This is a genomic window from Vagococcus salmoninarum, from assembly GCF_003987495.1.
Classification (GTDB): domain Bacteria; phylum Bacillota; class Bacilli; order Lactobacillales; family Vagococcaceae; genus Vagococcus_D; species Vagococcus_D salmoninarum.
Window position 1 is genome coordinate 57672 of sequence record NZ_NGJU01000001.1, and the last position, 230686, is coordinate 288357.

The window sequence follows — 230686 nt, forward strand, 5'->3', positions numbered from 1 at the left end:
TGTTTTTCCTAAACAGGAATATAAAAAAGAACCAACAAAAAATTTGAGTCTTAAAGATAATAAGATTTTTCTTCGACTAGTAGTTGGTGCAATTATACTTATATTTGCAGTTATAGCCAACATGCAAGACGGTATAAATGATTGGTTGAAGTTAGCGTTATTCTTAATCAGTTATGCAATTCTTGGTGGAGATGTATTGTTAAAAGCAATTCGTAATATTTTTAAGGGCCAAGTATTTGATGAAAACTTCTTAATGAGTATTGCAACGATTGGAGCCTTTATCATTGGAGAAACCGCAGAAGCAGTTGCTGTTATGCTTTTTTATCAAATTGGTGAATTGTTTCAAGATATTGCCGTTAAGCGTTCTAAAAAATCAATTACAGATTTAATGGATATTCGACCAGATTATGCTAACTTGAAAGTTGGAAACGACATCAAGAAAGTAAAACCTGAAACAATAAAGATTGGTGATATCATTATTGTTAAGGCTGGCGAAAAAGTATCTCTTGATGGAATTGTCGTTGCTGGCGAATCCCTGTTAGATACAAAAGCATTAACAGGTGAATCGGTCCCACGAAAAACAAAAACTGGAGATAACGTATTGTCTGGTTGTATCAATCAGAGTGGTGTCTTAACGATTGAAGTTACAAAAACATTTGGTGAATCAACGGTGGCAAAGATTATTGATCTTGTTGAAAATGCTAGTAGTAAAAAAGCCCCCACTGAAAACTTTATCACAAAATTTTCAAGATACTATACTCCAGTAGTGGTAATTGTTGCAACCCTATTAGCAGTCATTCCTCCCCTATTCTTTGGTGGTGAGTGGTCTGATTGGGTAAATAGAGGGCTAATCTTTCTTGTAATCTCTTGTCCATGTGCATTGGTTGTTTCAATCCCGCTAGGTTTCTTTGGTGGAATTGGTGGTGCTTCTAAACATGGTATTCTAGTAAAAGGCAGTAATTTTCTTGAAGCCTTAAACAATGTTGATACAATTGTATTTGATAAAACAGGAACACTAACAGAGGGAGTATTTGAAGTCACTTCTATTAATACAAGCAATGGTTTTACAGAAGAGCAATTAATAGAGTATGGAGCAAAAGCAGAAACACTGTCTAATCACCCAATTGCTATGTCAATTAAGAAAGCTTATGGTAAAGAGATTGAACACAGTGAACTTGATTCTTATCAAGAAATTGCAGGACATGGAATTAGTGTATTGATTAAAGAAAAACCTGTTCTTGCAGGAAATGAAAAATTAATGAAACAGCATAATATTGAGTATATGTCGAACAGCGAAACAGGAACGGTTGTTTATATTGCTATTGATAATGTATTTGCTGGTTCAATTGTGATTTCAGATAAAATTAAAAAAGATAGTTTTGAAGCCATTCAATCACTTAAGAGTAAAGGTGTTCAAAAGACAGTCATGCTAACAGGTGATAATAAAGTGATTGCTCAAAATATTGCTAAAGAATTGTCATTAGATGAAGTTTATTCAGAATTACTTCCAACAGACAAAGTGGATATTTTAGAAAGACTTGAAAATGAGGAAGTTGACAAAGGAAAACTAGCCTTTGTCGGTGATGGAATCAATGATGCTCCCGTATTAGCAAGAGCAGATATCGGAATTGCTATGGGCGGTTTAGGGTCAGATGCTGCTATTGAGGCAGCAGATATTGTCTTAATGACCGATGAACCTTCTAAAATAGCAAAAGCCATTGATATTTCAAGTTTTACAAAGAAAATAGTATGGCAAAATATTATTTTTGCATTAGGTGTTAAAGCCATCTTTTTAACTCTTGGTGCATTCGGAATTGCAACAATGTGGGAAGCTGTATTTGCTGATGTTGGTGTATCTGTATTGGCGATTTTAAATGCTACACGTGTCATAAGATATAAATAATCAGAAGCAGATATTGTAAAAAGTACAATACCTGCTTCTTTATCTGAATAGTGTAAAGAATAATTTTTTAGTTGATTTTACAAAATTAAGCTGCGACAAATATAGTTGTGCGAACTAAAAACTCTTTCTCAAGTATTTTTAGTTTTAAAATTTATGGTGTTCCATACCCTATAATATAAGGGCTATTTTTTTCATAACTTAGTTTAGCAATCTTGTCTCCTGAATTACCTTCAATTGTATAAACAACTTCATTTTCTACTTTCTCCACGATTCCTACATGGTCGCTGACAGAATCACCATCCCAATCAAAAAAAATGATATTGCCACTTTTAGGCAAATTACCTTTCCCTAGCCATTGGTTTTTAGCTTTAAAATTTTCAATACCTGTTGGGCAATAAGCAAACCGTTCCATTTTAACACCAGCTTTTTCAGCATTATAAGAAACAAAAATGGCGCACCATTCAACACGTCCGTTGAAGCCATACCATTGCCAATACTTCATCCCTCCATCATGTGTTCCTTCATCCAATTCTTTAAGTGCTGAGTTTACAATAGCCGAATTTCCTTGACTATTATTGCCGGAAGTAGAAGTGGTGTACTGTTTAACAATTTGAGCGTAAAACATATTGCCATACGCATAACGATAATCATAGCCTAAGTTAACAGCTATAGGATTAGTGTAAGTAACTGTTTTTCCACCTGCTTGATTTTTTGAGAATTGAATCGCATTATCCAGAGAGTAGCTCTTACCTGAATGACTTAGAAAGCCACCTCCAAAATTATATGATTGTACAATATTTAAAACATCGTATTCTCGGTGTCCTTTCCACATATCTGCAAAATATTTTACGCCAACTTCAATGGATTCATTTGGATCTTGAATTGAATTAGGTGGCTTTCCTTGGCTTTCGGAACATTGCATTACATCGGGATATTTTTCTGAATTTCCCCCTGATTCTGCCATAATGATTCCTAATAAATAAGGAACCGCTTCGGAAATCTCATTTTTAGCAGCTTCTTTTGTGACTTTATCTTTCCAACGAAGCACTGCTTCTGGAAGGTTTTGTCCTTCTTCCGAGCCAGAGTTGGTAGTTGAAGAGTCACTTCCAGCAATGAGCATGAAAAATATAAAAAAGAAACCTGCCAGTAATAAAAGAGATAACTTACGTGGTTTCATAGGGCTGTTCCTCTTCTAATTCTGGAGTGCTATAGGCTTCCTGTCTTAAATGACTAATTTCTTTTTCAAGTTGCTTTGCTTCATGTTGTGTTACTGGAGATGGAGAAGGTGATGAAGGGGTTTCTTCTAGAGAAACATGTTCTATAGTTTCTGTTATCTCTTTATTCTCAACAACTTGTTCCACAGAAGTTTCAATTTCTTCCGCTAAAGGACTTGGTGCAATTAATGTATCATCAACTTCTTCCATTGGTAATACAGTTTCCGTTATAAAAGGTTCTGTACTTGTTTCAAAGTCTGATACGTTTTTAACAGGATAGTTTGGCAATTCTGCTGAATCTTTTACACCAACAGTATTTATAGGGAGCGTTTCTTCTTTGGATGTCATTGGATGTTCATCAAAAGCTGTTGCCGTTTTATCAAGAGAAGTTTCTTCTTCACCAGCTTGCACTAATAAATTATCCTGTAGTTCGTTTTGACGATAAGCGTGATCCAATTCTACTCCAGAACGAAGGTAATCATTTTCTGCGGCTTGTGTTTTATAGGCTTGTTCAGCATAGCGATTTTGCTGATCTTCTTTTTGTGCTCGTTGCTGCTGCCTTTCTTGAAGAGCTTGTTTTGGATTGAAAGAAAAGTCTTTTAACTCTGCTTTTCCTTTGATAAGTGAGCGAACGATTTGTCCTTTATTCTTCCAAATGAATAGACCTAATAAAACTTTTACGAACAGTCCAACAATCATTGTGACAATGTTTGTTACAACAAAAAAGGAATCTAGCAAATTTAGAATAGAGAACAAGAGACCAAAACCGAATCCAATCCCTATTTTTGAAGCAAACAGTGTTCCTAGTAACATGAATCCATTTTTTAACAGATGGTGCATGTTTGGAATCAAAGCTAAAAATAGTAGTGAGGGGAAGAGAAACAGAATTCCGTAAATTAATAGCTGGATTAAAATATTTGCAACCCCAATGATTAGTACCGCTGTTCCAATCACAATCAGCATAATAAATGTATTTAGTAAAACAGCTACTTTTTCGGTCATACGATCAGAGGTGAGATAAGAATTTTTTTCGGAGTCTTTTTTTATTTTATCTGCAATTTCGTCTGTCTTTTTTTGATTAAATGTTTCGCCACTTTTAACAAGATAGGATTCAAATTGCTCTTTTGATAAGTCAGTTTTCCCAAAATTGAGTAAAGCATAAGGTTTAATAACAAATTCATCAAAAATAAGATTTCGGATATTGCTTGTTCCATCTAATTGTTGGTTTGATCCGAGTAAGTTCTCTGAAATATTGCCATTGCCTTTTGTCAAACTACCACTTGTTAAATCAACTAATTGTCCTTGAACATTTTGAGATAGTATATTCACTTCTTGGATTTTGTTAGCACCATCCGAAAAGAAGGTCATACTTCCAACATAGATTAAAGTAAAAACACCAAATCGAATTAATGCTTTGCTGATTCCTTTTTCAAAAAAATCTTTCACTGAAATAACAATCACGAACGTAAAAAGGAGAATTCCTACAACACTGAATAACTTATTGTAAATAGCACCAGTAGTAGAGAATAAATCCGGTAATACTCCTTCTAATAAATTTAAACTAAAGAGTTTGTCTATCACATAATCTAATGCCAGAACAAGGTATTTGATTAAGCCAAAGGCAATATTGAGCAACGCATTTAGCACACTTTGTAAATTTTCATTGATGCTAAACCAGCCGCCTTTTTCAAAAAAGGATTGGAAACTGTCAATATCAAATAAATCTTTTAGTAACATAGCAGCTCCTTTCTAAGTGCTAAAGGTCGTTTCCACATCTGCACTTGTATTTTTTTTGACCGTTTGCAGCATTTGATGGATTTCTTCATAAGGACAGTAGACAAGCATTTTGCCAACACGTCCTCGTAAATCTAAATAAAGGCAATGATATTTTGGTAGATTTTTTAACCACTCAATATTCTCATTAGTGATTTCTAATCCTAAATGACGAAGAATATCTTCTCGTTCATCTTTGTCATCGTATGCAAAAATTCGTCCAAAGTTTCCTGTATCATCTTCTTCGGCTGTATCTTTAACAGATTGAGTGACAATAATCAGGGTATTGTTAAAACTTCGACCAACTCTGCGCATGGATTTGATAATCGCACGACCGTTTTTAGAAGAATTAAAAATCCAACTTTCATCAAATAGAACAACAGTGCTTTCCTCTCGGTCACGTAAGCCGAAAAGTTCACAGAATTTTCCAATAGACATCATCAACATGACCGATTTTCTTTGGGTAGCACTGTAATCATTGCTAAGTGTTTCTGCACGAGGCATTTCTAACCCCAAAACTTCTAAGATAGTCACCTTATTCGTAAGATTTAGTCCTTCATTTTCGCCATAACTAAAAGCTAATTCTAAAATAGAACCTTGTACTGATTTCTTGATTAAGCTGGCTGTATCTCGTACCTCCTCATGTGGACTTTCCAGCATGAAGTCAACTACATGAAGTAAGCCTATTCGTTCACCTTGATCTCTTCTTTTTAATACAGTTTCGATTCCTTCTAGCATTGCCAATCTTGATTTTTTCTCTCTAGCACTAGTAAAATCATAAAGCTCTTCAAATAAGTCTTGCGCCATGTCTTTTGCAGCTACTCGATTAGGAATAAAACAGAAGGGATCAAGAACGCCTTTGTTACTGGTTTTATTTGGATCAAGTCTCACTTGGTGGAAGTGCTGTTGAATGAAAGCACAAGTGTCGGGATACTTTTCTTGATAAAGTGGATGATTGATAACCTCCATAATCCAATCGAAGAACTCAGATTTAGGATCAACGTACAATCCTTTTCCATTCATTAAAACTGAAAGGAAGAAAATAAACTTTGCCAAGTAGGATTTTCCGTTTCCAGTGGGTCCAGTGATGGCAATGTGCGGGCTATTGGCTTTTTTATCAGCGATATCATTTTGGTTCCCAATAGATGGATTAAAGAAAATGGGTTTTCGACTCGTTTTTGCCACTTCTTTTGGTGTTAAGTTTCGAGTGTTTTTCAATTCCGAGACCATACCAATAGGAATTCCTACGTTATCACCAATCCGATTTTCAACACTCAATAACATTTCACTAATTCCTTCAACTGTGGTGTAGTGAAGCCAATTTTTTTCAGAACCTAGTTTGTTACCAGCTAAAAATTGATGGAAGAGAAATACTTGATCGGCTAAGCCTTTGACTATTTCAACATTTCGAGATTGGCATAAAGAAATGACGGTACGAATCCGACTACGACATTCCTCTGGTGTTTGTCCAAAGACACCAAAAAGTCCCAGCCATTTAATGACAGGGACTCTTAAGTCTATTTTATTGTTTAAGTCGGTCAAAGCATAACGATTAAAGCGACTGGATTTCATTTCGGAATCGCCCATAGAAACCGTTTCTTTTGCACTATTTTTTAATCGCTTGGCAGCACGAGAAGACTTTCCTTTTAATCCTCTACCACCTTTTAAGGGTTCAAAATGCCCTTTGAGTCGGAATTCTACTGGAAAGGGGAGACTTTGCACCACTTCTGCTATATGATTGAATGCCAAGTTGGGGGCGAATTTATGAATAGGAAGCAGAGCAATGTAGCTAGTTCCTTCTGAGCTTCTTAACTTTAATAAGCCTTGTTCTTCTGTAGGATCAAGAATAGTATCTGTTAATGAATAGCTGCTATTTTCAACAAAATCAAGATCAAAGGAAGTCTTCATTCCACGTACATAGGGATAACGGCAGGCTTGTAGCACTTCTTGTTCAGTAAGTCTACGCCCATTAACCGTTCCAACAAGTTGAAAAATTTCTGATTCTATTGAACGGTATCGTTTTAAAAAATCTTCATCAACAGTTAGGTGATAGTGGTTCAAGGATAATAACTTTCCTGCGTAATAGTCAACGACTTCCATCGCTTTTCCTTTTACAGTTGTTGCAGAAGATAAACTAGAAAGTTTAACCCCAATATAAAATTTTTCCGTTGTGAGAACTCGAAGTTGATTTTCTAATTCGGAAAGTGTTCGATCAACTAAACTATCGCCCATTGATTTTGCTTGTTCATCAAAATTTTCGGAGAAAGCTGCTAGCCGCTCACTAAGATTGTAAGAATGCGGATTTAGAAATAGTTCAAAGTCCTCAAAACGGCGTAAGCTTTGTAAAAATTGATTCCATTTTTGTTTATGCTTTTCTTGAATTTCTTTATTTTGACCAATAACATAGTCGCTAGGACAAGTAAAATATGCCCAAACTTCATTTTCTGTAGTAAGCAATAAATTATGATAAACCTTATGAAATGGCTGTTTAAACTTCATTTTTTTCCACCTTTCTATAATAATCTAGTGATTCGTTTACGAATGGATTGCTTGATTAATGAATGATATTGTTCCTTTAATTTAGGAATTTCTGACATCGGGATAACTCCGTCTGCAAATTGCCGAAAGAGTATTTTCTTCATTAGCAATACTTCATCATCTGTTTCAAACAATTCATAGAAACCTTCTTCTCTTGCCTTTAAGGATTCAAATTCATGGATTAGTTCTGGAACAACACTATCTTTTATTTCTTGTTTCAATTGGTCAACATCTAATGTATTCATTTTTGCTTCTCCTTCTTTTTTTATGGAAAGCTGTTCAACGGTACAGCGATCATAAATTACTTTTTCTTGTTTAAATGAGTGAAGTTGCTCATGATACAGTGATTTATGCCCAAATACAAAGGTCAGAAGATAGAGAAAATAATCTTTCAAAAAAATATCCGCTCTCTTTCCATCCGGCTCAACTCGGTTAAATAGTTGTACTAATCCATAAGGAATAGCTAGAGAAACTATGACGACTAATTGATTCATTCCAAAAAGTATCAAGAGAGCACTAAACACAATCGCAAAACTGACTGTTGCAACAGTGAAATCCTGTGCATAAACAACAAAAGGTAAGTGGACATTTTTGGCAATTTCTCTGATCATATAGGGTGCATTGAAGGGCTCTCTATAGTCTAATATCTGTTTTTCTATATTCATGACTATAACCCAAAGTAGCTTTTTAGATTAGAAAGTGAATTAAGAACGCCTGTAGGGTCTTTGATAACAGCGTAAATGATACCGCCAAAAAAGAGGATTGCAAAACCTTGAATCCATTTTGAATTTAGAAATTCTTTGATGACTAAATAAACAACAACTACACCAAAAATTGGTGCAATCCAGTCATTCAAGATATAGTTACTGGCTTCCTTAGCGTTTGCATCAGCATAAGCGACAGGAGATAGAGCGAAAAAGAATAAAAGGCTACTGAATAGTGTTGTGAGTTTGACAGTTAGTAGTTGTCTTTGCTGAGGAGAGCATACTATTTTCTTTTGTTTCATTTAAATTCCTCCTAAATAATGATGAATGGTTTCAATAAAATAAGTGTTTTCTCGTTGCTTCAACAATAAAGTCATGGTTTCCTTGTGACCTATTTTTGTTTCACCATCAATAACATCAAATGTAACAAAAGCAAAGAGTTGTTTGTCTTTGAAGAAGGGTTTAATTTGGCTATTACTTATCTGATAATTACCTGTTAGAATTTCTGGTTCTTTCATCATAAATGCCATATCTTCCAATGAAGCAGATACATATTTATCAAGGAATGACTGGATGAAACTGACAACCATTTTTTCTTCTTTGGTATCCACTTGTTGGTACTGAGAAATATCAGGCATTTTTAGTTGCCCATTTTTTGAAGTTAGTGAAGGCTCAAGAGTAAAATAAGGATAGGCAGTCACTTTAAACGATTGATTTTTTAATTGTATAAAAGGGATATTTAACAACACACGATTTTCAATTTTTTCGTAGTCAATATATTTTTCTTTGGTGACTACTTCTTTATTACCTTCTTTTTTCTTTACATCACGTTCTTTTGTAACTGGAGCATTGATTTCATAAGCAATACGGTATTGAGCCACCAATTGTCCATTTTCACTGATTAGATTATAAAAATCAGAAGAGAGTAGTTTTCGTTCAGTCCCCGTATTCTTTTCTTCATCTAGGGTAATCATGAAATAGGTCTCTTGGAGTGAATTAAAACGTTTTTCAAATGCTTGCTGCTCGGTAGGAATATTAATGTAAGCTGTAATGAAAGGCTGTAGAAACTGTTTATACAATTCTGATGTAACAGCTGTATTTGTCTTTTTTGCTAATTCTTTGTGAATCGTTTCAGTTAATGTGGTTTGTTCTTTGCGAATAAGACTTTGCATTTGGGTAGATTTAACAAAGGCAAAGGGACCACTGCTGATTAACAAAAGCGTTAGGATTAGAAAGAAGGTACGAGTCGTTCGGATACTAGCGGCTTTTTCTTCTTTTGGTAAAGCTGGGGGATGATTCTTTTTCTCTTTGATAAATTTCATTGAATTACTCCTTTGTGATTATTAAAAAAGGGAACCCCTTTACCAAATAAAGGAGTTCCTTTGCAGAAAGTTGCGTACCATAAATTTTTAAACGACTAGACTGAGAATTGAATAGATAGGTAGCTTTGTAAAAATCATACGAATAACCAAGATAAACACCGGAATCGCTATAACGTTCTAGTCCTTCAATATAAAGACTGGTGTGTTTAGAAAGAATTCGTTCAAAACAGACTTCTTTTTTAGGAATAAAAACCAGATTTTCTCGTTGAGTTAGTTTTTTTACAGTGAGAAATTGCCGAGCTTGTCTTTCGGGAATTTGTCCTTCTAAATAGAAAAAGCCATATTTTTTGAGTTCTTCTTTGAGATATTTCTGATTCATGACAATACCTCAATAATAGTATTGTCGTTTGCTTGATAGAGGCGTCCATCTTGGCGTAAATCTTCACCAATTCCCCCATAGTCAACATTCCACTTGATTAAATCAGGAACACCAGATAAATAGCCAAGATCATCCACTAATTGTTCTGCATAGTCTTTATAAGAATAACAGTCAGAGTAGACTTGAATTTCATCAATTTGTTCAAATGCATCTAAAATATCGCTGAAAAATCCGTACTCTACAAGTTCACCTAAATAGTGAATGGCTGGGTGTCCACTATGCTCATCCAGTTGTTCTGCTACTTCATTCATTTCACTAAAATTTTCATAGTGAGAAAGGGTAAATGGTGCCATGTAGTCTGTTATTAAATGTTCCTGCCCATCGTCCAATTCGATTTTTTCTTTGACCTCTTCCCAATCAATAGGTAGTTCAAACCATCGCCCTTTATGGGTATGAAGATTTTCGATATATAATTCAATCATTTTTTTCACCTCTCAATTAAATAAAAATTGTGCTAATAGCTGTTCGACTTCATCTTGTGTAACAGTTACAGAAGAGGGAGTAGCTGCTTGAGTTTCTTCTTGTAGCAATAATTCTTTTATTGTTGTTGTAAGTTTTGACAGCTCTTCTTGATCTTTTTCTTTTAGCTCTGCTTGCTGAATTCTAGACATTAACTCATTTTTGCCAAACGTTTGATCCATAATCCAAATTTTCTTTAGCGTAGGAGCAAGATAGTTTGAGAGCCAGCGTAACGCTTTATCATAATTTGGTTTTTCACCCTTCATGGTCAACCGTAATTCTTGCATGCTTTCAATGACCATGCGCCAATTTTGACTGTAATGAGTGCGCAGTCCATTTGAGTCGCAATCATATACTTTGATGGCAGTATCAATTAATTCTTTGACGATCCATTCAATTGTTTCTCCTGTAGAAAGTAAATATTCAACAAAGAGATAAGCTTTTTCGTCAGCCAAACGGATTTCATAACGATTTTTAATGCCATATTTCTGACGAGCCATTTCAACAGATATTTCTTCTTTTTTTGCCAATTCGTAATCTTTTTGGTAAAAGTTTAAATAAAACGGCGATTGTCTGGAACCAAAATAAAGAGAGAGTCCTTTGTTGAGCTGTTGTCCATTCTTCACAACAATTCCTCCTGTAAAATCAAAATTGCGAAAAGTGGTATCGACTAATCCTTGTTCAACTTTTTCTTTCAATTCAAATAAATCATAATTGGGATAAAGAAGAGAGAGATGTTCATCCAGAGCCAAATCAATTCGTGTAATTTTGGTGTCAATTATTAGACCTTCACCAAAAATATTCGATTGATAAAGCCGCCAAAAGAATGTCGTCCAAGTTTCTTCTTGTTCTTCTAGTACCAATTCATATTCTCGACAGCCTTGTCCACGCAGTTCAATCATCACTCCCATATCTAGGTTTTCTGGATTTGAGAAAACAAAGATGTCACTAAAACAATAGCTTTCTGTATAATGATTAAAGCCATAGTTTTTGTAAATGAATACATCTGGATTCATTTGTAATATTTTCTCAATTACTTGAGAAGGGGAGTGGATTTTGAATCGAACACGAAGAAAATCAATTTTTGCTTCCATGGGTAGAAAGCCACCGTCCAAATGGAATGTTTTGCGTATTTTTTCTATGGATTTTTTTGTGATCGTTCGTTTACCAGTTTCAATCATGGAAAGGTATGATTTACTCCAATCAAGCTTTTCAGCAAATTGCTGTTGTGTTAATTGAAGTCGCTTTCGTAAAATTTTTATTTCTTGATTATTCATGGGTCACCTGCCTTATGTTCACAAAATAAATGAAAATTGTTTACAGCTTTATTCTTAAAGAAAAGCTTTATTAATAAGGGATTTTGATAACTATTTTGTCTTTCTTGTAAAAAGTTACCCCCATGTTATTAAGCGGGGGGTAACAGGTTAGAGCGAGCGTTGCTCGCCCTAACCACGCACAGTCATAGTCAGGAAACCTGCCTATTCCTTTTCGTTCTACCGCCACACACCAAAGTGTGCGGCTTTCACAAGGAAACCTTGTTCATAAAACGAAGCGGTTAGTATCAGCTTCTTCCATCCGCTGAGGCAACGAAAAAAGGGCAACGAAAGATAAAACTTTTCCTTTCCCTTTTTTCATTGATATAGTGGGGGGATCTCACTCTAGCTTTTTCCGTGAAAGTCCAAATGCTGAATGTGCTTCATTAATTTCCTCAGTAGTCATTTCTTGTAAAAGCTCTTTTATATTTAACGTTTGCATAGAACCAATTTGTTGAAGAGCTGCTAGAAAGTCATATTTTCTAGGAACAAGAGGGGCATAGAATTCACGAGGAACTCCTGAGCCACTATCGCAGTAGCCTCTGCCTTTAATTCGTTTATTGATGAACGCTTTTCCTTTTTGATCCGATCCAAAAGTCATGTAATAGCCCTGTTCTGATAGCTTTCCCAAGCTAACTCGAAATAAAAGATTATCACGTACACCGCCACCAAAGTTATCTGCATCAGGACGTTGGGTTGCTAAAATGAGAAAAACACCTGCTTGTCGTGCTTTTAGAACAAGTTCCTTTACATATCGCAGAATTTCGTCCTGTTCTTTATAGGTTAAGGTGCCAAAAAAGGCTGCCCACTCATCAACAATAATAAAGTAGGGAGGAATACCATAGTATGCAAAGTTTTTCCCTGTTGTATAGTTAGGGAGAGCCTTCATATAAACATAACGTCGATTCATTTCTTCTACAGCATTCTTTAAACATTTCGTAATCCATTTTGTTCCGTAAAATACGTGATTTTTGAATAAATGTAGACTTTCTAAATCTTTTAAATCTGCTTCTTTTGGATCACATACATCAACCGTTCCAATCTGAATGAGCGCATGAATTAAGGTGAGCAGAAAGTAGGACTTGCCACCCCCTGTGCCTCCAGTTACTAACATGTGAGGCACTTCGGCATAGTCCCATATAACGCCATCCATGAGTTTGACTTGTCCATTTGTTACGATACAATCTTCAATTCTAATCCGCTTACTGATCACATCAATCATTAATAAATAGGTGGTGAAGCCCATTTCCTTTTGTTCCTCAATGAAGTCAGCAATGTACATTTCTTCAAAAGTTTTTGCAATTTTTTGAAAGCGATCATGCCATTTCATGCCATCTGTGGGAACCGTTAAATAAAGAATTTCCTTGGTATTACGGTAATAAACTTTTGGAAAAACCATTTTTTCAGTAGCCTGTTCTTTTGATTTCCGTTCCTTCTTCTCATACAATCCATTGCTTTTCAAGAGACGAGCTAACATTTGTCGTTGGTAAACTCGATAGAAGAAACCACCCTTTAAAAAAGAAACTCTGCGAATCATGACCAAAACTAACAACGGCAAGAAGAGTATTAAAAAAAGCCCTCCAATGGGAACTAAGAGGGCAATCCAATCAATTATTTGTCTTTGTTGCATCATCTGTATTAGCGGATAGATAAAAAGGTAGCTGTAGTAACCAGCAAATAATAGAAAAGGAAACCAAGCTAGTAGAAGGTAGGTACGATAAACAGATAGATGTAGAGGACGAATTCTACGTCCACGATAATGAAAGAATGTGTTCATAGTTGCCTCCATTCAATTAGTTTTTCAGATTTTGGTCCCCTTTAGCTTGCTTTACATTAACTGATTCTACTTTTTTTAGGGATTCTGCTCGGATTTTGAAGGCTTGCTCTGACTGAATCGAATCGTTATAACCAGTATAAGAAGAAAGCCAAGCAAGTGCAGTGACTTCTCCTGTAAGCTCTACTTCATCATCATAAGAGAACGCTGTAGTATCAACAGTTTCTGGAACAGTAATATCAATTTGGTCATTTTTAGCTTCGGAATAGACAGTAATGCGTTGTTCACGAACAAAATCTGTTCGGTTACCTTCTGTATCTGTTTCATAAATTTTTTGGCTATTCAAATAGAATAATTTTCCAAATGTTCTACGTGTATCAAAATCTTTCACAATGTTATCTTCAAATTTTAAACTCATCATTTTTCTCCTTTTCTAGTTCAATGTCAGCAGTTGTTTAGCGAAAATTTGTAATTCAAGTGATCGACTAACTGTTCCAATATTATTTCGTTTGGCACTAGGAACAAGTGTAACTTCACGCAGCTCGACTTCTTTACGACCTTCAAAACGTAGGGAGTTTCGTAAATTTGGAACGATGATTTCAAAGTCAGGATGAAGAGCAGAGGAGGCTGTAAAAATGCGACAAGGGATTCTTTTTCCCTCTACATAAATTTCTCGTTCTTCTTTAACGGTTGCTTTGATTTTATTTCCTAATTGATTGTCCTTTAAGACAATGCTTGTGACACGATTGGACATCTTTTTTCCTTCTTTCTTTTTTATAATAAAAAAGAGACATAGAACTGCCTCCGTTTTTTCTAATTATCGTTGTGATGCTTTTTCTTTTTGTTGTAAAGGTAATAGCCAGCAACTCCAGCTAACAATAAGCTCCCTAAAATAATTCCTGCAAAAGAAACAACTTCACCAGTTTGTGGTAAGCTTCCTGTTACAGAAGTTTCTTTTTTACTTGGAATCATTTCATTTGTCATGTTACATTTGACAACCTCACCATCTTCTTGAATTTCAAACTTAATCGGCGTTTCGTCTATTTGATAGCCAGTAGGGGCTTTATATTCTTGGAAATAGTAAACTCCTCGTGGTAAGTTTTCAAAACTAAAACGACCTTGATGATCCGTCTTTCCTTCAATGATGATTTTTTTATCTTTATCAAGAATACGAACGCCTGTATCTGGTAGCTCTTTTCCATTGGAAACATCCGTTTTGGTTAGTTCAGCAATCCCTTTGACTAAATGATTTTTAATCTCCAGCAGTAGAAGTGGCTCTTGATTGGTTTGTGGTTCCTCAACTGGGGTAGTTTCATTCGTTAATGGCTTGTTTGGATTTTCTTCTTTCTTCTCTTCATTAAGGATTTCACTAAGTAAAGTTCCTTTACTGTCATAGACTTGAATTCCTTTTAGAGTAGAGACGATTTGATAGGTCTCAGGAGATAGAACATACTGTTCAGAAGCTGATTGTTTTTCTTTCAAATAGAATGTTCCCACAGGGATATTGGTAAAGGTAGCAAGAGATTGTTCATCTACAGTGACTGTTTGAATCACTTCTTTTTCCTCATTTTCTAAAGTGAAAATAGTGCCTTTTCCATTCCCTGTAAAAGCAAAATCATAGCCATTTTTTTCTTTTAAAGTGGCTTCTTCATTTACTTTTTTTAGTGAGAATTGGTTGAAGTGAAGCTTATTTAGAAGTGGTACAGATTCATCCTCCAAGTTTTCTTTAGCAGCATAAATATCGATTACTTTTTCGGATTCGTGGTCAGCTGCTGTAAACTCAAATTCATGACGGCTAGTATCAATATCATGAATTTCACCAGCATCTAATTCTTGAAAGTAATATTTTCCTTCCATTAATTGTTGCCTAGGGAACGTAAGTCCACCATCTTTTACTGTGCCAAAACCTAGTAGAGAATCAGCAGGCAGCACTGTTTTATCTGTCATTGTAAATGCTTGATTAGTAAACAGACCGAATATTTTGTCGTTGGCTTTGATCTCTTCTATAATTGGTTTATTTTCTTTCCACTCCTGAATCTGCTCTTCGTTTTTATGGAGAGTGATCTTTAGTTGTTGAAAATCGTTTTTTGCTTCAATAGATTGAGATACAAGTTCAACGTTTTGTCCTTCATAGGTGAATTCAAAAGGAAGCGGAGTGGTATTCATCAAATAGCCAGCAGGCGCAGCTGTTTCAATGGCTTCATATTTTCCGAGATAAAGTTTTGGCATATTCATTAGTTCACCATTGTTATCTGTTTGAACAGTGGCAACTACACTTCCTTTTTTTGCATGAACATAGTTGCCTACTTTAATATCTTCACGAGCTTTGATGGTGAAAGTTACATCCGCCAGAGGAACATAATCGAAAGTGATTTCATGTAGCTTTCCATATTTTGAATCTTTGGTTGTAACACTAGAAGCTTTTTGCCCTGTTTTCTTTAGGTGAAGCAATCCTTGTTGGGCTTTATTTGCAAACACCACTTCAATTGTTTTATTGGGTTCAATCGTAATTTCTTTAGATTCGCCTTTATTTACAAAGCCATTGTTGGCAGTTACTTCGGTGATTTTTATTTTGGTACCAGCTTTTAAGTCATTTATTTGAGCTAAACCATTCGTATCAGTGACAATTTCTTTGGATTGTCCGTTAAACTCAAATTTCATTTTTGTATTGGGGACAGGCTGTCCGGTATCCTCATCTACTTTTTTCAATTTGACATTACCGTTTAAATTGACTTTGATATTTAGCTGAAAGGAGCCGGCATTAGATAATTTGAAAGTAGCTACTTTTTGTTCATTGGGTTTGTTGAAAACAAAACTTGTACCAACATCATTCGCATTTGCGATATTGTACTGTAATTTTCCTGTTTCTTTCGATGAACTGGTTGCGGTTAACTTCAATTGGTTTCCGGATTTATTTAGTTGTAGATTAGCGGAATTGCTAGCTAGATTGCCATACTTACTTAAAACACCGTTTGTATCATTAAGTGTGATTGTATCGCCAACATTTAACGTGATCGTCTGATTATTGAATGAAGGTTTTGTATTGTGCGCATTCACTTTTGCTAGAATTTCATTTTTCCGATTTTGATAGTTGGGAAGGGTGGTAGACAGTAGCTGATCGCCAAATGACTCCCAAATCATGTTTTGAGTGATTCCATAGTTTTCACTTGTAGGATTCGTTTTATAGCCATAATAGGCAATCAGAGACAAACGGTCTTTTTCAGCAATAGTGAGTTCAGATGGATCAAAACCAGAACCGCCATTTAAAATGGTACCATGTTCGATACAAAAGGCAGGCTCACCCTCTGCTTTAATCATGTGAACACCATCATCTGTCCAATGAAGACCAGCAGGGTTCGCTAAATACCAAGTAGAAACGTAATCAGCAATTCTTGTGTAGTTGACGGTAGCAGCAAGGACAGTGATAGGAGTAACAAAAAAACTAGCCATGATTACTATCAATGCGAGATAGCTGGCTAGTTTGTGCTTTTTATATTTAGTTGTCATTGTTTCTTTTCCTCCTTGAGTTATTTTTGTTTTTTTTAGAGTTACGAGAGGGACTTCTGATTTTTTTGGACAAGTGTTTTGATTCAGCTCCTTTAGATACTTATAATGGTATTTGATATCTTAGATATTTTGAAAAGTAATTGAATTATATATTTTCTGATAGTTATTAATTACTCTAACTGAAACTCTATTTAATTACGGCTAAAATGAAAGCCTTTTTTTGGAGCGAGAGAGTCGGTTTGGTTTCAGACTATTTTTGTACAAATTAAATTTTTATTTGTTTTTGTCGCTTCGTGAATTTGTTGACTTTTTATATTTAATAGTTCAATATTAAACTGAATAGTCTGGATATAGTTGAAACTGAATATATGTCTTCAATAAACAGATGCATATCATTAAGGAGAGAACATTATGCAAGAAAATATACGGAGTGAATTGTTTTTTTTAAAGCAGTTTGGATTTAATGATATTTTATTACAACATATATTTCTTTCTGGACTAGATCCTATACAGGTGATTTTTAAGAAAGATATCGATTTAGAAATCAATTTAGAAGATCTTTTTTCTGAAAAGGAAAAAAAGATATCAAATGATTTCATAGCCTATGAAGATTTTAAAAAAAATTTGTTTTCTAATGAGTCTTTTTTGGTGAAAAATAGTAAAAATAAAATTTTTTTTAAATATGATAGGAATGAAATAACTGAAATAGTCCCAGAAAAAATAATGCCTCTTTTTATTTATTGTAAAGGTGATACATCGTTGTTAACAAAGGACAAAAAACGCATGGCAATAATTGGAACACGCCATCCGTCAAAAAAAACAATTGAGATAACACAGAAATTGACTCAAAAATTTGTTGAAGCCGGTTTTGTTATTGTGAGCGGTTTAGCAGAAGGAACTGACACAATTGCTCATGAGACAGCATTAAAAAATAATGGTAAAACAATTGCTATATTACCAACAAATTTCAATAAAATTTATCCTAAAAGTAATAAGAAACTTTCGGATAAGATAGTAGAAGATGGGTTACTATTAACTGCTATTGGTCCTAAAGAGAATACTTATAAATCGAGTTTTTTGGAAAGAAACCAATACGTGGCAAATGTGAGTGATGTAGTTTTAGTTACGGAAACTAATTTAAAAAGTGGAACAATGAATACAATTAGAAATGCAAGTGAGGCAGCTAAAAAAATATTATTTGTAGACCAAAATGATGAAAAAATTAATAATAAAATTTATGAATTTGGAGGAGAGATGTTAAATGCCGATTATGAATAAAGTTGTAATTATGTCGAAATTATTTTTGTTTAATTCAGATAATCAACTGATCCAAGATAATTTATGGATTGTAGATTTTTTTGCAGACCAGGAGATAGAAATTGCTATTCTGGCAAGAAGTGCTTCAGTTAGAACAATGAAAAATCAGATACCTGAAAATTTTGAAAATAAAATAGCATTTGTGGACAGAAACCCACAAACTAAAAAAGCAATTATTGAGTTGAAAAATAAAGGAATAGTAGTTGCGGTAATAGGACTTGTAGATGAGGATGCCATTTTTGCATTCAACTGCAAATTGCCATTATTTAATCCAGAAAAAATGATTAATCAGAGATCAAATATTTCTGAAAAAGTTAAAAAATACGGACTACCTGTTATTGATTTTCAAAATGTTGTAGATTGTTTTAAAGCTTTTGACGTCCATCAAGGAAATTATTTTGAGATGCATATAAATGACCAGTACAGTGTTATGAGTTTGAATAATGCAAATACATTCTATCGACCAGAAGAAGAAGCTAGAATAAAAGAAATTTTTGAAGCTAATCTAAAGGGAAATGAATTTTCAAGAGATCAAAGAATTCTACTTATACTGCTATTTCATTTAATAAATGAAGTAACTACAAATAGTTACTATCAAGATGTAGATTACTGGGGAACGTTCCCTTCATCTAATCCTAGTAATACAGAAACGTCTATTTCTTTTTTGAAAGAGGCAGTCAGAGTTATTGTAAGTGGTGGCCCAAGAACTGGACCAGAGATACTAATCAGGCATACTGCTATGAAGTCAAAACATAGTAGTGGTTTATCGAGATTGCAGCAAAAATGCAATAGAGATTTTGAAACATTGAAGATTAATGATTCTTTAGTAGATAGGATTAAAGGAAAAGTTATTTGTATTATTGATGATTATATAACCAACGGCTATTCTGCTGAGGCAGCTAAACACTTGTTACTAAGTGCGGGTGCTAAAAAAGTTATTTTTCTTTCTATTGGTAAATTTGGGAGCAAATATTTTTTAACAAATTATGATTTGAATGAAGCAAGTTACGAATTTATTGGCGAAGAATTATTTCAAGGAAATTCAAGAGGTAATTTTTATGACAAATATAATGATAATGAAATCTTAAACTTTACAGATTTAGTTTGAAATTTTTAGGGACTTTAATAAAATCATTAGTATTCGTTCCAGCTCGCAATTTTCTTACTAAAAACTATCCAAAACATCCATATTTTTCTAATTAAAAAAGTTTGAAACTAAATCAAAACTAACTACAATTGACAAAAATTACTAGAATTTCGCAGCATTCACAGAAGAACCAGAATGCCGGTATACCAACGTTTAGAGCTTGTCAGTAGTTCTGAGAAAAGCAAGCCTTTTGCTGGAAGGGTCAGTTGGGTAATTCATTTACAACCGTTAGAAACGCTGATATATAGCGTTTTTAACGGTTGTTTTCTTTTGTCTTGAAAAATATTGATCCAAATATTGCTCCATCAGCTGAAAATTGCTCCAATTTTACGATGGGAGAGCGTTTTTTTTGTTCTGAGAGGTGGGTATAAATATCCATTGTTGTTTTTAAATTTTTGTGGCGTAGTCGGTACTGGGCATCTTTTGGATCGACTCCTAATTCATAGAGTAAGGTGGCTTGGGAATGTCTAAAACCATGTGGTGAAATTCGGTGGAGCCCTCTTTTTTGTAGTTCCTCTTGATTTCGATCAAAGAAGCGTAGAAGCCAATCGTTAGGCGTGCCACGGCCATAGTGTTTGCCAGTTTTAGGACTAGGAAATAAATAAGTGTTGGGTTGAAAGTAAGTGAGGTTGCCGTAGTTGTCAAAAGAGTTGCGATCTTTAATTAACTTTTGAACGTAATTAAAGGTATCATCATCGAGGTAAACGAGGTTTTTTGACTCTTCAGTTTTAGGAAAATAGGAAAGGTAAGTGTGGCCTTTTTCATCTTCCGCTAAAGTTTTAGTCACATCAAGGGCTTTTTCGGCTTTCAAGACGTCACTTTCAAATAAGGCTAAAGCTTCACCACGTCGTAAACCAGTGAAAGCTAATAAGCGAAAGTATACAAAGCGGTGGTACTCTTCGATCTCTTTGTAAGCCTCTAAAAAAGTCATGAGCTGCTCTGGAGTGTAAAAGTTTTCATCAGAGGCAAGACGCTTTTTTTTGTACTGAAAGGTTGTCTTACTCATTAAAATATAGTCCATGGGATTGGTATCGATTTATCGTTTAGTAATAGCAAAGTCTAACACCGCTTTGATTTGATTCTTTATCTTCCGATGATCCTTCCGTCTTTTTCTTAAAAGGTCAAAAGTTTTTTGACAATCATCAATGTCAATCTGATCAACATAAATGGCACCTAAAATTGGACGGGCATGTTTATTAATTTCATCGGTAAACTTTTTATACGTTCCTGGTTTTACGCCGCTGTCTTTGTAATAAGAGAAGTATTCTGTGGCAAGTTGGTTGAAGGTGACTTGTTTCTTTGGTTTAAGCTTTTTTGATTGGCGGAGCTGCTGGACTTGTCGTTCGTAATCAAGTTTTGCTGCTGCTTTTGATTGAAATCCTTTTTTTCGTGGTTTGACGTAAGCACCTGTTTTAGGATTGACTCCTAAGTAACCGTGATAGCTCCAGCGCTCTTTGCCAGTGGCAGTGAGGTATTTTTTATAGGTAACCATGTCTTGTCCTTTCTTTTTATCTGCAAACATCTTCGCATTGAAACACAAATGTGTTCATGTTATAGTGACTATAAGAAAAACTAAAAGGAGGTTTTGAAGATGGCGACTATTACTGTGCGAGTGACTGATGAAGAAAAAGCCTTTCTAGATCAAATGGCAGCGTTTGAAGGAAAAAGTCTATCTGAATTGTTAAAAACAAAGACGCTGGCTTCTTTGGAAGATGCCTACGATGCTCATGTTGGCGATATGGCCTATGAAGAGTACCTTAAAAATCCTAAAACTCGTCCGTTATCAGATTTAATGACGGAGTACGGAGTTGAGACATAATGACGTACCGAGTCCGAACAACGGAGCAATTTGATAAACAATTGTCAAAACTAGATAAGTTTGCGAGTCGAACTATTTTGAAATGGTTAGCAAAGAATCTTGAAGGAGTTGCTAATCCTAGGTCCATAGGTAAGAGGCTAGTAGGTAATTATTCTGGCAAATGGCGTTATCGGGTGGGGGACTATCGAGTCATCTGTAAGATAGAGGATGAAGAATTAATTGTATTGGCATTGGAAGTGGGACATCGAAAAAAAGTCTATAAGTAATCGATGCAAAAGCTCTTTAATAAACAAAAGAGCTTTTTTGTGCATCGTCGAGGAATTGTAATAGAGGGTTCGAAGAACTAAGTATAGTAAAAAAAATTAAAGGTGGCGACTAACAGGTAAGCAAGAACAGTCTTGGAAAAACCAATTCCACCTAAGGCATATCAAACGGCTAATCATGTTTATATCAAAAAATTGGAAGGGGTTATTGATGCTAATCTCGGAGACTTGGTCATTACTGGTATTACAAATAAACCACGTTCTTTAAATTGAATGAATTTATTTATTTGAAGTAATGGTACTCGGTCAATCTAATCTTACATGTTTCTAGTTCGTCCTCAGAAAACAGTGAACTAAATTTTTCGCAATTATCCCAAACAACGGCTTCGACAGTCAAATCAAGTCGCTTATGCTCATAGAGTTTCATAAACCCATCTGATAATTGATTTCTGTTCAAGGGCCTGATCAGTTTCTTTACAGCAGCTAATGCCCCAATAGTGGCTACTTCTTGTATGAAATAAGTAGGTCGATAGATTTTTAAAGTCTCTTGTAAACTTTGGCGGATGACTTCTTCAAAGTCACTTTCTAAATTATTTTCTGTAGTCATGTTATTTTCTCCTGTCTTATTAAGTTAATCGTTATAGTTTGCGCTTTCATTCCTTAGTATATCATATAAAACAATCTATAATAAGCCTTAATGAGTGCAGAAAAACTTATCAGAGCATGTTATAATTGGTAGTGTATACGTAATTTAGAAAGTATTTAATTATCAAAAGTTAAAAATATAACTAATAAAAATCAGTAATTAAGGAAAGGCTGGCCCACTGAATGAGTAACTTTGAAATATTGGCCAAGGATTGGTCATTTTTTGCAACATTAGGCAAACAAGCAGAAGATAATATTTATCGAGATCCAAATGTAACACTTATTAAAGTACGTCAATTTGCGGAAAAAATGACGGAAGCTTTATTTGAATTAGAAACAATGACCTCTTTAAAAATTGGTACTCAGTTTGATAATTTACGCCACTTAGAAAGAGTCGGAGTTCTGGAAGGTGAGATAATATCCGTTTTTCATTCTATTAGAAAGAGTGGAAACGAAGCTGCTCATGGCGATAACTACGGAGATACTAAGAAAGCAATGATCACAGTTCGCTATGCTCATTATTTAGCTAATTGGTTTTTGGAAGTATATGGACCGTTAGAATTTGAACCAACAGAGTTTATTGAGCCCAAAGATATTGATAAGTCGAACGCAGACAAAATTGCTCACTTGAAAGTACAGTTAGAACTTGCTGAAAGTGAAAAAGAAGAATTTCAGGCACAACTTGAAAGAGCCGCTACTGATATGGAAGACGATCCTAAAGAACTTCGCCAAAAACGAAGAGAGCGATCAAAGGCTTATTTACGAAATGTTGAATTAAATGAAAAACAAACTCGTGTGATGTTTATTGACCCGCAGTTAAGGAATGCTGGTTGGGAAGTAAATACAGAGACATTGGATTGGCGTAAGGGAACACGTCCAGAAAAAAATAAAAATATGGCGATTTCTGAAATGCCAACCAAAAATGGTCGAGCGGATTATGGGCTTTTTATTGGGTTGGATTTAGTCGGTGTAGTCGAAGCTAAGAAGTATGGAAAATCAGTTTCTGGAGATATGGTTCAAGCTAAAGATTATTCACGTCAGGTTAGTGATTCCAGTGAGTTCAATATTTTAAGCGAGATTGATGAATACAAAGCACCTTTTATTTATGCGTCAAATGGAAGACCGTATTTAAAACAGCTTCAAGAGCGGTCTGGTGTTTGGTATTGGGATGCCCGAACTCCAAACAAACCAGCAGTTGCCTTGGAAGGGTGGCATAGTCCAGAAGATTTAAAACAAAAATTGATTGTAGACCAAACACAAGCTGAAGAAGAATTAAAAGAAGAACCGTATCAAAATTTTGCTGATCGCTATTATCAAATTGATGCGATTAAAGCAGTTGAACAGGGATTAATAGATAATAAACGTAAAATGTTACTGGCGCTGGCAACAGGTACTGGAAAAACGAGATTAGCGTTGTCCTTGATATACCGGCTAATTAAAACCAAGCGTGTTCGTCGTGTTCTTTTTTTAGTTGATAGACGCAGTTTAGGTACTCAAACAGCGGATGCATTAAAAGATATCAAGATTGATAATTTATCATATTCAGATATATATGATGTTAAAGAAATTGGAGATAATTTTCCAGAACAAGATACAAAGATTCAAATTACGACAGTGCAAGGAATGGTTCGGCGCTTGTTCTTTAAAGACGATAGTGAGGATAAGCTTTCAATTGGTACCTATGATTTTATTATCGTAGATGAAGCTCATCGCGGCTATACTGAGGATAAAGAGATGAGCGATGAAGAGTTAAATTTTCAAAATGAAAAGGACTATGTCAGTCAATATCGTCGAGTGATTGATTATTTTGATGCGACGGTGCTTGGAATGACAGCCACACCCGCTCTTCATACAACGCAAATATTTGGAGCTCCGATTTATACGTATTCTTATACTGATGCCGTTGTCGATGGTTACCTAATCGATCATGAGCCTCCTTATAAATTTGAAACGGAGTTATCTAAAAATGGGATTAAATTTGAGGCAGAAACTGAAGTTGACGTTTGGAATGATGAAACAAAAACGATTGATAAAGCTTATCTTAGTGATGAACTCAGTTTTGATGTTGATAAGTTTAATAAACAAGTCATTACTGAGAACTTTAACCGTGTAATCTTAGAAGCTCTAACTAATTATATTGATCCAAGTGAGCCAGGAAAAACGCTTATTTTTGCTGCCAATGACGAACATGCAGATATGATTGTTCGATTGTTGAAAAAAGCTTATCAAGATGAAGATATTGATGTCGATGATGCAATTATGAAAATCACAGGGTACCTTAGAAATCCTGATACGGCAATTAAACGTTTTAAGAATGAAAAAAATCCTAGTATTGTTGTAACGGTAGACTTGCTTACAACAGGGATTGATGTTCCCGAAATTGAAAACTTAGTCTTTCTTCGTAGAGTTAGATCGCGTATTCTTTATGATCAAATGCTAGGCCGTGCCACTCGTTTGTGTCCAGAAATTGGTAAAGAGGCTTTTAGGATATTTGATGCGGTGCAATTGTATGATTACTTACAAGATATTACTGATATGAAACCCGTAGTATCTGACCCAAAACAATCAATTCAAGAAATATTAGATAAAACAATTGAGGCAGATGATCCAGAGGAATTTGGTTACTTTAAAGCAGAATTAATTGCTAAACTCCAACGTAAAAAGCAACGTATAAGTGAAAAAGGCGCAAAGGAAATTAACGAGCTTAATAACATTGAAAGTTTGGACGCATGGCTTCAAAGCATTAAAACCATGACCCGTGAAGAACTCGAAGCACAAACTGAAAAAATTCAACGTGTTGCAGATTATCGGACCTTTAGGGAGCCTGTTGTTATCGCAACTCAGCAAGATGAATTAACAGCAGTTAATCGCGGTTATGGCGAAGAAAATGTTAAGCCAGGGGATTATTTAAATGAGTTTAATCAATTTATCCGAGATAATATCAACTTAATTCCTGCATTAGAACTCGTTGTTAGAAGCCCTAAAGACTTAACTTATCAAGATTTACGTGACGTTCAATTACGATTGAGAGAAAAGAGATTTGATGAAAAAGCCCTACAAGAAGCTTGGCGTCAAGAAAAAAGAGAATTTATCGCAGCTGATATTATCAGTTTTATTCGACAAGCTGCTTTAGGAACAGAGCTAATTGACCATGACACGCGAATAAAAAATGCGATGCAAAAAGTTTATGGCATGGACTCATGGACAAGGAAACAGTTGAAATGGCTTGAGAGGATTGAAAAACAATTACTTGAAGTCCCAGTCCTTGCCCCGACAGCGAAAGAGTACTTTGATGAAACGGATATCTGGCGAGACTACGGTGGCTACAAACTTGCTCTACGTAACATTGGAGAACAAGTTGATAATGTGATACAGTTATTGAATGAGCAGTTGTATGTATCTTAACGACACTGACTAGTTATGAAGGAAACAACGATTATAAAACCAAGATTATGAATGAAATTCATAACTGAATAGGGGTAGAAACACGTGACGAATAATGAGATTGTACAAAAACTATGGAAAATGGCTGATGTTCTTAGAGATGATGGGATTAGTTATCAAAACTACGTGACAGAATTAACTTATATCCTTTTTTTAAAAATGATGAAAGAACAAGGCGCAGAAGAGAATATTCCAGAAGAGTATCGTTGGGATGCGTTAGCGTCTAAAGAAGGCCTTGAACTAAAGAACTTTTATAAGAAGTTGCTACTTGATTTAGGCAATTCTAAGATTGCTAAAGATAGTCGCTTGAACAGTATTTATAATGATGCCTCAACGCATATAGATGAACCTAAAAACCTTGAAAAAATCATCAAAAATATTGATGAACTTGATTGGTATTCGGCTAAAGAAGAAGGCCTTGGTGATCTTTATGAAGGCTTGCTTGAAAAAAATGCGAATGAAACAAAATCAGGTGCAGGGCAATACTTCACACCACGTGTTCTGATTGATTTGATGGTTGAATTAATGGATCCTAAAAAAGGTGAAAAACTAAATGATCCTGCGGCAGGAACCTTTGGCTTTATGATTGCAGCTGACCACTACTTAAAAGAAAAATATGATGGTTACTTTGATTTGTCACCAGAAGAAGTGAGCTTTCAAAAAGAAGAAGCTTTAAGTGGAATGGAGTTAGTCTCTAATACACATAAATTAGCGATGATGAATGCCTTGCTTCATGATATTGAAGGCCGTCTAGATCATGGCGACTCGTTGTCTGCTAGTGGTAAGTGGATGAAAGGTTTTGATGTTGTCTTAACTAATCCGCCATTTGGGACGAAAAAAGGTGGCGAACGTGCCACCCGTGATGACTTGACGTATGAAACCAGTAATAAGCAATTGAACTTCATTCAAACGATTTATAACTCACTTAAACCAAATGGTAAATCGCGGGCAGCTGTGATTGTGCCTGACAATGTCTTATTTGAAGGTGGGGTAGGTGAATCAATTCGTCGTGATTTGATGAATAAATGTAATTTACATACAATTTTACGCTTGCCGACAGGGATTTTTTATGCAAAAGGCGTCCAAACAAATGTGCTATTCTTTGAACGTGGCAAGACAGACAAAAATAATACTAAAGACGTGTGGATCTTTGACATGAGTAATAACATGCGGACATTCGGTAAGCGGACACCTTTAATTAAAAAGGATTTTGACGAGTTTGTTGAGTGCTATAAGCGTGACGATATGGCGAACCGTGAAGAAACCTGGAGTGTAGAAAATACTAATGGCCGGTGGCGTAAATATAGCATGGAGCAAATTAATGCTCGCGATAATGCTAGCTTGGATATATCTTGGTTGGAAGCAGAGAATGACACCCTAGACTACTCAGTGACAGAGATGCTAGAATTGATGCAAGAGAAGTCAGATAATATCGCCACAGCAGTAACTCGCCTTCAAGAGTTGCTAGGTGAGGTGGAAGAATGATTGATACAAAAGCTTTACGTGATAAAATCCTTGATATGGCGATGAGTGGAAAATTAGTTCCGCAAGATGATAATGATGAGCCTGCAACTAAACTTTTAAATCGAGTTCTAACTGAAAATAAAAAGATGAACAAATGTGATAAAGAGCAAACAAAAATTTTTAGTAATGATGATGGTTTAAAATATGAGGAGACTCAAAATGGAACTATTAGAAGTGTTGTTTTACCTTTTGAATTTCCAGAGTGGTGGGAAGTACAAAGGTTTAGTACATTAATTTCATTGGTTAGAGGAAGCTCACCAAGACCAATTAAACAATATGTTACGGATTCCAAGAATGGTGTAAATTGGATTAAAATTGGTGATACCGTAAAAGACGAAAAATATATTGAGTCTACTAATGAAAAGATTACTGTTGAAGGTTCTAAAAAATCTAGAAGTGTAAATTCAGGAGACTTTATACTTTCTAATAGTATGAGTTTTGGAAGACCATACATCTTAAAAATTGATGGATTTATTCACGATGGTTGGTTTGCCTTAAGGAATTTTGAACAGTCATATGACTCGGATTTCTTATATTGGCTAATTTCATCTAAAATTGTAATGCAACAGTTTTCAACAAATGCAACAGGCTCAACTGTTAAAAATATAAACAGTGACATTGTAAATACAACATTTATGCCTTTACCCCCTTTAAATGAACAAAAGCGCATTGTTACTAAAATTGAAGAACTATTTAATTTAATCGATATTATAGAGAATGAATCGATTGCTTATGAGGTGATAGCCAAACAATTAGAGAGTAAAGTGCTTGATTTAGCTATGCAAGGTAAATTAGTGGGTCAGAATCCAGAAGATCAACCAGCAAGCAAATTGTTAGATAAAATTAGCACCAAAAAGAAAAAATTAATCGCTGATGGACTTATCAAAAAAGAGAAAAAACTAGCACCAATTACTGATGAAGAGAAGCCGTTTGGCATTCCTAAGAGTTGGGAATGGGCGAGGCTATCAAATATAGGTATTGTCACATCAGGTGGAACTCCTAAAACTAAAATTATAGAGTATTGGGATGAAGGGATTATCCCATGGATTACGCCTGCAGATATGGGAAAGCAAAAAGAAAAGAATATAAAATGGACCTCCAAAAAAATCACTGAAAAAGGCCTATCTAAGTCTTCTGCGCAACTGATTAGAAAAAAATCAATTGTTTTTTCGAGCAGAGCTCCGATAGGACATATTAATATTGTTAACTTTGATTATACGACTAATCAAGGGTGTAAATCTTTTACTCCGGTTTTAACTGATCTAGAATTTAGTTATTATGTTTTGAAAAGAATGACTAATTATATTGCTTCTAAAGGAACTGGAACTACGTTTAAGGAAGTATCGGGGAAAGTTTTTGGAGAAAGTCAAATACCTATTCCACCTCTAAACGAACAAAAACGAATCGTTAAAAAAATAGAAGAAGTATTTAAATTAATTAATTCATAACATAAAAAGAAGCGTTGAATTCGAAATATTATATCTCAGCCAAAATCAACCGATTTTCCAGCAATAACTTATGCATTAAATTCTTCCCTTTATCCGCATTATCCATGCTTTTTCCATAACGGGCAATCAGATTCACAACGTTACTGTGAGTTTCTTTTTTTATTTCTTTAGATCTATCCGAATCAAAAATAGAATATTTGAAAATTAGTTTAATTTTACTGCCGTAAATATCATACAAATCAAACAATGCTTGAAAATAGGAATAATCATAAATACCTAGTGAGTGACCGAAAAAGATGATTCGATCACAAGGTTCGGGTAAGAGAAAACTGTTATTACCATGACCATTCATTTTTGATTCTAACAGTCGCGATGTCTTAGAAAAAAGATAAGCAGGGCTGTTAGGCTCTAACTCAGTGTGATCAAAGCCGAAAATAGTATTTCTATTATCACACTGACCATGAATATTATTTAGAGACATAATATTAGCATGGTTTAACCCAGAGCTGGATGGACTAGTGTAGTTGAAATTTAAAAGCGTTACTCTCAATGTAGATTTTAATCCAGGATTAATATTAATCTCATCTGACAAAATATTATTTAATAAACGCAGGCTTCTGTCAGAGTAATCACTTTCAGCTGATTCACTTTGTTTTTCTATATAGTCAGCGAAGTAAAATTCGTAAGAGACAAGCTCTGCCATTAACCAGTCATGAATGTCTAGTTTTTCTTTGCCCATTGAAGTTACTTTAGAAACATATGTGATAAAAAGTATGAACGTAACTAAATCATGCTGCCAGTTGGTAAGTGTGCTATCTAGATCAAATTTATTATTTAATATTTTATTAATTCTGCCAGTAATATTTTCTGCTTTTGAAATGAAAAATTCAATAGCTTCTTCCACATTACGCCATAAAACTAAGTCTCCATTGTTAAAAGAATAAAAGGTTAAAAGGATTTCCCAAGTATTTAATGAGCTGTGATAAACATGAAATTCCTGATGATAGAAATCATAATATACGGAAGAACCATGTGGATAGATAATACTATGAGTGGGGAAGAGATACTGTTTACAATCTTTTTCTAATTTCGCCACATTATTATTTTCACGACACTTATAATCATAATAATTCGAATAAGAACTCTTCAAACCACAAGACAAATCAAAGCCGTTCCCTAAAATCAATAACACATTATCGGACAAACAAACACTCCTAACGAATTCAGTAGTTATGATTAATAAAATCGAAAAAAGCATAGTATTAATCACGGTATATCTAATCATAGACCAATGACCATTCAACATCAATGTTAATAGTTGAACGTAAGGCGTAAAAAACAAACAAGTGTGGCACAACTCACAAGTTAATTGGGAGTTGCGTTATTGTTTTTTTGGAAAGTTTTATTTCCCTATTGACTTAATTTACGTAACGTAGAATATTCTTCATTTGTTCATCGGTTATATTATCGTCAATATGAGCTGCAGTTGTATATTGCTTATGAGTTAATTTTTTTTTCCTCTGCTGTAATGTAACCTGCTAACTCCATTAATTCATTAATATTTGTATTATCAGCAAATGAGTATGCTTATTTTAAAAAAATATCTATCTGATAGTTGTATTTCTTATCCAGTTCTTCGACCAATCCCTTTAACTAAATTACTTAAATAATTATGATTGATATTAGTAAGTTCTAATATTTCTCTGTGTGAAAGTAATATTTTTAGATTATATATTCTTCACCTATATTTTTGTTTTTTAGAAAATAGGTGTGAATAATGTGGATCTACACTAAAATTATTCATCCTAAACAAATATTACAATATTGTAATCATTCTTTTTTGAAGTTTTTGTGTATAATGTGCTTATTATGAACGAAGTGGAGGAATTTATTATGAAAAAAAATTTTTTTAGTTGGGGAATTATAGTACTTATAAGCATATTTATGGTTGGGAATACATCTGCATTTGCTATAAACAGTATCGAAAATGAAGATTTCTTAACAGAAAAAGCATTAAACGATTTAGACTTGCTTTCTGAAGAGTCGTTTACTGATGAATTTATCCTTCCGGAGTTAGATGAAGATGACGTTTTTGAAGTTGAAATGGGCGGAGACGTAATCACACCCCTAGTACGTGCAAGAACTCGAGACGTTATTAAAATTGATGCTAAAATAAGTTCTAAAACTGTAACTATTTCACTCTCTAATATAGGTAATACTATTGTGAACTCTTATAGTGCAACACTCAATATAGAAAGTTCTTCGCGTTGGAGCCCAAATAAAGCCTTGCCTGTCAAATCTACAAAAAAAATATTTCTCTCAAGACTTTCTCCTTGTTTCAAAAAAACTTATAGTTTTCCATATGAACAAAGATATTCTAAAAATCGATTTACTTTGAATGGTAGTTCAAAACATAGTAGTGGCCGAGCATATTTAAAAACGGATAACTTTTATAAAAATTTAACGGATGCCAACCTTCCTGCTTGGAACAGAGGGACGTTCATGAACAAAGCAACATCTTTGGATTACCACCATTATAAACATCGTTATGAGGTTGGCTCAAAAAATATTTGGGAATACTATTCTATGGCTGTTTTTGAGCGACAACGTCCCCTGTATAATAAAACTCTTTATTATTACAATAAAACCTACCAAGGAGGTAACAAATACACTCGTAAACAGTCACCTAGGCGGTACATAATATTAACAAATTTATTTAGAGAAGGTCCAAGCATTTTAAGCTTTGGCGGTAGATAAATATATTTTTAAAGAAAGGAGTATCGATATGTCCAATGTATTTTTTGGTTTTACTCTTGAAAAGCAAGATGAAACTATCCAATTAGACGTGGATTTATTAAATTATATGCTTGATTCTCTATATTGGATAAACACTACTTGGGTAGATTCTAAAACTCATCAAGGATTTGATATGTTTGGTGTTTCAACAATATCAGAAGATATCCCTAAGTTTAAGCACATTATTTCATCTTGGATAAATGTTTTTGAATTAGGGACTGATAAAATTACACTGACAGTAGATTTTGATATACATAAACTAGATTTTCAAAGGGTTACATTTAATAAAAAAGATGTTTTGAAAACCTTAATGCAAATTGTCTCTTTATGTGATAAAGCTATTTCGACACAGGATAGTATAATGGTTTTGGGAATATAAAAATCACAGATTTAATTGAAAATGTAAACTATATGATTGATAAAGTTATTTAAAGTCAACAACTAGACATATGTTTGCTGATAAAATAGTAGTATATATTTAGTGGCGAAATCCAACTACATAAATTGAATACATCTTACTTCAATAGTGTCTTTTTTCTTGTTACAAGGTATCATTGTCATAAGGAGTGATGTTTAATGAATTGGAAAAAAGGATTTATAGGGTTCTCAGTTCTTTTGCTATTATTAGGATCTTTTGGTATTTATAAATTAAATGATATGCAAGAAATAAAGAAGGAAAATAAACAAATATCAAATAAGTTAAAAGCCCTTGATTCCGCTCATGAAAAATCAAAGAAGGAATTGCAGAATAAAGAATCAGATATTGAGAAAATCAATAAAGAGTTAGAAAAATCTAAAAAAGAGCTAGCAGTCTCTCAAGAAATTACAGTTAATAATGATCAAGCAGAATATAACCACTTAGAGCAAGAAGTTAACGCTAAATATCATGAGGGGGCAGATATGGGGATGACTCATGCAGAAGCCTATGGAATACCGTATGTTGACGAACAGTTGCCAGGTGATCATATAGCTAATATTACTGATGAAGAGGCTAATGAAAATGTAAGAAAAAGAGATGAATTTGCTGCAAGCTTTGAAGCGGAGCATGGCAGACAACCGACATCGGGAGAAATACAATCTCAGTGGGCAAAAGAGCAAGGTTATGAATAAAATATTTCCTTTAGAAAATGACTTAAATGATATATATAAATTAAAAACAGTTTATTTTAATGATTTAGAAATTTTTATGAAAGCTAATAGATTTAAAACGTGTAAAATGATAGAGTAATGCCATTTACCTAACAATGACAAGCTCAGTCGCATAAGTCATGAAATCCCTGGATAAATATTGATAGACAGGTATTATAAAGGGAAAGTTTAGCTGACTTGTTAAAAAAAAATCTTGGATTCCTAGGATGATGCTCAATGTAGGTAACCTAGTTTATGGAGAGTACTTTAAAAAATCTTAGATCATAACCTCTATCAGATTTAATGAAAAAGCACAGAGTAGATGTTTAATGACGTATCACGTAGGAAAGACTGAAAAGTTTGATAAGTAATGATTAAAACTAGATAAGTTCGTAAGTTGAATCATTTTGAAGTAGTTAGCGAAAATATCGAAGGGATAACTAATACTAGAATAGTGATTGGAGTAATTATCGGTTTTAACTTATCACCGCAGCCGTTGCTCACTAAAAAAATTAATAAAACTACAAACATCGTAACAAATCCTAAAGAGCCCAAAACATTATTTTATCAATGTTTCGGGCTCTTTTTTCACAAAATAACATTCTGACAAAAAAACCTAGCTCACCCTTGACCTTTGGGCTACTCTAAGGTTTATACTGTATATGAGGTGAGGAAATGACGGAAGGATTAGTAACAATCTCAGAATTAGCAAAATTATTTGAAATCAATCAACATACTATAAGACATTACGAAGCTAAAGGCTTATTATTACCGCTGGAAATCAGTGGGAATGGTTATCGAAAGTATGGTTTGTCAGAAGCCTATAAACTATCATTTATTTTGTTTTTAAAAGAACTTGGTTTAAGTCTAAAGGAAATTAAAAGCATAATTGAGAGTGGATCTAAAACTGATTACACAGAAATGCTGATCGCTAGAAAAACTAAAATAATTGCAGAGCAAAAACGTTTAGACATATTAAGTCGGCAAGTTGATGAGCAGATTGAACTAAGCCAGAAAGTAACACCGAAACATTACCTTCTCAAAGAGACAGTCAAACTGACATGTCTGCTAACAAAATCAATTGAAGAGAGTGTTAATCTTTCCGATCTCCTTGAGGTCGGGCTTGAAAAAGAGCTGTTAATGGGTAAGGTATATTACTTAATCCGTGAGAATAGCTATGATGTATGTATTGAAGCAGTTAGTGGTAAGGCTTTCGAGCTTGCTGCTGGTATATATGACCTTGAACTCCTTGAAGTCACTAACGAAGTTGAATTAACTCTTGAGTTGGAGCGATTAGCTCAAAAAAGTGGTCTGCCGTTAATAGCTATAGAAGATAGTGAGCGCTTTTTAGCTTCAGGAGACCATTTATCGCTGAAAGTTTTAGGTGAGAAAAATGCTTAAAATTGAAAAAATAGCTGAATTAAGCCAAGTTGAATTAGAGCTTTTGTACATAGGATTTCAGCAAAAATGGGAAAAACTGCTTAAGAAAAAGACGTTTCAAGAGTTTTGTCGTTTGTATCAAAGCACAGATTCTCGGGAAAGATATTATCGGATTATGGAAGCTGGCGAATTAGCAGGAGTCTTTGGGATTAGCGGTTTTTTTTCAAGAAAGAAGCAAGTTAAAGGTCACAAAAAACAAGTGTCTGATTGGCGCTGGTATTTTGGCAAAGAGCTCTTAAATGATTCAGTAGCCAGAAATGAATGTTACTTATCATTTTTAGTCATTGGTAATGCCTTTCAAGGTCAGGGCATTGGCAAGGCATGTTTACAATTTATTGAGGAGCAGTCCCGAGAGAAAGCAGAAATTAAATGTGTGACTCTCTTTGTTTCGACAAGCAATCAACGAGCAATTGCGCTTTATAAAAGGGCTGGGTTTGAGGTTGACCGAAAAGTAAGTTCCCTGTTAACGAAGTATTTCGTTGATGAAAAAAGTTGGTATAAAATGAAAAAAAGACTCCGTTAAGAGTCATGACTAAATGATAAGGTGTGAGACAGATGAAGAAGTATTTCCTATTGATTGGGGTAGTCGTGATGATCCTTATCGGGGTTATTAGTTATAATAATAAGTTCGCTATGACAATTAAACAAGGGATTGTCAGAAGCGGTGACAGTCGAATAGCAGTTGAATACGCTCTGCCTAAAGAGGGTGAAGAAAAACCAGGTTTGGTTTTATTTATTCACGGCGATGGACCAGCTACTAAAAATAGTGACCAAGGGTATTACCCTGCCTGGGAAGTTCTGGCCCAAGAGAACGTGATATCTATTAGTTGGGATAAAGCCGGTGTCGGGGGGTCAACTGGAAATTGGTTATCCCAAGACATGGTCGATCGTAAAGTCGAAGCAGAAAAAGTATTGGAGTGGGCGCTAGCTAATTTTGACGTTGATCCAAATAGAGTTGGGGTCTGGGGGGCTAGTCAAGGTGGCTGGGTGATTACTAAATTATTAAATGAAAATAATAAAGTTAAATTTGCAATAGGTGTCGCCCCAGCAGTCAACTGGCTACGACAAGGCAAATTTAACACAAGTAGTGAAATGGCATACGAAGGTTATTCAACGGAAGAAATTGCTGAAAGATTAACAAGTGGGACTAAAATTAATGAGTATTTAAAAGCCGATGATTACCAAGGCTATCTTGCTAGTAAATTAGATCAAGAAGTCTTAGAAAAAGAGCGTTGGGATTTTATTCGTAAAAATATGAATTTAGACAATAGCGAAGAGCTTAAGAAGATAACTAAACCTTATTATTTATTAGTAGGAGACCATGATCTTAATGTTGATACGAAAGAAACAGTGACAGTCTATCAAAGTTTGATTCCTAAAGAATTTCTGACGGTCAAACACATCGAGAATGGGACTCACAGAATGTTAAAAGTAAGACATCAGAAAGACAATGTGATGACAGTGATTGAATCAATTCTCAATCCTCGAGCAATATTTGCTCCACAATATTTGCAAGCTTTAACAGAGATTAGTCAGGAAAGGTAATGAGGCAGTCACTAGCTTACTGTCTAGCAACTTTTAAATTGTATAAACAAAAAGGGACCGCGACAATAGTCGGTGGTCCCTTTATTTTGACGAAGATTATTTGATCAACAGGTTCCAAAAGCCCTGCCCCTTATGACTTTAGTCATTAGAGATAAGGGACACTGCACTTCGTTTCGTTCTCATCAACTTCTAAGTGCTAAAGCACTAAGACTTGAAGGACTAAGTTTAACGTAGTACTGGTATTTAAACGACTTTTGTCACACTTCCTTTTTTGTGACTTACAAATTGACAATCGTGTCAGCAGTTCCAGTTGTTAAGATTGAGTGGCAAGCACTTAGGCCGCCTTCCACTAGGTTTTCAACCGAAGTTTTTGTATAAAAAGCAATGTGAGGAGTGTACAAAACATCCTCACGTTCTAGTAAGGCTTCAAAAATAGGGTCTTCTAGTGGTTTATCGGACCAATCTCGGGTGACATAAGGCATTTCGTTTTCATAAGTATCAAGGGCACAACAAGCAAGTTGCTGACTATCTAGAGCCGCAAGTAAATCATCAGTCTTGACAATGGCTCCTCTCGCAGCATTAATTAAAATCGCACCAGGCTTCATTTTGGCGAAGGTTTCTTGATTAAATTGATGATGATTATCTTTAGTTAAAGGCATATGAATAGTAACAATGTCAGATTGTCCTAAAAAAGCATCAAAGTCATCTTCATAAGTGAGGACTTTTTCCGCAGCAGGATTTTTATATAAGTCATGGCCGATGATGTTTGCGCCAAAACCTTTAAAAATTTCAGCGGTAATTTGACCAATTCTACCAGTTCCTAAGACGCCAATCGTCAGAGAGCGCACTTCCGTCGAAAGAATACTCTGATCCCAAGTAAAGTTGTGATTGTTAACTCTTTTTTGAATTGCTTGAGTATGTCTCAGGCAATTTAAAGCGCTATTGACCGTAAATTCCGCAACGGAATTAGGAGAATAGGCAGGGACGTTAGTAATTAAAATTCCTTGTTTTTTAGCCTCAGCTAAATCGTACATGTCGATGCCAGCTGATCTTTGGGCAATTTGATTGAAGCCGTCATTTTTTAAGCGACTGTACATTTCCGTGGGAATCCCCATAGTTTGTTGTAAGCTTAAACCATCATAACCTTTTAATAGATGATAAGTACTATCATTTAAAACCTCATTTGAGACTGTTACTTCAACATTATTTGCTTGGGCCCATTCTTCAGCGAAAGCCTTTTCATCTTTTCTAGCACCCATCATTAGAATCTTCAACATATTATCTTCTCCTTTGAAATCATTTTTTAATCTAAATTAAGTATAGGAGATAGAGATATATTTCACTAATTAGTTATTTCTATAGGGCTATAGATTCTATCAATCTTGAATGATTTCTTGACTAGTTAGAAATTCCAAACAGAGAGCGGCTGCCGGCGATAAAGGTTTGTCCTTTTTATGGACAACCACAATATCAAAAGGTTTAATTTTATCACTTAAAGGCACCCATGCCAGAGGGCTGTTTTCATAAAGTTCTTTCAGTTGAATTGGGATAATCGCAACTAAATGGTTTTTAATGACGTGATTAATTAAGACTTCATGACTATTACTCATAAAATCAATGTCGGGAGCAAAACCAAACTCACGGGCTTTATTTTTTAAGACGTGCCATAAGACATAGTCTTTACTCATTGAACCAAAGGACTCTTTTTTTAAGTCTTTGATACTTAAAGATTTTTCTTGGGCTAAGGGGTGGTCATCTCGCATTAAGACGTAAGCGTGGTATTTAAAGGTGTGCAAAGTGTTTCGTTCCACCTCAAGGCTTTCTTCAATAATTGGAAAGGAGACAATGCCAATTTCTAACTCCTCATTGGCTACTTTTTTTTGTGTCTTAACAGAACCATGTTCTTCAATCGTAATTGAAAAGTTAGGATAAACGGACATAAACTGCTGAATTAGGGGCATGTAAACAGGTGAAATCACTGAGTTTGAACCAATCGTTAGTTCTTTCTTTTTATAAATATGATCAGCCTCGATTTCTTCCGTCAAGTCATCAAGTTCTGCTAAAATTTTCTTGCCTTTTTCAAATAGAATATCCCCTGCCGTTGTCGGCATCACTTTGTTACCGACTTGATAGAGCAGTTTTGAGCCGAGTTCTTCTTGAAGTTTGTTCATATTCCAAGAAAGTGTCGGCTGAGTCACAAATAGATTTTTTGCAGCATTAGAATAATTTTGCGCCTTAATTATTTCAATAAAATATCGTAATTGTCTAAATTCCATTAGATAATCCTCATTTCTATAAAAAATTTATCCAGCTATAGATTCTATCAATTTCAAATTTGTGAAATTTCGTCCTATAATCTGGGTGTAGCGGAAAATAAAGCGTTTTCTTAAAGCGACAATAAGTAGTAATTTAATTCGACGATTTAATTATAACTTAGAGAGAACACTTTATAAAGAGCAAAAGAAAGGGTGTGTCGGAATGGTTGTCGGCGATTTTGAATCTAGTTTAGGAACAGTAGTGATTGGTTCTGGACCAGGGGGATACGTGGCAGCGATTAGAGCAGCTCAATTAGGACAAAAAGTTTCACTAATTGAGAAAGAAAATATCGGAGGGACCTGTTTAAATGTTGGGTGTATTCCTTCAAAAGCTTTAATTGAAGCAAGTCATCATTATAGTAGTGCTAAGAATTCTCCATTCGCGGGAATTAAATCAGAAAATACCACATTAGACTTTTCAGAAGTCCAAAACTGGAAAGACAATCACGTAGTCAAAAAATTAACAGATGGTGTTAAGTTTTTACTAAAGAAAAATAAAGTTCAAGTTCTTGAAGGAACAGGTTACTTTATGGATGAAAATAGAATCCGTGTCATGGGTGAGTTTGGAGGAGACACGTACCTCTTTGAGAATGTCATCATTGCCACAGGTAGTACGCCAATTGAAATTCCAGGGTTTAAATTTGGCAAACGCGTCTTAGACTCAACTGGTTTACTTAACTTAAAAGAGTTACCTAAAAAATTAGTCGTCATTGGTGGTGGTTATATCGGTAGTGAACTAGCCGGTGTCTTTGCTAATTTAGGAACAGAAGTAACGATTCTTGAAGGGCAATCTTCAATTTTGCCAAACTTTGATAAAAAACTTGTTTCGTTTGTTGAGAAATCATTTAAAAAAGTGAATGTTTCAATCGAAACGAATGCCTTAGCTAAGAAAGCTGTGAACTCAGCTGACAATGTTACTGTAACTTATGAAGTAGCTGGCAAAGAAAAAGAAATTATTTGTGATTATGTTTTAGTCTCAGTTGGTCGTAAACCAAATACAAGTGAATTAGGTTTAGAAAGAATTGGTGTGGAAGTTGACGAACGCGGCTTAATCAAAGTTGATGAGCAATGTCGAACAACATTAGACCACGTCTATGCCATTGGCGATATTATTCCCGGTCTTGCCTTAGCCCACAAAGCAAGTTACGAAGGCAAGGTAGCCGCTGAAGCAATTAGTGGCCAAGATGTAGCAGTCGATTATAAAGCAATGCCTGCAGTCTGTTTCACTGACCCAGAATTAGCTTCAACAGGCTTTACTAAAGCTGAAGCCCAAGCAAATGGCTTTGACCCGCAAGTCTCAGAGTTCCCCTTCCAAGGTAACGGTCGAGCACTGTCAATGGGGAAAGAAGAAGGCTTAGTCCAAATCGTCAGTGATAAAAACACTGGTGAAATTCTAGGTGGTCAAATTGCTGGAGCGAATGCCAGTGACTTAATTTCTGAAGTCACCTTAGCAATTGAAACAAGTGCAACTTTAGAAGATTTATCATTAACAGTTCACCCACATCCAACGATTAGTGAAACAATTATGGAAGCAGCAGAAGTCGGTTTAGGTTTACCAATTCATATTTAAAAAAAATCAATATTAGGAGATTGATCTTATGTCAATTAAAAGTCTGAAACCAAAAGATTTTACGATGAATATTTTAAACGGAGTAGCTTTAGGTGTGGTTGTTTCATTAATTCCTGGGGCCTTACTCGGTGAATTATCCAAAGCTTTAGGATGGTCATTTGCCTTAACAGCAACGGGCATTGCTGCCACGATGATGCCAATTGTCGTTGGTGTTGCAGTCGCAATCAACTTTAAGTTTACCCCGATTCAAATTGGTTCCCTAGGCATGGCCTGTGTAGTTGGTTCAGGTGTTGCTCGTGTCAATCCAGAAGGTGGTTTTATTTTTCAAGGATCTGGTGATGTGATCAATACAGGATTGACAGCTGCCATTGCTGCCCTAATCATTATTTTACTAGGGGAGAAGTTGAAAGCCTTTACTATTTTAGTTATTCCGACGATTGTCACAGTTGTTGGCGGTGGCTTAGGCTTCCTGATTTTACCTTTCGTTAAAAGCCTGACAGCGATGTTTGGTCAATTTATTGCAACGTTAACAGAATTACAACCAGTGCCAATGACAATTGCCATTGCCGTGATGTTTGCCATGATGATTGTTTCACCAATTGCAACTGTTGGGATTGCTACGGCGATTTCCTTAACAGGGATTGCCTCTGGTGCGGCGAACTTAGGGATTTGTGCAGCTGGCTTTGGTTTATGTATCGCAGGTTGGAAAGCCAATGCGGTGCCAACTTCTTTAGCTCACTTTATCGGCTCACCGAAAATGCAAATGGCTAATGTAGTGAAAAAACCAAAAATTATGTTACCAGTTATTTGTAGCGCCGCAATTACCGGTTCTTTAGCAGCCTTCTTCGACTTACAAGGCACGCCATTTAGTGCTGGCTTTGGCTTCAGTGGTTTAATCGGACCAATCAATGCCTTAGCTTTAAAAGATGGTGGTTGGAGCGTTGGCAACATCATTACAACATTTATCGCTTTCTTAGTCGTTCCAGTTTTACTAGGTCTTGCCTTTAACTATCTATTCAATGAAAAATTAGGTATCGCAAGCTCAGAGGATTATAAATTAGATTTTAACTAAAGAGAGGAAGAGTAACGTTATGAGTAAACAAGAGTTTAAATTATTTGATGAAATGGTTAAAAAAAGTGAAGCAGCAATTCCCTTAGTCCAAATTTTGGATGAAAAAGGAAAAATTGTTAATAAAGGCATGAAGAGTTCTTTAACAGATGAAGAGCTAGTTGATTTAATGAAAGTCTTAGTTTGGGGAAGAACGACTAACGAACGCCTGATTTTAGCTGGACGTCAAGGTCGTATTGGTAACTTACCGCCATCTGAAGGTCAAGAAGCGTCACAATTAGCTACCTTGTTTGCAATGAAGAAAACCGACTTTGTCTTACCGACTTATCGTGACATGATTCCTTTAGTCCACCACGGCATGCCAATGAAAAATGCTGTTCTATGGTATCGAGGGCACATGGCAGCGAATATTTTCCCAGAAGGTGTAATGGGCTTACCAGCTCAAACAATTATTGGTTCGCAAATTGTCCAAGCAGCAGGTCTTGGCTATGCTTACCGTCGAGACGAAAAAGATCAAGTGTCATTCACTTACATCGGTGACGGTGGCTCATCACAAGGAGATTTCTACGAAGGGATTAACTTCGCAGGAGTGTTTAACTCACAATCAGTCTTTATTATTCAAAATAACCAATACGGCATCTCAGTTCCCCGTGAGTTGCAAAGTAAAGCAGGCACCTTAGCTCAAAAAGCAGCTGCAGCTGGAATTCCTGGAATTCAAGTTGACGGGATGGACCCACTGGCTTTATACGAAGCAACTAAGTTAGCTCGTGAGTATACAATGGCTGGCAATGGTCCAGTAGTGATTGAAACATTAACTTATCGTTTTGGTGCCCATACGTTATCTGATGACCCAACAAGATACCGTTCACAAGACGAAGTTGATGCTTGGTTAGCGAAAGATTTCTTAATTCGTATGCGTTCTTACTTAGGTGAAAAAGGCCTTTGGAATGAAGAGATGGAAGAAGAAATCATTGAAGCAACGACGAAAGAAGTTAATGAAGCTTTAGATTTGGCTGACAAAGAACCTAAAATGAAAGTCTCACAATTACTGAAAAACGTATACGAAGTACCAACACCTCGTATCCAAAAAGAAATTGAAATGTATGAAGCGAAGGAGGAAAACTAAAGATGGCAGTTAAAAATATGGTACAGGCGATTAACGAAGCCTTAACACAAGAAATGCAACGTGATGAAAGAATCTTAGTTTTTGGAGAAGACGTAGGAACTAACGGAGGGGTTTTCCGGGTAACTGATGGCATGCGTGCTGAATTAGGCGAAGACCGCGTTTTTGATACACCTTTAGCAGAATCAGGCATTATGGGCATGGCAATGGGTATGGCTTTAGGCGGCTTCCGACCAGTGCCAGAAATTCAATTCTCAGGCTTTACTATGGAAGCAATTGACGGTTTACTCGGTCAATTAGCCCGTCACCGTTACCGGATGGCTGGTCGTGAAGGCGTTCCTGTAACGATTCGTTCAACTTTTGGCGGAGGCGTAGGAACACCAGAGCTTCACTCAGATAACTTAGAAGGCTTATTTGCCCAATCACCTGGCTTACGAATCGTGATCCCAAGTGGTCCTTACGATGCCAAAGGGCTTTTAACTTCAGCGATTAGAAATAACGACCCTGTTTACTTCTTAGAGCACTTAAAATTATACCGCTCAATTACTGAAGAAGTTCCAGAAGAGTCATATGAGCTACCTTTAGATAAAGCTCACGTGATCCAAGAAGGGTCAGACATCACTATTGTGACTTACGGAGCAATGGTTCATGAGTCTAAAAAAGCAATTGAAAAATTACAAAAAGACGGTGTCTCAGTTGAGTTAATCGATCTGAGAACAGTTGCACCATTTGATATTGATACAATTCTAAATTCAGTTAAGAAAACTGGTCGTGTGGTAGTTGTCCAAGAGGCCCAACGTTTAACTGGGATTGGTAACCATATTATGGCTGAGATTGCTGAAGGGGCGATGTACGACCTAGAAGCAGCTGTTGGTCGGGTTGCAGCGCCAGATAGTCACTTCCCATTCGGTCAAGCAGAATCAATCTGGTTACCGAACGCTTCAATTATTGAAGAACAAGTAAGAAAAACTTTAGCTGAATAAAAACAAGGAGGAGTACTCATGGCTTATATTTTTAAATTACCAGATGTAGGTGAAGGTCTAGTCGAAGCAGAAATTATCCAATGGTTAGTCAAAGAAGGCGATGTTGTGAAAGCAGATGATGCCTTAGTTGAAATCCAAAATGATAAATCATCAATGGAAATTCCGTCACCAGTAGCTGGTGTCGTTACTAAAATTTTAGTTGCAGAAGGCATTGCAAAGGTCGATGAAGGAATTATCGAAATCGAAACTGGCAAAATTGTCCCAGCGGCAACTTCTGAAGTTGCAGAAGCTGTGGTAGAAACAGCCCCAAGTACAGGTAACTATATCTTTGAATTACCTGACGTTGGTGAAGGGTTAGTTGAAGCAGAAATCATTCAATGGCTAGTCAAAGCTGGCGATGTGATTAAAGCAGATGATCCTTTAGTTGAAATCCAAAACGATAAATCATCAATGGAAATTCCGTCACCAGTAGCTGGAACAGTCGTTAAACTACTAGTACCAGAAGGAATTGCCAAAGTTGATGAAGGCATTATTGAAATCAAGACCGCTGAAGGTGGACCAAGTAATCAAGGAACGCCTACGACAGTAGCAGCACCAGTCTCAGCTTCACAAGCAGTCACTTCAACTGTGGCAACGGGCAAGCCTTCAACGAAAGTTCGGGCATTACCATCTGTGAGACGCTACGCAAGACAACAACAAGTTGATCTGTCACAAGTGACGCCAACTGGTCCGAATGGCAAAATTTTAAAAGGCGATGTGGATACGTTCTTAAATGGTGGTGGCTCAGTTATTACTGAAACAGCGACACCAACAGCTGGGAATAAGGCTGCTACGGCAGTTACACCAGAGGCAAAAGTAGCAAGCAAACCAGCACCAGTCTTAGCAACAAACGAAGATTGGGTAGAAAAAATGACACCAACTCGTCGTGCCATTGCCAAAGCCATGGTGACAAGTCGGACAGAAATTCCTCATGTGACAGTTTTTGATAAACTACGAGCTGAAAAATTAGTTGAACACCGTAATGCTTATAAAGAAGTTGCCAAAGCTGACAACGTTCGCTTAACATTCTTGCCATATGTAGTTAAAGCCATGGTGGCGATGCTGAAAGCATACCCATCATTGAATGCGTCAGTTAATATGGAAAAATCAGAGATTATTCACCGAGGTAATATTAACATCGGAATTGCAACTAATACAGAGCACGGGTTATTCGTGCCAGTCATCAAAAATGCTGACCGTAAAAGTGTCTTTGAAATTGCTGAAGACATTGATCGTTTAGCGAAAAAAGCCTTAGCTAATGAATTAACTCGTGCCGATATGAGTGGCTCTTCTGCCACAATCACAAATATTGGTGGGATGCCAGAAGCTGGCGGCGTCTGGTCAACACCGATTATTAACTACCCTGAATCAATGATTATGGGAATTTCTCGAATTGCTGATGAAGTCGTTGTTAATGCTGATCGTGAGATGGAAGTCGCTGAAATTATGCGCTTGTCATTCGCCTTTGACCACCGTTTAGTTGATGGGGTAGAAGCTCAAAGTGCTTTAGCAGAATTCAAAAAAGCTTTAGCAGATCCAAACTTAATGTTACTTAAAAATTAATTAATGGAGGTGTACTTATGGTATTAGCATCATTTGATGCATTAAAAAAACAACTCTCAAGTACGGCTAGTACTCCTAAACGAGTTGTTGTAGCAAATGCAACTGACGACCATACCCTTTCAGCTGTGATGGCTTTGTATCGGGAAGCATTGCTGATTCCGATTTTGATTGGCGAGGAAAAGGTTATTGTCGACCTCCTTGGGAAAATGGAAATTGCACCTGAAATTATTAAAACACTGGAAATAATCGATGTCACTGGTGACCCAGAAATTGCTGAAAAAGCAGTTTCTGTCATCCGTGATGGCTTAGGTGATGTTTTAATGAAAGGTCACATTCAAACAAGAGACTTACTAAAAGCGGTCGTTAATAAGGAAAAAGGGATTCGTGAATCAGCAGCCTTGTCACATGTAGCGATTAATGAAATTCCTTACTATCATAAATTATTATTTTTAACAGATGGCGGGATGATGTTAACTCCTGACGTGAATACGAAAGAAGATATTTTATTAAATGCCTTACTATTAACTAAAAAATTAGGTTATGTGCATACGAATGTGGCAGTCTTAGATGCTAGTGAAAACGTGAACCCTAAGTTACAAGCATCAACAGATGCGGTAATTTTAAAAGAGCGATTTGAAAGAAATGACTTTGGTGATGTAACTGTTGAAGGACCAATCTCTTTAGATCTATCATTAAGCAAAGAAATTGCTAAAGAGAAAGACTATCAAAGTCCAGTTGCTGGCGAAGCTGATATTTTATTAGTGCCAGATATTGTTGCTGGAAATCTTTTAGGCAAGAGTATGGTGACTTTTGGTAAAGGTAAGATGGCGGGCCTCGTTCTAGGAGCTAAAGTGCCGATTATTATTACGTCAAGAGGTTCAACAACAGAAGAAAAAATCAATTCATTAATGATTGCTTGTGCAATGTAAGGAGGATTTTTGTGAAGAAAGTATTAGTCATTAATCCAGGTTCTACTTCAACGAAAGTAGCCTACTATGAAGATAAAAAAGAAATTTTAAACAAAAACGTCTTTCATGAAACAAGTGAGTTATCAAAATTCCCAAGGATTGCGGATCAATACGATTATCGCATGGCCTTAATTCAGTCTTTCTTAGAAAAGGAAGGGATTGATTACACGGAAATTGATGCTGCTGTCGGCCGCGGCGGTGCCTTGCCACCGGTCGATGCGGGGGCGTATATGGTTAATGAAGAGATGATTGAGTGGTTAATTAATGGGACAAAAACCCATCATGCCTCAAACTTAGGGGCAATTTTAGCTAACGGCTTTAAAGAAAAAAGTTCAAAAGACTGTATCGCCATGATTTATGATCCGATTACTGTCGATCAATACCATGAACTATCCCGAGTATCAGGTCTGAAAGGTGTTCCAAGAACGAGTATCGGTCACGCGTTAAACATGCGAGCGATTGCTTTAAAAACCGCTGAAGATTTAAATAAACCTTATGAAGAAGCTAACTTAATTGTTGCTCATTTAGGTAGTGGCTCAACGATTAGTGCCCATCAAAATGGTCGCATGGTTGATTACTCTCTAGATGATGAAGGTCCTTTCTCAGTCGAAAGAACTGGTAGTTTATCGCTAAAAGAATTCATTCCGTTCTGTTACGAAAAAACACAAGAGGAAATAACTGCTTGGACTCGTAAAGAAGGTGGTATGATTTCTTACCTTGGCACAAATAGCGGCATCGAAGTCGAAGAACGAATTGTCAATGGCGACGATGAAGCTAGGTTAATTCTCGAAGCAATGGCTTATCAAGTAGCTAAAGGAATTGGCGAACTTGCCACGGTCCTAAAAGGCAACGTTGACCAAATTGTGATTACTGGTGGCTTAGCTTATTCAGATAGATTAGTTGACTGGGTCAAAGAAAGAGTCGAATTTCTAGCGCCAGTTTCTAGTATTCCTGGTGAATTTGAGATGGAAGCTCTAAGAAATGGTGCTCTCCGAGTCCTTTCAGGTGAAGAAACAGCCAAAGAATTTTAGTCATTAAAGCTTTTTAAAGGAAAGGAGTTTCCGCAGATGCAAAATATTCTTGAATTTAATGATTACGTTGTTGAAGTTTACGGTCATTTTGCTCAAGTTGAACTTAAGGTTGTAGTTCCTGATAAAAAGATTGACAGGAAAGTCCCGATATCTTTTTTAAGTGATTACAGTGGCATGTCTTTAAGTATGTCATGGTTAACTGCCGGAGTGGCTGACTATCAAGCCTTAGGTTTACTCGATTTATACTACACTACTTGGGATAATATGAAATTTGACCAAGTAAATAAAAGCTTGGCAATTACAGATCCAAATGGTCTTTTAGTTATGGTTTATGCTTAAATAGCCCCCTTCAGTTGAAACTGAAGGGGCTGTTTTTATTTTTGAATGAACTCTTTCTCAACCAGAGTAAGCCTTTTTTTCATAGTTTTGTTAGAGGAAGGCTTACCCATATTAAAGCTGAGCTATTTGACTTGTTTGATATTACAATTGTAATTCGCCGTTTCAAACCACTGTTTGATTTCAGCAATTTCGTTATCAGTGATGCCGTGTTCGCCATCTAAAAGGATAAGTTTAACCTTAGCAAAAGACTGTTCTAATTGGTGACTTAAAGCCAAGATATCCCCAGGTATCACAAGTGGGTCATTAGCCCCTGTGGTTAATAAAAGTGAATTAGGACTCTTTTTAGTCAGTGCTGGGAACGTAAGATTGAATTGTTGTGGGTGTAATAAGAGTGTTTGCTGACAAATGTCAGGTCGCTTACTCAAGATTCCTTGAATGAAATTAGCACCATTAGAATAACCAATAAAAGTAATTTGAGAATAGTTAATAGCTTGTTGATCCCAGTCAACTAAAAAAGCATCGACGGCCTTAAAGAAATTAGCCTCATCGAGAACACCGTTAATTAATGGCTTAAAATAACGCCTTTCAACACCAAGGCCATGATCACCAAGAAAGCTGATAATACTTGCTTGAGGGTCTAATTCCCCAGTTAAGAATAATAGACTAAATTCGTTTCCTCCTGTACCATGGAATAAGACGAATAAGTTTTCTGAGTTGTTTTCAGATACAAATGTTTGCATAAGATACCTCCTAGATAAATAATAAAATAGTAAAGGAAATGATTGAATGAAAAGTTTAGGAATTCACCATATTTCAGCATTAGTCTCTGATATTCATCGTTCATTTGATTTTTATCATGACATATTAGGACTGAATTTATTAATGAAAACTGTTAATCAAGATGATACGACAATGTACCATTTATTTTTTTCAGATATGCAAGGGCGACCAGGGACGGAGTTTACAGTCTTTCAAATTAATACGTTCCGAGAAAATACCTTTGGCACGAATGCTATTGAAAGAGCCGTTTTTTCAGTTCAGTCAGAGGAGTCACTAGCATACTGGATAGAGCATTTAGATAAGTATAACATAGAGCATTGTGGAATCGAGAATTATGGAGAGTCAAAAATTATCCGCTTTGAAGATCCTGACGGCATGAATTTAGGTATTTCTTATTTAGAGAATAGCCGGGGGCTGTTTTATCCGAAACTAACAGGAAGTATTCCCTCAAAACATGGGATCATCGGCCTTCACTCCGTCCATTTACGACTAAGATATCCAAAAGCGACAGAAAAAATCTTAACAGAATGGTTTGATTTTACAAAAATTAATGAGGTTATGCAAGGGATTTACCCAGTGACGATGTTAAATAATAATAATAGTGAGTTTAAACATGAGATTCATTTAATAGAAGATACGGAAAGTCCTTTGGAAATTCAAGGAATTGGTGGTATTCATCATTTAGCCTTATATGTGTCTGATTATACTGACTTATTAGCAATTAATGAAAAAATTATTAATCGTAATTTTAGCCATTCAGGTATCCAGCCGCGGGAATTTTTTGATGCAACTTATTTTAGAGAGCCGAATAATTTATTGTTTGAAGTAGCCTCTAAAATAAAAAAAGTTCCGACAATTAATGAAGTTGAGACAATTGATGAGAGCCCTTTGTATTTGCCAGATTTTTTAGAAGAAAAACGGGAGTCGATTACTTCGGAATTAGCTAAACTAGAAAGGTATAAAGAGTCTAAATAAACATAAAAAAAGTCATAACTAACTCTCAAAAAGAGGCAGTTATGACTTTTTCCTATTGCTTTATTTTAGCTGCTAAGGACAGCCCCTTGTAATCGGTACATCTCAGCGTAATACTGATCTAAGGCAAGGAGGCTTTCATGAGTCCCTTGCTCTTTAATTTCACCATGATCTAAAACGAGAATTTGATTAGCGTTTTGAATCGTTGATAAACGGTGGGCGACAATAAAAGTCGTCCGGCCAGCTTTAACAACTTCCATAGCATGTTGGATGATTTCTTCCGTTTCCGTATCAATATGGGAAGTAGCTTCATCTAAAATTAAAATCTTAGGATCACTTGCCAATGTTCGGGCAAAGGCAATTAACTGCCGTTCTCCAGAAGAGAAGGCTTGACCTTTTTCCACAACAGGTTCGTGAATGCCTAAAGGTAGTTTCGCAATCAAGGCTTTCCCACCAACTTTTTCAATGGCTTCTAAAACCATCTGATTAGTAATCTTAGGGTCATTCATACTAATATTACTAGCAACAGTGCCACTGAAAAGATAAGGTTCTTGGAGAACAATCCCCATCTGATCGCGAATACTTTCTCGGTTATGTTGGGCTAATTCTTGGTTATCGATCAAGACTTGGCCTTTTTGCGGATCGTAAAAGCGGAAAAGTAAGTTAATGATTGAACTTTTACCAGAACCAGTGTGGCCGACTAAGCCAATGGTTTCTCCTTTATCAGCTGTAAAATGAATGTCTTTTAAAATCGGTTTAGCGGGATCATAGCCAAAACTAACATGGTCAAAAACGACTCGCCCTTGATCGAAGGCAATCATGTCAGAACTGTCGGTCTCAACGGGTTCGTCTAGTAAATCAAAGACCCGTTTGCCACCAGCCAAGGCTTGTTGCAAAGTTGACATTAAGCGGACTAATTCTAAAATAGGATCAAATAAGCGATTGATGTAATTAATAATGACGTAAATTGTCCCAATCGAAAAGCCCATAATGCCATCGACAAATTGAGTGCCTAAGTACATTAAGACAGCAAACATCACTAAGTTTTTAATGAAAGTCGAAAAGTCCCAAGATAAACTTGCATCTAAGCGAATACTTTTTAAGCGGGAATCCAGCCAAGTTTGATTCGTCTCTTCAAACTCCTCAAGCATTTGCTCCTGTTGATGATAAAGTTGAACAATCGAAACCCCTTGGACAATTTCTGCCGTATGACTATTTAAGTCACTGACAGATTCGCGCCACCGTTTATTAATCGGAGCAGCTAATTTAACATAAACTAATTGCCAAATAGCAAAGAAAGGCAAGAGTACTAATAAGCCAATCCCAATCGGCGGGCTAACTAAGTACAGAGCGACGTAAATTGCAATGACCGTAAGCAGGTCAATAATAACTGTATTACTAAAGTTTAAATAAAAGTTAGTTCGCAATAATTCCACATCGTTGACGATACGAGCAGAAATTTTACCAGCTGGTTTATCGTCAAAATAAGAAACCGGTAATTTTTGCATATGTTCATAGGCTTGATCACGTAATTTTTTACTAACTCCATTAGACGCATAAGCAAGCAGTAAGTAACTGGCATAGCCACAAAGACTACTAATCAACGTAATTAACATGAATAAGCCGAATTTTTGTAACAAGTAGCCAAAATCAACAGAGGATTGAGTTGCTACTTGGTTTGAAACGTAGTCAATCATTTGTTTACCAACCATTGGGACGTAAATCGATGTGCCTGCTGTTAGTAAAGAAAGAAAAATACCGATACTATAGCGGATAGGTTCATATTTAAAATAACTGACTAAGCGTTTAAATGTTGTCATTGTTCGTCACCTCCATTTGTTGGGTCATGAATTGCTCGTAGTACCAGCCTTTTGAGGCCATTAATGCTTGTGGCGTTCCTTGCTCGATAATTACGCCGTCTTCAATAATTAAAATTTTATCGGCTTCAGCTACCGCTGAGAGGCGATGACTGACGATGATATTCGTCTTATCTTGGCGAATGGTGCGGATATTATCAATAATTGCCCGCTCGGTTTTAGCATCGACGGCCGATAATGAGTCGTCTAAAATTAACAAATCAGGTTTACGAATTAAGGCTCGGGCAATTGAGACCCGTTGTTTTTGACCACCAGAAATCGAGACCCCTTTTTCCCCAATCAAAGTTGCTAAGCCTTCAGTCATATGCTCAAGGTCAGTAGTGAAATTGGCTGATTCGATGGCAGCAGACATCTCATGTTCATCGGCATGACGATTACCAAAACGAATGTTATGACCAACGGTTTTTGAAAATAAAATATGCTCTTGGGGAACATAACCGATTAAGCCTTCCAGTTCCGTCATGTCGTAGTCTTGGATTGAGCGACCATTAATTTTCAAAGCCCCGGTTGTACTAACGGGGTATTGGCGTAATAATTGTCTGACTAAGGTTGTTTTACCACTGCCGGTTTTCCCAACAATCCCTAAAGTCTGTCCCCGTTGTAATTCAAAGGCAATCGTATTTAAGGTTGTGCTGTCGTTTGTCGGATACTGGAACTGATAGTCACTGAACTCAATGTGATCAATGGCTGAAATTGTTTCATCACCAGCTTTTTCCAATTGATCATCAGCAGCAAGCAACTCTTGAATTTTCCGAAAAGAGACGTTTCCTTGTTGATAGACGAGAACAATATCTGATAAGCCCCAGATAGCGCCACTTAACATACCTAAGTAAATTTGGAAGGCAATTAATTGACCAATTGTCATCTGGCCTTGGCTAATGAGATAGCCGCTATAAGTTAAGCCAATCGCTGTACTTAAACCAGTTAGTAATTTAGCAACTTGGCCAATCGCACCATTGTAAACGACTAAATTATTCGCTTTTTTAAGGACCGCAGTTGTTCGTGTCTCAAAACGTTGTTGTTCTAAGTCTTTTTTTCCATAAGCCCGCATCACGCGAATGCCGTCGACCATTTCCAAAACTTCATTACTTAATTTAGCCACAGAGTCACGGTTGTCTTCGTAGAGGACATCGATTTTTTTCCATAAGCGGAAGACGATGTAGCCGAATAAAATTAAAGGCAAGACACTAATGGTCGTGGCTTTCCAAGAAGTCGTGATAATCATAATTGTTAAAATACTAATTGCCCAAGTAATATTCGAGACAATTAACATAAATCCGTAGCCGATAGTGTCACCTAAGTAATCAATGTCACTGGTCATACGAGTCATTAGATCCCCAGAACGAAACCGTTCGTAGAAGGGAGTTCTTAAATGTAATAATTTTTGATACGTCTCCCGCCTTAATTCAGCTTGATAGCGAAAAGATTGACCAAAAAGAATCATCACCCAAAAAACGTCAACGACATAAATGATGACAACACTAATAAAGAAGACACTTAAAACGAAAGTTAGACCTTTAGCAGTCAATGTCTGATCGACAAAGCCATCAACAAATTGTTGAATAATTAAATTAGGAATTAAAGTTAAGCCTGATGATAAAATAGCAAAAAAGGTGGCGATTCCGTAAATGATTGGATGCTTTTTAATATAGCTCCAAAATGTTTTTAACATAGTTATTCACTCCATACTGTTTAATCATTTAGTTTGTAGTTAAATGATTTTTTCTGTTTAATTTGAGCAATATAATTGCGGTGTCGGTAAAAAAGCGCACAAAAAAACCCATAAGATGTTGAATCCACATGATCCACACTTTACCGGTTGGTTAATTTTATGATAAGCACATAGCTTGGCCGCGTTGTAAAAGCAGTTTACAACAGTGGAGCTATTCTAAAATAGATACCGTAGAAGGAGATAGTTGATTCAGATTAGTTATATTTAATTTGTTAGAGTTAATTAAAAGTATAATTTTCATGAGTCATACTCCTTTCCGTTTTTATTTTGGCTTTTTTACTTAACTACTTAAATTTACTATAGTTAAATGAGAATGTAAAGAGTTTTTTTAACGGAATGTTAATAAATGTGTTTGAATTGTTCCGTTTAAAGAAGAGACAAATAGAAAATGCACTGATAATCTTGATTCTTAGTCAAACTATTGTCCTCCACCTACCAATTAAGTATAATGCATAAAAGAAAGCTAGCTAATAACTAACTAAAAGGAGTTCCTATGAAATTACTAATTGTTGAAGACGACCAAGATTTACGTGGCGCCCTGGCAGAAGGCTTAGAGCTATCTGGTTACGCCATTGATCAGGCTGAAGATGGGGAAGAGGCGCTATTTAAGTATCAAACAGAAGATTATGACTTAATGATTTTAGATTTGAATTTACCAGAACGAGATGGCTTTCAAGTCTTAGAAAAAATTCGGGAAAAGGATTTAGAATTCAAAGTCTTAATTTTAAGTGCCCGTGACCAAGCAGAAGACAAGGTCAGAGGCTTAGATGTTGGCGCCAATGACTATTTGACGAAACCTTTTGAGTTCATCGAATTAGAAGCTCGTATTAGAAATTTATTAAGAAGACAATTTATTCAAGAAAATAATGACCTAAGCTTTGACCAAGTCCTTCTGAGTGTTGCGACAAATGAGGTCCAAGTAGCAGGGGAAGCTTTAAAACTAACTAAAAAAGAATTTTCGATTTTACGTTATTTACTCTTAGCGGGCGAGAAAGTCGTTAGCCAAGAAGAATTGATTTCTCATGTCTGGGATAGCAATGTTAATCCCTTTAGTAGCTCAATTCGTGTCCATATGGCATCGTTACGGAAGAAGCTGAAAGAACGCTTAGGCTATGACATAATTGGCACGAAAGTTGGTGTCGGCTATTATTTAAGGGGAGAAGCAGGTGAGAAAAATGCTCAATAAAATGCCGATTAGGCTGAAATTTACTGTCTTAACGATGTTAATATTAAGCTGTTGTTGCATTGGTTTAACGATTTTCACTAGTCTCTCTGGTAAAAGAATGTCTTCCCAAATCGCTTCAACTTTACTGCCAGCTCAAGCAATTAGTACTAGGGACTCAAGAGGGCGTTTAGTAATGCCCGCAATTGCAATGACCCCAAGTATAGACCCGGCAGTAGCGGAAAAACAACGAGAGCAAGAGCAAATTTTAAAAAACTATTATATAACGAGTGCGAGTTTTATGGTGTTGATTATTATTAGTGGGGGCTTAGGGGCGTATTATATTTCCGGTAAAGGCTTAGTTAGTTTGATTGAGTTAAACACAAAAATTAAAAACAGTTCGTTAGATACTTTATCTGATGAATTAGCGCTACCTTTAGCTAAAGATGAGATTTCTGACTTAACTAATTCCTTTAATCAAATGAAGCGCCAGCTTAACGAATCCTTTGTATTTCAAAAACAATTTTCTGGCAATGTGGCTCATGAATTACGAACACCTTTAACCGTTCTAAAAACAAAGTTAGCTGTTTTTCAACGGAAAGAGCTAGAGCTGTCAAAGGAGACGGCAGTCTTAGTGGCGGATTTAAGTAAGCAAGTGCAACGCTTAATTGAAATGGTTGAAAAGCTTTTGCAGTTGACGAATGATTATCAACTAGGTGAGGAGAGCCAAATATTAGTTAGTGATTTATTCGAAAATATCTTAGCTGATCTAGGGCCGATGATTGAAGAGAAAGAGCTAATAGTTACCTCGCAGGTGACGGATCAGATGATTACTGGGGACTTAGATTTACTGTATCAAGGTTTTTATAACTTATTGGAAAATAGTGTCAAATTCAACCAACAAGGGGGCGGTATTGAGCTAAGTGTTAATGAAACACTAACAGCCTCGCAGATTTCCATAACTGATACAGGGATTGGGATTCCAGAAGAATATCGAGAAGCCGTCTTTCAGTCACTGTTTCGTGTAGACGAAGGCCGGGATCGGAAAGTTGGCGGTTCTGGTTTAGGGTTAGCCATTGTCCAAAAAATTATCAGTAAACATCAAGGCAAGATTGAGATTGTCAGTAATCCCCAGGCTACTCAAGGGACTAGGGTAATTGTCAGTTTACCAAAGAAAAAGAAGCTTAACTAAGCTTCTTTTTTTTGAAAGACCTTTGTCGCGCCTTCTTTACAAAGATTTAACATCGACTTTGTTATAGTTCTTTTGAAAGACAGGAGGAACTTAGATGATTCAATTAAATAAAATTAAAAAAGTAGTAGCAGACAAGGTAATTCTTGATGATATCAGTACTACAATCGGAGAAGGCTTAAGCTTTATTACCGGGCCCTCAGGTAGCGGTAAGTCTTCATTGTTGCGGATTTTAGCAGGAATTGACCAAGACTACCAGGGTGAGGTGTTATTAGATGGTTAGTTATTAAGTGCGTTAAGTAACCAAGAACGGAGTGCCTTATTAAATAATAAAGTCGGCTTTATTTGGCAAGACTATAAGTTACTTAATGAGCTAACAGTCTTAGAAAATCTTAATTTGCCGACTTATTTAAAGAAAGGTCAGGGACCAAAGGCTGAAAAGATTATGCTTGAGTTAAAAATCAGCCAATTAGCTGAGCAAAAAGTTAAAGATTTATCTGGTGGACAGCGCCAACGAGTGGCGATTGCCCGAGAATTAATGAAAGATCCTGATTATTTATTAGCTGATGAACCGACTAGTGCATTGGATCAAGGAACAGCCAGAGAAGTTATGGGGATTTTTCGAGAATTAGCTAAAAGTCGCAATGTAATTGTTGTGACCCATGAGCTTACGAATATTTCCCAGACTGACCAAGTGATTGAACTAGATAAAGGGGTGCTCCTAAGAGGCGACCAAAAGGCTGACTCTCAACTAGTCACCAAAAAGAGCCTTAACAAAAATAAAGGCCTTAGTATGCAAGGAATTTTAAAGATTTTAAAAATAACTATCAGCCGTCATCAAGGCCGTTTTTTGACAACCGTTCTGACATTACTAGTCGGTAGCTCCTTATTATTAGGGGCAAGTGGCGAAAAAATTCAGGAAAGTAATCAAAATGCCTTTGCTGATATGATTGAGGTTTATGGAGAAAACATCTTAGATATTAGTCTAGTTCCTCATTTTATGAGTGCCGCTGGAACCGGCAATGATTCAGAAACGGGACCTTCAGCGAATGTTAATCAAGACGTTAGTGCTTTATACCAACAGTATCAATCGGATGAACGGATTCAATTTGTCACCTATAGTTTAGCTTTTAATGATATTGAGATTAAATTGGCAGATCAAGACTATCAGATTACTAGTTCCGGTAATGCTCCAGTTATCAATAAAATATTAGCTGGCGAGATGCCCAAGGGACCTAAAAAGCAAGTCGTTGTGCCGGAGAGTTTTATCAAAAAAAGTGGTTTAACAATGGCAGAAGCCCTAGGTCAAGAGCTTGAATTTTCAGCAACAATTACGACTTGGCAAGGTGAAACACCAATCTTTGTGCCAACAAAAGTGACAGCGGAAATTGTCGGGGTAATTAATACGACAGTTACAACAGGAACAGGTCAGGAGACCTTTACTTATGAAATTGAAGATTCTTTCTTCTTTAGTGAGTCGGCCTTAACGGAATTATTATCAGTTTCAGAGAAAAAATTGAAAGATAGCAACTTTATTATGCGAACTAACTCACCAGAAAGTTTAATTGCGATTAAAGACGAATTAAATAGCCAAGGAATCGTGCCTTTAGGCAACTTTGAAATCGTTGAAGATGTGGTTCGCTTAGGCCAACAATCAACAGAACAAACAAGTTCCGTGAATCAACTAATGATAGTTCTTGTTTTAGCTACGGTGGGGGCAATTTACTTAATTAGTACTCTTTTTAGAAGTAAAGAATACGCAATATTTAAAGTGAATGGTTTTGATAATTTCAATTTAGTGAAACTAAATAGTGGCGAAGTCTTTCTAGCAGTCTTCGTAGCTCTGACAATTTTATTAGCTTTGTCACCTTTCTTAAATCAATTATCGGAAAAATTCTTTGGAAATGAGATGTTAAGTCTAGCAGAACTAGGGAAGCCAGTCCTAGTAACACTGTTACTGGGCGCTTTAGGACTATTAATTTCAAGTTTAATTATATGGAAAATCGACATTATGAAAGTCTTTAAAGTAGGTAAAAAATAATGTATCAATTAAAAAATCTAACGAAAAGCTATCAAAAAAAGCGAGTGCTCTCCCAAGTTAATTTTGATTTCCCGGAAAAAGGCCTAGTCTGTTTAATGGGAGAATCAGGCACTGGTAAGAGCACCTTACTCCAGATTTTAGCAAGTTTGGATTCTGATTATCAAGGAGCTGTTTTATTTGGTGGGAAAAATCTAGCTGAGTTAACTCAAGAGGAAAGTCGTAACTACCGGAAAGATTATCTAGGGCTCATCTTCCAAGACTATCATTTGTTGGAAGGTTATACAGCTTTGGAAAATGTTCTATATCCTAGCTATTTACAAGTTGAAAAGGACAATGATAGCTTAGTTAGTCAAGGGAAGTCTTTATTAAAAAAAGTCGGCTTAGTAGCACAAGAGCAGCAAAAAAGTGAGACTTTATCTGGTGGTCAAAAGCAACGGGTAGCGATTGCTAGAGCGTTGTTAAATAATCCTCAAGTGATTTTAGCTGATGAGCCAACGGGTGCCTTAGACCGAGGAACAGCCACTGAAATCATGGCGTTACTGAAAGAGATTGGAAAAGAGCGCTTAGTCATTTTAATTACTCATGATCCAATAATTTGCGAGGATGCCGACCAAGTGTTAATAATCGATGAGCAAAAGCTGTTACTAAAAACAGGAAGTAACTGTGCAAATGATAATAATCCACTCGCCTTTAAACTTAAAGCATATGGCAACGGTATAACGAGACCTTTAGCTTGGAAAAATTTCCAAGTCAATCTCAGAAATTATTGCTTAATTGCCATAGTTTTTGCTATCAGTGCCACTTGTTTACTCTTTACTATCTCAGCAAATCAAGCAGTAAAAAGTTCAATCACTGATTTTCAAAAGAAAAATAGTGGGTTAAGTAATGGGTTTATTAAAGTCGGCCCAGAAGTCACTGAAGAGGATTATCAAAAAATCAGTCATGATCCTAGGTTAGAAAATGTCTACAAGCAGTATCTCTTAACGAATATTACCTTAAAAAGTAGTGGCAAAACCCTCACTCTGGCAGAGAAATACCCCCTCCCTCGGGCTAAAGAGGTGATTTCCTATGGTAAAATGCCTCAAAAAGGACAAAAAGAAGTAGCCTTAAGTGGCACCTTAGCTAAACAATTTAGAGGGGAAATCAATCAATTAATTGGTGAAAAGATAACTGTGATAGTCAATCAAAAGAGCTATAACTTAAAGATTAGTGGGATTTATAATGCTGCCTACGATGATTTGTATTTAAGTTCAGATCTCGAAGCAGCCCTATATCAAGGGAGAGTTAATCAGCCATGGCTAGGAATCACCTTCGATGTTAAGCAGTTTGAGGAGATTGTATCCGTCTATCAGTCACTTGCTAAAGCCGGTTTAGCCCCGGAAATGGCCTTAACAGAAGTTGAGACGATGTTAACATCATTTACTAAAATTAAGAGCGTCTTTATGATCATCACCTTGTTAGTTTTAGCAGTTTGTTTATTTCTGATTGTCGTCCTGATGCAGAAACTGCAAGGGACACGTCAAAAACTAGTCGGTCTGCTAGGCGCCTTTGGGTTTAAGCAGAAAAGTATCAGTCATTTACTAGGATGGGAAAATTTCTTTTTAGCCAGTTTAACAACTGTCGCAACGGGATTATTATCAGTCAGTTTGAGTTATTTAGGTCAGTTAGCTAGTTGGCCAGTAAGTTTAACTGTAGGTCAACTTGGGTTAGTCTTAGGTGGAACGTTTAGCAGTCTTGTTTTAATTAGCTACACTTTGAAGCAACGAGCTTTAGGAAGGTCGATTATTGAGTCGTTGAAATAAATGCCTTAGCTCATAAAGTAGAGCAAGGCACCGGCCCCACCAGCTAAAGCTAAAACTAATAAAGTATTTAGTTTGTATTTAAAGCGACCAATCTCAGCGATACTTATTCCAACTAAGGAAATCAGTGGCAACGAACTAGGAATCAACGCGTCGAAAAGTAAATTTAAAGCAACAGCAATGATCATGCCTAAGGCGGCGATTTTAGTTAAGTTTAAAAATTTAGCTAAGACTGGCTTGGCGAAAAAAGTTGCTTCGTATTTGAGTAAGAGACTGGAAAAGACAAAAGATGAGGTACAAACAGCTAAAGTTGCTGCGACTGCCCCAGTAAAACCATAAGTAATGTAGCCAACGTAAGTCGCTGAATTGACAGCGATAGGACCAGGGGCTAAAAAGTCTAAAGCATTTAAGTCAGCAAACTGCTGAGTGGTGATTCCTAGTTTCTTAGCATCGGCAAAAATTAAAGACAGCATGGCGTAGCCACCGCCAAAGCCTAAGAAACCAATTTTTAGAAAGATTAAAATAAGTATTTTCATGTAATTTCCTTTCTTGAAAAGATAGCTAAGAGGAAACAACTACTGATGATATAACCAATTGGGACGTGAAAAATTGTAATAGCTAAAATTGTTAAGCAGACCAAAAGCCAAGCTTTTGGTCTTTTTTTGATAATGTAAGGAAACATGCCAATTCCTGCTTCTAAAATAAAAACACCAGCCGTTCCCCGAATAGCAGTTAAAACATAAAGCATGACGCCGCCTTGAGGTAAGGATTGATAGATCATCGTCAATAAGGTCATAATAACTAAAACAGGCGTAATGGCTCCTAGGCTCGCAAAAAAACGACCAGCCTTCCCGTTGACTTGTTCGCCTAATAAACAGGCTGTAGTGATGACAGTGACCCCTGGGACTGTTTGGGCTAAGGAAACATAGTGATAAAAGGTCTCACTTTTTAGATAGTTTTGATCAGTAACTAGCTCTTGATGTAACATCGGGACCATAGCTAACCCACCAGAAAAAGTGAAGGTGCTAGCAAGAAAAAAAGTTTGAATAAGTTCAGATTTTTATACATAATAACCTCCTTAATTCATCAAATCAGAGTAATAAATAATAAAAACTAATACTTTGTTATATAATGTATAAGAGGTGATGATAGATGGTGGAGAAAATTAGAATGTTTTTAGCAATTTGTCTAGAAGGTAGTACGTTAAAGGCGGCAGAAGCACTCCATGTCAGCCAACCAGCCATTAGCCAAGGAATCAAAGAGTTAGAAAGACAGCTAGAGGTGAAACTTTTTGAACGACAAGGTCGGAAACTAATCTTATCCCCACAGGGCGAAAGCTTTATCCCCTATGCTCAAGGGTATCTTAAGTCCCATGATGAGGCGATGTTAGCCTTTAAAAAAACTAAACTGAGTTTGAAAATTGGTAGCTCGATGACGATTGGCAGTACATTATTACCAGAATTGATTCAGAGATTTGAAAAGGAGTCAGGAATTGAATGTCGCTTACACGTTAATAATGCCCGGAAAATTAAGGAAATGTTAGAGAATAATCAACTTGATTTAGCGTTACTTGAAGGGGCAATCACCTCTGAGGACTATCTCTATTATCCTTTAGGAGAATTTTCTTTGAGATTTGTAGCTAGTCCAGATTATTTAGCTGAAAGAGACACCACGAAGGGATGGCGGGAGTATGATTTTTTAGTTAGAGAATCCGGTAGTTCTTATCGCCAACAATTTGATGATTTCTGTCTAAAAAATCAGATACTTAAGGAACCGAAGTGGGAATGCTCAACGAATGAAATTATTAAACAAGCTGCTTTAAATCATCAGGGCGTGGCTTTGTTGCCAAAAGAACTAATTGACTTAGAATTATTGAAAGGTCAGTTAGTGGAACTACCTATCAAACAAATTGAAATTAGTGAAATTTATGGGATTGTCCTTAATAAATTAAGAATGGAAGAGTCAGGGATTCAAGGGTTTATTGAATTTATTTTGGGGAAGGAAGGGGATCCTCAGTGAACGGCTGATTTGTGACTAAAGTTAGAACATGCTTAACAAGTAAAGTCTTAGTAGACAACTGAAAAGTTGAACTAAGGCTTTTAAGTTGTTTTAAAATTGACAACGTTTCCAACAGTCGCTAAAATATCCTTGGCATTGTTAGTTTTTTTATTTTACTTGAAAAAAACAAGATGGTTAAGTCAATTAAGGAAAGTGTTGGTCAGTATTTATGTGTCCCTTTGACCTTATTAAAGGAGCTTAAAGCTGTGACAAAAAAGAGTAGTTTCAGAAAATGGTTAACCTTGTTTATTTTATGTTTAGCAGGTGGGGTAATTTATCAATTGCCTTATTTGCGAGAGTCTTATTATGTCGTGATGGTTGACGTTTTTGAGGTTTCAAATACCCAGTTAGGTGTGCTGATGTCAGCTTTCGGAATTGTTAATTTGTTGTTGTATATACCTGGTGGAATCTTAGCTGATCGGATCTCTTATAAGAAACTAATCCCGCTATCTTTAATTTTAACTAGTTTTGTTGGTTTTTATTATGCCACTTTTCCTTCTTTTATGATGTTGATTGTTATTCACATGGTTTTTGCAGTCACTACAGTCTTTACTTTTTGGGCAACGTTAATCAAGGCGGTCAAACTTTTAGGTGACAGCCGAGAGCAAGGGAAGTTGTTTGGCTTTTTAGAAGGTGGCCGGGGCTTAACGGCGACAATTGTGGCCTTGTTATCAGTCTTAGTTTTTAAACGAATCGGTGAAGGTGCCTTGGGACTGAGAGGAATTATTATTTTCTATTCGCTGATCTTATTTGTCTTAGGGGTTCTCGCTTATTTTGTCTTAGATGAGAAAAGTGAAGCCATTGCTAAAAGAGAGCCACTCTTTCAAGGGTTAAGTTACGCCTTGAAGATTCCAGCTGTTTGGTACGCTTCAGGTATCATTTTCTCAGCCTATTCTATCAATGGCGGGTTGACTTACTTAACACCCTATTTAACAGATGTATTTAGAATGTCTGTTTCTTTAGGGGCGACAGTGGGAATTATTAGAACTTACGGCTTAAGAATTGGTGGTGGGCCTTTAGGTGGGATGATTGCTGATCGGATTGGTTCAGCGTCTAAGTTTTTACTCTTTGGCTTTACTGGCATAATTATTACGACAACAGGTCTGATTATTATCCCGGCGCAAGAGTCTTTATTAACAGTGACCTTAGTTGTCGTTTTATTAGCTTCATTTACGATTGCTATGGTTCGAGGTGTGTATTTTGCGCCGATTGATGAGATGAAAATCCCTAATATTTACGTCGGAGTAGCGGCGGGAATCATTAGTTTGATTGGTTATATTCCGGATATCTTTATTTACACCTTATACGGAACGGTCTTAGATAACTACCCAGGTAAAGGGGGTTACAACATTTTATTCGGTATCATTGTCGGTTTGGCTGTCATGGGCTTAGTCTGCTCAGTCCTCTTAAGCCAAACAATTGCTAAACAAGCCAAGCTCACAAAGGAGAACTAAACATGATTGAATTAAGTATTAATAGTGATTTTAGAGATGATGTCCCTAGCTTTGACAGTATGGAAGAACAACTAGAGCTAATTGCCAAAGCTGGTTTTAGTCATGTTCACTGGTGCTATGATTGGGAAGATAGCTACATATACGCAGAGTCAGAGATGGACATGTTTAAAACGTGGTTAGTAAAATATGACTTAAAAGTTAAAGGCCTTCATGGAACAGAAGGGGATCGAAAAAGTCGCTTTGAAAATGGTGAAAAAGTCATTATTCAAAAACGAAAAAATACGAGTACCCAGCGGAAAGATTACACGTCATTAAATGAATTTAGCCGTTTAGCAGGTGTGGATTTAATTAAGAATCGGATTGACTTAGCTAACAAAATTGGTGCCCAAGAAGTCGTCTTACATATGCAAATGCCCTATGAAGACATGGCTGAAAATCAAACTTTTAAAGCGAAATACTGGCAACAAGTCTTTAAATCTTTTGATGAACTCAAAAGCTACGCCTTAACGAAGCAAGTTAAGATTGCTGTGGAAAACTTAATATGGACTCCAATTGATTTGCAAATCGAACAGTTTGAACGGTTGTTTCAACGTTACCCAGCTGAGTTTTTAGGCTTGTGCTACGACTCTGGCCACGAGTTGTTAATGGCAGAAAAGAATCAGTTTAAATTATTAGAAAAATTTAAACACCGAGTGATTGCTCTACACGTCAACGATAATTTTGGTTATGAGCAAATTGGCAAGCAGCAAGATGACTTTAAAATAGTTGCTAATGATCGACACTTACCGCCTTTTTCAGGAGCCATTGACTGGCAGACCTTTGCCCAGTTACTTAGTCAAAGCCCTTACGAGTTACCACTTACGATGGAATTAGTTGTGCCAAGGGATTACCAAGGCAGTTCTTTCGATTTTTTACTGGAAGCTAAGGCAAAAGGGGAGCGGTTGACGGAGTTGGTGTTGGAGAAGGGGATAAAGAAAGGTTAGTTAGGATAAAGAGCTCTGTTAAATTATTATTCATATTTTACATATGGAAACAAGGTTATGGATATATTGATCGTTTTATGAAAAAGAAAGTGGAAGTTAATCAACTGACTATAAATAAATAATTTTCGACCTTTTTATTAGTCATTTTTTTAAAAAATGAGCTTTAACTTTACAATATCTTAAACTCGTACTAAAATAAACTTGCAACCTTCATTAATATTATAGCTCAAAAAAAATATATATAGTTTCAGAATGGTTTATTACCTATGTTTTTTTTGAATAAAGCTTGTTTTATGAAGGAGGAAATTTTATGAGATCAGTTTTGGATGCACCATCTCAACGGCAGATAAAAATCATTGAGTTTTTAACTAGCTCAGACGGTTGGGTAACAATCGGTAATTTAGCTAAAAGTTTAGGAGTAGCGACTAAAACAATTAATGAAGACATTAGTATTATTCGTGAATCTTGGGGAGAAGAACTAAACATTGAAAGTTCATTTGTTTATGGTATTCGAATTAATCAAGCATCAAGTTCAATTCTTTTGATGATATTTTCAGATATATTTAATGAATCCTTAAGTGTTAAGTGGATTGAGTTAGTTTTTTATACGCCTTATAAAGATCTCAAGTATTACGCAGAAAAATTACACGTTAGTCAGTCAACATTGTATCGTTTAAGAACTAAAATTAATAAGTTTTTTGAAAATTATGGTATATATCTTAATAGTCATCAATCTGTTTATTATTTTACGGCGGATAATGAAATAGTCTATCGGAAAATTATGATAACTATTCTAACTGAAGTTTCAGGTGTATTTTTACTTGAAATGATTGGCGAGAATATTTTAACAAATTTACAAAAAAGAACTAATCAAGATGTTTTAAAGAAGTACGTTGATAAACATAATCTTAATATTTACTATTTCACTGTTTTTTATTATGTTTCATTAGTTAGGGAAAATCAGGGATTTAATGTAGAGAAGCGTCCTACGAGTGAATTTAAGGGAAAACCACCAAGCAGTAACTATTTACTCTTCTTGATAAGTCACTTTCCACGATTAAAAGAAGAACAAATTAATAATATTGAATCGGATATTATTTTTCATCTTGAAGGATGGGAAAATACAGAACAAAAAGAATCAGTAAATAAGATGATTAATCAATTTGTTAATGAGTTATTTGAATTTTTAGGTTTACTTTATACTATCGAGCAGTTTAAAATATTTGAAGGTGTTTTGAATACTTTATACTTAGAACAAACAAATTTTGGGGTTCCCTTTTCAAAATTATTTAATCGATTTGCATATTTTTCAGTAAAGCTTCAAAAAGAAAAGCCAAGTTTGTATAAGTATTTAGTTAGTCAGTTTACAAAGTTATCAACAGAATTAGGGATAGATTTTATAACATATATAGACATTATCATCTATTGCTTAGTAACGACGATACCGGAAGTTGTCTTGTATAATAAAGCTCAAAAGATACTAGTTGTCAGTGATTTTTCTGAGAAACATGCTAAATTCATTGTGGAGAGACTTTCTTATAGGGTTTCGACTAAACAATATTCAAGTATCTTGTTTGATCATACGACAAAGGACAAACTAAGTCAGATTAATCTGAGAGACTATCAATTCATTGTCTCTAATTGCCTAGTTAATGGCGATTGTGTAGATATCATATTAATAGATGACTATCCGACATATAAAGACATTTCACGAGTGAATTACCAAATAAATCTATTTTGTCAATAATTTTCTGTAACCGTAAAACTTTAATAAGTTTTACGGTTTTTTTATTATCCCTTATTTTAAATTGTACGTGCTACCTAAATAAAGAGAAAATGAACAAGAGCATATTTGAGTTATACTATATTTGTCTTAAGAATGATTATAATCTACTCAAAAATCTTAAGCTTCAAATTGATAGTCTTAACGGACAATACTTGTGAAAAGGAGGGAGTTACATGAAAAAAACAGTTAATATACTGATAGTTATTACACTGCTTTTTTATTATTTAATTGTGCCAGTGACCGCACTTGCTGAAAGTGAAATGAACAAACAGTTTGATTTAACGAACAGTATAAATGAAACAATGGAAAGTAGCCTGTCGGATAAAGAAATAACTGAAGATTTAACGGATAAAATAGTTACGACGAAACTCTTGCCAGAGTTACTTGTTTTTAAAGATAAGGAGAGCAAAGAGGCGGAAGTACTAGAATTTTATAACACTGAAAAAATTATCTTTAAAATAACACAAAAAGATTTATCTCACACGGAATTTATTTTACCTCAAGGATTTCAATTAGTGACTCATTCAAATCAAAAAAAATCAGAACAAATAACTTATGACGAAGAGAGTCGTAAAGTTTTGATTATTTGGGATGATGAACAAGAAGAAATTGAACTGGAAGCAAAAGAAGTCAATTATCAAGAAAAACTTGTAATTAATGGTTTTATTGATGATGAAAAAGTGGTGGAAAAAAAGGTAACTCTTCAAGGGATTAGCGACGAAAAAGAGAAGAACCAAGAAAATAGCACTATGAAAGAACCAAAGGCTGAACAAGAAACAGAGCTAGAATCTGAAAGTATTGAAGAAAGTAAAGCAGACTTAAAAGCTCAAGCAGCTGCTACGTTGGCCCCTTTTGCTCACAGTCTTAATATTGATGTTAGTTACACATCAAAGATGCCGTTAATTGATGCCGGCGTAAATAGTATTTTCCTTTTAGAGTTTAAAGTGACCGGTTCAGTTATTAAATATGAACAAGTTGATTTAGCGGTTAAGTTACCCACTGTTGGACACTTTAATCAAAATTTAGAAGAGTTAACTATTGCAGGAGTTACCCCTCGATATAATCAAGAAACGAATGAATTATTATATCATTTTGAGACACTAAAAACTGGTCAAACATACAAAACAGTTATTAAAATTCAAACCGATAATGGAACAACATTAAATGGAACAGTTCTTAAGAGTGATGTTGTTTTAAGTATTCCTGGTTTACCAGTCATAACTGAAACAGCCCAAACAGTCATTCAAGCAAGTACTCCTTTCGCCATGAGCAAAGTATACTTACAAACCTATGCTAATAGTGGGGGGAATAACCCCAAAACCACGCCACCTCTTCAAGGAGACTATAGTATTTGGAAAATTAAGGCAAATGTTGGGAAAAATACGACCGCCGCATTATTTTTACAAGAAGGAAGTAAAATTGTAATTAAAGATACTTTACCAGTTAATTTAAACTACATAAGTGCTAGTGACGGTGGCCAGTATAACAATGCAACAAGAACCATTACTTGGGAATTTACTGCACCGACGATTGCTGAGCAAAAAGGCTTAGAAAATAGTCTCTTTTCAAAAGAACTAACAGTAGAAACAAGATTTGCAACAAGTAATACAAAATATTACACATTGGAAAATAAAGTTTCCGGAACGGTTACTGACCTGGCAGATCGAGTCACCACTCAAAATGCCGCAGCCACGATTAACTTACTCCAAGGTGATGGTGAGGTTCCGCCAGTAACAGGGACTATTTATTTATCGCAGCACATCGGTCCTCTTGATGGCAAAGGAAATTTAGCGCCAGTGGACGGTAATATTAATCCTGTGCCAACAGTTTACGATACCGATACTTTGAAATTTGGTACAAATTTTTATTATGCTCCACATAATAGTGACGTTTATCAGTATTCACAAGGCCGATGGGTTGGGCCAATTACTAATTATAATCCTAGTCAAATGGCTGATCAAGGGGTGAAAAAAGCTGATATCGTTTATAAAATTGATGATAAAATTCGCTTAGAAAATTTTTCAACAGCCGTACCAAGAGATAATGCCTATACGACGATGAGCAAAGATTTAGTACGTTTACCAGAAGCAACGTACTCATTAAAAATTAGAGGTCAAAGTAACTTTTTACCGGCAGTACCCATTGACTTTAATCTAGCAAAAAATAGAAAAGTCAGCTACACTCGTGAGGAATTAAAGTTAAGTCCTGACCAAGATGTAAGTGAAATAAAAATAACTTATCTTAATGCTGCTCCACGAACAACCTCACATAATATTATTGAAGCAAATTTTTCAATTAAAAAAGGTGCTCGTGGTCAAGTTTCTAACAGCGTTAGTCACGAAATTACGTCAAAAGGTGGCACCATGTATCGTATAATTCCACCTAATAATACAGCTTCACTAGGGGATCGCCAAGCAATGATAGCCAATCCACCTGTTGGCACATTACCGATTGGTGTAACATCAGTTTCGCTAGTCAATCAAGAAAATGGCATTGTAACGCCTGGACAAAACCGTTTAAAAGTTGTGATGAAGAATGATAACTCTTCCCAAAAGCGCTTAACAGGACCACTAACTTCTTATGTACTGTTACCGGAAGGGATGACTTTAGCTAATAATCCTGAAGCCGATTATCAAGATAGTCAAGGAATTAGTCGTCAGTTTGGTTCTTATGAGAAAATTTCTGATAGTTATCTAGGAACAGGTCAACAATTAATTAAAGTTCACTGGACAGTTGCTGATTTAGTAGCAGATCAAGGAGTCTTAGCTTTCTTAAATGTTGATATCGCCGAGTCGGCACCTTTACCATTGACAATGGGAGTGTATAGCTATAGTCAAGACACTAAATTAAGTGTCCCAAGCAACGCCAATCCCGGTTTAAGAGATACGATCTTAGATAGTAATAGGGACCTAATGGGATCAGGCTATGGAGCTGAACACGATCGCGTCCGGTCAGGGAATCGCTATACAATGATAAACCAAGCGAATATCCAAACTGAGAAGTTAGTTAAAGGTCAATTAGATGATGATTTTAGTTTGTTTGGCAAGACATTACCAGGCGGACGAATCGATTATCAATTGAAATTAACTAATACGAGCAATATAAAAATTACCACATTAACATTGATAGATGTCTTACCCTCAGTAGGTGATTTAGGAATTACCGATAATGTTATGCGAGAAAGTAAATTTACCCCGCTTTTAATAGGACCAATCACATTACCAAATCAATGGGCAGATCAAGTGGAAGTGTTTTATAGTACAGCCACAAATCCTAAAAGGGATGATTTAACTGCTAACGTTGTTTATCCAGAAGGTACTGAACGATTAACTAACCCTGTTGGGGCGCAAGAACCAAATTGGCAAAAAGCTGATAGTGTTACCAATTGGGAGAAAATTCATAGTTATAAAGTTCAGTTGAAAAAAGATGCCACCTGGGTTTCAGGTGAAGATATCACGTTGAACTTCACTATGCGAGCACCATTGGAATCAGAATTAACGGATCTTACTATCCTTAATCAAGAACTACCAAAGGAAAGTCGGGCTGCATGGAACTCATTTGCTATAGCAGTTAATGATTTACAAGCTGTTGAGCCTGCAAGAGTAGGGGTAGCGATAGAATTAGAGAAGCCTAGTATTCATAAGAATGTTGAAGAGTTACAACACTTAGACCTGAAGAATCGTAATCAATCATTTACGTGGAATATTGAAACAGCTTTTGGTAATAGTGCCTTACTATGGGAAACAGCTGAGATTAGTGATCAAATTAATGACTTGTTAGAGATTGAATCGATTGAAATTGTTGATGAAAAAGGACAGGATGTTTCTGGAAATGGTACGCTGACTAGTGCGGAGAATTTAGTTAACATAAAATTTACTAAAAAAGAAGGATCTTACAGTTACTTAGTTGGTGAAAAATATACTTTACGAATAAAAACTAAGATTAGACAAGAGGTGACAGCAGCTGAATTAGAACCATTTATTAAATCAGGTGGTATTCCGAACCAGGCTGACTTAATCTTTGGTCATTCTCCAGAAAAAATAGTCTCAGAAATACCAACTGTTACCCCACCGGAATTAGTACCTTTGCCAGAAACTGGTGGCATTGGAAGAGGGTTATATCTAGTAATAGGTTGTCTATTTGTAGCTGTTTCACTACTGTATTTCGGACCACGTTACCGAAAGGAGGTAGTTTAAGATGAAAAAAAGCATAAAGTATTTTGTGTTAAGTCTCTTGCTTTTTTTAGGCTTGACTGTCGGACAAATAAGCGAAGCCAGTGAAATCAATAGAGATGCGACGGTCCAAATAGAATTATATAAATTATTATTCGCTGAGGATGAACTTCCAGAAGAACTTGAAAATAATGGTCAAGGAAATCCTTTCGAAGCACCAAATAGCGGACTTTTGAAAAAATACCGAGGTTTAAATGGCGTGACTTACAATGCTTACGATGTCACTACTGATTTTTATGAATTATTAAAGAGTGGCAAGAGTACCGTTGAAGCTCAACAAGTTTTGTCAAAAAAAGACATGGAAAGTATGACTGCTGTTCAAACATCGGTTACTGAAACTGTAAGGGAACAGGACGGTGTGGCGGTTTTTCAATTGCCAACCTTTGATAGCAACAATCGCTATCAAGCTTATCTCTTTAAGGAAGTGAGCGGTAGTCCTTATTATCAAGCGCCATCAGCCCAGCTAGTCGTAATTTTACCGGTGTTTGGTAAAGATGGTAAGCAGCTTGAAATTATTAAATTGTTTCCGAAACAGTTAGGTCGTAAGTACACACCACCAACCTTAACGAAGGAGATTTCTCAACATCAAGCAAGTTATGGGGAAACGATTAATTATGAACTTGTTTCTAAAGTGCCTGGGGATGTTTGGACTTACGATACTTATGTGATTAAAGATCAGGCAGATGAACGTTTGAACTTACACCGAAACTCACTTAAAGTTTTATTTAATGGCAAAGAGTTACTCAGTGAGAGCAGAAAAATCAAATTTGATAGTAAAGGTTTTGAGATTCATTTTGATCCAATGTTACTTCAAAAATACGCTGGCGAAGAATTAACAATTAAGTATGACATGAACATTAAAGAGGGTGCTGAAGCAGATACAGCTTTCATAAATACAGCCTCACTAAAAACTGACAAAGACTTTATCGAGAGAGAACAGTGGGTTAAAACAGGTGGCTTTAGATTTATCAAGCAAGACCGTAAGGAGCCACTGAAGTTGCTTGAAGGTGCGACCTTTGTTATTAAAAATCAAAAAAATAACTACTTAAAACAAAACAATGGAAAATGGCAGTGGGAGACAGTTTCTGACAATATTGCCAAGAATTATTTAAAATATGATTTATTCACAGTCACTTCAGATAAAACAGGCGTTTTTCAGCTAACCGGCCTAGCCTATGGTAAGTATGAATTAGTTGAAGTGAAAGCTCCTGAAGGTTACATCTTAAGCGAGACGACTATTCCTTTTGAAATTGAGGAAGGAACTTGGAAAATTGAGGAAAAATTAGTTGGCCCTCTAGTAGTTGTGAATGAGCGAATTCCGAATAAAACGGAAGTTCCTCCTACTCCAACACCATTGTTGCCACCTAAAAAACCAGTACTTCCACAAACAGGAGAAGCAGCCAACCCTAGTTACTTAGTTGGGCTGATTATTATTTTTAGTGTTATTAGTTGGAGTGTTTTTGTTAAATATCAAAGCTTTAAAGAAAGAGGAGAATGATTATGAAGAAGACAATTTTTAGAAAAACAGTAGCGATCCTTACGACATTAATTTTAACTTTACCTGTTTTGTTAGGTTTAACCGGAATGATGGAAGTTAGTGCAGCGGAAACAACGCAAAAAGTGACGTTACATAAGCGTGCCTTACTAGAAACAGAAAAACCTGAAGGTGGAATTGTTAACGACGGAACAATCAAACCTGAGTTTCCAGGAAAACCATTACCTGGTGTTATATTTACTGCTTATGATGTGACTAGTTTGTACAACCAATATCGTTTAGCAAATGATAGTGTGGAAGCTGCTTTTAATAAATTAAAAACTGCTGACACTACTGGTCTAACTACTTACACTTATGATGCCACTAATGAAGCTGGTACAAGTTCATTTGATTTACCAGTTTCTTCCACTGTAAATGGTAAAATCATGAATGCCGTCTATGTTATTAAAGAAACAACAGCTCCAACGAGTGTTGTCAAGGCTGATAACATTGTGATTGCCTTACCTTTTTATCAAGAAGGAACAACAACAGCAATGACTGAAGTTAATTTATATCCGAAAAACTATCAAATTCAACAGACACTTGAATTTACAAAGTACGGAGCGGATAGCAATGGGGAAAATGAAGTTGTTTTAGAAGGTGCCAAATTTGTATTAAAAGATGGTAACAACAAATACTTAAAAGTCACACCTTTAGCTTCCGGTTTACCTGATTTTTCTGGTGTCACGGTAAAAGACGTTGATGTCCGTGAATTCACATCAACTGTTGACGGTAGCGTTGTTGCTGCTGATTTAGCTTTAGAAAATGGTACGTACACTTTTGAAGAAATTTCATCAGCAGATCCATATCACATGACTAATTTAGCTGGTAGTATCGTTACAGCAACTATTTTAGACGGAAAAATAACTTACAAATATTATGATGCTCAAGGAAAAGAATTAACTGCTGAAGAAGGGGCAACAGCTTATAACTATGATGTTCCCACACCAGTCAAAACTGTTGATGATGAAGATGCTGATCTTGATCAAGTCTTAAACTATACAGCCACACTTAAAATTCCAACAGATGCAGCCTCGTATACAACATTTGATTTAGTTGATATCCCAGATGAACGTTTAGCTTTATTATCAGAGTTAGGTACATTGAAAGCTACGATTGCTGGAACTGATATTGAATTAACAACTGTCCCAACTGCCGAAGGTGAAAATGGCTTCCGCTTTGCTTTTTATGGAAATCCGACAGACAAAGCGACTATTATTGCAAATATTGGGAAAACAATTACGATTGAATTTCAAATGACAATTAAAGAAGGGGCAGTCATCGATAGCCCAATTAGTAACGAATTAATTTTTGAAAACAATTTTAAAGATTCCAAAGATACAGCCAAAGTTCAAACACATGGTAAGAAGTTTGTTAAAGTCGACGCTTACAAAGATACTCCTCTAGCAGGGGCAGAGTTCTTAGTCCTTCGTCAAGGAACTGATACAACAGAATACCGGACATACGATAAAGACACAAAAGTCTATGGTTGGACAACTAATCGTGAAGCAGCCAATCGTCTTATCTTAGTATCTGGAGCAGAAGGACAATTTGAAGTCAGTGGTTTAGCAACAGGTGACTACCAGTTAGAAGAAATTAAAGCACCAAATGGCTATCAATTACCAGTGCAACCATTGTTTGATTTTACTGTAACTGAAACAAGTTATACTGATTCTGCTCAAATTTTATCAGTTCCAAATAGTGAAAATGGTATCTTACCATCAACTGGTGGTAAAGGAATTATTGCCTTTGTCGCTGTTGGTTTAAGTGCCTTACTAGTTGGTGGAATCTACTTTTATAAACGTCAACAATTTGCTTAACTAGTTTAAAAGTATCAATAGCTTTGACTAATAGTGGCTGGGAATTATTCCAGCCACTATTAGTGATTTAGTCAGTAAGGAGGTACTATGGCAACTAAAAGAACACGAAATAGTAAAAATAAAAAGATAAGTAGCAAGAAAGTTAAAAGTAGTAAAGGAAGAAAAATAGTTGATCTACTAATGGTCTTAGTATTAGTGTTAGGCTTTGCCACAGTCAGCTATCCATTTGTCAGCGATTCATTTAATCGCTATTTTGATCAAAGATTGATTGCTCACTATCAAAAAAAAGCGAATGCTGATAATCAAAAAGCCTTTCTGGCGAATAAAGAAAAAATGGCTAAAGAAAATGCTAAGTTAGCGAAAAGTGGTGGGAGTCCTGGGGGCGATCCATTTGCTGATGAAAAAACTCAGAAACCTATTAAGCAACAAAAAGACTATTACGAATCTCATACTATAGGGATAATTCATATCCCTAAAATCAATCAAAGCTTACCTATCTTCGATGGATCCAAAGCTATTTTTTTAGAAAAAGGTGCTGGTTTGTTAGAAGGAACCTCTTATCCAACGGGGGGCGAGAGTACTCATGCCACATTGACGGCCCATCGTGGACTGCCAGAAGCAAAGTTATTTACAGATTTGCCTAAACTAAAAAATGGCGATGAATTTTACATTGAAATCAATGGTGAAATGTTAGCTTATGAAGTTTTTACTCAAGAAGTAGTAGAGCCAACAGAAACGGACTCATTGCTAATTGAAGAAGGCAAAGATTTAGTAACCTTATTAACGTGTACACCATATATGGTAAATAGTCATCGATTATTAGTAACAGGAAAACGTATCCCTTACGTCCCAGCCAAAGCAACGAAACAGATTGCCAAAGTAAATTTTTGGAACAAGTATAGCTTATATTTATGGATTACCTTAGGTGTTGTTATTGTAGTAATCCTAGGCAAGTTAGTAAGCAAAAATATTTTGAAAAAGAAATAAGGAATTCTCATGGAAGAGATAAATGCTAAAAGGTGAGACATGGTAGGTGACTATCATGTCTTTTTCTTCCCTAATTTACCAAACCAAACCTTTAGAGTTTACAAATGTAATCACTCGTGATACACTATGTTTAGAAGTTAAGGAAGGAGGGAGCAGATGAAAACTCAGCAATTAACAATTTACACACGACCAACTTGTTTAGACTGCCAAGACTTAAAACTGTTTCTTAATGAAAACAACGTCGCCTATCTATTGAAGGAAGTTGCAACTGGAAGTCAAGAAGAGGAAGAGCTAATTGCCTTGACTGGTAATCGAATTGTTCCAACCTTACACTTTCAACCTAAAGGACTATTTAAGAAAGCACAACTATTTACTGGCTTTGCTGCAAATCGCCAAGCAATTATTAAGTTATTGACATTAGCTTAATTTTTTTTATTACATGAGACTACATTTGTAATCAAAGAAACTAGCTTTAAAAAGCCAGAAAAGATTAATAATGTTATGATTAATCAGGGAATTAAACTCAAGAAGAAATAAGTCTAAGACTTAGAGAATGACTATTAAAAATGTGAAAGAAATCAAGGAGCTGAAAAAGATGTTAAAAGAAACCTATAAAATTGAAGGTATGACTTGTGCCTCATGTGTTCAAGCCGTGGAAAGAACAGTTAGTAAGTTAAAAGGTGTCGAAACAGTTGCGGTAAATTTAGCTACAGAAAAAATGGCTGTCACTTATGAAGAAGGGGAAGTCACAGATTCTGAAATTCAAAATGCTGTTGCCGATGCTGGCTATCAAGCCATTAAAAACATGGCAACGCAAACCTTTGCCGTTGAAGGCATGACTTGTGCATCATGTGTTCAGTCAATCGAAAAAAGTGTCAGTAAATTACCTGGGGTCGATAAAGTTGTTGTTAACTTAGCTACGGAAAAAATGACTGTCAGTTATGATGAAGACAGTCAAAGCGTAGCTGGTATTAGCCAAGCTGTAGCGGATACTGGTTATCAAGCAACGGTTGAAATCGACGGTAGTAATAGTGGCAGTAAAGATGCTGATAAACGTGAAGCTCAAATTAAAAATCTTTGGACCCGTTTCTTATGGTCAGCTATTTTCACCTTACCCTTACTCTATATAGCGATGGGCCCAATGTTACCTTTCGGGGGCTTACCAATTCCAAGCTTTTTAGATCCAGTTGCTCACACAGCCCGTTTTGCTGTGACTCAATTAATCTTGACTCTACCTGTCGTTTATCTTGGTCGCTCATTTTACCAAATCGGTTTTAAAGCTTTATTTAAAGGCCACCCTAACATGGATTCTTTAATTGCTATTGGGACCTCAGCGGCGATTTTACAAGGAATTGTCATGACTGTTCTGTTAGTCATCGGTAAAGTCCAAATTCATCATGGTCACCCTGATTTGTATTTTGAATCAGCGGCAGTTATCTTAGCCTTAATTACTTTAGGGAAATACTTAGAAGCTGTCTCAAAAGGTAAAACGTCGGAAGCTATTAAAAAATTAATGGGCTTAGCCCCTAAAACCGCTCGAATTATTCGTGATGGTCAAGAAGTTGAAATAGCGATTGAAGAAGTTGTGACTGGTGACATTATTGTCGTTAAACCTGGGGATAAAATTCCAGTTGATGGGGTGATCGTCGAAGGAAGCTCCGCAGTTGATGAAGCGATGATTACTGGTGAAAGTATGCCAGTTGAGAAAAAAGTTGGCGACAATGTCGTCGGAGCGAGTATTAATAAAAATGGTTCCTTCCGTTTTAAAGCAACAAAGGTTGGTAAAGATACGACCCTTGCCCAAATCATTAAACTCGTAGAAGATGCTCAAGGCTCAAAGGCACCGATAGCTAAATTAGCCGATACTGTTTCTGGGGTTTTCGTGCCAATCGTCATGGCCTTAGCTGCTGTCTCTGGTTTAATGTGGTATTTCTTAGGCCAAGAATCATGGGTCTTTGCCTTATCCATTACGATTTCGGTCTTAGTTATTGCGTGTCCTTGTGCCTTAGGTTTAGCAACGCCGACAGCGATTATGGTTGGAACAGGTAAAGGGGCGGAGAACGGCGTCTTAATTAAAAGTGGTGATGCTTTAGAAGCGGCTCAAAAGATTCAAACAATCGTCTTTGATAAAACCGGAACTATTACTGAAGGGAAACCTGTTGTCACAGATATCGTTAATTACAATGGCTTTTCTGAAGAAGAGGTTTTAATTTTAGCCGCCTCTGCCGAAACGGGTTCAGAACATCCTTTAGGGGAAGCGATTATTGAAGGAGCAACGAATCGTAAGTTAGCTCTCAAACCAGCGACTGACTTCCAAGCGATTCCCGGTCACGGCATTCAAGTAGTCGTAGCTGAACAAAGAATTCTTTTAGGTAATCTTAAATTAATGAAAGAAAACAATATAACTCTTTTTGATAGTCAAGCCGTCTCGAATACGTTAGCATCAGATGGGAAAACCCCAATGTTTATTGCTGCCGATGACCGTTTAATTGGGATTATCGCTGTGGCAGATACAATTAAAGCTAACAGTATTGCGGCGATTAAAAAGCTTCATCAAATGGGGCTAGAAGTGGCCATGATTACTGGTGATAATAGTCGAACAGCCGCAGCAATTGCTAAACAAGTCGGCATCGACCGAGTCTTTAGTGAAGTCTTACCAGAAGACAAAGCTAATGAAGTTAAGAAATTGCAAAATGAAGGTTTATCAGTGGCAATGGTCGGCGATGGTATTAATGACGCCCCAGCATTAGCCCAAGCTAATGTGGGAATAGCCATTGGTTCCGGAACAGATGTGGCGATTGAGTCAGCGGATATTGTCTTAATGCGTAGCGACTTGATGGACGTGCCAACAGCGATTGAGTTAAGTCGAGCAACGATTAAGAACATTAAACAAAACTTGTTCTGGGCCTTTGCTTACAACGTGGTCGGGATTCCGATTGCCATGGGTCTCTTACATCTATTTGGTGGCCCACTCTTAAATCCAATGTTTGCTGGGGCAGCCATGAGTTTAAGTTCAGTCTCAGTTTTATTAAATGCCTTGCGCTTAAAAGGTTTTAAACCAGCCCAAGTTAAATAGCAAAAACATCCCCACAGTCTAAGAGCTGTGGGGATGTTTTTTTACTTTGATTATTTTTTTAGTTGTTCAATTACAGCAGGTAAGTCTTGGCCTTGAGTAATAGCTGAAATCACAGCTAAGCCAGGCACTTTTTGGCGATCGATTCCCTGACTATTACTTAAAGTTAAGCCGCCAATACCGACAACTGGTTTTCGTGCAAAGTCAGCTAAATCATGAAGTTGCTGAATGCCTAAAGGAGACTGGGCATCACTTTTAGAGCTAGTGGCAAAGACTGGGCCAATGCCGTAGTAGCTTAGCTCAGGTAGGCGATTAGCAGCGATGACTTCCCGTAAAGAATGACAAGAAAGGCCAATCAACATTTCCTTTGGTACTGTGGCGATCACTTCAGCAATGTTTAAGTCTCCTTGACCAACATGAATCCCATCAGCTTGAAGTGTCAGAGCTAAGTCCACATCATCATTAATGATGAAAGGCACAGCATGAGCGTGACAAATCCTTTGAAGTCGACGAGCCATGGCCTCAATCTCTTGAGGTTCTTGTAAACTCTTGGCGCCTTTTTCCCGGTACTGAAAGATCGTGATGCCAGCCTTGATTCCTTGAGTTAACAATGTTGGTAAATCTTGGTCATGGCCTAAATCTTGAGTGCCGGCAATAAAATAGACGTCTAAAGCTTTAGCTAATGGCTTAGTCATGAGCTTCGACCTTGCCGTATGCCCAATGGTTGACTGGTCCGTGACCATGACCGACAGTAATCGAGTGACTAATTGCTACTTGAATAAAAGCTTTAGCTGTTTTAATCGCTGCTAAAACGCTCTGGCCTTTGGCTAATTCAGCCGTGATAACTGCCGAAAACGTACAACCGGTTCCGTGAGTCCGTAGGGTGTCAATTCGGGGACCACTTAACCAGTGACTAGTCCCATCAGCCAGTAAAACAAAGTCGCTAGCCTCTGGTGTCTCTATGCGGTGCCCGCCTTTAATAACGATATTTTTCGCCCCTAAGGCTTGGAGCTGGTGAGCGGCGACTTCAATTTCAGTTGGTGTCTTTAAGACGGTACCTAAAATCAGCTCTGCTTCAGGTAAGTTTGGTGTAATCACTGTGGCAATTGGTATTAAATGACTAATTAGCGAGTCGACAGCAGCTTGGGCTAATAAAGTTGACCCGCCTTTGGCAACCATGACGGGATCAACAACTAAAGGACCGAAGTCGTGACTCTTTAAAAAGTTAGCAATTAATTGAATGACATCACCATTAGCTAACATACCTGTTTTGACCGCTTTCAAGGCGAAGTCTGTAGCTAAAGCTTCTAGTTGGGCAGTTATCATATCTAAAGGGACATTGTGAATATCTGTCACTCCTAAGGTATTTTGAGCAGTAATCGCCGTTAAAACCGAAGTCCCAAAGACTTGGCGTTCTTGAAAGCTTTTTAAATCTGCTTGAATACCAGCCCCGCCACCACTATCTGAGCCAGCAATCGTTAAAGCTTGAGGGTAATTAAGCATCAGCGTTCCTCCATTCACCACTAGCGAAGTTCTGGACAATGTCTTGATCAATCACCGTAAGTTGATCTAAAAGATTACGGCGGAAAGAACCTACTGCGCCTTGGCTAAAGGTTTTGACCCCAAGTTGACCTGCTAGACTATAAGTTGTGGCTGCAACAATTAAGGCTGCTAAAGCCTCATCGCTATCATGATGATTAACCACACCTAAGTAAGCGCCACAGACACATGAGAGTAAACAACCACTACCGGTCATACTCGTGAAGTAGCTTGTACCGTTATGGTTTAAGTAAGTTTTGTGACCGTTAGTAATAATATCTGTTTCCCCACTAATTAACACGAGACAGTTGTATTGGCGAGCCACAGTTTCAGCAATTAAACTAAGATCTGCTGAGCCAACGCCAGCGTCGACCCCTTTGGCTTCCCAAGGAATATTAGCAATACTAGCAAGCTCCCCAGCATTTCCCCGAATTAAGGTTGGTTGAATGTCAGCAAGTAATTGTTGACAAACTTTTTTACGATAAGCCGTGGCACCAGCCCCAACTGGATCAATTACAACAGGTTTACCGTTACTGTTAGCGGCTTTCCCAGCTAATAGCATGGCAGACAGTTGTTCGTCGTTGATTGTTCCCATATTTAAAACTAAGGCCGCATTAAAGGTTTGAATTTCTTCAACTTCAGCGACAGTATTCGACATAAAAGGGGAAGCCCCTAAGGCTAATAAACCGTTGGCACTGTCATTAGCGACAACTAAATTAGTAATATTGTGGACTAAAGGATTTACTTTTCGGACTTTTTCGATTAAGGCTAAATTCATCTTAGATTCCCCACTTCTCTTGTTGATAAGCCATTTCCCAAAACTGTAATTCTAAGCGACTACTGATGATAAAGGCTTCTTTCATTTCCGCTTTTTCAGCATCACTCGCTGTTGCTGCGAAATGATTTAACCAGTTAATTTGAATTTGGGTCAATTCTTTAAACTCAGGACTATTGTAAGTATCAATCCAACTTTGATAAATCGGGTGAGGGGAACCAACGTCAGCAAAACTTGCGCCTATTTCATCGTACAACCAGTAACAAGGTAACAGAGCAGCTAAGATTGTCCCTTGGCTACTCGTTTGCAAGTGGCGGTAAATATGACTCGTGTAGTGATAAGCAGTTGGCGCCACAGGCATGGCTTGGTATTCCTCAGTAGTAATTCCCATATCTTGGAAAAACTGGTTGCGAACACTCACTTCTGACTCTTCTAAACCAGTGGCATTAGCAATTTGAATGGCTTTAAATTCCGGGTCCGTAGCTTTCTCTGCTAATAAGACATGAGCGTTGCCAAACTGAATTAAGTAGTAACAATCTTGTAGCAAGTAGTACCTAAAAATTTCCTCTGGTAAGGTTCCGGCAACTAACTCTTGAATAAAAGGATGGTCCTTACTAGCCTGCCAAATTTCAACAGTTGCAGCGTGTAATTCTTCTGAAAACATCTGATCTTCCTCCATTATATTAGATTGTTACTAGCTGTGATTTAAACAAAAAAAGCCATCTCCTCTTAATTAGGACATGGCGTTAAAAGTTTAGTTTGAAAAAAGTTAGAGTCCCCCAGAATAACGAGAGTTTGCCCCTAAAATTTTGTCAACTTCCCTACGCAAGCACTAACTTACAGGTTCAAAGGGTCTGCGGTTTCGCATCTCAGTCTCTTTTGCAAGACACCCCTAGTAACAAAGTTATTGTAACATACTCTGGCTAAGATGAAAGGAAAAAGCTTTATTAGTTTAATAATTCTAATCAGCCAGGGCTATTTATCTGCAATTTTCTGTCTAAAGAAAATAAGAGGCTAAAAGATAAAAAAGGAGCAAGGCGGTGATTATTAGAGGAAGATGAGAATACGTACTAGTATTTCCGGAAAAAGTTTGTGAATAAAAACGTCTGTAACCTATGGTAATTCAAGAGTTTCTGTGGAAAAAAATAATTCAATGATAAATAATGTAAGCGCAATCAATATTGTTCTTGACAGTTTGCCGAAAGTTTCGTACATTAGATGTGTCAGGTGAACCGTGATTCACATGAATTACCATTCACGATAAAATAAATCACAAAGAAAAGGAAGTGCAAAAATGAAACGTTTAGCAGGCAAGGTAGCAGTAATTACAGGTGGTGCTCGAGGATTAGGACAAGCAATGGCAGAATTATTTGCAGAGGAAGGGGCACAAGTTATTGCCTTAGATTTAGAACCATTAACATACAGTAAAGAAAACGTTGTTTATAAAGAATTAAATGTAAGCGATGCCAAAAAGTGTCAGGCAGTCTATCAAGAGATTATATCAGAATATCAAAAGATTGATATTTTAGTAAACAATGCAGGGATAACTAGAGATTCCTTAACACGAAAAATGACAGATGAACAATGGAACTTAGTAATGGACGTTAACTTGAAAGGCGTATTCAATATTACTCGTCATATCGGACCGCAAATGGCAGAAAAAGGCAGTGGCTCGATCGTTAACATATCTTCAGTTGTAGGGACTTTCGGAAACATTGGTCAAGCCAACTATGCGGCTACAAAAGGCGCTGTTGTCGCTTTAGGCAAGACTTGGGCCAAAGAATTTGCCATGAAAGGTGCCGATGTACGAGTCAATACGATTGCTCCAGGTTACACAATGACCGACATACTGAAAACAGTTCCTGAAGAATTACTCAATAAATTTGCAAGTTTAACAATGCTAAATCGCTTAGGGGAGCCTGAAGAAATAGCTAAAGCGGCTTTATTTTTAGCAAGTGACGAGGCATCTTATATTACGGGACAATGTATTGGCGTTGATGGAGGGATGAGACTTTAATGAAAAATTATCTAGTTGAAAGTGTGACCCTTGAGAATGGTGAAATCATTGCTTACCGACAAACTGGAAAAAAATCAAAGACTCTTATTTTAATCCATGGAAATATGAGCTCATCAGTCCATTTTCAAACATTAATGACGGAATTAGAGGCAGAATTTCATGTAGTGGCAGTTGATTTGTCAGGTTTTGGCGATAGCGCTTATCGACACCCTAAAAAGCGTCTAGCCCTTTATGCTAGTGAAGTAGCAGAAGTAATTAGTAAATTGCAATTAAATAAAGTTGCTGTCTTAGGTTGGTCTACAGGTGGCGGGGTGGCACTAGAATTAGCCGTTCAACTGCCAGAAAAAATCAGCCAAGTGTACTTATTAGATTCAGTCGGTGTCAAAGGGTTTGAAATGTATCAAAAAGACGAGGGACTGCAACCAATCTTCACTCAACGCTTAAAGACAGAAGAAGAGATTGCTGCCGATCCAGTTCAAGTTTTACCTATTTTGAAAGCCTATGAAAAGAAAGACACAGAGTTTATTAAGTTAGTTTGGAATAGCAGTATTTATTTAGACAAGCAGCCGCCGCTAGCAGAGTATGAGCTTTATTTAGAAGCCATTTTAAAACAGCGTAATTTAGTTGATATCGACTTAGCCCTCGTCCATTTTAATATAACAAATGAAAGTAATGGCGTGGCTCCTGGTAGTAATCATTTAGCTAAAATAAAATGCCCAGTAACAATTTTTCATGGCGAAAAAAATTTAATTGTTCCTTTGGCAGAAGCGGAAGCAACTAAAAAATTACTAGGGGAGCAAGCAGAACTAATTGTATTTCCTCAAGGTGGACATAGTTTAGTAACCGATGATTTGCAAGGCCTAGGGCAAAAAATACGGGAAACATATGGTAAAGGAGCAGTGTGAGATGACAAATGTTGGAATTGCAGGAATAGGAATTTACTTACCAGAAGGAACCATGAGTGCTAAAGAAATTTCTGAACGAACAAAAGGTCAGTGGTCAGAAGAGGCAATTATTGAAAAGTTAGGTATCAATGAAAAATACATTCCAGGAAAAAATGACGGTACGCAAGAGATGGGTGCCAAAGCAGCCAAAAATTTGTTAGAGACAGAGCAAATTGACCCACTAAGTATCGATGTGATTTTATGTTTTGGCGAAGAGTATAAAGAGTATCCACTAACAACATCAGCTCTGTACATTCAAGATTACATTGGTGCGACTAACGCATGGGGAATAGACATTCAAAATAGATGTTGCACTACCGTGACAGCCATGAAAATGGCCAAAGATATGTTAGTTGCCGATGACAAAATTACGTCAATCTTAATTTGTGGTGGCTATCGGAACGGTGATTTAATTGATTATACCGATTCAAATTCTTCAATGATGTTTGATCTTTCCGCTGGTGGTGGGGCTATCTTATTAAAGAAAAACCATCATGAAAATTTATTACTTGGCTCTCACATCATTAGTGATGGGTCATTGGCTCGGACGGCTGGTGTTGAAATTGGGGGAATCGCAAACCCGATCACAGCAAGTAACATTGAAGCGGCTAAACATTCATTAAAACTGATGGAACCGCAAAAAATGAAACAAAGACTTAACGAAGTATCAATGACTAACTGGTATAACTGTATTGATCAGGCATTAGCAGACAGTGAGCTTGAACGGTCAAATATTGACTATTTAAATATTTTACACATGAAACGTTCAGGCCATTTAAGCATGTTAGCTGAATTCAATTTGACAGAAGCGCAATCAGTATATTTAGAAGACTATGGTCATTTAGGACAAATTGATCAGATTTTATCGTTAAAACTCGGCTTAGAGCAAGGTAAAATCTCAGAGGGGACGGTTATTTGTTCAGTAGCCGCAGGCATTGGTTATGTCTGGGCAGCAAATATTATAAGGTGGGGGAAGTAGATGAGTGAACTAATAGGGATTATTTTAAGAAGTATTGAATATGGTAGTTTCTACGCATTATCAGCGCTCAGTATTATTTTAGTTTATAAAACCTCTTATACAACGAACTTTGCTCAAGCTACTTTAGGGATGTTTAATACATATTTAGTAGCAACTATTATTCATAAGTTTGGCTGGAGTTTATACGCCGCTTTACCAATCGGGATTCTAAGTTCAATTGTCATCGGTATCTTGATAGACGTCTTAATTATAAGACGAGCCAAAGATGCTAGTCCTGTTTCCAAACAAATTATTACGCTAGGATTAATTTCAGTCTTTCTAGGTATTGCCCCATTGATTTTCGGTGTTTATAACTTAAATATGCCGCAATTTATTAGTAAAGGTAAGTTATCAGTCTTAGGTGCCACGATCTCTTATAACGCTCTTTTTAATATTATTTTAGGGATGACTGTTATGATTGGGATGTTTACGATTATTCAACGGACGAAACTGGGGCTAGCGATTCGAACGACAGCTTCCAATCCAGTAACAGCGAGATTGATGGGTGTTCCTACGAAAACAATAACAATGTTAGCTTGGTCAGTAGCAGGAGTCTTATCACTATTAAGTGGTGTGATGACTGCCCCTTATTCATCAGTTTCTTTAACTTTTATGAATGATGTCCAAATAACCGCCTTTTTGGCAGCCGTTGTAGGAGGTTTTTCAAGCTTTCATGGGCCAGTTATCTGCGCTTACTTTATATCGATTGCCATGAATTTATTACAAGTGTATTTACCAGCCGGAACAGTTTGGGGTAAACCAATTTTGTATATTATTTTATTATTAGTAATGTACTTTAAGCCCTACGGTGTTTTTGGAACTAAGATTGTGAAGAAGGTGTAGGAATGAAAACAAACTTATTTAAAAACGCATATCTTCAATATCTATTTTTAGGATTAGTACTGGCGACAATGCCCTTTCTTTCAAATTTAGGAGTAATTAAAGCAAGTGCAGTCACAGTTGTTGGGACGACGATTATTTATGCAATTGCTTCCTTAGGTTTAAACGTCTTGTTAGGTTATTCTGGGTTGGTTTCCTTAGGAACTGCCGGCTTTATGGGCTTAGCAGCGTACATCTCGGCTTATGTGACGAAAGACATGGGCTTACCTTTTGAAGTTGCTGTCTTGTTGGCAATTGTCTTGCCAACCGCCTTAGGTTTGATTGTCGGTGTCTTATCATTAAAATTTGAAGGAATCTACTTAGGGATTGCGACACTAGTCGTGGCAGAAGTTTTACGAGAAATCTTTATAAATTTTGATAAATTTACGAAAGGTGCTTCAGGAGCCTCGGCTTCGCGACCGGTCTTGCTAGGAGCCTTTGCGCTAACTCGTGATCAAACCTATTTACTGATTGTTGCAGTGATGGTCGTAATCTTCATCTTGATTCACAACTTAATGAAAGGTCATTTAGGCCGAGCGTTAAATGCTATGAGAGGGTCAGAATCCGCAGCACAAGCTATGGGCATTAATATATTTACGTATCGCTTAATTGCTTTTGGCATTGCCACCGCCTTAGCTTCAGTCGCTGGCGTCTTATATGTTCACTATATTGGCTTAGCTTATCCAAGTACTTGGACGTTGAACTTGTCCTTAGACTTCATGGCGATTATTGTCATTGGCGGCTTTCGCTCAATCTACGGCACGTTAATTGGTTCTTTTGTTATTTACGGTATGACTGAAATTTTATTGAAACCAATACCAATCTTAGCTGAGATTAGTCCGATTTTTAAAGGGATTTTAATTATTCTCTTTATTTTATACTACCCGAATGGCTTGGCGCATATTAAATATGACATTCAAAATTTCTTAGCTAGACGAAAAGAAAAGAAGGAGGTTGTCGCTGATGTCAGAAAATAATGTCTTAGAAATAAAAGAGTTATCAATTGCCTTTGGAGGCTTAAAAGCAGTAGACAACCTTTCTTTTACGATTAAAGAAGGCGAAACCTTTGGCTTAATTGGACCAAATGGTGCAGGGAAAACGACAGTTTTTAATTGTATTACTCAATTTTATAAAGCAGATAGTGGTCAAGTCATCTATCATGGTCGGGATAAAAAAGTAATCAATTTAATGGACTTGCCAGTTTCAGAAATTATTGGAAAAGGGGTCGTTCGAACATTTCAAAACGTTGAACTCATTAAAGAATTAACGGTCCTTGATAATGTCTTAATCGGTGCTCATCATAACTTTGAAAGTAGCTTACTTTCCCAAACGTTTAACTTGAAAAAAGAACGCAGGGAAGAGCAGAAGTATCGTCTGAAAGCGGAAAAAGCGTTGGCTTTTATGGGTGTTTTAGAGTATAAAGACTCCCTCGCCGGTGCCCAGCCTTATGGCGTCCAGAAAAAAGTTGAGATCGCGCGAACTCTAATGTGTGACCCACACTTAATTATTTTAGATGAGCCAGCTGCTGGCTTAAATGACAGCGAAACAATCGAACTGGCACAACAAATCAAAAAAATTAAAGAAGTTTACCACTGCAGTGTATTACTAATCGAACATGATATGGGCTTAGTTATGGAAGTCTGTGACTCAATTTGTGCGATTTCATTCGGTAAAAAACTAGCAATCGGTAAGCCAAAAGAAATTCAACAAAATCCAGAAGTTCAAAAAGCTTATTTAGGGGAGGAAGGTCAACTTGATTAATAACGAAATCTTACGCTTAGAAAAGTTAGAAGTTGCCTATGGTCCAATCAAAGCTTTGAAAGGGATTGATATTACTGTTAGAGAAGGTCAGGTCATCGCTTTATTAGGCGCCAATGGGGCTGGAAAATCGACCACACTTCGCTCGATTTCAAATGTTGTACCGACGACTAGTGGCAAAATAGTCTATCAAGGGAAAAACATCACGACGATGGCATCTGAAAAAATTACTAAGGTAGGCATTAGTCAATCGCCAGAAGGCCGCCAAATTTTTAGAGACTTAACGGTTGAAGAAAACTTAAAAATTGGCGCTTATATTTTATCGGATAAAAAAGAAATTGCTCGTAACTTTGAACGGGTTTATGATTATTTTCCAGTCTTAGCTGAGCGATCGACTCAAAACGCCCAAACTCTTTCAGGTGGTGAACAGCAGATGTTAGCAATTGGGAGAGCTTTAATGAATTCTCCTAAATTACTTTTATTAGATGAACCCTCATTAGGTTTAGCACCGTTGTATGTGACGGAGATTCTTAAAATAGTTAAACGAATTTCAGAAGATGGTGTGACAGTAGTAATTGTAGAACAAAATGCAGCTCAGACTTTAAAAATAGCTGACTACGGTTATGTTTTAGAATTAGGTCGGGTTAGTATAGAAGGGAAGGCAGAAGAGCTGTTAAATAACAAGGCACTATCGGAAGCGTATTTAGGAAAATAAAAATTGGAGGGATTAAGATGTTTAAGAAAAAAGTCAAAAGTTTAGCGTTAGTATTAGTAGCAGGATTAACTTTAGCAGCATGTGGAGCAGAGGAAAAGAAAAGTGAATCAGCTCAAGGAGTAACGGAAGATTCAGTCACAGTTGGTAATACAGCAGCTATTTCTGGCGCTTATGCTCCAGTTGGTGCACCGTATAACGCTGGGATTAAAGCCTATTTTGATAAAGTTAACGAAACAGGTGGGATTAATAATCGTAAAATTAAGTTTGTTCACCAAGACGATGAATTTGATCCAGCTAAAGGGAAAGCGGCCTTACAAAGCTTAGTCGAAGATGAAAAAGTTTTTGCGTTAGTCGGCCACTTTGGAACTCCTGTAGTAGCAGCCACTTTAGATGATATTCAAGAATATGGCATTCCGGCAGTCTATTTTGCCACTGGTATCGGTCAGTTGTATAATGAAAAAGCCGAGGAAAAAGAAAAAGTTCTGTTCCCTGTCCAACCAATTTATATTACTGAAGGTGAAATGATGGTTTCACGAGGTGTTGGGAACTTTGATGCTAAAAAAATTGGAATCATTTATACTAATGATGATGCCGGTAAAGACATGTTAACTGGGGCTGAGAAAAAAGCGAAAGAATTAGGTGTTGAGTTAGTCTCAGAACAAGTTTCTGCAGGCGCAACAGATGTCTCAGCGGCAGTCACTTCAATTCTCAAAGCAAAACCAGATTTTCTGATTGGCGCCTCGATTCAAGCAACCTTCCCGACAATTGCTAAAGCACTAGCTGCCCAAGGGAATGAAGCTGATGTTATTACGAGTTATGTCAACGTTGATGCTTCAGTTGCCGATCAAGTTTGGAAAGATATTGAAGGCAAGTTTGAAGTTTTAGGAAATGGTTGGGTTGATATCGCCTCGCCTGAATCAGTTAAAAACTTAACGGAAATGAATGAATGGTTAGAAGCGGATTATCAAAACAACGTCTATGCTATGACCGGTTGGATTGCTGCTAGTTTCTTCGTCGAAGGGCTTGACCGAGTAGGAGATAAGGCCTTAACATGGGAAAACTATATTGAAGCGATGGAATCAGCACCAATTAACAACCCATTCGGTGGTGAAATTGACTACGCAAATGGTCAACGAATTGGTACTCAAGAAATGAATCTCTCAAAAATTATTAGTGCCAGTGAATGGACAGAAGTTGAACCACTTACAGGAATTGCTGAAATTTTAGGCAAATAAACAAAAGATAAAGGAGCGGCGGTTATGCAAACTACCCCTAATTTCATAAGTGTTGAAGAAGCGATAAAACTTGTTAAAGACAATGATAATATTGTGACTGGTTTAGGCTGTTCTGAAGGTCGAGCATTTTTAGAAAACTTACATTTAATCGATCAAGGGATAACTAATGTCAGTGTTTCGAATTGTTTGCCGATGACTGATTTTAAATTTATGACGGAAGACTATGCAGACCAATTTTTAATTAATGGGTGGTTCTATACCCCACCAATTCGCAAGTTGCACAAAAATGGTAACGCTTCATATATTCCGAACAATTTACATTTTGCTGGTACGAAACGGCTCCAACATGTTAAACCGAATATTTATGTTGGGGTTTGTACAGAAATTGATCGACATGGCTTTGTTTCACTATCGATGGGCAACACTTACGAAAAAAGGATGATGGCAGCAGCGGATATCGTCATCCTTGAAACCAATCCAAATTTTCCAAGAACTTTTGGTGATGTGGAAGTCCATCTTAGTGACGTTGACTATTTTATTAAAGGGACTTACCCAGTACCGGAGTTGCCAGATGTTGAACCATCAGAAAAAGATTATATTATCGGTCAGTACATTGCTGATCAAATTAATGATGGCGACACGTTACAGTTTGGCATAGGTGGTATCCCTAATGCAGTAGCTTCTTGTTTGTATGATAAAAAAAATCTAGGTATTCATACTGAAATGTTAACAGCTGAAATTGCTAAACTGGCTGAAGCAGGAGTCATTAATGGACGTGAGAAGTCACTACATCCAGGAAAAATCGTGACAACCTTTATTATGGGGAATCAAAAACTCTATGATTTTGTTGATGATAATCCATCGGTCCTCGTCTTAGATGGGCACTATGTTAATCATCCGAAGATTATTGCTAAAAATGACAACCAAGTGTCGATTAATACGACTTTAGAAATTGATTTAACGGGACAATGCGCATCAGAATCCATTGGGCCAATCCAGTACAGCGGAACAGGTGGCCAAACAGATACTGCCCGTGGCGCTCAAGATGCTAAAAATGGTCGCTCATTTATTGCGTTATACTCAACCTTCAGCAAAAAGAATAAAGAGACAGGGGAAATTACTGAGTTTAGTAAAATTGTTCCCCAACTAACACCTGGGGCAATTGTATCTTTATCCCGCAATGATGTTGATTATGTCGTTACTGAATATGGTGTAGCGGAACTAAGAGGGACTAACGTACAAGAAAGAGTTGAACGCCTAATTAAAATCGCTCATCCTGATTTTAGAGAAGAGTTATACGAGCAAGCAATTTACCTTGGAGTGATTGGAGTTAGACGTTCATGATATTTAATTTTGACGAATCACACGTTATTCACTATGAAATTTTTGGCGAAGGTCAGCCATTATTAATGCTTAATGGGATTATGATGTCGACTGAAAGCTGGTCCGCCTTTACTAAGCAGTTAGCTAATAATCATCAATTAATTTTAGTAGATTTTCTTGATCAGGGGAAATCCTCTAACTACGAAACCCCTTATGAACAAGCGCTTCAAGTGAAGGTCGTAATTGCGTTATTGGATCATTTGAAATTAACTAAAGTAAATGTTTTTGGGATTTCTTATGGTGGAGAGATTGCTCTACAAGTAGCAGCCAACTATCCTAGTCGTGTTAATCGCTTATTATTAGTTAATACGTGTATCGAAACGACTTATTGGTTAGAAGAAATTGGTAACGCTTGGAATCAGGCAATAGGGGATCCTTTAGCCTATTATTTAACAAGTATTCCCTATATTTATTCATTGGAATTTTTTAGTAAAAATCGTCAGTGGGTGGAAGCAAGGAAGCAACAACTGTTACCGGTTTTTGCGAGTGAACAATTTGGTAACCGCATGCGGCGCTTAACTAACAGTGCCGTTGGTTATTCTTTAGTTAACGAAGTTGAGAAAATAACCCAGCCGACTTTAATTATCGGATGTGAAGATGACTTTATTACACCTTTAAAGCAACAACAGGAGCTGAATAAGTTACTGATTAATTCTGAACTCGTCATCATTCCTAACAGCGGTCATGCTATAATGTATGAAAAACCAAACGTGTTTGCGATGTTAATTTTAGGTTTTCTTCACCTTCAAGAAGACATCGTAATCTAAAATTTATTTTCGAGGAGCGATGCAAGGTGTTAGAACCCAAAACAGAAAAAGGTCGTGAATCTTTGGAACGCATTTGTTTAGAAGCGGAACGATTATTTGCTGAAAAAGGCTATCATGCTACGAGTATTAAAGAAATTATGGCAAATGCAAATTTAGGAACCGGAACATTTTATATTTATTTTACTGATAAATTAACGTTGTATAAAAAATTATTAACAACATACAGCCACACAATCCGTCGCAACATCGCCTTAAAAGTTGAAACTGCAACGACAAGGAAAGAAGCAGAAAAATTAGGAATTTTGGCTTACTTAGAAACAGTTGCCGAAAACCCGTCAATATATAATATTATTTGGGAGTCGTTGTATATTGAAAGAAGTTTATTTGATAACTATTACAAAGATTTTGCTAATAGTTATATTAAACAGCTTGAAAAGGCTCAATTTGCTGATGAGATTGAACAAGATATTGACGTGGAATTAGTTGCGTATATGCTGATTGGGATTTCAAACTTCGTCGGTTTACGCTACGCAGTGTTTGAAGATAATTCTCAACGCTTTCCAGAAATCGCCGAAGAAATTGTCAATATTTTAGATGCTGGCTTATTCAAAAAATAAGGAGGATCAGTCATGAGTGTCTATATTGTCGGTGCTAAAAGAACGGCTATCGGGTCATTTTTAGGTAGTTTGAAAGATGTCACAGCACCAGAGTTAGGAAGTTTAGTAATTAAAGCGGCATTGGCAGAAGCCAAGGTTGCAGAAGCAGCTGTCGATGAAGTGATTTTAGGAAATGTGTTAAGTAGCGGTCAGAAACAAGGGGTTGCTCGTCAAGCCGCCATTAAAGCAGGCCTACCAGTTGAAGTCCCAGCGTATGCTATTAATATGGTTTGTGGCAGTGGGATGAAAGCTGTAATGAATGGATTTACCCAAATTGCTTCTGGCATGACAAATGTTGTTGTGGCTGGTGGGGTAGAATCAATGAGTCAGGCGCCCTTTCTAGTCTCAAGTAAAATCCGCCAAGGTCAAAAAATGGGAGATTTAACGATGACGGATACGATTTTACACGATGCGTTGTTAGATAGTTTTGATGGCAAGCACATGGGAATTACGGCAGAGAATATTGCAGAAAAATATAAAATTAGCCGAGAAGACCAGGATCAGTTTGCATATCACTCTCAAGAAAAAGCGATTGCCGCAGTTGATAATGGTAGTTTTAAAGCAGAAATTGTTCCTGTGGAAGTGAAAACCCGCCAAGGAATCCATACAGTTGAAACAGATGAATACCCGAATCGGCGGACTGATGAAACGAAGTTAGCCAAATTACGTCCTGCATTTAAGCCTGATGGCACAGTCAGTGCGGGTAATTCTTCAGGCTTAAATGATGGTGCAAGTGCAACAGTCTTAGTTAGTGAGTCTTATCTAAAAGAAAACCAACTGACACCTTTAGTCGAAGTCATCGCTATTGGTCAAGGGGGTGTAGCCCCAGAACTTATGGGACTAGGACCGACACCAGCGATTAAGAGTGCCTTGAAGCAAGGGGGATTAACCTTAGCAGATATGGATGTCATTGAATTAAATGAAGCCTTTGCTGCCCAAAGTCTAGGGGTCTTACGTGAACTATCGGAAGCGTATAATGTGACAGAAGAATCCCTTAAGGAGAAAACTAACCTTAACGGTGGGGCGATTGCTTTAGGCCATCCATTAGGGGCATCAGGGAATCGCATAATTGTTAGCTTAATTCATTTAATGAAAAAAAATAAATTAAAGTATGGACTGGCTTCCTTATGTATCGGTGGTGGTATGGGAGTCGCGGTAATTTTAAAAAATATCCCTTAGAATGTTAAATGTATCAAGGTCATAGCTGAGGATCTGAAGAGCAATCTTTAGGCTCAGTCTCTGACTGGCTATCTCAAGGCAACGTCATCATTTCTGATGACGTTGCCTTTTTGTCTGAGTCAAACTAATTAAAATGATGCTAGCAATCGTCAATCGATAGGGAAAAGTAACTAAAAATTAATTTCTAATCATTTTATAATATAAAAATAAATGATTTTTTTAAGAGCAAAAATTAAATTTAAGCATAGAAAGATGAAAGTGTAGGGGATTATCGCCGAGAAAAAAAGGGAAAATAAAATTACACCTCTAAAGAAAATGATTATCTTAATAAAACTCTTGCAAAAACCATTTTCATCAGCTATACTTTTATTTGTAAGCGTTAACAGATTAAAAGGTAATTATAACCTGATAAATAAAAGGGTTTTAATCCATTAACCTTAAGAGGCGTCAATCATGAGTAAAGGAGGAAAGAAGTAAGTGAAAGAGAAAATATTTAAAGCGATTAAAGGTGGTCTAGTTGTTTCTTGCCAAGCCTTAGAAAACGAACCCCTACATAGCTCTTTTATTATGTCACGAATGGCCCGAGCGGCGGAAGAATCAGGAGCTGTTGGTATCCGGGCGAACTCAGTAGTAGATGTTCAAGCGATTAAAGACACTGTCTCTTTACCTGTCATTGGTATTATAAAAAAAGTTTATTCCGATTCAACAGTGTTTATTACCCCCACTTTAAAAGAAGTGCGCCAAATCTGCGCCACAGGCTGTGAGATTGTCGCCATTGATGCAACTTGTCGGCAGCGACCGAATGACGAATCCTTAGTAGACATCATTAAAATTATTAGAGATGAGTACCCAAAAACCCTTTTAATGGCAGACACTGGTTCATTAAAAGATGTTGAATACGCCATTGAGTTAGGCTTTGACATTATCGGAACAACGTTATACGGCTATACGGAAGAAACGAATCAGCGGGATATTTCAGATGATGACTTCGCTCATTTGAAGGCGGTTTTAAAAGTAACAGACTTGCCAGTGATTGCTGAAGGGAAAGTCGATACCCCAGAGAAAGCCAAACGAGTCATTGAATTAGGGTGTTTAGCAGTAGTCAGTGGTGGTGCGATTACTCGTCCACAAGAAATTACCCAAAAATTTATATCAGCGATTGCTTCTATTAATAAGTAGTTAGGAGAGCTAAATGATTATTGATGACATTACTAATTATCAACGCTATCAAGAGCTGGACGACTTAGCTCGAGCTTTAGAAATAATGTATGACATTTATCAGAGCAAAAACTTTCCAACTGATAATCAGGAGCTCTCAGCTAGGAGTAAAATTAACTCAGTCAGTTTTATGTCACGGTTACCAGGGGAAGATGAGCAATTTGAAAATCATCGACAATGGTTAGACATCCATTTTATTTTTAACGGGTCAGAAGAAATCTTAGTTGGCTCAGCAAGTCAGATGGAAGTTCAACAAGCTTACGATCAAAGCCAGGACATTGAATTTTTAAGAGGGACTGAGACAGTCAAAGTCACTTTAGAAGCAGGTCAATTTTTAATTTGTTATCCCGGTGAGGCACACTGTGTTGGTGTTTCAGGCAACCCGGAGCAGGCTGTACCGATTAGTAAATTAGTTGGAAAAATAAAAATGACAGATTAGGCTTAAGAGAAATGAGGAAGCGAATTGCAAAAAATTCTTTGTTTAGACGTAGGTGGCACTAGTATTAAATCAGCGATTTACCAAACTGATGGCAAGTTACTGGAAACTTTTGAGTCAGTTGCAACGAATGCCAGCGAAATCAAGTTAGGTGAGACTATCTTAAAAGTTGTGAAAGAGCGGTTAGCTTTAAACTCAGGTGTCTCAGGAATTGCCATCGCTAGTGCAGGAGTCATCGATAGCGAGGCTGGTAAAGTAATCTATTCTGGCTACACGATCCCTAACTACACTGAGACGGAAATAAAAAAAAACGTGGAAAGTCTGACAGGATTACCTTGCGAAGTTGAAAATGACGCTAACTGTGCTGGCTTGGCGGAAATGTGGCAAGGAGCAGGTCAAGACTATCAATCAGGTGTCTGTTTGACAGTTGGCACTGGAGTCGGTGGGGCAGTTATTATTAATGGTCAGTTAGTCAAAGGCCGGGGTTTTACTGCCGGTGAAGTTGGCTACATGCCAGTTAATGGTCAAAACTTCCAAGATGTCGCGTCAACAACTAGTCTCATCGCTAGAGTCAATCAGCTAAGTCTTGAAAAAGCTTACCAAAGTGGCGAAGAGATTTTCAAGGCTGCTAAAGAAGGCAATCAAGAGTGTGTGCAAGGGATTGATGAATTAATTACTAACTTAGCCGCAGGGATTAGTATCATCATGTACTTACTTAATCCAGACGTCATCGTTTTAGGTGGTGGAATTATGGCCCAAAAAGACTATTTACATGATAAACTGATGAAGAGAGTGTCGGAAACAATCATTGACCGCCAATTTGCCACATCGGCAATTGTCTTTGCAGAACATCAAAATAATGCTGGCATGGTTGGCGCACTCTATCAGTTTAATCATAAGAATAGTAGGTGACCGTAGTGAGTATATTACAAGAAATTCAAGATCGATTTTTAGAGTTTTCCGAAAAAGAAAAACAAATTGCCACGTATTTATTACAAAATAGCAACAGCATCAAAAACATTAATATTTCTAAACTAGCTGAATTAACGGAATCTTCGCCAGCAACAATTACACGCTTTGCTAAGAAAATTAACAGTGACAGCTTTGTCGATTTGAAAATTCGCTTAAACGCAGCAGGCAAGCAAGAATCAGCCCATAGCCAGTTAGAAAAAGCTGATCAGATTTATGAATTTTACACGAAAGTGATTGAGAACACCCGTAAAACGGCGAAAAAAGAAAAGATTGAAGAAGTAGTAGCCTTAATTGAAGCCAGCTCGCGCATCTTAATTTTCGGCGTAGGGAGTTCTGGCTTAACCGCTAGTGAATTAACGAATCGGCTAGTCAGAATGGGCTTGAATGCCACGGCAATTACTGACCCACATCTGATGTTAATTAGTAGTTCCATTGCGACTCAAGCGGATTTAGTCATTGGTATTTCAACTTCAGGGGAAACTTTAGAAGTCGCTAATTCATTAAAACTAGCGAAAAAAACTGGGGCTAAAATCATCAGTTTAACAAGCTTTGCCACAAGTCAGATTGCGTTAATAAGTGATGTCAGTTTAATTTCCTATAGTAGTAGTTTCGTTGACAATCAACGCTTCATTAACTCACAGTTTGCGACAATGTATATGATTGATATTATTTCAACATTATTATTAGAAAATGATGCTTACAGCAGTAAGATGGCACGAACAATAGATATTATTACTAAATCATTAAACGAATAGGGAGAGACTTATGAGAAATTTAGAAAAGTACCAAGGGATTATCCCAGCTTTTTATGCATGTTACGATGAAGCCGGCAATGTTAGTCCAGAACGTGTGCAAAAATTAGCAACGTATTACTTAGAAAAAGGCGTTAAAGGCCTCTACGTCGGTGGCAGCTCAGGGGAGTGTATCTATCAAACCGTGGCTGAACGTAAATTAGTTTTAGAAAATGTCATGGCAGCCGTTGGCGGGAAGATGACGATTATCGCTCATATTGCTGCACCCTCAACTCGGGACAGTGTCGAGTTAGCAAAACATGCAGAATCATTAAAGGTTGATGCCTTAGCGGCGATTCCACCGATTTACTTCGTCTTACCTGAAGCAGCGATTGAAAATTATTGGGGCAGTATGGTGGAAGCAACGGATTTAGATTTTATTATTTACAATATTCCTCAAACGACTGGCTATGCTTTATCAACAACCTTACTAAATAAAATGTTAGAGCGTGACCAAGTGATTGGCGTTAAAAACTCTTCAATGCCAGTAATGGACATTAATAACTTTAAATTAAGTAGTAACCGAGACATTATTGTTTTCAACGGCCCAGATGAACAGTTTGTAGGTGGTCGGACAATGGGAGCTGACGGCGGGATCGGTGGAACTTACGGCGTGATGCCAGAAGTTTACTTGAAAATGGATGAACTAATCAAAGCTAATCAATTAAGTGAAGCCTTAGACATTCAATACGCAGTCAATGCCATCATCTTTAAAATGGTTTCTTGTGAAGGCAATCTCTACGATGTGATGAAAAAAATCTTAGCTTTAAACGGTATGGAAATCGGCTCTGCCCGTGAACCCTTGCCACAAATAAGTGAAAGCGATTTACCGATAATTTTAGAGTCAAAAGCGATGATTGATGCTTTAATTACAAAAATCAAATAACTCAAAAAACTAGGAGGTAGTTAAAAATGAAAAAGATTTTGTCAGGTTTATTATTAGGTGCAATGGTTTTAACCTTAGGTGCTTGTGGTGATAAAAAAGAGGAAACGAAAGAATCAGCTAGTGGCGATCAAACAGAAATCACTTGGTGGGCTTTCCCAACCTTTACACAAGAAAGTGGAGATGACGCTGTTGGAACATGGGAACAAAAAGTCATTGAAGCCTTTGAAGCTAAAAATCCAGAAATTAAAGTTAAACTAGAAACCATCGACTTTACAGCGGGACCAGAAAAAATTACGACGGCGATTGAAGCAGGCACGATGGCTGATGTGTTATTCGATGCCCCTGGCCGAATCATTACTTACGGTAAAGCTGGTAAATTAGAGAAATTAAACGACATGTTCACTGAAGAGTTCGTAAAAGATGTTGATAATGAAGCCATTTTGAAAGCGAGTAAAACTGGTGAGGATGCTTACATGTATCCAATTAGTTCAGCACCATTCTATATGGCTTTTAACCGAGAAATGGTGAAAGATGCTGGTGTTGAAGACTTAGTGAAAGAAGGTTGGACAACAGCTGACTTTGTTAAAGTTCTTGATGCACTGAAAGAAAAAGGCTATAACCCTGGTTCAGTATTTGCCAATGGTCAAGGTGGCGATCAAGGCCCTCGAGCTTTCTTCGCTAACTTAAATAGCAGCCGGATTACTAATGAAGAAATGACTGAATACACAACGAATGATGAAAAGTCAGTTAAATCAATGGAGTTAATTCAAACATTAATCAAAGATAAAAAGTTAATGAATGGTTCTCAATATGATGGCTCAGCAGATATCCAAAACTTTGCTAATGGCCAAACAGCCTTTACAATTTTATGGTCACCTGCTCAACCAGCGACGCAAGCCCAATTGTTAGAATCGAGTAAAGTTGATTACTTAGAAGTACCTTTCCCATCTGAAGATGGCGTAGCAGAACTTGAATATTTAGTGAATGGTTTCGCCGTATTTAATAACGGTAGTGATGAAAAGGTTGCAGCTTCTAAGAAATTAATTGAATTCGTCGCTGATGACGCTGAATGGGGTCCGAAAAACGTTGTTAGAACTGGCGCTTTCCCAGTGAGACAATCTTTTGGTGATCTTTATAATGATGAACGCATGACTGAATTAGCGTCATGGACACAATATTACTCACCTTACTACAACACAATTGACGGTTTTGCTGAAATGAGAACGTTATGGTTCCCAATGATCCAAGCGATTTCAAATGATGAAGTAAAACCTAAAGAAGCGTTAGATAGCTTCACTGAAAAAGCCAATGCCACAATTGAAAAAGCGGCTAAAGCTGCTAAATAATAACTAGTCGATACTCCTCGTGACTTGCGAAACTTGCGAGGAGTGTTATTTTAGGAGATGCTTACTATGATAAAGAATTGGAGGGAATCTTCCGATGCACGTCAATAAATTAAAAATGCGCGAGACGATGGTCTCATATTTATTCTTAGCCCCAGTTTTAATCTTCTTCTTAGTCTTTGTTTTGACACCGATGGTTATGGGCTTCGTAACGAGTTTCTTTAACTACACGATGAACGATTTTACTTTTATTGGTTTTGATAACTATGTTCGGATGTTTAAAGATGATGTCTTTATGAAATCATTAGTAAATACTTTAGTCATCGTCGTTGGATCAGTACCGATTGTCGTGATATTCTCACTATTTGTTGCCTCACAAACTTATGAAAGACACGTCTTTACTAGAACTTTTTTCCGAAGTGTCTTCTTCTTACCAGTTGTCACAGGTAGTGTAGCAGTTACAGTTGTTTGGAAATGGATTTATGATCCAATGTCAGGTATTTTGAACTACGTCTTAAAAGAAACTGGTGTCATTGAACAAAACATTAGCTGGTTAGGCGACAAACAGTGGGCCTTATTAGCTATCATTGTGATATTACTAACAACCTCTGTTGGTCAGCCAATCATTTTATACATTGCGGCAATGGGAAATATTGATACTTCACTAGTTGAAGCAGCCCGGATTGATGGCGCCACTGAAAATCAAGTCTTTTGGAAAATTAAATGGCCAAGCTTATTGCCAACAACGTTGTATATTGCAATTATCACGACGATTAACTCATTTCAGTGTTTTGCTTTAATTCAGCTCTTAACTTCTGGTGGGCCAAACTATTCAACAAGTACCTTAATGTACTACTTGTATGAAAAAGCCTTTAAACTATCAGAATATGGCTATGCCAACACGATGGGTGTCTTCTTAGCAGTCTTAATTGCCTTAATTAGTTTCGCCCAAATGAAAATTCTCGGAAATGACGTTGAGTATTAACATGGAGTCTCGTCAAACAAAGGTAAGTAGTCACACCAAAACTTACCTTGCAAGTAAGGAGGAAATGTAATGAAAAAGAAAAAAGTGACTCCCTTTGACGTTTTCTCAACAGTCATTTTGAGCATTTTAACAATCATCTTTGTTTTTCCCTTTTATTGGGTCATGACGGGTGCGTTTAAAGCCCAACCCGATACGATTGCTATTCCACCACAATGGTGGCCAACCGCCCCGACTTTAGAAAACTTCCAACGCTTATTAGTTCAAAACCCAGCTGGAAAATGGCTTTGGAACAGTGTGGCGATTGCTGGAGCAACAATGATTTTAGTTTGTTTAACTTCAGCCTTAGCAGGTTACGTTTTAGCAAAAAAACGCTTCTACGGTCAAAAAATATTATTCTCAATCTTTATCGGTGCCATGGCGCTACCGAAACAAGTTGTCTTAGTTCCTTTAGTTCGGATCATTAACTTTATGGGAATTCATGACACATTAGCAGCCGTTATTTTACCGCTAGTCGGTTGGCCTTTTGGGGTGTTCCTAATGAAACAATTTAGCGAAAACATTCCTACAGAGCTTTTAGAGTCTGCTAAAATTGACGGGTGTGGCGAAATTAGAACCTTTGTCAGTGTCGCCTTTCCAATCGTCAAACCAGGCTTTGCTGCCTTAGCGATCTTCACATTTATCAATACGTGGAACGATTACTTCATGCAGTTAGTAATGTTGAATTCACGGGATAAACTGACGGTCTCGCTCGGTGTAGCAACGATGCAGGCAGAGATGGCGACTAACTATGGCTTGATCATGGCTGGTGCGGTGTTAGCAGCCGTTCCCATTGTGGCAGTCTTCCTGGCTTTCCAAAAATCATTTACCCAAGGGATTACCATGGGAGCAGTTAAAGGTTAATCACGCAATTAGCAACAGCTAAGGAACAACATATAGGAGGAATAGCAATGTTTAGAAGTGGACAAAACATCACCAATAAGCTTTTTAGTCTTGATAATCAAGTCATGAGAGTCTTTTCTTTGATCTTTGATTTAGTTGTTCTCAATCTCTTGTTTATCATTGGCAGTCTCCCACTAGTGACAGTGGGAGTCTCCTTAACAGCGATGTACTCTGTGACTTTAAAAATGGCGAAAAGAGAGCATACTTCAGTAGTCAAAGAATATCTTGCCGCTTATAAAAGTAACTTAAAACAAGGCCTCTTGTTTGGGTTAATCGCCTGTGGGCTAGTCCTCTTCTTATCTATTGACTATTATTATTTACAATTACTTTTTCCAACAAGTATTAATACAGTCAAAATTGCTTTAATTGCTTTAAGCTTAATCGGTTATTTTATTTATCTCTATATTTTCCCCTTAATTGCTCGTTACGTCTATACGACGAAAGAAGTCTATCAAACTGCAGTTAAGCTGAGTTTAAGTAATCTACCATGGAACTTAGTCCTGATTAGTTTGAATGTGCCAATTATTGGCCTCGTTCTATATTCTGGGATGACGATGATTATTACGTGTTTGCTAATGATCGTGATTGGTTTTGCAGGCCTCGGTTATTTACAATCAGTAATTTTTAGAAAAATATTTGCAAAGTATGAATAATTAATTCTTAGAAATCTGCTAAAAACTTAAAAGGGCAACTACGGTGGCGCAATAAGTTTTTAGTTGATTTTTGTGTCGTCTTTTACGGCTATTTTTTTTAGCAAGAACTGAAAATGGTTTTCTTTTGTCGGAAATAAAGGAAATAGAAACCTTAAAAATGAAAAAAGAAAGGAGTTTGTTCAGTTAGATGATCCAAAAAATTGAAGATTAAGAAGGAGGGCTTTTATGAAGAAGCAAGTGTATCAGTCGTTAAAAGTTTGTGGAGGATTTTTAGCTGTTAGTATTTTTTTTCTAGGATTGACTGGAAGTTTAGCAGAAGCAAGTAGCACCTTAGAGGAGCTTCAAGACAAAGCAGAAGTTAGCTATCATTTTGAGGAGGCCGAAGGTTATTTTGATGGCACAAAGACACTGGATAAATCAGCAGATTTAGCAAAAATAAAAGACTTAACTGAAGGTACGATTATTTTAAGAGCTAAATTTACTGGCACGCCAGATCCAACGAGTATGTATGCTTTACTTGGATTAGGCAATGAGGCTCAAGATGCGAATAAGCAAATTGTTTTAGGCAGCGCCTTAGACCCCTTTGCTGCGCGTTTTGAATTTGGGGATAAACTAAGTAGCAGTGCCATGCGGAGTAAACCTTTCTCAGATAACAAATGGCATACGTTAGCTTACACAGCTGGTGAAGATTATGTCAGCGTCTCAGTTGATGGCGAATCAGGAAAAACTGGGGCAGATGGTTTTTATCAAGATGAGAAATGGAAGGGCTTTCTTTCGAGAGGGCAAGAGTTAACGACCTTTAGTATTGGTGGTTTTACTTCCCTTAACAATAATAAATACCCTTATGCTAACTGGGTCGGTGAAATTGATTTTGTGACCATTACCTCAGAAGTAGTTCCACCAGGGGAAGCCGATCAATTAACTGGTTCATTAGTTAATGACTTTGAAATAATCTTAGGGAATACTTCCGTGGCAACACCTGAAATTATTGGCAGTGAAGTAGGAGAAATTACCTTTAAAGGCGAGCCGACAGAAGCTGTCACAGCCCAATTAGCACCAGGAATAAAAGACAATGACTTATTTACAATTGAAAATAATGTCTTAAAAACACGGACAGTATTAAAGCCATTTACTTCTTATACGGTGTTAGTGTCAACGGATGCTGCTAGTAGTGAAGACACCTACTTTACAATAAAAACGTTAGGTGACACAAGTGGCACCTTGTTAGAAATTACTGAAAAAACATCAATCACTAAACCGATATCTTATCCGGCCTTAGTAGCACCAACTAGCACGTTAACGGATATTACGATTAAAGCTCAGTTTGTCCAAAAGGTCAGTGGCATTGGTTCTTTAATTAGTTTTTCTAATCAAAGTGCTGGGAACGAACACTTCCATTTATATGCTAATGGCAGTTCAATTGGTTACGAGCTAAGAGGCTTAAAAGGCAGTGGCGATTTAACTGCAAGTAGTCCGACGATTCGTAGCAATGGTTTGAACACTGTTGCTTTTAAAGCTGATAGCAGTGATCAGACGTTTAAATTATTTGCTAACGGAAAACTAGTAAACACGAAAAAATTAACAGTAGAAACGTATCGTATGCTCAAAGATCTAAGTAATGGGGTTAACGCCGTCACAATCGGTGGGACGCCTCGAAGTGGTAACGTCTATCCTTTTAACGGAACACTCTTAAAGTTAGAAGCTCAAGGCAGCCCAGTGTCAGATCAAGAGTTACTCGATTATACAAATGACACCCCAGCAGAAGAAAATGAAGAGTTGGTTTTCCCCCATATTTTTGAAGCTACCGGCGCTAATTTTTTTAGAATTCCAGCACTTTATACATTAAATGATGGAACGGTAATGGCCGCGATTGATGCTCGATTTGGGGGAGCAGCGGATTCTCCTAACAACTTAGACACTGCTATTAACTTTTTAGATCCTAAGACGAATACTTGGGGGGAAGCAACGATGCCACTACATTTTGATGATTACACAGATGATCCAGGTTACGTTAGCAATAGTGCCTCATTTATTGATCCTGTCATCATCCAAGATGATCAAGATAAAATTTATATGGCAGTAGATGCCTTTCCAGCTGGTTTTGGTTACCCAAATGCAGTTGCTGGTTCAGGGATGAAAACAGTTGACGGTGAAAAAGTTTTAGGGTTAACGAAAAAAGGCAATGATGTTAAAAAGTGGGCGAACTTTGACCACTATGTTAAAGATGGTGTAGTCTATACAGCTGAAAATACAAAGACTGACTATACAGTCGATGCTGAATTTAATTTGTCAAAAGCTGGTGAGGCATTATATGTCGACCAAAAGAAACCTAATGGTACTTTAAGTGGAAAAAAAGTAAAAATGAATGTGTTTTACGCAGATGCTGATTTTAAAGTTTACGGAACCTCTTACTTTGTGATGGTCACAAGTGAAGATGGTGGAAAAACTTGGAGTAAGCCTATTAACATGAACTATTTAAAACGGGAAGAAGACCGCTTCTGGGGAACTGGACCAGGACGAGGCCATCGCGTTAAAGTTGGGGAATATGCTAACCGGATAATTATGCCGACTTATGATAGTCAAGACGGCGAACGGGTAAGTACGATTTATTCAGACGATCATGGAAAAACTTGGAAACGTGGTCAACGCACAACGATGGCAAGTACAAATAGTCCTGGCAAAGCCAGTGAATCACAACTAATTGAATTACCTGATGGCACATTGCGTTTATTTGCCCGAGGTAACACTGGCTTAATTGGCTATGGTGATAGTTTTGACGGTGGTGAAAGTTTTGAACCAATGAGACAAGACTCTGGCCTAGCCTATAGCGGAAATGTGATGATTTCTGCGATTAATTACGAAGGCTTAATTGATGGGAAAAAAGCATTAATCCTTTCGGCGCCAGAAGGAAGTGGCCGGAACAACGGAATCATCAGAATTGGCTTAATCAACGAACCAACAGAAAGCCATGGCGAATATACGATTGATTGGAAATATAAGTATGCTGTTAATAAAGGCGGTTTCGTTTATAGCAGTTTAACCCAACTGCCAAATGGCAAGATTGCCTTGCTGTGGGAAAATGATCCAAATACTAAACCAGCTATATACACTGAATATACGTTAGAGGAACTGAAGAGTGGTAAGAGTAGTGTCACATCATTCACAGTAGAAAATCCAACTGAACTTGTTTCAGGTGGCCTCATCAAAGGGAAACTGCAACTGAAAAGTCAAATTGTACCAGAATTATCTGATTTAACTAACAGTCAATTAACTATTAGTTATCCAGAATCAACTCATGAAGCAGCGGCTTTGCAGTATGAATCCTTTGATAAAGCCACTAATACGTTAATTTTTACTGGTCAATTACCAGTCACAACGAAAAATCTTAAGTATGAAATAAGTCTAGCGAAGACCAATCAAATTTTCACCTATGGCGGACCTTTTACTGGGATTGCTAGTGATTTAATTAGTGGTGAAGTCACTGTCGAAGCAGAACCAAGTGACATTCCAGTGTCAGAGCTAGGCTTAGATGTTGGCGTCTTAACAACCCTTAAAAAAGGAAAAAACTTACCTTTAGGGGTAACTGTTAGCCCAGAAAATGCCACAGATCAACAAATTACTTGGGTGATTGAGAAACCAGAGATCGTGGAAGTTTCGGCTGATGGCGTCTTAAAAGGCTTGAAAGCAGGAATGTCACGAGTAACAGCGGTCAGTCATAATGGGAAAGAAGCAAGTGTTGTCATTAGAGTCACTAAATAAAAAGAGGTGAAACATGAGGAAAAAGGTGAAGATGATGCTAGTTTTTGGATTAGTAAGCGGTGGGTTACTTTTTCCTCGGTTATCACTGGGGCGCGGCTACTTCTCTCAAAATCTTGAAATTAATTTTGGCACAACTAGAATAGGCGTTGATGAGAGTAGAGCTGAACCAATCGAAACAGTTGAGACAACTGATGAAACAACGGAAATAACGGAAACAACTAAAACAACTGAAATAAGTTGGCAAGAGTCTGAACTAAAGGAATCAGAAATTAAGGAAATTGAGGGATCAACAAATGAGTCAGATGTCATGGCGGAAACAATTGAAACCGAAACAGTCTCAAGTGATTAGTTGGCTCTATCCGGCCTTAATTATCATCGTTATTTGTTTGTCACTAGGGATTAAAACAACGCAAATTAATAGCTACTTTGGCTATCATTTACGTGTGATATTAAGTGATAGCATGTCGCCTAAAATGAAAAGTGGTAGTTTGCTGATTTCCAAAGACGTAAGTATGGCGGATGTTCAGTTAGGCGATGTGATTGTCGCTGAAATCGATCAAGTCTACGTTACTCATCGTGTTGTTGAGTTAATAACTAGTAATCGAGGCAAACGAATCACGACTAAAGGTGACAATAACCAGTTCGTTGATGGCTTCAAAGTCAGTTCAGACACACTGAAAGAGAAGGCCATGTTTAATATCCCTTATCTTGGTCAAGGCTTACTAAAGTTACAAACACCGAGGGGCAAAGTAGCTGGACTAGCCTTAGTCATTTTCGTTTATTTGCTAGATTACTTATTCAAACTACTAAGAGATGAAAGGAAGGGACAAATTGAAGAATAAGAAGAGAAATTTAATTTTAACATTAATGGCATTAGTTGTTGTTGCCGTTGGAGGGACGTACGCTTGGTGGACTGCCACCGTTGCGGCTAATCAAAAAATTACCATGGGAAAACTGACTTTAACAGCTGATTTTCCCGAACTTCAAGATGAAATCGATTTTGAACCAGGTTTGAGTTCAGAAATTACGGGAACAATTACTAATACAGGCAGTTTAGAAGCCATCGCTAGAGTTGAAAATAGTAGCCAAATTAAATACGCTTATAGCGATGATAATTTCACACCAGCTACTGAACTAGCCTTTGTTAAAGATACTGAAAATGCCATTGCTTTGAGTTTTGGCCCAGGGAATGACAGTGAGGTGTATTGGTTTAAAGATCTGGCGGGTAATGCCTATGTACTATTTGAAGTCGGTGGCAAAATTGACACAACTTTTGTAGCTGATTTTTCAGGGGAAGTGATGGGGAATAAATATCAAGAAGCTGAAATAAAAATTGGTGCAAAACTTAAAGCAACCCAAGTCTTAGATGAAGCGATGGCTGCTGAATTTGGAATCACTATGAATGATTTAGTTGATTATAGCCGGTCGACAAGTAGACAGGCTCGGAGTGCAACAACTAATAATCTAGGAAATCCAACTAAAGGCGAACAACGCTTACAAGAACTAATTGCAAGAAATAAGTAAAATTGATTTTTAAAAAGAGGAAGGAGGTTACTGAATGACGTCAGTTAAGTTATGTTACAGCTTATTGCTAATCAGTGCCTACCTATTCTTGTTTGCCGAACCAGTAGCAGCTGCAACGAAAGTCAATATTTCGGAGAATAATCAAAAAATAACGTTGAAGGTTAACCCTGACTTTTCAGAAATCACTAATGGGTATCCCGGGATGAAACTAGCTACCCAATCCATCCAGATTAAGAATGAGTTAAACAAACCAATCGTTGTTAAATTAGCAATTGAAAAAACAGATCCTAGCTGGGAGCAAATGACTGAACTAAGTTTTCGAGCGGAGAAGCATAGTACAGAAGAACAAGGTGAAACACTTCAAGTGACTTTGGAAGCCGAGACAGAAAAAGAAGTTTACTTTGATTTATCCCTATCAGGGAAAGAATTAGAAAATGATAGTCAAGGGAAGGTCACTAGTATTAGTTTGCTCATTAGTAGCTGGGAAAAAAAGCTAACGATAAATGAAGATGAGAAGACCTTGCCTCAAACAAATAACAGTTCCACTCTATTGGGAGAATGGACCTTGCTATTAATCTTTGTTAGTATGCTGCTCTTTAGATTGAACAAGCAAACTGACTAGCCTTTGCAATAGAATCAAGTTTCGTTTAACTAAATCACAAAAATCGCCATCTAGGAGAGTTTCTCCAAGGATGGCGATTTTTTTTAATAATATTTATCTAACAAGACTTTAAACACCGGGCCTAAAATTAAATAAAAGCCACCATTACCAAGAGCGTGTAAGAAATCAAAAGACAGGCCTTGAATGTAATATGGTAGAAAAGCGGTCATCCCAAACATGTAAAAACTGATGACGCTAATTACGAAGCCATAAATAAAGCCAGCTAAGATGCTGAAAGCTATTTGGAACAACAAGTTTCTTTTAAAGAACGACCACTTACTTAGTAAGGCTGCGAAAGTGATAATCACAGCGTAACTTGCTAGTTGTGAAATCGTCCAAGGGCCCATGCCTAAGTAGAGATTAGTAATCATAATCGACAACAAACTAACAACGAGACCTGGACGAAGTCCCCGGTAAATTGTCACCATCAGCAAAATTGCCGTCATCGGTTGGACATTAGGAATAAATTGAAAGGCTAAGCGCCCCACAACACAAGCAGCTGTCATCAAAGCTAAGGTAGTGATCTCTTTGACAGTAAAAAAATTTGTTTTCGGTGTGCTGTTATTAGAATTTAGCATAAGTCATGACGATCTCATCGTCTGCTTCTAAGATCGTGTCATTAGCGCCAGTATTAACCATTTCGCCATTAATTGTATAAGTCCAGTAAAAACCTTCGTCAGCATCTTGCTCGAGGCCGTCAATTGCTGTAATCATGCCATTATCTTCTATAATTTCAAAATTGTCTTGGAGAGCAGTCATTAGATTTGTTTCTGCCTCAACAGTCAAGGTTTTTTGTGTGACTTCTTCTTCTTCATTAAAGACTGTCACACTAACCTCAAAGGCTTGAGCCGTCTCTACTGCTGAAGTTGTATCTGTTGTAGTATCAGTTCCCGTGTTGTTAGTGCTACAACCAGCTAATACTACTAAACTCATCGCTAAAACTAAAAGACCTTTAAATTTTTTCATCATTATATCCTCCTCAGAATATGTAAATTTTTCACCAAATGTCATTATAACCGATTTGACGCGTAAGTGGCTAGCAGTTGGCAAGTTAAACTCATAAATTTAACTATGAACAAAAAGTGGTGGATTGATAGAACAAAGCCAGCAATAAGATAACCATTCAAATATAATAAAAAACACTGATTACCAGTAAGAGTATACATTGGTCGAGGCGAAAATGCGAGTGGAAAACAAGAACAGTTCAAATGATTAGTTTGCTAGATTCTTTGATAATGTCGTTAAAACATGACGAATCCCGATACGACAAGGAAAGTGAAACTTGATATTATAGATTTAAGGAAATAAAGAAATAACACATAACAGGAAATAACATAACAGTTAGTTGGCTGTTAGCCAAAGAGAACTAGTTGCTAAAAAAAGAGGAGAGTGTCTTAAATGAAAAAAAATGGAATCGAGCAATGAGTTTACTAATCATCTTTACAGTACTTCCTCTTGAAACAGCATCGGCTTTGACTAACGAGACGATCTCATTGCAGGAGCCAGTTGATGAGTTAGTTTTTCAAGAGGAGGATGAAAAAAATGAGCTAATTGAATTACCAGCGGAAGAAACCGAGTCTAGTGACAATGAAATAGTAGACTCAAGTCAAGAAGTCAGGGAATCAGCAGATCTAGCAGAAATAGAGGAAATAAAAGAAATAGAAGAAATCCAAGAGACAGCCGAAACAGCCGAAGAAGACACGGAAACAGAAGTCACTGAAGAAGAAGTTGAAACTAAAGTCAGTAAAAAGGCAACTATGAAACAAGCCGAAGATGGTTTTTGGCTAGTTGACTCGGCAGCAACATTGACAACGTTATTAAAAGATACGAAGAAATTAAAGTTTCGCCTGACGAAAGATATTAACTTAGGCAGTGCAGGTTATCAATTGCGAAATGGTGTCATTATTGATGGGGCTGGCCATGTCATCACTTATAACAAAGGTGGTAGCGCTGCTCAAGGTTTTTACATTATCGAAACCGATGCCACTGTGGAAATTCGTAACACGCAATTTGGTAATTTAGATGGCTCAGGAGCAATTGGTTATTATGGTTTTTTAACAGGTTACGATGCAGGTGTTAATATGACGTTTATTTTTGACAACGTTGATTATTATTCAAACAATGGTCAAATGATTTTTAATCGCAATGGCAATATTATCTTACGAGGAAATAATAAAATCATTCAAAAAGGCACAGGGGCTTATTCTCAAGAATGGGCAGAAACTAACCATGTAGAAGTGGAAAGTGGCACGACAACAATTGAGCATTGGTCAAATTCAACACTAGGATTTATGTGGTCAGTAGGTGTCCATGGGGGTAACCCTTACGCAAATACCTCACAAATAGTTGTACGAGAAAATGCAAGTTTATCTATCGAGACTAATGGCAGTATCTCTTATGGTCAGCTAGCCCCTTCTTATATCGTTGAAGAGAATGCTAGTTTAACAATCGATAAAGTCTCAAATGCAACAGGCGGATCAAGAAACTCATTTTTCTACGTGGCTCAAACACAGCCAGTTACCTTTGATTTTCAGTCGAACAGTCACGTTAACTTTTTATTACCGGCACCAATTAATGTCGGCGGAGCTGCTGGCGGCATGAGAATCGGGGAAGGGGCTGACGTTAAAATTGACGTTGCTTCAGGATTTGTTTTTGATGCAACAACGACTAGTAAATTTGACTTGATGCTAGTTGAACCAGAATACGCTGAATTTTCTGCAACCGAAGCTGGCACCTTAGGTTTAAATGGTGCAACGACGAATCGAAACTCAAACTTTCTTATCGAATCCCAAAATGGTTTAACTGTGAAGACGTATGCAGAAAAAAGCCAAATGGAACCGACGAATGCCTTTCTTCGTAGCCTAACTGATTTACGAGTGAGGAAGCAGACATATGCTAATGGTTCAAAATCAAAAACACCTCTAACGTCCCAAGAACTGACAGCTTTAAGCAATGCTAAAAAGATATCGGTTAGTCCTAAAATGGCGATCCCTAACCAAGTCGAGGTGTCTGTTAGTGAGGTGACAGCCCGAACGGCTAATTTAAAGGCAACCTCACTTAACAATGGGAATGCTGCCACAGAAGTCGAATGGCTATTATTTACTTCAGAAAAAGACCTTAATAACCGGGAAAAGGCTGTGGAAGTAATTAAACAAGACACTTTTTCTGAAGGAAATACCCAGACAACTGGGAACTATCAGCAAGTAATAACAAGTTTAAATCCTAATACAACTTATTGGCTTCAAGGGACAGTGACTAATCAATTAGGTCAAAGTGACTATTCTGAAAGTACACACTTTTCCACCTTACCAGAGTTGAAAACTTTAACTGTCGATCAGATTACCGGGGAGTCAGCGACTGTTAGTGGCGAGTTAGCTGGAGCAACAGCAGCTTACGGGGGGAGTTACCAACAAGTCATCGTGGAATATAGCACAACAACTAATTTCACAGAGGAGACAACAGCTACTACTAAAGGTCAGCTATCAGGTGAAAAACAACAGCTTTTTACAGCTGAGTTAGTTGAATTAACTGAAGAAACGACATACTATATCAGATTAAAAGTCATCGGAGTCAGTGGTGAAAGAGTGACCTTAGCAATGACGCCACTTACAGAGTTTACGACAGTGATAGAAATAATTAATGTTGAAATTCCAATTGAAATGGCATTCGGCACACGTAATACTGATTTAGGAACAGCTCAGGCTGGAAAGTTGTATTCAGAAACTTACGAAGTAGCTAATCAAGGAAAATCACCAGTCAAAGTCTCTTTAGCAGGCTTAGAAAAACAAAATAAAGCGGCTGAAAAGATCAAGCTACGGCAAGATTTGAAAGGAACCCTAGGTAAAGATGAAATGGCCCTACAAGTTATAACTGAGAGCAATCCGACTGATCCCTTATATCTAACGGAAAACTTAGCCTTAGAACCTGTCGTAGTTGGTGTCTTGGCACCTCAAGGTAGTAGCCAACAACAAATTAATTTAACTGGAAAATATTTTAATCCAGAAAGTCTCGCAGTATACCCGAAGTATGACTTGGTTTTTAAAGTTGAAAAAACAAAATAGAGGAGGAAAAGTTGATGGACAAAGAATTATTAGAAGAAGTAGAAGTGGTAGAAGTGGTAGAAGAAGTAGTAGAGGAAGTAGTAGAAGAAGAAAAAAAGAAGAAGAAGCGCTGGTTGCTACTCTTACTATTTTTATTAGCTTTGGTGCTTGGTGGCGGGTACTATCTATGGTCACATAGTAGCTCACAACCATTAATTGCTGGTGATTATTTACCAAATATCAAAGATGCTAAAAAAATGAGTGATCAAGAGATCAAAGCGATAGAACAGCAAGCGGTAGATGCTAGTAAATTTAATATGGTGATTAAGCCGCAAGCTATTTTTGAAAATAGTCAGGCTGAAGGTAGCTTGTATATCCAAAATCCAGCCACTAATGCTTATCCAATTGATGTGGTCATTCACTTAGATGAAACCCAAGAACAAGTGTATGCTTCCGGAGGCATGGCTCCGGGATTTGAAATAAATGGTGCAAAATTAGAAAAAGAATTAGCACCAGGAAGCTATCCAGCAACAGCTACATTTAATATTTATGATGAAAGTAGCCAAGAAAAACGGGGTCAGGTTCAAGCGGGTCTGACTTTGGAAGTAAATAGTTAATTAATAATTTAGCAGTTTAACTGTTGAAAATAAAAAAATATAGAGGAGCAACATATTATGAAAAAAACAACACTATTAGTCGCAGGAACAATGATCGGAATCAGTATTTTAAGTCTATCTCAACCAGTTTTAGCAACAGTCATTGATGGAGAAAATAGCGCAAATGTCGAAATAAATGGCACTATTGGTAAATTAGATAACATCGATCCAGAAGAAAAAATCCCTGAAGGCTCAGATGAGTGGATCAATGTAACTGTTGATACAGCAACTGCTTTCCACACAACGACAGCAAGTAAGCATCGAGTCATTGATTCAGCCAATTACAGCATCGCTAATAATTCAGGTAGAGCAGTTAATGTCTCAGTAGCTAATCTTACAGGCACACCTAAGTTAGTCGAAAGCTTATCATTGAATACTGACATCCAAGGAAATCCTTTAGTTACCCCAGAACAACTGACTTTAATCGAAAACAATCAATTGGCAGAGCTCAACGGTAGCACCCAATGGTTGAAGTTAGCTAATGCCAATGGTAAATTTAATCTTGAGACAGACCAAGCCAACCAATTTGCTAATTCTGCTACATTCTCTTATAGCGGGACAACCACAGCAGATGCTTCATTATTAGAAACGACGGCTAAGGAAGATTATACAATGACTTTAAAATTTGAAGCTATTCAAGCTGATGGAGTGACAGTCGGTCGATAGTCAGAAGCCATTCGAATGACTAGCAAGAGATTGCTAGGAGTGATTAGCGTTAGTTTGTAAATTAAATAGACAAGAAAACACAGGACAACGTTAAGTTTGTCTGTGTTTTTTTGTCTTGAAATTTAAAGTGAAGATAATTGATAGTCAGTTTTAAAAAATTATGGACAATAATTGGTTAAAGTGACATCCTTGGAGTTGAATAAAGATTAAAAAAATAACAACTGGGAAAGCATCAGCAAGCAGCCTAGAATTAGCAAATGCTCTTAAAGGTCGATGGAATCGGCCCAAATGAGAGTGAGTACAATTTCAAAGATAGCGCTTTCGGTTTTTTGGATTCTATTCCAATTGAGTTGAAAGCGATTTCTCGGTATGCTGAAAGCAGGAGGTAAGAAAAGTGTTAGAAAAAGAATTTATTAGTTTATTTACTGAAAAGACTGTCACTGAGTTGCTAAATGAAAAAGACCTTAATCAACTAACTGGGTTAGGAAAAAAAAGACTTTCTAATAATATTGAATTGTTAAATACAAAGTACTTACTTAAACCGGACAGTCAATTAAGTCTTGAACGATTCGATTTAGCGAATATCGATATTGAAAGAGTATTACTTGATTATAGCCATAGTTTTGTATTACCAGATGATTTTCGAAAAATGTTGCTTTATGTGATTATTTATATTCAAGCTGACGCTTACTCAATTTTGGAGCTCCAAGAAAAATTAGATGTTAGTCGCAACACGATTATTGCTGATTTAAAAAAACTTAATCAAGATTTAGAACGAGTAGCTGTTCAATATGATCGAAAAAAAGGTTACGTCTTAAAAGGGAATGAAGAAGAAATTCGCAAGTACGCACTTTATTACATTTTTACTTTATATAAAGAATTAGAAATAAAAGGTATTTTAATTAAAAGTTGTGGAATCAAGAAGCAGGAATTTGATTATTGGTTGGAGCGGACTTATCGAGGAATTAAAGACTATCACTTAACGGTCATGACAGGCCAAGTTGCGGAAATCGTTATTTTTATTTTGAGTACAGTCTTACGAAAACAAAATGTGGTAGGGGGCAGTCAAATAATAAACCCTGAAAATTATTTACCATCTGCCAAATATCAACGATTTAGTCACTCTTATGCTGAATTAGTAAGCTCAGAAACAGAACTGAATTATATTAGTGTCCTTTTTGCGGCTATTTCCCAAGAAGAGTTAACTGGGGATGAACATGTCTTTTCAAAAGCATTTATGAAATTTTTGACGATGTTTAATGTAATTTCAGGCATTGCTGTGTTGAATGATAGTGAGCTAGTTAGGCGCTTAAAACTACATTCAATCGCCATGATGTATCGGGAAAAGTATTTTATATTTTTGGAAAATGATTTAATTAAAACGATTGCTAATACGAACAAATCTTTAAATGGTGTTATTTTAGAAGCAGTAGGGCCACTTGAGGAGGAGTTAGGTAAGCCAATTAGCAAAACGGAAATCGGTTATTTAGTAGCAATTATTGAATCACACTTACAAAGTCGAAATGAACATTTTCCTTTATTAAGAGCAATTATCCTATGTCCTAATGGGACAACTTCTTCAGTTTTATTGAAAAATGAATTAGAAGAGTTATTTCCAGCATTACAATTTTCAAAGGCTAGTTCCTTGAGTAATTTTAAAGAAATTAATCCAAGTGACTACGATATTATTTTTTCGACTATCAGTGTAAAAACCCAAAAAGACTTGTATATTATTTCAAATTTTTTATCAAGTTTTGAAAAGCAGAAATTACAAACAGAAATTACAAAACGCTTTAATTTGCCAACGTTAAAAATCCCTTCCTATAAAGAAGTTGAGACTTTGTTGTTTAACTATCATGAACAAAAGCAGTCAGTTGATGACGTATATGAAGAATTAGTTGGCATTATAACGAGAGATACTAAACGTCAAAAGGAGTGGAGTCCGGTGTTAAAAGAGTTACTAACCAAAGATACGATAAAAATTAATGTGGCTGCAACGGATTGGGAAGATGCAGTGCGCAAAAGTGGCGAAATCTTAGTCGAAACGGGGGCAATTCAAGAAAGTTACGTTGAAGCAATGGTGGCATCAGTTAAAACTTACGGTTCTTATATCGTCATCACCCCCCATATTGCCCTAGCCCATGCGAGTTCTAATGATGGCGTCAATGAGATTGGCTTTAGCTTAATTACATTAAAAGATGAGATTAAGTTTAACCACGAAGAAAATGACCCAGTTAAAGTGGTGATTACTTTAGCAGCCACGGATCAATCAACGCATCTAAAAGCATTATCAGAATTAATGGAATTACTAGGGGACTCTAATTTCTTACCAGTCGCTTATGATTCCCAAACGACAAAAGAAGATATTATAAATTTAATTCATCAATTGAAGGAGTGTTAATAATGGAAAAAGGTATCGAAAAAAGAATCGCGTTGTTACAAAGTATTAATGGAGAGACTTACAGTCAAATTCAAACAATCGCTGATGTGATTGCGGCAGCCATTCGCAAGGGCGGTAAAGTCTTATCAGCAGGTAATGGTGGCAGTGCAGCAAACGCCCAACACATTACTGGGGATATCGTTGGTCGTTACAAAATTGAACGAAAAGCTTACGCGGCAATTTCGTTAACTGTAGACCCTTGTGTGATGACCGCCACTGGCAACGACTACGGTTATGATGAAGTGTTTGCTCGACAAGTTGAAGGCCTTGGCAATAAAGGGGACGTCCTAATCGTTCTAAGTTCAAGCGCCCATTCTCCTAACTTAGTGAAAGCTGTAGCTAGTGGGAAAGAACTCGGCTTAACAATTATTGGTTTCTTAGGCAACAATGGTGGCAGTTTAAAAGCAAGTTGTGATTACAGCATTTGCATTGAACCGAAAGATTCGGACTTGTCAGAAGAATACGCCATGGCTATGTGTCATACGATTTTAGAAGAAGTTGAAAAACAGTTAGTTAAGGCTTAAAAAATAAAAAAAAGAAAAGAGGAAGAATGATGAAAATACTTACAGTGTGCGGCATGGGTTCAGGTTCAAGTTTAATTTTAAAAATGAACGTAGATAAAATTTTAGGGGATATGGGTGTTGATGCTGATGTTGAAGTGTGTGACTTAGGCTCAGCTAAAGGAACACAAGCCGATTTAATTATTTCAACAACTGGTTTAAAGAGTCAATTAGACGATATTACCGTGGATAAAATTTTTATTACTAACGTGATTAATAAAGAAGAGTTAACTGTGGCTTTAAAAGAACATTTTGACAAATAAGGGCGACCTTTAAAGATGTTCAGTGAAACTAACAAACAGAAAAAGGAGTGTTTTAACAATGAATTTTATTTATAGTTTTTTCAATCAACCAGCTATCATTATTGGCTTAATTGCTTTAATCGGTTTAGTCGCTCTAAAAAAACCATTTTCAAAAGTCTTAACAGGCACACTTAAAACAGTCATCGGCTTCTTGATTCTCTCAGAAGGTGGCGGCATTATCGCTTCGGCTCTCGATACATTAGGACCAGCCTTTGAAAATGCCTTTAATATTCAAGGGGTAATTCCTGCTAACGAAGCCGTTATCGGTGTGGCTGAAAACATGCTTGGTAGTGAAATGGCTTTAATTATGGCCTTTGGTTTTGTGTTTAACATCATCATTGCCCGCTTTACTAAGCTAAAATATATTTTCTTATCAGGTCACCATGTCTTATTTATGTCAGCCTTATTAGCAGCTGTTCTTGGAACAATTGGCTTCAGCGGTTTTGAACTAGTCGCTGTAGGATCAATCTTCTTAGGAGCGGTGATGGCAATTTCACCAGCAATCGTTCAACCATTTTATCGGAAAGTAACTGGTAATGACGATATTGCTATGGGTCACTTTAACGCCCTGACTTACAGCTTATCTGCTTTAATTAGTGGGGCAGTTGGGGACAAAAAGAAATCAACAGAAGATATTAAAGTCCCTGAACAATTAAGTTTTTTCCGTGACAACACAATCTCAACGGCTATCGTGATGGCGTTAATCTACGTTGTAACGTTCTTATTCGCTGACGCTAGTGTCATTAGTGAAATGTCAGGTGGCGACAACGTCGTGATCTATGCGTTAATGCAATCACTTAAATTTACCGCTGGATTTGTTATCGTCTTACAAGGTGTACGAATGATGTTAGCAGAAATCGTTCCAGCCTTTAAAGGAATTTCTGACAAATTAGTACCAAATGCAACACCAGCTTTAGATGTCCCAGTTATTTTCCCATTTGCACCAAATGCGGTCCTAATTGGTTTCTTAGCTTCAGTAGCAGGTGGTGTGATTGCCTTCTTGATCTTACCATTCACAAGTTTACCAGTAATTATTCCTGGTTTAATTCCCTTATTCTTCGTAGGGGCTGGGGCTGGAGTCTTATCTAATGCTGCCGGTGGCTTACGAGGCACAATTATCGGTGGACTATTTAACGGCGCAATGTTGATTTTATTACCAGCCTTCTTATTACCATTGATGGGTGACTTAGGTTTTGCTAACTCGACCTTTGGTGACGCGGACTTTGCTGGTGTAGGAATCATCATTGGTTACTTAGGAAAACTTTTTGGTAAAACTGGAATTTATGTTTTACTAGCAGCTTTAGTTGCTTACTTGTCTGGCTCAGCTTTCCGCCAAGCCACAGGAAGCAAAAGCGTTAAATCATAAGGGTGAAATGAAAGGGGAATAAAATGTTTAAAGACTTTGTTACAGCTTATCAAGCAGAATACGTCTCAACTTTAGAAAACCTCGATCAAGAATCATTAACACAATTACTAAACTTAGTTGAAGAGGCGATTAAAAACAGTCGTAATGTTTTTGTCCTAGGAAACGGTGGAAGCTCAGCTTCCGCCTCACACTGGGTCTGTGATTTCAACAAAGGAGTCAGCTATGAAAAACGGGAATTAAAAGCGCGCTTCTTCTCACTGACTGATAATGTGCCAGTTCTAACAGCTTATGGCAACGATGTGGCCTATGAAGAAATCTTTGCGGAACAACTTAAAAATTTACTCAGAAAAGAAGATTTGGTGATTTCGCTATCAGTTTCTGGAAATTCGAAAAACTTAGTCTTAGGTCAAAAATATGCTAAAGAACAAGGGGTTACAACCGTTTCAATTACGAATAATCAAAACAATTTACTGAAGCAAACAGCTGATTTGGCGATTGCAGTGCCTTCAGAAAATTATGGCATTGTGGAAGATGTCCATATGTATGTGTGTCACGTATTATCACAATATATCGCTCAAAAATAGAATGAGGTGTTAATCTTGAACTTAGAAAAATTTGCAGATGAAATTAGATTGTACACGATGAAAGAATTAAACAATATGGGCTTCGGTCATTATGGCGGTAGCTTGTCGATTGTTGAAACCTTGGCAGTCCTTTACGGCAAAGAAATGAACATTGACGTGAATGATCCTTACAAAGAAGACCGAGACTATTTTATTTTATCAAAAGGTCATGCTGGTCCTGGACTGTATGCAACATTATTCTTAAAAGGTTATATCACAGAAGAAACATTAATGTCTTTAAATAATAACGGCACAAGTTTGCCTTCCCACCCAGATAAAAATTTAACAAATGGTGTGGATATGACGACTGGCTCTTTAGCTCAAGGCTTATCAGCTGCGACGGGGATTGCTTACGGCAATAAATTAAAAGGCTTAAACAACTATACTTATTGTATCGTTGGAGATGGCGAATTAAATGAAGGTCAGTGTTGGGAAGCGATTCAATTTGCAAACCACCGCAAATTAAGTAACTTTATTTTATTCGTTGATGACAACAAGAAACAATTAGATGGTTATACGAAAGATATTAATGAATCAATGGACTTTGTAGAAAAAATGCAAGCCTTTGGACTTAACTCTTTCCGCATCAATGGTAACAACGTGGCTGAAGTTGAAGAAGCCATTGCCCGGGCCAAAGCTCATAAAGATGGGGCGACAGTGATTGTTTTAGACACAGTCAAAGGCTACGGTGTTGATGCTGTAGCAAACTTTATGGATAATCACCACTTACGACCAGATGCAGCACTCCTAGCCCAGCTAGAAGAGGCCGTAGTTGAATTAGAAGCGAAAGTGAAAGGATAGGTGCTAGATAAATGAGTGAATTACGTCAAGTATATGCTGAAACAGTTAAAGAATTAGCAGAAAAAGATCAAAGAGTTGTTTTATTAGAAGCAGATTTATCAAGTTCAATGTCCACGGCAGGATTAAAAGAAGTCATGGGAGAGCGTTACATTAACGTTGGGATCATGGAAGCTCAAGAAGTCGGTGCCGCTGCTGGGTTATCAGTGACTGGGCACATTCCTTTTGTTCATACTTTTGTCCCTTTCATCACCCGGAGATCCTTTGACCAAGTCTTTGTCTCATTGGGCTATGCTCAAAATCATGCCATCTTAGTTGGTTCAGATGTAGGTGTTACTGCTGAGATGAATGGTGGGACTCATATGTCTTTCGAAGATTTGGCTTTAATGCGAGTCATTCCTAATATTACGATTTACGAAGTGTCGGAACCAGAACAATTCCGGAAGATTTTACATCACTGTTACGAAAACAAAGGCTTATACTACATTCGCACAATGCGTAAAAGTGCCCCTAAATTAACGGATCAGCCAAGTGACTTAAACTTAGGCTACCGAGAACTTAAAAAAGGTCAAAAAGGAACGATCATTAGTAGTGGTTTCTTATTACCAGAATGTATGGCTGCTGCCGAAGAATTAACGGCTAAAGGTTTTGATGTAAGTGTGATTGAACTCTTTAATATTAAACCGATTAATAAACAAATGGTAATTGAAGCAGCTAAGTTAGGCCCAATTGTGACCGTTGATAACCATAGTATTATTGGTGGCATTGGCTCAGCCGTGGCAGAAGTCGTAGCTGAGGAACAACCTACTAAGATGAAACGTCTTGGGGTAACAGAAAAATTCGGACAAGTCGGTAAAGCCGATTACTTGAAAGAACAATATGGCATGACAGCTTCAGACATTGTGACAGCAATGGAAAAATTATTAACTGTTTAATAATTGATTGACTATAAAGTAGTATAATGAGGAGAAATCACATGAATTTAAATCGTTTAATTGATCATACTGTTTTAAAACCGGAAACAACTCAAGGGGAAATCGAAACACTGTGCCAAGAAGCCATTGAACACAACTTTATGTCAGTGTGTGTGCAACCTACATGGGTTAACTTAGCTGCTGACTTATTAAAAGGCAGCCAATCGGTTGTTTGTACAGTTATTGGCTTTCCTTTAGGAGCGAATACGACGAAAGTTAAAGCTTTTGAAGCCGCAGATGCGGAAGCTAACGGGGCAAAAGAAGTTGATATGGTTATTAATATTGGCTGGGTAAAAGATGAGCAATGGGAGAAAGTCTTAACAGACATTAAAGCCGTTGTCGAAGCTGTGAAAGAAGAAACGCTAGTTAAAGTGATTGTTGAAACAGCGTTATTAACCACCGCCGAGCTGGAAAGAGTAACAGAAATTGTTGCTGTTTCAGGAGCTGAATTCATTAAAACATCAACGGGATTCTCAACTGCTGGTGCCCAAATCACTGATGTGGAATTAATGAGTCGCGTTAGTAATGGTCGAATCAAAGTTAAAGCCAGCGGCGGTGTCCGCACAAAAGTTGATGCTGACAAAATGGTCGCAGCTGGGGCGAATCGAATTGGCACTTCAAATGGAATTGAGATTGTCGCAGGTTAATCTGAGTTGAATATGAAAACACTTCGTCATGATCGGCGAAGTGTTTTTTTCTATCTAAAACTATTAAAGCTTTAAGGCGGCACAAAAAGAAGCAGCTAATTTTGGGGGAGTAAAATCAGCTACTTCTTTTTTTCTATCCAATTTTTTATACTTTAAGAATTTTAGGTTCAATCCAATGACCATTTAGTAACATTTTTCTTTTTTGTGGTAGTCTGGCAATTAATTCAGCTGTGGAACTAACTTCCGTAAAAATGATATTTGCGCTCTCGCCAAGGTTTAACCAAGGTCTTTGAGTGTCTTGATAAACTTTTTGGCCACCTGTGACTAAATCAATTGTGTCACTAAGTTGTGTTTCAGTGATTTTTCCAGTAACTTGGCAAAAATTGTTAACTTTTTCTAAAAGATCACTGGAAACATAAGAGCTCCAAGAATCAAAGAAACCATCACAGCCTAAGAAAACATCGCCACCGGCTTGTCTAATTTTATCAATCGGTGGTAGTGCCTTTTGTTGTCCGTAAGGAATCGTGGACATGATTGCCATCTGATTAGCGACAATCCGGGTGATTAATTCTGTTTGTTCGCCTTCACTAATATCGCCTAAAGCAAAACCATGACTAATAGCTGTCCGATTTTGGTAATGATTTTCTTCGACTAAATCTAACCAAGTTGAATAAGTATATGCACCGAGATGACCTCGATCATGAAGATGAATATCCACATCGGCATTAAATTCTGTGGCTAAGTTCATAACTTCATATAAGGAGTTTTCAACAGCATTATCAATGCCACCAGGGTCTAAACCACCGACTATGGTAGCCCCATTTCTCAGGGCCTCTTTCATCAGAGCCGACATTCCATCGACTAATAAGCCGTGTTGTGGAAAAGCCACAACGTCAAAAGTTATGAGGTGCTTGTAGTCTTCAATGGCACTTAGAACACCTTCTAAATTTTTCAAGCCAATATAAGGATCAATATTGACGTGAGTTCTAATGTGATTGACGCCACGGCCCAGCATTGCCTGGATCATCTGACTGGCGCGTTCTTTAGTTGAAGCTGCTAGTAGAGGTAACTCATTAGCTTCAGCTGCTAAGCGTTCTTTCAAATTTCCAACAGGTAAGCTAGCTCGCCAACCAAGGCTCATGTATGTTTTATCTAAATGATTGTGCATATCTTTTAAAGGTGGTGTCGCTAAGAGTCCATTCATATCATAAAGCTCACCTTTAAAATCTTTTGAAAGGACTTCGGTCATCGGTGTTAGAGAGTCTACTTTATTATCAATAATTACAATTGAAAAGAGTGTCTTAACAGGCTGTAGCAAACCGTAACTATCCATCTTATGAGTTAACTCAAAACTAACATTGTCTAATCGCATGTTTGTCATTACTCGCCCACCTCAATTCTTTCAGTCATTTCATAAATTAATTTACCTTTCAGAATCGTTTTTGTGACGTCTCTTTTTCGGGCAATCCCATGAGCAGAAGACTCAGCATCAATTAAAATTAGATTAGCATCATCGCCGACCTTTGGCCAAACTTGTTCGCCCTCATCGTTAAGTGGGGTAAGATTGTTCGTGGCGTACCGCCAGATGCGACTTAAGTAATAGTCATCGCTTAAACGGAAGCGCTCAGCTAATGTATTCATTTTTTCAACCGTGTTACCAGAACCAAAAGGCGACCAGTGATCAATTAAACTATCATGACCAAGGGAAACATCGATGCCACCCTTAGTTAACTCTAGAACTGGCATTGTTTTTCGGTTGAGATTGATTGGAATGGTAGTTGCAACATCAATTTGCGCTAAATTAAAACGAGCAATCATTTCCAGCAATGGCTCGCCTTCTAAGTCCCCTAAAGCCATTGCATGACTTAAAGTGACGTGACCAACCTTTTGGGATTGGAGCGTATAGTCAACAATCTTGTTAAATTCATATTCACCTAAGGTATTGCGGCCATGTAAATGAATGTCGATTCCTTTATGATGTTTAGCAGCTAAATCAAAGAGCTGACTGAGAGAGTTGTCCACATGTTTATCAACAGTAGCAGGATCTACGCCACCAACATGGGTTGCTCCTAACAACATTGCTTGATCCATTAAAGGTAAAACCTTAGAACGCAATAAGCCATGTTGAGGAAAAGCGACAATGTCATAAGAAATCTGATCAGCGTAAGAAGCTAAAACTTTTTTTGTTAGCTCAACATGCTTAGTACCAATGTAGGGATCCACATTACAATGACTTCTAATATGACGGTGACCATTTTTAATATAGTGTTTTACTACTGCATGAGCACGAGCTTCAGCGGTGTCTAGCTGTCTCGGGAGTAAGGTGCTTTCTTCTTCAAAACGAGTGAAGATACCATTTGTTATGGGTCGTGGTGCTTGCCAGTGATCGCCAAAATAAGTTTTGTCAATATGAATATGCATTTCTCGCATGGCGGGCATCAGCAGTTGGTTCTTTCCATCAACGATCGTCATATCTGGTGTTTCAGTAATTTTTTTGGAGAGTTGTGTCAGTTTACCATCAGCCATTAGCACATCGAACTGTTCGGTTGAGATACTAACGACTTGTTGATTGACGATGTTGAAACCTGTTTCTAATCTAATATTTTTTAATAATAACAATGTGTGGAACGCTCCTTTCTATTCTACATAAGCCCATTTTAGTGAATACGTCGAACCAAAGGGATGCCAATACATATCTTTGATTCCTTGATTTGCTAGAATTGCTAGTGACCGATTGTAAATAGGGGCAATGACACTATCACCATTAATCAATTCATTTTCAGCTTGGATAAAGTTTGCAAAACGTTTCTCAATATCACCAGCGTCTTTAGTTCGGGAGTCATTGATTAACTGATCGTATTTATCACTACTATAAGTGATGCCGCCACTAGAATTATTAGAAACGAAAATTCTCATAACTGTTAATGGGTCGCGATAATCAGTTCCCCAACCAGAAAGTTCAATATCGTAATCTTTTTTCTGATCCCGTTCGACTCGAACCGTAAATGGTACTTGGACAATCGATATTCTGACTCCAGGTAAATTGCTTTCAATCTGATTAGCAAAAAATTCTGCGGACATTTTAGCAATTTCAGTATCATCTGTTAAGAACTCTAAATTAATAGCATCCCCTAGCTCTTTTTTAGCTAATGTCAGAGAGGCTTTGGCAGACTCGGGATCATATGTTAAATACTCATGCTCTTGACTAGCAACTTTAGTGAAATCATCCCCGCTAACAGGATCTTTTGTTTGCCCTTTAGGAATCAGATGATTTGTGGCTGTTGAGCCGTCGCCTAAAATGTTAGTGACAAAGGCTTCTTTATCAAAGCTCTGAGCAATTGCTTTTCGTAGATCTTGGTTAGCCAGAGGTGTTTCTTTACCATTTCGTTCACTGTTAAGTTTTAAGAAAAAAGTCACATATTGCTCAACAGGTAAAAAGGATTCATTATCTTTGTAATTTTTGGCGAATTCTGAGGAAAGCTTGTTGACGACATCAACTTCGCCACTTTCAAATAGGTTAACCGCTGTGGAAGGTGTTTTAATCACTTGGACATTAGCTGTTTCAAGTTTCACAACATCTTTATCCCAGTATTCTTGATTCGGTGTGTATGTCCATTTGTCGGCAGAGACATCCCAATTTGACAAAACAAAGGGTCCATTGTATAAAATGTTTTCTGAAGTAGTGGCATAATCATCACCTTGTTCCGTGATAAAGGCTTCCTTTTTAGGATGGAAAATTGCAAAGGTCAGCAAGCTCTTCAAATAAGGAACAGGTCGTTCTAGTTGAACTTTGAGGGTGTGTTCGTCAATCGCTGTCACACCTAAAGTTTTTGGGTCAGCCCCATTTTCATAAATTTCTTTAGCGTTTTTAATAACGCCAACCATGACATCAGCATTCGGTGAGCCAACTGCTGGGGTGACGATTTGTTGCCAGCCATAGACAAAGTCTTGAGCTGTGACAGCAGAACCATCGGACCATTTACTGTCTTCTCTTAATTTAAACGTATAAGTTGTTTGATCCTCTGAAATCTCCGGTTCTTCCTTAGCGATACCTAAGACAAATTCATCATCTTTACCTAAAATATATAACCCTTCGTAGACTTGATTCATGGCTAGGGTAGATGTTGTATCGGCAGCCAATGCCGGATCCATTGTTGAAATTTGAGCTTCAGAAGTGATATTAATCACTTGAGAAATCCCTTGAGACTTCTTATCTTCCTTTTCCTCTGTTTGACTACAAGCACTTAAAATAGTGAGAGATGTCAAAGTAATTATCGTCAAGCGACCGATATTTTTTTTCATATCTTATCCTCCTAAAGTTGGAACATGCCTTTTTAATTATTTTTTGTTATAATAATTAACAAAGGATTAGAATTCTCATTTTTTTCTAATTTAAACTAATCTATCATACTTTAGAGTGATGACCTAACACTAATAGATGATGATAAGTATTAATTATTCTTATGATAAGGAGGAAACGTGATGGATATTAAACAATTGACTTATTTTATCGCAATAGCCGAATCAAAAACAATCACTGAAGCAGCCAAAAAACTCTATTTAGCCCAATCGGCCTTGAGTCAATCACTAAAGTCTTTAGAAGAAATTGTTGGTGCACCATTAATTAATCGAAGTCGACGTCAACATACTTTAACGTCAGCTGGTGAAATTCTTTATAATGAAGCTAAAAAAATTATTGAAACGATTGAAGCAACTAAAAAGAAAATCAGTTTATCAAGTAATAAGGTGTTCGAAAAAATTAATGTTGGCGTAGATCCGATTTCCTCACATTTGCTCTTACCCGCCCTTAGAGAAATGAAAAATGAATACCCAAATATGACTATTAATATCCAACAAAATGATTCCAGACTATTAACTCAAATGGTAACGAAAAAGGAGCTTGATTTTGCCTTAGTCGGCTTGCCGATAAATCCTTCCTACTTAGAAGTCATTGTCTTAGAAAAAAAACCACTATACTTTATTTGTTCTAAATCAGATAAAAAAAGAACGTCAATTGGAAGTTTGCCAAGAAGAATGATTAAGCCATTAATATTACCGAATACTCAAGAAGTTGGCACTTATCAAAGGATTATGGAACATGTCAAAATGAATTCTGAATCGATAGCAAGTGTGTCAGGTTGCTCCGATATTGATTTACTTTTAACAATGGTTGAAGAAGATCTTGGTTGTAGTATTGTGCCGGAATCGTTCTTAACTAAAACTAATTATGAAATTGATGTTTTATCAATTTCCGAGCCGGACTTAACAGTCACTTCCGGGCTGATTTATTCTAAAGAATTAAAATTAACTGAGCATTTGTCTCGTTTCATCGAGTCATTAGCGGAAAGTTAAAAATTTTATCAGGGGCCGTTTTTTTCATAGAAATTAAATCACCACTCTAAAATTAATCATAAGAAACAAAAGTCACTGCTATTCAAGTGACTTTTTTTGTTTGTAAAATTGTTAATAAAAAGAGCTTAAAAAAACCGACAAGTCAGAAACTAGAAGTTATTTTAGACATACTTCAAACAACTGGTTAACACTCTTCCAGAAGCTTTTTATTAAATCAAAAACAGCATAAGAAAACTGTTGTTTTTTAAAAATCAGGTATTTATAATGAACTTAATTATCTAGAGATTAGGAGGAAAGGGATGTTAAAAATTGCCATTTGCGACACTAATCGTCAAACCCATCTAGAGCTACAAAGGCTTTTAAAAAATGTCGAGCTATGTTGGGATTATCAGCTAAGCTTTTTTGCTAATCCTAGTGACTTATTTATTGAGTCTTTAAAACTAAACAGTTGTTACCAAGTCTTAATAATTAATGACAAATTAGAAGAGGAACGAGGGAGTGAGGTTGTTAAACAATTAAAGGTCATGGAAAGGAGCCCGGAATATGTGATAGTTATGATTGACTCTCTAGAAGAAGTCTTTTCAATCTTTGAAGTAGGGGCAACGGATTGTTTGGCCCGCCCACTTTCTGCTGAAAAGTTAAGGGACTCCCTCAACCGAATTTGGCAACTCATTACTGAAAAAAACAGTCCGTACATTTTAGTCAAAGATCGTTACACAAAAGAAATGGTTTACTTACGCCAAAGGGAGATAGTTTATTTTGAAATGGAAGATTCCTCTCAACGCTTACTTAAAATTGTGACGAGTCAGAAAGAAATCTATATATATTCGAGGTTAGGGGATTTTATAGGGAAACTAAAAGGAGATTGGTTCATAAAAATTTATCGGTCAATTTATGTCAATCGGCAACACATTCAAAAATTTTCTAAAAAAGAACTGCTAACAACAACAGACAGCTGGTTACCGATTGGCAGCCGCTATTATGAAGAGCTATTAAGAAAGCTAGTCAAGCATTCGGAAAAAGAATAGGTTATAAACAAAGAAGTTACCCCTAACTATATGAGGTAACTTCCTTGCCATCATTAAAAATCAAAAGGATCGATATCCTCGTCATCAACTACATGATCATAAGTATCACAATCGTCAACAATAAAACCATATGTGATTAAGAGCTGACGGCTGATCTCATTATCAGCTTGATAACCCTTGCTCAGTAACTCCTTAATATAAAGCTTATTGTAAATAAACATAAAAACTAAGGCTGAAAAATTACCAGTAATAATCGTGCAGCCGAACATGATGGCTGCCCATTTCCAATCGCCGCGAAATAAAGGCGGAAAGAAATTGAAACATAAGACTGTCCAAGAGAAACCGATTTTAGCCAGTTTGACTTGGCGTGTCTCAGGGTGTACTAAAGCTATTTTCATAAATATAAACCTCTCTTTAAAAAGTAATGCTAATAAGGACGAAAGTAATTGACAACAACAAACTGAAAAAACGAGTAGTTATGTGTAAATGACTGTCAAAACAACGTCACATGAGTCATCATTCATCAAAAGAAAGGGGCTAAAGTGAAGGGAGAAATCAGTGTCAACGAAAATTAAGCGGTAAATTGTTTCTTCGAGTATACAATTTTAGGGCGAAAATTGCGAGGATAAATCAAGGAAAGGACTCTTTTTTGTGTCACCTTTCAGACTTATTAACAAGCTAGCTAAGAAAGTAGTTAAAATTGGTGTCAGCTATTAGCTAATTGGCGACGGTTAACGGTTATAACTTTTTATTTCAACTAAAATAAAAGTATCAAAAGGAAGGAGTAATAGCCAAATGTCATAATCAAGGTCAGTCAATTGTCAGCTGTTGTTTATTAAAGGTAAGAAAAAAGAAAGGGATGAAAGTTATGAAGAAATTAGTGAAAGTCTTGAGTGTCTTATTTGTATTAGGATTTAGTCAATCAATTGTTGCAGGAGCCGAGACCGCTGTCTGGACGGACAAGACTAGTTACAGTGACATTACTAGTCAGTACGCTGAACTAGCAGAGAATGTACCAGTCTTTAGTGAAGAATTACGTGTTTCTTCAGATGTCTTGAAAAGCCCTTATCAATTACCGGCAGCAACAATTGCTAATTTAACAACGACTGAATTAGCAGAAGTAGTTTTAGCTTATCCTTATTTAAGTGATATTTATGCTTACAACTCACTCCAAGAAGGCTTAGAAGCAATTCGTAAAACTTATTTACCACTTGATCTTTTATTAAAAAGAACGGATGCCCCAGTTGGCTTACTAGAAGTCTATCAGTCAGCTAGTCAAGAGTTAGGGACTAAGAAAGCCCGTCGCTTTAATATGAAATTAGAATTACTAGAAGTTATCTTAGCTCAGAAAGAGTTATCCGGAGAGAGAGATGAGATTACGGCAGTTTATAGTCAAGTTTTAGATAATAAAGATCCTGGAATCTATGGTGAAAGTCTGACAAGTTACTTAGATGCCTTAGCAGAACAAAAAATCACCCCTTATGCTTCAGACACAACGACCACGGTAAAAACACCAAAAGGGAGCAACGTTTCAGTAATTAAATATGGTAGTGATCTAACTGATGCTAAGAAAACGGAAATTAATAATAGCATGGCCAAAAATTATCCGAAAGCGTCTCGTTTAACAAGTGCTACGAAACTATTTAACTGTCACTCCTACGCTTGGTATAGTTCTAATACCTCAACAAATAAATACTGGATGAATGACCCTGCTAAGTATATGTCAGATGGTAGCTATAAAAAACAAACAGGTTTTAAAAGTGGTCAAAAATTGTTATGGGCGGATAAGTCTCACTCAGGAATTATTAGCATGGTTTATCAAGGGCCACCTGCCCCAGGGAATAATGCTATGAGTATGGTCAAAGTTAAATCAAAATGGGGCCAAGCAGGCGTCTATGAACATGCAGGTAATTACTCACCTTATACAAACAATCTTGGCACAGCTTGGCAATAAATGACAAATAAAAGGGACTGGTAAATCGCTGAGATTTGCCAGTTTTTTGCACTTAACTATGTCACCAAAAACTAACATCAAGGATGAAATAAAATGAGCTTAGGGTTATGTTTGATGATGAAAAACGAGGAAGCGTATTTGTCAGAATTTTTTGAGACGTCAAAGAAGTATGTAGATACTGGATCGACGGATCAATCCTTAGCAATTGCCAAAAAGTATACAACTAATATTTGGCATAAAAGCTTCACTAATGATTTTTCGGAAATGCGGAATGACTTACTTGCTAAGACGGAAACGGAGTGGCTGATTTTTTTAGATGCGGATGAATTGCTAGCAGCAGAGATGTGGGAGCAGTTACGAAGTTTAATTAGTAACAGTCACCGACTAGTTGGCATCGGTGGTTTTAAGCTCATTCGTTATAATTTTTTTGCGACAGGTGGTTGGTATACGGATATGGTTCTAAAGTTATTTTTAAATGACAAAAACTTTAAGTATAGTAAAAAAGTAACGGAAAGAATCGAACCAGCGATTCTTGCTCAAGGCTATCAAGTGTTAGACTCACAGATTATGATGAATCATCTCGGTCATCTGCGACCTTTTGCTGAACGCCAAGGAAAGAGTCTGACATACATTCGTCTATTAAAGGAGGAGCTAGCAGAAAACCCTCATCACACGTTAAATTATTCGAGATTGGTTTTGATTGAACGGAATACTGGCAGTTTAGCAGAGGGCTTAGTACATTCTAAGCTAGGAGTAACGAGTCAGCCTGATAACGTCATTGCTAATACGTTTCATGGTCACTTATTAAGAGCCACTGGTGATGCTGAAGGGGCTCTGCGCTATTATCAGCGAGCTAGAGAACAGTCAAAGACACCAGGGTTAAGTGAGAACATGATAGGTCTCGTCTATTTGAGTGAGGGCAACTATTCTCAGGCTCTGACTTATTTTGAAAAAGCTTATCAAGAAAACCAACATTTCCCTCATATTTTAGTCAATCTTGGTTTAGTTCACTTTTTCCAAGAAGACTACGCCTTAGCCCTAAACTGTTTTGAGACAGTAGCAAAAGCCAATCCATATTTTTTACAAAGGGAAGCCCTAGGAATTTTAGAGTTTGATCCATATAAGAGTTTGCATTATGAAACAATTGCTAATTATTGGGGATTGGAAAGTTATATTAGGGTTTGTGAGGGGGAGTTAAGAAAGGGATAGATTGTTAGTAATCGCGGTCATTTAATTATGATCGACTTACTTAATCGACTTATTTAAAAAAGGCTAATTAATATACTAGTGATTCCCTATCTATAGTATACTAACTATTAAAGGGGTGTTTAAAATAGCGAAAGAAAATAAATGGTTTAACCAAACTTACATTAATGAAATTAAAACAAAACTAGGACATTCAGCCGATAGTTTAAACTTAACGGTTAGTAATAACCCAAATACCTGGGGTCGTCAGTTACTTTTCGGGGCATTTTCTAGTCTATCTTTAAGAATGTATAATCTTAGTCTTGAAAATAAAGGTCTCCTTTTTATCCAACGGAGCATGAAAAATAACCAATTGTTATTAGATAACAGTCATTTTATTAATCACCATGAGATTGCTGAAATCACTTTTAAAAAGGGCTTAATCCAAAATAAACTCATTATTATCAATAATGAGGGCAAAAAGCGAGTCTATCTTTGTAATAAAAAAATTATTGGTGTTCCGTGGCACAAGGAGAGTTACGAAAAAGTGCAGGCATGTTACGGCAATTGATCTTTGCGCTCTTTAATAATCTCGATAATTTCGGTAATCATCACAACTACTGCAATCCCAAGACTAGTGGCGAAAAAATAAATAATCATGATAAAGTTAAAAAAGACCGCATAAAGCATGTAAAATAGTAAAAGGGAAAAAGCGATTTTAAAAAGCTTTTCTCTTTTTCTTTTTTTAAACCATTCCTCATTATTCATAGTTATCCATCCCTAGATAATGAATTTACCACTTAGATTTATGAGTTCTATCATGGAATGAGTGACTTATGTAGTCAATAAAGAAGTACTTTCAGCAATTAATTTTTCAGCATTAAGGATGCCATAATCTTTTTTTGAAATTACGATCACAGGAGTCTGTGGAAATTTAAGTTCGATGTCGGTTTGGCTATATCCACAGATAGGTGTTAAATAGATTAGTTTAGCATCGGCAGCTTTTTTTTCTAATAAATTAACACTGTATGACTTAACAATGATGTTCTGATTTGCTTTTTTTAGTAAATTATTCATTTTATTGGCTAGAAACATTGTTTGCATCAAGCCTTCATCACTTATAAAATTGACTGGCGAATCGAATATCATAATAATATCTTTTGGCTCTGGTTCTAAATCTTCTCTTTTGTTTGATTGTAAGTTCATATTATTTTGTCCTTTCATTTTCAGATGGAATTTAAATGGATACCTTTAATAAAATCTTCTTGATGTGAGGATCAATATTTAGTAGAGAGTCGGGAAAGTGACATCTGGCAACTAGCTAACATAGTGTTACTTGTTGAATCCATTATACAATAATTAAATTAAGGGGCTAGTAATATGCTAGGATTATTATCCTTTTCTTTAATTATATTATGACTAATCACATCATTTAACTTAGAGCCAAAGACCATACAAGCGGTTATGCTCTAGGTCTTCTTGTTTTATTATGTTTTTTAATTCCTTCTAATTGACAGGGAAGGCCTCATAAATTACAATGTAAGCGTCAAGGTAACTACTACATCTAAATAGCTTTGTTGGCACTACTTCGACGCGGCAAGCCCGCGTCAAAAAGTAGCCCTGACTAGTAGATCACCAGTCTGTCTAATCAAGTTGCCAATAGACTAGCGCAAGCGCTAGCATCTTCATTGTACTCAATATTTGAGATATTTTCTAGCTTTTTTGCAAGAAAATTTTCGTTTAACGAGTCTTATTTAAGCATCCTCAGGCAGTGAAGGTTTCGGCGATTCTAGTTTATTCAACATGGTATCAGATTATCTGTCTGGTGCTGTGTTTTTTGTTATTTAATTTTAGTGGTGGTTAGCTTGGCAGGACGTTGCAAGGACCTCATCTTATCAATCTCTTAGTTACGTGGCTCATGATTAGTTGCTCTGTTATTGAAAGAAATGAGGGAGTTTAGATGTCAATGATGCAAGCTCTGACAATCGCTGTCTGGGTAGCTTTGATTCAAGCCCGCTTTTTTGGTTACGCCGGTTTAAATTTACGTTTCAGCCCCTTAATGACTAGCCTCTTTGTCGGAATAATGTTAGGAGACGTGGCCCAAGGTGTCACAGTTGGGGCCGCCATTCAATTAATCTCCATGGGACAGATTGCTCCAGGTGGGCAAATGCCTACTGAACCAGCTGTTTCTGGAGCGGTTGCCACTTCAGTTGCCATATTAGGTAATTTAGACCCTTCCGCCGCTGTTGCAATTGCCGTGCCAGTTGGAATTCTCGGCAGTTACTTATACACACTCAAAATTATCCTCAATTCCTTTGTTACGAAATACACCGATCAAGTCGTCGAACAATTAGCTGCTCACAAATTCACTTTCGTCTTAGGGATTGTCCCTGTCCTTTTAACTTCTCTCACTCATGTTCCAGTCATGTTTATTGCGCTTTATTACGGGGCAGATCAAATTGCCCAAGTCGTTACCCAGTTACAAGGAACAGTCATCTTTCATATTCTTGATGTAGTTGCAGGCTCCCTAGCTGCTGTCGGAATCGCTGTCTTGATTAGAATTATTGGTGAAAAGAGTGACTTGCTCTTCTTTTTACTGGCCTTTTTCTTAACGATTACTTTACGAGAGCTAGGAATCACCATGGTTACTTGGGCTGTTATCGGCATGATTATTGCAGGACTCTATACGTTAGTCACTTATCAAAGAGAGGAGCAAAAGAGTCATGGCAACTAAAAAAAAACAGACTGCTGGTTTAACAACGAAAGAATTAACTCAAATTTGGACCCGTTGGTGGTGGATGAACGAGTTGCCACGGACTTATGAACGACAAATTGCCCCTTCTTTGATGTATGCCTTAGCGCCGTTACTGAAAAAAATGTATCAAGACCCTGCAGAATTAAAAGCTGCTTACCAACGTCATTTAACGTTCTATAATACTGATGCCGTTTGGGGCGGTGGCACGATTACTGGGATTGTTGCCTCTTTGGAAGAACAACGCGGGCAACAAGTCCAAGAAACGGGGAGTGAACAAACAGTCACAGCTGACTTAATTGAAGCAACTAAAATTGGCTTAATGGGACCAATGGCGGGAATTGGTGATTCAATTAACAACGGCACCTTACAATATCTTTTAATCGCGATTGCCTTGCCTTGGGCTGCCGATGGCTATTGGATTGGCGCTGTCTTGCCTTGGTTGTCATTTACGATCATTACTTATCTTTACGGTCGGGCCTTTGTGATTTTTAGTTACCGAGTCGGTCGCCAAGCAGCCAAAGAACTTTTGGCTGGTGCCAAAGCCAAGCGGATTATTAAAGGCTTAACGATTTTAGGGATGTTTATGATGGGAGTCACTGCGGCTAACTTTGTTAGAATTCAGTCTTCCCTTGAGTTTACAATCTCTGAGCGGGTGTTTTCACTCCAAGGAATTTTAGACTCAATTTTACCAGGGATCTTACCCTTAAGCTTAATTGGTTTTTTGTATGTGTATTTTGAGAAAAAAGGCCTTAACGTCTTACGGGGCATGTTAATTGTTAGTGTGATTTTAGGTGTCTTAGCTGCCATTGGACTTTTATAAGGAGGAGACATCATGGGAGAAATTGCCTTTGCGAGAGTCGATAGTCGCTTAATTCATGGTCAAGTCGTTACTAAGTGGGCGAAATCATCAGGTGCCAATGTGATCTATATTGTTGATGATAAGATCAGCCAAGATGCCTTTACTAAGGAGATTTATCAAGCCGCCGGTAGTAGCTACGGGTTTAAAGTTAAGGCCTTTAGTGCTGAAGAAGTCTTAGCCAAATGGCAGGTGGATCATTTCGGTGCTGACAAAGTTTTTTTGTTGTTTAGTGATGTCCCGACAGCTCTGACTTGTCTCAATCAAGACTTACCAATTCCAGTGTTGAATCTTGGCGGTATGCCATTGAGTCAGGGGAAGAGTTTCTTTATTAAAAATATCGCCCTTAGTCAAAGTGAGATGGAGGATTTACGTCAGTTAGCCCAGGCAAAACAAATGGTGATTTATGCCCAAACGGTCCCAGATGCCCAACGGAAAAACCTTTAAAAGAAAGGAAAAACAATGAGCGACTATCAAATTGGAATTGTTAATTCCCAAAGTTTTGGCAAGTATTTCCCGGAACATCTAGAGGAGTTAAGAACCTTAGGCGCAGTCACGGCGCTCCAACTATCAGCAACTGCGACTGTCGCAGAAATCGGCCGAAAATTAGCCCCTTACGACTGTCTGATTACTAGTGTCACCCCAGAGTTCACAGCGGATTTTTTTACGAAGACGCCGAAATTAAAATTAATTGCCCGTCACGGATTAGGAGTCAATAACATTGATTTAGCTGCGGCGAGCAAACACCAAGTTTATGTGACAAAAGTAACCCCAGAAGTCGAGACAGAAGCGGTTGCCGAACATGCTATTGCTTTGATGTTAGCCTTAGGTCGACTAATTCCCCAAGCGGATTATGCCTTGCGGAATACCCCTTGGGAAAAGCGAGTTAATTTTGTAGGCATTGAGTTGAAAGAATTAACTGTCGGAATTATCGGTTACGGTCATATTGGTCAACGAGTAGGAGACATTTTGCGACTAGGCTTTGGCAGCCAGATCTTAGTATATGATCCTTATCAATCAGCAAGGAAGATTCAAAAAAGTGGTGGACAGAAAGTCACTTTAGAAGAACTGTTAAGCCAGTCTGACGTGATCAGCCTTCACGCCAACGTCACAGAAGCTAATCAAGGGCTATTAGGGGCCCGAGAATTTTCTCAGCTAAAACCAACTGTCCGGGTGATTAATACAGCTCGGGGTGCCTTAGTTGACGAAGGAGCTTTAGTCAAGGCTTTAAAAGCAAAAAAAATTGCTGGTTATGCTGCTGATGTTTTTGAGTCAGAACCGTTGTTGCAAACAAGTCCTTTACTAGCCTTTGAGAATGTCGTCTTAACTCCCCACATTGGTGCCTATACGGCAGAAAGTCTCGCAGGGATGGGAGCTAAAGTTGTTAAGGATGTTCGAACAGTCTTAAAGGGCGAGGTTCCGTTAGAAGTTGTTAATAAGGAGGTCAGCCAATGATTGGGATTCAAGTAGTGACACATGGTAAGTTAGGTCATGGCTTAGCCGATGGGTTACAGATGATTGTCGGTGACGTTCCTCAGTTTGCGTACTGTCAATTAAAGTCAGAACAATCAATTGCTGATTACCGTCAAGCAGTCTTAATTCAAACCCAAAGCTTAGAACAAGGTCAAGGAGTGCTAGTCTTTGCGGATTTACTTGGAGGCACTCCTTACAACACAGCTTGTTTTAATTCCCGACATTTTTCAACAACTAAGTATCAAATCATCACTGGCGTGAATTTATCATTGTTAATCAGTGCCGTTCTCAAACGTGAAGAGGCGAACTTAACCGAGCTAGTCCAGCAACTTATGCAGCCAACGGAATGTGGCATCGAACTGTCAGCTTTTAGCCAATTAACTACGCCATAAGTCAATTGATGGTCACTATTACTAAGTTGCGTTAAGTTGGCAAAGACTGACTTAGCGCAACTGTGCTAGGAGGAGAAAGGAGTTACAAATGAAACTTGCTTTAGGGAATGATCATGCCGGTTACAAATTAAGAAAGGTTGCGATTGAGGTAGCTACTGACTTAGGTTATGAGATTGTTGATTTTGGTACGACTGATGAATTAGCTGTTTACACGACACCGATTGCCGAAAAAGTTGCCAATTATGTTGTCGAAAATCAAGGAAAAGGCCTGTTGATTTGTGGCAGTGGTGTTGGCATGTCGATTGCTGCCAATAAAGATCCTGGAGTTCGCTGTGTCTGTTGTTCCGACTTATTCACTTGTGAGTCCTCGCGGTTACACAACAATACGAATATTCTCGCCTTAGGTTCAAGAGTTGTTAATTTAGCCACAGCGGAAAATTTAATTCGGAGATGGCTTCAAGCAGAATACGAAGGTGGCAGACGGGAAATTGCTTATGAGTTGATTACAGAGTTAGAGGAGAGATATTTACAAGTTAAGGCAAGGGAGTAAGTGATAAGTCACTAACAAAAAATAACCGACGACATTGACGTCATCGGCGGCTATCTTGTTTTATTATGTTTTTTAATTGCTTCTCGTTGACAGTATTTTACTTATGCCATTACAATGGAGGCGTTAAGATAACCACGACAGTTAAATTCTAAGTTGGCACTACTTCAACGCGGCAGGAACCGCGTCCGAAGTAGCTCCTGACTAGCAGATCCTCAGTCTGACTAATCAAGCTGCCAATAGACTAGCGTCTAGCTAGCATCTTTATTGTACTCAATTATGGTTAGGTTTTCTAGCTTTAAAAGCAGAAAATTTCAATTAAAGCAGTTTATTTAATTGATTGGATTGAACAAGAGAAGGAACTAGCAAAGCTAAAAACTAGTTTATTTAAGGCGCTATCAGATTAGTACTGATAGCGTTTATTTTGCCGTGGTTGTCTTAGCTTTTAACTAGTTTAATTACTTACTCACACGTGCAGGTTAAGAAGTAGGAGGATCGTTGGTTGAGTCAGTTTAAGGAGGATTAAACATGGGAGAAGTGTTATTTGCGGAGATTGATGCTAGGGAGATTGAGGAACAGACCTTAGTTGAGTATGCCCAGTCAGTTGGTAGTCAGATGATTTACATTGTAGATAAAGAGCTTAGAGAGAATCACTTGTTTCAAAAAGAACTACGAGAAGGACTTAAGGACTATGATATCCAGTTAAAAGTCTTTACTGAAGTCGAGATAATGGAACAGTGGGAGTTAGATGAATTTGGTGAGGATGAGGTGTTTCTCCTTTTAACAAGCATTGCAGCGACGATTTATTGCGTTGAGGAAGATTTACCAATCCCTTTTTTAAGTTTAGGACCTATGCCTCTGGAAGATGACAAAGCTTCCTTATTAGCGACTTTGCGTTTTGCTGACTATAAGCCTGAATAAAGTAGCAACAGCAGTCCCCTTAGTCAAAATAGGAGGTGTTAGAAGATGATTGGCATTTTATTAGTTACCCATGGAGAACTTGGTGCGGGGTTAATAGACGGGGTGCGAATAATAGTTGGCGAAGTTTCGAATATTGACCAAGTCCCCTTATTGGAAGAATTATCTCTCAAAGAGTATCGTCAAAGAGTTTTTGCTAAGACCCGACAACTGGATCGGGGAAAAGGGGTGTTAGTCTTTGCTGATATTTATGGCGAGCCGCCTTATAATGCTGCGCGACTTAACGGAAAGAACTTTCACCAAGGCCAATATCAACTAATTGCTGGCGTTAACTTACCTTTATTAGTCAATGCTGTCTTAAAGCGGGAAACCCTTAACTTATTGACATTAGTTAAACAACTGGAAGATCCACAAGAACAAGGAATTGTAATGCCTGAGTATAGCCATCGACAGATGGGGGAAAGCTCAGATTAAAACTGTTTAAATATATAATTGTTAATACAGGTTTTAAACAGATTTAACTAATAGTTAGAGATGGATTAACTTCTTACTAAAACAGCTTGACGAAGCAAACTAAGTAAGAGGTTTTTTTGCGTGCCAATTTTAAAGGGGCTTGGAAAACTTTTCAGACATATATTAAGTAAAAGTGCTAAAATTAAGCCTAGTAATTTTAACTTAAAAGTATTGTTCTTTTAAAAGGTAGCTTTTTTAATAGATAGTTAGTTTAAGCGCTTCCACATTAATGTGGAAGAAAGGTATCTGTTATTTATCAGGCTTTAAAGTATACTAAAAATGTAAGGTATGAAGGAGGCGTTAGTGTGGAATTGACAGAGAACGAAAAAAAGTTACTATTGTTGCTGTCAAAAGAGGAGGGCTATAAACCAGCAAAATATTTTTCAGAAGAAATGGGATATTCTTCGAAAACGATTTACCAACTGTGCACGTCGATTTCTGAAAAACTAACATCTGAGTTAACTGCAGAAGTAATTAGTCGCCTACCTCGGAATGGTATTAAACTAGTTTATTCATTTTCAGAAATTCAAGAATTGTTTTATTCAACCACTGCGACCCCATCTTTAAGTCACGAAACCAAGTATTCAAAAGGCTTCCGTAAAATATTTTTACTCTTGGATTTGTTAATTACTGGTGAAATTGCCCATTTTGAATATTATGGGGAACTGTTCTACGTTAGTGAAATGACTATTCAAAAAGATTACACAAGACTGTTGCAACTTTTAGAATCAAATGGCATTAATTTAACTAAAAAAGGCCGGCAAAAGACCGCTAATCTGAAGGAACTAAATGCAAGTCTGGCAATGATTATTAAAAAAGTCGTGATGGAAAGTGCTGAAAAGAATGTTGTCAGTTTTGACAGTTACATCAAACTCTATTCAGAAGTTAAAGAAGTCAGCTATTATTATCAATTATTTAAAAGTGTGAGCGAATTCTGTCAGCAAAGCTATTGAGAACATTCACCTGAATTACAAAATCATCACTTACAGTCGTTAACCTTATCGATTTATTTTTATCTGATTAGTCGCAGTAGCGAAGAAGTTAGTCATGGAAATAGTCTGGCTGATTTTTCAGCAGCACAACTCGATCAATTAGAATGGTACGTCTATGTCTTAGCCTTTACTAAAAGTTTAAATGAAGACTTTGCCATCGCCTTATCTCAAAAAGACATTCAGCAAATTTGTCACTTCTTAGTCATGCATGGCTTTGACTTTACGGCAGTAGCTGGGGATGCTACTGACCCGAGAATTGCCCAGTCAGTGACAGAGTTAATTATTAAGTTATCAAATTATCTCGCCTTAGATTTAACCCACAACGAGAAACTCCAGCAGTCCTTACTGAAACATATTGCCCCAATGATTGAACGCTTGCAACATAATATTTATATTAAAAATCCGATTGTTAATTTAATTAAGAAACAGTATTCTTCAGTCTTTCAATTAATCAGTATTGCTGTCGGTGAACTGGAAAAACGCTTTGGTATTTTATTAAACGAAGATGAAAACGCCTTCTTGACGATTCACTTTCAAGTGGCAATAGAAGCCGAAGTTGATGTTAAACATGTTTTTGTTGTTTGTAAACAAGGCTTATTAACCTCAGAGTTGATTTATAACCGTTTAAGTCAAGTTTTACCAAAGAACACGATGATTGAGTTAATTACGACAGACCAGTTAGCGCAGCTAACTAGTGAGAAAGTCGATTTAGTCGTTTCTTCAGTTAAAATTGCGACGGAAAAATTTAAGACTTGTTATGTCTCAGTCTTACCTTCCGATGAAGAATTAAAAAAAGTTGTGGAAGCTTTATTCGAAGTTGATACGCGAAAAAACAAACGAGCCTTGAAGGCAGTTCGACAAGGTAGTATTTTTTCCCAGTTTATTTTAGCCGAAAATGTTTTCTTGAAAGCCGATTACAAAAATAAAGAAGCCCTCTTTCGTTTCTTAGCAGAAGAATTTAGTCGGCGAAAAATTAGTAAGATCAATATCGAGAGTGAGTTAAATAAACGAGAACAGCTAGGTTATACCAGTTTAAACACAGGAATTGCCATTCCTCATGTGGCACCTCATTTAATTGAACGTAGTACGGTCATTTTTGTGACCTTAGAAAAACCGATTCAATGGGGCTATAACAAAGTCTCATTAGTATTATTGTTAGCTTTGAAAGAGGCTGATGTGTTATTCGCAAAAGACATTATCGAAGAAATTCAAGAAGTTATTGAATCTTCAGAGCGGATTGAAGCAATTAGCCAGAGTCAGAATTATCGTGAGTTTAAAGAAAAATTATTAGTAGGAGAAGGAGCGAGCCGCCGTGTTCAATGACCGATTAATTTATTTACAAGAAGATTTTTCTAATCAAGCCGAAGTGTTCAACTTTTTAACAAGTAAGCTATTAGAAAAGGGCTTAGTCAAAGCCGAATTTTTAACTAAAATTAGCGAAAGAGAGGCAGTTTTTCCGACAGGCCTAACAATTGGTGGTTACGGTGTAGCGATTCCTCACACGGATTCTGACTATGTTAATCAGTCACAAATTGCTTATGTTTCATTAGTTGAACCAGTTGTCTTTAAAGAAATGGGGAACGATTCAGTCGAAGTAGCAGTCACCCAAGTCTTTATGTTGGCTTTAAAAGAAGCTCATGAACAATTAGAAACGTTACAAAAGTTAATCGAAATGTTTCAAAATGAAGAGCATATGGCTGCCTTAGTTGCAGCAACAACCGAAGCAGAAATCGAATCAGTCTTGATTGATTCAGAATTAATAAAATAGGAGGTAGTAAAAATGTTAGATGGATTACAGTGGTTTGTTGATTTAGGGTCAATTGTGGTGTTACCGATTTTAATCTTTATTTTTGGAATGGTCTTAGGGGCTAAACCAGCCAAAGCTTTCCAATCAGCCTTAACAGTAGGTGTCGGTTTTGTTGGACTAAACTTAGTCATTGATTTATTAAGTACCAGTTTAGGCTCGGCTGCCCAAGCCATGGTTGAGCGTTTTGGTTTAAGCTTAACGACGATTGACGTGGGTTGGCCAGCAGCAGCAGCAATTTCTTACGGGACTATTTTAGGAACCTTAACAATTCCAATTGGTGTCATTTTAAATATTGTCTTAATTGTTTTTGGCTTAACTAAAACTTTAAACATTGATGTCTGGAATTTTTGGCACGGCGCCTTTGTTGCCTCACTGATTTATGCCTTAACTGGAAACTTCTGGATGGGCTTATTAGCAGCGGTTATCTACTTAATGATGATGCTCTTATTTGCTGATATTTTAGGACCAGTCATTAAGAAGTTCTACGGCTTCCCAAATATTACATTTCCACATGGGACAGCTGTACCTGGCTTTATCTTTGCTTTACCTTTTAATTGGTTATTCGATCGAATTCCGGGAATTAAAGACTGGAAAGCTGATCCTGAAACGATTCAAAAGAAATTCGGAATTTTCGGGGATTCAACAGTTATGGGCTTCATTATCGGTTTAGTAATTGGGGTCTTAGCTGGTTACGATGTCGCCGGTGTTGGTCAGTTAGCCGTTAAAACAGGGGCTGTCATGGTCTTAATGCCGAAAATGGTTGCACTCTTAATGGAAGGGTTAACGCCAATTTCAGAAGCAGCCAACGAATTTGTTCAAAAGAAATTCCCAGGTCGCGAATTATTTATCGGGATGGATGCCGCTTTATCTGTTGGTCATCCAGCAGTCCTATCATCATCATTATTACTCGTGCCAATTACGATTTTATTAGCAGTCATTTTACCAGGAAATACAACATTGCCTTTTGGTGACTTAGCGACAATTCCTTTCGTAGTTTGTTTAATGGCAGCGGTCTTTAAAGGAAACATAGTTAGAACAGTGTTAACTGGAACAGTCTACATGACAACGATTTTATACATTACCTCATGGGTTGCGCCATTAGTAACAATGGCAGCTCAAGCAGCTAACTTTGATTTAGCTGGTAACACAAGTATCACAGCTTTAGCCGAAGGTGGTTTATGGACAACTTTAGTCTACGTTGGCTTAACTAAATTATTTAGCTGGGGTGGGTTAATCTTCATCGGTTTAGTCGTACTTGGTTGTATGGTTTACGTTAATAAAATTTTACCAAAAAAAGCCTTAAAAGCTTCTAATTAAAAGACAGGAGGAAATTTATTATGAAAAAAATGTTAATTATGTGTGGCACAGGTGTAGCAACTTCAACGATTGTGACTGGGAAGGTCAAAAAATGGTTGAAAGAAAATGATTTAGAAAATTCAGTTCAACTGTTCCAATCAAAAGTTGCTGATGAAATGAATAAAATTGATAATTACGATGTTGTCATTAGTACAACGATTGTCCCAGACAAGATTAAAGACAAAGTTATTATGGGAATTCCCTTACTAACTAATATGGGCGTCGAAGCAATGTGGCAAGAAGTCGCTGAAAAAATTAAAGAATAGAGGAGAACTTAGATGGTATTAGTCGATTCAAAAGCATTATTTGAAAAAGCTCGGGCAGAAGGTTACGCCATTCCAGCTTGTAATTTCTTTGACTTAGATTCAGCTAGAAGTTATGTGGCAGTCGCAGAGCGTGAAAATCGTCCATTGATTTTAGCATTAGCGGAAGCTCATCTAGACATGATTAGTTTGGCAGAAGGTGCCTTAATCGGTAAGTATTTAGGGGAAAGAGCTAGTGTCCCAGTCGTCTTACACCTTGATCACGGACAAACCTTGTCTGTGATTAAAGAAGCGATTGACCTAGGCTTTACCTCAGTCATGATTGATAAGTCCGAAAGTAGCTTTGCTGAGAACGTAGCAATCACGAAAGAAGTCGTTGCTATGGCCCACGCTAAAAATGTCGTCGTCGAAGCTGAAATCGGTCATGTCGGTTCAGGAGAAAACTATGAGAATCACGAAGTCAAAGATTCGATATATACAGAAGTTGCCGAAGCCGTGGCTTTTGTCGAACAGACCCAAGTCGATTCTTTAGCAGTTTCAATCGGAACAGCTCACGGCAGCTATGTTGGCACACCAGAAATTAGTTTTGAACGTCTGAAAGAAATTTCCGAAGTGGTTAACATTCCTTTAGTTCTCCATGGTGGCTCCTCATCAGGGGATGAAAACTTGAATAAATGTGCCACTAGCGGGATTGAAAAAATCAACATTTTTTCAGATTTTATTACCGGGGCTTTAAAAGAAATTGAAACATCCAAGCCTGCTGACTTCTTCACCTTGAAAAAAATTGCCAATCAATCGATTGAAGCAACTTTGTCTCATTATTACCAAGTATTTGAAACGAAAGAAGGCTAATTATGTTAAACAAATTGAGAACGCCGTTTTTTGTAGTCAATCCTAAAGCTTATTTATACGGCAAAGAAGCGTTAGCATTAGCGAAAGTCGCTAATGACTTAGCAGAGAAACACGACTTAGATGTCTTATTCACCGGACAACATGTTGACTTAAGTAACTTAGCTAGTCAAAATCCCAATTTATTAATAACAGCCCAGCATATGGATGGATTTCCTGCTGGACGAGGCATGGGCCATATTTTACCAGCCGGCCTGGCTGAAGCTGGGGTAAAAGCTGTTTTTCTAAACCATGCGGAACACCCACAAACGTTAGGCGAACTAGTTAAGAGTTTAGAGTATGCCCGTGAGTATGATATTTTATCAATTGTTTGCGCAAACTCATACGAGGAAGTTCGAGCCATTGCCGTTTTAAAACCTGATGTGATGGTTTGTGAACCGAATGAATTAATCGGCACTGGTCAAACTAGTGACAGTACATATATGTTAGAAACTCAAGGAATCATCAAAGAGTTATCACCAAGGACCCAAGTCTTACAAGCAGCAGGTATCAGTACGGTAGCAGACGTCGCCCGAGCTTTTGAACTAGGAGCAGAAGGTACTGGTGGAACAAGTGGGATTGTCTGTGCTGATAATCCAGTAGCAGTGTTGACGGAAATGTTAGAAAAGACCGCAACATTTAAAGAAGGAGTGTAGTCATGACAGTCTATTCAGAAGAAATCGCAGTTAAAAGCCATGGTGGCCGTGTCAGTTATTTAGAAATTACTGAAGCAGTAAAAGAAATTGTTGAAAAAAGTGGCATTAAAAATGGTATATGTCTTGTTCAATCGCCTCATACAACCTGTTCAGTCATCTTTGAAGAGTATGTTCACGACCATGATTTCAATGGGGATGAGTTTTTACAAGTCGATTTAAATGCTATTCTTGATAAAATCATTCCTAGAGAATTATCAGAAAATAGTAATTACCGTTACCCAGGGGAGAAACATTTAGAGTTCTTAATGACTTTAGATGATCCTAACTATCCTTGTGATCCAGGAACAATTTTAAATGGCGATGCCCATATCCGAGCGTCATTCTTCGGCGTTAGTGAAAGCTTCACATTAACAGATAGTCATTTAAACATCGGCAGTGTCGGTTACATTTATTTTGTGGACTTTGATCAAAACAGAGCACGTAATCGTAAATGTCACGTTATGGTGATTGGTGAGTAATATTATTAAGTGAAATGTATCGAGAAAGAGTCGAGGACTAAAGTCCCGACTCTTTTTTGTGTTTATGAATAGTTTGTTAAAAAAGTTCAATCGTTAAAAAGCCTTTTATAAGAGTTTGTGTGTTATATACCCGCCATCAAGTGAAATTATTCACTTACATTAGTTACATAAGTTTAGTTTAATTACATATTGTTCAAAAGTTCACATGAAAGACGTATGATAAAAATGTAAACGAGATATGGCCATATCAAGGAGACAAAAAAGCATAAATATAATTGTGAATAATAACACAATATCGGAGGAACAAGATGAATATTGGAGAAATTATTAAAACAACTGTGACAGATATGAATATTATTAGTGCCATTACATCAACCGTTTTTATTATTTTACTTGGCTTCTTTTGCCGCAAAAAAGGAATTTTTTCAGCAGAAGTCGGGAAGCTATTATCAAAAGTCGTTTTAACAGTTGCTTTGCCTGCCTTAGCTTTTAATGCTTTTATGCAAGACATTGATACAGATACATTGAAACAAGGAATGAACGTCTTAATTTGGGGAATTGCCATTTATATTATCTTAATTTTTATTTCCAAACCATTCTTCCTTAGTTATAAAGGGGACAAACAAGATACCTTACGTGTCTTAACCATTTTTGGTTCAACGACCTTTTTTGGAACGCCAATTGTCAGCGCGATTTATGGACCAATTGGGGTGATGTTCAGCTCAATCTTTAATATTGGTTACCGAATCTTCTTATATTCTTACGGCTATATCAAAATGAGTGGCTTGAAAATGGAATTAAAAAATATTAAAACGATGTTTCTAAATCCGATTATTATTGCAACGTTTGCTGGCTTATTCATTTGGATTTTCCAAGGTTATTTGCCACAAGTTACTATTCCAGGTATTGATGGGGCAGCTGCTCATCAAGTAGGCTTTTTAAGAATTGATCAAACGGCAGTCTGGTTATTCAAACCTATGACATATTTAGCTGGTTTAGCTTCACCTTTAGCTTGGTTATCAATCGGTTCAACATTAGGTGAAATTAGCTTTAAAAAAGCCGCATCAGATAAAACATCATGGTATTACAGTGTGGTTAAAGTAATTTTGGTTCCCGCAATCAACATCGTGTTATTGGCTTTATTAACAGTGACTGGTATTTTACCAGTTAACTTTACCGCTTTAGCAACAATCGTCATTATGATGGCAACACCAACAGCAACAGTTGCTGCAGCTTATGCCATTAGTTTTGATAAAGAAGCCTTACTAGCGTCAAATGCTTCATTGTTATCAACAGTTACGGCAGTTGTTATGACGCCGATTTGGATTATTGTGTTAGAAGTGATTAGCAAAACTGGTTTATTCTAGAAAAATTAGGAGGAAAATACAATGTTTAAAATTGCATGTTACGGTGTTCGACCAAATGAAGTGCCATTTTTTGAGGATTTAAATAAATATAACTACGATTTAACATTAGTTGAAGAGCTATTAACTCATGATAATATTGAGACAGCCCAAGGACATGATGCAGTCTTATTACGAGGAAACTGTGTGGCTGATCGTCAAAATTTAACAAAATTAAAAGAATACGGTATTAAGTACGTCTTCACTCGGACAGTCGGCTTTAATCACATTGATCTTGAAGCAGCTAGTGAGTATCACATGGAAGTTGCGCGAGTGCCATCTTATTCGCCAAATGCTATTGCTGAATTATCATTAACTTTAGCAATGATGCTCCTAAGAAATACTGCCTATACGACAAATCGCACCTCTTACAAAAATTTTGTTGTTGACTCACAAATGTTTAGTCGGGAAATTCGCAATTGTACAGTGGGAATTATTGGCACAGGTAAAATTGGCTTAACTGAAGCCAAATTATTTAAAGGTCTTGGAGCAGAAGTTCTCGGTTACGATGTTTATGAATCTGACGTTGCGAAAGAATGTTTAACCTTTAGAAGCTTAGATCAATTATTAGCGGAAAGTGACATTGTTAGTATTCATGTCCCTTACTTCCCAGGTCAAAACGATCAAATGATTAATTCTGAATTTTTAAGTAAAATGAAACCAAACAGTATTTTAATCAATACAGCTCGTGGGGAACTCCAAGACAACGAAGCAATTTTAAAGGCCATCGAAGGCCAACATTTAGCCGGCTTTGCCACAGATGTCTTTGCTAATGAAAAAGATTTATTCTTTAAAGCCTTTGAACCTTGGCAAGCCTTGCCTGACCCAACTGTCCAAAAGTTAGTTGATTTGTATCCACGAGTCCTAGTGACCCCCCATGTAGGCTCAAATACTGATGAAGCCTTATCAAATATGATTGAAACTAGTTTTGAAAACTTTAATGAGATATTAACAACAGGTAAGACTGCTAATGTGGTAGCTTTACCGAGTTTAGCTTAAAAAAAAGCGCCTATTTTCTAATTGAAAATAGGCGCTTTTGTTAGCTAACGGTTTATTTTAGGTAAGGAGCGATTTTTGCCGCTCCGCCTTTTTTTATTTTATAAAGGGTCAGTGGCCGACCGACTTCGAGATATTCTAACTCTTCTTGAAGTACCTGGATGTCAATTAAAAATAGTAAGTATTTCTTCGTTGAAATTCGTGATAAGCCAACTTCGTTAGCTAAGTCTTTCGTTGAAAATTTATCTGAGTGGGTTAAGATTTGTTGATAAATCTTATCTAAAGTTAAAGGAGATAAGCCTTTTGGTAAGTCTAAAACAGGCAGTGACTGATTTTTTTCTAGTGTGACCTTTCCAGGGCTGTTGAAATACTTATCTAAGGCTGACTGGTTAGCCCCTTTAGTTTGTAAGGTCATGCTTTCTAGTTCTTGAAATTTATCAAAAGCTAATTTAAACCGTTCAAAGGTGAAAGGTTTAATCAGATAGTCAACCACGCCGAAGTAAATTGCCTCTTTAACGGTAGCCATGTCATTAGAAGCGGTAATTAAGATAACGGCAATTTTTAGTTTTTGTTCGTGGAGCTCAGTTAAAAATTCTAAACCAGTCATCCCAGGTAAGTAGACGTCTAGCAACAAGAGATCAACGGATGTAGTTGCCATAATTTTGCGAGCATCAACGACATTGCGAACATTGCCGACAATTTCCACATTAGCAATTTTTTCAATGAATTGTTGATTAAGCATGGCAACCATCGGATCGTCTTCAATAATTAAGACTTTAGTCATTTGAGTTCCTCTCTTTCATAAGGCAATTCGATATAAAAAGTTGTTCCTAAGTCTGCTTGGGTTTTAACTTCGATGAGCCCGTCATGATCCGTAAGAATGCGATGAATCAAATTCAACCCGTAGCCACGGTTGTCACCTTTCGTTGAAAAGCCTCGTTTAAACATATTATCTTGAATATTTTGGGGAATCCCTTGACCGAAATCAGTAATTTTCATAATTAAAATGTTTCCTTCTAAATCATAGCTTAAAGTTAAATGGACTTCTTTTTTCGTCCCAGCGGTGGCAGCATCTTTAGCGTTATCTAAAAGATTACCGAGAATTTGTAAGAGCAAGTGAATACTATTACTAATTTTTAAGTCTGGTAAAAAAGAAGTATCACTTAAAATAATTTCAACTCCTTGCTCTTGGGCTTCGTTAATTTTTCCTAATAAGAAACCAGCAATTGCTGGGATTTTGATTTTTTCAGTAATATAACCAATTTCTCCTTGATAGTCACTATGAAGTTGGCGAATAAACAAAGAAACATCTTCATAGTTTTCTAACTCGATTAAGCCTAAAATGACATGCATTTTATTCATGAAGCCATGAGTTTGTGCTCGCATAGCATCAATATATTGTTCTGTGCCACTTAATTCGTGAATCAAGTGCTGCATATCAGACTGGTCACGGAAAGTTGCCACAGCACCGTAGAGTTGCCCATCAATGAAAATCGGTGCAACACTGGCGATGACTTCAACCCCGCATAAATCTAAGGCTTGGTTTTTGATTTTAGCTTTAATCGCAAACACATCTTCAAAAAGGACGTCATATAAGTTTTGATTGATCATTTTACCAACTTGGACAGGCTCTTCAATAGTCCCGTTATTAAAAATATGAGTGGCTTCACTGTTGACTAAAGCAACTAGTTTATTAGCGGAAATTGCTAAAATTCCTTCACTCACTTCATTTTCAATAATAACTTTTTCACTTAAACGGGCAGCTATTTCAGTTGGTTCTAAGCCGAAAAGAATCGCTTTGACTTTTTGGGATAAAAAAATGGCGCCAACTAAACCAGTAATTAAACCTAAAAGTAAACCAACGAGAATTTTCAGTTGGGCTTGACTGACTTCTCGGTTCATTGAATCAGCCGTCAATCCAACACAAAGGACACCAATCACTTGATTTTGATCGTTAAAAATTGGTGTAAAATAGCGATACCCTTCACCAAGAACTCCGACTTGTTTGGAGTAATGACTTTTACCAGTTAGGGCTTTACCAGCATCTTCGAGATTCGAGAAAGGCTGACCAATCACCGATTCGTCAGGGTGAGACAAACGAATTAAGTTACTGTCTAGGACAACGAAAAAATCAACATGGGTAGTTTTTGTGACTGTGTTAGCATAGTCTTGGACTTTTTCTAAAGGAATGTTTTTTTCTAGGCCGTCTTTTAAGATGCTAGTTTCAACGGCTAAATTAGCCACAGTTTTAATTTTTTCTTTAGTTGTTTGAAATTCTTTATCAATGACGTAGTTTCTAATTAAGATCGCAGAGACTACCAGTGAGACAACTGTCGCTAAAGTCACGACGATAATGATTGTAAATTGTAAAGAAATCGGCTGTTTAAAAGCCTTGTTAAATAACGATTTTTTAGGGGGTAAGTCGATGATAATCCCTCCTTTTAGTTTGTTATCTTCAATATACCGAAAGTGTGTTTAGATAGCAAGAAAGCTTGAGAAATTATCAAAAGGATTGAGAATAAAGTTGCTATTTTTCTGACATTGCAGTATGTTAAACTATATAAATGTCTATAGGTTAGGAGGAAAAAAATGACTAAAGTTACGATACATGATGTTGCAAAAAATGCTAACGTGTCACCCACAACTGTTTCACGAGTTTTGAATAACCGGGGCTATATTAGTGAGGAAATGAAGAAGAAAGTCCATGATAGCATTGAAGAGCTTGGTTTCATTCCAAATCAAATGGCCCGTTCGCTCTTTACAAATCAAACGAAATTTATTGGTTTAATTATTCCAACCACGGCTAATCCGTTTTTTGGTGAGTTAACTTACTACATTGAAAAAAGTTTATCAAAACTTGACTATAAGTTGTTGATTTGTAACAGTATTAACGAAAGCGAGAATGAGAAACAATATCTGAGTATGCTACAAGAAAATCGTGTGGATGGGATTATTGTGGGCTCTCATAATATTGATATTACGGAATACGATAAGATGCCTTTAAAAATGGTTTCAGTCGAACGTAAAATTAATGAGACGATTCCAACGATTCAATCAGATAATTATAGTGGAGGTTACCAAGCAACCGAGGAGTTGATTAAGGCGGGCTGTCAGAAAATTTTATGTGTTTCTGGGAATCCTAACTTAGAAACACCGGCGAATGATCGATATAAAGCCTATCAAGACTGTATGACGGAATACCAACTGCCGACCTACAGTGAACGAATTCATTTTACCGACACGAATGAGCAGAAAGCGGCGAAAGTTGAAGCCATTTTTAATGAAACACCAGATTATGATGGTGTTTTTGCAGGGGATGATGTCATTGCTTCAATTATCTTAGCATATGCACTTAAAAAGCATATTAAAGTCCCTGAAAGTTTAAAAGTCGTGGGATTTGATGGAACGGATTTGACTCAAACAATCTTGCCCCATCTGACAACGATTAGTCAACCGATTCAAGAGCTGGCTGAAAAATCTGTCGAAATGTTATTAGCAGAAATTGCTAATCAACCAGTTGAAAAAAAAGTAATTTTACCTGTAACACTACTACGCAAAGGAACCACATAAGATCAGGCTTTGTTGCGTAGTTTTTTTTCAGACGTATGGTACCGGTTGACATAAAAGTGTTATTTTCTTATGAAACCGGTTGACATAAAGAAAATAATGTTTTATTATGAAAACGTAAACAAAAGACTAAATTTGAAACGGAGGAAGTAAAAATGAAGAAGAAACTACTAAGTGCTTTAATGTTAGGGGCAGTATTAATTGGTGCAGCTGCCTGTGGTAATAGTGATAAAGGAAGTAAAGAATCAGGTAGTGACAGTCAAGCAGTAACTCTTTGGGTTCAATTCTCTAAAGAGTCGGCTGAAGGGGAAGTTATGACTGAGTCGATTAAGAAATTCAACGAATCAAATAAAGAGGGGTATCAAGCGAAAGTTGAGTATATTCCTAGAAGTGGTTCTGGTGGAGGATACGAAGATAAAGTTAATGCCGCCTTAACAACGAACACGTTACCAGATGTTTTAACTTTAGACGGACCTAACACAGCTGCATATGCTAAATCCGGTATTTTAGCACCAATTGATGAGTACATAACCGAAAAAGATGATTTATTGGAAAGTATTGTTGCACAAGGAACGTATGATGACAAAATGTATGCGGTTGGCTTTTCTGAATCAGGAGTAGGTATTTTTTATAACAAAGCCATGTTTAAAGAAGCAGGTATTTCAGAGGAACAATTACCAACTTTAGAAAAACCGTGGACATGGGATGAGTTCAACGCAATTGCGAAAACCTTAACAGAAAAATTTGAGCAACCAGCAATTGATATGGGGTTCGATGATCATTCAGAGTGGTTATTCTATGGTTTTACACCGTTCATTTGGTCTAACGGTGGCGAGATTACTAATGAAGAGGGGACTAAAGCTAGTGGCACCTTTGATTCAAAAGAAAATATTGAAACCTTTAGCTTTATTCAAAATTTAATTAAATCTGGCTACTCGACAGTAAGTCCTTCTGAGGCGGCTTTTCAAACAGGGAAATACCCAATGAAGATGTCTGGCTCTTGGACGATTCAAGAATTAGACAGTGAGTACACTGACATTGACTATGGCATCTTACCTTATCCAGTATCACCGAAAACGAAAGAGTTAGTTTCACCAACAGGAAGCTGGCAATATGGTTTATCAGTGACTTCTGAACAAAAGGATGGAGCAGGCGCCTTAATTAACTTCTTAGCAAGTGAAGATGAACTATATAACATGAGTATGGGAAACACTGTCTTACCAGCGAGAAAGTCTGTAGCAGACAGAATGTTAAAAGAAGTATCTGAGCCGATGAAGATGTTGATTGAACAAAATCAACAAAGTGGTCATGCTCGTCCCGTATTAGTTAATTATCCAAAAGTGACACGATCAGTCCAAGAAGCTGTGACAGAGAGTACTTACTTTGAACAAAACCAAGACCTTGCTAAAGTTTTACAAGCTAAAGCTTTAGAAATAGACGGAGCACTAGAATAATAATTGTCAGGGGTGGGAGTACTGCCCCTGATTTATCATAACATGAGGAGGTTAGACCTTTGCTAAAAAAGAAAAAAACACAAGAAACAGTTAATGGGTATTTATTCTTATCACCAGCTTTAATCTTATTAGGCTTATTCTTATTTTTACCAACCTTGTTAGCTATCTATTATTCTTTTACTGATTACTATATGTTGACGCCACAGTTAAAGTCCTTTATTGGCTTTAAAAATTATATTAGCTTATTTAAAGATCCAATATTTTTAAAGAGTTTAAAAAATATTGGTCAATTTGTCTTATTAATTATGCCCATTCAAGTAGGGACAGCTTTAGGGTTAGCATTAATTGTTAATAAACAAAGACGGAGTAATATTCTATTTAAAATTGCTTTCTTTGCACCAGTAGTGATGTCACTTGTCGTTGTGTCTGTCTTATGGTTGTACTTATTAAATCCTAGTGACGGCTTAGTCAACTCTCTGCTTTTAAAAGTTGGTTTCGATGCTCAACCTTTCTTATCCAGTCCAAAGCAAGCCATGTTTGTAATTATTGGTATTTCAGCATGGCAAGGAGCTGGTTACCAAATGTTGATTTTCTTAGCTGGCCTTCAAAACATTCCTTCAGAAGTCTATGAAGCAGCGGAAATGGATGGCGCTAGTAAATGGCGCCAATTTTTAAATATTACTATTCCAATGTTAAAACCAACAAGTGTTTTAATTATGACAACGACTTTAATTGATGCTTTTAAATTAATTATTCAACCAATGGTCATGACTCAAGGTGGACCGTTAAATTCAACAGTTACACCAGTTTATTATATTTATCGATCAGGTTTTACTGACCGCCAAGTCGGATATGCCAGTGCGATTACTGTTGTTTACGGAGCAATCATTATTGGCTTTACTCTAATGCAAAGAAAAATTACAGGAGGGGAACAACATGACTAAAAAAAGGTTCACACCAGTTATTACCTTTGTATTAATTGTTTTATTAGCCCTCTTCTTTATTTTTCCACTTGTCTGGATGATTAGTTCTGCCTTAAAAACGGAAGCTGCAATTTATAAAGATATGGGGACGTGGAAATCCTTCTTACCATCATTTAATTTAGCCGATTGGTCTGATTCTTTTAATGGCGTATTTAAACGCTTCAATGTGATTCAGTATACAATGAACAGTATTATTTATGCCTTATCAGTGACGGTGGGCTCGATTATCGTCAATTCATTAGCTGGCTATGCCTTTGCTAAATTTAATTTCAAAGGTAAAAAACTACTGTTTGCTTTAATGATTGCTTTACTAGTCATTCCAGGCGAAACTATTATGATTTCTAAATTCGCGATTGTTCAAAAGTTAGGCTTACTAAATACGAAGTTAGCTGTTATCTTACCCCTTTTAGCTAGCCCTTTATTCATTTATATGTTTACCAACTTTTTCCGGGCAATTCCTGAAGATATTATCGAATCAGCTAAAATTGAAGGGGCGAATTCCTTTGATGTCTTTTGGCGAATCATGTTACCGATGTCGAAGCCAGCGATTGCAACTGTAGGGACCTTAGCATTTATTGCTTCATGGAATGATTATATTTGGCCATTAATGGTCTTAACTAAAACGGAAAGTTTTCCTTTACAAGTGGCGATTACCAACATTAATAATACTCAGCCAGTCTTTACTAATCAAGTGATGGCGATATTGACAATCTCGACTATTCCACTAATTTTAATTTATGTGTTTTTCCAAAAATATCTAGTACAAGGCTTAGGTAGCCAAGGAACAGGAGTGAAATAAGTGTTAAAACAAGAAAACAAAGCAACCCGTTACACTTTGGATAATCTGTCAACGGTCAAGCAAGATTATAAACCTCAGTACCATTTATCAACGCCGATTGGGTGGATGAACGACCCCAATGGCTTCGTTTATTACCAAGGGGAGTATCATTTATTTTATCAACATTACCCTTACGATAGTGTTTGGGGGCCGATGCACTGGGGCCATGCTAAATCAAAAGACTTAGTGACATGGGAAGATCTGCCAGTAGCTTTAGAACCAACTGAAGAATACGAAAGTGAAGGCTGCTTCTCAGGCAGTGCCATTGAAAAAGATGGTAAATTATATTTACTTTATACAGGTCATGTTGAGCGTGATGGTGTGCGGAGAGAGACGCAGTGTTTAGCTTACTCAGAAGATGGTGTTCACTTTGAAAAATATTCGGGAAATCCGGTTATTTCTGAAAAACATATTCAAGGCGTGGCGGATATTGGGGACTTTAGAGATCCTAAAGTTTTCGAGAAAAATGGGGTGTATTATTGTGTAATTGCCTCAAAAACACCTGATGAGCGGGGACGGATTTTATTATTTAAATCAAGTGATCTATTTGAATGGGAATTTGTTTCTATTTTATTAGAAGGAACGAAAGAACAAGGTATTATGTGGGAATGTCCTGATTTATTTGAACTTGATGGTCAAGATGTCTTAATTATGTCTCCTATTGAAATTCCAAAAGATGGCTATCAATACGACAATACGAGTTCAACAGTGGCTTTTATCGGTAAAGTAGATTGGGAAACTGGTAAGTTTGAGACTGAAAATTATCATGAAATTGATTTTGGTTTAGATTTTTATGCCCCTCAAACGTGTATCGATGATCAAGGTCGACGAATCATGGTTGCTTGGATGCAAATGTGGCACAGGACAATGCCTACCCATGATTTAAAGCATGGCTGGGTTGGTAGTATGAGTTTACCACGAGAATTAAAGGTTCGTAATCATTATTTAGTGCAAGAACCGATTAGCTTTTTGGCAAATCGTTTAGAAGTAGAAAAAGACATTAAAGAAGTGTCTTTAAGTGAGGACTATTACTTAGTTGATGGTTTTGTTAAAAGTGGCAAAATCGATTTAGTGCTTGAGTTACAAGCTGATTTAGAAATTAAACTAGGTGGTGCAGATGAGTATTTGAGCCTCTTTTATGATTTTAAGGAAGAAACTTTAGTTTTTGACCGAAGAAAGAGTGGTTTTGAACTAGTTGGTGCAGAAAAAGAGCCTCTAAATATTCGTCGAGTGAAGTGTCCATTAGTTAATCAAGAGCTTCAACTAAGTCTCTACAGTGATATTTCAGCCCTGGAAATTTTTACATCTGAAGGGAAAACTGTAACGAGTACCTTCTATAAGAAGGGCCATGATTATGACTTAATGATTAGTCAATCACCAAATGGCAAAATTAAGACATTAAAAATAAGTCGATTAAAGTAAGGAGTGATTGGAAATGTTTGGAGGAATTGAAGCCGGTGGTACAAAGTTTGTTTGTGCAGTTGCAGATGATAAGCTGAAAATTATCGCTAGAGTCAGTATTCCGACTACGACACCTAGCAAGACAATGCAGGAAGTATTAGCATTTTTTGCAGAATATGAAATAAAAGCCTTTGGAGTAGGTTCTTTTGGTCCAATTGATATTAATCCTAAATCGGCTAAGTATGGTTTTATTACCAAGACCCCTAAATTGGCTTGGCAAGACTATGACTTTGTAGGGGCGTTAAAACAGCAACATAATGTTCCGATTGCTTGGACAACAGATGTGAATGCAGCTGCTTATGGAGAACTAAAAAAAGGGGCAGCAATTGGCAAAGAAAGTTGCCTTTACTTAACAGTCGGCACAGGTGTTGGTGGCGGTGCTGTCGTTAATCAGGAAGTATTAACAGGATTTGGTCACCCGGAAATGGGGCACCTTTTAATTCGTCCCCATGTAGACGACACATTTCAAGGAAACTGTCCTTTTCATCAGAATTGTTTGGAAGGGATGGCAGCTGGGCCGGCGATTGAAGCTCGTCTAGGTAAGAAAGGTCAAGGGATCCCAAAAGATGATCCTAGTTGGACAATGGTCGCTGATTATTTAGCACAAGCATTAATGAGCTATACCTTAACACTATCCCCAGAGATGATTATTTTAGGTGGTGGTGTCATGAACCAACAACAACTTTTTCCTCTTATTCGTCAAAAGTTTAGCGAATATTTAGCCGGGTATGTTAGTACCCCTGATTTAGAACGTTACATTGTCCCTTGTGGTTTAGTTGATGAATCAGGTATTACTGGCTGCTTATTGTTAGCCGAAAAAGAATTGAATAACTGATGACAGAGTACTCCGATTCAAGGAGTACTTTTTTTATTAGGACAAAAAGCATTTTAATAGTTAGCAGGAAGAGTGAAAAAAATACCACTAAAAAAGATTTGTCTGAAATTATGAACTGAATACCTAAAAGCGGTTACTTAGCATCGAGATGTTTGCTATATTAAAGACAGGTAGAAGAAGAGGAGTAGTGAATATGACTAAAAAGATTGTTGCAGTTACAGCTTGTGCAGCGGGAATTGCCCATACATATATGGCGGCAGAATCACTAGAACGAGCAGGTAAAGCAAAAGGGTATGAGATTAAAGTTGAGACAAATGGCTCAATTGGAGCGGAAAATGTTTTAACGGATCAAGACATTGAGGAAGCTGATTTAGTAATTGTTGCAGCAGATATTCGTGTTGATCCAATGAGATTTAATGGTAAGCGTCTATGGGTAGTGAAATCCAATGATGCTATTGGTGATTCACCAGGCTTGATTGAGCAAGCTTTAGCAGAAGCTAAAGTGTTTGGTGAAAAGGGAACTAAGGTTGGTAAAGTACAAATAGGAAATGACAAAGAAAAAGTTAATTTCTTTACTCATATTATGAGTGGTATTTCGTACATGATTCCAATGGTTATTGCAGCAGGACTTATTTTAACAATTGCTAATTTATATGCTTTTCAAAGAGATGATTTAGGTCGAATTGTTGAGTGGGGATTTGACACAGCAACGCCTATGGGTCAACTAATGTCTAACTTGTTCCAAGTTGGGCAAGTCGGTTTCAAACTAATGATTCCACTATTTGCAGGATTTGTTGCTAATTCAATTGCTGATAAACCAGCGATTGCCCCTGCCATGATAGGAGCCTACATCGCCAACGATGCAGAACTTTTAGGCGCTGAAGCCGGTGGAGGATTCTTAGCAGCGATTGCTGTCGGATTCTTCGTAGGTTATATGGTTAAAGGGTTGAAAAAAATCAAATGGCCAAAAATTGTTATGCCAATTGTACCAATCATGATTATTCCAACGATTGCTACATTAGTTGTCAGTCTGGTAGTTTTTTATGTCATTGGTCAACCGATGGCTGCTGGGATGGATGCACTATACAAAGGCTTAACCACTTTAAATGAGAACTATACTGGCGCACCAGTTATTATTGGCGTGATTTGTGGCGCAATGATTGGTTTTGATTTAGGCGGACCAATTAATAAAACAGCTTTAATTTTCGGTACAGCAGTCTTTACTGATACCTTAACTAAGTACGGGATTGAAGGGGCTAACTTTGTGCCACAAACTGCGACACAAGCCGCTATTTCCGTTGCGCCACTGGGCGTTTGGTTAGCTTCGATTATGTTTAAAAATAAATTTTCAAAAGATGAAAAAGTTGCTGCAACAGCTGCTTTCGGGATGGGAATGGTCGGTGTCACAGAAGGAGCAATTCCTTTTGTAGCTTCAGATCCTGTCAGAATGATTTTTGCCAATGTGATTGGTTCAGCAGTAGCTGGTGGGTTAGTCTCAGCAACTGGCACTAAGTTCTACGGTGGGATTGGCTCGCCACTTGGCACATTTATTGGTTATATTGAACAACCGATTCCATTCATTACTTGGATTTTATGTGTATGTGCTGGGGTTTTAACTACAGCAATGTTAATTGGTGCTTTAAAACGACCAGTTCCGCAAAATATGTAAAGTGAAACAAGAAAGGATGACATAATATGAACGCAGAAGTCTTTAAAAAAGAGAATATATTATTTGATGAAACATCTACTACCCAAACTGAGGCCTTTAAAGAAATTGCCAACTTTGCTAAAGAACGCGGGTATGTCACTAGTGCTGAGGAATATTTTAAAGGATTAACTGGCCGTGAAGCAGAGGCGACAACAGGGTTTAAAGACGGAATTGCGATTCCTCACTGTAAAAATGAAACAGTTATCAAACCTGGTATGTTTTTAGTTAAATTCAAAAATGATATTGAATGGAACACTTTAGACGGACAACCAGTTAAAGTCGCTTTTGGCTTAACAATTCCTCAAGAAGGTGCTCAAGAACATTTGAAATTATTGAGTCTGATCGCTCGTAAAATGATTGATGATGAGTTTAGAAACGGAATTTTGAGTGAAAATAATCCAGATAAATTAACAGAAATAATCGATGAAATCGACTTTTAATTTCAAGCAATAAGCACATAAGGTCGGGCAAACTGCCTGGCCTTTTTTTAAAAATGATGTAGAGGATGATTAAATTGAAAAAGAAAGTACATGTCGTTCATCACACCCATTGGGATTTTGAATGGTATTTTACCAATAATGAATCATTTGTTCAGCTGACCTATCATCTAGATGAAGTCATGAACTCATTAGAAAAAGGGATTATTTCATTTTATTTATTAGATGGCCAAATGAGTATTTTAGATGAATACCTCCAATGTTTTCCTGAACAAAAATCACGGATTAAAAAATTAGTAACAGCTAAAAAATTATACATTGGTCCTTGGTACACACAAACCGATGAACTAATTATCGCTGGTGAATCAATTGTCCGAAATTTAGAATTAGGTATCGAGCTAGCTGAAGAATTAGGGGGTTATTTCCCCGTAGGCTATCTTCCCGATTCATTTGGTCAAAGCAAAGACATGCCTAAAATATATAACGGTTTTGGGATTGATAAGACGATCTTTTGGCGAGGTGTGCCAAATAATATCACCACAGATCGAGAATTCAACTGGCAATCTGAGGACGGCTCGAAAGTCACAGCGGCAAATATTAAAGATGGCTATTTTGTTGGCGTTGGTCTGATTTATAGCGATGATGCTTCGAGTTTAATGGAGACAATTGACAAAGGGAGTACCGGGGAGAATTTACTCTTACCTGTTGGTGGGGATCAACGGTATGTTGATTACGATTTAAAAACACGAATTACAAGTTACAATAATCAATTAACTGATTTTGAGTTAGTTGAGAGTACTTACGAAAAATTCTTTGATGACATTGATTTTGAATCATTAGAGACTGTGGAAGGTGAATTTATTTCCCCTTCAGTGTCGAAAATCCACCGTTCAATTTATTCTTCACGTTACGATCATAAGTATTTAAATGATAAAGTGGAAAGACGAATGATTTATCAATTAGAACCTTTAATGGTTTTAGCTAAAAAAGCAGGCATTGAAGTCAAGCAAGGCTTAGTCGATCGTATTTGGAAAGTCTTGAATAAGAATCAAGCCCACGATAGTGCTGGTGGCTGTAATAGTGATAAAACGAATAAAATTATTTTAGACCGTTTTATTGAAGCGGATGAATTATCTTATTCTGCTGTTGATTACTTAACTAGAAAAATTGCTGAATCCCGACCGAATGTCAAAGAGAATGAAGTGACTTTTTTTAACACGATACCAGTCACAGATAAAAAACAAGTCCGTTTTGAATTAGCTTTAACAAGTGAGTATTTCACTTTGTGGCAAGGGGATTCAGAAATAACTTATCAATTGATTGAAACTCGTAAAGAAAATTCAGGTTCCATCAAACGAAAGCCGGAAGAAATGGATCAAAGTCAATTTTATTACATTCATGAAGTCCTAGTTGAGTTAGAACTGCCAGGTCAAAGTTTTGTGACTCTACAGGCGAAAACGAGTAAGAATTCAAGTCCTCGAGTAAGTGTCATAGAACAGAAAAATCACATCGAGAATCAATTTTATTCCGTTACTAAAAGCAACAGCGGCTTATGTCTAATTGATAAAGTCACAGGAGACACCTATCAAGATTTCTTAAAAATCGAAGACAGTGGTGATGAAGGCGATACTTATGATTATTCCCCTCCTTATGAAGACTTTTTATTAGCATTAGATTTTAGTCAAAGTCAAAGCGTCGTAAGTAAAGGTGTGTTGGAAGAACAGTTAACCTTAACAGGTGATTGGTTATTGCCGCTTAATTTGGCAGAACGAGAGTCTAAAACCTTAAGTCAAAAAGTTCCCTATGAACTAACTATAACGCTAAAAAAAGATACTAATAGAATAGAATGTCATTTAAATATCGAAAATAAGGCGTTAGATCATCGGATGAGAGTTTTAATTGAAACTAATATAGAGAATGACGTGTCACATACGGACACGCCCTTTGGCACAATTACTCGCCCAGTCAAAGATGAGTTTTTAGAAAATTGGCGTGAGCTAGGTTGGCGTGAAGAGCCAACTGCTATTTTCCCAATGTTGCATTACGTGAATGCTCATAATAGTGAAAAGAGTCTAACTGTCATGGCGAAGGGCATTAAAGAATACCAATTTGTTGGTTCAACATTCAATCAGATTGCTTTAACTTTATTCCGATCAGTCGGTTTTCTTGGTCGCCCTGATTTGATTAGACGTCCAGGAATTGCATCAGGTAATGAGTTTAAATATATTCCTACGCCAGATAGCCAATTAGAAAAAAGTCTAACGTTTAAGTTTGCTATCCAATTGACTAACAATTATAACCCGAGTTTGATCATGGCAGATTATTTGAATTATGCTGTGTCAGTTCCTTTCTATCAAATTCAAGAAATGAATCGCTTTACAACAACCTTGAAATATTTTGTATCAAACCCTTTATTAAATGAGGTACCTGACATTCAAGGGCCAATTTTAGAAGGGCAAAATGTCATTTTAAGCAGTTTTAAACAAAACCGCCAAAAAGATGGAGTAGAGCTTAGAGTTTTTAATCCTAGCCAAAGCCAAGTTGTTGACAATGGCGGTTATCTGAAGCTGCCTGCTGAAACTAACTATGAGTTTGTTAACTTAGCAGGGACAGCCTTAACGGATGTGTTTATTAGTGATAGAATAGCTTTAGGTAGTTTTGCGCCAGGTCAAATAAAAACTATCAATCTAAAATACAAGGAGTAGCTTGCCATGCAAGAAGATATCTTTCTCTTAATTGAATCCTATCGTTTAGAATTCACAGGAGTTGAACAAGTAGTTGCAGATTATTTTTTAAGCAAGAAAGAAAGTTTAACTATTTCTAATCTATCAACTAAAATTTCGGTATCAAAAGCATCAATTACTCGTTTTTGTAAAAAAATTGGTTTAAATAATTACAAGGAATTAATTTTTCTGTACAACTTATCTTTAAGTCGTGAAAAAGAAACTGGAGCGACGACAGAATCTTCTGCTATTACTTCTGTCTATCACTCCCTGGCTACTCGAACAGACGGTACTTATGTTGCCGAGTCGGTAGAGAAATTTTGTCAGTTACTTCATCATCATAAAACAATTCATTTTTTAGGGACGGGCTTTAATGCCTATGCAGGAATGGATTTTCAATTCAAGTTCTCCCGCTTTGGCAAATACGTGAGAGTTATTTCTGAAGAAAATTCAATTCTAATGTCCACTGAGTTTGCTGATCCTAGTGAACTAGTCATTGCGTGTAGTTTACGAGGAACCGATGAAGCCATGCTAAGGGCTTTGAAAAATGCTAAAAAGAAACAGATTCCAATTGTTGTGATAACTGCTAATAAAGACTCCCATTTAGTTAAATACGCTGATGTTGTATTATTTGCTGCTTCATTAACTAGGGAAGAGTCAATGGGAAATATTTCGCCACAAATACCTATTTTGATTCAATTAGATATTGTTTACGAACGATACATTCATAGCTATTCCGATTACTTACAAAATTGGTTACAATCGGAAGCAATCTTAACTAATCGAGGCCGTGAAGAAGATTACTAGTGAAATAGTTTAAATATGCTATTTTATGTCTCCCCCCCTAAAAGGAATTTAGTCAACTAGACTAAATTCCTTTTTTGCTGTCTGATTATTAAGAAATTATAAAGGGAAATTAATAAATTTGACTATAAATGAATAGAAAATATCTATTTAACCTGGATTAATTAGCGGAAAAAGCCTTAATATAATGAGAATACAGTAAGAGGAAATTACTAGAAGGTGATAGCTAGTAGGTTAGTTCACAAATTATAAAACTTATTTATACTGTCATAAGATATAACAATTAGCGAGATTTTTGAATATGATGTAGTCTAGAGGTAGTTAAGAAAGCGTTAACATTAAATCGGTGAGGTGAAGAAATGATTACAGTCTCAGTCCCTGGAGGATCCCAACCAGAAATTTTAGAGTTGGTCAAAAAAGCTCATGAGAGCTATCCAGAACAATTACAATTCGTTGTCTTCGATACAGCAGCAAATATCGATAAAGAGAATCAGTGGACTTATGTTCAATGTCCAGACGAAGCAACACTAATTAACAAAGCCGTGGCTTACGTAGCTAGTGGTCAGGCACAAATTTTATTAAAAGGAATTATTCAAACCCATGTTGTTTTAAAAGAAGTTTTACAAAAAGAACATGACCTAAAAAAACAGAAAGTCCTTTCTCATGTGGCGATGATTCAATTACCAGAAATGAAACGACCGATTTTATTAACAGATTCAGCCATGAACATTGCCCCAACGACGGAAACGTTAATTGAGATAGTGACGAGTGCAAAAGAAGTTGCTCACAAAGTTGGCATTAGCCAACCGAAGATTGCTTTACTAAGTGCAGCTGAAAATTTCAATCCAAAAATGCCTTCATCCGTCCTAGCAACGGAAGTCACAGAGCATTTTGTTAACAGTCAAGATGGAACCGTTTTCGGACCGCTATCTTTAGACTTAGCTATGTCAGAAGACTCAGTTCAACATAAACGGTACGAAGGGCCAATCATGGGAGACGCAGATGTCTTAGTTGTACCAGCCATTGATGCCGGTAACTTTTTATACAAATCATTAACGATGTTTGGTGGAGCTTTAGTCGGCGGAACGTTAGTCGGAACGAAAGTCCCAATTGTCTTAACGTCAAGAAGTGACTCGATGGCCAGTAAGTTATACTCATTAGAATTTGCCATGAAACAAATTTAAAGCTTTAGGGGGAAGAAAATGGAAACAATTTTAACAATCAATCCTGGTTCAACTTCGACTAAGTTAGCAGCCTACGCTGATCATAAATTAGTAGCAGAAGAAACTATTCGTCACAGCATGTCGGAAATTGAGGGCTTTGAAACAATCGTCGCTCAAACTGACTTTAGAAAAGAATTAATTTTAACTTTCATTAAAGACCATAACTTAGGAGAATCATTAGTAGCAATTGTCGGTCGCGGTGGGTTATTAAAACCAATCGTTGGTGGTACTTATCAAGTCGATGAAGAAATGTTAGTTGACTTACAAATGGAAACTTACGGCAGTCACGCGTCAAACTTAGGTGGGATTTTAGCTCATGAGCTTGGTGGCGTTTATCATATTCCAGCCTTTATCGTTGATCCAGTAGTAGCAGATGAAATGTTACCTGTTGCTAGAATTTCAGGCTTAGCTGGCATTGAACGTCGCAGTGTCTCACATGTCTTAAATCAAAAAGCCGTAGCGCGTAAAATTTTAGTTGAGAATAATTTGAAATATGAAGAAGCCAATGTCATTGTTGCTCACTTAGGTGGCGGGATTAGTATTGGTGCTCATCAAAAAGGCAAGATGGTTGACGTGGTCAACGGACTTGATGGCGAAGGCCCTTATTCACCAGAACGAAGTGGCACGTTACCTTTAATCGACTTTGCTCAGGAAATTATTGAAAACAAGTTAACATTGACTGAGGTTAAACGCTTAATCGCTGGTAACAGTGGCTTGAAGTCATACTTAAATGAAACTGATTTACGACCAATCGCTGATAAAATTGACCAAGGTGCAGAAAAAGAAACGTTCTACGTTGACGGCATGTGCTACCAAATCGCTAAAGCAATCGGCGAAATGGCCACAGTTTTAAAAGGCAATGTGGATTACATCATCTTGACTGGTGGCGTTGCTTATTCAAAATACATCGTTGAAAAAATTACCGAAGCTGTTAGCTGGATTGCTAACGTGGAAACATTCCCAGGTGAAATGGAAATGGAAGCTTTATATGAAGGTGGTTTACGAGTCTTAACAGGTGAAGAAAAAGGGTTAAGTTACAAAAATCTAGATCGATAAAAGTAGGAGTGAAGTAAGATGGCAGAACAAACAGATTTACTGATTTTAGGTGGGGGAACTGGTGGCTATGTTGCCGCGATTCGCGCCGCTCAAAAAGGTTTAAAAGTTACAATCGTCGAGAAAGCTAAACTAGGTGGAACGTGTTTACACCGTGGCTGTATTCCAACAAAAGCTTTACTTAGAAGTGCTGAAGTTTTCGATACATTAAAAGCCGCTAGTGACTTTGGGATTGAAACAAAAGATTCAGGTGTCGTTAATTTTGGTAAAATCCAACAACGTAAAACTGATATTGTTAATCAGTTAACGAAAGGCGTTGAAGGTCTGTGTAAAAAGAACAAAATTACGATCTTAGAAGGCACAGGCACCGTTTTAGGCCCTTCAATCTTTTCACCAGTTTCGGGAGCAGTAGCTGTGACTTTCAATGAAGAAGACAAAGAAGAAATCATTATCGTCCCTAAAAATGTGATTATTGCTACAGGGTCATCACCAAAAACTTTACCAAACTTACCTTTAGATGAAAAACAAATTTTATCTTCTGATGGGATGTTAGAACTAGAAGCATTACCAAAATCAATTGCGATTATCGGTGGCGGTGTCATCGGTGTTGAGTGGGCGTCATTATTAAACAGCTTCGGCGTTGAAGTGACAATCATTGAGTTCTTAGATCGCTTACTAATTAATGAAAGCGCCACAATTTCTCGAGAGTTGAAGAAAAACTTAGAAAGTAAAGGCGTGAAAGTCTTGCTTAAATCAAAAGTTGAATCAGCTACGCCTAGTAAAAAAGATGTCACGGTTAAAGTTGAAGGCCAAGATGATCTAGTCGTTGAGAAAGTAATGGTCGCAATTGGCCGTCAACCAAATTCTAAGAACATTGGTTTACAAAACACATCTGTGAAGTTTGATGAAAAAGGCATTCAAGTGAATGAGAACTATCAAACAACAGAAGGCCATATTTATGCGATTGGTGACTGTATTGATACGTTACAACTAGCTCACGTGGCGATGAAAGAAGGGGAATTAGCTGTTAGTCATATTTTAGATGAAGCAGTTGAAGCATTGAACTATACGAATGTGCCTCGCTGTGTTTACACAAACCCAGAAATCGCTAGTGTTGGTTATACGAAAGAAACAGTACCAGGAGATAAAAAGGTAAAAGTAGGTAATTTTAGTTTTGCTGGCAACGGCAAAGCCTTGATATACGGAGAAGGAAGTGGTTTCGTTGAAGTAATTCGTGATTTGGAGACAGATGACTTATTGGGGGTTTCAATTATTGGCCCTCACGCAACAGATTTAATTTCCGAAGCAAGTACCGCAATTTATCTTGATGCAACACCGTTAGAAATCGGCGAGGCGATTCATCCTCATCCAACAATGTCAGAAGTTATTCAAGAAGCAGCATTAGATGCCTACGGAGTAGCTATTCACAAATAGAAAGGTTGATGAAAATGAAAGCACTAAAAAAATCAGGTTTATCGAAAGAAGCAATTATTCAAGCTTATTATGAAGTTTTAAGAGGTCGTCGTTTAGACGAACGTTTATGGCAATTAACACGGATTGGTAAAACATCTTTTAACATTTCTGGTCAAGGGGCTGAAGTTGGTCAAGTTGCCATGGCAATGGCTTTTGATCACAAAAAAGATTACTTTTTACCCTACTACCGTGACATGACAGCATGTATTGTTTGGGGCATGACACCAAAAGATATTTTAATGGGATCATTTGGTAAAGAAGCTGACCCATCATCACACGGCCGTCAAATGCCTAACCACTATGGTTCAAAAGAGCATAACATTGTCTCATTCTCTTCAACAGTTAGTACGCAAATGCCTTTAGCAACAGGGGTTGCTTACGGCGCTCAATTATCTAAATCAGATATGGTAGCTTTAACAACAACTGGTGAAGGGTCAGCTAACCAAGGAGAAGTCCAAGAAGCAATGAACTTTGCCGGTGTTAAAAAATTACCAGTGATCTTCGTTGTTGAAAACAATGGCTATGCAATCTCAGTTGGTACGAAAGAGCAATACGCTAACGAAAGAATGTCAGACCGGGCAGCTGGTTACGGCTTTGAAGGAATTACTGTTGATGGTAATGACTTTACTGAAGTTTACTTAACTTTCAAAAAAGCAGTTGAAGATGCTCGTAATAAAAAAGGACCAAAATTAATTGAATTAATGGTCTCACGTCTAACGTCTCACTCAGCCGATGATGATCAAACGATTTACCGTTCAGCTGAAGAAATCGAAAGAATGAAAGAAGTCGATCCTTTAGATATGTTCCAAAAACAATTGATTGACGAAGGTTACATGACTCAAGCCGAAATGGACAAGATGGATGCTGATGTGAAGGCTGAAATCAATAAAGCGACTGACGAAGCAGAAGCAATGCCAGATCCAACAGCAGATTCATTATTAGAGCAAGTATACGCTGATCAATAATTCAATGATAGAGAGGAATGGATAATTATGGCTGAAATGACATATTTAGAGGCATTAAACTTAGGAATTTCTGAAGAAATGGCTCGTGATGAGAAAGTAGTAATTTTTGGTGAAGACGTAGGTGGAGATAAAGGTGGGGTCTTTGGCGTAACAAAAGGCTTAGCTGCTAAATACGGCGATGACCGTTGTTTCAACACACCTCTAACAGAAGGTTTAATCGGCGGTATGAGCGTTGGTTTAGGTTTAATGGGTTACCGAGCAATTGGTGAATTCCAATTCGCAGATTATATTTTACCAGCAACAAACCAAATTTTATCAGAAGCAAGAACGTTACGTTACCGGACAAAAGGTGACTGGACAGCACCAATCGTTTACCGTACGCCTTATGGTGGTGGGGTTCGTGGTGGGTTATATCACTCACAATCAACGGAAAAATTATTTGCTGGCCAACCTGGTTTGCGAGTAGTGACACCTTCAAACCCGTATGATGCAAAAGGCATGATTAAAGCAGCCATTCGTTCAGACGATCCAGTTATTTTCTATGAGCACAAACGCTTGTATCGTTTATTAAAAGCTGACGTTCCCACTGATGATTACGTTGTGCCAATTGATAAAGCGAATGTTGTTCGTGAAGGTTCTGATATTACAGTTATCGGTTACGGCATGGTGTTACAATATGCGATTTCAGCAGCTGAGAAATTAGCCGCGGAAGGCATTGAAGCAGAAGTTGTTGACGTTCGTTCACTGTACCCACTAGACCGTGAAACATTAGTTAATGCAGCGAAGAAAACAGGTAAAGTGTTACTAATTACTGAAGACAATAAAGAAGGCAGTATCATGAGTGAAATTGCTGCCATGATTTCTGAAGATGCTTTATTCGATCTAGATGCACCAATCCAACGTTTAGCTGGACCAGATGCACCAAGTATGGCTTACGCTTTAGAATTAGAGCGTGAATTCTTAGTAAATGAAGATCAAGTAATTGAAGCAATGAAGAATCTAGCAGAGTTTTAAAAGGGGGAAATTAGCATGGCGATAAAAGAAATATTAATGCCCAATTTAGGGGAAAGTGTTACAGAAGCAACAGTAATAGGGTGGTTAGTTAAACCAGGCGACAAAGTTGAACGTTACCAACCTTTAATGGAAGTTGTTTCAGATAAAGTGACAACTGAAATTCCATCTGATTTTGATGGTGTTATTAAAGAGTACTTAGTTGATTTAGATGTGACCGTTCCAATTGGGACAGTCTTAATGACTTTAGACGCTGAAGGTGAAAGTGCTGATGAACCAACAGTTGCAGTTGAAGCAGCAGCTCCAGCACCTGAAGTAGCGGCACCTAAAGCAGCAGCACCAAAAGCACCAGTTAAATCTGGTAACCAAGAAAATGCCGGTCGTTTTTCACCAGCTGTCGTCAGAATGGCTCAAGAAAAAGGCATCGACTTAAATCAAGTTCCAGGTTCAGGAAAAGGCGGTCGAATCACTCGTAAAGATATTATGAACTTCGATCCAGCTAACCAAGTGGCAGCGGAAGCTGTGGCACCAGCGCCAGCAACGCCAGCAACACCAGCAACACCAGCAACACCAGCAACACCAGTAACACAAGCACCAACACCAGCAGTTCAGCCAATGGTTGTTCCAAAAGGTTCAGAAGTTGTGCCTGCTGATGGCGTTCGCAAAGCAATTGCTAAGAAAATGGTTCAAAGTGTCACGGAAATTCCGCACGCTTGGATTATGGTTGAAGCAGATGTTAGTAACATTGTTAAATTACGTAATAGTGTCAAAGATGAGTTTAAACAAAAAGAAGGCTATGCGTTAAGCTTCTTCCCATTCTTTGCTAAAGCTGTTGTTCAAGCTTTGAAAAAGAATCCGAAAATGAATACATCATGGGATAATGGCAACATTATTTATCACAATGACATTAATATGTCGATTGCGATTACAACGGATGAGCATTTATATGTACCAGTGATTCAACAAGCAGATAACTATTCACTTTCTGGTTTAGCGAAAGAGATTAATCGTTTAGCTTTAGAAGTCCGTAACGGTACATTAGGCAACAAAGACATGCAAGGTGGTACGTTTACCTTAAATAACACTGGTTCAATCGGTGCTGTTCAATCAATGGGTATTATCAACCACCCACAAGCAGCCATTCTCCAAGTTGAATCAATCGTTAAGCGGGTTGTTCCAACAGCTGATGGTGGCTTTAAAACAGCTGATATGGTTAACTTATCACTATCAATTGATCACCGTATTCTTGATGGTCAACAAGCTGGTAAATTCTTGAAAGACGTCAAAGAAAACTTAGCACGTTTTTCAAATGAAGCAGATATTTATTAAACAATCCAACTAAAAATCAAATAATATAAGAAGGAGTTCTGTTGCTTTAGTCAACTACATAGTAATGTAAAATGGCTTTAGCACAGAGCTCTTAACTTATATGTCTGTTTATTAATGTCAGTAATAAAAAAACAAGACTCGCTCATTGAGCCAGTCCTGTAAATAGATTAATTTAAGAAAAAATTAATGGGAGTGTTTCATATGACAACAACAGCAGCAGCAGTCGAAGAAAAATTAACACCAAAACTATTTCTCAACAAAGTTTTAGCAGGTACGGCAACAGGAACCATTATTGCCTTAATACCTAACGCTGTTTTAAGTGCTATTTTAAAATATTTTGCTCACTATACTTTAGCAGCGATGGTCATTGATGCCGCTAAAATTTTCCAATTAGCCACACCTTTAATTATTGGGAGTTTAATCGCTTATCAATTTAAGTTAACGCCAGCTAAGATGATGATGACTGGTGGTGCCGCTTTTGTCGGTTCCGGGGTTATCAAAAATGATTTAGATTTAGCGAATTATGTTGGCGCAGGTACTGGTGACATTATCAATATTATGATCACTGCCTCAGTCGCTGTCTTAATGTTATTATTTATCGGTAGTAAATTTGGTTCTGTTGAAATCATCGCCTTACCAATTGTAGTCGGCATCGGCGCTGGCTTAATAGGGATGTTCACGTATCCTCTTGTGACACAAATCACAGTTGCCATTGGAAATGTGATTAATAACTTTACAAATTTCCAACCAATTGTTATGAGTATCTTGATCGCTTGTTCTTTCGCCGCCCTAATTATCTCACCAATCACAACCGTTGCGATTGGCTTAGCGATTCAATTAAATGGGGTATCAGCAGGAGCAGCAGCCATGGGGATTGCCGCAACAACAATTGTCTTAGTTATTAACTCTTGGAAAGTCAATCAATCTGGCGTAACTTTAGCTATTTCTCTAGGTGGAATGAAAATGATGATGCCTAACTTATTCAAGTATCCAATCATCTTAGTCCCTTGTTTATTCACAGCAGCGATTTCAGCAATTCCAGTAGCTTTACTAGGAATTTCAGGAACGCCTCAATCAGCTGGATTCGGTTTAGTTGGTTTAGTTGGACCTTTAGCGTCACTTGATGCTGGGTTAGGAATTGTGCCACTAATCATCTGTTGGTTCCTAGTACCAATTGCCGTAGGATTTGCTTCAAAAATTATCTTTGAGAAAACGTTAAAATTATACGATAGTAAAAAAGTATTTGCTTTCCAAGGTTAATTTTCTTTAATAATACCGATGAAATTATCAAGGACATCTGTCCGTAAGTAGTCTTTGCGTAAGGCGATACCAATGGGGAAAAAATTGTACTTATCTTTGAGTGGAATCCATTTGACGCCTTCGCTTTTACCAACTTGACGGTATTCAATTGGCAGCAAACAAATTGAATTGTTTTTAACAACACTGTGAATTAAGACTTGTAAGTCATCATTATAAAGAACGATATTTGGTTCAAAACCAAAGGCACGACTTTGGTCAATTAACATGCGACCGATCATAAAGTTGTCGCTTAAGGAAGAAAAGCGTTGACCTTTTAAATCTTTGAAAGTCAATTCTTCCAAACTAGCCAAGGGGTTATTTTCAGGCACAACGACATAGACGTTGTAGCCACGAGTGGTCGTTTCTAAGACATCAATATTAATCATTTCCGTTTGGTAGTTGGGAAAAGAGACTAAGCCAATATCAATTTCTTTATTAACTAACATTTTCTGTAATTCATGAGAGCCACCTTGTTTAATAATTAATTCAACATTAGGGTTTTGGGCTAAGAAGGTCGAAATTTCTTTCATAAACTGCATAGCGAATAAAGTCGTTAAGCCCAAATGAATGACTTGCTTGCTAGAAGTATCTTGCATACTATGTAAATCATCTATTAATTGGTCGAATTGTTGAACAAGAACTTGACCACGCTCATATAAGACCAGTCCCGTATCTGTTAATTGGTACGGGCTGTCTGAGTGATTAAAGAGTTTTGTGTTTAATTCCCCTTCCATTTTTTTTAAGGCAAGGGAGAGAGTCGGTTGGGTAACGAATAGGCTTAAAGCTGCGTCGGAAACATTGCGACTATCAGCAATTTGAATGAAATATTTTAATTGTTGAATATTCATAACATAATCCTTTCTTAGATGTATTTAAGCGTTTTCAATAAAGTGCTCAAGAAATATCTCCTTACCTATTTTACCATAACTATGAGCTAATAGCAGATGTGGCAGGGAAAGTTTAACCGGTTTTTCATCATTAAATAACTAGTAACAAAACATGTAAAAGTGATTTTATTTCACAAAGTATAATAAAGACAGTGTGTTTTTCAGAAACAAAAGGTATACTATACTAAAAGAAGAAGTGAGGAATTTACTATGAAAATTATTATTGCTGGTGCAGGTGCTATGGGAAGTCGGTTTGGAATTATGCTTCATCAAAATAATCACGAAGTTATTCTAATCGACGGTTGGCAAGCACACATTGATTTAATTAATCAAAATGGTTTAAAAGCTAATTTAAACGGCGAAGAAGTCATTGCCAAAATTCCAGCTTATCATCAAGATCAATTAGCTGAGGTTGATTTTGCAGCTGAATTAGTAATTGTCTTTACAAAAGCGATGCAACTAGATGCTATGATGCAAGCAATCCAAGGAATGTTACAAACAGAGACAAAGGTTCTATGTTTATTAAATGGGATTGGTCACGAGGAAGTTATTCAAAAGTATGTACCTTTTGAGAATATCTTACTAGGTAACACGATGTGGACAGCTGGCATGGTTGGACCAGGGGAAGTTAAACTCTTCGGTAACGGCACAGTTGATCTCCAAAACCTTGGTGAAGGCCAAGAAGAGATTGCCAAAGAAACGGCAAAAGTCTTAACAGAAGCAGGCTTAAACGCTCGTTATGCGGATAATATCTTAGCCTCAATTTATAAAAAAGCTTGTGTTAATGGCACAATGAATGGCTTATGTACGATTCTTGACTCTAGTATGGCTGACTTTGGTGAAACAGCCCCTGCAGATTTCATTGTTGAAAATATTGTGAAGGAATTTTTAGCTGTTGCGAAAGCTGAAAATGTTAATTTAGATCTGTCAGAAGTTCTGACTCAGATTAAAGGCTGTTATAATCGTGAAACGATTGGTGAACATCACCCATCAATGCACCAAGATTTAATTACGAATAATCGTCTAACTGAAATTGACTATATTAATGGTGCAATTGTTAGAAAAGGTGAAAAGTATAACATCCCAACACCTTACTGTGCCTTTTTAACAAGCTTAGTTCATTCAAAAGAAGAAATTTTAGGCGCTAAATAAACGGAGTGCTGTTTACTGTAGAAACCTCAAGCTATTTTGAGGTTTTTTTGTTTTGACAACGACTAAAAGAAGAACTGTCATTTGAGTATCAGTACTAGATGTGATAAGCTTAGAGGTGTTAACGATGGCGATATTCGTTCGAATAATATATCATAATTAATGTGTGTTTTTTTGCTGATAAGTAGTAAATACTAGCTTAGTTAAAGGTGATAATTAGAATAGGATAGTTGAGTCAGAGTAACGAAAGGAAGCGTTGATAAATGGATTTAGGTGCAGTCGTAAAAGAAATTAAACCCCGTTCTAAACTTTTAGTTATTTTAATAGAACTGTTAATTGGTGGCGGGGCAGTTATCGGTTTTTTCATCCCTGTAATTAGAACAGGATTCTATGAAAAGTATGCAGTTTTAGGGTTTCCTTCAGAGTATCTTTTCTTAATCTTAGGGATTCTAGTTATTGTAATGGCATTGTATACTATGTTAACTACTAACCCCATTGGTAAAATTACTGTATTTGAAAAAGGCTTGTCAGTTGGAGATTTTAGTGCAACTTTTGAAAACTTGAAGATTCGGACGAAAAAAAATTACTTTGTTTTTTCTGATACTAATCGCAGTATTATTTATAAAGATCGGTTAACCCGTGCTGATTACAATTATATAAAGAATTTGTTGTAATAGTTAAAGCTTGGAAAAGGAGTGTTACTCTTTCCGGGCTTTTTAGTTTGTTGAAATTCATTTTTAGTTAAGAGTCACATATCAAAAGCTAAAAGAGTCAGCTTAGCTTGGGAAAGAAGCTGTGTTAAATTGTAGCATCCTTGGTATCATTAGAATGACACAGATTGAAACTACTATAAATTCAAAAGTCAGCCATAATAAAGTAGAGGAGGCGAGATTATGACAATCGGTGAACGGTTAAAAATTGCGAGAAAAAATCAAGGGTTAACTCAGCAAGAAGTAGCAGATGTTTTACATGTCTCACGAACGACTATTTCTAGTTGGGAAGTCGGGCGAACGTACCCGAGTTTAGAATTAATTGTAGACTTAAGTAATTTGTATGATCTCTCTCTCGATATTTTATTGAAGGAGGACATGGGGATGGTTAAGCAAGTCAGTCAAGAAGTAAGAAAGAATGGCCTTTATAAAAAAATGGTGGAGGCAGTCGTTGTCTGTCTCGGATTATTTTTAGTTATTAATGGTGTTTGGTTAGGCAAAAGTTATTCGACCTATCGTTATTTAAGAACAAATTGGGAATTAGTTGAAGATAGTTATGTTTATTCAGAGCAGGATATCGACTACTTCACAACAGCTTATGATATCGGTAGAGCGTTTTCTCAAAGCTATTTGAAGAAAAACAACATTTGGTTAATGGGGAATCAGAAGGCAACAGATAATTCAGAAGAGCTATTATATAGTGTGCTAATTAATGAGTCAGGGCTTGTTTCGACTGACATTCCTGTCTCCGATGGAGGACTATCTTTTTCAGTCCTAATTGATGAAAATATTAACTACGTCGTAAATAGTAATTCACAAGAGGTGTTTACTTCTGGCAAAGGCGAGTCCTTGACTGAAAAAGACATTCAAACTGCTAAAGACTATTTAGCAGCAAACAAAAAATCGTTAGAAAAGTTGTATAAGTCAACTAAAAAACAGTATGATTTGATTAATGGCTTTGAAAAAGTTAAGGGTGATTAATTTTCCTGCTGATTGTTAGGATAGTACATAAAAAGAGTTGACGAATTATTTTCGTCAACTCTTTTTGTTATAATTATTTATTCAATCTTTTTCGAAAGTTAATTAAAATACTACCTAATAAGAAGCTTCCAATAGTTGTAGCAAACCCATTACTAATTTGTTCGCCTGTTTGAGGTAACTTATTTTTATTAGGGGTTGAAGGGATAGTTTTATCCAGTGGTTTAGTTATCGCACCTGAACTTGAAGAATCACTTGAACTTGGCTTTGTACCGCTTTGTTCAGTTGAAGCAGGAGTTCCGCTTTGACTTGATTCTGTGGTACTTGAACTTGGTTTCGTTTCGCTTGGTTCAGTAGTACTAGGTTCTGTGCTCTGACTAGAAGTTGATTCTGACTCACTTGATTCAGTTGAACTAGGTTCAGAAGACTGACTAGAAGTTGATTCTGACTCACTTGATTCGGTAGAACTAGGTTCAGCAGACTGACTAGAAGTTGATTCTGACTCACTTGATTCAGTTGAGCTAGGTTCAGAAGACTGACTAGAAGTTGATTCTGACTCACTTGATTCAGTTGAGCTAGGTTCAGCAGACTGACTAGAAGTTGATTCTGACTCACTTGTTTCAGTTGAGCTAGGTTCAGAAGACTGACTAGAAGTTGATTCTGACTCACTTGATTCGGTAGAACTAGGTTCAGAAGACTGACTAGAAGTTGATTCTGACTCACTTGATTCAGTTGAGCTAGGTTCAGAAGACTGACTAGAAGTTGATTCTGACTCACTTGTTTCAGTTGAGCTAGGTTCAGAAGACTGACTAGAAGTTGATTCTGACTCACTTGATTCGGTAGAACTAGGTTCAGAAGACTGACTAGGAGTTGAATCTGACTCACTTGATTCAGTAGAACTAGGTTCAGCAGACTGACTAGAAGTTGATTCTGACTCACTTGATTCGGTAGAACTAGGTTCAGCAGACTGACTAGAAGTTGAATCTGACTCACTTGGTACAGTAGAACTAGGTTGATCAGACTGACTAGAAGTTGATTCTGAGTCACTTGATTCAGTAGAACTAGGTTCTATGCTCTGGCTAGAAGTTGATTCTGAGTCACTTGATTCAGTAGAACTAGGTTCTGTACTTTGACTAGATTCACTAGTCGTTGATTCAGCGGGAGTAGAAGAGCTAGTCTCAGGTATGTCTTTGACTATGTAATGTTGAGAGATGGTGCCAGAGAAAGGCCCTAAATAAGCATTCCCAAGGAGATTGCTCATTTCCCAAGTTGCTAGTAAGCTACCAGAACCACTAAGGTTGCTCCAATTCATCAAGCCTTTTTGAATGTCATACTCACCAATTTCTTCTGCCATTCCTTTAAGAGTTAGAGGAATGATGCTCCCATCGGTATTAAGGATTGAAAAGACTTGTTGATGAGTAGACTCATCGGTTAGTAAATCAGGTAAGTTAATTTGCTGATCGGTCATGTATAAATAGTGAAGATTTAAGTTACTGAGTGGTTGGATGTCAATTACTTGATTATTAGAAGCATTGACGGAAAACAGCAAATTTAAACTGGCTAAGGGAGTCAAATCAATAATTTGATTACTTTCGAGATTTAAATAGCTAAGAGTTGTTAATGTTTTAAGCGGTTCAATGTCACTAATCATATTACCATTAAGAGAGAGAGTCCAGCTTTTTTAAACTCCCAATGGGCTCAATATCTGTAAGTTGACCATCACTAATTGCAAGGGTCACTAAATTAGTTAAATTGACAAGGTCAGTCGTACTTGTAATCGGTGTCTGATCGATCGTTAAAGAAGTTAAGTTGGTTAAGTCTTTTAAAGGACTGAAATCAGTTACCGAACTTTGAAACAAACCTAAAGATTGCAAATTAGTTAAATTTTTCAATGCTGAAATGTCACTAATCCGGCTATAGTAGCCACCTAACATAAGGTAGGTCAATTTTGAAAAATCTTGTAAGGGAGTAGTGTCTTCGATAGGGTTATTGTCAATGGTTAAGTGGGTTAAGACAGGCAAGCTGTTTATAAAATCGATTTCTGTGATTTGATTACTAGAAACGGATAAGCCATCGAGTTTAGGAAAAATCACGTCTGTTGGAAATTGACTAATTAGATTACTATTAACATCTAAAAATGTTAAATCGGTGAGATTAGCTAAGGGTCTGATGTTAGTAATCTGATTTCCAGTAAGTTGGAGGGCTTGAAGTCTTGGTAAATACATTAGAGGATCGAGGTTCTCAATTGAATTATATTTAAGGTTAACCGAAGAAGCGTTTGTTAGATATTCTAAACCAGTTAAATTAATAATACCCTCTTGTTCTGCGTTAAAAAAATTAATATCTTTCATGCGCTCTTGAGTGACTTCTGTTAGAGGAATTCTGAGAATGCGAGCTGTAGCATTTTGGAGATTTTTATCAGGCATCCATGTGTCCAAGGAAAGTTCGTTAGTTTCTTTTGTTTCACTTACTAAAGGTTTTTGCAACTTTATGCTCATTAAATCACTTGATTTGTCGGAAAGTTTCACCTCGGATTTTGATTGTTGGTTAAGATTGATAGTGTTGGTAAAAGCAGTATTTGTTAAGATTAATGCAGTTAATAATAATGTGTTAGCCTTCATCATTCAGCCTCCTTTTTATATTGTTTAGTGTATAATAACACACCTTTTCCACATGTTCAAATACTGTTTAGTAAATGAAAAAAGGCGTTATATTGAGGTTTGTATATGTTTTATTTTTACAGTCGACTTAATGAACGTGTATTCGTTTTATAGCTAGAGAACTATATGTTTATTGCTATAATATTGTAAAATAACGTTTTTTAGCTATCTATACTTATTGGTAGGTAGTTATCTTTGTTATTATGGTGTTTATTTATTTTAACTCTAAGAAAATGAAATATTATTTTGTTAATATTTTCACTATTTTTTGTCTTGGAGATTAAGAAACGAGAAAAATAAGCTACTACTGTTTTAAAAAAATATCTTTGGTATAATACTAAAGGAAGGAGTGAATCTGATGAAAGATGAATTTCAATGTAAACAATGTTTTACGATGTTAATGAAAGTTTATGGGGAAGAGCGACCGAAACCGAAACGAGTGTCCTATGACTGTCCAGCCTGTTCAAAGCACTTGTATAGTGAGCGAACAGTTGAGACGATTAAAATTAAATTAAATGAAAAATAAAAAAACTTTATCAGCTAGTCACCTTATTTAAAGGAACTAATTGGTAAAGTTTTTTATTTTAATCAGTCATGGGAATGCTCACATTGAAAATAGTGCCTGTAGGTTGATTGTCTGTGACGGAAATCTTGCCACCGTGTGATTCGACAATCCATTTTGCAATAGATAAACCCAGACCGTAACCACCGGTTTTTCTTTGACGTGCTTGATCTTCACGATAAAAGCGCTGGAAAATGAGCCCTTTATTATCATCTTTTAAGCCAATCCCGGTGTCAGCCACACTAAGTAGCCATTTTTTTTCTTTAAATTGAGAAGTAATTAAAATTTGATCTGTTTCTTTTGAGTATTTTAAGGCGTTATCAATCAAAATAATTATTAGTTGAGTCAAAAGTTTTGTATCGATAATCAGGTCATGTTGTCCAAGTTCTTTCAACGAAAGGACTTTATTTTGACTAGCAGCAATTTCTTGATAAGGGGCAATAATTGTAGTTAAAAAGTCGTGACTATTAATAGATTGTTTATCAATGACTAATTCATTACTATCAGAACGTGCTAATAGAAGTAAGTCCTTAGTTAATTGGCTAAGACGGCGAACTTCGTTTAATGCTAGAGCGATGTCTTCTGATTCTTCTAAAATTGTGTGAGTCGGTTGGGTGAATAATTTCTCTAATTTGGCTTGGATAATTGTTAGTGGTGTCCGTAATTCATGTGAGGAATTCTCAACGAATTCTTGTTGTTTTTTCCATGAAGCCATAATTGGTTTCATGTTTAGTTTTGCTAAAAAATAACTGACAAAAATTGAAATAATCCAGAAAATAATCATACAAATAATTAAGACGATTCTAAAGAAGGCCATCGTATCTTCTGTTTGGTTAGTATTTGATAGAAACTGAACATAAGCCACATCCTCATAGTTAACAGATTTAGTAACCGAGCGAAAGTTTAATTTGTTCGAGTTAGAGTCGCTGAGGATCAAAGGGATAATTTTTTCTTCAGTAGTTGTTTGTAATTCAAGTGTTGAAAATTCATAAAATCGATCGCCTAAAGCTTTCTGATTTAGAATTTGTCCATCTTTTGACCATAAAATAATTTGTGTCTTAAAACTATTAGGTTGCATCGGACCAAAATCATCTTTTTTGAAGTTTCTTGGAGGTCCCTCATCTGTTGTATGTTCTAATTCTTTAACGATAAATTGGTCATCGGAAACCATTCTGATTAGTTCTTCGTCGACATTTTTGTATAAAGAGATAGTTAAGACTTGGGTGACAATCAAACCAAGTAATAAGAAAATAATTCCAAAGGCAAAGATGTTCCGAACGAAGAGCGAGCGTTGTTGCTTAAATTCTTGTTTCATATCGAATCATCTCCTAGAAGATAACCGACATTTCGTAATGTTTTAATAAAAACCTCAGAGTCGTTAGCTTTTAATTTCTTTCTTAAGTTACTCATATAGACTTCGACAACTGTATAGGAAGTATTGGAATCAAAGCCCCAAATCCGATCGAAAATTTGTTCTTTTGTCACAATACGATTTTTTTGTTGGAATAAATAGACTAATAATTCAAATTCTTTCCCTTGGAATTCAACTGATTTTTCATTAATAGTAACGGTATGGTTAAGGGTGTCACATAACGTATTGCGAAAGCGAAGTTGATGATCAGTAGTTAAACCTAGACTGCGTTTTAACATAGCCTGACAGCGGAGTAACAGTTCCTCACGATGAAAAGGTTTTGTTAAGTAATCATCTGCGCCATTTTTAAAGCCTTTGATTTTATCTTCTAAACCATCTTTAGCAGTTAATAATAAGACAGGTGTATCGTTTTCAGTCTGTCTCAGTTTATTTAGCACTTGGTAGCCATCTAAACTTGGGAGCATAATGTCTAAAACAATTAAATCATATAATTGTGATTGGGCTTCAAAAAGCCCTTCTTCACCATCATAAATCTGAGTAATCTCACCTAATTTTTCTAAAATATCTTTAATACTATCAGATAAAATCTCATCGTCTTCAACTAACAAAAGTTTAATCATCAGGGCTAACCGCCTTTCTTAATCGTTGCTATCCAATTCACTAACCATTCTGGAAAAGCGTTTGTCATTGATTTTAACTCTATCATAACAGCTTTTGTGTTCATAAGGGAATGGCCATTAGTGAAGTAAAGAGTGTTTTTCTGACTAGTGGCGACGTAAGAAGTAGTCAAAGTCAGTTGGCTAGCGTGTTCATAAGTTAAAAAATGATATTTGTCACTAATGACTAAACTTTTAGGCGTGGCATCTTGTTGTTGCCAAACCCAGAAATGTTCATTGAACATGTCATTCCCTGGATAAGGGGGCTGTTCTTTTTTTAAATAATAAGGAATTAAAGCCTCGTCTAACTGAATCGAATGATCATGATAAATTAAACGATAGTCAGTCCGCTGAGAAGTCGTTTGTTTATGTAACGATAAATTTTTTTCCGATGCTACTAATAGTTGAAAGTTAATTTCTTCTAAACGTTGTGTTCTTATTTTTGTGAAATGTTGATCTAGTAATTGGAAAAGAGCTTGAGTTTGCTGACTAGTTAAAGTTAATTGTGTTGAAAGTTGCATTTATAGTCACTCCTTTTTATTTATAGAACAAGTATAGAAAAAGAAACTTAAATGAAGCTTAACAGCTAGGAATATGGTTTTTGGCGATTTAAGCTTCGTTTATGTTAATCAAGGTAAGCTAGACTTATCAACAAAGAGAAAGAGTGAAAGTGAATGGCAAAATTAAAACAAGCTTTTAAACGGAAAGAGAAAAAATATATTTTAACTAAGGAAAATTATGAAGGGTTAAGAAAAGCGTTAGCCGGTCACATGATTGAAGATGACTACGGTCTTCATACAATTAGCTCCGTGTATTATGACACTGAAAATTTTGAATTGATTCGTCACTCCTTAGAAAAACCTATGTATCGTGAAAAATTTCGTTTACGTGCCTATGGGAAGCTTCAAGTAAAAGATAAAGTGTTTTTAGAAATCAAAAAAAAGTGTCAAGGCATTGTTTACAAGCGCCGAATTGGCTTGGCCTATCAAGATGTTTCAGCTTATTTGACTAATCAGCAGAAACTTAAGTCTAAGAAGCTAGTTGATCAGCAAATTAGTCAAGAGATTACTTGGTTAGTCAGGCAAAAGCAATTAGTTCCTAAAGTAATGATTGCTTATGATCGACGTGCCTTATTTGATCCAACAGATGACAGTTTCCGGGTGACTTTTGATTTTAATATAAGGTGGCGGACAACTAACTTGGATTTAACTAAAGGAGCTGAGGGCCAATTAGTTGCTCCGGAAATTGCAGTTTTAATGGAAGTCAAAGCTTTAGGGGCTTATCCCCTTTGGTTTGCTGACATTTTAGCTAAGTTAGAAATTTATCCGAGTAGTTTTACCAAATACGGTCAAACTTACAAACGTTACTTATATCATGAGGAGGATTTTAAAGATGTTATCTAGTTTATTAGCAGAAAATGCTGAAAGTGTTACTTTAAATCAATTATTAATTTGTACAGTTGCTTCATTAGTTTTAGGCTTAGGAGTGGCGTATATTCACATGTATCGTAATACCTATTCAAAAAACTTTGTGATGACCTTAGCGATTTTGCCAGTCTTAGTCCAGTCTGTGATTATGCTAGTTAATGGCAACTTAGGAACTGGGATGGCGGTTTTAGGCGCCTTTAGCTTAATTCGCTTCCGGTCTGTCGCCGGTGGTTCTCGAGAAATTACTAGTATTTTTTGGGCTATGGGAATCGGTTTAGCAACAGGGATGGGATACATTACTTACATTGTAGTTTTTTCAGTTTTAACCGGCGTCATGTTACTAGCTTTACAAGGGAGTTCTTTTGGTCAAAAACGCCAAGTAGCGGAACGTGACATTAAAATTGTAATTCCAGAAGATCTAGATTATCCTAATTTATTTGATGATTTATGGGAAGAACACACTCATAGTTATGTTTTGGAACGGGTTAAAACGACGAATATGGGGAGCTTATACGAGATTTGTTATCATGTGATCTTTAAAGATATAAAAACAGAAAAAAAATTGTTAGATCAAATTCGCATTCGTAATGGCAATTTGACAGTCAGTTCAGGTAAGGTTGCGGCAAATCGTGATGAACTATAGAGGAGTGTTTCAAATGGATAAAAAACAAGGTAGTAAAGTACTGATAATAGCCGCTAGTTTAATAATTGCCGGTTGTAGCAGTCAAGAAAAGGCAACACCAATTAAAAACAATACTCAAAAAGTGGCTAATTCAGAAATGACCCAAGAAATTACCACAGGTAAGTATGGTAAATATAGTAATAAAGATCTGACTGTTTTAACGTCAGAGGAAGCAGAAACGAAAATTGCTTTAAAAGACGGCAAGACCGAAGTCAGTGGTTCAGGAGTAACAGTGAAAGAAAATACTATCACAATTACTAAGGGAGGGAGTTATGAAATAAGTGGCAAACTAAGTGATGGGCAACTCATTATCGCCACGGATAAAACGAATGATGACGTACAAATCTTACTAAATGGTACAGAGATTATGAATAGTCAAACTAGTCCCTTTTTTGTTGAAACAGCTGACAAGGTAATTGTAACTTTAGCTGAAGGCAGTGAAAATACCTTTAGTGATAGTAAGAATCGTGAGAGTACAGATGAAAAAGATGGGACCATCTTTAGCCAAGAAGATCTAACCTTTAATGGCGATGGGGCATTAAAGGTAACAGGCAATTACCAAGACGGCATTCGCAGTAAAGATGATTTAGTTTTCGTTGCTGGAAATTATCAAGTAACGGCAGCGAATAATGGCCTTAAAGGCAGTGACTCAGTTTCAATTTTAGCTGGCGATTATCAGTTGAATGTTAAAAATGATGGGATTCAAAGTAGTAATACGAAAGATGAAAGCCTCGGTTGGATTGGCATTGATGGAGGGACATTTAAGATTGTGGCAGAGCATGATGGCATTCAGGCTGAAACCGACTTGAAAATATCCCAATCGGTTTTGACTGTGACAACTGGTGGTGGCGCAAAAGCTAGCACAAAAATCACTGATGAACCTGAAGCTGGGGGAATGATGGGTGGAAGTGAGGGAGCAGGCATGAAAGGCCAGCAAACCGATTTTCCTGGAAATGGTCAAGAAATCCCAAGGAATCCTAGCGAAGAGCCGACTACGTTAACAGAAAATTCAGAAGAAATTAGTGAAGCTGAAGAAGAAGCTGAAAAGACGAGTGATAGTGGGAAAGGGCTTAAAGCCGGTGAAGAATTACTAATAGATAAAGGTGAATTTACTTTTGATACCGTTGATGATAGCTTACATGCAGATGGTAATCTAACAATTAATAACGGCGAATTTAAAATAAAAAGTGGAGATGACGGAATTCATGCCAATCAAAAAACAACGGTTAATAATGGAACAATCGAAATTAGTCAGTCATATGAAGGGATTGAAGGGGCAGAGATTGTGATTGAAGACGGTCAAATTAGTGTGACGAGTAGTGACGATGGGATTAACGCTGCTAGTACAACAGCAGGTAACTATTTATTAACAATCAATGGTGGCACTATTTACGTTAATGCGGAAGGGGACGGTGTTGATTCCAATGGTGACATTAATATGATTGGAGGGACCTTATTAGTAGATGGGTCGACTAATGGGGGAAATGGTGCCTTAGATTATGATGGAAGTTTTAATCAAACAGGTGGTACCCTTGTAGCTGCTGGCAGTTCAGGGATGGCGATGGCCACAAGTGAGACGTCTACCCAAGGGGCTTTATCTTTATACTTTGATAGTAGTCAAGCAGGGAATACACTGTTTAATATTAGTGATAGTACTGGTAACTCTTTAATTAGTTATCAACCGATGAAAGCTTATCAACATATTTTAGTTAGTAGCCCGGATTTAACTATCGGAGGAAAGTATCAGTTATCAACAGGTGGTAAAGATACTGGTACAAATAACCAAGGGTTGTACACAGGTGGGCAGTATTCAGGGGATAACTTGCTAGAAATTGAGTTATCAACAGTCATTACCAGTATTTCGGAAACAGGTGAAGCTGTTTCTGGTAATCAGATGGGAGGTCCTGGGGGCGGTGGACCTGGTAGTTTTAAGTAGTATCGTCATTGACTTAGGGGCACTGTGGCAGAAAAACTTATATTAAATTAGTGTTAAAACATTAAGGGGGGCTAGTGAATGAATTAACCTTCATTAAATTAGCAGAGCTCCTTGCTACTGACTGTTGAATTGAATCCTAATTCGAATAAACCAAGCGGTCTTCCTAAAAGGAAGCGTGCTTGGTTTATTTTGCAGTTTGTCATTAAATTTAATGAATCGGCACAAGCAGTTCACATCGGTGCTGAAGGAGGAGTTGGCTAGCGTATCTTTCAATGACTGGCCGTGAAATATCAAGAACAAGTCCTTCTTTTTTTATTTTAACAGGAAACTCAGCCCAAATAGTCATTAAACCTTCCGGAGTATGAGGGACTTGAAAGCTGGCATAATTCCCACCAGCTAATGTTCTTTTTTGTATAATTTTAGGTAAGGGGCTAAGGTCGAAAGTCGTTGGAACAATCAGTCCAACCTCATAGCGACAATTAACAGGTAGTGTTAACTGTGGATCATCTAAGGGAATCCCTAAAAGGATACTGTCAATAGTCAATAAGTGTTGGTCTGTTAAAATATTTTTAAAGTCAGTCATCAGTTGCTGATTTTTTTGACCGTAAGGCCCGATCTGTCTCATGTGAATAATAGTTGTTTTTGTCAAGTATATAATGTCTAATGTCATAATAAAAACCTCGTTTTTGTAGTAGTCCACCGGTGTCTGAACTAAGGATAATATGATATAAAATTTATTTCAAGGAGAGATTTTAAAAGGTTAGTTAGTTGTGATAGGATAGAAGTAACTTAAGTTAATCGAAGGAGTAGTCATGAACTTTAGACAAGCTTTAACAGGAGACTATCCAGCCATTGTTAAAATCTGGGCAGCCTCAGTGGAACACACGCATTTATTTTTAAAACCAGAAGATTTTGGAGAAATCGAAAAATTAATCCCCCAGTACTTAGATCTGTTAAATGTTAAGTTGTGGTTAGTTGATGAGCGCTTAATTGGATTTTCTGCAACAAGCAGCAATCAGTTAGAAATGTTGTTTTTAGACCCTGCTTTCATTGGTCAAGGCTACGGAAAAGAAATATTAGCTTATTTAATCGCTAATGGCGTCACTAAAGTCGACGTTAATGAAGATAATCAAGGGGCTTTAACCTTTTATCAAAAAGCCGGTTTCAAGATTGTTAGTCGTGATCAACAAGATCATGCTGAGGGAAATTACCCAATATTACATTTAGAGTTAATAACAACGTGAAAATTCCTATAAACTAGCGTCAAATTTGAGTTTTTACAAGATAGACCATATACTTTTAAGTAAGGGAAAACAAATTAGTGAAGGCAGGTGTTGGAATGAAACGTAGTGAAAAGATCTATTTATATGTCAGCAAACAGACTAGCGGGTTGAAGGAAAAGGATGTTACCGCAGAAAGTGGCATTACTACCCAAGAAGTTGCTGATGAATTTGACATACAACGGTCAAATGCAAGTAAAGATCTCAACGGTTTAGTTAAAGATGGCTTATTAGCTAAGATTGATGGGCGACCTGTTCGTTATATTGAAAGTCGCTTAGTTTCGCCAACCTTGCACTCTGAAAGTCAGAGTCGAGGCAAGCAAGTCCCTCAAAGCCAAGGGCCAGAGCTGACAGAAGATATTTTCCAACAAGTCATTGGTGGCAAGGGCAGTATGAAAGTTCCTATCGAACAAGCTAAGGCGGCAATTTTATATCCACCTCGAGGGTTAAATTGTTTAATTACTGGTGCTACAGGTTCTGGGAAAACGCATTTTGCTCATATTATGTTTGAATTCGCTAAAGCGAAAGGGGTTATCACCGGTCACCAAGAGCTAGTTGTCTTTAACTGTGCCGATTACGCCCATAACTCAGAACTTTTAATGAGTCATTTATTTGGCTATGCTGCCGGCGCCTTTACTGGAGCGGTCACTGCCAAAGAAGGCTTAATCGAAAAAGCAGATGGGGGGATTTTGTTCTTAGATGAAATTCACCGCTTGCCACCAGAAGGCCAAGAGATGATTTTTTACTTTATGGATCATGGGATGTTCAATCGCTTAGGGGAAACGATGAAAGAGCGTAAAGCGGAAGTCCGGATTATTTGCGCTACGACTGAAGATACGACCTCTTATTTGTTAAGCACCTTTGTCCGACGGATTCCTATTAGTATCCAGTTACCTAATTTTAACCAAAGACAAACTAAAGAAAAGGTTGACTTAGTCAAGTTGATGGTCGGCATTGAAGCCGAACGAATTCAGCGCAAAATCTCCTTAACGGAAGATGTTGTTAAAGCTTTAATTGGCAGTGTGACTTATGGTAACGTAGGGCAATTAAAATCAAACATTCAGTTAATTTGTGCTCGTAGTTTTTTAAGCCAAATGGAACAACAAGAAATTGTGATTACTTTAACTGACTTAACGGAAGAAGTTAAAGTAGGTTTAAGCCACTTAGCAAATAATCGACCAATGCTAGCGGAACTGTCTCAGTCATTAGAACCAGTGATGGCAGTATTACCTAATCAAAACTTGCTGCCTCACTTAATTGATGCTTATGAATTACCATATGACCTTTATCAAATTATTGGGGAAAAAGCCTCAGTCTTAAAAGAAGATGGGGTTGACCAAGAATCAATTAATCAGTTCATCATGACTGATATTAATGTCCATTTGAAATCTTTTTACAAAAACCATGGCTTAACTTTTGACATTGAGAACAAACTAGCAGAAATTGTTGAACAAAAGATTATTGATCTCACAAAGAAAGTTTATGAAGTAGCGAAAGAACAGTTAAATGATCATTTTCAAGTCAACTTTATTTACGCCATGAGTTTGCATATTAGTTCGTTTTTAAAACGTCATCAAATTAAAGAGGAACGGCCGGAAGATCGTAAACGGAACGAAAGTATTCGGAAAATGGTCATCGAGTATCCAGCTGAATATGACGTGGCCTTAATTATTAAACAGTTGATTTTGGAAGATTATCAAATCGAAATCCCGTTAGAAGAAGTTGAATACTTAACGATTTTGCTCGTTTCTTTGAAAAAAGAAAAAGGCAAAGGTCGGATTGGAGTCATTGTTGCCGCCCATGGCAATAGTACGGCATCTAGTATGGTACAAGTCGTTAAGCAATTATTTGGCAGTGATAATTTATTAGCAGTCGACATGCCTTTAGAAATGAAACCAAAGACAGCCTTAGAAGAAATCATCAAAGCTGTTGAAGTCGTTGATAATGGGAGTGGGGTCATGTTACTCGTTGATATGGGTTCTTTAGGAACGTTTGGTGATGAAATCTATCGCCGAACCGGGGTCCAAATTCGCACGATTGATATGGTGACTACGGCTGTGGTTTTAGAAGTTGCTCGTAAGACTGAACTATTAGATACTGATTTAGATATGTTATTCCAGTCAGTTAAGAATTTCCAAGGTTACGGTGACGCCCTTAATCCTGAGGTAGCAGTTGTCGAAACTCCTGTCATTAGCTTACAACCACAGGAATTGAAAAAAGCGATTGTGGCAATCTGTGCATCAGGTCAAGGAACCGCTCGGCGGATGAAATCAATTATTGAAAAATATCTGGCTGAATTTGGCGAAACCAATTTAGAAGTTTTACCAATCTCGGTTGTTGAGATGTCCTCAGTTTTGAAAGAGCTACAAGCTGAGTATCACTTAGTAGCTGTGACTGGGATTGTCGATCCAGAAATTGGTGTCAGCTACATCCCTATGGAATTACTCTTTTCTGGTGAAGCGAAAAGCATTTTACAAGAGTTAGTCATTGATGCCGAAGGGGAACTTTTTGAAGCAACGGTTTTAGACGACACTCAGACGTGGCAATTTTGTGAAACTTATTTAAGTGAACAATTTACTTTCATCAATCCCATTAAAGTGCTGCCAGTATTTTGGGAGTTTACTAGCCAATTGATTGAATTAAGGCAAATCGCGGAAGAACATGCCTTTAGAATTAATATGATTACTCATCTAGGGGCGATGATTGAGCGCTTGCTAAAAGAAGATTACTTAACACTACCACCAGAGGAAAGGTATGATCGTGAAAATCCAGAGGCGAAGCTGATTGATACCCAGACTAATCTGATTGAAGAAGCCTTACTAGTCTCAGTGCCAGAGGGCGAACGCTATTATTTATTACAAATACTAAACAATACACTAATGGAATAATCAACTTAGTGTATACCTATCTAAACAATACACTAATCAGTGTATTGTTTTTTTGTCTTAGAATAGGGGAAAGGTAATAATAGCAGCCTTTCTAATGAATACACTAGAGTTGGCACGGAACTTGCATATATTAAGGAGAGTCAAGAACATTGAGTTAAAGGAGCGGAGTGTTTTGGGAATTGATATCCGATTAGTCAGAATAGATGATCGCCTAGTTCATGGTCAAGTAGCGACAGTCTGGGCCAAACGTTTAGATATTCAACGGATCTTAGTTGTCAGTGATGCAGTGACGAAAGATAATTTACGGAAGACCCTCTTACAACAAGCGGCGCCACCGAATATTAAAGTCAATGTCATAACTGTGGCCAAGATGATTGAAATATACTCCAATCGATTGTTTAACGATGTTCGTGTCATTCTTTTGTTTACGAACCCAACGGAAGTTGCCGATATTGTCAAAGCGGGAATTTTTGTTCCTTCAATTAATATTGGAGCCATGGGTTACACAGCAGGTAAGAAAATGATTTCTAACACTGTTGCCGTTAATAAAGAAGATTTAGTGGCTTTTAAATTTCTGAATAGTATCGGTATTGAGCTAGAAATTCGTAAAGTAATTACTGATAGTAAACAGAACTTAATGGATGTTTTAAAAAAAGCTAAAGTCATTTAGCTCTTTAAAAGATCAGCTTGAGAGGATGTGGTTCGTTAGGGTGTTGACGGTCATGGATTGAATAGGCATCAAGTCAGCTATTTTTATTTTATTAATCATTTATCGTGATGACTATTTGAAAAATGAAGACAAATTATTTAGGAGGGATTAAAACATGGTAGGAATTATTCTTGCAAGTCATGGCGAATTTGCTGAAGGCATCATGCAATCAGGCTCAATGATTTTCGGTGAACAAGAGAAAGTCAAAGCAGTAACATTAATGCCAAGTGAAGGACCGGACGATTTAAAAGCGAAGCTAGAAGAGGCAATTGCATCTTTTGGTGAAGGTAGCGAAGTGCTATTTTTAGTTGATTTATGGGGTGGCACACCATTTAACCAAGCGAACAGCTTGTTTGAAGACAACAAAGACAAATGGGCCATCGTTTCTGGCTTAAACTTACCAATGCTAATTGAAGCCTACGCTTCACGTTTATCAATGGATTCAGCTCATGAGATTGCTAAACACATTTTAGTAGTAGCAAAAGAAGGCTTGAAAGTGAAGCCTGAAAGCTTAGAAACAGTTGTGGAAAAACCAGTTGTGGCAGAAGTAAAACAAAAAAGTTTACCTGCTGGCACAGTTGTTGGCGATGGCAAACTGAAAATTGGTTTGGCTCGTGTTGACTCACGTTTACTACATGGTCAAGTAGCAACGGCTTGGACAAAATCGATTTTACCAAATCGGATTATTGTTGTTTCAGATGCAGTTGCGAAAGACAACATGCGTAAAAAATTAATCGAACAAGCAGCGCCTCCAGGTGTGAAAGCGAATGTTATTCCAGTGGATAAAATGATTGAAATTTCAAAAGATCCTCGCTTTGGTAATACGAAAGCTTTATTATTGTTTGAAAATCCTCAAGATGTGTTACGAGCAATCGATGGCGGTGTTGAGATTTCAGAACTTAATATTGGTTCAATGGCGCACTCAGTTGGTAAAGTGGTTGTTAGTAAAGTCTTATCATTAGGTAACGATGACGTTAAAGCTTTTGAAGCGATGAAAGCTCAAGGGATTAAATTTGATGTCCGTAAAGTGCCAAATGATTCAAGTGCCAACATGGATGAATTAATTAAAAAAGCTAAGTCAGAATTAGCAAAAGGGTAATGTCACACCAAACTCAAATTAAATAGGAGGCTTATTATGTCTATTATATCAATTATTTTAGTAATATTAATTGCTTTTCTAGCGGGAATGGAAGGAATTCTTGATGAATTCCAATTCCATCAACCACTAGTAGCATGTACGTTAATCGGATTAGTTACAGGTAACTTAACCGCTGGTATTATTCTTGGAGGAACACTACAAATGATCGCACTTGGTTGGGCGAACATTGGTGCAGCTGTTGCACCAGATGCTGCGTTAGCATCAGTTGCTTCCGCAATTATTTTAGTTAAAGCTTTAGGAGCTGAAAATATTTCAGTTAAAGATGCAGTCTCATCTTCAATCGCCATTGCAGTACCTTTAGCAGTAGCTGGCCTATTCTTAACAATGGTTGTTCGTACCTTAGCTGTGCCAATTGTCCACATGATGGATACAGCAGCTGAAGAAGGCAACATTAAAAAAATCGAAATCTTACACTTATCAGCAGTTGCAATGCAAGGTGTGCGGATTGCGATTCCAGCAGCAGCATTACTATTTATTCCAGCTGCTTCAGTTCAAGCGGTATTAGAATCAATGCCTGCTTGGTTAACAGACGGTATGGCAATCGGTGGTGGTATGGTTGTTGCCGTAGGTTACGCTTTAGTTATTAACATGATGGCAACAAAAGAAGTTTGGCCATTCTTCGCAATTGGTTTCGTCGTAGCGGCGATTTCACAATTAACATTAATCGCTCTTGGTGCCCTTGGTGTTGCTTTAGCATTCATCTACTTGAACCTATCTAAAATGGGTGGCTCTTCAAATGGTGGCGGCAGCAATTCTGGTGACCCATTAGACGACATATTGAATGACTATTAATCCTGAAGGAGGAGAAGAAAAATGGCAGAAAAAATTGAATTAACTAAAAAAGATCGTTTAGCTGTAGCATGGCGCTCGACGTTTATCCAAGGTTCTTGGAACTACGAACGGATGCAAAATGGTGGCTGGGCGTACTCAATGATTCCCGCAATTAAAAAATTATATACAAGTAAAGAAGACCAATCAGCAGCGCTGAAACGTCACTTAGAATTCTTTAATACTCACCCTTACATTGCTTCACCAATTTTAGGTGTAACTTTAGCACTTGAAGAAGAGCGTGCCAATGGTGCCCCAGTTGATGATGTAGCAATTCAAGGGGTTAAAGTTGGTATGATGGGTCCTTTAGCTGGTGTTGGTGATCCAGTATTCTGGTTTACTGTTCGCCCAATGTTAGGAGCCTTAGGCGCATCATTAGCTATGGCCGGTAATATTATGGGACCAATTATTTTCTTCGTTGCATGGAACTTAATTCGTTGGGCTTTCATGTGGTACACTCAAGAATTCGGCTACAAAGCTGGTTCTAAAATCACTGATGACCTTTCTGGTGGCTTGTTACAAGATGTTACTAAAGGAGCTTCAATTCTTGGAATGTTCGTCTTAGCTGCCCTCGTTCAGCGGTGGGTTTCGATTCAATTCCAACCAATCGTTTCTGTCGTTAAACTAGACGATGGTGCATTCATTAAGTGGAATGAACTACCGGCTGGCGGCGAAGGCATTCGTTCAGCCTTTGAGCAAGTTGGTCAAGGTTTAGCTCTATCTGCTGATAAAGTCACTAGTTTACAAGATAACTTGGATCAATTAATTCCAGGTTTAGCACCGTTATTATTAACATTCGGTTGTATGTGGTTACTGAAGAAAAAAGTCAGCCCAATCGTGATTATCTTAGGATTATTCGTTGTTGGGATTGGTGGACATTTAATCGGTTTACTATAAAATTGTTTTTTTGGGCTCGGGCTTAGTCCCGAGCTTTTTGTTTATTAAGTTAATTTATAGTAGGAGTTATGTCAGTAAGTAAGGTATAATTAATTAGTAGAGACTAAGAGGAAGAGGCGAAGAAATGGTTCAATCTATCAATACTAAAGTCGATTTAATTATGGACGCCACAGCGTTCACAGGTTTAACCGATTACGGTAAAATAATGATTGGTGACAAAGGTTTTGAGTTTTATAACGATCGTGACAAGCGGAAATTTATTCAAATCCCTTGGGAAGAAGTTAATTACGTCTTAGCGTCAGTCATGTTTAAAGGCAAATGGATTCCTCGTTATGCCATTGAAACAAAGAAGAATGGCACGTATACTTTTTCTTCTAAGGAACCTAAAACTGTCCTACGAGGGATTCGCAAGTATGTGCCTTCAGAGCAGATGAAGCAGTCATTAGGTGTAACAGACGTTCTTAAACGAAGCTTTAAAGCCATTGGTAAAAAGAAAACAAAATAAGAAAACATCAACTGATAATGTCAGCTGATGTTTTTTTATTTTGCTTACAAACCTAAGTTTCCTTGACTGAAATCTGTGGCTAATTCCAGTAAGACACTATTAAACTCACTTTGATAATTATTAAGATGATGAAGTTTACGATTAATAATTAAACTCAAATAAAATTTAGGGCCATTTTCAATCTGTACTCGCACAAGCTTCGAGCGATCTTTGACTAAGATATCGCTCATAAAAGCAACCATATCTGTTGAAGAGGCAATGGCTAAAGCTGTTTGAATTTCTTTTGTATAAAGGGTTTGAGGGGCTTCCAAGCGATTGTCTGTCACCCATTTCTCAAAAATGCGTTGATGAGTGTAGCCTTGTTCTAATGAAATAAATAATTGATCTTGAATATCTGCTGCAGTCAAATACGATTCATCAGCTAAAGAATTGGTTTTAGAAACCCAGAGAGCTAAGGTTTCTTGAGTTAGTGGCACTTGAATAATATCCTCTTCAGGAATTAGTTCCACATCGCTACCGATAATACTTATAGGGACTTGACCGCTACGAACTAAGTCTAACATCACGTCGGAACTTTCTTCTTCGATCAATTTCATCGAAGAAGCAAACTTAGTTAAATAGGGCATTAACTGGGTCATAAAATGGCCACCAATCGTTGGTAGAAAGCCAAAGTAGACAATTTGATGTTTAAAATCATGAATTTCTTCTGTTACTTCATCAATTGATTTCAAGATTTTTTTGGAATGTTTCAGTAAAATTTCACCAGTCTCAGTCAAACTAAGATTCTTGTGAATTCTTTTTCTATCAATTAAGACCGTGTCAAGTTCATCTTCTAAGCGTTTTAGAGCCAGTGAAATGGACGGTTGGGAGATATAAAAATGCTTAGCGGTTGTAGTAAAACTTAGAGATTCGGCCAGGTGTTTAAAGTAAGTTAAGTCTTTTAAATTCAAAGTGATTCCTCCGTTGATTGTGAATTTTAACACATAAACAATAGTTATAAGAAAGCTCTTCGCATAAGTTTTACTTATAATATCATAAATAAACAGTATTATCCAAAGAAAGAACCCCGTGCTATAGTAATGCCATTGAAACGTTACCAAGCGTTGAGAAAGGCGTGACTTAATTGAAGTTAATTAAACAACTTTTTTGGATCTTTTTATTTTCACTCTTAGGCGAACTAGTTTCAACTTTAATAGCTAACTATATTGCAATACCTGGCAGTGTGATTGGCATGGTCTTACTATTTTTCGCTTTACATTATAACTGGTTACAGATGGAGCAAGTTGATGATGTCGGAACGTGGCTGACTAATAATATGGGCATCTTTTTCGTGCCAGCAGGAGTCGGGCTTTTAGCTAACTTTGGTGTCTTAGCCAATACTTGGTGGCAACTGTTAATTATTATGGCAGTAACTACTATTCTGATGATTGCCTTTGTTGGGCGGATTGTTCAAAGTGTTAAAAAGCGGAGTGATCAAGGCAGTGAGACTAGTAAAGGAGGAGAAAGTCATGTTTGATGAATTATTGATGAGTCCTTACTTGTGGATTGTGTTAACCGCAGGCCTTTACTTAGTAGCTGGTAAGTTAAATGCTAAATGGCCAAATCCTTTGTTTACCCCCTTAGTCTTTTCGATTATTGTGATTATTTTAATATTATTAGTCACTGATATTTCTTTAGAAACTTATCGTTCAGGTGGCCAATTTTTTAGTCTCTTTGTTACTCCGGCGACAGTTGCTTTAGCAATTAAGCTAGAGAAAAATTTTGTGTATTTAAAAAAATACTACAAAGCAATCTTAACTGGTATTTTCTCAGGTGTGATTTTTCACACATTAATGATTTACTTATTTGCTTTATTGTTCCATTTTGATCGCAGTATGGTAGCAACATTGATTCCGAAATCGATAACGACAGCGATTGCCGTTGGAGTCTCAGGCTCCTTAGGGGGAATTGTGTCACTAACAGTGGCAGTGGTAGTTTTTACTGGTGTTATCGGGGCCTTAGTTGGACCAACTGTTTTCAAAGTCTTTAAAATCAATGACCCAGTAGCACAAGGCATTGCTTTAGGTAGTTCTTCTCATGCAATGGGAACTGCCAAAGCGATTGAACTTGGTGAAGTTCAAGGGGCAATGTCAGGTTTGTCGATTGTGGTGACAGGAATTGTCGTCGTGATTCTCGTACCATTGACAGCACCGATTACTAATTTATTATTTTAAACTTAGGTATAACGGAACTTAAAAACTAAAAATAGCAAAGGATGGTTGATAATAATGGCAGAGCAAACAATTAAATATGACGCACCAACAATCGAACAAGAACTTGAGGTAATTAGTACGTATCGTTTGGAAGAAGAAGCCCGTGCTGTTGTTCCTAAAGGAGGTTTTGACTACATGTCAGGAGCTTCAGGTGATGAATTTACATTAAGACAAAATGACGAAGCATGGTTAAATAAAGGCATCTTACCACGAGTGTTAGCTAATGTCGAAAATCCTGATACTGCCACATCAGTTCTAGGAATTGATTTGAAAGTTCCTTTTATTATGGCACCAATCGCAGCTCACGGCTTAGCTCACGCAACAAAGGAAGCGGGAACCGCTAAAGGAATTTCAGAGTTTGGTGGCACAATCATGTCAATCAGTGCTTACTCAGGAGCGACCTTTGAAGAAATCGACAAAGGCTTAAATCGCAATCCACGTTGGTTCCAAATTTATATGAGTAAAGACGAAGAAATGAATAAAAATATTTTAGACGAAGCCAAAGCTGATGGAGCAACAGCGATTATCTTAACAGCTGATGCGACTTTAAGCGGTAACCGTGAAAGAGACATGTTAAACAAGTTTGTCTATCCTTTCGGCATGCCAATCGTTTCTCGTTACTTAACTGGTTCTGGAAAAAACATGTCTCTAAATAATATTTATGCTCAATCGAAACAAAAGATTGAAGCTGCAGACGTTAAGTTTTTAGCAGAGTATTCAGGTTTACCGATTTTAGTAAAAGGCATTCAAACTCCAGAAGATGCAAACATTGCAATTGGTGCTGGGGCTGCCGGTGTCTGGGTTTCAAATCATGGTGGTCGTCAACTCGATCAAGCACCAGGCTCATTTGATACCTTAGCTGAAATTTCTGAAGCAGTCGCCGGTCGTGTGCCGATTATTTTTGACAGTGGTGTTCGTCGTGGTGAACATATCTTTAAAGCCTTGGCTAGTGGAGCTGACATTGTAGCAGTTGGCCGTCCTGTCTTATTCGGACTAGCTTTAGGTGGTTGGAAAGGTGTTAAATCAGTGCTAGAGTACTTTGAAAAAGATTTAAAACGCGTGATGCAATTGGCGGGGACTCAAACTATTAAAGATGTTAAAAAGGCTCGTCTTTTCGATATGAAAAAATAGATAATAGTTAAGAAAGTAGCTTAAGTTTTTACTTAAGTTGCTTTTTTTTGTTTTTTTCCGAGAGAGGAAAGAAACTATATTGTTTTTATAGGTGCCTGAAAGCTGGTAATCGGCAGTTTTTAGTGAAAGATAAATTTTAAAGGACAGTCTAAGAGTCTTCCTATGTTAAATTACATTTGAACGTAAAAATCAAGGTCAGGAGTGTTCAAATAAATGAGAGAGTTTAAAAGGAAGTTAGTGTTACCTTTAAGTGTGTTAGTAATTATCTTTAGTAATTTTAGTAGTTTAGCCATTAACTCGGTGGTTGCTCAAGAAGCTACTTTTCAGAGCGCTGTAGAAACAAGGGGGATTAGTCGAGAAAGGTATAATCGTGCGACCGCCTTAGAGTTAGCAGAAATGGTCCGTAGTGGTCACGTCACAAGTGGGGAATTAGTTCAGCTAGCTTTAGATCAAATTAGTGAAAATGATCCCCAGTACAACGCGGTCATCACTACTCGTCGAGTAGCAGCCTTAGCTGAAGCTGAGGAATTAGTTGATACAGGGCAACCTTTTTTAGGGGTGCCCTTATTGTTAAAAGGCCTCGGTCATACGTTACGAGGTGAATCTAACACCAACGGTATTGGCTTTTTAAAAGACCAAGTAGCTGGCGGCACCGGGCGGTTTACGAAAGCCTTACAAGAGGCTGGTTTTATCATTATCGGTCAAACTAATTTTCCGGAAATGGGCTTAAAAAATGTTAGTGACGCTCGGATGTACGGCCCCCCAACGAGTACTCCTTGGAATCCTGCTTTTCAAGCAGGAGGGTCTTCTGGTGGTTCGGCAGCTAGTGTTGCTGATGGGATGGTCCCAGTCGCTTCCGGTAGTGATGCCGGTGGATCCATCCGGATTCCAGCTTCTTGGACAAGTACGATTGGTTTGAAACCAAGTCGAGGGATTCTTCTTGGAAATAGTGGGTCGCCTCGTAATCAAACTGGGCATTTTGCTTTGACTCGTTCCATGGCAGATACGGAGAAGCTTTTTCAAGAATTAGAAGTGCCAGGGGTAGCTCTTAAACCACCAACTGATTTAAAGTCCTTAAAAATTGGTTATACGACTAAGTCACCAGTTGGAACCCCAGTGAGTCCGGAAGCGGAAGCGGCGGTTACGGAAGCAGTTGCCTTTTTACGAAGCCAAGGCTTTACGGTTGAAGCGGCAGAACCAGCTGTTGACGGTGTAAAATTAATGGAAAGTTACTACACGATTGCCGCAGGTTCTATGGGGATAATAAATTTTCTGGCCAATCAAACATTGAAACGGGATGCAGTCATTGATGATGTGGAATTATTAACTTGGGGACTTTATCAAACAAGTAAAGTCACAACTAGTGATGAAGTGACAGCTGCTTGGGAGTTTAATCAAGAAGTAGGGGCGGAAATGGCTCGTTTTCATCAAGAGTACCCAATTTTTCTAACTCCAACAACTGCTTGGACAGCCCCAGAAATCGGCAATCCTTTAATGTCGGAAGCATATCAACAACAATTGACTGAGATTGAGAATTTAGCTGGACCTGAGCGGAAGCAATTGATTTACGATCAGTGGTTAGAAGCCTTAACTTTAACCCCCTATACCCAACAAGCCAACTTAACGGGACAACCAGCTCTGAGCTTGCCAACGTATGTCTCGCCTGCAGGCTTACCTTTAGGGATTCAACTAACAGCTGCTAAAGATCAAGATTTAACTTTACTAGCATTTGGTGAACTTTTTGAAGAGGAAGGGCAATTTAGATTGCTTCATCCTTTAGATCAGGGAGAGCCGACAGAGCCAAGCACAAGCGCTTCAGACACTACTGAAAGTACAAGTGAAGGTAGTGCTTCTGAACCAACGACAAGCTCATCAGCCCCAAGTGAGACAACGAGTGAAAGTAGTACGTCAGAAGGAATGACAAGTTCATCAGACCTAAGTGAGACAACGAGTGAAAGTAGTACTTCTGAATCAACTACAAGCTCATCAGCCTCAAGTGAGACAACGAGTGAAAGCAGTACGTCTGAAGGAATGACAAGTTCATCAGACCTAAGTGAGACAACGAGTGAAAGCAGTACGTCTGAATCAACGACAAGCTCATCAGCCTCAAGTGAGACAACGAGTGAAAGTAGTACATCTGAACCAAGACTAAGTCAATCCACAGGGGCAAGTAGCTCAAGTCAAAAAAACAATCAGCAGATTAAACCTAAATTGCCAAAAACAGGAGGAAAATCACCTTGGGGAGCAAGTTTATTTGGTATTAGTCTTTCAGGCAGTATCTTTGTTATACTTCGCCGGAAACATAAGTCTCAACGTTAACAATAAACTGTTCCCTAAGGCTGTTAGTAGCAAGGGAACAGTTTTTTTTCAAGAAACCTTGAGCCAATACCAATCGTTGTACTTCGCCACTCGATAATTAGTAAAGCTATGAAATAGCTAATAATTAAAGCTTTCGTGAATCAACACGTAAGCTTTTTTTTTGTTTAGTCATATATATTTGACATTCTTATAATTAAAAGATAATATGTCATATATAAGTGACAAAGGAGTGGTTAAATGAATCGCGTGAAAAGTTATCGCAAAGCAGCTAAGCTGTCCCAATTAGAGTTAGCCAAGAAGATATCTGTGGCTCGCCAAACGATTAATTTAATTGAAAATGATAAGTATAATCCATCCCTCGACTTGTGTTTGAATTTGGCAAAAGCCTTAGGGACCGATTTGAACCAGTTGTTTTGGGAAGTTAGGGAAGGTGAAGAAGATGAAAGCAAATCATAAAAATCAATGGCTAGAACGGTTACTAGGAATTAGTAGTCAGCGTGACGAATATCAAATCCAAGGGATTAAAAATCTATTAACGAAGATGGCCTTACTCCTCTGGTTCAGTGACATGATACTCTTGTTAATTTTAATTGTGACTGACACAATTAAAAAAGAAATTAGTTTTGCAACGATTTGGTTAGTTGTTATCAATTTTTTAGTGGCAATTTATGTCTATGTTAAAATGCGTCAATTAGGTTTAAACGTGACAGAAGTTGAGAATGAAGCAGATCTTCAAGTTTATAAAAAAAGAGCTATTAGGACAGCGATTTTCCAAGGTGTTAGTATGACCTTATTAGTTTTTGTGTTAATGAGTGTGATTCTACCTTTAGTCTTAGGGGAAGCCTTTAGTTTTAGTTGGAGTGACTTGTTAAAATTGATTGTTTTTGGTTTTCTTTTAACTAGCGTCATTTTTTACGGATTAGCTCTTTTAAAAATAAAAAAATACGAAGAATCAGCAGAGGATGAGGAAGAAAAATGAAAAAAATCATGACGATTATCGGTATTATGATTGCAAGTTTAGTAGGTATAATTGTTTTATTTTTTGGGAGTGTTTACGTAATTGATAAAGTTAGTTTGAAAAAAGAGAGTCAAAAAATAGTTGGTTATGGAGAGAAAGTAAGAGTTGTGGGACAAAAAATAAATGTCACGATGATTGGCGAAGGCAAGGAAACTATTGTTTTGTTGCCAGGTTTTATGACTCCCGCACCAGTCATTGATTTTACGCAACTAACAGCTGAATTAAAAAATGATTATCGGGTAGTGCTAGTCGAACCTTTTGGCTATGGCTTAAGTGATGATACAAGTCGGGAACGTTCGATTGAGAACATCACAACCGAGCTTCATGATGCCTTAGAGCAGTTAGAAATAAGTCAATACACTTTAATGGGCCATTCAATTTTCGGTATTTATAGTTTAGAATACATTAATAAATACCGAGATGAAGTCACGGCGTTTATTGGCCTAGATAGTAGTGTACCGGCCCAAGGAGGAGCGGAAGATACGCAAAGTGCTAGTGTTAAAGTTTTGAAAGATTTTGGTATTTATCGACTGCTGGCAAAAATCTCACCGGAAACGATTATTACACCACCCTTATCTACTGAATTAGTTGAACAAAACCGTTTATTAGCGTTAAAAAATATTGGTACGGAAGCTACTTTGAATGAAGCTGTGTCGATGTCAGCTAACTTTGAGAAAGCTGCTAAACTAACATATCCTGTAGATTTGCCTGTTCAATTTATATTGGCTAGCGAAAGTTTAACAGATACACCAGGTTGGTTAGAACTTCATCAAGACATCGTAAAAGACGTAAAGCAAAGTAAAATTGATGTCTTAGAAGGTGGGCATTACTTACATCATACTCAAGCTCCTAAGATTGCTGAATTAATGACTGAATTTTCAACTACAAAATAAAAACTTATGAAGGTGGTGGCTTAGTGTCGTCGCCTTTTTTGTGATGAAAATAGTTTTCTTTTATACTTTGTTGAGAAAGAAAGTATCTTAAGGTAGAATATAGTGAAAGCGCAAACAAAAAGGAGGGGCAATGATGTTAGATAGTATGTCTTTAGAAGAGATGAAGAGTTACCGAGGGCAAGATGAAGTGCCAACTGATTTTGCTGAATTTTGGCAAAAGGAGTTAAAGAAAGTAAAACTTGAAGAAGTCAGTTATCAATTACAAAGAAAAACTACAACTTCAGGGGTGGCTGAGTGTTATGAGTTACGTTTTATTAGTCACGATCAATCGGAAATTTATAGTAAAGTGTTGTTTCCTAAGGGAGTTAAGGAGTGTCCCATCATGTTTTTATTTCATGGTTATCAAGGGCAATCGCCAGATTGGTCAGAAGCTTTAAAATTTGTGGCAGAAGGTGTTGGGGTTGTGATGATGGATGTGCGAGGTCAAGCTGGAAAATCCACAGATTATTCTCAATCGAAAGGGAATACTGTGAGAGGTCATATTATTCGTGGCATGACTGAAGGACCGGAAGAGTTGTTGTATCGTCATGTGTATTTAGATATTTATATTTTAGTACAACTGGTTGCTAGTATGTCAAGGGTCAATCGCCAACGTTTATATTCTTACGGTGAATCGCAAGGAGGGGCTCTAGCCTTAGTCGCTAGTGGCTTAAACCCAGAGATTAGCCAGACTTTCGCTGTCTATCCTTTTTTAGCGGATTTCAAACGGGTTTTAAGTTTAAAATATGACACGGATGCCTACTCTGAATTACATCGCTATTTTAAGTTTCAAGATCCTTTCTATGAGACTGCCGAAACTATTTTTAATACGTTAAGTTATATCGATGTGAAAAATTTTGCTCATCTGATTAAAGCTGAGGTAACGATGTTGTGTGGCTTACAAGATGATGTTTGCCCGCCTTCGACGCAGTACGCTATTTATAATCGTTTAGAAAAAACTAAAAAAATGCTCATCATGCCTGAATACGGCCATGAAGGGATGTATGTCGGATATCCGGATTTAGTGTTTAGTTGGGCCACAGGCGTGACAATCTAAAACGCTAATAGTAAAAAAACCTTAGCTTGAGGATAAAATCCAGCTAAGGTTTTTTGAGTTGAGAAGTTATACCCAAGTAGTAATGTCAGCAACAGGTAAACGGTAAGAAGGGTAGCCAGCATCAAGACCTTTACCAATCGCAACGATCATTACTGGAACGTAACGCTGAGGGTCAAGGTCAAAGGCTGCCGCTAATTGATCACGTTCAAATCCACCGATGGGGCTAGTTTCATAACCGTAAGTTCGGGCGATTAACATCAGTTGCATGGCAGCCAAGCTACCATCGATTAAGACGGTTTCTTTCATTTTGTCTGCAGGGATTTGTTTGTAAAGTGGCGTTAGGACACTTAGTTGTTGTTCTTTAACTTCCGCAGGCATTAAGCCTTGTTCAACGGCCGTACCGTAGATTTGTTCAGAATAATCGAAGTTTTTCAAATCACCAAAAATCAAAATCATTGCCGATGAGGTATTATTTTGATTTTGATTAAAACGGACAAGGGGCGTTAATTTTTCTTTAGCAGCAGAACTTTCAGCGACGACAAAACGCCAAGGTTGCATGTTAACTGATGAAGGGGCGGTAATCGTATCTTGTAAAATGTTCGTCATTTCTTCTTTGGAAATTTTGACAGACTCGTCGAATTGTCTAATTGAACGACGGCCTTTTAAGATTGCTTGAAAATCATTTGTTGTATAAGTAGTCACTTGAAATCCTCCTTTAATCATTAGTTCGATTTATATCGAACAATCAAAAGCATAGCATTTGTCGGATTGAAAGTAAAGAAAGTGACTTACTAAGTTAGTTAATGGGCATCAAAGGTAAACTATGTTATATTGAATTTATGAAAAAACAAAGAGAAGTTCCCGACCTTTTAACGATATTTCAAGCGTTAAGTGATCCGATTCGTTTAGATATTGTTCGTTGTATCTTAGCAGCTGGCGAAAAACGCATCACAAATGATAAATATCAAATTGCTAAATCAACCTTGTCTCACCATTTAAAAATTTTAACGGAAGCCCAATTACTTGTCATGCGAAAAGAAGGAGTGACGAGAATCTATCAAATTGACCAGCAATTAATTGATCAAGCCTTTCCGAATTTATTGAACTTAGTCATTATGGATCAAGAGTGAAGTCTTAGTAGTAAATAACGCCCTTCAGAGAGCCGCCTGTTTGATTTGTGAAAGTTCAATTGAAGGTTTATACTAGGTAGAGAGTTTAATTAAAAGAAAGAGGTCTTACAATGAAAGAAATAAAAGCATTTGCCATTAATGGCTATGTCGGTTTAATTGCAATGATTGGTTTAGTTTTAGCAGCTTTTTATTTAATGTACCTTGGAGTAGTTGTTCCTTATGAGGAACCAGAGCTTGGCCCAGTTGTAGGCGGAGTTTTATTACTAATTGTTGCTTACTTATTTACTTCTTCCCTAACGATTATTTCGCCTAATACGTCAAAAGTACTAACTTTCTTCGGTAAATATGTGGGAACGATTCGTAGAACAGGTTTATTTATGACGATTCCTTTAACAAAGAAAACAACTGTTTCATTAAAAGTTAATAACTTTAATAGTGTTAAAATGAAAGTCAATGACTTAGACGGTAACCCGATTGAAATTGCCGCTGTCGTGGTTTATCGGGTAGTTGATACTGCTAAGGCTTTGTTCGAAGTTGATTACTATGCAAACTTTATTGAAATTCAAAGTGAAACAGCCATTCGTCATGTCGCGACTAAGTATTCTTATGACGGAGACGATGATGAAATTTCTCTCCGTGGCAATGTGACTGAAATATCCCAAGAATTAGCGGTGGAGTTACAAGATCGTTTATCAGTTGCCGGGGTAGAAGTGATTGAAGCTCGTCTGACTCATCTAGCTTACTCAACTGAAATTGCAAGTGCGATGTTACAACGTCAACAAGCTAAATCAATTTTAAAAGCTCGAAAATTAATCGTTGAAGGTGCCGTTGAAATTACTCAATCAGCAATTGAACATTTAGTTAATGAGCAAGGAATGACTTTATCGCAAGACCAACAATTAAAATTAGTTAATAATTTACTTGTGGCGATTATTAGTGATAAAGGTGCCCAACCAATTATTGCAGCTGATGGCATTGGCGAATAGTTAGCTATTAAAAAAAGACCAGAAATGGTCTTTTTTTTATTGCTCTTTAATCAAGGGGCTTAGTCGCGAAGCGGATCAAGTCAGCGTCGCTAGATTATGTTATAACTATAATTGGTATAGGTCTTATTTACCTTTAAAATAACGTGAGTCATATTAGTTTTAATTATTTCAAGAGTGAGATACAATCAATTTAGAAAACGTTTTAAGCGAAAAAAATTGTTGGTCATAAAAAAGGAAAGAGGTTGGAAATACATGAATAAAGAACAATTAGTTAGAATGGAAACAGGACAAGGGTTTATTGCAGCTCTTGATCAAAGTGGTGGTAGTACCCCTAAAGCTCTAAGTAATTACGGGGTTCTTGAAGGTAGTTACACGAATGAAGAAGAGATGTTTACTTTAGTTCATCAAATGCGTAGTCGAATTATGGAAAGTCCGGCCTTTACTTCTGAACATATTTTAGGAGCGATTTTATTTGAAGGGACGATGGAAAAGGAGGTTGCTGGCAAAGCCACAGCTGATTATTTGTGGGAAGATAAAGGGATTTTATCTTTCTTGAAAATAGATAAAGGTCTAGCTGATTTAGCAGATGGTGTGCAGTTGTTAAAGCCGATTCCGAATTTAACGGAATTACTAGCAAAAGCTAAGGAACATCACATCTTTGGCACGAAAGAGCGCTCTTTAATCAAACTAGCAAATCCTTCAGGCATTCAAGCAGTCGTTAATCAACAGTTTGAACTTGGAAAAAAAGTCTTTGCCGCCGGTTTGATTCCGATTATTGAACCAGAAGTCGATATTACTAGTCCAGAGAAAGTTGCAGCAGAAGAGCTTTTATTAATTGAACTGACAAAACAGCTGAATCAGTTAGCGCCTGAAGTTAAAGTGATGTTGAAGTTAACAATTCCGACTAAAGATAATTTATATGAATCATTAGTTAATCACCCACAAGTCTTAAGAGTAGTTGCGTTATCTGGCGGTTATTCTCGCTTTGAAGCGAATAAAAGGTTAAGCCGTAACCATGGTGTGATTGCTAGCTTTTCCCGGGCCTTGTCAGAAGGATTGAATGTTTCTCAAAGTCGCAGTGATTTTGATCAAACTTTAGGAACGTCGATTAAAGAAATTTATGAAGCTTCAATTAAGTAAATAGCAACAAAAAGAAATCAGTTGCGGCTGATTTCTTTTTATTCACTCTAAGTAGTTAGCTGAAAGTCGGAAGACAAGTTGCGTATCTTCAGAAAGAGGCTTAAAATAGACGTAAGAAGTAGGTGGGATTGGCTAAAGCAGTACTACTTACATCAAAATTGAAAGTAGGTAGAAGTATGTCGAAAATCACGAAGATGTTAGGAATTGATTACCCAATATTTCAAGGAGCAATGGCTCAAATTTCTAAAGCGCCTTTAGTTGGGGCGGTATCAGAAGCGGGTGGTCTAGGAATTATCGCCTCTGGTGGCATGAGTGGCCCAGAGCTAGTCAGTGAAATCCGTCAAACGAAAGCCCTGACTAAGAAGCCTTTTGCAGTTAATGTTATGTTGATGATGAAAAACTGTGAGGAATTAATTGATGTGTTAATTGCTGAAGGTGTTAAGATTATTACTACTGGCGCAGGTACGCCTAAACCTTATATGGCAAAATTAAAAGCGGCTGGCGTGATTGTCATTCCAGTTGTCCCAAGTGTCAAGTTAGCTCTTAAAATGGCTGAATTAGGTGCCGATGCCGTGATTGCTGAAGGGACAGAAGCTGGCGGGCATATTGGTGAAGTGACAACAATGGCTTTGTTACCCCAAGTCACAGCGGCTTTAAGTATCCCGGTAATTGGTGCTGGTGGAATATCCGACGGCCGCGGCATGGCAGCAGCTTTTGCTTTAGGAGCTCAAGGCATTCAAATGGGAACAGTCTACTTAACAGCGGAAGAGTGTCCAATCTCCGCTAATTACAAACAAGCGATTGTCGCTGCCCAAGAAACTTCAACTGTCGTTACTGGTCGCAACAATGGTGCCCCAGTTAGAGCTTTAAGAAATAAAATGACGGAAAAATATTTAGCACTTGAGAAGCAAGAAGTTGATCGGGAAGTCTTAGAAGAATTGACTTTAGGTTCTTTACGAAAAGCGGTTGTGGAAGGTGACGTTGAAAATGGCTCTTTAATGGCCGGGCAAATTGCTGGTAACATTAAAAGTGTTCGGTCTGCCAACGAGATTACCTTAAGTATTATGAAAGAAGCCCAGGCAGTCAGTCTTAACATTTAAACGGTCAATAAAAACCAGTTCTAGCCTTGTGAGCGACTCACTAAGGAAGGAACTGGTTTTTTGATGTTAGTCAAGGGGTAAGAGGGGACTCGCCCAAGCTTTAACAGGTTGTCTCTGAGCTTTTGCTTGAGGAGCGCCAGGATCACGGTAACCTAAGCGGTAGTTAGCGATAATTTCATAGTTTTCTGGAAAACCTAAGGCTAGGTTTAAGCTTGGTTCCATAACGAAGGCACTTGAAGCCCAAAAACCGACAAGCTGAGCTTCCCAAGCTAACAAAGAAAAGTTTTGAATCAAAGCGGCTGTGCCTTGAATCGCATCAGAGTTTAAGCGGTGATTGTCGCTGATAATTTCTCGGGCGAAGATGATAGTTGCCGGGGCTTCAATAATTAAACGGTTCATTTTCTTAGTAAATTTATCGTTAGTAGCACGATCATGGATGGTGCCATTACTTTTTAACGTTTTAATCACTTCTTGAAATAAGAAGTCTTTTTCAGCAGAGGTCGTAATGATTTTCGCCAACCAAGGTTCTCTTTTATGATAGGGGGCATAACTCGCTTTTTCAAGTAAGTCATAAATTAAAGAAAGTGGTACTTGGTTGTTCATGCTACGTTTAGCTGTTCGACGGTTTAAAATCCCATCAGTCATCGATAAAGTCATTGACACACACTCCTTTAGTTTAATTGATAATCGTTCTCAATTACTTTTAATATACTGTTAAATTGCCGGAGTCACAAGTTTTATGCCTTTTTGTTTTAGGCAGGTAAGTGAACTAAGCTGCAAGTATTATTAATAGAGTCCATAAGTAAGGGTAATTAGACACTCCTGGCCTTATCGCTTAAACTTAACCTTGTAAACGTTTACGAATCGATTGCAATAATTAGTGAAAATTCATAATCAAGAGGATCAGTGATAGTTCTTAGTAGCTCTCTGTACTCTTAAGATAACGAAGGAGAAGTCAATGGAAAAATACGTAATGAAGAAAAGATTAAGTCATCCAGTAATAAGCGGACTTGTTACTGTGGCGTTCTTGCTTGTATTCGCTTCAGTAGCATGGATTGCATGGTCAACGATCTGGAAACAATTCTTTTTATTAGTAGGTGGCAGTGCAGTTAGTAGTCTCTCATTAGAAACTCAAGGACATTTTTTAAAAGAAGCAGTTGAGGGAACCTTCTTTTGGCTAGTAATTGGCACTTGGGTTTGGTTTAGTTTAAATATGGGAAATTATGGCAAATTTACAAAATCAACGAAACAGCCAGAAGTAGGCATTCGTTACACTTTATTAGCTTTTTTAGCCGGATTAATCGGTTTTGTAATTTTTGTGACATTTATGGGGCTTTGGTGGCACCCATTTAGTTGGCAAGTTCTTTTCCGACCTGGCAGTGAAGAAGAAGCTTTACTAGCGATTAAAAGTTGGTCAGCCACTAACTTCTTTGCTCTATCAGTTATTTTAGCGCAAATTCCCCTTGTTAGTTTGTTTGGCAAATATCCTTTCAGTAAACATAGTAAAGAGCCTTGGACGGTTGCTATCGGGACAGTGACTTTAGGGTTATTGTTAGCATTGTTTAACTGGATTGTCTTTATTTTACCAAGTTTCTTAAGTTTAGAAGTTGAAGGTGTAGCAATTACAGGGGTACCTTTCGGTAGTTGGCCAACTGCCTTAGCTTGGTGTCAATTATTTATCTTCTTCTTCTTGTTACCAGCAGAAGGTGGCGAAGGCTACCCACAAAAATTACTGACAAGTAAACAACCGTGGTCAGGACTAATCGGCTTAGGCATTGCCTTAGCAGGAGCTTTCACTTTCTTACCGCTGTTACGAGGTTTGCTAACTCCTTTAGCAAATTCTCTTGATTTAGCACCAGATTTAGCGGTAGCTTCATTTACGTTAACGATTATTAATGTCTTGTTAACTTGGCACCATCACTTTGATGATTACCCGAATCAAGAGGTCATGCCATCAGCCTTTAAACGTATTATGATTCAACTAGTAGTCGTCTTAGTAGTTGGTTCGATTCTAGGGATTCTATGGTTAACGACTTTCTTGAAATTAATGCCTTTTGGCGCCAATGACTTAGGTCTAGGTCACCCAATGTTAGGTATCTTAGGTGGGCAATTTGTCTATATGATGCCAATGCTTTACATGAACACTTTCTTCGACAAGTGGCCGTTAGCGACTAGTGTCAAAGAAAAATAACAACTAGGAAAGAAGCGATGACTTTTGTCATGGCTTCTTTTTTACTTTAAAAAGGGTTATGTTATTGAAAATTTAGAGGATTGTTAAGAAAAGCTTAAACCCAACTAAAAAAGACTGAAAAAAGGTTACATTCTTTTAAAAGTTGCTAAAATGGAAGAGACAAGGGAGCTGAGTAGATGTCTAAAAAGTTATTGGTCATCAGCTTGCTGATGCTTTTAAGTGGTTGTGCAAAACAAGTGCCTGAAGTAGTCAAACCTGATCTGAAGTTAGAACCTCAAGTGACCCTTGAGGCTGAAAAAGCCGGATTGTTAGATGGTCAGTGGTTTTTAACAAAAGGGGATAATCGGATTGAGCTTCAAATTAATAGTCAAGGGAAGCAAGTAGTCATTAAGGAAGAGCTGCGGGATGTTTTTACTGGGGTTCAAGGAGAAGTCATTCTTTTAAAAGAACTAAGGGAGATTGAAAATAACCCTGGGGATGTTTTGAAGAAGGCGAGTGTTAGCTCAGAAGTTCAGGGGGTCTATGTCTCTTTAACAGCTAGTCACGAAGAAAAAGAAGGTCAGTTAAAAGAGTTGTTAACTCAGTTAATCAATCAGCAGACGAATCAAGCATTGAAAAAAAGTGAACTGAGTTCTAAAATTGTCAGCAATGGTCAGCAAGTGGCATGTTATATTGATGAGCCACAGCTGCTGGAAAAAATTAATCAAGAATTAGCTAAAAATCAACAGTTAACAGAAAGTTTTGTAATCTACCCAGAAGCCCCAAATCAATTAACAGAAACTTGGGCAACTGACAATCAGATTCAGCGTTTTTATACTTATGAACGGGAAAACAAGACAAAATAAAGAGCTTTGGGACATTTAGCCCAAAACTCTTTATTTTTTTAGTTTTAATAAGACGTTACAAACAGCTGAGGTGGCAATGCCAGCTAGTAAAGCTTCGGGAATGCCGTTAACAAATATCACAGTTAAGACTGCTTTATAAATCGAGTCCCCAATTTCTATGCCACGAGCGGCAGCGTAGCTGTCTTGGAATAAGAAATAAATTAAATTCATAACTAGTAAGGTGTTGACTAGTGAACCAGTAACTCCAGCAAGAAAAAGTAGGGCTGGTTGTTTGTTCTTCAAGAGACGTGAAGTCCATTGATAAACGTAAAAAGGCACGATCCCAATTAAAATTCTTGGCAAGAAAGCAATCACGAGAGCCCATAAACTGCCATCAGTTGTTCCTAAAACGGGAATAAAAGGTGTGAAAGCAAATGACAAGATTGAAGGGGTCATCGTATTGATAATTAAGCTAGTTAAGCCGAATAAGCCACCTAAAAATGCCCCGATTCGGGGACCTAAAATAATTGAACCGATAATTACCGGTACGTGAACGATGGTTCCTTTGATAAAGCCTAAGTTAATGAAGCCTAAAGGTGTCAAGGCGAGTAAAAAGATGATCGACATGAAAATTGCTGTTAACGTTACTTGACGATTTTTCATATAGTAGAAGTACCTCCAAAAAATTGTTATTGTAGTAGATTGCTTAACTTCTCTACTATATTAACAGTTAAGGAATCGGTCGTCTATCAACTTGTTTCAAAAAGTTCTTAGAAGTGAAATGACTGATAAAAAATTATGAGAAAGGTTAACTTTTAAATGAGAATACAATGAGTAAATCTTTGTTCGGAAAAATTGAATATTCTGACAAATGTTAATTTATTAGTCTTTGAACGTTTTAATTATAACTTAATGTAAGCGTTTGAATTCTCATCGACTTTACAAACTACTCTCATATAGACTATAATTAAAAGAATACTGTTAAGTTGCCAAAGGAAAAGACGAGGAGTCTTTTTTTGCTTTATTTAACAAAGGAGGATAATAATGATTAAATTTACGAATGTTGACAAATACTATGGTGAATTTCATGCTCTAAAGAACATAAACTTAGAGATTGCTAAGGGTGAAGTCGTTGTTGTCATCGGTCCTTCAGGATCTGGTAAAAGTACGATGCTTCGTTGTATTAATGCATTGGAAGAAATTACTGAGGGAGAATTAACAATTGGCGAGATTGATATTCATAACCCAAACACAAATTTAAATGATGTTAGAAAAAATTTAGGGATGGTTTTCCAACACTTTAATTTATACCCTCACAAAACCGTTTTAGATAATATTACTTTAGCGCCAATCAAGGCTTTAAAACAAACTAAGGAAGAAGCGACCAAAAAAGCGGAAGCTCTCCTTGCTCGAGTAGGAATGCTAGATAAAAAACATGCCTTCCCTTCACAGTTATCTGGCGGCCAGCAGCAACGGATTGCAATTGCCCGTAGTTTAGCTATGGAACCAGATGTGATGTTGTTTGACGAACCGACTTCAGCCTTGGACCCAGAGATGGTTGGGGAAGTGTTAGAAGTTATGAAAAGTTTGGCAAAAGAAGCTGGCATGACGATGGTTGTTGTGACTCACGAAATGGGCTTTGCTCGAGAAGTCGCCGATCGAGTGATCTTTATGGCTGACGGACAAATTTTAGAGGACGAAGAAGCTGTTGCTTTCTACAAACAACCGAAAGATATTCGCGCCCAACAATTCTTAAGTAAAATAATTAATCACTAGGAGGGAAGATGAAATGAAAAAGACGTATAAATTACTAGTCGTAGCCCTGTTACCGATTGTGTTTTTCTTAGGAGCCTGTAGTAAGTCTGGTTTAGCAACGCAAGATGTCTTGGAGCGCAGCCAAGCAATGAATAAAATTGTTTGGGGTGTCAAAAATGATACGCGGCTCTTTGGTTTAATGAATATCGAAACCCGAGAAGTTGAAGGGTTTGATATTGATATTGCGAAAGCCTTGACGAAAGAATTACTTGGGGAGTCTGCTGAGGCAGAGTTTGTTGAAGTCACGTCTAAAACCCGCATTCCTTTACTAAAAAATGGGAACATCGATAGTATTATTGCAACGATGACAATTACTGAGGAACGGAAAGAAGTCGTTGATTTCTCAGATGTCTACTTCGCAGCCGGTCAATCACTACTAGTACCAGAGGACAGTGATATTACTGGGGTGGATAGTTTAGATAATACGAAAACAGTCTTAGCTGTTAAAGGCTCAACCTCAGCAGTTAATATTCGTGAACATGCTCCAGAGGCTAAAATTTTAGAATTAGAAAACTATGCCGAAGCTTTTACAGCTTTGCAATCAGGTCAAGGGGACGCCATGACAACCGATAATAGTATCTTATTAGGAATGTCAGAAGAAAATCCTAAATTTGTTTTGGCAGGTGACATCTTTACAGACGAACCTTACGGGATCGCAATTAATAAAGGGCAAGAAAGTTTTGTCAGAGCCATGAATGAGGCCTTAGCTAACTTAAAAGCCAATGGCACTTACGATGAAATATTTAATAAATGGTTCCCGAAAGCTAACTAAATTAGCTGCTTAACTTATGAATGAAAGGAGTCAATAAATATGTTAACACTTTTTACTGAACATAGTGACATGATCATTGATGGTCTAAAAATAACTTTATTAGCAAGTTTTATTGCCTTAGTGGCTAGTTTAATCATTGGAACAGTGATGGCAATTTTGCAAGTCTCACCTTTAAAATGGTTAGGCCGTTTTGCAACTGCCTATGTCGAATTTTTCCGAAATATTCCGCTGTTGATCATTGTGATGTTTTTCTTTGTCGTGGCACCAATCTATGGCTTTCAATTTGATGGCTTCACTTCTGGAACGGTGGGTTTAACTTTATATACATCAGCGTTTATTGCAGATACGGTCCGTGCAGGGATCGAAGGAATTCCGAAAGGTCAGATGGAAGCTGGCCGTTCAACGGGTTTAAGTTACGTCGCTGTCATGTGGCATATTATTTTACCTCAAGCCTTTAAAATGGTGATTCCACCTCTAGGCAACCAATTTATTAACTTAGTTAAAAATTCATCAATTTTAGCGATGGTTACCGGTATGGATTTGATGTATCAAGGTGATTTAATTGCGAGTACAACCTTTAATACAATTGGAACATACACTTTGATTGGGTTATTATACTTAGTTATGACGTTACCAGTCTCGTATTTAATGAAGTATCTTGAAAATCGCTTAGCTTTAAGTAACTAAACCGAAGGAGGAAAAATATATGACATTTTTAACAGCTTTTTCATGGATTAACATCCGCTTCCTTCTTGATGGGTTACTTGTTACCTTAGAAGTTGCGGTTATCTCAATTGTTTTAAGTTTTATCATTGGTGGTCTTTTAGGAGTTATTCGTTTTGTGAAGTTGCCTTATCTCTCAAAGATAGTCGGGCTGGTTGTTGATATTATTCGAAATCTTCCTTTACTATTAATTATCTTTTTTACTTACTTTGCGTTACCGCAAATAGGTATTCAATTTAATATTTTTTGGTCGGCAGTGGCAGCTATGACGATTTTTGAATCTGCCATGTTGTCAGAAATTATTCGAGCAGGCTTACTAGCTGTTCCGAAAGGTCAGATGGAAGCCGGTCGTTCAACAGGATTGACAACAAGTCAAACCTTGTTTTACATCGTCTTTCCGCAAGGGATTAAATTAATGATCCCGCCCTTAGTCAGTCAATTTATCTCCTTGATTCGTGACACCTCTCTAGCGGTGATTATTTCATTACCAGAGTTAACTCATCACGCAAAAATAATCTATGCCCAAGACCCGAATGCTGTTTTACCAATGTTCTTGGCCATGACATTATGTTACTTCGTGATTTGTTACTCTTTATCAGTCTTATCAAAGCACTTAGAAAAACGCTGGGTAACAGCTTAAAAAAACTGATCTCTGCCGACTACTTAGGCAAAGATCAGTTTTTTAATTTATTAACAATTCAACCTCAGTCGTGGCAATGACTTGGCCATTTAAAATCAAAGAAAAAGAGTGGCTTCCTGGATAGTGAGTTCGGGTAGTTAAGTCAACCCACTTGTAGTTTTTAGTACCTGTTAAAGTAAAGTGACCAGAGCTACTAGTTTTTTCAGTCACAAAGAAACGTTTACTAGCTGTGCCGTGTTTCTTTTGAAAAGTGATTTCTAAAAGTAAGCGCAGTTTAGTTGCTTCAGGTAAGTTTAAAGCAATCTCGTAGTTCATTTGAGTTGTTTCCCCAAGGGTGACACCCGCCTGGTCTAGAGTAATCGTCGCCTCTAACAGCTCGTAGTCAGTCTCAGAGCCATAGTTAAGTAAGTCTAAAGCCTTTGGGTGACCTTGCTTAATTAAGGTTCGTAAGCCTTGTTGAATAATCCATTGCCGTTCTTTAGTAGCGTCTACTAACCAGTTAGCCATTAAATCTAAGATTAGTTCAGGGTACTGTTTAGTTAAGTCATTAAGGTTGTTAGCCACACTTTTTCGAACGTAAAGAGCGGAGTCGTCTTTAAGGGACTCTAAAATCACGAGTATCTCAGGGATATGCTCAGTTAAAACAGGAACCCGTTTCGCCCAAGGTAGTAGCAAGCGACACCCTTCAGAAGCTAAGCGGCGTAAGTGTTCATCAGAAGAAGTCTTCGCCCACACCGTCATTTCGGCTAAGGTTTCTTGAGGGCGGGAACTTAAAAAGTCACGAATGGCAAATTCCCCAGAAGAACTACCAGTGACTTGAGCTAAGGTGGCTAAACTAAGAGTAAAGTCATCCTGACCGTATAAGCTAATGTATTCAGGAATGAAAATGTAAATAAAACTGGTTTTCTCAGGTTGAATCGCAATTAATAGTTCAGTGACTTCGGGAAAGGACTTATGGCTTAAACTAAAGTTTAACGCCCTAGCGATCCGTTTGACTCGGGCCATTAAAGCCAAGTCCGGCCAGTCCGCTTGATAAACTTGCTCTAAAAAGCCTGTTTGTGAAAAGTCCGGGTCTAAGTTAGCAATTTTTTCCCCGATTTCATTTAAAACAGTCCTGGAAAACATATCTTTTAATTGACTCATTGAGTAGGGCCTCCTTGAATTTTTAGTTTGAGTAGTTAATAAAGATTTTAAAAACATACTAAAGTGAAATTAAGTGAATTATAGCATATTTTTAGTTGTTATCTGCTATTTGTAGGGGAATTTCCGTGTAAAGTCAGGGAAAGCGTGGTAAGATATTAAAGCAATCAAATGAAGAACAAGTTGAAGTCGGATTGAAGATTCCTGCTGCTTGTCAAATAGAAGGATGAATTCAAATGAGTGAAACCCAGTTTAAAACATTAAATTTAAGTGATGTCATTTTAAGAGCCTTAGAAGTCTTAAATTATGCCCAACCAACGGAAGTGCAAAAACAAGTTATTCCGTCTTTGTTACACAAAAAAGATATTATTGTGAAATCACAAACTGGTAGCGGTAAAACCGCCGCCTTCGGGATTCCGGTCTGTGAACTTGTAGAGTGGGAAGAACGAGCCCCTCAAGCGTTAATCTTAACCCCAACTAGAGAGTTAGCTTTGCAAATCAAAGAAGATTTATTTAACATTGGTCGCTTTAAGCGTCTTAAAGTTGAAAGTGTTTTTGGTCGCAGTTCCTTTGAGGCCCAAGAACGAAATTTACGTCAACGAACGCATATTGTTGTGGCAACACCAGGCCGTTTATTAGATCATATCCAACGTGAAACGATCGATTTAAGTAAAATCAAAACAGTTATTATTGACGAAGCTGATGAGATGCTAGCGATGGGGTTTATTGATCAAATCGAAAGAGTGATGGAATCATTACCGAGTCATCGTCAAACTGCCTTATTCTCGGCAACGATGCCAAAAGAAATTAAAAAATTAGCTGAATATTATTTAAATGAGCCAGCTTTTATTGAAGTGAAAACTGAAAATACTGTCGAGGACCGAATTTTACAACAACACTATAACGTCAATAATGAGGCGAAAATTCAAGTCTTAAAAGACGTCTTAGTCGTTGAAAATCCCAACAGTAGTATTATTTTCTGTAACACGAAAGTAGCTGTGGAAGAAGTTGCTGATGAGTTAGATGCTCTTGGTGCCAAAGTTGACACCTTACACGGTGGCATGGAACAACGTCATCGGACGAAAGTCATTCAAGATTTCAAACACGGTTATTTCCGTTATTTAGTTGCGACTGATGTGGCCGCACGTGGTTTAGATATTGCCGACATTGCCTTAGTTGTTAACTACGATTTACCTGATAATCCTGAAACTTATGTTCACCGAATTGGTCGGACCGCCCGTTTTGATAATCACGGAAAAGCAGTCTCTTTTGTTAATCAATACGATGCTCAACGTTTCAATGATATTATGTTAAAACAAGACAATGTCTTAGTTGAATTAAAACGACCAAGTGATTCTTTAGTTGAAAGTCGCAAAGAAGCTTTTGAAGGCAAACAAAATCGCAAAGCTAAGATTCGGAAAGAAAAAGGCCATGACTTTAAAGAAGAAATTATGAAACTGCATATTAATGCCGGGAAGAAAACTAAAATGCGTCCAGGGGATGTCGTTGGAGCTTTGTGTAATATTCCGGGAATGACAGCCGATGATATTGGTGTTATCGCCTTGTTAGAAGTCTCGACTTTTGTGGAAATTCTGAATGGCAAAGGCCCTGAAGTCTTAAAAGAATTACAAACAATGCCGATTAAAGGTCGGGTTAGACGAGTCAATAAAGCCAATGAAACAGAATATGAACGAGATTTAAAAGAAAATAGTTAAGACCTGAGAGATGTGACAAAAGTGGTGGAAATCTGAGCAGTTAGCTGCTGACCACTTTTGTCGCATTTTTTGCCTGTTGATTAGAGTCATCAGAGGTTGTTTTTATAAGTGCCTACTAGTAAAATAGAGTCAGTGAAAGAGAGACGGGGAGCTGAATAAGTGACGGGAAAAAAATATCGACAAATAATTAGCAAACTAGTTTTAGTTAGTGCCTTAGGATTAGTCTTAGTAGCTGGACAAAAAGTTAAGGCAACAGAATTTCCAGAGCCTAGTGAAGCGGTCTTTGTTTATGACGAAAGTAATGAACTAAGTGCAGCGACTAAAAATTATATTATTGAGATTAATCAGGAATACGAAAAAACTTCAGAGAAGCCTCAACTAGCTGTTGCTTTAGTCAACAGCTTAGGTGAATTAACAGTGGATGAATACGCTGTTGGCTTATTTAATAAGTGGCAAATTGGCGATAAAGAGCTGAGTAATGGCGCCTTATTACTACTAGCGCCCACAGAGGGGAAAGTAAGAATTGAAGTCGGCTATGGCCTAGAAGATGTCTTAACAGATGCTTTAACTGGTTGGATGTTAGATGATAATCTAGAAGCTTTAAAAGCTCAGCAATTTGATCAAGGGGTTTATCAAATTGTGACAGAGATGGCCCTTAAAATTAATGAGGATCTAGGGATTGAAAGTCAAGTCGTTAAAAGTCAAAACCGAGATTACGAGCAGTTAATAGCAGATCAAAAAGCAGCGACAACAGAAGAAGAGGAAGTGTCACAGGGGAATTCGAAAGTATCAATTAGCCCTGTAGTGTTTCGTTTCCTAGGTATAATTATATTTCTCTGGTTATCTCGCAAACTAGGTTCCTCAGGTAGTGGCGGTTCTTCTAGTGGTGGCAGTTTTGGTGGTTTTGGCGGTGGCTCCTCAGGTGGTTCAACTGGTGGTGGCTCTTCCTTTGGCGGCGGAAGTTCCGGCGGTGGTGGCAGTAGTCGAAGTTTTTAAAAGCTGGTTAAACTAGAACTGAACATGTTTTTTATTAAACGAGCTTAAAGTGTCGGGAGGTTAATAAATGGAAGAAGCAGTCTTAAAAGAGTTGTTAAACACTTTTAAAGCGGAAAAAGAGTACCGAAATGACGGTTACTATCGGATTCGCCAAGGTCAAGGTGAGACTTACGAATTAGCGTTCTTAGTTCCAGATAGTTGTGGTACAACGAGTGTTAGCCCACAAATTACGATTAGTAAAGTTGCCGATAGGTGGGTTCCGATCAAGTTGCTAGATTTTACAAGTACTCCGATTAAACAACTTGAAAGAACAGTTGCTACAGAAGACGCATTAGAAGAGGCCTTAAAAGCATTAGTAAACAAGTTTAAACATAGCACTAAGAAAAGTACTGACTAAACTCGTTTAGTTGGTGCTTTTTTCTGTGAGTTAGAAAAAGTTAAACAATAAAATAAGTGAACTAAGAAAGCCTTTACAATAAAATAATCAATGTGTTACGCTTTTTGAGAAGATGGTATTACTAAAAGCTTAAAGTGACGTCAAAGTATTTGGAAATTAGTCGATTCTCAATAGTTCTTGTCAGGAAGGAAGTTGCCAGTTGTTTTAGTCATTCAAGAAAACAGGAAATTTCTTGGTGCTTTAAGTAGTAACTTATTTGAAGCTAAGAAAGGAGCAAAATGTCATTAAAGTTTTATCCGTCATTGATGTGTGCTGATTTTAGTCATTTAGAGAAGGAAGTCAAAGCTTTAGAAGAAGCTGGCATAGATATGTTTCACATTGATATTATGGATGGTCAGTATGTCGCCAATTTTGCCATGGGAGTACAAGACATAGTTGCTGTCAGAAAGGCTACTAGGAAGCCAATAGATGTCCACTTAATGGTTAGCAACCCCAGTTTATATGTGAATTTATTTATAAGTTTAGGTGTGAATCTCATATATCTTCACCCAGAAACAGTGCCAGATCTCAGCCAAGTAATAGTAGAAATCAAAAACCAAGGGTGCCAAGTCGGTTTAGTAATTAGTTTAACTACTGACACTGAAGTAGTTAAAAAACATTTAAAAACAATCGACTATCTCTTAATAATGACTGTTCCGGCTGGTTTTTCCGGTCAAACCTTTGAGGGAAGAAGTCTGGATACAATCAAACGAATGACTAATTATCGCCAAGAAGAACAACTAACGTTTCAACTAGTCATTGATGGAGCTGTGACTAAAGAAATAGTTGCAGAAACAAAAGCCTTGGGAGTGAATGGTTTTGTCTTAGGAACTTCCGTCTTATTTAACCAACTAGCCTCTTACAAAGAAATCATGAAAGAATTGCGAGGTGGCGAATCATGAAAATAGTCGTCGGTAATGATCACGTAGGACTTGAGTTAGCAATCACTTTGATAAACTATTTAGAAGACTTTCATCATGAGATATTGCATATTGGCACGTATGAGCAAAGACAAGTGGATTATCCTAATTTTGCTCAGACTGTTGGGGAGATTGTCACTAGTGGGGAAGCTGATGCAGGGCTTTTAATTTGTGGAACAGGTGTGGGAATGAACATTGCCGTTAATAAAGTAAAAGGTGTTCGTAGCGTAGTCTGTAGTGAACCTTACTCAGCCAAGTTATCAAAAGAACATAACGACACGAATGTTTTAGCGCTAGGTTCTCGGGTAGTAGGCAGTGAGTTAGCAAAAATGATCATTGATAGTTGGTTAGCAAGTCATTTTATGGCAAGTCGCCATAGTCATCGGGTCAAGATGATTAGTGAGATAGAAGGAAAAGACCCCTGAAAACGTCTAAAGGAGGCAAGGCAATGAACTACCAAGCATTAGTCGAGATGATCCTTACAAATGTTGGCGGACCCGGCAATCTTAAGAGTTATACTCATTGTGCCACTCGCTTACGTTTTCAACTTAAAGACTCAGAGCTAGTCAATCAAGGGGCCCTTGAAGAGCAACAAGAAATTATGTCAATCATTGAAAGTCCTGGTCAGTTACAAATTGTCATTGGTACTCATGTCAACAAAGTTTATGAAGCTTTAGTCGCAGTTTTAGATGGGAAATCAGAATCTATGGTTATAAAAGAAAAGTTGACCTTGTTTGGTGTGTTTAATTCGATATTTAGCACGATAGCAGGGATATTCACGCCCTTACTACCTGCCCTAGCAGGTTCCGGGATTTTGAGAGGTCTTTTAACCTTAGCCGAGCAAGCAGGGTTAATTTCTGTGGAGTCTGGGACTTACGGGATTCTTTCAGCTGCTTCATTAGCGGTTTTTTACTTTTTACCAATTGAACTTGCTTTTACTTCAGCTCTGAAATTTAAAACGAATCCATACATCGCCGTTCTTTTTGGTGGCGCCCTCATGCATCCTGAGTTTTCAAGCTTAATGGGAGAATTAGGCAATGGTGCCATGACAACTTTTATAGGAATGCCAGTGGTTTTAATGAATTATGGGTCGACAGTTATTCCGATTATTATTGCTGTCTGGGTATATTCTTATTTAGAGCGGTTCTTAGAAAAAGTCATTCCGAAAACACTCCAACTAATTTTTGTTCCTTTACTCGGTTTAGTTATAATTGTGCCATTAACAGCAATGATTTTTGGACCTTTTGGGGTCTATCTCGGTCAATAGTTAGCAGAGACAATTAATCACTTAATTCAGTCTAATGGCTTGATTGCTGGAGCATTAATTGGTGGTGTTTGGAATATATTTGTTGTTTTTGGCTTGCAATGGGCAGTTAACCCAGTAATGATTAGTAATATTAGTACGGTGGGGTTTGATAAAATTGTTCCCTTAACAGCTGCTGCCAATTTTGGCCAAGCTGGGGCGACATTCGGGGTAATTTTAAAAACTAAAGATCAAAAGATGCGTTCCTTTGCAACATCAGCTTTGTTATCAATCTTTTTTGCTGGTATTACTGAACCCGCAATTTATGGTGTCAGTATGAAGTTAAAAACGCCATTAATAGCCTCCATTATTGGTGGGACAATCGGCGGGGCTTATATGGGGGCAAATCAAGTCATTGCGAATGCTTTTGTTTTTGGAGGACTTACAACAATTCCGGCTTTTGTCGGTGAAACTTTAGGCCATTATTTAATTGGTTTACTAATTTGTTTCGCAGGTTCAGCTGTAGCGACAATTATTTTAGGTGTTAACCAAGAGATACTTCAGACTTAACTAATCAAGTCTGTTAAACTTAAGTTAAGACTGATGTTGAAAGAGGGCTAAAGTGGTGAATATTTATTTTGAACGGGTGGAAGGAAAATTAAGGTCAGAGTTTAAATTAAACGTATTACAAGAAACAGATTTTCCAGAGTTTCACCTGAAACTATTGAAAATTAATGCAGTGAATTCATTATTAAATGATTGTTATCAGTTGGAGACAGAAGAACTAAAATTGCATTTTTTTCAAATAATCAATAATCAAAGGAGTCAAAAATATTTTACTGAAACGGCTGATTATTTCCCAGTAACTTTGGCTGAAGATGAATCAACACCAATCTTATTTGTTATTGTCGATGAAGTCTTAGGAATACTAGAAGCTAATAGTAATCAGTTGCATATGGAACTATTGCTAGAACAAGGGGTAACAGCTGAAGATTCAAAATCAAAGGACTTAAAAGAGCATCTCGCCGTAGTTAAGGCAAATTATCAGGAAAAGTATTCTAGTTTAGAAGGCTAATTCAGTAGTGTAAACTAGTGCCTAGATTAGTTTTAAAAAGAGCTATGAATAAAAAAAGAAAATAATTAATAAAAAAATCGATTTCGATAGAACTTAGAAAGGTTCTCTGTCGGAATTGATTTTTTTATGCCTTAATTTTACAGATAGAACTATTAGTTTAGAAAGGTAATACTAGTGTGTCATCAGATTTTTCATGTTTTTGATCTAACAGGGACTAGATACAGTGATTGAGAAAAGCTGCTCAAGAAGTTTCTTGTTTAAGTTCTTTGATATAGCGGTAAACAGTCGGTTTAGACACCTCAACTAAATTAATGATTTCAACAGGAGTGAGTCCTTCATTATATAATTTTGCTACTTTCTCTTTTTGATCAGTCTTGACAGGTCTTCCTAAAACAGTTCCTTTTTCTCTAGTAGCCGATAAACCAGCTATCACTCGCTCGCGAATAAGGGAGGGTTCCATTTCAGCAAAAGCTCCCATAATTGTAAAAAAGAAAACCCCCATGGGAGTAGTTGTATTAATGTTATCCGACAGACTAACAAAACGAATATCTCGTTGTTTGAACGTCTCCATTAATTCAAGTAAATATTTTGTTCCTCTAGATAAGCGGTCAAGCTTATAGACTACGAACGTGTCACCTGGCTCAAGACTTGCCAAGGCTTTATCTAGTGTTTCTCGTTGATTAATTTTACCACTCTGGGTTTCAGTATATATCTTATCGCATCCATATTTTTTTAGTTTTGATTTCTGTGAATCAAATTTTTGATAAGTAGTACTAATTCGAGCATAACCAATTGTTTTCATTGATAGATTCCCCTTCATTAATTATGTTTTATAGATATTCTATATGATTCAGTGTAGAAGTAAACTAGGGATAAAGCAAGTCAGAATAAGGGTTTTTTAGTTAAATAACGGCAAAGGAGAATGATATATTATAAGGCTAAGATAATTATAGGTCTTCCAAAAAACAATAATAGTTTTTTTTTGGAAAAGTTCAAATAATACTAAGGTATTTGAATGTTATTGTCGAAACTCGGGCGTCAAAAAAGCTTGAAAACCTCAAGTTAAAAAAAAGTAGTTAAAAAAGGGGCATTTATTTTTTTAATGAACAGACAGTAACAAGTCTTAATAAGATGAAAAAGTATATAAAGATTTAAAAGAAAGGAAATAAAATAACGAATAAAAGAATGGAGATAGAAGTGTCTATTACTGTTTAGTAGAGGAGATAACTGATTTTAAGTAGTAATTGTAATTTAATGTTAGTTATATGTAACTATAATCGAGAATGAGTGGAATACAATAATATTATGTAAGGAATCAATTTCGAAAACAGTGTTTATTTCTTTTTTTCTTAACTTTTTTGCGCTATTTAACTGTTTTTAGAGATTAGTTTAAATGAGTGCATTCCTTTACTGGATATAGATTATTTCGTTTATTAATGATTGTTTTTTAAAAAAAGTATATATATATTGTTGTTTTTTAAATGGAAATAGTGTATTATAAACATTTATTTTTGAGACAATGTTTACAATAAAAAATAACAACAACAAAGCGTAGATATCTGCGCTTTTTTTTTGTGTTTGTTAGGTAATTAAAGAGATATCGTTAACTAATGTTTATAATATTTTTTTTGAGTGTTTGTTCATTAAGTGAACCCTTTAAACGGAAGGGCTGACAGGTGATTAGATTAAGAGAATTAGAGATATCTAAAGAATGGAGGCTAATATGATCGAAGAAAATTGGAAAGACGTAATTGTTTATTCAGTGAGATTGATGTTGGTTAATAAGAAGATGGTATCTAGGAACTTCATATTTGAAGCGACCATTCAAAGAAGCCAAATAGAAAATGAGATTTTAACTAAATTGCCGAATATTGAGGTAATTCAATCAATTGAAGAGCTTCAAGACGCTTGGGAAGTTCGGAATTTAGGCTAAACCTAAATAAGAAAGGCAAGGAAAGAAGGTGTGTTTTTGATAAAACTATTTTCTATAGGCTACTACTTATTAATTTAATATTTTTTTGAGTAGCTAAGTTATAAAAAAACTCTAGGAGGAATTCAAATGAAAAAAATCAATAAAAGTACAATTGTTAAAAAAGGAACTAATTACGCAATGTTAGCTGCTGTCCTAAGTACGACGGCTCTTTCATTAATGCAATCACCATCTGTAATGGCAGCAGAAGTTAACCCTAACGTCTCACAAATTTTAAGCGAAACTGTCGAAGAAGCTTCAGCAGTCGTTTATACAGATGCAACTGGTGAACATACATTACCTGTATCAGAAGGTAGTGTTGTTAAATTGTCAGCCACAGCTACAGCTTTAAACATGACGATTGATGGTACAAAATATTCATTGAAAGGTATTAAAGAAGTCACGTTCAAAGGCATTACAGTGAACGCCTTAATTCCCTTTTATTTAGATGGCGTAACAAAAGTAACGTTAGACAACGTTAACTTTTCAAAAGGAATTGATTTTTCAGGAATGAAAAACATCGAAACCTTAGTAGTGAAAGATTCAACCTTTGGCGCAACGGATTATTCATTAGCAATCCATTCAGCCCCACAACTAACAACATTAGCTGTTGATAATTCAACATTTAATGCTGATTTCCGCATCTATAGTAACCATAGTTTAGAAACAGCAAACTTATCAAACTCAATCTTTAAAAAAGATGTAAGTCAATACAGTAACAAAAAAGGCTACTTTACTGACTTTATCAACAATCGCTTTGAACGTAGCAAGACTCAACGTGTGATTAATTCAGGTGGTATGAGTAAAGATGATATTTTCTACATTAATCCAAATGATACAACGATTGGTAATTCACCTTTTGATAATACTAAAGATGGTTTTGTTGGATATACCAAAGATGGCAACAAAGAAAAAATTGAAGTGCCGGCTGGTGTGACAATTACTGACGTTAAAGATTCAAAAAATACTGTTTCAATTAAGTTATCAAATGGTCAAACTTACAAAATCGAAAATAGTACGGAATTGAACTTTAGAAATGTTGATATTACAACAACCGTAGCCTTTACACAAAAAAACTTAAAGCTAAACAAAATTACTTTTATTGGTAGCCGGACAAAATTCATTGATATTGCTTACAGTGAAACATTAACTGATGTTCAAGTAATAGATACTGAAATTTCACAATCATCAGGTTACTTAAGCATTTACAATAATTCAGCTATCAAAAACCTTGAAATTCAAAATGCTGTTGTAACAGGAACCTCAGGCTATATCTCTGTTTACAATAACAAAGCGATGTCTAAATTTGTGATGAATGATGTTTACACTCACGGTTACTTATCAGCATACAACTTAGGTGAGACCGTTCTACAAATTAGTAACTCATTATTTGATGACTATATCTCAACTAACCAAGTCATTGAAGGCGAAGGTGGCCGAGCAATTATTGGTGACGCTCCAGTAATTGAAGGTGCTATTGATATGACTATTGAAAAAGGCGAAGAGTTTTATCCATTAGCAGGAATTACTGCAACAGATACAGAAGATGGTGACTTAACTGGCCAAATTACAGTTGAAGGCGATGTTGATACTAGTGTCTATGGTGTCTATGAAGTCACTTATAGTGTCACTGACAGTGATGACAACACAACAACAGTCACAATTTATGTCACAGTCGTTTAATAGTCTTGCCAAACTTTAGCAAGAAGTAAAGTTAGTTTAGAAAATTGGCTGACAAATTAATTGCGTCAGCCAATTTTCTTGAACTAGTTAAGGAGGTAAAAAATGAATAAAAAACAACGACTGTTGATGGTTACTAGCACGTTATTGATTTTATTGACACTCTTTTTTAGTAGCGAACCTTTAAAAATTAGTGGGAATGAATCGGCTGAAACCTTTGATCTGCGGAAGTATATTCCAATTGTTTGGAAAGGTGAAAGCCAGCAAGCAGGGAAGTTAATATTTGGGATGTCTCCAAATAGATCGACAGCCCCGTCACCAACCCAGTATTCGGTTCCGAATGTTCGCTTGTTAATGGATTTAGGCGACCCGACTGACCCAGAAAACACCCAGAAAGTCATCTCCCATACTCATATGCAGACGAATGGCGATACGAACACAACGTCAACATTAAATATAGTAGAAACGATGCTTGAGTACGGAGCGAACCCGGATGTCAAAGAAGGTGCTGCTAATCTAGGGAGAGGAATTACTAGTTTCCCTGATGGTGGTAGTATTTCTGGTAACGCAATCGTAGCTGAAGGTAGTAAAGCGGAAAGTGATGATTTCAAGATTAAGTTGGAGATGACACCAGACGCAAATAATACCCGGGTCTACCATACTTTCACGATAGAAAACATTAGTAGTGAGACTAAAACCATTTACCCAGTGAAGCAAGTCGATACGATGTTAGCAAATAACGATACCGTACCAGTCTATGCTCGTGGTGATAATACCGGAATGTATATCGAAACAGCAGAATATGAAGGCGGGCAACCGATTGAAGGGGGGCCAACTTATCGTTTAGATTATATTACTGATGTTCCTAACGGCCCAATTGCCTACAACGGTGAACACCAAATAAATCTTTTTACGACTGTTTTTGGTGATGATATGGCAAATCCAACTAATACCGTTGAAAATATGGCGACTGGAGAAGTCGTTTACGCTGGTGATACGGGAAATGACTCAGGGATGTTTATGGCCTGGGGGGAGCAAGTCTTAACAGCAGGCGAAAGTGTAGTCATTAGTTATGCTGTTGGATTTAGTGCCTTAGCACCAGTCGAACTAACTAAGACAGTTACTAATAAGACTAGTCCAGATGAATTTTCCCGAATTGAAGATGAGTTAGAGTATACGGTAACAGTTAAAAATGATACCGATAATGTCTTTGAAAAGGCTGAATTTGTAGATACGCTACCAGCTGATGTTGAAAAACCAACCGAGATTACTGTGATTGACCATGAAGGCGTTGAAATTCCTCAAGAGCTGACTGTTTATGATGAAGAGAGTCATACAATCACAGTTAGTGGCTTAGATTTACCAGCCAGAAGTCAAATTAGTTTACGTTATGTAGTCAAAGTCAAAGAGAGTGGTGCTGGTAAGACCTTAACAAATACTGTTAAGTTAACAGCTATCGATCAAAATGGTAGCACGATGGAGGCCGAAACAAGTCTAGATGTCCCAATTTTAGATTTGGGAAAAGTCATCATTCATTATCAAGACACGGAAACTAACGGGATTGCGGAAGATAAAATAATTGAAGGCAGTGTCGGAGACAAGTACGAAGAAGAGCCAATTGAGATCTTTGGTTATGCTTATAAGTCTACGACAGGTCAAGCAACCGGTAAAATTACGAAGGAAGATCAAGTTGTCACCTTCGTCTATGAAAAACAAGACACTTATCAATTAATCCAAAAAGTGACTAATGCTTCAGGTGATGATATGGATAAACAAGACGTTGGCATTAGTGAAGAGTTAACGTATCAAGGGAGCTTAATTCCTGATACAACAAATCTCAGCGAAGAAGAAATGGCAACCTTGTATAAAGAAGCGACCATTACTGAAAAAATTGATGAGAATTTGACAGATGTTAAAGAAATGACCTTAACAACTAGTGATGGGGTAGCTGTAGGAACTGCTAGTTATGATGCAGATAATCATGCAGTGACAGGAATTATCACGGAAGCGGATCAACTTAAGCTAACCGAGTCATTGATTTTGACTTACAAAGCAACGGTCAAGGCTGAGGCCCAAATCGGAACTGAAATAAAACAAAAAGCTAGCGCCAAAGTGATTTATTTATTAGACGAAAACTTAGTGATTCCTGGTGTCTCTAATGAAGTTGTTTCAATTGTAAATCGTGGCGAGCTAATTTTCGAGTCAGCACCTGAAATTTTAGGTTTTGGTGATGATAATAAAATCTCAAGTAAAGATGAAGAGATTGAATTAGTGACGAAAGATCAAGACCTGTCAGTCAAAGATTTACGTGGAAAAGGTAATCAATGGTCAATGACAGTTCGTTTAGTCAAAGAATTAACGAATGGCGATAGTTTACTAGCAGAATCGATGTACTATCTTAAAGATGGTAAGGAACAAGTGATTAACGAGAACAATTCAGCCGCAGTCTATGAAAAAACAACTGACTCAGCAGACTCAATCCATATCTCTGAAGAATGGTCTGGTAAAAATAAGCCTATTTTGAAAGTAAGAGCTGGAACTGCCCGGATTGGTAATTATCAAGGGACTATTCAATGGTCATTACAAGATGTACCGAATTTAGAATAAGAACTATTAATAACAAGACGAGCAAGAGTGAAAGGAGGCAAATTTTGACTAGAAAGCAAGGGTTTATCAAAAGTATTTGGTTAATAGGTTTAGTATTAATTTTTAGTACGCAAGTAATGGCTGAAACAAAGGCCGATTATGAAAGTAATGGGTCAGTAGGTTTTTATGGGAAATATGTTTTTCCTGACAAAGAAAAACCAGAAGTCCCAGACCCAGGCGTAACCCCGCCACCGGTAGTTAAACCTGCCCCAAAACCTAGTGTCACATTGCCACAAACAGGTGAAAAGGTAACAGAGTTAGTAGCAGTGACAGGAATGGTCACGTTATTAAGCATCTATTTAATAGTAACTAAAAGGAAAGAGGTAGGAGAATGAAAAAAATCACATTAGGGTTAAGTACATTATTAGTAAGTGGTGCTGTTTTAAGTGCAACGTTAGTCGAGGCAGGAGAAACGGGGGCCGAATATAAATCAAATGGTTCAGTTTTCTTTGAACCTAATACAGACCCAGTTGATCCAGTGGATCCAACTGATCCAGAAATTCCAGTTGATCCAGTGGACCCAACTGATCCAGAAGGTCCAAATCCAGGAACGGATGGCCCACTAAGCATCGACTACGCGTCATCACTTGATTTTGGCAAAAATAAAATTACTAATAAGAATGAAGTTTATTTTGCTAATGCCCAAACTTTTAAAGGAGACCATGAAGGTGAATTCCGAGGTAACTATGTTCAAGTTTCTGATAATCGGGGAACTAATGCTGGTTGGACGCTAACAGTTTCACAAAAAGGTCAGTTTAAAAATGATGCTGCCAAAGAATATAAAGTCTTAACTGGTACAAGCATTAAGTTCACACAGCCGAAAGCTAATTCGAACATGATTGAATCAGTTAAAGCCCCAGCAGTCTCAGAATTTGAGCTAGATCCTAATGGTGCTGCTAGTTTAGTTATGGCAGCGGCTGAAGGTTCAGGTGTTGGGACATGGGTTGATTATTTTGGAACAGCCGAAGAGATGACTGTCAATGGCGAAGTAATTCAAAAAAATAAAGCCATTACTTTATCAGTACCAGGTTCAACGCCAAAAGAAGCCGTTGAATATCGAACAACATTAGTTTGGACTTTAACAGACACGCCTGGCGGAGAAGTTAAATAATAAAAATATATCAATAGAGGAGAAATAATAATGAAAAAACAATTATTTGTAAGTGCAGTAGTATTAAGTTCAATGGTTTTAGGAGCAACAACAAGTTACGCAGCAGCAGGTGCTTCAGAAGGTAAACCGGCGAAACGTGACACTGCAGGTCAAGTCTTTTTTGAAGAAAATGATGGTCCAACTGTCCCAGTTGACCCAATTGATCCAGAAATTCCAGTTTTACCGATTGATCCAATTGATCCTGAGAAACCAGTTGAACCAGGAACGGACGGTCCATTAAGTTTAGATTATGCTTCAGCTTTGAATTTTGGTAAACAAAAAATTACTTCTCAAGATAAAGTTTATTATGCAGCAACACAAGAAGTTGTTATTGAAGGCGTTCATAGCCAAAAACCTTTATACGCCCAAGTAACTGATGGTCGTGGTGAATTAGCTGGTTGGTCATTAGCGGTTACGCAAAATGGTCAATTTAAAACAGATGCCGGCGTTGAATTAAAAGGTGCTGTGATTAAGTTTATTAATGGTCAAGAAGAAACAGTCATGGAATCACCAGCTCCTTCAACAGTTACAAGTGACGTGGAACTAGTTGCTGATGGTTCAGCCAGCTCATTATTAATGAAAGCTGAAAAAGATGAAGCTGCTGGAACTTGGATTTACCGTATGGGTGATTTAGAAACGATGGAAACTAGTGTCCAATTACACGTTCCAGGTAAATCAACTAAATTAAAAGAAAAATATACAACATCATTGACATGGTCTTTAAGCACATTACCAGGAACTGAAGTTGGCGAATAACAACATTTACGAAAAAAATTAATTATAGAGGAGAATATAAAATGAAAAAAACAAAAACAATTATCGGGGCAGCTTTATTATGTAGTATGGCTTTAAATACAAGTGTGGCTTTAGCAGCTGCAGGCGCAACACCAGAAGCACCAGCTAAAAGAAACACAGATGCAGTTGTAACATTTAAAGAAAGTAAAGATCCAGTTAACCCAGTTGATCCGATTGACCCAGAAATTCCAGTTGATCCAATTGACCCAATTGATCCAGAAAAACCAGTAGAACCAGGAACAGATGGTCCATTAAGTTTAGACTATGCTTCAGCTTTTAATTTTGGTGAACAAATTATTACACCAAGTGACAAAGTTTACTATGCTGCCACTCAAGAAGTTGTTATTGAGGGAGAACATAGTCAAAAACCATTATACGCTCAAGTAACAGATGGTCGTGGGTCAGAAATTGAAGCTGGCTGGAACTTAGCAATCAAACAAAATGGTCAATTTAAAACAGAATCAGGCAAAGTTTTGAATGGTGCTGTTATTAAATTTACAACAGGTCAAACAGAAACCGTTTCTGAATCAAAAAGCCCAAGTACTGTTACTGCCGATGTTGAATTAGTTGCCGATGGTTCAGCTACTTCTAAATTAATGGAAGCGAGCACCGGTGAAGGGGCTGGAACACATATTTATCGTTTAGGTGACCTAGATACAATGGAACAAGGTGTCCAATTACATGTGCCAGGTAAATCGACTAAAGTCAAAGATAAATATACAACATCATTAACATGGATCTTAAGCACAGCACCAGATCCCGGTGAAGGTGAAGAGTAAGCAATTCCAAGTCGATAGATAAGGCATTAATTAATAGCTAAATAAAAAGGAGAAAATAAAATGAAAAAAATATTAGTAGGAACATTATTATTCAGCACAGTTTTATTAAATGCGACACCAGTTTTAGCGGCGCCAGGAGCTGAAGAAGGGGCACCAGCGAAACGAACGACTGATGCCATTGTCAAATTCAAAGAAAACAAAGATCCAGTCAATCCAGTAGATCCGATTGATCCAGAAATTCCCGTTGATCCGATCGATCCAACTGATCCTGAAAAACCAATTGAACCAGGAACAGGTGGTCCATTAAGTTTAGATTACGCTTCAGCTTTGAACTTTGGGGAACAAAAAATTAGTTCAAAAGATGAAACTTATTACGCAGCAACTCAAGAAGTCGTTATTGAGGGCGAACATAGTCAAAAACCATTATATGCTCAAGTAACAGATAATCGTGGAAGTTTAGAAGGATGGGAGTTGTCAGTTGCCCAAAATGGCCAATTTATTTCTGGCGATAAAGAATTAACAGGCGCAACAATCACTTTTAAAATGGGACAAAAAGAAACTGTTTCTGCTTCACCAGCCCCTGGGACTGTTGTTGAAGAAGTGATTTTACCAATCGATGGAACATCAACAAAACTTATGACAGCAGCCAAAGGTCAAGGTGCTGGAACTTGGATTTATCGTATGGGAGACTTAGCAACAATGGATAAAGGTGTAGAATTAATGGTTCCAGGTGCGTCAATGAAACTTAAAGATGCAGAATATAAAACCACATTAACATGGTCATTAAGCGTCTTACCAGGTAACGAAGAAGGCGGAGAATAGTCTCATTTGTTCTAACTAAAGAATGAAAAGTCCTGTATGTTGATTAGGGTTAGCCTGAATTAGGACTAGTTTAATCACATACAGGTTTTTTGTTAAGAAAAATGTGAAAACGAAGTTAAGGAAAGGAAAGAAATAATGAAATTAAAAAATAAAATAATCCCAAGTATCTTGACTTTCTTTTTGATGATTATATTTTTTGGTGCAAATGCTGAAGCTTCTCAACTGAACTTTAGTGTAAATCCAACAATTCCGGAAAAGATTCAAGTAGATAAAACTAAAACCTACTATGATTTAAAATTAGCTAAAGATCAAACGGAAACCTTTGAAGTAACGTTAAAAAATCATACTAAAAAAGACGTGACGGTTTTAACGAGTTTCAATCGGGCAACAACTAATATTAATGGCATTGTTGAGTATGGTTTAAATGAAAATAAAGCCGAAGATCAATTAGAAAACGATATTGAAAAAATTGTAACGATTGATCAGCCGGAAATAGTCGTTAAACCCAATGAAGATAAAGTCGTTAAGTTGAAAGTTAAAATGCCTAAAAATGATTTCGAAGGAGTTATGGCGGCTGGTATTACATTTAAAGAAAAAGGCAATGAAGGAGATCAAGAAGATAGTGAACAAGGTCTAGCTATTAAAAATGAGTATGCTTATATTGTCGCTTTCTTATTACATGGAAATAAGCTTCAAAAGGATATTAAGTCCGAATTAGAACTTGGTAAAGTTCAAGCAAACCAAGTTAATGTTCGAAATGTAATTACAGCTAATATAAAGAACGTTAAGCCGAAATATGTGAATAAAATTGAAGTTGATGCGAAAGTCACTAAAAAAGGCAGCTCGGAAACACTTTATAAACTGAAAAAGACAGAGTTACAGATGGCACCTAATTCTAATTTCGATTATGCGATACCTTTAGATGGTAAAAAATTAAAAGCAGGTACGTATTTGTTGAAAATGAAGGTGAATTCGTCATCAGGAGATTGGGAATTCGAAAAGGAATTTAAAATTTCAGCAGAAGAATCCAAAAAATATAATGAACAAGATGTATCAATTAAAAAAGATTACACTTGGTGGTATGTTGCTGGTGGGATCTTACTACTCTTAATCATTCAATTAATTGTGATGTTAATTATTAAGAAAACTAAGGCGAAAAAAAAGCGACAAGCTTTAGAAAGTAGTAGTAAACATCGGCCAAAAAGAAACCGAAGTAAAAAGAAATCTAGAAAATAGCATTATAAACCAGAACAAATGAGTATGTGATTTTATTGAGAAAGGGGAACGAGACAAATGAGTACGATTGCTTATCTTAAAATTGATTTACCAGTAGAGATTAGTACCCAATTGAATCAAATCCAAAGGTATGGGTTTGATTATTTATTTGTCGAAGAAAGTTGGACGATGGATAACCCAGAGTTAGGTAAAGTGTTAACAAAGCTAAATAAAAATAATGTGTTATTAATCTACAGTTTAGTTACAGTTTGTAAAAATAATGAGTTATTTGAAGTAGTCAAGAATAAAAATGTCCGTTTAGTTAGCTTAGACGAGAAGGTAGACACCGAGAAAAAAGAATATGCTGAGCTGATTAATAACTTTAATTTAATTAAAACAACAGAAAAAAAATTACGCTCCCTTAAAATGCAAAACATCATTCAAGAAAGAAAAAAAGAAGGGAAGATGGTCGGTCGACCGACGATTACTGCTGATAAAAAAGAAGAAATAGTTAGTTTATATCAAAAAAAGTTGTCATTAAGAGAAATCGCTACAATCGCTGGTACTTCTCTTGGAACTGTTCATAAATATGTCCATATGGACGTATAATATTACTATTATCTTTCAAAGTAAGGCGAAAAGCTTAAGCAAATAAAATAGTCCATGACATTTAAAAAGACTGCTGTCGAATTGACAAACTCAACGGAAGTATTTTAATTTTAGGGATATTTTGCTAAGGAATCATGAAAGATTAATACTAGAGTTTCGGGGGCCGTGACCTTTGTTTAATAAATAGTTTCCAAAAGATAAATAGACAATAAAGGCTCCTGCAAGTTAGAGTGTTACTCTGGTTTGCAGGAGCCTTTATAAGTAGTTAAGTCAAAAGTCTATTCTTCAACTAAAGTATAGCCATTATCTAGTAATAGTTTTTCTGATTGGCGCATGCTTACAAAAGTTGGATCTTCAGCACCATCTGACATCGAACCAGTTAATTGCGTGATTTCTTTGTAATCTGCTACAGTATAATCAACTTCAGTTATTTCAGTCATTGAGTCATCACCATAATCAATGCTATGTTTAACACCTTTAACGCCAGCGTACTGCTCTTCAATCGGTGCAAACATTTCTTCAGCATCTTCTTTAGTAATTCCCATTTCACTATAAATAGCTTTTGAGTTAGTCGCTTGAGTCATAACAATATCGCCTTTATAAGTGTAAGTCATAAAAATTTCAACGCCATTCATCTTTTGCGTGAATTTTTTAGTTTGCGCGTTTTTCGTATCAGCTTTTTCTGAAGACTTTTTAGTCGTTTCTTTAGCCTTACTTGTCGATTCTTTAGTATCACTAACTGATTCTTTTGTCGATTCATTAGTGACTTCCGTTTTAGACTCTTTAGCGCTGTCTTTTTCTTTCGGTGCTGAACAGGCTCCAACTGTTAGCCCAACTGCCATTAATACCAATACTTTACCCCATTTTTTCATAAAATCCTCCTGTTTACTTTAGTTCATTAAACCATTATTATATAGTATTATTTAAACAAAAGCGATAGTTTCAGCGGATTTAAGTGGAAAAAGTTAAATAAGAGCGAAAACCTTCCTAAGGAGTGAATAAAAAATTAATCATTCCTAAGTCTTAGGCTATAATAAACAGAGAAAAGCGTTTAGAAAGGAATGTGCCATGAGTTATTTACACGAAGTGATTCAACCAGATGAATTATTAGAAGTTAAGTTATTTGATTTTAAAGCCGACAGTTACGAACGAGTCATTCCACCCCATTGGCATGCGAGTGTCGAATTGCTTTATTGTATCGAAGGGACGTTAAAGATTCGCAAAGATAATCGGGAGTTTTTACTGAAACAAGGGGATGTGATGTTACTAAACTCGAATGTGGTTCATTCCACAAATAGCCCTAGGGCTAATCATATCTTAGTTATTCAAATTCCTTATAGCTTTATGCAACGAGTAACTGAAAATGCTTATAATACTACTTATATTTTTGAATTAAATAGTGTTGAGCAGCCAGTTAGTTCAGAAATTAGCGTGATTTTAAAAACTTTAGCTGCTGAAATTAGTCAAGTTGGTTTAGAAGCCAGATTAGGGAAGAAAATCAAGCTGTATCAGCTGAGTCTAGAGCTGATTAAATATCATCAGCAGAGGATTGATACTAATGCCAGATTAAAAACCATTGAAATTCAAGAAAAAATGTTAGTCATTGTTGACTATATAAAAAAGCATTTCCAAGAAGAGATGCCTTTAGAACATATAGCCGAAAAATTTAACTATTCAGCCACGTATTTTTCTCGTTTTTTTAAGAAGAATATGGGAACAACTTTTTCTGACTATTTAACGATGATTCGCATTGAATATGCCCAACATTTATTAACTCATTCCCAATGGACGATTTTAGATATCTCTTTAGCTTCAGGTTTTAATCATGTTAGAACGTTTTTTGCCGCCTTTCAAAAATATCATCAAATGTCACCAAGCGATTTTCGTAAAAAAACAAGATGACAAAATACTTCCGAAATCATCGTAATAAATTACCGTAAAAAGTATAATGTAACCGCTATACTAGTGATGAAGTATAAATTAAGGAGGAAGTATGATGAAAGAAAAGGTAATTGCTTGGTTTGACAAGATTAATCCGGTATTTGATAAGTTAGGAACTAATATTTATTTACAATCGTTATCGGCAGCAATGATGGCAACTTTAGGGCCAGTCTTTTTAGGCTCAATGAGTTTGTTAATGGTGATTTTTATAGGTAGTGGTGGAAAAAATATTGCCTTCTTACAAGGTTTTGTGCCGATTCTAATGCAAGTGACTAATTTTACAATTGGTGCTATGGCAATTTATGTCGTTTTATTACTAGCTAAAAATTTAGTCAATAAATTAATTCCTGGCGATGATGGAATTTCAGCTGCAATTATTGCTTTAATGAGTTTCTTAATTGTGACCCCAGCAGCTACTGCGCAAATTGATGGAGCTGATGTTAATGTGCTGCCAACAACTTGGCTTGGTGCTCAAGGAGTCTTTTCAGCTATTATTATTGGTTTACTAGTAGGTAAAATTTATGCTGTCATTAAAAATAAAGGTTGGACAATCAAAATGCCAGAAGGGGTTCCGCCAATGGTTTCCCGGGTCTTCGAAGCCTTGATTCCAACAATTGTGATTGGCATTGGTTTTATTATCATTGCGAGAGTCTTTTTATTAACACCATTTGGCAGTATGCATGAAATGGTTTATACAATTATTCAAGAACCCTTAAATGGTCTAGGTGGCACAATTGGGGCGATGATTGTAATTAGCTTGTTACAACAAATTTTATGGTTCTTCGGCATTCATGGAACAAATGTCATTATGCCAATTATGATGCCGATTTGGATGGCTCTCGACATGGAAAACTTAGAAGCTGTTTCCCGTGGTGAAACCCCACCGAATATTTTAGGGAATGCTTTTTTCACAACGATTACGTGGGGCGGTTTAGCCTTAGGTTTAGTCATGTTAATGCTTTTCTCGAAAAGCAAACAGTACCGGGAACTTGGTAAAATTTCAATTATTCCAGCAATTTTTGGAATAACGGAACCCGTCATTTTTGGAACGCCTTTAGTTTTAAACTTCAAATTAGCTTTCCCATTTATTTTCAATAACTCAATTGCAATTGGTTTGTCTTATGTCTTAATTAAAATGGGGATTGTTGCCCGCTTTACAGGAGCAGCCACGGTCTTTGGT

Annotated in this window: 215 protein-coding genes, 2 pseudogenes and 1 riboswitch (2 of these 218 only partly in view); of the genes and pseudogenes, 165 read left to right on the forward strand and 52 right to left on the reverse strand. The window is 37.1% G+C overall.

Annotation, left to right across the window (positions count from 1 at the left end):
• Positions 1 to 1903 carry the 3' portion of a cadmium-translocating P-type ATPase CadA gene (gene cadA, locus CBF35_RS00310; protein WP_003744464.1) on the forward strand. The gene continues 200 nt to the left of window position 1, outside the view, so 1903 of the gene's 2103 nt are visible here — the last part of the coding sequence; the start codon falls outside the window, past its left edge; the stop codon is at positions 1901 to 1903.
• 151 nt (positions 1904 to 2054) lie between these two features.
• Here the strand turns inward: cadA and CBF35_RS00315 are convergent, their stop codons facing one another.
• From CBF35_RS00315 to CBF35_RS00375, 13 genes are all read right to left on the reverse strand, one after another.
• Positions 2055 to 3080, reverse strand: coding sequence for a lysozyme family protein (locus CBF35_RS00315; RefSeq protein ID WP_010785418.1), 1026 nt, complete (start codon positions 3078 to 3080; stop codon positions 2055 to 2057).
• Entirely contained in the window at positions 3067 to 4854 is a 1788-nt protein-coding gene (locus CBF35_RS00320; RefSeq protein WP_003744468.1) for a CD3337/EF1877 family mobilome membrane protein, read from the reverse strand. Before CBF35_RS00320 ends, CBF35_RS00315 begins: the two co-directional genes overlap by 14 nt.
• 12 nt (positions 4855 to 4866) lie before the next feature.
• Positions 4867 to 7389 (reverse strand): ATP-binding protein, encoded by a 2523-nt coding sequence (locus CBF35_RS00325; protein ID WP_010785417.1) that lies wholly within the window; start codon positions 7387 to 7389, stop codon positions 4867 to 4869.
• A gap of 14 nt (positions 7390 to 7403) precedes the next feature.
• Entirely contained in the window at positions 7404 to 8093 is a 690-nt protein-coding gene (locus tag CBF35_RS00330) for a TcpE family conjugal transfer membrane protein (RefSeq protein ID WP_010785416.1), read from the reverse strand.
• Between the two features lie 2 nt (positions 8094 to 8095).
• Positions 8096 to 8434 carry a TcpD family membrane protein gene (locus CBF35_RS00335; RefSeq protein ID WP_003744475.1) on the reverse strand — a complete coding sequence of 113 codons (339 nt, stop codon included), beginning with the start codon at positions 8432 to 8434 and terminating at the stop codon, positions 8096 to 8098.
• Positions 8435 to 9454, reverse strand: coding sequence for a conjugal transfer protein (locus CBF35_RS00340; protein WP_003744477.1), 1020 nt, complete (start codon positions 9452 to 9454; stop codon positions 8435 to 8437).
• Between the two features lie 4 nt (positions 9455 to 9458).
• Positions 9459 to 9833, reverse strand: a complete 375-nt coding sequence (locus CBF35_RS00345) for a hypothetical protein (RefSeq protein WP_010785415.1) — start codon at positions 9831 to 9833, stop codon at positions 9459 to 9461.
• Positions 9830 to 10315: an antirestriction protein ArdA gene (locus tag CBF35_RS00350; RefSeq protein WP_010785414.1), complete on the reverse strand. Its 486-nt coding sequence runs from the start codon at positions 10313 to 10315 to the stop codon at positions 9830 to 9832. The genes CBF35_RS00345 and CBF35_RS00350 overlap by 4 nt, the downstream gene beginning before the upstream one ends.
• A gap of 12 nt (positions 10316 to 10327) precedes the next feature.
• Positions 10328 to 11629 carry an XRE family transcriptional regulator gene (locus CBF35_RS00355; protein ID WP_002367017.1) on the reverse strand — a complete coding sequence of 434 codons (1302 nt, stop codon included), beginning with the start codon at positions 11627 to 11629 and terminating at the stop codon, positions 10328 to 10330.
• Positions 11630 to 12005: 376 nt separating this feature from the next.
• Positions 12006 to 13442, reverse strand: coding sequence for an FtsK/SpoIIIE domain-containing protein (locus tag CBF35_RS00360; RefSeq protein WP_010785413.1), 1437 nt, complete (start codon positions 13440 to 13442; stop codon positions 12006 to 12008).
• 16 nt (positions 13443 to 13458) lie between these two features.
• Positions 13459 to 13857, reverse strand: a complete 399-nt coding sequence (locus tag CBF35_RS00365; RefSeq protein ID WP_010783787.1) for a DUF961 family protein — start codon at positions 13855 to 13857, stop codon at positions 13459 to 13461.
• A gap of 15 nt (positions 13858 to 13872) precedes the next feature.
• On the reverse strand, positions 13873 to 14193 hold the full coding sequence (locus CBF35_RS00370; RefSeq protein WP_002367014.1) for a hypothetical protein: 321 nt from the start codon (positions 14191 to 14193) through the stop codon (positions 13873 to 13875).
• 59 nt (positions 14194 to 14252) lie between these two features.
• Positions 14253 to 16946, reverse strand: coding sequence for a SpaA isopeptide-forming pilin-related protein (locus CBF35_RS00375; protein WP_077150399.1), 2694 nt, complete (start codon positions 16944 to 16946; stop codon positions 14253 to 14255).
• 411 nt (positions 16947 to 17357) lie between these two features.
• Here CBF35_RS00375 and CBF35_RS00380 point away from each other — a divergent pair, with 411 nt between their 5' ends.
• Positions 17358 to 18224, forward strand: coding sequence for a DNA processing protein DprA (locus tag CBF35_RS00380; protein ID WP_002367012.1), 867 nt, complete (start codon positions 17358 to 17360; stop codon positions 18222 to 18224).
• Positions 18208 to 19371, forward strand: coding sequence for a phosphoribosyltransferase (locus CBF35_RS00385; protein WP_077150400.1), 1164 nt, complete (start codon positions 18208 to 18210; stop codon positions 19369 to 19371). The genes CBF35_RS00380 and CBF35_RS00385 overlap by 17 nt, the downstream gene beginning before the upstream one ends.
• A 292-nt stretch (positions 19372 to 19663) precedes the next feature.
• On the opposite strand, the gene CBF35_RS00390 is transcribed toward CBF35_RS00385, so the two are convergent.
• Together CBF35_RS00390 and CBF35_RS00395 are read right to left on the reverse strand one after the other, a co-directional pair.
• Positions 19664 to 20416 carry a site-specific integrase gene (locus tag CBF35_RS00390; RefSeq protein ID WP_170174663.1) on the reverse strand — a complete coding sequence of 251 codons (753 nt, stop codon included), beginning with the start codon at positions 20414 to 20416 and terminating at the stop codon, positions 19664 to 19666.
• A gap of 30 nt (positions 20417 to 20446) precedes the next feature.
• On the reverse strand, positions 20447 to 20902 hold the full coding sequence (locus tag CBF35_RS00395) for a tyrosine-type recombinase/integrase (RefSeq protein ID WP_170174664.1): 456 nt from the start codon (positions 20900 to 20902) through the stop codon (positions 20447 to 20449).
• Between the two features lie 99 nt (positions 20903 to 21001).
• Between CBF35_RS00395 and relB the strand changes: the two genes are divergently transcribed.
• Together relB and CBF35_RS00405 are read left to right on the forward strand one after the other, a co-directional pair.
• A complete protein-coding gene (relB, locus tag CBF35_RS00400) occupies positions 21002 to 21229 on the forward strand; it encodes a type II toxin-antitoxin system RelB family antitoxin (protein WP_126777908.1) in 228 nt (75 codons plus the stop codon).
• Positions 21229 to 21495 carry a type II toxin-antitoxin system RelE family toxin gene (locus tag CBF35_RS00405; protein ID WP_126777909.1) on the forward strand — a complete coding sequence of 89 codons (267 nt, stop codon included), beginning with the start codon at positions 21229 to 21231 and terminating at the stop codon, positions 21493 to 21495. Before relB ends, CBF35_RS00405 begins: the two co-directional genes overlap by 1 nt.
• A gap of 280 nt (positions 21496 to 21775) precedes the next feature.
• Here the strand turns inward: CBF35_RS00405 and CBF35_RS00410 are convergent, their stop codons facing one another.
• Positions 21776 to 22099 (reverse strand): hypothetical protein, encoded by a 324-nt coding sequence (locus CBF35_RS00410; protein ID WP_126777910.1) that lies wholly within the window; start codon positions 22097 to 22099, stop codon positions 21776 to 21778.
• A 221-nt stretch (positions 22100 to 22320) separates the two neighbouring features.
• On the opposite strand from CBF35_RS00410, the gene hsdR reads away from it, so the two are divergent.
• From hsdR to CBF35_RS00425, 3 genes are all read left to right on the forward strand, one after another.
• Entirely contained in the window at positions 22321 to 25542 is a 3222-nt protein-coding gene (gene hsdR / locus CBF35_RS00415; protein WP_126777911.1) for a type I restriction-modification system endonuclease, read from the forward strand.
• Between the two features lie 84 nt (positions 25543 to 25626).
• Positions 25627 to 27066, forward strand: a complete 1440-nt coding sequence (locus tag CBF35_RS00420; RefSeq protein ID WP_126777912.1) for a class I SAM-dependent DNA methyltransferase — start codon at positions 25627 to 25629, stop codon at positions 27064 to 27066.
• Positions 27063 to 28553, forward strand: a complete 1491-nt coding sequence (locus CBF35_RS00425) for a restriction endonuclease subunit S (protein ID WP_126777913.1) — start codon at positions 27063 to 27065, stop codon at positions 28551 to 28553. Before CBF35_RS00420 ends, CBF35_RS00425 begins: the two co-directional genes overlap by 4 nt.
• Positions 28554 to 28581: 28 nt before the next feature.
• Here CBF35_RS00425 and CBF35_RS00430 read toward each other — a convergent pair whose 3' ends face one another.
• Complete coding sequence (locus CBF35_RS00430) at positions 28582 to 29757, reverse strand: AbiH family protein (protein WP_170174665.1); 1176 nt, start codon at positions 29755 to 29757, stop codon at positions 28582 to 28584.
• A gap of 689 nt (positions 29758 to 30446) precedes the next feature.
• Between CBF35_RS00430 and CBF35_RS00435 the strand changes: the two genes are divergently transcribed.
• From CBF35_RS00435 to CBF35_RS00460, 6 genes are all read left to right on the forward strand, one after another.
• On the forward strand, positions 30447 to 31310 hold the full coding sequence (locus tag CBF35_RS00435) for a hypothetical protein (RefSeq protein ID WP_126777915.1): 864 nt from the start codon (positions 30447 to 30449) through the stop codon (positions 31308 to 31310).
• A 28-nt stretch (positions 31311 to 31338) separates the two neighbouring features.
• The gene (locus tag CBF35_RS00440; RefSeq protein WP_126777916.1) at positions 31339 to 31728 is read left to right on the forward strand and encodes a hypothetical protein; all 390 of its coding nucleotides are present in this window, start codon (positions 31339 to 31341) and stop codon (positions 31726 to 31728) included.
• 197 nt (positions 31729 to 31925) lie between these two features.
• Positions 31926 to 32459: a hypothetical protein gene (locus tag CBF35_RS00445; RefSeq protein ID WP_126777917.1), complete on the forward strand. Its 534-nt coding sequence runs from the start codon at positions 31926 to 31928 to the stop codon at positions 32457 to 32459.
• Positions 32460 to 33152: 693 nt separating this feature from the next.
• Positions 33153 to 33878, forward strand: a complete 726-nt coding sequence (locus CBF35_RS00450) for a MerR family transcriptional regulator (protein ID WP_126777918.1) — start codon at positions 33153 to 33155, stop codon at positions 33876 to 33878.
• Positions 33871 to 34440 (forward strand): GNAT family N-acetyltransferase, encoded by a 570-nt coding sequence (locus tag CBF35_RS00455; protein ID WP_126777919.1) that lies wholly within the window; start codon positions 33871 to 33873, stop codon positions 34438 to 34440. Before CBF35_RS00450 ends, CBF35_RS00455 begins: the two co-directional genes overlap by 8 nt.
• Before the next feature lie 32 nt (positions 34441 to 34472).
• Positions 34473 to 35462, forward strand: a complete 990-nt coding sequence (locus CBF35_RS00460) for an alpha/beta hydrolase family protein (protein WP_126777920.1) — start codon at positions 34473 to 34475, stop codon at positions 35460 to 35462.
• A 278-nt stretch (positions 35463 to 35740) separates the two neighbouring features.
• Here CBF35_RS00460 and CBF35_RS00465 read toward each other — a convergent pair whose 3' ends face one another.
• Both CBF35_RS00465 and CBF35_RS00470 read right to left on the reverse strand, forming a co-directional pair.
• Positions 35741 to 36739, reverse strand: coding sequence for a D-2-hydroxyacid dehydrogenase (locus CBF35_RS00465; protein WP_244922540.1), 999 nt, complete (start codon positions 36737 to 36739; stop codon positions 35741 to 35743).
• A gap of 99 nt (positions 36740 to 36838) precedes the next feature.
• Positions 36839 to 37738: a LysR family transcriptional regulator gene (locus CBF35_RS00470; RefSeq protein WP_126777921.1), complete on the reverse strand. Its 900-nt coding sequence runs from the start codon at positions 37736 to 37738 to the stop codon at positions 36839 to 36841.
• A 202-nt stretch (positions 37739 to 37940) separates the two neighbouring features.
• On the opposite strand from CBF35_RS00470, the gene lpdA (CBF35_RS00475) reads away from it, so the two are divergent.
• From lpdA (CBF35_RS00475) to CBF35_RS00510, 8 genes are read left to right on the forward strand one after another with little or no spacing between them, the layout of a single operon-like run.
• Positions 37941 to 39347: a dihydrolipoyl dehydrogenase gene (gene lpdA, locus CBF35_RS00475; RefSeq protein ID WP_126777922.1), complete on the forward strand. Its 1407-nt coding sequence runs from the start codon at positions 37941 to 37943 to the stop codon at positions 39345 to 39347.
• A gap of 28 nt (positions 39348 to 39375) precedes the next feature.
• A complete protein-coding gene (locus CBF35_RS00480; protein WP_126777923.1) occupies positions 39376 to 40419 on the forward strand; it encodes a PTS sugar transporter subunit IIC in 1044 nt (347 codons plus the stop codon).
• A gap of 19 nt (positions 40420 to 40438) precedes the next feature.
• Positions 40439 to 41542 carry a thiamine pyrophosphate-dependent dehydrogenase E1 component subunit alpha gene (locus tag CBF35_RS00485; RefSeq protein ID WP_126777924.1) on the forward strand — a complete coding sequence of 368 codons (1104 nt, stop codon included), beginning with the start codon at positions 40439 to 40441 and terminating at the stop codon, positions 41540 to 41542.
• A 2-nt stretch (positions 41543 to 41544) separates the two neighbouring features.
• The gene (locus tag CBF35_RS00490; protein WP_126777925.1) at positions 41545 to 42522 is read left to right on the forward strand and encodes an alpha-ketoacid dehydrogenase subunit beta; all 978 of its coding nucleotides are present in this window, start codon (positions 41545 to 41547) and stop codon (positions 42520 to 42522) included.
• Between the two features lie 18 nt (positions 42523 to 42540).
• The gene (locus CBF35_RS00495) at positions 42541 to 44124 is read left to right on the forward strand and encodes a 2-oxo acid dehydrogenase subunit E2 (RefSeq protein ID WP_126777926.1); all 1584 of its coding nucleotides are present in this window, start codon (positions 42541 to 42543) and stop codon (positions 44122 to 44124) included.
• 17 nt (positions 44125 to 44141) lie between these two features.
• Positions 44142 to 45053, forward strand: a complete 912-nt coding sequence (locus CBF35_RS00500) for a phosphate acyltransferase (RefSeq protein ID WP_126777927.1) — start codon at positions 44142 to 44144, stop codon at positions 45051 to 45053.
• 11 nt (positions 45054 to 45064) lie between these two features.
• Positions 45065 to 46123, forward strand: a complete 1059-nt coding sequence (gene buk / locus CBF35_RS00505; protein ID WP_126777928.1) for a butyrate kinase — start codon at positions 45065 to 45067, stop codon at positions 46121 to 46123.
• Between the two features lie 36 nt (positions 46124 to 46159).
• Complete coding sequence (locus tag CBF35_RS00510; protein ID WP_126777929.1) at positions 46160 to 46462, forward strand: hypothetical protein; 303 nt, start codon at positions 46160 to 46162, stop codon at positions 46460 to 46462.
• A 122-nt stretch (positions 46463 to 46584) separates the two neighbouring features.
• On the opposite strand, the gene CBF35_RS00515 is transcribed toward CBF35_RS00510, so the two are convergent.
• Positions 46585 to 47202, reverse strand: a complete 618-nt coding sequence (locus CBF35_RS00515) for an alpha/beta hydrolase (RefSeq protein ID WP_126777930.1) — start codon at positions 47200 to 47202, stop codon at positions 46585 to 46587.
• 46 nt (positions 47203 to 47248) lie between these two features.
• On the opposite strand from CBF35_RS00515, the gene CBF35_RS00520 reads away from it, so the two are divergent.
• Positions 47249 to 48217, forward strand: coding sequence for a VOC family protein (locus CBF35_RS00520; RefSeq protein ID WP_126777931.1), 969 nt, complete (start codon positions 47249 to 47251; stop codon positions 48215 to 48217).
• Positions 48218 to 48282: 65 nt separating this feature from the next.
• Here CBF35_RS00520 and CBF35_RS00525 read toward each other — a convergent pair whose 3' ends face one another.
• Together CBF35_RS00525 and CBF35_RS00530 are read right to left on the reverse strand one after the other, a co-directional pair.
• Complete coding sequence (locus tag CBF35_RS00525) at positions 48283 to 50034, reverse strand: ABC transporter ATP-binding protein (protein ID WP_126777932.1); 1752 nt, start codon at positions 50032 to 50034, stop codon at positions 48283 to 48285.
• Entirely contained in the window at positions 50021 to 51763 is a 1743-nt protein-coding gene (locus tag CBF35_RS00530; RefSeq protein ID WP_126777933.1) for an ABC transporter ATP-binding protein, read from the reverse strand. The genes CBF35_RS00525 and CBF35_RS00530 overlap by 14 nt, the downstream gene beginning before the upstream one ends.
• 553 nt (positions 51764 to 52316) lie before the next feature.
• Between CBF35_RS00530 and CBF35_RS00535 the strand changes: the two genes are divergently transcribed.
• The 4 genes and pseudogenes from CBF35_RS00535 (at position 52317) to CBF35_RS00555 (ending at position 58017) form a co-directional block, all read left to right on the forward strand.
• A complete protein-coding gene (locus CBF35_RS00535; RefSeq protein ID WP_126777934.1) occupies positions 52317 to 53009 on the forward strand; it encodes a response regulator transcription factor in 693 nt (230 codons plus the stop codon).
• A complete protein-coding gene (locus tag CBF35_RS00540) occupies positions 52999 to 54177 on the forward strand; it encodes a sensor histidine kinase (RefSeq protein WP_126777935.1) in 1179 nt (392 codons plus the stop codon). The genes CBF35_RS00535 and CBF35_RS00540 overlap by 11 nt, the downstream gene beginning before the upstream one ends.
• A gap of 94 nt (positions 54178 to 54271) precedes the next feature.
• Positions 54272 to 56215, forward strand: a pseudogene (locus CBF35_RS00550) (ABC transporter ATP-binding protein/permease).
• A complete protein-coding gene (locus CBF35_RS00555; protein WP_126777938.1) occupies positions 56215 to 58017 on the forward strand; it encodes an ABC transporter ATP-binding protein/permease in 1803 nt (600 codons plus the stop codon). The pseudogene CBF35_RS00550 and the gene CBF35_RS00555 overlap by 1 nt, the downstream one beginning before the upstream one ends.
• Positions 58018 to 58022: 5 nt before the next feature.
• On the opposite strand, the gene CBF35_RS00560 is transcribed toward CBF35_RS00555, so the two are convergent.
• Together CBF35_RS00560 and CBF35_RS00565 are read right to left on the reverse strand one after the other, a co-directional pair.
• A complete protein-coding gene (locus CBF35_RS00560; RefSeq protein ID WP_126777939.1) occupies positions 58023 to 58550 on the reverse strand; it encodes a chromate transporter in 528 nt (175 codons plus the stop codon).
• The gene (locus CBF35_RS00565; protein WP_126777940.1) at positions 58547 to 59062 is read right to left on the reverse strand and encodes a chromate transporter; all 516 of its coding nucleotides are present in this window, start codon (positions 59060 to 59062) and stop codon (positions 58547 to 58549) included. The genes CBF35_RS00560 and CBF35_RS00565 overlap by 4 nt, the downstream gene beginning before the upstream one ends.
• Before the next feature lie 104 nt (positions 59063 to 59166).
• On the opposite strand from CBF35_RS00565, the gene CBF35_RS00570 reads away from it, so the two are divergent.
• The 10 genes from CBF35_RS00570 (at position 59167) to CBF35_RS00615 (ending at position 75944) form a co-directional block, all read left to right on the forward strand.
• The gene (locus CBF35_RS00570; RefSeq protein ID WP_126777941.1) at positions 59167 to 60033 is read left to right on the forward strand and encodes a LysR family transcriptional regulator; all 867 of its coding nucleotides are present in this window, start codon (positions 59167 to 59169) and stop codon (positions 60031 to 60033) included.
• Positions 60034 to 60278: 245 nt separating this feature from the next.
• Positions 60279 to 61526 (forward strand): MFS transporter, encoded by a 1248-nt coding sequence (locus CBF35_RS00575; RefSeq protein ID WP_211345276.1) that lies wholly within the window; start codon positions 60279 to 60281, stop codon positions 61524 to 61526.
• Between the two features lie 2 nt (positions 61527 to 61528).
• Complete coding sequence (locus CBF35_RS00580; RefSeq protein WP_126777943.1) at positions 61529 to 62509, forward strand: sugar phosphate isomerase/epimerase family protein; 981 nt, start codon at positions 61529 to 61531, stop codon at positions 62507 to 62509.
• Positions 62510 to 62819: 310 nt separating this feature from the next.
• Positions 62820 to 64256, forward strand: a complete 1437-nt coding sequence (locus CBF35_RS00585) for an AcpB/EbpR/MafR family transcriptional regulator (protein WP_126777944.1) — start codon at positions 62820 to 62822, stop codon at positions 64254 to 64256.
• A 212-nt stretch (positions 64257 to 64468) separates the two neighbouring features.
• Positions 64469 to 68491 (forward strand): isopeptide-forming domain-containing fimbrial protein, encoded by a 4023-nt coding sequence (locus CBF35_RS00590; RefSeq protein ID WP_126777945.1) that lies wholly within the window; start codon positions 64469 to 64471, stop codon positions 68489 to 68491.
• Between the two features lies 1 nt (position 68492).
• On the forward strand, positions 68493 to 70025 hold the full coding sequence (locus CBF35_RS00595) for a pilin N-terminal domain-containing protein (RefSeq protein ID WP_126777946.1): 1533 nt from the start codon (positions 68493 to 68495) through the stop codon (positions 70023 to 70025).
• A 2-nt stretch (positions 70026 to 70027) separates the two neighbouring features.
• On the forward strand, positions 70028 to 71881 hold the full coding sequence (locus tag CBF35_RS00600) for a pilin N-terminal domain-containing protein (protein WP_170174666.1): 1854 nt from the start codon (positions 70028 to 70030) through the stop codon (positions 71879 to 71881).
• A 180-nt stretch (positions 71882 to 72061) separates the two neighbouring features.
• A complete protein-coding gene (locus tag CBF35_RS00605; protein ID WP_280530448.1) occupies positions 72062 to 72868 on the forward strand; it encodes a class C sortase in 807 nt (268 codons plus the stop codon).
• Between the two features lie 156 nt (positions 72869 to 73024).
• A complete protein-coding gene (locus CBF35_RS00610; protein WP_126777949.1) occupies positions 73025 to 73294 on the forward strand; it encodes a glutaredoxin family protein in 270 nt (89 codons plus the stop codon).
• A 169-nt stretch (positions 73295 to 73463) separates the two neighbouring features.
• Positions 73464 to 75944: a heavy metal translocating P-type ATPase gene (locus CBF35_RS00615; protein ID WP_126777950.1), complete on the forward strand. Its 2481-nt coding sequence runs from the start codon at positions 73464 to 73466 to the stop codon at positions 75942 to 75944.
• Between the two features lie 50 nt (positions 75945 to 75994).
• Here the strand turns inward: CBF35_RS00615 and thiE are convergent, their stop codons facing one another.
• Genes thiE through tenA form a run of 4 tightly spaced genes read right to left on the reverse strand, consistent with a single transcriptional unit; the run spans position 75995 to position 78919 of the window.
• Positions 75995 to 76636, reverse strand: a complete 642-nt coding sequence (gene thiE, locus CBF35_RS00620; RefSeq protein ID WP_126777951.1) for a thiamine phosphate synthase — start codon at positions 76634 to 76636, stop codon at positions 75995 to 75997.
• Positions 76629 to 77444 (reverse strand): bifunctional hydroxymethylpyrimidine kinase/phosphomethylpyrimidine kinase, encoded by an 816-nt coding sequence (gene thiD, locus CBF35_RS00625; protein WP_211345277.1) that lies wholly within the window; start codon positions 77442 to 77444, stop codon positions 76629 to 76631. Before thiD ends, thiE begins: the two co-directional genes overlap by 8 nt.
• Positions 77437 to 78258 carry a hydroxyethylthiazole kinase gene (gene thiM / locus CBF35_RS00630; protein ID WP_126777952.1) on the reverse strand — a complete coding sequence of 274 codons (822 nt, stop codon included), beginning with the start codon at positions 78256 to 78258 and terminating at the stop codon, positions 77437 to 77439. Before thiM ends, thiD begins: the two co-directional genes overlap by 8 nt.
• Position 78259: 1 nt before the next feature.
• The gene (tenA, locus tag CBF35_RS00635) at positions 78260 to 78919 is read right to left on the reverse strand and encodes a thiaminase II (RefSeq protein ID WP_126777953.1); all 660 of its coding nucleotides are present in this window, start codon (positions 78917 to 78919) and stop codon (positions 78260 to 78262) included.
• Positions 78920 to 79056: 137 nt separating this feature from the next.
• A riboswitch (TPP riboswitch) is annotated at positions 79057 to 79159 on the reverse strand.
• Positions 79160 to 79549: 390 nt separating this feature from the next.
• Between tenA and CBF35_RS00640 the strand changes: the two genes are divergently transcribed.
• The 26 genes from CBF35_RS00640 (at position 79550) to CBF35_RS00765 (ending at position 104934) form a co-directional block, all read left to right on the forward strand.
• Complete coding sequence (locus CBF35_RS00640; RefSeq protein WP_126777954.1) at positions 79550 to 80272, forward strand: SDR family NAD(P)-dependent oxidoreductase; 723 nt, start codon at positions 79550 to 79552, stop codon at positions 80270 to 80272.
• Entirely contained in the window at positions 80272 to 81177 is a 906-nt protein-coding gene (gene phaZ / locus CBF35_RS00645; protein ID WP_126777955.1) for an intracellular short-chain-length polyhydroxyalkanoate depolymerase, read from the forward strand. The genes CBF35_RS00640 and phaZ overlap by 1 nt, the downstream gene beginning before the upstream one ends.
• Position 81178: 1 nt before the next feature.
• On the forward strand, positions 81179 to 82195 hold the full coding sequence (locus CBF35_RS00650; RefSeq protein ID WP_126777956.1) for a 3-oxoacyl-ACP synthase: 1017 nt from the start codon (positions 81179 to 81181) through the stop codon (positions 82193 to 82195).
• A complete protein-coding gene (locus CBF35_RS00655; protein WP_126777957.1) occupies positions 82196 to 83077 on the forward strand; it encodes a branched-chain amino acid ABC transporter permease in 882 nt (293 codons plus the stop codon).
• 2 nt (positions 83078 to 83079) lie between these two features.
• Positions 83080 to 84090: a branched-chain amino acid ABC transporter permease gene (locus CBF35_RS00660; protein WP_126777958.1), complete on the forward strand. Its 1011-nt coding sequence runs from the start codon at positions 83080 to 83082 to the stop codon at positions 84088 to 84090.
• Positions 84077 to 84874, forward strand: coding sequence for an ABC transporter ATP-binding protein (locus tag CBF35_RS00665; protein WP_126777959.1), 798 nt, complete (start codon positions 84077 to 84079; stop codon positions 84872 to 84874). The genes CBF35_RS00660 and CBF35_RS00665 overlap by 14 nt, the downstream gene beginning before the upstream one ends.
• Positions 84870 to 85586: an ABC transporter ATP-binding protein gene (locus CBF35_RS00670; RefSeq protein WP_244922547.1), complete on the forward strand. Its 717-nt coding sequence runs from the start codon at positions 84870 to 84872 to the stop codon at positions 85584 to 85586. Before CBF35_RS00665 ends, CBF35_RS00670 begins: the two co-directional genes overlap by 5 nt.
• Before the next feature lie 17 nt (positions 85587 to 85603).
• Entirely contained in the window at positions 85604 to 86821 is a 1218-nt protein-coding gene (locus tag CBF35_RS00675) for an ABC transporter substrate-binding protein (protein WP_126777960.1), read from the forward strand.
• Positions 86822 to 86845: 24 nt separating this feature from the next.
• Positions 86846 to 88165, forward strand: a complete 1320-nt coding sequence (locus tag CBF35_RS00680) for an acetyl-CoA hydrolase/transferase family protein (RefSeq protein ID WP_126777961.1) — start codon at positions 86846 to 86848, stop codon at positions 88163 to 88165.
• Entirely contained in the window at positions 88162 to 88971 is an 810-nt protein-coding gene (locus CBF35_RS00685) for an alpha/beta fold hydrolase (protein WP_126777962.1), read from the forward strand. The genes CBF35_RS00680 and CBF35_RS00685 overlap by 4 nt, the downstream gene beginning before the upstream one ends.
• A 26-nt stretch (positions 88972 to 88997) precedes the next feature.
• A complete protein-coding gene (locus CBF35_RS00690; protein WP_170174668.1) occupies positions 88998 to 89588 on the forward strand; it encodes a TetR/AcrR family transcriptional regulator in 591 nt (196 codons plus the stop codon).
• A 12-nt stretch (positions 89589 to 89600) separates the two neighbouring features.
• Positions 89601 to 90806 (forward strand): acetyl-CoA C-acetyltransferase, encoded by a 1206-nt coding sequence (locus CBF35_RS00695; RefSeq protein WP_126777964.1) that lies wholly within the window; start codon positions 89601 to 89603, stop codon positions 90804 to 90806.
• A 477-nt stretch (positions 90807 to 91283) separates the two neighbouring features.
• Entirely contained in the window at positions 91284 to 91985 is a 702-nt protein-coding gene (locus tag CBF35_RS00700; RefSeq protein WP_126777965.1) for an N-acetylmannosamine-6-phosphate 2-epimerase, read from the forward strand.
• A 13-nt stretch (positions 91986 to 91998) separates the two neighbouring features.
• Positions 91999 to 92463, forward strand: coding sequence for a NanQ anomerase/TabA/YiaL family protein (locus tag CBF35_RS00705; protein WP_126777966.1), 465 nt, complete (start codon positions 91999 to 92001; stop codon positions 92461 to 92463).
• A 24-nt stretch (positions 92464 to 92487) separates the two neighbouring features.
• Entirely contained in the window at positions 92488 to 93372 is an 885-nt protein-coding gene (locus CBF35_RS00710; RefSeq protein ID WP_126777967.1) for an ROK family protein, read from the forward strand.
• Between the two features lie 5 nt (positions 93373 to 93377).
• Positions 93378 to 94187 carry a MurR/RpiR family transcriptional regulator gene (locus CBF35_RS00715; protein ID WP_126777968.1) on the forward strand — a complete coding sequence of 270 codons (810 nt, stop codon included), beginning with the start codon at positions 93378 to 93380 and terminating at the stop codon, positions 94185 to 94187.
• Between the two features lie 10 nt (positions 94188 to 94197).
• Positions 94198 to 95109 carry a dihydrodipicolinate synthase family protein gene (locus tag CBF35_RS00720; protein WP_126777969.1) on the forward strand — a complete coding sequence of 304 codons (912 nt, stop codon included), beginning with the start codon at positions 94198 to 94200 and terminating at the stop codon, positions 95107 to 95109.
• 26 nt (positions 95110 to 95135) lie between these two features.
• Positions 95136 to 96455: an ABC transporter substrate-binding protein gene (locus tag CBF35_RS00725; RefSeq protein ID WP_126777970.1), complete on the forward strand. Its 1320-nt coding sequence runs from the start codon at positions 95136 to 95138 to the stop codon at positions 96453 to 96455.
• Between the two features lie 94 nt (positions 96456 to 96549).
• Entirely contained in the window at positions 96550 to 97437 is an 888-nt protein-coding gene (locus tag CBF35_RS00730; protein ID WP_126777971.1) for a carbohydrate ABC transporter permease, read from the forward strand.
• A gap of 69 nt (positions 97438 to 97506) precedes the next feature.
• Positions 97507 to 98337, forward strand: coding sequence for a carbohydrate ABC transporter permease (locus CBF35_RS00735; protein ID WP_126777972.1), 831 nt, complete (start codon positions 97507 to 97509; stop codon positions 98335 to 98337).
• 47 nt (positions 98338 to 98384) lie between these two features.
• Positions 98385 to 99029: a YesL family protein gene (locus tag CBF35_RS00740; RefSeq protein ID WP_126777973.1), complete on the forward strand. Its 645-nt coding sequence runs from the start codon at positions 98385 to 98387 to the stop codon at positions 99027 to 99029.
• A gap of 225 nt (positions 99030 to 99254) precedes the next feature.
• On the forward strand, positions 99255 to 102788 hold the full coding sequence (locus CBF35_RS00745) for a sialidase domain-containing protein (protein WP_126777974.1): 3534 nt from the start codon (positions 99255 to 99257) through the stop codon (positions 102786 to 102788).
• 13 nt (positions 102789 to 102801) lie between these two features.
• Complete coding sequence (locus tag CBF35_RS00750; RefSeq protein ID WP_126777975.1) at positions 102802 to 103137, forward strand: hypothetical protein; 336 nt, start codon at positions 102802 to 102804, stop codon at positions 103135 to 103137.
• Positions 103082 to 103630: a signal peptidase I gene (locus tag CBF35_RS00755; protein WP_126777976.1), complete on the forward strand. Its 549-nt coding sequence runs from the start codon at positions 103082 to 103084 to the stop codon at positions 103628 to 103630. Before CBF35_RS00750 ends, CBF35_RS00755 begins: the two co-directional genes overlap by 56 nt.
• Positions 103620 to 104312 carry a TasA family protein gene (locus CBF35_RS00760; RefSeq protein WP_170174669.1) on the forward strand — a complete coding sequence of 231 codons (693 nt, stop codon included), beginning with the start codon at positions 103620 to 103622 and terminating at the stop codon, positions 104310 to 104312. Before CBF35_RS00755 ends, CBF35_RS00760 begins: the two co-directional genes overlap by 11 nt.
• Before the next feature lie 34 nt (positions 104313 to 104346).
• A complete protein-coding gene (locus CBF35_RS00765) occupies positions 104347 to 104934 on the forward strand; it encodes a hypothetical protein (protein WP_126777978.1) in 588 nt (195 codons plus the stop codon).
• Positions 104935 to 105017: 83 nt separating this feature from the next.
• Here CBF35_RS00765 and CBF35_RS00770 read toward each other — a convergent pair whose 3' ends face one another.
• Positions 105018 to 105551, reverse strand: coding sequence for an ECF transporter S component (locus CBF35_RS00770; RefSeq protein ID WP_126777979.1), 534 nt, complete (start codon positions 105549 to 105551; stop codon positions 105018 to 105020).
• Positions 105538 to 105939: a DUF4430 domain-containing protein gene (locus tag CBF35_RS00775; RefSeq protein ID WP_170174670.1), complete on the reverse strand. Its 402-nt coding sequence runs from the start codon at positions 105937 to 105939 to the stop codon at positions 105538 to 105540. The genes CBF35_RS00770 and CBF35_RS00775 overlap by 14 nt, the downstream gene beginning before the upstream one ends.
• A gap of 404 nt (positions 105940 to 106343) precedes the next feature.
• Between CBF35_RS00775 and CBF35_RS00780 the strand changes: the two genes are divergently transcribed.
• The 11 genes from CBF35_RS00780 (at position 106344) to deoC (ending at position 118045) form a co-directional block, all read left to right on the forward strand.
• Positions 106344 to 109034, forward strand: a complete 2691-nt coding sequence (locus CBF35_RS00780) for a fibronectin type III domain-containing protein (RefSeq protein WP_126777981.1) — start codon at positions 106344 to 106346, stop codon at positions 109032 to 109034.
• Positions 109035 to 109048: 14 nt separating this feature from the next.
• Positions 109049 to 109630, forward strand: coding sequence for a hypothetical protein (locus tag CBF35_RS00785; RefSeq protein ID WP_244922542.1), 582 nt, complete (start codon positions 109049 to 109051; stop codon positions 109628 to 109630).
• Positions 109631 to 109687: 57 nt separating this feature from the next.
• Positions 109688 to 110335 carry a hypothetical protein gene (locus CBF35_RS00790; RefSeq protein ID WP_126777982.1) on the forward strand — a complete coding sequence of 216 codons (648 nt, stop codon included), beginning with the start codon at positions 109688 to 109690 and terminating at the stop codon, positions 110333 to 110335.
• A gap of 394 nt (positions 110336 to 110729) precedes the next feature.
• On the forward strand, positions 110730 to 112736 hold the full coding sequence (locus CBF35_RS00795; RefSeq protein ID WP_126777983.1) for a BglG family transcription antiterminator: 2007 nt from the start codon (positions 110730 to 110732) through the stop codon (positions 112734 to 112736).
• A 2-nt stretch (positions 112737 to 112738) separates the two neighbouring features.
• On the forward strand, positions 112739 to 113299 hold the full coding sequence (locus tag CBF35_RS00800) for a D-sedoheptulose-7-phosphate isomerase (protein WP_211345278.1): 561 nt from the start codon (positions 112739 to 112741) through the stop codon (positions 113297 to 113299).
• A 29-nt stretch (positions 113300 to 113328) separates the two neighbouring features.
• Positions 113329 to 113598 (forward strand): PTS sugar transporter subunit IIB, encoded by a 270-nt coding sequence (locus tag CBF35_RS00805; RefSeq protein ID WP_126777985.1) that lies wholly within the window; start codon positions 113329 to 113331, stop codon positions 113596 to 113598.
• A gap of 58 nt (positions 113599 to 113656) precedes the next feature.
• Positions 113657 to 115003: a PTS ascorbate transporter subunit IIC gene (locus CBF35_RS00810; RefSeq protein WP_126777986.1), complete on the forward strand. Its 1347-nt coding sequence runs from the start codon at positions 113657 to 113659 to the stop codon at positions 115001 to 115003.
• A gap of 23 nt (positions 115004 to 115026) precedes the next feature.
• Positions 115027 to 115587 carry an SIS domain-containing protein gene (locus tag CBF35_RS00815; RefSeq protein WP_126777987.1) on the forward strand — a complete coding sequence of 187 codons (561 nt, stop codon included), beginning with the start codon at positions 115027 to 115029 and terminating at the stop codon, positions 115585 to 115587.
• 15 nt (positions 115588 to 115602) lie between these two features.
• On the forward strand, positions 115603 to 116427 hold the full coding sequence (locus CBF35_RS00820; protein ID WP_126777988.1) for a transketolase: 825 nt from the start codon (positions 115603 to 115605) through the stop codon (positions 116425 to 116427).
• An 11-nt stretch (positions 116428 to 116438) separates the two neighbouring features.
• A complete protein-coding gene (locus CBF35_RS00825; RefSeq protein WP_126777989.1) occupies positions 116439 to 117359 on the forward strand; it encodes a transketolase family protein in 921 nt (306 codons plus the stop codon).
• A 41-nt stretch (positions 117360 to 117400) separates the two neighbouring features.
• A complete protein-coding gene (gene deoC / locus CBF35_RS00830; protein WP_126777990.1) occupies positions 117401 to 118045 on the forward strand; it encodes a deoxyribose-phosphate aldolase in 645 nt (214 codons plus the stop codon).
• A 145-nt stretch (positions 118046 to 118190) separates the two neighbouring features.
• On the opposite strand, the gene CBF35_RS00835 is transcribed toward deoC, so the two are convergent.
• From CBF35_RS00835 to CBF35_RS00845, 3 genes are read right to left on the reverse strand one after another with little or no spacing between them, the layout of a single operon-like run.
• Entirely contained in the window at positions 118191 to 119426 is a 1236-nt protein-coding gene (locus tag CBF35_RS00835) for an amidohydrolase family protein (RefSeq protein ID WP_126777991.1), read from the reverse strand.
• On the reverse strand, positions 119426 to 120664 hold the full coding sequence (locus CBF35_RS00840) for an amidohydrolase (protein WP_126777992.1): 1239 nt from the start codon (positions 120662 to 120664) through the stop codon (positions 119426 to 119428). Before CBF35_RS00840 ends, CBF35_RS00835 begins: the two co-directional genes overlap by 1 nt.
• Before the next feature lie 18 nt (positions 120665 to 120682).
• Positions 120683 to 122347: a peptide ABC transporter substrate-binding protein gene (locus CBF35_RS00845; RefSeq protein ID WP_126777993.1), complete on the reverse strand. Its 1665-nt coding sequence runs from the start codon at positions 122345 to 122347 to the stop codon at positions 120683 to 120685.
• A 180-nt stretch (positions 122348 to 122527) separates the two neighbouring features.
• On the opposite strand from CBF35_RS00845, the gene CBF35_RS00850 reads away from it, so the two are divergent.
• The gene (locus CBF35_RS00850) at positions 122528 to 123397 is read left to right on the forward strand and encodes a LysR family transcriptional regulator (protein ID WP_126777994.1); all 870 of its coding nucleotides are present in this window, start codon (positions 122528 to 122530) and stop codon (positions 123395 to 123397) included.
• Between the two features lie 299 nt (positions 123398 to 123696).
• Entirely contained in the window at positions 123697 to 124425 is a 729-nt protein-coding gene (locus CBF35_RS00855; RefSeq protein WP_126777995.1) for a LytR/AlgR family response regulator transcription factor, read from the forward strand.
• Between the two features lie 53 nt (positions 124426 to 124478).
• Here CBF35_RS00855 and CBF35_RS00860 read toward each other — a convergent pair whose 3' ends face one another.
• On the reverse strand, positions 124479 to 124823 hold the full coding sequence (locus tag CBF35_RS00860; protein WP_126777996.1) for a hypothetical protein: 345 nt from the start codon (positions 124821 to 124823) through the stop codon (positions 124479 to 124481).
• A gap of 470 nt (positions 124824 to 125293) precedes the next feature.
• Between CBF35_RS00860 and CBF35_RS00865 the strand changes: the two genes are divergently transcribed.
• From CBF35_RS00865 to CBF35_RS00875, 3 genes are all read left to right on the forward strand, one after another.
• Positions 125294 to 126379 carry a hypothetical protein gene (locus tag CBF35_RS00865; RefSeq protein WP_126777997.1) on the forward strand — a complete coding sequence of 362 codons (1086 nt, stop codon included), beginning with the start codon at positions 125294 to 125296 and terminating at the stop codon, positions 126377 to 126379.
• 93 nt (positions 126380 to 126472) lie between these two features.
• Positions 126473 to 127588 (forward strand): tetratricopeptide repeat protein, encoded by a 1116-nt coding sequence (locus CBF35_RS00870; protein WP_126777998.1) that lies wholly within the window; start codon positions 126473 to 126475, stop codon positions 127586 to 127588.
• 115 nt (positions 127589 to 127703) lie between these two features.
• Entirely contained in the window at positions 127704 to 128135 is a 432-nt protein-coding gene (locus CBF35_RS00875; protein ID WP_126777999.1) for a hypothetical protein, read from the forward strand.
• On the opposite strand, the gene CBF35_RS00880 is transcribed toward CBF35_RS00875, so the two are convergent.
• Together CBF35_RS00880 and CBF35_RS00885 are read right to left on the reverse strand one after the other, a co-directional pair.
• On the reverse strand, positions 128123 to 128332 hold the full coding sequence (locus CBF35_RS00880) for a hypothetical protein (RefSeq protein ID WP_126778000.1): 210 nt from the start codon (positions 128330 to 128332) through the stop codon (positions 128123 to 128125). The genes CBF35_RS00875 and CBF35_RS00880 overlap by 13 nt on opposite strands.
• Positions 128333 to 128398: 66 nt before the next feature.
• Positions 128399 to 128770, reverse strand: a complete 372-nt coding sequence (locus tag CBF35_RS00885; protein ID WP_170174671.1) for a PTS sugar transporter subunit IIB — start codon at positions 128768 to 128770, stop codon at positions 128399 to 128401.
• A 754-nt stretch (positions 128771 to 129524) separates the two neighbouring features.
• On the opposite strand from CBF35_RS00885, the gene CBF35_RS00890 reads away from it, so the two are divergent.
• From CBF35_RS00890 to CBF35_RS00975, 18 genes are all read left to right on the forward strand, one after another.
• Complete coding sequence (locus tag CBF35_RS00890) at positions 129525 to 130298, forward strand: PTS sugar transporter subunit IIC (protein ID WP_126778002.1); 774 nt, start codon at positions 129525 to 129527, stop codon at positions 130296 to 130298.
• Complete coding sequence (locus tag CBF35_RS00895; RefSeq protein ID WP_126778003.1) at positions 130288 to 131139, forward strand: PTS system mannose/fructose/sorbose family transporter subunit IID; 852 nt, start codon at positions 130288 to 130290, stop codon at positions 131137 to 131139. The genes CBF35_RS00890 and CBF35_RS00895 overlap by 11 nt, the downstream gene beginning before the upstream one ends.
• A 12-nt stretch (positions 131140 to 131151) precedes the next feature.
• Positions 131152 to 131622: a PTS sugar transporter subunit IIB gene (locus tag CBF35_RS00900; protein ID WP_126778004.1), complete on the forward strand. Its 471-nt coding sequence runs from the start codon at positions 131152 to 131154 to the stop codon at positions 131620 to 131622.
• 15 nt (positions 131623 to 131637) lie between these two features.
• Positions 131638 to 132630 (forward strand): D-isomer specific 2-hydroxyacid dehydrogenase family protein, encoded by a 993-nt coding sequence (locus CBF35_RS00905; protein WP_126778005.1) that lies wholly within the window; start codon positions 131638 to 131640, stop codon positions 132628 to 132630.
• Entirely contained in the window at positions 132627 to 133040 is a 414-nt protein-coding gene (locus CBF35_RS00910) for a PTS sugar transporter subunit IIA (protein WP_126778006.1), read from the forward strand. Before CBF35_RS00905 ends, CBF35_RS00910 begins: the two co-directional genes overlap by 4 nt.
• Positions 133041 to 133128: 88 nt before the next feature.
• Positions 133129 to 133590: an RpiB/LacA/LacB family sugar-phosphate isomerase gene (locus tag CBF35_RS00915; RefSeq protein ID WP_126778007.1), complete on the forward strand. Its 462-nt coding sequence runs from the start codon at positions 133129 to 133131 to the stop codon at positions 133588 to 133590.
• A 525-nt stretch (positions 133591 to 134115) separates the two neighbouring features.
• Positions 134116 to 134508, forward strand: a complete 393-nt coding sequence (locus tag CBF35_RS00920; protein WP_126778008.1) for a PTS sugar transporter subunit IIB — start codon at positions 134116 to 134118, stop codon at positions 134506 to 134508.
• 45 nt (positions 134509 to 134553) lie between these two features.
• The gene (locus CBF35_RS00925; RefSeq protein WP_126778009.1) at positions 134554 to 134979 is read left to right on the forward strand and encodes a PTS sugar transporter subunit IIA; all 426 of its coding nucleotides are present in this window, start codon (positions 134554 to 134556) and stop codon (positions 134977 to 134979) included.
• Between the two features lie 344 nt (positions 134980 to 135323).
• Positions 135324 to 135971: a BglG family transcription antiterminator gene (locus CBF35_RS00930; RefSeq protein WP_126778010.1), complete on the forward strand. Its 648-nt coding sequence runs from the start codon at positions 135324 to 135326 to the stop codon at positions 135969 to 135971.
• Between the two features lie 243 nt (positions 135972 to 136214).
• Complete coding sequence (locus CBF35_RS00935; RefSeq protein ID WP_126778011.1) at positions 136215 to 137333, forward strand: BglG family transcription antiterminator; 1119 nt, start codon at positions 136215 to 136217, stop codon at positions 137331 to 137333.
• On the forward strand, positions 137323 to 137778 hold the full coding sequence (locus CBF35_RS00940) for a PTS sugar transporter subunit IIA (protein WP_126778012.1): 456 nt from the start codon (positions 137323 to 137325) through the stop codon (positions 137776 to 137778). The genes CBF35_RS00935 and CBF35_RS00940 overlap by 11 nt, the downstream gene beginning before the upstream one ends.
• A gap of 12 nt (positions 137779 to 137790) precedes the next feature.
• Positions 137791 to 139134, forward strand: a complete 1344-nt coding sequence (locus tag CBF35_RS00945) for a PTS galactitol transporter subunit IIC (protein ID WP_126778013.1) — start codon at positions 137791 to 137793, stop codon at positions 139132 to 139134.
• A gap of 20 nt (positions 139135 to 139154) precedes the next feature.
• Positions 139155 to 139439, forward strand: coding sequence for a PTS sugar transporter subunit IIB (locus tag CBF35_RS00950; RefSeq protein ID WP_126778014.1), 285 nt, complete (start codon positions 139155 to 139157; stop codon positions 139437 to 139439).
• Between the two features lie 12 nt (positions 139440 to 139451).
• A complete protein-coding gene (locus CBF35_RS00955; RefSeq protein ID WP_126778015.1) occupies positions 139452 to 140288 on the forward strand; it encodes a class II fructose-bisphosphate aldolase in 837 nt (278 codons plus the stop codon).
• Positions 140288 to 140980: a triose-phosphate isomerase gene (locus CBF35_RS00960; RefSeq protein WP_425330178.1), complete on the forward strand. Its 693-nt coding sequence runs from the start codon at positions 140288 to 140290 to the stop codon at positions 140978 to 140980. Before CBF35_RS00955 ends, CBF35_RS00960 begins: the two co-directional genes overlap by 1 nt.
• A 2-nt stretch (positions 140981 to 140982) precedes the next feature.
• Positions 140983 to 141498 (forward strand): YjbQ family protein, encoded by a 516-nt coding sequence (locus CBF35_RS00965; RefSeq protein WP_126778017.1) that lies wholly within the window; start codon positions 140983 to 140985, stop codon positions 141496 to 141498.
• 308 nt (positions 141499 to 141806) lie between these two features.
• The gene (locus tag CBF35_RS00970; RefSeq protein WP_126778018.1) at positions 141807 to 142865 is read left to right on the forward strand and encodes an AEC family transporter; all 1059 of its coding nucleotides are present in this window, start codon (positions 141807 to 141809) and stop codon (positions 142863 to 142865) included.
• Between the two features lie 21 nt (positions 142866 to 142886).
• Positions 142887 to 143900, forward strand: coding sequence for a 2-hydroxyacid dehydrogenase (locus CBF35_RS00975; protein WP_126778019.1), 1014 nt, complete (start codon positions 142887 to 142889; stop codon positions 143898 to 143900).
• 52 nt (positions 143901 to 143952) lie between these two features.
• Here the strand turns inward: CBF35_RS00975 and CBF35_RS00980 are convergent, their stop codons facing one another.
• Positions 143953 to 144681 (reverse strand): response regulator, encoded by a 729-nt coding sequence (locus CBF35_RS00980; protein WP_126778020.1) that lies wholly within the window; start codon positions 144679 to 144681, stop codon positions 143953 to 143955.
• The gene (locus CBF35_RS00985) at positions 144678 to 146243 is read right to left on the reverse strand and encodes an ATP-binding protein (RefSeq protein WP_244922543.1); all 1566 of its coding nucleotides are present in this window, start codon (positions 146241 to 146243) and stop codon (positions 144678 to 144680) included. The genes CBF35_RS00980 and CBF35_RS00985 overlap by 4 nt, the downstream gene beginning before the upstream one ends.
• A 243-nt stretch (positions 146244 to 146486) precedes the next feature.
• Between CBF35_RS00985 and CBF35_RS00990 the strand changes: the two genes are divergently transcribed.
• The 17 genes from CBF35_RS00990 to CBF35_RS01070 all read left to right on the forward strand — a co-directional run bounded on the left by CBF35_RS00990 (position 146487) and on the right by CBF35_RS01070 (position 167021).
• Positions 146487 to 147467, forward strand: coding sequence for a LacI family DNA-binding transcriptional regulator (locus CBF35_RS00990; RefSeq protein ID WP_126778022.1), 981 nt, complete (start codon positions 146487 to 146489; stop codon positions 147465 to 147467).
• Between the two features lie 152 nt (positions 147468 to 147619).
• The gene (locus tag CBF35_RS00995) at positions 147620 to 148918 is read left to right on the forward strand and encodes an ABC transporter substrate-binding protein (protein ID WP_126778023.1); all 1299 of its coding nucleotides are present in this window, start codon (positions 147620 to 147622) and stop codon (positions 148916 to 148918) included.
• 59 nt (positions 148919 to 148977) lie between these two features.
• Positions 148978 to 149862: a carbohydrate ABC transporter permease gene (locus tag CBF35_RS01000; protein ID WP_126778024.1), complete on the forward strand. Its 885-nt coding sequence runs from the start codon at positions 148978 to 148980 to the stop codon at positions 149860 to 149862.
• The gene (locus tag CBF35_RS01005) at positions 149855 to 150700 is read left to right on the forward strand and encodes a carbohydrate ABC transporter permease (RefSeq protein WP_126778025.1); all 846 of its coding nucleotides are present in this window, start codon (positions 149855 to 149857) and stop codon (positions 150698 to 150700) included. Before CBF35_RS01000 ends, CBF35_RS01005 begins: the two co-directional genes overlap by 8 nt.
• A complete protein-coding gene (locus tag CBF35_RS01010; RefSeq protein ID WP_126778026.1) occupies positions 150701 to 152161 on the forward strand; it encodes a glycoside hydrolase family 32 protein in 1461 nt (486 codons plus the stop codon).
• A 13-nt stretch (positions 152162 to 152174) separates the two neighbouring features.
• Positions 152175 to 153035 (forward strand): ROK family protein, encoded by an 861-nt coding sequence (locus CBF35_RS01015; protein ID WP_126778027.1) that lies wholly within the window; start codon positions 152175 to 152177, stop codon positions 153033 to 153035.
• Positions 153036 to 153228: 193 nt separating this feature from the next.
• Positions 153229 to 154704 carry a PTS fructose transporter subunit IIC gene (locus CBF35_RS01020; protein ID WP_126778028.1) on the forward strand — a complete coding sequence of 492 codons (1476 nt, stop codon included), beginning with the start codon at positions 153229 to 153231 and terminating at the stop codon, positions 154702 to 154704.
• 26 nt (positions 154705 to 154730) lie between these two features.
• Positions 154731 to 155183, forward strand: coding sequence for a PTS sugar transporter subunit IIA (locus tag CBF35_RS01025; protein ID WP_126778029.1), 453 nt, complete (start codon positions 154731 to 154733; stop codon positions 155181 to 155183).
• A gap of 74 nt (positions 155184 to 155257) precedes the next feature.
• Positions 155258 to 157885, forward strand: a complete 2628-nt coding sequence (locus CBF35_RS01030) for a glycoside hydrolase family 38 N-terminal domain-containing protein (RefSeq protein ID WP_126778030.1) — start codon at positions 155258 to 155260, stop codon at positions 157883 to 157885.
• Positions 157886 to 157891: 6 nt separating this feature from the next.
• A complete protein-coding gene (locus tag CBF35_RS01035) occupies positions 157892 to 158710 on the forward strand; it encodes a MurR/RpiR family transcriptional regulator (protein WP_126778031.1) in 819 nt (272 codons plus the stop codon).
• Positions 158711 to 159066: 356 nt separating this feature from the next.
• On the forward strand, positions 159067 to 159891 hold the full coding sequence (locus CBF35_RS01040) for a phosphate acyltransferase (protein WP_126778032.1): 825 nt from the start codon (positions 159067 to 159069) through the stop codon (positions 159889 to 159891).
• Between the two features lie 18 nt (positions 159892 to 159909).
• Positions 159910 to 160986 (forward strand): butyrate kinase, encoded by a 1077-nt coding sequence (gene buk, locus CBF35_RS01045; protein WP_126778033.1) that lies wholly within the window; start codon positions 159910 to 159912, stop codon positions 160984 to 160986.
• Between the two features lie 18 nt (positions 160987 to 161004).
• Complete coding sequence (gene lpdA / locus CBF35_RS01050) at positions 161005 to 162417, forward strand: dihydrolipoyl dehydrogenase (protein ID WP_126778034.1); 1413 nt, start codon at positions 161005 to 161007, stop codon at positions 162415 to 162417.
• 8 nt (positions 162418 to 162425) lie between these two features.
• A complete protein-coding gene (locus CBF35_RS01055) occupies positions 162426 to 163421 on the forward strand; it encodes a thiamine pyrophosphate-dependent dehydrogenase E1 component subunit alpha (RefSeq protein ID WP_126778035.1) in 996 nt (331 codons plus the stop codon).
• A 27-nt stretch (positions 163422 to 163448) separates the two neighbouring features.
• A complete protein-coding gene (locus CBF35_RS01060) occupies positions 163449 to 164435 on the forward strand; it encodes an alpha-ketoacid dehydrogenase subunit beta (RefSeq protein ID WP_126778036.1) in 987 nt (328 codons plus the stop codon).
• A 15-nt stretch (positions 164436 to 164450) separates the two neighbouring features.
• Positions 164451 to 165761: a dihydrolipoamide acetyltransferase family protein gene (locus CBF35_RS01065; RefSeq protein ID WP_126778037.1), complete on the forward strand. Its 1311-nt coding sequence runs from the start codon at positions 164451 to 164453 to the stop codon at positions 165759 to 165761.
• Between the two features lie 201 nt (positions 165762 to 165962).
• On the forward strand, positions 165963 to 167021 hold the full coding sequence (locus CBF35_RS01070) for a PTS sugar transporter subunit IIC (protein WP_126778038.1): 1059 nt from the start codon (positions 165963 to 165965) through the stop codon (positions 167019 to 167021).
• Here the strand turns inward: CBF35_RS01070 and CBF35_RS01075 are convergent.
• A complete protein-coding gene (locus CBF35_RS01075; protein ID WP_126778039.1) occupies positions 167018 to 167908 on the reverse strand; it encodes a LysR family transcriptional regulator in 891 nt (296 codons plus the stop codon). The two genes, CBF35_RS01070 and CBF35_RS01075, sit on opposite strands and share 4 nt — an antisense overlap.
• 249 nt (positions 167909 to 168157) lie before the next feature.
• On the opposite strand from CBF35_RS01075, the gene CBF35_RS01080 reads away from it, so the two are divergent.
• The 3 genes from CBF35_RS01080 to CBF35_RS01090 all read left to right on the forward strand — a co-directional run bounded on the left by CBF35_RS01080 (position 168158) and on the right by CBF35_RS01090 (position 170787).
• Entirely contained in the window at positions 168158 to 169099 is a 942-nt protein-coding gene (locus CBF35_RS01080; protein ID WP_126778040.1) for a 2-dehydropantoate 2-reductase, read from the forward strand.
• A 260-nt stretch (positions 169100 to 169359) separates the two neighbouring features.
• Entirely contained in the window at positions 169360 to 169770 is a 411-nt protein-coding gene (locus CBF35_RS01085; RefSeq protein WP_126778041.1) for a hypothetical protein, read from the forward strand.
• Positions 169771 to 169989: 219 nt separating this feature from the next.
• A complete protein-coding gene (locus CBF35_RS01090) occupies positions 169990 to 170787 on the forward strand; it encodes a helix-turn-helix domain-containing protein (protein WP_126778042.1) in 798 nt (265 codons plus the stop codon).
• A gap of 73 nt (positions 170788 to 170860) precedes the next feature.
• Here the strand turns inward: CBF35_RS01090 and CBF35_RS01095 are convergent, their stop codons facing one another.
• Positions 170861 to 172435, reverse strand: a complete 1575-nt coding sequence (locus tag CBF35_RS01095) for an LPXTG cell wall anchor domain-containing protein (RefSeq protein ID WP_126778043.1) — start codon at positions 172433 to 172435, stop codon at positions 170861 to 170863.
• 7 nt (positions 172436 to 172442) lie between these two features.
• Complete coding sequence (locus CBF35_RS01100) at positions 172443 to 173405, reverse strand: leucine-rich repeat domain-containing protein (RefSeq protein ID WP_170174673.1); 963 nt, start codon at positions 173403 to 173405, stop codon at positions 172443 to 172445.
• A gap of 397 nt (positions 173406 to 173802) precedes the next feature.
• On the opposite strand from CBF35_RS01100, the gene CBF35_RS14840 reads away from it, so the two are divergent.
• Positions 173803 to 173970: a hypothetical protein gene (locus CBF35_RS14840; protein ID WP_170174674.1), complete on the forward strand. Its 168-nt coding sequence runs from the start codon at positions 173803 to 173805 to the stop codon at positions 173968 to 173970.
• A gap of 58 nt (positions 173971 to 174028) precedes the next feature.
• Here the strand turns inward: CBF35_RS14840 and CBF35_RS01105 are convergent, their stop codons facing one another.
• Genes CBF35_RS01105 through CBF35_RS01115 form a run of 3 tightly spaced genes read right to left on the reverse strand, consistent with a single transcriptional unit; the run spans position 174029 to position 176555 of the window.
• Positions 174029 to 175321, reverse strand: a complete 1293-nt coding sequence (locus tag CBF35_RS01105; RefSeq protein WP_126778045.1) for a sensor histidine kinase — start codon at positions 175319 to 175321, stop codon at positions 174029 to 174031.
• Positions 175318 to 175998 carry a response regulator transcription factor gene (locus CBF35_RS01110; protein ID WP_126778046.1) on the reverse strand — a complete coding sequence of 227 codons (681 nt, stop codon included), beginning with the start codon at positions 175996 to 175998 and terminating at the stop codon, positions 175318 to 175320. Before CBF35_RS01110 ends, CBF35_RS01105 begins: the two co-directional genes overlap by 4 nt.
• A 5-nt stretch (positions 175999 to 176003) precedes the next feature.
• Positions 176004 to 176555 (reverse strand): hypothetical protein, encoded by a 552-nt coding sequence (locus tag CBF35_RS01115; RefSeq protein ID WP_126778047.1) that lies wholly within the window; start codon positions 176553 to 176555, stop codon positions 176004 to 176006.
• A 153-nt stretch (positions 176556 to 176708) separates the two neighbouring features.
• On the opposite strand from CBF35_RS01115, the gene CBF35_RS01120 reads away from it, so the two are divergent.
• Genes CBF35_RS01120 through CBF35_RS01130 form a run of 3 tightly spaced genes read left to right on the forward strand, consistent with a single transcriptional unit; the run spans position 176709 to position 180079 of the window.
• Positions 176709 to 177437: a polyphosphate polymerase domain-containing protein gene (locus CBF35_RS01120; protein ID WP_126778048.1), complete on the forward strand. Its 729-nt coding sequence runs from the start codon at positions 176709 to 176711 to the stop codon at positions 177435 to 177437.
• A complete protein-coding gene (locus tag CBF35_RS01125) occupies positions 177427 to 178104 on the forward strand; it encodes a DUF4956 domain-containing protein (RefSeq protein WP_126778049.1) in 678 nt (225 codons plus the stop codon). The genes CBF35_RS01120 and CBF35_RS01125 overlap by 11 nt, the downstream gene beginning before the upstream one ends.
• 13 nt (positions 178105 to 178117) lie before the next feature.
• Complete coding sequence (locus tag CBF35_RS01130) at positions 178118 to 180079, forward strand: carbohydrate-binding domain-containing protein (RefSeq protein WP_170174675.1); 1962 nt, start codon at positions 178118 to 178120, stop codon at positions 180077 to 180079.
• Positions 180080 to 180287: 208 nt separating this feature from the next.
• Here CBF35_RS01130 and CBF35_RS01135 read toward each other — a convergent pair whose 3' ends face one another.
• On the reverse strand, positions 180288 to 180749 hold the full coding sequence (locus CBF35_RS01135) for a GyrI-like domain-containing protein (RefSeq protein WP_126778051.1): 462 nt from the start codon (positions 180747 to 180749) through the stop codon (positions 180288 to 180290).
• Positions 180750 to 180891: 142 nt separating this feature from the next.
• On the opposite strand from CBF35_RS01135, the gene CBF35_RS01140 reads away from it, so the two are divergent.
• From CBF35_RS01140 to CBF35_RS01170, 7 genes are all read left to right on the forward strand, one after another.
• Positions 180892 to 181323, forward strand: coding sequence for a GNAT family N-acetyltransferase (locus CBF35_RS01140; RefSeq protein ID WP_126778052.1), 432 nt, complete (start codon positions 180892 to 180894; stop codon positions 181321 to 181323).
• A 95-nt stretch (positions 181324 to 181418) separates the two neighbouring features.
• The gene (locus CBF35_RS01145; RefSeq protein WP_126778053.1) at positions 181419 to 184247 is read left to right on the forward strand and encodes a sigma-54-dependent transcriptional regulator; all 2829 of its coding nucleotides are present in this window, start codon (positions 181419 to 181421) and stop codon (positions 184245 to 184247) included.
• Positions 184248 to 184419: 172 nt separating this feature from the next.
• Complete coding sequence (locus CBF35_RS01150) at positions 184420 to 184917, forward strand: PTS sugar transporter subunit IIB (protein ID WP_126778054.1); 498 nt, start codon at positions 184420 to 184422, stop codon at positions 184915 to 184917.
• Between the two features lie 154 nt (positions 184918 to 185071).
• Positions 185072 to 186055, forward strand: a complete 984-nt coding sequence (locus CBF35_RS01155) for a mannose/fructose/sorbose PTS transporter subunit IIA (RefSeq protein WP_126778055.1) — start codon at positions 185072 to 185074, stop codon at positions 186053 to 186055.
• Between the two features lie 36 nt (positions 186056 to 186091).
• Positions 186092 to 186907: a PTS mannose/fructose/sorbose transporter subunit IIC gene (locus CBF35_RS01160; protein ID WP_126778056.1), complete on the forward strand. Its 816-nt coding sequence runs from the start codon at positions 186092 to 186094 to the stop codon at positions 186905 to 186907.
• A 21-nt stretch (positions 186908 to 186928) separates the two neighbouring features.
• Entirely contained in the window at positions 186929 to 187840 is a 912-nt protein-coding gene (locus tag CBF35_RS01165) for a PTS system mannose/fructose/sorbose family transporter subunit IID (protein WP_126778057.1), read from the forward strand.
• Positions 187841 to 187964: 124 nt separating this feature from the next.
• Positions 187965 to 188345, forward strand: coding sequence for a DUF956 family protein (locus CBF35_RS01170; protein WP_126778058.1), 381 nt, complete (start codon positions 187965 to 187967; stop codon positions 188343 to 188345).
• A 44-nt stretch (positions 188346 to 188389) separates the two neighbouring features.
• On the opposite strand, the gene CBF35_RS01175 is transcribed toward CBF35_RS01170, so the two are convergent.
• Complete coding sequence (locus CBF35_RS01175) at positions 188390 to 189295, reverse strand: LysR family transcriptional regulator (protein ID WP_126778059.1); 906 nt, start codon at positions 189293 to 189295, stop codon at positions 188390 to 188392.
• A 173-nt stretch (positions 189296 to 189468) separates the two neighbouring features.
• On the opposite strand from CBF35_RS01175, the gene CBF35_RS01180 reads away from it, so the two are divergent.
• From CBF35_RS01180 to CBF35_RS01215, 8 genes are all read left to right on the forward strand, one after another.
• Positions 189469 to 189861, forward strand: a complete 393-nt coding sequence (locus CBF35_RS01180) for a CidA/LrgA family protein (protein ID WP_126778060.1) — start codon at positions 189469 to 189471, stop codon at positions 189859 to 189861.
• A complete protein-coding gene (locus CBF35_RS01185; RefSeq protein ID WP_126778061.1) occupies positions 189854 to 190558 on the forward strand; it encodes an LrgB family protein in 705 nt (234 codons plus the stop codon). The genes CBF35_RS01180 and CBF35_RS01185 overlap by 8 nt, the downstream gene beginning before the upstream one ends.
• A gap of 54 nt (positions 190559 to 190612) precedes the next feature.
• Entirely contained in the window at positions 190613 to 191728 is a 1116-nt protein-coding gene (locus CBF35_RS01190; RefSeq protein ID WP_126778062.1) for a lactate oxidase, read from the forward strand.
• Between the two features lie 213 nt (positions 191729 to 191941).
• Positions 191942 to 194047, forward strand: a complete 2106-nt coding sequence (locus CBF35_RS01195; protein WP_126778063.1) for an amidase family protein — start codon at positions 191942 to 191944, stop codon at positions 194045 to 194047.
• A 237-nt stretch (positions 194048 to 194284) separates the two neighbouring features.
• Positions 194285 to 194503 (forward strand): helix-turn-helix transcriptional regulator, encoded by a 219-nt coding sequence (locus CBF35_RS01200; protein ID WP_126778064.1) that lies wholly within the window; start codon positions 194285 to 194287, stop codon positions 194501 to 194503.
• Positions 194487 to 195026 carry a DUF3278 domain-containing protein gene (locus CBF35_RS01205; RefSeq protein ID WP_126778065.1) on the forward strand — a complete coding sequence of 180 codons (540 nt, stop codon included), beginning with the start codon at positions 194487 to 194489 and terminating at the stop codon, positions 195024 to 195026. Before CBF35_RS01200 ends, CBF35_RS01205 begins: the two co-directional genes overlap by 17 nt.
• Positions 195023 to 195958, forward strand: a complete 936-nt coding sequence (locus CBF35_RS01210; protein ID WP_126778066.1) for an alpha/beta fold hydrolase — start codon at positions 195023 to 195025, stop codon at positions 195956 to 195958. Before CBF35_RS01205 ends, CBF35_RS01210 begins: the two co-directional genes overlap by 4 nt.
• 133 nt (positions 195959 to 196091) lie before the next feature.
• The gene (locus CBF35_RS01215) at positions 196092 to 197054 is read left to right on the forward strand and encodes an acetylxylan esterase (protein WP_126778067.1); all 963 of its coding nucleotides are present in this window, start codon (positions 196092 to 196094) and stop codon (positions 197052 to 197054) included.
• Between the two features lie 66 nt (positions 197055 to 197120).
• Here the strand turns inward: CBF35_RS01215 and CBF35_RS01220 are convergent, their stop codons facing one another.
• Positions 197121 to 197756 carry a nitroreductase family protein gene (locus tag CBF35_RS01220; RefSeq protein WP_211345279.1) on the reverse strand — a complete coding sequence of 212 codons (636 nt, stop codon included), beginning with the start codon at positions 197754 to 197756 and terminating at the stop codon, positions 197121 to 197123.
• A gap of 137 nt (positions 197757 to 197893) precedes the next feature.
• Here CBF35_RS01220 and CBF35_RS01225 point away from each other — a divergent pair, with 137 nt between their 5' ends.
• From CBF35_RS01225 to CBF35_RS01240, 4 genes are all read left to right on the forward strand, one after another.
• Positions 197894 to 198184: an ArsR/SmtB family transcription factor gene (locus CBF35_RS01225; protein WP_126778069.1), complete on the forward strand. Its 291-nt coding sequence runs from the start codon at positions 197894 to 197896 to the stop codon at positions 198182 to 198184.
• Between the two features lie 110 nt (positions 198185 to 198294).
• The gene (locus CBF35_RS01230) at positions 198295 to 199170 is read left to right on the forward strand and encodes an SPFH domain-containing protein (RefSeq protein ID WP_126778070.1); all 876 of its coding nucleotides are present in this window, start codon (positions 198295 to 198297) and stop codon (positions 199168 to 199170) included.
• Between the two features lie 252 nt (positions 199171 to 199422).
• Positions 199423 to 200310 (forward strand): fructose bisphosphate aldolase, encoded by an 888-nt coding sequence (locus CBF35_RS01235; protein ID WP_126778071.1) that lies wholly within the window; start codon positions 199423 to 199425, stop codon positions 200308 to 200310.
• Between the two features lie 176 nt (positions 200311 to 200486).
• Positions 200487 to 201410: a nitronate monooxygenase gene (locus tag CBF35_RS01240; protein ID WP_126778072.1), complete on the forward strand. Its 924-nt coding sequence runs from the start codon at positions 200487 to 200489 to the stop codon at positions 201408 to 201410.
• A gap of 66 nt (positions 201411 to 201476) precedes the next feature.
• On the opposite strand, the gene CBF35_RS01245 is transcribed toward CBF35_RS01240, so the two are convergent.
• Positions 201477 to 202067 (reverse strand): nitroreductase family protein, encoded by a 591-nt coding sequence (locus CBF35_RS01245; RefSeq protein ID WP_126778073.1) that lies wholly within the window; start codon positions 202065 to 202067, stop codon positions 201477 to 201479.
• Between the two features lie 301 nt (positions 202068 to 202368).
• Between CBF35_RS01245 and CBF35_RS01250 the strand changes: the two genes are divergently transcribed.
• Together CBF35_RS01250 and CBF35_RS01255 are read left to right on the forward strand one after the other, a co-directional pair.
• On the forward strand, positions 202369 to 203601 hold the full coding sequence (locus CBF35_RS01250; protein WP_126778074.1) for a hypothetical protein: 1233 nt from the start codon (positions 202369 to 202371) through the stop codon (positions 203599 to 203601).
• A gap of 176 nt (positions 203602 to 203777) precedes the next feature.
• Positions 203778 to 204446, forward strand: coding sequence for a hypothetical protein (locus CBF35_RS01255; RefSeq protein WP_126778075.1), 669 nt, complete (start codon positions 203778 to 203780; stop codon positions 204444 to 204446).
• A gap of 30 nt (positions 204447 to 204476) precedes the next feature.
• Here the strand turns inward: CBF35_RS01255 and CBF35_RS01260 are convergent, their stop codons facing one another.
• Positions 204477 to 205088 carry an ECF transporter S component gene (locus CBF35_RS01260; protein WP_126778076.1) on the reverse strand — a complete coding sequence of 204 codons (612 nt, stop codon included), beginning with the start codon at positions 205086 to 205088 and terminating at the stop codon, positions 204477 to 204479.
• Between the two features lie 375 nt (positions 205089 to 205463).
• On the opposite strand from CBF35_RS01260, the gene CBF35_RS01265 reads away from it, so the two are divergent.
• From CBF35_RS01265 to CBF35_RS01280, 4 genes are read left to right on the forward strand one after another with little or no spacing between them, the layout of a single operon-like run.
• Complete coding sequence (locus tag CBF35_RS01265; protein ID WP_280530449.1) at positions 205464 to 206201, forward strand: amino acid ABC transporter ATP-binding protein; 738 nt, start codon at positions 205464 to 205466, stop codon at positions 206199 to 206201.
• Between the two features lie 13 nt (positions 206202 to 206214).
• Positions 206215 to 207012, forward strand: a complete 798-nt coding sequence (locus tag CBF35_RS01270) for a transporter substrate-binding domain-containing protein (RefSeq protein ID WP_126778078.1) — start codon at positions 206215 to 206217, stop codon at positions 207010 to 207012.
• A gap of 39 nt (positions 207013 to 207051) precedes the next feature.
• The gene (locus tag CBF35_RS01275; protein ID WP_126778079.1) at positions 207052 to 207699 is read left to right on the forward strand and encodes an amino acid ABC transporter permease; all 648 of its coding nucleotides are present in this window, start codon (positions 207052 to 207054) and stop codon (positions 207697 to 207699) included.
• Between the two features lie 19 nt (positions 207700 to 207718).
• Positions 207719 to 208375, forward strand: a complete 657-nt coding sequence (locus CBF35_RS01280; protein WP_126778080.1) for an amino acid ABC transporter permease — start codon at positions 207719 to 207721, stop codon at positions 208373 to 208375.
• A gap of 42 nt (positions 208376 to 208417) precedes the next feature.
• On the opposite strand, the gene CBF35_RS01285 is transcribed toward CBF35_RS01280, so the two are convergent.
• Entirely contained in the window at positions 208418 to 209518 is a 1101-nt protein-coding gene (locus tag CBF35_RS01285) for a hypothetical protein (RefSeq protein WP_126778081.1), read from the reverse strand.
• Between the two features lie 233 nt (positions 209519 to 209751).
• On the opposite strand from CBF35_RS01285, the gene CBF35_RS01290 reads away from it, so the two are divergent.
• From CBF35_RS01290 to CBF35_RS01320, 7 genes and pseudogenes are all read left to right on the forward strand, one after another.
• Positions 209752 to 211230 carry a DEAD/DEAH box helicase gene (locus tag CBF35_RS01290; protein WP_126778082.1) on the forward strand — a complete coding sequence of 493 codons (1479 nt, stop codon included), beginning with the start codon at positions 209752 to 209754 and terminating at the stop codon, positions 211228 to 211230.
• A gap of 159 nt (positions 211231 to 211389) precedes the next feature.
• Positions 211390 to 212226 carry a TPM domain-containing protein gene (locus tag CBF35_RS01295; protein ID WP_126778083.1) on the forward strand — a complete coding sequence of 279 codons (837 nt, stop codon included), beginning with the start codon at positions 211390 to 211392 and terminating at the stop codon, positions 212224 to 212226.
• A gap of 67 nt (positions 212227 to 212293) precedes the next feature.
• Positions 212294 to 212623 (forward strand): hypothetical protein, encoded by a 330-nt coding sequence (locus tag CBF35_RS01300; protein ID WP_126778084.1) that lies wholly within the window; start codon positions 212294 to 212296, stop codon positions 212621 to 212623.
• Between the two features lie 278 nt (positions 212624 to 212901).
• Positions 212902 to 213564, forward strand: coding sequence for a ribulose-phosphate 3-epimerase (locus CBF35_RS01305; protein WP_126778085.1), 663 nt, complete (start codon positions 212902 to 212904; stop codon positions 213562 to 213564).
• Positions 213561 to 214007, forward strand: coding sequence for a ribose 5-phosphate isomerase B (gene rpiB, locus CBF35_RS01310; protein WP_126778086.1), 447 nt, complete (start codon positions 213561 to 213563; stop codon positions 214005 to 214007). Before CBF35_RS01305 ends, rpiB begins: the two co-directional genes overlap by 4 nt.
• Positions 214008 to 214054: 47 nt before the next feature.
• Positions 214055 to 215395 (forward strand): annotated as a pseudogene (locus CBF35_RS14975) (PTS transporter subunit EIIC).
• A gap of 55 nt (positions 215396 to 215450) precedes the next feature.
• Entirely contained in the window at positions 215451 to 215900 is a 450-nt protein-coding gene (locus CBF35_RS01320) for a hypothetical protein (RefSeq protein ID WP_126778087.1), read from the forward strand.
• 241 nt (positions 215901 to 216141) lie between these two features.
• On the opposite strand, the gene CBF35_RS01325 is transcribed toward CBF35_RS01320, so the two are convergent.
• Positions 216142 to 216702 carry a recombinase family protein gene (locus CBF35_RS01325; protein WP_126778088.1) on the reverse strand — a complete coding sequence of 187 codons (561 nt, stop codon included), beginning with the start codon at positions 216700 to 216702 and terminating at the stop codon, positions 216142 to 216144.
• A gap of 921 nt (positions 216703 to 217623) precedes the next feature.
• Between CBF35_RS01325 and CBF35_RS01330 the strand changes: the two genes are divergently transcribed.
• The 10 genes from CBF35_RS01330 (at position 217624) to CBF35_RS01375 (ending at position 227565) form a co-directional block, all read left to right on the forward strand.
• Positions 217624 to 217833, forward strand: a complete 210-nt coding sequence (locus CBF35_RS01330; RefSeq protein ID WP_126778089.1) for a hypothetical protein — start codon at positions 217624 to 217626, stop codon at positions 217831 to 217833.
• Between the two features lie 126 nt (positions 217834 to 217959).
• On the forward strand, positions 217960 to 219552 hold the full coding sequence (locus CBF35_RS01335; protein ID WP_211345282.1) for an immunoglobulin-like domain-containing protein: 1593 nt from the start codon (positions 217960 to 217962) through the stop codon (positions 219550 to 219552).
• A 102-nt stretch (positions 219553 to 219654) separates the two neighbouring features.
• Positions 219655 to 222156 carry a MucBP domain-containing protein gene (locus CBF35_RS01340; protein WP_126778090.1) on the forward strand — a complete coding sequence of 834 codons (2502 nt, stop codon included), beginning with the start codon at positions 219655 to 219657 and terminating at the stop codon, positions 222154 to 222156.
• 44 nt (positions 222157 to 222200) lie between these two features.
• Positions 222201 to 222530, forward strand: coding sequence for an LPXTG cell wall anchor domain-containing protein (locus tag CBF35_RS01345; RefSeq protein ID WP_170174676.1), 330 nt, complete (start codon positions 222201 to 222203; stop codon positions 222528 to 222530).
• Positions 222527 to 223306, forward strand: coding sequence for a WxL domain-containing protein (locus tag CBF35_RS01350; protein WP_126778092.1), 780 nt, complete (start codon positions 222527 to 222529; stop codon positions 223304 to 223306). Before CBF35_RS01345 ends, CBF35_RS01350 begins: the two co-directional genes overlap by 4 nt.
• A 30-nt stretch (positions 223307 to 223336) precedes the next feature.
• Entirely contained in the window at positions 223337 to 224101 is a 765-nt protein-coding gene (locus tag CBF35_RS01355) for a WxL domain-containing protein (RefSeq protein ID WP_126778093.1), read from the forward strand.
• A gap of 41 nt (positions 224102 to 224142) precedes the next feature.
• Entirely contained in the window at positions 224143 to 224919 is a 777-nt protein-coding gene (locus CBF35_RS01360; protein WP_126778094.1) for a WxL domain-containing protein, read from the forward strand.
• 60 nt (positions 224920 to 224979) lie between these two features.
• The gene (locus CBF35_RS01365) at positions 224980 to 225741 is read left to right on the forward strand and encodes a WxL domain-containing protein (RefSeq protein WP_126778095.1); all 762 of its coding nucleotides are present in this window, start codon (positions 224980 to 224982) and stop codon (positions 225739 to 225741) included.
• A gap of 135 nt (positions 225742 to 225876) precedes the next feature.
• Positions 225877 to 226977: a WxLIP family cell surface protein gene (locus CBF35_RS01370; RefSeq protein WP_126778096.1), complete on the forward strand. Its 1101-nt coding sequence runs from the start codon at positions 225877 to 225879 to the stop codon at positions 226975 to 226977.
• A gap of 57 nt (positions 226978 to 227034) precedes the next feature.
• Positions 227035 to 227565 (forward strand): recombinase family protein, encoded by a 531-nt coding sequence (locus tag CBF35_RS01375; RefSeq protein WP_126778097.1) that lies wholly within the window; start codon positions 227035 to 227037, stop codon positions 227563 to 227565.
• Between the two features lie 278 nt (positions 227566 to 227843).
• On the opposite strand, the gene CBF35_RS01380 is transcribed toward CBF35_RS01375, so the two are convergent.
• Positions 227844 to 228437 carry a YehR family lipoprotein gene (locus tag CBF35_RS01380; RefSeq protein WP_126778098.1) on the reverse strand — a complete coding sequence of 198 codons (594 nt, stop codon included), beginning with the start codon at positions 228435 to 228437 and terminating at the stop codon, positions 227844 to 227846.
• A gap of 196 nt (positions 228438 to 228633) precedes the next feature.
• Between CBF35_RS01380 and CBF35_RS01385 the strand changes: the two genes are divergently transcribed.
• Positions 228634 to 229467 (forward strand): AraC family transcriptional regulator, encoded by an 834-nt coding sequence (locus CBF35_RS01385; RefSeq protein ID WP_126778099.1) that lies wholly within the window; start codon positions 228634 to 228636, stop codon positions 229465 to 229467.
• 94 nt (positions 229468 to 229561) lie between these two features.
• On the forward strand, positions 229562 to 230686 hold the 5' portion of the coding sequence (locus tag CBF35_RS01390) for a PTS sugar transporter subunit IIC (protein ID WP_126778100.1). 153 nt of this gene lie beyond the right edge of the window; the window shows 1125 of its 1278 coding nt (coding positions 1–1125); it begins with the start codon at positions 229562 to 229564; its stop codon lies beyond the right edge, outside the window.

Excerpts from the sequence above, each read along its gene's own strand:
- CBF35_RS00315 (WP_010785418.1), bottom strand. The coding sequence starts at position 3,080 with ATGAAACCACGTAAGTTATCTCTTTTATTACTGGCAGGTTTCTTTTTT.
- CBF35_RS00320 (WP_003744468.1), bottom strand. The coding sequence starts at position 4,854 with ATGTTACTAAAAGATTTATTTGATATTGACAGTTTCCAATCCTTTTTT.
- CBF35_RS00325 (WP_010785417.1), bottom strand. The coding sequence starts at position 7,389 with ATGAAGTTTAAACAGCCATTTCATAAGGTTTATCATAATTTATTGCTT.
- CBF35_RS00330 (WP_010785416.1), bottom strand. The coding sequence starts at position 8,093 with ATGAATATAGAAAAACAGATATTAGACTATAGAGAGCCCTTCAATGCA.
- CBF35_RS00335 (WP_003744475.1), bottom strand. The coding sequence starts at position 8,434 with ATGAAACAAAAGAAAATAGTATGCTCTCCTCAGCAAAGACAACTACTA.
- CBF35_RS00340 (WP_003744477.1), bottom strand. The coding sequence starts at position 9,454 with ATGAAATTTATCAAAGAGAAAAAGAATCATCCCCCAGCTTTACCAAAA.
- CBF35_RS00345 (WP_010785415.1), bottom strand. The coding sequence starts at position 9,833 with ATGAATCAGAAATATCTCAAAGAAGAACTCAAAAAATATGGCTTTTTC.
- CBF35_RS00350 (WP_010785414.1), bottom strand. The coding sequence starts at position 10,315 with ATGATTGAATTATATATCGAAAATCTTCATACCCATAAAGGGCGATGG.
- CBF35_RS00355 (WP_002367017.1), bottom strand. The coding sequence starts at position 11,629 with ATGAATAATCAAGAAATAAAAATTTTACGAAAGCGACTTCAATTAACA.
- CBF35_RS00360 (WP_010785413.1), bottom strand. The coding sequence starts at position 13,442 with ATGAACACATTCTTTCATTATCGTGGACGTAGAATTCGTCCTCTACAT.
- CBF35_RS00365 (WP_010783787.1), bottom strand. The coding sequence starts at position 13,857 with ATGAGTTTAAAATTTGAAGATAACATTGTGAAAGATTTTGATACACGT.
- CBF35_RS00370 (WP_002367014.1), bottom strand. The coding sequence starts at position 14,193 with ATGTCCAATCGTGTCACAAGCATTGTCTTAAAGGACAATCAATTAGGA.
- CBF35_RS00375 (WP_077150399.1), bottom strand. The coding sequence starts at position 16,946 with ATGACAACTAAATATAAAAAGCACAAACTAGCCAGCTATCTCGCATTG.
- CBF35_RS00380 (WP_002367012.1), top strand. The coding sequence starts at position 17,358 with ATGCAAGAAAATATACGGAGTGAATTGTTTTTTTTAAAGCAGTTTGGA.
- CBF35_RS00385 (WP_077150400.1), top strand. The coding sequence starts at position 18,208 with ATGCCGATTATGAATAAAGTTGTAATTATGTCGAAATTATTTTTGTTT.
- CBF35_RS00390 (WP_170174663.1), bottom strand. The coding sequence starts at position 20,416 with ATGAGTAAGACAACCTTTCAGTACAAAAAAAAGCGTCTTGCCTCTGAT.
- CBF35_RS00395 (WP_170174664.1), bottom strand. The coding sequence starts at position 20,902 with ATGGTTACCTATAAAAAATACCTCACTGCCACTGGCAAAGAGCGCTGG.
- relB (WP_126777908.1), top strand. The coding sequence starts at position 21,002 with ATGGCGACTATTACTGTGCGAGTGACTGATGAAGAAAAAGCCTTTCTA.
- CBF35_RS00405 (WP_126777909.1), top strand. The coding sequence starts at position 21,229 with ATGACGTACCGAGTCCGAACAACGGAGCAATTTGATAAACAATTGTCA.
- CBF35_RS00410 (WP_126777910.1), bottom strand. The coding sequence starts at position 22,099 with ATGACTACAGAAAATAATTTAGAAAGTGACTTTGAAGAAGTCATCCGC.
- hsdR (WP_126777911.1), top strand. The coding sequence starts at position 22,321 with ATGAGTAACTTTGAAATATTGGCCAAGGATTGGTCATTTTTTGCAACA.
- CBF35_RS00425 (WP_126777913.1), top strand. The coding sequence starts at position 27,063 with ATGATTGATACAAAAGCTTTACGTGATAAAATCCTTGATATGGCGATG.
- CBF35_RS00435 (WP_126777915.1), top strand. The coding sequence starts at position 30,447 with ATGAAAAAAAATTTTTTTAGTTGGGGAATTATAGTACTTATAAGCATA.
- CBF35_RS00440 (WP_126777916.1), top strand. The coding sequence starts at position 31,339 with ATGTCCAATGTATTTTTTGGTTTTACTCTTGAAAAGCAAGATGAAACT.
- CBF35_RS00445 (WP_126777917.1), top strand. The coding sequence starts at position 31,926 with ATGAATTGGAAAAAAGGATTTATAGGGTTCTCAGTTCTTTTGCTATTA.
- CBF35_RS00450 (WP_126777918.1), top strand. The coding sequence starts at position 33,153 with ATGACGGAAGGATTAGTAACAATCTCAGAATTAGCAAAATTATTTGAA.
- CBF35_RS00455 (WP_126777919.1), top strand. The coding sequence starts at position 33,871 with ATGCTTAAAATTGAAAAAATAGCTGAATTAAGCCAAGTTGAATTAGAG.
- CBF35_RS00460 (WP_126777920.1), top strand. The coding sequence starts at position 34,473 with ATGAAGAAGTATTTCCTATTGATTGGGGTAGTCGTGATGATCCTTATC.
- CBF35_RS00465 (WP_244922540.1), bottom strand. The coding sequence starts at position 36,739 with ATGTTGAAGATTCTAATGATGGGTGCTAGAAAAGATGAAAAGGCTTTC.
- CBF35_RS00470 (WP_126777921.1), bottom strand. The coding sequence starts at position 37,738 with ATGGAATTTAGACAATTACGATATTTTATTGAAATAATTAAGGCGCAA.
- lpdA (WP_126777922.1), top strand. The coding sequence starts at position 37,941 with ATGGTTGTCGGCGATTTTGAATCTAGTTTAGGAACAGTAGTGATTGGT.
- CBF35_RS00480 (WP_126777923.1), top strand. The coding sequence starts at position 39,376 with ATGTCAATTAAAAGTCTGAAACCAAAAGATTTTACGATGAATATTTTA.
- CBF35_RS00485 (WP_126777924.1), top strand. The coding sequence starts at position 40,439 with ATGAGTAAACAAGAGTTTAAATTATTTGATGAAATGGTTAAAAAAAGT.
- CBF35_RS00490 (WP_126777925.1), top strand. The coding sequence starts at position 41,545 with ATGGCAGTTAAAAATATGGTACAGGCGATTAACGAAGCCTTAACACAA.
- CBF35_RS00495 (WP_126777926.1), top strand. The coding sequence starts at position 42,541 with ATGGCTTATATTTTTAAATTACCAGATGTAGGTGAAGGTCTAGTCGAA.
- CBF35_RS00500 (WP_126777927.1), top strand. The coding sequence starts at position 44,142 with ATGGTATTAGCATCATTTGATGCATTAAAAAAACAACTCTCAAGTACG.
- CBF35_RS00510 (WP_126777929.1), top strand. The coding sequence starts at position 46,160 with ATGCAAAATATTCTTGAATTTAATGATTACGTTGTTGAAGTTTACGGT.
- CBF35_RS00515 (WP_126777930.1), bottom strand. The coding sequence starts at position 47,202 with ATGCAAACATTTGTATCTGAAAACAACTCAGAAAACTTATTCGTCTTA.
- CBF35_RS00520 (WP_126777931.1), top strand. The coding sequence starts at position 47,249 with ATGAAAAGTTTAGGAATTCACCATATTTCAGCATTAGTCTCTGATATT.
- CBF35_RS00525 (WP_126777932.1), bottom strand. The coding sequence starts at position 50,034 with ATGACAACATTTAAACGCTTAGTCAGTTATTTTAAATATGAACCTATC.
- CBF35_RS00530 (WP_126777933.1), bottom strand. The coding sequence starts at position 51,763 with ATGTTAAAAACATTTTGGAGCTATATTAAAAAGCATCCAATCATTTAC.
- CBF35_RS00535 (WP_126777934.1), top strand. The coding sequence starts at position 52,317 with ATGAAATTACTAATTGTTGAAGACGACCAAGATTTACGTGGCGCCCTG.
- CBF35_RS00540 (WP_126777935.1), top strand. The coding sequence starts at position 52,999 with ATGCTCAATAAAATGCCGATTAGGCTGAAATTTACTGTCTTAACGATG.
- CBF35_RS00555 (WP_126777938.1), top strand. The coding sequence starts at position 56,215 with ATGTATCAATTAAAAAATCTAACGAAAAGCTATCAAAAAAAGCGAGTG.
- CBF35_RS00560 (WP_126777939.1), bottom strand. The coding sequence starts at position 58,550 with ATGAAAATACTTATTTTAATCTTTCTAAAAATTGGTTTCTTAGGCTTT.
- CBF35_RS00570 (WP_126777941.1), top strand. The coding sequence starts at position 59,167 with ATGGTGGAGAAAATTAGAATGTTTTTAGCAATTTGTCTAGAAGGTAGT.
- CBF35_RS00580 (WP_126777943.1), top strand. The coding sequence starts at position 61,529 with ATGATTGAATTAAGTATTAATAGTGATTTTAGAGATGATGTCCCTAGC.
- CBF35_RS00585 (WP_126777944.1), top strand. The coding sequence starts at position 62,820 with ATGAGATCAGTTTTGGATGCACCATCTCAACGGCAGATAAAAATCATT.
- CBF35_RS00590 (WP_126777945.1), top strand. The coding sequence starts at position 64,469 with ATGAAAAAAACAGTTAATATACTGATAGTTATTACACTGCTTTTTTAT.
- CBF35_RS00595 (WP_126777946.1), top strand. The coding sequence starts at position 68,493 with ATGAAAAAAAGCATAAAGTATTTTGTGTTAAGTCTCTTGCTTTTTTTA.
- CBF35_RS00600 (WP_170174666.1), top strand. The coding sequence starts at position 70,028 with ATGAAGAAGACAATTTTTAGAAAAACAGTAGCGATCCTTACGACATTA.
- CBF35_RS00605 (WP_280530448.1), top strand. The coding sequence starts at position 72,062 with ATGGTCTTAGTATTAGTGTTAGGCTTTGCCACAGTCAGCTATCCATTT.
- CBF35_RS00610 (WP_126777949.1), top strand. The coding sequence starts at position 73,025 with ATGAAAACTCAGCAATTAACAATTTACACACGACCAACTTGTTTAGAC.
- CBF35_RS00615 (WP_126777950.1), top strand. The coding sequence starts at position 73,464 with ATGTTAAAAGAAACCTATAAAATTGAAGGTATGACTTGTGCCTCATGT.
- thiE (WP_126777951.1), bottom strand. The coding sequence starts at position 76,636 with ATGACTAAGCCATTAGCTAAAGCTTTAGACGTCTATTTTATTGCCGGC.
- thiD (WP_211345277.1), bottom strand. The coding sequence starts at position 77,444 with ATGCTTAATTACCCTCAAGCTTTAACGATTGCTGGCTCAGATAGTGGT.
- thiM (WP_126777952.1), bottom strand. The coding sequence starts at position 78,258 with ATGAATTTAGCCTTAATCGAAAAAGTCCGAAAAGTAAATCCTTTAGTC.
- tenA (WP_126777953.1), bottom strand. The coding sequence starts at position 78,919 with ATGTTTTCAGAAGAATTACACGCTGCAACTGTTGAAATTTGGCAGGCT.
- CBF35_RS00640 (WP_126777954.1), top strand. The coding sequence starts at position 79,550 with ATGAAACGTTTAGCAGGCAAGGTAGCAGTAATTACAGGTGGTGCTCGA.
- phaZ (WP_126777955.1), top strand. The coding sequence starts at position 80,272 with ATGAAAAATTATCTAGTTGAAAGTGTGACCCTTGAGAATGGTGAAATC.
- CBF35_RS00650 (WP_126777956.1), top strand. The coding sequence starts at position 81,179 with ATGACAAATGTTGGAATTGCAGGAATAGGAATTTACTTACCAGAAGGA.
- CBF35_RS00655 (WP_126777957.1), top strand. The coding sequence starts at position 82,196 with ATGAGTGAACTAATAGGGATTATTTTAAGAAGTATTGAATATGGTAGT.
- CBF35_RS00660 (WP_126777958.1), top strand. The coding sequence starts at position 83,080 with ATGAAAACAAACTTATTTAAAAACGCATATCTTCAATATCTATTTTTA.
- CBF35_RS00665 (WP_126777959.1), top strand. The coding sequence starts at position 84,077 with ATGTCAGAAAATAATGTCTTAGAAATAAAAGAGTTATCAATTGCCTTT.
- CBF35_RS00675 (WP_126777960.1), top strand. The coding sequence starts at position 85,604 with ATGTTTAAGAAAAAAGTCAAAAGTTTAGCGTTAGTATTAGTAGCAGGA.
- CBF35_RS00680 (WP_126777961.1), top strand. The coding sequence starts at position 86,846 with ATGCAAACTACCCCTAATTTCATAAGTGTTGAAGAAGCGATAAAACTT.
- CBF35_RS00685 (WP_126777962.1), top strand. The coding sequence starts at position 88,162 with ATGATATTTAATTTTGACGAATCACACGTTATTCACTATGAAATTTTT.
- CBF35_RS00695 (WP_126777964.1), top strand. The coding sequence starts at position 89,601 with ATGAGTGTCTATATTGTCGGTGCTAAAAGAACGGCTATCGGGTCATTT.
- CBF35_RS00705 (WP_126777966.1), top strand. The coding sequence starts at position 91,999 with ATGATTATTGATGACATTACTAATTATCAACGCTATCAAGAGCTGGAC.
- CBF35_RS00720 (WP_126777969.1), top strand. The coding sequence starts at position 94,198 with ATGAGAAATTTAGAAAAGTACCAAGGGATTATCCCAGCTTTTTATGCA.
- CBF35_RS00725 (WP_126777970.1), top strand. The coding sequence starts at position 95,136 with ATGAAAAAGATTTTGTCAGGTTTATTATTAGGTGCAATGGTTTTAACC.
- CBF35_RS00730 (WP_126777971.1), top strand. The coding sequence starts at position 96,550 with ATGCACGTCAATAAATTAAAAATGCGCGAGACGATGGTCTCATATTTA.
- CBF35_RS00735 (WP_126777972.1), top strand. The coding sequence starts at position 97,507 with ATGAAAAAGAAAAAAGTGACTCCCTTTGACGTTTTCTCAACAGTCATT.
- CBF35_RS00740 (WP_126777973.1), top strand. The coding sequence starts at position 98,385 with ATGTTTAGAAGTGGACAAAACATCACCAATAAGCTTTTTAGTCTTGAT.
- CBF35_RS00745 (WP_126777974.1), top strand. The coding sequence starts at position 99,255 with ATGAAGAAGCAAGTGTATCAGTCGTTAAAAGTTTGTGGAGGATTTTTA.
- CBF35_RS00750 (WP_126777975.1), top strand. The coding sequence starts at position 102,802 with ATGAGGAAAAAGGTGAAGATGATGCTAGTTTTTGGATTAGTAAGCGGT.
- CBF35_RS00755 (WP_126777976.1), top strand. The coding sequence starts at position 103,082 with ATGAGTCAGATGTCATGGCGGAAACAATTGAAACCGAAACAGTCTCAA.
- CBF35_RS00765 (WP_126777978.1), top strand. The coding sequence starts at position 104,347 with ATGACGTCAGTTAAGTTATGTTACAGCTTATTGCTAATCAGTGCCTAC.
- CBF35_RS00770 (WP_126777979.1), bottom strand. The coding sequence starts at position 105,551 with ATGCTAAATTCTAATAACAGCACACCGAAAACAAATTTTTTTACTGTC.
- CBF35_RS00775 (WP_170174670.1), bottom strand. The coding sequence starts at position 105,939 with ATGAAAAAATTTAAAGGTCTTTTAGTTTTAGCGATGAGTTTAGTAGTA.
- CBF35_RS00785 (WP_244922542.1), top strand. The coding sequence starts at position 109,049 with ATGGACAAAGAATTATTAGAAGAAGTAGAAGTGGTAGAAGTGGTAGAA.
- CBF35_RS00790 (WP_126777982.1), top strand. The coding sequence starts at position 109,688 with ATGAAAAAAACAACACTATTAGTCGCAGGAACAATGATCGGAATCAGT.
- CBF35_RS00800 (WP_211345278.1), top strand. The coding sequence starts at position 112,739 with ATGGAAAAAGGTATCGAAAAAAGAATCGCGTTGTTACAAAGTATTAAT.
- CBF35_RS00805 (WP_126777985.1), top strand. The coding sequence starts at position 113,329 with ATGAAAATACTTACAGTGTGCGGCATGGGTTCAGGTTCAAGTTTAATT.
- CBF35_RS00810 (WP_126777986.1), top strand. The coding sequence starts at position 113,657 with ATGAATTTTATTTATAGTTTTTTCAATCAACCAGCTATCATTATTGGC.
- CBF35_RS00815 (WP_126777987.1), top strand. The coding sequence starts at position 115,027 with ATGTTTAAAGACTTTGTTACAGCTTATCAAGCAGAATACGTCTCAACT.
- CBF35_RS00825 (WP_126777989.1), top strand. The coding sequence starts at position 116,439 with ATGAGTGAATTACGTCAAGTATATGCTGAAACAGTTAAAGAATTAGCA.
- deoC (WP_126777990.1), top strand. The coding sequence starts at position 117,401 with ATGAATTTAAATCGTTTAATTGATCATACTGTTTTAAAACCGGAAACA.
- CBF35_RS00835 (WP_126777991.1), bottom strand. The coding sequence starts at position 119,426 with ATGACAAACATGCGATTAGACAATGTTAGTTTTGAGTTAACTCATAAG.
- CBF35_RS00845 (WP_126777993.1), bottom strand. The coding sequence starts at position 122,347 with ATGAAAAAAAATATCGGTCGCTTGACGATAATTACTTTGACATCTCTC.
- CBF35_RS00850 (WP_126777994.1), top strand. The coding sequence starts at position 122,528 with ATGGATATTAAACAATTGACTTATTTTATCGCAATAGCCGAATCAAAA.
- CBF35_RS00855 (WP_126777995.1), top strand. The coding sequence starts at position 123,697 with ATGTTAAAAATTGCCATTTGCGACACTAATCGTCAAACCCATCTAGAG.
- CBF35_RS00860 (WP_126777996.1), bottom strand. The coding sequence starts at position 124,823 with ATGAAAATAGCTTTAGTACACCCTGAGACACGCCAAGTCAAACTGGCT.
- CBF35_RS00865 (WP_126777997.1), top strand. The coding sequence starts at position 125,294 with ATGAAGAAATTAGTGAAAGTCTTGAGTGTCTTATTTGTATTAGGATTT.
- CBF35_RS00870 (WP_126777998.1), top strand. The coding sequence starts at position 126,473 with ATGAGCTTAGGGTTATGTTTGATGATGAAAAACGAGGAAGCGTATTTG.
- CBF35_RS00880 (WP_126778000.1), bottom strand. The coding sequence starts at position 128,332 with ATGAATAATGAGGAATGGTTTAAAAAAAGAAAAAGAGAAAAGCTTTTT.
- CBF35_RS00885 (WP_170174671.1), bottom strand. The coding sequence starts at position 128,770 with ATGAACTTACAATCAAACAAAAGAGAAGATTTAGAACCAGAGCCAAAA.
- CBF35_RS00890 (WP_126778002.1), top strand. The coding sequence starts at position 129,525 with ATGTCAATGATGCAAGCTCTGACAATCGCTGTCTGGGTAGCTTTGATT.
- CBF35_RS00895 (WP_126778003.1), top strand. The coding sequence starts at position 130,288 with ATGGCAACTAAAAAAAAACAGACTGCTGGTTTAACAACGAAAGAATTA.
- CBF35_RS00900 (WP_126778004.1), top strand. The coding sequence starts at position 131,152 with ATGGGAGAAATTGCCTTTGCGAGAGTCGATAGTCGCTTAATTCATGGT.
- CBF35_RS00905 (WP_126778005.1), top strand. The coding sequence starts at position 131,638 with ATGAGCGACTATCAAATTGGAATTGTTAATTCCCAAAGTTTTGGCAAG.
- CBF35_RS00910 (WP_126778006.1), top strand. The coding sequence starts at position 132,627 with ATGATTGGGATTCAAGTAGTGACACATGGTAAGTTAGGTCATGGCTTA.
- CBF35_RS00915 (WP_126778007.1), top strand. The coding sequence starts at position 133,129 with ATGAAACTTGCTTTAGGGAATGATCATGCCGGTTACAAATTAAGAAAG.
- CBF35_RS00920 (WP_126778008.1), top strand. The coding sequence starts at position 134,116 with ATGGGAGAAGTGTTATTTGCGGAGATTGATGCTAGGGAGATTGAGGAA.
- CBF35_RS00925 (WP_126778009.1), top strand. The coding sequence starts at position 134,554 with ATGATTGGCATTTTATTAGTTACCCATGGAGAACTTGGTGCGGGGTTA.
- CBF35_RS00935 (WP_126778011.1), top strand. The coding sequence starts at position 136,215 with ATGCATGGCTTTGACTTTACGGCAGTAGCTGGGGATGCTACTGACCCG.
- CBF35_RS00945 (WP_126778013.1), top strand. The coding sequence starts at position 137,791 with ATGTTAGATGGATTACAGTGGTTTGTTGATTTAGGGTCAATTGTGGTG.
- CBF35_RS00950 (WP_126778014.1), top strand. The coding sequence starts at position 139,155 with ATGAAAAAAATGTTAATTATGTGTGGCACAGGTGTAGCAACTTCAACG.
- CBF35_RS00955 (WP_126778015.1), top strand. The coding sequence starts at position 139,452 with ATGGTATTAGTCGATTCAAAAGCATTATTTGAAAAAGCTCGGGCAGAA.
- CBF35_RS00965 (WP_126778017.1), top strand. The coding sequence starts at position 140,983 with ATGACAGTCTATTCAGAAGAAATCGCAGTTAAAAGCCATGGTGGCCGT.
- CBF35_RS00970 (WP_126778018.1), top strand. The coding sequence starts at position 141,807 with ATGAATATTGGAGAAATTATTAAAACAACTGTGACAGATATGAATATT.
- CBF35_RS00975 (WP_126778019.1), top strand. The coding sequence starts at position 142,887 with ATGTTTAAAATTGCATGTTACGGTGTTCGACCAAATGAAGTGCCATTT.
- CBF35_RS00980 (WP_126778020.1), bottom strand. The coding sequence starts at position 144,681 with ATGACTAAAGTCTTAATTATTGAAGACGATCCGATGGTTGCCATGCTT.
- CBF35_RS00990 (WP_126778022.1), top strand. The coding sequence starts at position 146,487 with ATGACTAAAGTTACGATACATGATGTTGCAAAAAATGCTAACGTGTCA.
- CBF35_RS00995 (WP_126778023.1), top strand. The coding sequence starts at position 147,620 with ATGAAGAAGAAACTACTAAGTGCTTTAATGTTAGGGGCAGTATTAATT.
- CBF35_RS01005 (WP_126778025.1), top strand. The coding sequence starts at position 149,855 with ATGACTAAAAAAAGGTTCACACCAGTTATTACCTTTGTATTAATTGTT.
- CBF35_RS01015 (WP_126778027.1), top strand. The coding sequence starts at position 152,175 with ATGTTTGGAGGAATTGAAGCCGGTGGTACAAAGTTTGTTTGTGCAGTT.
- CBF35_RS01020 (WP_126778028.1), top strand. The coding sequence starts at position 153,229 with ATGACTAAAAAGATTGTTGCAGTTACAGCTTGTGCAGCGGGAATTGCC.
- CBF35_RS01025 (WP_126778029.1), top strand. The coding sequence starts at position 154,731 with ATGAACGCAGAAGTCTTTAAAAAAGAGAATATATTATTTGATGAAACA.
- CBF35_RS01035 (WP_126778031.1), top strand. The coding sequence starts at position 157,892 with ATGCAAGAAGATATCTTTCTCTTAATTGAATCCTATCGTTTAGAATTC.
- CBF35_RS01040 (WP_126778032.1), top strand. The coding sequence starts at position 159,067 with ATGATTACAGTCTCAGTCCCTGGAGGATCCCAACCAGAAATTTTAGAG.
- buk (WP_126778033.1), top strand. The coding sequence starts at position 159,910 with ATGGAAACAATTTTAACAATCAATCCTGGTTCAACTTCGACTAAGTTA.
- lpdA (WP_126778034.1), top strand. The coding sequence starts at position 161,005 with ATGGCAGAACAAACAGATTTACTGATTTTAGGTGGGGGAACTGGTGGC.
- CBF35_RS01055 (WP_126778035.1), top strand. The coding sequence starts at position 162,426 with ATGAAAATGAAAGCACTAAAAAAATCAGGTTTATCGAAAGAAGCAATT.
- CBF35_RS01060 (WP_126778036.1), top strand. The coding sequence starts at position 163,449 with ATGGCTGAAATGACATATTTAGAGGCATTAAACTTAGGAATTTCTGAA.
- CBF35_RS01065 (WP_126778037.1), top strand. The coding sequence starts at position 164,451 with ATGGCGATAAAAGAAATATTAATGCCCAATTTAGGGGAAAGTGTTACA.
- CBF35_RS01070 (WP_126778038.1), top strand. The coding sequence starts at position 165,963 with ATGACAACAACAGCAGCAGCAGTCGAAGAAAAATTAACACCAAAACTA.
- CBF35_RS01075 (WP_126778039.1), bottom strand. The coding sequence starts at position 167,908 with ATGAATATTCAACAATTAAAATATTTCATTCAAATTGCTGATAGTCGC.
- CBF35_RS01080 (WP_126778040.1), top strand. The coding sequence starts at position 168,158 with ATGAAAATTATTATTGCTGGTGCAGGTGCTATGGGAAGTCGGTTTGGA.
- CBF35_RS01085 (WP_126778041.1), top strand. The coding sequence starts at position 169,360 with ATGGATTTAGGTGCAGTCGTAAAAGAAATTAAACCCCGTTCTAAACTT.
- CBF35_RS01090 (WP_126778042.1), top strand. The coding sequence starts at position 169,990 with ATGACAATCGGTGAACGGTTAAAAATTGCGAGAAAAAATCAAGGGTTA.
- CBF35_RS01095 (WP_126778043.1), bottom strand. The coding sequence starts at position 172,435 with ATGATTAGTGACATTGAACCGCTTAAAACATTAACAACTCTTAGCTAT.
- CBF35_RS01100 (WP_170174673.1), bottom strand. The coding sequence starts at position 173,405 with ATGAAGGCTAACACATTATTATTAACTGCATTAATCTTAACAAATACT.
- CBF35_RS14840 (WP_170174674.1), top strand. The coding sequence starts at position 173,803 with ATGAAAGATGAATTTCAATGTAAACAATGTTTTACGATGTTAATGAAA.
- CBF35_RS01105 (WP_126778045.1), bottom strand. The coding sequence starts at position 175,321 with ATGAAACAAGAATTTAAGCAACAACGCTCGCTCTTCGTTCGGAACATC.
- CBF35_RS01110 (WP_126778046.1), bottom strand. The coding sequence starts at position 175,998 with ATGATTAAACTTTTGTTAGTTGAAGACGATGAGATTTTATCTGATAGT.
- CBF35_RS01115 (WP_126778047.1), bottom strand. The coding sequence starts at position 176,555 with ATGCAACTTTCAACACAATTAACTTTAACTAGTCAGCAAACTCAAGCT.
- CBF35_RS01120 (WP_126778048.1), top strand. The coding sequence starts at position 176,709 with ATGGCAAAATTAAAACAAGCTTTTAAACGGAAAGAGAAAAAATATATT.
- CBF35_RS01125 (WP_126778049.1), top strand. The coding sequence starts at position 177,427 with ATGTTATCTAGTTTATTAGCAGAAAATGCTGAAAGTGTTACTTTAAAT.
- CBF35_RS01130 (WP_170174675.1), top strand. The coding sequence starts at position 178,118 with ATGGATAAAAAACAAGGTAGTAAAGTACTGATAATAGCCGCTAGTTTA.
- CBF35_RS01135 (WP_126778051.1), bottom strand. The coding sequence starts at position 180,749 with ATGACATTAGACATTATATACTTGACAAAAACAACTATTATTCACATG.
- CBF35_RS01140 (WP_126778052.1), top strand. The coding sequence starts at position 180,892 with ATGAACTTTAGACAAGCTTTAACAGGAGACTATCCAGCCATTGTTAAA.
- CBF35_RS01145 (WP_126778053.1), top strand. The coding sequence starts at position 181,419 with ATGAAACGTAGTGAAAAGATCTATTTATATGTCAGCAAACAGACTAGC.
- CBF35_RS01155 (WP_126778055.1), top strand. The coding sequence starts at position 185,072 with ATGGTAGGAATTATTCTTGCAAGTCATGGCGAATTTGCTGAAGGCATC.
- CBF35_RS01160 (WP_126778056.1), top strand. The coding sequence starts at position 186,092 with ATGTCTATTATATCAATTATTTTAGTAATATTAATTGCTTTTCTAGCG.
- CBF35_RS01165 (WP_126778057.1), top strand. The coding sequence starts at position 186,929 with ATGGCAGAAAAAATTGAATTAACTAAAAAAGATCGTTTAGCTGTAGCA.
- CBF35_RS01170 (WP_126778058.1), top strand. The coding sequence starts at position 187,965 with ATGGTTCAATCTATCAATACTAAAGTCGATTTAATTATGGACGCCACA.
- CBF35_RS01185 (WP_126778061.1), top strand. The coding sequence starts at position 189,854 with ATGTTTGATGAATTATTGATGAGTCCTTACTTGTGGATTGTGTTAACC.
- CBF35_RS01190 (WP_126778062.1), top strand. The coding sequence starts at position 190,613 with ATGGCAGAGCAAACAATTAAATATGACGCACCAACAATCGAACAAGAA.
- CBF35_RS01195 (WP_126778063.1), top strand. The coding sequence starts at position 191,942 with ATGAGAGAGTTTAAAAGGAAGTTAGTGTTACCTTTAAGTGTGTTAGTA.
- CBF35_RS01200 (WP_126778064.1), top strand. The coding sequence starts at position 194,285 with ATGAATCGCGTGAAAAGTTATCGCAAAGCAGCTAAGCTGTCCCAATTA.
- CBF35_RS01205 (WP_126778065.1), top strand. The coding sequence starts at position 194,487 with ATGAAAGCAAATCATAAAAATCAATGGCTAGAACGGTTACTAGGAATT.
- CBF35_RS01210 (WP_126778066.1), top strand. The coding sequence starts at position 195,023 with ATGAAAAAAATCATGACGATTATCGGTATTATGATTGCAAGTTTAGTA.
- CBF35_RS01215 (WP_126778067.1), top strand. The coding sequence starts at position 196,092 with ATGTTAGATAGTATGTCTTTAGAAGAGATGAAGAGTTACCGAGGGCAA.
- CBF35_RS01225 (WP_126778069.1), top strand. The coding sequence starts at position 197,894 with ATGAAAAAACAAAGAGAAGTTCCCGACCTTTTAACGATATTTCAAGCG.
- CBF35_RS01230 (WP_126778070.1), top strand. The coding sequence starts at position 198,295 with ATGAAAGAAATAAAAGCATTTGCCATTAATGGCTATGTCGGTTTAATT.
- CBF35_RS01235 (WP_126778071.1), top strand. The coding sequence starts at position 199,423 with ATGAATAAAGAACAATTAGTTAGAATGGAAACAGGACAAGGGTTTATT.
- CBF35_RS01240 (WP_126778072.1), top strand. The coding sequence starts at position 200,487 with ATGTCGAAAATCACGAAGATGTTAGGAATTGATTACCCAATATTTCAA.
- CBF35_RS01245 (WP_126778073.1), bottom strand. The coding sequence starts at position 202,067 with ATGACTTTATCGATGACTGATGGGATTTTAAACCGTCGAACAGCTAAA.
- CBF35_RS01250 (WP_126778074.1), top strand. The coding sequence starts at position 202,369 with ATGGAAAAATACGTAATGAAGAAAAGATTAAGTCATCCAGTAATAAGC.
- CBF35_RS01255 (WP_126778075.1), top strand. The coding sequence starts at position 203,778 with ATGTCTAAAAAGTTATTGGTCATCAGCTTGCTGATGCTTTTAAGTGGT.
- CBF35_RS01260 (WP_126778076.1), bottom strand. The coding sequence starts at position 205,088 with ATGAAAAATCGTCAAGTAACGTTAACAGCAATTTTCATGTCGATCATC.
- CBF35_RS01270 (WP_126778078.1), top strand. The coding sequence starts at position 206,215 with ATGAAAAAGACGTATAAATTACTAGTCGTAGCCCTGTTACCGATTGTG.
- CBF35_RS01275 (WP_126778079.1), top strand. The coding sequence starts at position 207,052 with ATGTTAACACTTTTTACTGAACATAGTGACATGATCATTGATGGTCTA.
- CBF35_RS01280 (WP_126778080.1), top strand. The coding sequence starts at position 207,719 with ATGACATTTTTAACAGCTTTTTCATGGATTAACATCCGCTTCCTTCTT.
- CBF35_RS01285 (WP_126778081.1), bottom strand. The coding sequence starts at position 209,518 with ATGAGTCAATTAAAAGATATGTTTTCCAGGACTGTTTTAAATGAAATC.
- CBF35_RS01290 (WP_126778082.1), top strand. The coding sequence starts at position 209,752 with ATGAGTGAAACCCAGTTTAAAACATTAAATTTAAGTGATGTCATTTTA.
- CBF35_RS01300 (WP_126778084.1), top strand. The coding sequence starts at position 212,294 with ATGGAAGAAGCAGTCTTAAAAGAGTTGTTAAACACTTTTAAAGCGGAA.
- CBF35_RS01305 (WP_126778085.1), top strand. The coding sequence starts at position 212,902 with ATGTCATTAAAGTTTTATCCGTCATTGATGTGTGCTGATTTTAGTCAT.
- rpiB (WP_126778086.1), top strand. The coding sequence starts at position 213,561 with ATGAAAATAGTCGTCGGTAATGATCACGTAGGACTTGAGTTAGCAATC.
- CBF35_RS01325 (WP_126778088.1), bottom strand. The coding sequence starts at position 216,702 with ATGAAAACAATTGGTTATGCTCGAATTAGTACTACTTATCAAAAATTT.
- CBF35_RS01330 (WP_126778089.1), top strand. The coding sequence starts at position 217,624 with ATGATCGAAGAAAATTGGAAAGACGTAATTGTTTATTCAGTGAGATTG.
- CBF35_RS01335 (WP_211345282.1), top strand. The coding sequence starts at position 217,960 with ATGAAAAAAATCAATAAAAGTACAATTGTTAAAAAAGGAACTAATTAC.
- CBF35_RS01340 (WP_126778090.1), top strand. The coding sequence starts at position 219,655 with ATGAATAAAAAACAACGACTGTTGATGGTTACTAGCACGTTATTGATT.
- CBF35_RS01350 (WP_126778092.1), top strand. The coding sequence starts at position 222,527 with ATGAAAAAAATCACATTAGGGTTAAGTACATTATTAGTAAGTGGTGCT.
- CBF35_RS01355 (WP_126778093.1), top strand. The coding sequence starts at position 223,337 with ATGAAAAAACAATTATTTGTAAGTGCAGTAGTATTAAGTTCAATGGTT.
- CBF35_RS01360 (WP_126778094.1), top strand. The coding sequence starts at position 224,143 with ATGAAAAAAACAAAAACAATTATCGGGGCAGCTTTATTATGTAGTATG.
- CBF35_RS01365 (WP_126778095.1), top strand. The coding sequence starts at position 224,980 with ATGAAAAAAATATTAGTAGGAACATTATTATTCAGCACAGTTTTATTA.
- CBF35_RS01370 (WP_126778096.1), top strand. The coding sequence starts at position 225,877 with ATGAAATTAAAAAATAAAATAATCCCAAGTATCTTGACTTTCTTTTTG.
- CBF35_RS01375 (WP_126778097.1), top strand. The coding sequence starts at position 227,035 with ATGAGTACGATTGCTTATCTTAAAATTGATTTACCAGTAGAGATTAGT.
- CBF35_RS01380 (WP_126778098.1), bottom strand. The coding sequence starts at position 228,437 with ATGAAAAAATGGGGTAAAGTATTGGTATTAATGGCAGTTGGGCTAACA.
- CBF35_RS01385 (WP_126778099.1), top strand. The coding sequence starts at position 228,634 with ATGAGTTATTTACACGAAGTGATTCAACCAGATGAATTATTAGAAGTT.